At 70.6% G+C, this 225,152-nt stretch carries 213 protein-coding genes, 5 tRNA genes, 6 pseudogenes and 1 riboswitch (2 of these 225 only partly in view); of the genes and pseudogenes, 139 read left to right on the forward strand and 85 right to left on the reverse strand.

The features are described 5' to 3' along the window. The 6 genes from ACLQ2N_RS02095 to ACLQ2N_RS02120 form a co-directional block, all read left to right on the forward strand. On the forward strand, positions 1-44 hold the 3' portion of the coding sequence (locus ACLQ2N_RS02095; protein ID WP_363067974.1) for a 3-deoxy-manno-octulosonate cytidylyltransferase. 826 nt of this gene lie to the left of the window's left edge; only the last 44 of its 870 coding nucleotides appear in the window; the start codon falls outside the window, past its left edge; it ends in the stop codon at positions 42-44. A 246-nt stretch (positions 45-290) separates the two neighbouring features. Next, positions 291-509: a hypothetical protein gene (locus ACLQ2N_RS02100; RefSeq protein WP_425808552.1), complete on the forward strand. Its 219-nt coding sequence runs from the start codon at positions 291-293 to the stop codon at positions 507-509. Between the two features lie 514 nt (positions 510-1,023). Then, positions 1,024-1,155 carry a hypothetical protein gene (locus ACLQ2N_RS02105; protein ID WP_261991714.1) on the forward strand — a complete coding sequence of 44 codons (132 nt, stop codon included), beginning with the start codon at positions 1,024-1,026 and terminating at the stop codon, positions 1,153-1,155. 446 nt (positions 1,156-1,601) lie between these two features. Then, the gene (locus tag ACLQ2N_RS02110; RefSeq protein ID WP_148020847.1) at positions 1,602-2,033 is read left to right on the forward strand and encodes a hypothetical protein; all 432 of its coding nucleotides are present in this window, start codon (positions 1,602-1,604) and stop codon (positions 2,031-2,033) included. 244 nt (positions 2,034-2,277) lie between these two features. After that, entirely contained in the window at positions 2,278-2,817 is a 540-nt protein-coding gene (locus ACLQ2N_RS02115; RefSeq protein ID WP_148020848.1) for a hypothetical protein, read from the forward strand. Positions 2,818-2,826: 9 nt separating this feature from the next. Further along, positions 2,827-4,089 carry an MAB_1171c family putative transporter gene (locus tag ACLQ2N_RS02120; RefSeq protein WP_148020849.1) on the forward strand — a complete coding sequence of 421 codons (1,263 nt, stop codon included), beginning with the start codon at positions 2,827-2,829 and terminating at the stop codon, positions 4,087-4,089. 25 nt (positions 4,090-4,114) lie between these two features. Here ACLQ2N_RS02120 and ACLQ2N_RS02125 read toward each other — a convergent pair whose 3' ends face one another. Then, on the reverse strand, positions 4,115-4,957 hold the full coding sequence (locus tag ACLQ2N_RS02125; protein WP_187285307.1) for a helix-turn-helix transcriptional regulator: 843 nt from the start codon (positions 4,955-4,957) through the stop codon (positions 4,115-4,117). Positions 4,958-5,429: 472 nt separating this feature from the next. On the opposite strand from ACLQ2N_RS02125, the gene ACLQ2N_RS02130 reads away from it, so the two are divergent. The 14 genes from ACLQ2N_RS02130 (at position 5,430) to ACLQ2N_RS02195 (ending at position 14,730) form a co-directional block, all read left to right on the forward strand. Next, a complete protein-coding gene (locus ACLQ2N_RS02130) occupies positions 5,430-5,756 on the forward strand; it encodes a transcriptional regulator (RefSeq protein WP_363067971.1) in 327 nt (108 codons plus the stop codon). Position 5,757: 1 nt separating this feature from the next. Beyond that, positions 5,758-6,777: a hypothetical protein gene (locus ACLQ2N_RS02135; protein ID WP_363067969.1), complete on the forward strand. Its 1,020-nt coding sequence runs from the start codon at positions 5,758-5,760 to the stop codon at positions 6,775-6,777. Next, entirely contained in the window at positions 6,777-7,481 is a 705-nt protein-coding gene (locus ACLQ2N_RS02140; RefSeq protein ID WP_363067967.1) for an ATP-binding protein, read from the forward strand. The genes ACLQ2N_RS02135 and ACLQ2N_RS02140 overlap by 1 nt, the downstream gene beginning before the upstream one ends. Before the next feature lie 115 nt (positions 7,482-7,596). After that, complete coding sequence (locus ACLQ2N_RS02145; protein ID WP_148020854.1) at positions 7,597-8,163, forward strand: WhiB family transcriptional regulator; 567 nt, start codon at positions 7,597-7,599, stop codon at positions 8,161-8,163. Continuing rightward, positions 8,160-9,224, forward strand: coding sequence for a DUF2637 domain-containing protein (locus ACLQ2N_RS02150; protein ID WP_148020855.1), 1,065 nt, complete (start codon positions 8,160-8,162; stop codon positions 9,222-9,224). The genes ACLQ2N_RS02145 and ACLQ2N_RS02150 overlap by 4 nt, the downstream gene beginning before the upstream one ends. A 102-nt stretch (positions 9,225-9,326) precedes the next feature. After that, positions 9,327-9,551, forward strand: a complete 225-nt coding sequence (locus ACLQ2N_RS02155) for a hypothetical protein (RefSeq protein ID WP_148020856.1) — start codon at positions 9,327-9,329, stop codon at positions 9,549-9,551. Next, positions 9,548-10,213, forward strand: coding sequence for a plasmid mobilization protein (locus ACLQ2N_RS02160; RefSeq protein WP_148020857.1), 666 nt, complete (start codon positions 9,548-9,550; stop codon positions 10,211-10,213). The genes ACLQ2N_RS02155 and ACLQ2N_RS02160 overlap by 4 nt, the downstream gene beginning before the upstream one ends. Continuing rightward, entirely contained in the window at positions 10,213-11,982 is a 1,770-nt protein-coding gene (locus tag ACLQ2N_RS02165) for a relaxase/mobilization nuclease domain-containing protein (RefSeq protein WP_148020858.1), read from the forward strand. The genes ACLQ2N_RS02160 and ACLQ2N_RS02165 overlap by 1 nt, the downstream gene beginning before the upstream one ends. A gap of 97 nt (positions 11,983-12,079) precedes the next feature. After that, on the forward strand, positions 12,080-12,484 hold the full coding sequence (locus ACLQ2N_RS02170; RefSeq protein WP_148020859.1) for a hypothetical protein: 405 nt from the start codon (positions 12,080-12,082) through the stop codon (positions 12,482-12,484). Positions 12,485-12,648: 164 nt separating this feature from the next. Next, on the forward strand, positions 12,649-13,095 hold the full coding sequence (locus ACLQ2N_RS02175; RefSeq protein WP_148020860.1) for a GNAT family N-acetyltransferase: 447 nt from the start codon (positions 12,649-12,651) through the stop codon (positions 13,093-13,095). 260 nt (positions 13,096-13,355) lie between these two features. After that, a complete protein-coding gene (locus ACLQ2N_RS02180; RefSeq protein WP_315986322.1) occupies positions 13,356-13,796 on the forward strand; it encodes a transposase family protein in 441 nt (146 codons plus the stop codon). Continuing rightward, entirely contained in the window at positions 13,730-13,993 is a 264-nt protein-coding gene (locus ACLQ2N_RS02185; RefSeq protein WP_363067961.1) for a hypothetical protein, read from the forward strand. Before ACLQ2N_RS02180 ends, ACLQ2N_RS02185 begins: the two co-directional genes overlap by 67 nt. 279 nt (positions 13,994-14,272) lie before the next feature. Further along, on the forward strand, positions 14,273-14,515 hold the full coding sequence (locus ACLQ2N_RS02190) for a hypothetical protein (protein ID WP_148020861.1): 243 nt from the start codon (positions 14,273-14,275) through the stop codon (positions 14,513-14,515). Further along, positions 14,512-14,730: a winged helix DNA-binding protein gene (locus tag ACLQ2N_RS02195; RefSeq protein ID WP_148020862.1), complete on the forward strand. Its 219-nt coding sequence runs from the start codon at positions 14,512-14,514 to the stop codon at positions 14,728-14,730. The genes ACLQ2N_RS02190 and ACLQ2N_RS02195 overlap by 4 nt, the downstream gene beginning before the upstream one ends. A gap of 121 nt (positions 14,731-14,851) precedes the next feature. Here the strand turns inward: ACLQ2N_RS02195 and ACLQ2N_RS02200 are convergent, their stop codons facing one another. From ACLQ2N_RS02200 to ACLQ2N_RS02220, 5 genes are all read right to left on the reverse strand, one after another. Then, the gene (locus ACLQ2N_RS02200) at positions 14,852-15,082 is read right to left on the reverse strand and encodes a hypothetical protein (protein WP_363067959.1); all 231 of its coding nucleotides are present in this window, start codon (positions 15,080-15,082) and stop codon (positions 14,852-14,854) included. Positions 15,083-15,323: 241 nt separating this feature from the next. Next, the gene (locus ACLQ2N_RS02205) at positions 15,324-15,650 is read right to left on the reverse strand and encodes an esterase (protein WP_148020864.1); all 327 of its coding nucleotides are present in this window, start codon (positions 15,648-15,650) and stop codon (positions 15,324-15,326) included. A 90-nt stretch (positions 15,651-15,740) separates the two neighbouring features. Further along, on the reverse strand, positions 15,741-15,953 hold the full coding sequence (locus ACLQ2N_RS02210; protein ID WP_148020865.1) for a hypothetical protein: 213 nt from the start codon (positions 15,951-15,953) through the stop codon (positions 15,741-15,743). An 87-nt stretch (positions 15,954-16,040) separates the two neighbouring features. Continuing rightward, the gene (locus ACLQ2N_RS02215) at positions 16,041-16,262 is read right to left on the reverse strand and encodes a hypothetical protein (protein WP_148020866.1); all 222 of its coding nucleotides are present in this window, start codon (positions 16,260-16,262) and stop codon (positions 16,041-16,043) included. A 67-nt stretch (positions 16,263-16,329) separates the two neighbouring features. Continuing rightward, complete coding sequence (locus ACLQ2N_RS02220) at positions 16,330-16,671, reverse strand: DUF317 domain-containing protein (protein ID WP_148020867.1); 342 nt, start codon at positions 16,669-16,671, stop codon at positions 16,330-16,332. A gap of 218 nt (positions 16,672-16,889) precedes the next feature. Between ACLQ2N_RS02220 and ACLQ2N_RS02225 the strand changes: the two genes are divergently transcribed. Next, positions 16,890-17,156 (forward strand): hypothetical protein, encoded by a 267-nt coding sequence (locus ACLQ2N_RS02225; RefSeq protein ID WP_148020868.1) that lies wholly within the window; start codon positions 16,890-16,892, stop codon positions 17,154-17,156. Between the two features lie 655 nt (positions 17,157-17,811). Here the strand turns inward: ACLQ2N_RS02225 and ACLQ2N_RS02230 are convergent. From ACLQ2N_RS02230 to ACLQ2N_RS02365, 28 genes and pseudogenes are all read right to left on the reverse strand, one after another. Further along, positions 17,812-18,654, reverse strand: a complete 843-nt coding sequence (locus ACLQ2N_RS02230; RefSeq protein ID WP_148020869.1) for a winged helix-turn-helix transcriptional regulator — start codon at positions 18,652-18,654, stop codon at positions 17,812-17,814. Between the two features lie 24 nt (positions 18,655-18,678). Next, a complete protein-coding gene (locus ACLQ2N_RS02235) occupies positions 18,679-19,500 on the reverse strand; it encodes a hypothetical protein (protein ID WP_148020870.1) in 822 nt (273 codons plus the stop codon). Continuing rightward, the gene (locus ACLQ2N_RS02240; protein WP_326657798.1) at positions 19,497-20,162 is read right to left on the reverse strand and encodes a hypothetical protein; all 666 of its coding nucleotides are present in this window, start codon (positions 20,160-20,162) and stop codon (positions 19,497-19,499) included. Before ACLQ2N_RS02240 ends, ACLQ2N_RS02235 begins: the two co-directional genes overlap by 4 nt. Then, the gene (locus tag ACLQ2N_RS02245; protein ID WP_148020872.1) at positions 20,159-20,635 is read right to left on the reverse strand and encodes a hypothetical protein; all 477 of its coding nucleotides are present in this window, start codon (positions 20,633-20,635) and stop codon (positions 20,159-20,161) included. Before ACLQ2N_RS02245 ends, ACLQ2N_RS02240 begins: the two co-directional genes overlap by 4 nt. Continuing rightward, positions 20,632-21,408: a glycosyl hydrolase gene (locus tag ACLQ2N_RS02250; RefSeq protein WP_148020873.1), complete on the reverse strand. Its 777-nt coding sequence runs from the start codon at positions 21,406-21,408 to the stop codon at positions 20,632-20,634. The genes ACLQ2N_RS02245 and ACLQ2N_RS02250 overlap by 4 nt, the downstream gene beginning before the upstream one ends. After that, complete coding sequence (locus ACLQ2N_RS02255) at positions 21,405-22,010, reverse strand: DUF4913 domain-containing protein (RefSeq protein WP_148020874.1); 606 nt, start codon at positions 22,008-22,010, stop codon at positions 21,405-21,407. The genes ACLQ2N_RS02250 and ACLQ2N_RS02255 overlap by 4 nt, the downstream gene beginning before the upstream one ends. Before the next feature lie 93 nt (positions 22,011-22,103). Beyond that, complete coding sequence (locus ACLQ2N_RS02260; protein ID WP_261991715.1) at positions 22,104-23,177, reverse strand: DNA cytosine methyltransferase; 1,074 nt, start codon at positions 23,175-23,177, stop codon at positions 22,104-22,106. Beyond that, a pseudogene (locus tag ACLQ2N_RS02265) lies at positions 23,119-23,541 on the reverse strand (hypothetical protein); the annotation flags it as partial. The pseudogene ACLQ2N_RS02265 and the gene ACLQ2N_RS02260, both read right to left, overlap by 59 nt. After that, positions 23,432-24,589 carry a DnaB-like helicase N-terminal domain-containing protein gene (locus ACLQ2N_RS02270; protein ID WP_148020875.1) on the reverse strand — a complete coding sequence of 386 codons (1,158 nt, stop codon included), beginning with the start codon at positions 24,587-24,589 and terminating at the stop codon, positions 23,432-23,434. The gene ACLQ2N_RS02270 and the pseudogene ACLQ2N_RS02265, both read right to left, overlap by 110 nt. Beyond that, positions 24,586-24,825 carry a hypothetical protein gene (locus ACLQ2N_RS02275; protein ID WP_261991716.1) on the reverse strand — a complete coding sequence of 80 codons (240 nt, stop codon included), beginning with the start codon at positions 24,823-24,825 and terminating at the stop codon, positions 24,586-24,588. Before ACLQ2N_RS02275 ends, ACLQ2N_RS02270 begins: the two co-directional genes overlap by 4 nt. Positions 24,826-24,854: 29 nt before the next feature. Further along, positions 24,855-25,778 carry a hypothetical protein gene (locus ACLQ2N_RS02280; RefSeq protein WP_148020876.1) on the reverse strand — a complete coding sequence of 308 codons (924 nt, stop codon included), beginning with the start codon at positions 25,776-25,778 and terminating at the stop codon, positions 24,855-24,857. Further along, positions 25,775-27,563 (reverse strand): annotated as a pseudogene (locus ACLQ2N_RS02285) (type IV secretory system conjugative DNA transfer family protein). Before ACLQ2N_RS02285 ends, ACLQ2N_RS02280 begins: the two are co-directional and overlap by 4 nt. A gap of 137 nt (positions 27,564-27,700) precedes the next feature. Beyond that, a complete protein-coding gene (locus ACLQ2N_RS02290; RefSeq protein ID WP_148020879.1) occupies positions 27,701-28,933 on the reverse strand; it encodes an ATP-grasp domain-containing protein in 1,233 nt (410 codons plus the stop codon). A 75-nt stretch (positions 28,934-29,008) separates the two neighbouring features. Then, entirely contained in the window at positions 29,009-30,271 is a 1,263-nt protein-coding gene (locus ACLQ2N_RS02295) for an MFS transporter (RefSeq protein ID WP_363068007.1), read from the reverse strand. 5 nt (positions 30,272-30,276) lie between these two features. Continuing rightward, the gene (locus tag ACLQ2N_RS02300) at positions 30,277-31,548 is read right to left on the reverse strand and encodes a hypothetical protein (RefSeq protein WP_261991719.1); all 1,272 of its coding nucleotides are present in this window, start codon (positions 31,546-31,548) and stop codon (positions 30,277-30,279) included. Between the two features lie 741 nt (positions 31,549-32,289). Further along, a complete protein-coding gene (locus ACLQ2N_RS02305) occupies positions 32,290-34,089 on the reverse strand; it encodes a hypothetical protein (protein WP_363067952.1) in 1,800 nt (599 codons plus the stop codon). Beyond that, the gene (locus ACLQ2N_RS02310) at positions 34,086-35,228 is read right to left on the reverse strand and encodes an AAA family ATPase (RefSeq protein WP_363068005.1); all 1,143 of its coding nucleotides are present in this window, start codon (positions 35,226-35,228) and stop codon (positions 34,086-34,088) included. The genes ACLQ2N_RS02305 and ACLQ2N_RS02310 overlap by 4 nt, the downstream gene beginning before the upstream one ends. A gap of 195 nt (positions 35,229-35,423) precedes the next feature. Next, positions 35,424-35,645, reverse strand: a complete 222-nt coding sequence (locus ACLQ2N_RS02315) for a hypothetical protein (RefSeq protein WP_148022197.1) — start codon at positions 35,643-35,645, stop codon at positions 35,424-35,426. 170 nt (positions 35,646-35,815) lie between these two features. Beyond that, positions 35,816-35,962 carry a hypothetical protein gene (locus ACLQ2N_RS02320; protein WP_326657787.1) on the reverse strand — a complete coding sequence of 49 codons (147 nt, stop codon included), beginning with the start codon at positions 35,960-35,962 and terminating at the stop codon, positions 35,816-35,818. Between the two features lie 25 nt (positions 35,963-35,987). After that, positions 35,988-36,755, reverse strand: a complete 768-nt coding sequence (locus tag ACLQ2N_RS02325; protein WP_363067950.1) for a hypothetical protein — start codon at positions 36,753-36,755, stop codon at positions 35,988-35,990. An 814-nt stretch (positions 36,756-37,569) separates the two neighbouring features. Further along, positions 37,570-38,250 (reverse strand): hypothetical protein, encoded by a 681-nt coding sequence (locus ACLQ2N_RS02330; RefSeq protein ID WP_148020882.1) that lies wholly within the window; start codon positions 38,248-38,250, stop codon positions 37,570-37,572. Positions 38,251-38,419: 169 nt separating this feature from the next. Continuing rightward, positions 38,420-39,925, reverse strand: coding sequence for an ATP-binding protein (locus ACLQ2N_RS02335; protein ID WP_148020883.1), 1,506 nt, complete (start codon positions 39,923-39,925; stop codon positions 38,420-38,422). A 26-nt stretch (positions 39,926-39,951) separates the two neighbouring features. Next, a complete protein-coding gene (locus ACLQ2N_RS02340) occupies positions 39,952-40,404 on the reverse strand; it encodes a DUF6238 family protein (RefSeq protein WP_148020884.1) in 453 nt (150 codons plus the stop codon). Between the two features lie 33 nt (positions 40,405-40,437). Further along, complete coding sequence (locus ACLQ2N_RS02345) at positions 40,438-41,910, reverse strand: SCO6880 family protein (RefSeq protein ID WP_326666304.1); 1,473 nt, start codon at positions 41,908-41,910, stop codon at positions 40,438-40,440. A gap of 135 nt (positions 41,911-42,045) precedes the next feature. Continuing rightward, on the reverse strand, positions 42,046-43,437 hold the full coding sequence (locus ACLQ2N_RS02350; protein ID WP_148020885.1) for an SCO6881 family protein: 1,392 nt from the start codon (positions 43,435-43,437) through the stop codon (positions 42,046-42,048). A 27-nt stretch (positions 43,438-43,464) separates the two neighbouring features. Continuing rightward, positions 43,465-44,154, reverse strand: coding sequence for a hypothetical protein (locus tag ACLQ2N_RS02355; protein ID WP_148020886.1), 690 nt, complete (start codon positions 44,152-44,154; stop codon positions 43,465-43,467). Then, positions 44,154-44,462: a DUF6112 family protein gene (locus tag ACLQ2N_RS02360; RefSeq protein WP_148020887.1), complete on the reverse strand. Its 309-nt coding sequence runs from the start codon at positions 44,460-44,462 to the stop codon at positions 44,154-44,156. Before ACLQ2N_RS02360 ends, ACLQ2N_RS02355 begins: the two co-directional genes overlap by 1 nt. 95 nt (positions 44,463-44,557) lie before the next feature. After that, complete coding sequence (locus ACLQ2N_RS02365; RefSeq protein WP_363067946.1) at positions 44,558-45,703, reverse strand: C40 family peptidase; 1,146 nt, start codon at positions 45,701-45,703, stop codon at positions 44,558-44,560. 574 nt (positions 45,704-46,277) lie between these two features. Here ACLQ2N_RS02365 and ACLQ2N_RS02370 point away from each other — a divergent pair. Further along, positions 46,278-47,024, forward strand: a complete 747-nt coding sequence (locus tag ACLQ2N_RS02370) for a DNA-methyltransferase (RefSeq protein WP_148020889.1) — start codon at positions 46,278-46,280, stop codon at positions 47,022-47,024. A 267-nt stretch (positions 47,025-47,291) separates the two neighbouring features. After that, entirely contained in the window at positions 47,292-47,762 is a 471-nt protein-coding gene (locus ACLQ2N_RS02375) for a hypothetical protein (protein WP_261991720.1), read from the forward strand. Between the two features lie 878 nt (positions 47,763-48,640). Here the strand turns inward: ACLQ2N_RS02375 and ACLQ2N_RS02380 are convergent. Further along, positions 48,641-49,894, reverse strand: coding sequence for an MFS transporter (locus tag ACLQ2N_RS02380; RefSeq protein ID WP_148020890.1), 1,254 nt, complete (start codon positions 49,892-49,894; stop codon positions 48,641-48,643). Beyond that, complete coding sequence (locus ACLQ2N_RS02385; RefSeq protein WP_363067942.1) at positions 49,891-51,294, reverse strand: NAD(P)-binding domain-containing protein; 1,404 nt, start codon at positions 51,292-51,294, stop codon at positions 49,891-49,893. The genes ACLQ2N_RS02380 and ACLQ2N_RS02385 overlap by 4 nt, the downstream gene beginning before the upstream one ends. Positions 51,295-51,403: 109 nt before the next feature. On the opposite strand from ACLQ2N_RS02385, the gene ACLQ2N_RS02390 reads away from it, so the two are divergent. The 3 genes from ACLQ2N_RS02390 to ACLQ2N_RS02400 are packed head-to-tail and all read left to right on the forward strand — an operon-like array spanning position 51,404 to position 53,416. Continuing rightward, complete coding sequence (locus ACLQ2N_RS02390) at positions 51,404-52,465, forward strand: flavin-containing monooxygenase (protein ID WP_363067940.1); 1,062 nt, start codon at positions 51,404-51,406, stop codon at positions 52,463-52,465. 42 nt (positions 52,466-52,507) lie between these two features. Beyond that, positions 52,508-52,882, forward strand: a complete 375-nt coding sequence (locus ACLQ2N_RS02395) for an ArsR/SmtB family transcription factor (protein ID WP_148020893.1) — start codon at positions 52,508-52,510, stop codon at positions 52,880-52,882. A gap of 12 nt (positions 52,883-52,894) precedes the next feature. Further along, a complete protein-coding gene (locus ACLQ2N_RS02400; protein ID WP_148020894.1) occupies positions 52,895-53,416 on the forward strand; it encodes a GNAT family N-acetyltransferase in 522 nt (173 codons plus the stop codon). Positions 53,417-53,434: 18 nt separating this feature from the next. On the opposite strand, the gene ACLQ2N_RS02405 is transcribed toward ACLQ2N_RS02400, so the two are convergent. The 4 genes from ACLQ2N_RS02405 to ACLQ2N_RS02420 form a co-directional block, all read right to left on the reverse strand. After that, entirely contained in the window at positions 53,435-54,259 is an 825-nt protein-coding gene (locus ACLQ2N_RS02405; protein WP_148020895.1) for a sulfite exporter TauE/SafE family protein, read from the reverse strand. Between the two features lie 72 nt (positions 54,260-54,331). Continuing rightward, complete coding sequence (locus ACLQ2N_RS02410; RefSeq protein WP_148020896.1) at positions 54,332-55,399, reverse strand: ArsO family NAD(P)H-dependent flavin-containing monooxygenase; 1,068 nt, start codon at positions 55,397-55,399, stop codon at positions 54,332-54,334. After that, positions 55,396-56,508, reverse strand: coding sequence for an ACR3 family arsenite efflux transporter (arsB, locus tag ACLQ2N_RS02415; protein WP_148020897.1), 1,113 nt, complete (start codon positions 56,506-56,508; stop codon positions 55,396-55,398). The genes ACLQ2N_RS02410 and arsB overlap by 4 nt, the downstream gene beginning before the upstream one ends. After that, complete coding sequence (locus ACLQ2N_RS02420; RefSeq protein WP_026328687.1) at positions 56,505-56,813, reverse strand: ArsR/SmtB family transcription factor; 309 nt, start codon at positions 56,811-56,813, stop codon at positions 56,505-56,507. Before ACLQ2N_RS02420 ends, arsB begins: the two co-directional genes overlap by 4 nt. Before the next feature lie 95 nt (positions 56,814-56,908). Between ACLQ2N_RS02420 and ACLQ2N_RS02425 the strand changes: the two genes are divergently transcribed. The 6 genes and pseudogenes from ACLQ2N_RS02425 to ACLQ2N_RS02450 all read left to right on the forward strand — a co-directional run bounded on the left by ACLQ2N_RS02425 (position 56,909) and on the right by ACLQ2N_RS02450 (position 60,650). Continuing rightward, on the forward strand, positions 56,909-57,331 hold the full coding sequence (locus tag ACLQ2N_RS02425) for an arsenate reductase ArsC (protein ID WP_148020898.1): 423 nt from the start codon (positions 56,909-56,911) through the stop codon (positions 57,329-57,331). Beyond that, positions 57,328-58,295, forward strand: a pseudogene (gene trxB / locus ACLQ2N_RS02430) (thioredoxin-disulfide reductase). Before ACLQ2N_RS02425 ends, trxB begins: the two are co-directional and overlap by 4 nt. Positions 58,296-58,461: 166 nt before the next feature. Beyond that, a pseudogene (locus ACLQ2N_RS02435) lies at positions 58,462-58,521 on the forward strand (hypothetical protein); the annotation flags it as partial. A gap of 44 nt (positions 58,522-58,565) precedes the next feature. Beyond that, positions 58,566-59,237, forward strand: coding sequence for a MerR family DNA-binding protein (locus ACLQ2N_RS02440; protein ID WP_425808553.1), 672 nt, complete (start codon positions 58,566-58,568; stop codon positions 59,235-59,237). Further along, positions 59,234-59,548: a hypothetical protein gene (locus ACLQ2N_RS02445; RefSeq protein WP_261991721.1), complete on the forward strand. Its 315-nt coding sequence runs from the start codon at positions 59,234-59,236 to the stop codon at positions 59,546-59,548. Before ACLQ2N_RS02440 ends, ACLQ2N_RS02445 begins: the two co-directional genes overlap by 4 nt. A gap of 94 nt (positions 59,549-59,642) precedes the next feature. Further along, positions 59,643-60,650, forward strand: a complete 1,008-nt coding sequence (locus ACLQ2N_RS02450; RefSeq protein WP_148020901.1) for an arsenic resistance protein — start codon at positions 59,643-59,645, stop codon at positions 60,648-60,650. Positions 60,651-60,827: 177 nt separating this feature from the next. On the opposite strand, the gene ACLQ2N_RS02455 is transcribed toward ACLQ2N_RS02450, so the two are convergent. From ACLQ2N_RS02455 to ACLQ2N_RS02465, 3 genes are all read right to left on the reverse strand, one after another. Then, the gene (locus ACLQ2N_RS02455) at positions 60,828-61,763 is read right to left on the reverse strand and encodes a DUF5655 domain-containing protein (RefSeq protein ID WP_187285308.1); all 936 of its coding nucleotides are present in this window, start codon (positions 61,761-61,763) and stop codon (positions 60,828-60,830) included. A gap of 337 nt (positions 61,764-62,100) precedes the next feature. Beyond that, the gene (locus tag ACLQ2N_RS02460) at positions 62,101-62,283 is read right to left on the reverse strand and encodes a hypothetical protein (RefSeq protein ID WP_148020903.1); all 183 of its coding nucleotides are present in this window, start codon (positions 62,281-62,283) and stop codon (positions 62,101-62,103) included. Between the two features lie 59 nt (positions 62,284-62,342). Further along, on the reverse strand, positions 62,343-63,362 hold the full coding sequence (locus ACLQ2N_RS02465) for a cation diffusion facilitator family transporter (protein WP_148020904.1): 1,020 nt from the start codon (positions 63,360-63,362) through the stop codon (positions 62,343-62,345). Positions 63,363-63,725: 363 nt separating this feature from the next. Between ACLQ2N_RS02465 and ACLQ2N_RS02470 the strand changes: the two genes are divergently transcribed. The 8 genes and pseudogenes from ACLQ2N_RS02470 to ACLQ2N_RS02505 form a co-directional block, all read left to right on the forward strand. After that, positions 63,726-63,914: a hypothetical protein gene (locus tag ACLQ2N_RS02470; protein WP_148020905.1), complete on the forward strand. Its 189-nt coding sequence runs from the start codon at positions 63,726-63,728 to the stop codon at positions 63,912-63,914. A gap of 72 nt (positions 63,915-63,986) precedes the next feature. Continuing rightward, positions 63,987-64,133 carry a hypothetical protein gene (locus ACLQ2N_RS02475; protein ID WP_261991722.1) on the forward strand — a complete coding sequence of 49 codons (147 nt, stop codon included), beginning with the start codon at positions 63,987-63,989 and terminating at the stop codon, positions 64,131-64,133. Between the two features lie 262 nt (positions 64,134-64,395). After that, positions 64,396-64,815, forward strand: coding sequence for a hypothetical protein (locus tag ACLQ2N_RS02480; RefSeq protein WP_148020906.1), 420 nt, complete (start codon positions 64,396-64,398; stop codon positions 64,813-64,815). A gap of 78 nt (positions 64,816-64,893) precedes the next feature. Then, positions 64,894-65,064 (forward strand): hypothetical protein, encoded by a 171-nt coding sequence (locus ACLQ2N_RS02485; protein ID WP_187285309.1) that lies wholly within the window; start codon positions 64,894-64,896, stop codon positions 65,062-65,064. A 968-nt stretch (positions 65,065-66,032) separates the two neighbouring features. After that, entirely contained in the window at positions 66,033-66,629 is a 597-nt protein-coding gene (locus ACLQ2N_RS02490) for a carbonic anhydrase (protein ID WP_148020907.1), read from the forward strand. 48 nt (positions 66,630-66,677) lie between these two features. Then, entirely contained in the window at positions 66,678-68,132 is a 1,455-nt protein-coding gene (locus ACLQ2N_RS02495; RefSeq protein WP_261991723.1) for a SulP family inorganic anion transporter, read from the forward strand. 235 nt (positions 68,133-68,367) lie between these two features. Continuing rightward, positions 68,368-69,003 carry a hypothetical protein gene (locus tag ACLQ2N_RS02500; protein ID WP_363067931.1) on the forward strand — a complete coding sequence of 212 codons (636 nt, stop codon included), beginning with the start codon at positions 68,368-68,370 and terminating at the stop codon, positions 69,001-69,003. Between the two features lie 229 nt (positions 69,004-69,232). Further along, a pseudogene (locus tag ACLQ2N_RS02505) lies at positions 69,233-69,403 on the forward strand (copper resistance CopC family protein); the annotation flags it as partial. Between the two features lie 44 nt (positions 69,404-69,447). Here ACLQ2N_RS02505 and ACLQ2N_RS02510 read toward each other — a convergent pair. Further along, entirely contained in the window at positions 69,448-69,594 is a 147-nt protein-coding gene (locus ACLQ2N_RS02510; protein ID WP_425809001.1) for a hypothetical protein, read from the reverse strand. A gap of 95 nt (positions 69,595-69,689) precedes the next feature. Between ACLQ2N_RS02510 and ACLQ2N_RS02515 the strand changes: the two genes are divergently transcribed. The 7 genes from ACLQ2N_RS02515 (at position 69,690) to ACLQ2N_RS02545 (ending at position 76,283) form a co-directional block, all read left to right on the forward strand. Beyond that, on the forward strand, positions 69,690-71,738 hold the full coding sequence (locus ACLQ2N_RS02515; protein WP_148020911.1) for a cytochrome c oxidase assembly protein: 2,049 nt from the start codon (positions 69,690-69,692) through the stop codon (positions 71,736-71,738). Positions 71,739-71,764: 26 nt separating this feature from the next. After that, on the forward strand, positions 71,765-72,424 hold the full coding sequence (locus tag ACLQ2N_RS02520) for a DsbA family protein (RefSeq protein ID WP_148020912.1): 660 nt from the start codon (positions 71,765-71,767) through the stop codon (positions 72,422-72,424). Between the two features lie 20 nt (positions 72,425-72,444). Then, positions 72,445-73,044 (forward strand): carbonic anhydrase, encoded by a 600-nt coding sequence (locus ACLQ2N_RS02525; protein ID WP_148020913.1) that lies wholly within the window; start codon positions 72,445-72,447, stop codon positions 73,042-73,044. 37 nt (positions 73,045-73,081) lie between these two features. Then, positions 73,082-73,543, forward strand: coding sequence for a DUF3093 domain-containing protein (locus tag ACLQ2N_RS02530; protein ID WP_148020914.1), 462 nt, complete (start codon positions 73,082-73,084; stop codon positions 73,541-73,543). 52 nt (positions 73,544-73,595) lie between these two features. Continuing rightward, a complete protein-coding gene (locus ACLQ2N_RS02535; RefSeq protein WP_148020915.1) occupies positions 73,596-74,348 on the forward strand; it encodes a cytochrome c biogenesis CcdA family protein in 753 nt (250 codons plus the stop codon). Positions 74,349-74,982: 634 nt separating this feature from the next. Continuing rightward, positions 74,983-75,630 carry a DUF3105 domain-containing protein gene (locus ACLQ2N_RS02540; RefSeq protein WP_148020916.1) on the forward strand — a complete coding sequence of 216 codons (648 nt, stop codon included), beginning with the start codon at positions 74,983-74,985 and terminating at the stop codon, positions 75,628-75,630. Continuing rightward, positions 75,627-76,283 (forward strand): DUF305 domain-containing protein, encoded by a 657-nt coding sequence (locus ACLQ2N_RS02545; protein WP_148020917.1) that lies wholly within the window; start codon positions 75,627-75,629, stop codon positions 76,281-76,283. The genes ACLQ2N_RS02540 and ACLQ2N_RS02545 overlap by 4 nt, the downstream gene beginning before the upstream one ends. Positions 76,284-76,357: 74 nt before the next feature. Here the strand turns inward: ACLQ2N_RS02545 and ACLQ2N_RS02550 are convergent, their stop codons facing one another. The 3 genes from ACLQ2N_RS02550 to ACLQ2N_RS02560 are packed head-to-tail and all read right to left on the reverse strand — an operon-like array spanning position 76,358 to position 78,047. Beyond that, complete coding sequence (locus ACLQ2N_RS02550; RefSeq protein ID WP_148020918.1) at positions 76,358-76,975, reverse strand: methyltransferase family protein; 618 nt, start codon at positions 76,973-76,975, stop codon at positions 76,358-76,360. Beyond that, on the reverse strand, positions 76,972-77,712 hold the full coding sequence (locus tag ACLQ2N_RS02555) for a cation transporter (RefSeq protein WP_148020919.1): 741 nt from the start codon (positions 77,710-77,712) through the stop codon (positions 76,972-76,974). Before ACLQ2N_RS02555 ends, ACLQ2N_RS02550 begins: the two co-directional genes overlap by 4 nt. After that, positions 77,712-78,047, reverse strand: a complete 336-nt coding sequence (locus ACLQ2N_RS02560) for an ArsR/SmtB family transcription factor (protein ID WP_148020920.1) — start codon at positions 78,045-78,047, stop codon at positions 77,712-77,714. The genes ACLQ2N_RS02555 and ACLQ2N_RS02560 overlap by 1 nt, the downstream gene beginning before the upstream one ends. A gap of 265 nt (positions 78,048-78,312) precedes the next feature. Between ACLQ2N_RS02560 and ACLQ2N_RS02565 the strand changes: the two genes are divergently transcribed. The 3 genes from ACLQ2N_RS02565 to ACLQ2N_RS02575 all read left to right on the forward strand — a co-directional run bounded on the left by ACLQ2N_RS02565 (position 78,313) and on the right by ACLQ2N_RS02575 (position 81,293). Further along, positions 78,313-78,765 (forward strand): hypothetical protein, encoded by a 453-nt coding sequence (locus ACLQ2N_RS02565; RefSeq protein ID WP_326657760.1) that lies wholly within the window; start codon positions 78,313-78,315, stop codon positions 78,763-78,765. Positions 78,766-78,918: 153 nt separating this feature from the next. Further along, positions 78,919-80,025, forward strand: coding sequence for a PLP-dependent cysteine synthase family protein (locus ACLQ2N_RS02570; RefSeq protein ID WP_315986324.1), 1,107 nt, complete (start codon positions 78,919-78,921; stop codon positions 80,023-80,025). Further along, positions 80,022-81,293, forward strand: a complete 1,272-nt coding sequence (locus ACLQ2N_RS02575; RefSeq protein ID WP_148020923.1) for an MFS transporter — start codon at positions 80,022-80,024, stop codon at positions 81,291-81,293. The genes ACLQ2N_RS02570 and ACLQ2N_RS02575 overlap by 4 nt, the downstream gene beginning before the upstream one ends. Positions 81,294-81,348: 55 nt before the next feature. On the opposite strand, the gene ACLQ2N_RS02580 is transcribed toward ACLQ2N_RS02575, so the two are convergent. Beyond that, positions 81,349-82,074, reverse strand: coding sequence for a DUF1775 domain-containing protein (locus tag ACLQ2N_RS02580; RefSeq protein WP_326657759.1), 726 nt, complete (start codon positions 82,072-82,074; stop codon positions 81,349-81,351). A 1,033-nt stretch (positions 82,075-83,107) separates the two neighbouring features. Between ACLQ2N_RS02580 and ACLQ2N_RS02585 the strand changes: the two genes are divergently transcribed. After that, positions 83,108-84,145 carry an NlpC/P60 family protein gene (locus ACLQ2N_RS02585; protein ID WP_148020925.1) on the forward strand — a complete coding sequence of 346 codons (1,038 nt, stop codon included), beginning with the start codon at positions 83,108-83,110 and terminating at the stop codon, positions 84,143-84,145. Positions 84,146-84,185: 40 nt separating this feature from the next. On the opposite strand, the gene ACLQ2N_RS02590 is transcribed toward ACLQ2N_RS02585, so the two are convergent. From ACLQ2N_RS02590 to gcvT, 7 genes are all read right to left on the reverse strand, one after another. Continuing rightward, positions 84,186-85,115 carry a M56 family metallopeptidase gene (locus ACLQ2N_RS02590; protein ID WP_148020926.1) on the reverse strand — a complete coding sequence of 310 codons (930 nt, stop codon included), beginning with the start codon at positions 85,113-85,115 and terminating at the stop codon, positions 84,186-84,188. After that, on the reverse strand, positions 85,112-85,480 hold the full coding sequence (locus ACLQ2N_RS02595) for a BlaI/MecI/CopY family transcriptional regulator (protein ID WP_148020927.1): 369 nt from the start codon (positions 85,478-85,480) through the stop codon (positions 85,112-85,114). Before ACLQ2N_RS02595 ends, ACLQ2N_RS02590 begins: the two co-directional genes overlap by 4 nt. A 930-nt stretch (positions 85,481-86,410) precedes the next feature. Then, positions 86,411-87,304, reverse strand: coding sequence for a hypothetical protein (locus ACLQ2N_RS02600; RefSeq protein WP_148020928.1), 894 nt, complete (start codon positions 87,302-87,304; stop codon positions 86,411-86,413). Positions 87,305-88,056: 752 nt separating this feature from the next. Then, entirely contained in the window at positions 88,057-89,439 is a 1,383-nt protein-coding gene (locus ACLQ2N_RS02605) for an L-serine ammonia-lyase (protein ID WP_425808554.1), read from the reverse strand. A 167-nt stretch (positions 89,440-89,606) separates the two neighbouring features. Beyond that, on the reverse strand, positions 89,607-90,866 hold the full coding sequence (gene glyA, locus ACLQ2N_RS02610; protein WP_425808555.1) for a serine hydroxymethyltransferase: 1,260 nt from the start codon (positions 90,864-90,866) through the stop codon (positions 89,607-89,609). Positions 90,867-90,886: 20 nt separating this feature from the next. Then, positions 90,887-91,264 carry a glycine cleavage system protein GcvH gene (gene gcvH / locus ACLQ2N_RS02615; RefSeq protein WP_425808556.1) on the reverse strand — a complete coding sequence of 126 codons (378 nt, stop codon included), beginning with the start codon at positions 91,262-91,264 and terminating at the stop codon, positions 90,887-90,889. 101 nt (positions 91,265-91,365) lie between these two features. Continuing rightward, a complete protein-coding gene (gcvT, locus tag ACLQ2N_RS02620) occupies positions 91,366-92,481 on the reverse strand; it encodes a glycine cleavage system aminomethyltransferase GcvT (RefSeq protein WP_425808557.1) in 1,116 nt (371 codons plus the stop codon). A gap of 140 nt (positions 92,482-92,621) precedes the next feature. Beyond that, a riboswitch (glycine riboswitch) is annotated at positions 92,622-92,715 on the reverse strand. 184 nt (positions 92,716-92,899) lie between these two features. On the opposite strand from gcvT, the gene ACLQ2N_RS02625 reads away from it, so the two are divergent. The 10 genes from ACLQ2N_RS02625 (at position 92,900) to ACLQ2N_RS02670 (ending at position 103,425) form a co-directional block, all read left to right on the forward strand. Beyond that, a complete protein-coding gene (locus ACLQ2N_RS02625; RefSeq protein ID WP_425808558.1) occupies positions 92,900-93,583 on the forward strand; it encodes an AAA family ATPase in 684 nt (227 codons plus the stop codon). A gap of 122 nt (positions 93,584-93,705) precedes the next feature. Beyond that, complete coding sequence (locus ACLQ2N_RS02630) at positions 93,706-94,476, forward strand: enhanced serine sensitivity protein SseB (RefSeq protein WP_425808559.1); 771 nt, start codon at positions 93,706-93,708, stop codon at positions 94,474-94,476. A gap of 115 nt (positions 94,477-94,591) precedes the next feature. After that, the gene (locus tag ACLQ2N_RS02635; protein ID WP_425808560.1) at positions 94,592-95,359 is read left to right on the forward strand and encodes an enhanced serine sensitivity protein SseB C-terminal domain-containing protein; all 768 of its coding nucleotides are present in this window, start codon (positions 94,592-94,594) and stop codon (positions 95,357-95,359) included. Between the two features lie 351 nt (positions 95,360-95,710). After that, positions 95,711-96,703: an ABC transporter permease gene (locus ACLQ2N_RS02640; RefSeq protein ID WP_425808561.1), complete on the forward strand. Its 993-nt coding sequence runs from the start codon at positions 95,711-95,713 to the stop codon at positions 96,701-96,703. A 44-nt stretch (positions 96,704-96,747) separates the two neighbouring features. Continuing rightward, positions 96,748-98,514, forward strand: a complete 1,767-nt coding sequence (locus ACLQ2N_RS02645; RefSeq protein WP_425808562.1) for an ABC transporter substrate-binding protein — start codon at positions 96,748-96,750, stop codon at positions 98,512-98,514. 89 nt (positions 98,515-98,603) lie between these two features. Beyond that, on the forward strand, positions 98,604-99,593 hold the full coding sequence (locus tag ACLQ2N_RS02650; protein WP_425808563.1) for an ABC transporter permease: 990 nt from the start codon (positions 98,604-98,606) through the stop codon (positions 99,591-99,593). Then, a complete protein-coding gene (locus ACLQ2N_RS02655; protein WP_425808564.1) occupies positions 99,590-100,681 on the forward strand; it encodes an ABC transporter ATP-binding protein in 1,092 nt (363 codons plus the stop codon). Before ACLQ2N_RS02650 ends, ACLQ2N_RS02655 begins: the two co-directional genes overlap by 4 nt. Then, on the forward strand, positions 100,678-101,853 hold the full coding sequence (locus tag ACLQ2N_RS02660; protein WP_425808565.1) for an ABC transporter ATP-binding protein: 1,176 nt from the start codon (positions 100,678-100,680) through the stop codon (positions 101,851-101,853). Before ACLQ2N_RS02655 ends, ACLQ2N_RS02660 begins: the two co-directional genes overlap by 4 nt. 18 nt (positions 101,854-101,871) lie before the next feature. Continuing rightward, positions 101,872-102,531, forward strand: a complete 660-nt coding sequence (locus tag ACLQ2N_RS02665; protein WP_425808566.1) for a trimeric intracellular cation channel family protein — start codon at positions 101,872-101,874, stop codon at positions 102,529-102,531. A gap of 57 nt (positions 102,532-102,588) precedes the next feature. Beyond that, positions 102,589-103,425 carry a thioesterase family protein gene (locus tag ACLQ2N_RS02670; protein ID WP_425808567.1) on the forward strand — a complete coding sequence of 279 codons (837 nt, stop codon included), beginning with the start codon at positions 102,589-102,591 and terminating at the stop codon, positions 103,423-103,425. A gap of 18 nt (positions 103,426-103,443) precedes the next feature. On the opposite strand, the gene ACLQ2N_RS02675 is transcribed toward ACLQ2N_RS02670, so the two are convergent. Then, on the reverse strand, positions 103,444-104,094 hold the full coding sequence (locus tag ACLQ2N_RS02675; RefSeq protein WP_425808568.1) for a TetR family transcriptional regulator: 651 nt from the start codon (positions 104,092-104,094) through the stop codon (positions 103,444-103,446). 114 nt (positions 104,095-104,208) lie between these two features. Here ACLQ2N_RS02675 and ACLQ2N_RS02680 point away from each other — a divergent pair, with 114 nt between their 5' ends. From ACLQ2N_RS02680 to ACLQ2N_RS02690, 3 genes are all read left to right on the forward strand, one after another. Then, positions 104,209-104,361, forward strand: coding sequence for a hypothetical protein (locus ACLQ2N_RS02680; protein ID WP_361019877.1), 153 nt, complete (start codon positions 104,209-104,211; stop codon positions 104,359-104,361). Continuing rightward, positions 104,358-104,627, forward strand: coding sequence for a DUF4190 domain-containing protein (locus ACLQ2N_RS02685; protein ID WP_425808569.1), 270 nt, complete (start codon positions 104,358-104,360; stop codon positions 104,625-104,627). The genes ACLQ2N_RS02680 and ACLQ2N_RS02685 overlap by 4 nt, the downstream gene beginning before the upstream one ends. Positions 104,628-104,714: 87 nt before the next feature. Further along, positions 104,715-105,884, forward strand: a complete 1,170-nt coding sequence (locus tag ACLQ2N_RS02690) for a cysteine desulfurase family protein (protein ID WP_425808570.1) — start codon at positions 104,715-104,717, stop codon at positions 105,882-105,884. A 217-nt stretch (positions 105,885-106,101) separates the two neighbouring features. On the opposite strand, the pseudogene ACLQ2N_RS02695 reads toward ACLQ2N_RS02690, so the two are convergent. Further along, a pseudogene (locus tag ACLQ2N_RS02695) lies at positions 106,102-106,764 on the reverse strand (N-acetylmuramoyl-L-alanine amidase); the annotation flags it as partial. A gap of 61 nt (positions 106,765-106,825) precedes the next feature. Between ACLQ2N_RS02695 and mnmA the strand changes: the two are divergent. Further along, complete coding sequence (gene mnmA / locus ACLQ2N_RS02700; protein WP_425808571.1) at positions 106,826-107,956, forward strand: tRNA 2-thiouridine(34) synthase MnmA; 1,131 nt, start codon at positions 106,826-106,828, stop codon at positions 107,954-107,956. A gap of 149 nt (positions 107,957-108,105) precedes the next feature. On the opposite strand, the gene ACLQ2N_RS02705 is transcribed toward mnmA, so the two are convergent. After that, complete coding sequence (locus tag ACLQ2N_RS02705) at positions 108,106-108,441, reverse strand: DUF427 domain-containing protein (RefSeq protein ID WP_425808572.1); 336 nt, start codon at positions 108,439-108,441, stop codon at positions 108,106-108,108. A 77-nt stretch (positions 108,442-108,518) separates the two neighbouring features. On the opposite strand from ACLQ2N_RS02705, the gene ACLQ2N_RS02710 reads away from it, so the two are divergent. From ACLQ2N_RS02710 to gatB, 9 genes are all read left to right on the forward strand, one after another. Continuing rightward, positions 108,519-109,058: a TIGR00730 family Rossman fold protein gene (locus ACLQ2N_RS02710; RefSeq protein ID WP_425808573.1), complete on the forward strand. Its 540-nt coding sequence runs from the start codon at positions 108,519-108,521 to the stop codon at positions 109,056-109,058. 43 nt (positions 109,059-109,101) lie between these two features. Continuing rightward, a complete protein-coding gene (locus tag ACLQ2N_RS02715; RefSeq protein WP_425808574.1) occupies positions 109,102-109,791 on the forward strand; it encodes an SDR family oxidoreductase in 690 nt (229 codons plus the stop codon). Between the two features lie 44 nt (positions 109,792-109,835). Continuing rightward, the gene (locus tag ACLQ2N_RS02720; RefSeq protein ID WP_425808576.1) at positions 109,836-110,861 is read left to right on the forward strand and encodes a methionine synthase; all 1,026 of its coding nucleotides are present in this window, start codon (positions 109,836-109,838) and stop codon (positions 110,859-110,861) included. A gap of 30 nt (positions 110,862-110,891) precedes the next feature. Continuing rightward, positions 110,892-113,108 carry an NAD-dependent DNA ligase LigA gene (gene ligA, locus ACLQ2N_RS02725; protein WP_425808578.1) on the forward strand — a complete coding sequence of 739 codons (2,217 nt, stop codon included), beginning with the start codon at positions 110,892-110,894 and terminating at the stop codon, positions 113,106-113,108. 229 nt (positions 113,109-113,337) lie between these two features. Continuing rightward, on the forward strand, positions 113,338-115,512 hold the full coding sequence (locus ACLQ2N_RS02730; RefSeq protein ID WP_425808580.1) for a putative bifunctional diguanylate cyclase/phosphodiesterase: 2,175 nt from the start codon (positions 113,338-113,340) through the stop codon (positions 115,510-115,512). Between the two features lie 141 nt (positions 115,513-115,653). Further along, positions 115,654-115,950 carry an Asp-tRNA(Asn)/Glu-tRNA(Gln) amidotransferase subunit GatC gene (gene gatC, locus ACLQ2N_RS02735; protein ID WP_425808582.1) on the forward strand — a complete coding sequence of 99 codons (297 nt, stop codon included), beginning with the start codon at positions 115,654-115,656 and terminating at the stop codon, positions 115,948-115,950. A 5-nt stretch (positions 115,951-115,955) separates the two neighbouring features. Next, positions 115,956-117,458: an Asp-tRNA(Asn)/Glu-tRNA(Gln) amidotransferase subunit GatA gene (gatA, locus tag ACLQ2N_RS02740; RefSeq protein WP_425808584.1), complete on the forward strand. Its 1,503-nt coding sequence runs from the start codon at positions 115,956-115,958 to the stop codon at positions 117,456-117,458. Positions 117,459-117,466: 8 nt separating this feature from the next. Next, on the forward strand, positions 117,467-117,700 hold the full coding sequence (locus ACLQ2N_RS02745; RefSeq protein ID WP_361020034.1) for a hypothetical protein: 234 nt from the start codon (positions 117,467-117,469) through the stop codon (positions 117,698-117,700). Positions 117,701-117,715: 15 nt separating this feature from the next. Further along, positions 117,716-119,224, forward strand: coding sequence for an Asp-tRNA(Asn)/Glu-tRNA(Gln) amidotransferase subunit GatB (gene gatB, locus ACLQ2N_RS02750; RefSeq protein WP_425808586.1), 1,509 nt, complete (start codon positions 117,716-117,718; stop codon positions 119,222-119,224). A gap of 61 nt (positions 119,225-119,285) precedes the next feature. Here gatB and ACLQ2N_RS02755 read toward each other — a convergent pair whose 3' ends face one another. Beyond that, entirely contained in the window at positions 119,286-121,088 is a 1,803-nt protein-coding gene (locus ACLQ2N_RS02755; protein WP_425808588.1) for a protein kinase domain-containing protein, read from the reverse strand. A gap of 283 nt (positions 121,089-121,371) precedes the next feature. Here ACLQ2N_RS02755 and ACLQ2N_RS02760 point away from each other — a divergent pair, with 283 nt between their 5' ends. The 4 genes from ACLQ2N_RS02760 (at position 121,372) to ACLQ2N_RS02775 (ending at position 127,859) form a co-directional block, all read left to right on the forward strand. Then, positions 121,372-123,585: an MMPL family transporter gene (locus ACLQ2N_RS02760; protein WP_425808590.1), complete on the forward strand. Its 2,214-nt coding sequence runs from the start codon at positions 121,372-121,374 to the stop codon at positions 123,583-123,585. A gap of 64 nt (positions 123,586-123,649) precedes the next feature. Further along, a complete protein-coding gene (locus ACLQ2N_RS02765; protein WP_425808592.1) occupies positions 123,650-124,270 on the forward strand; it encodes a hypothetical protein in 621 nt (206 codons plus the stop codon). Positions 124,271-124,486: 216 nt separating this feature from the next. After that, the gene (locus ACLQ2N_RS02770) at positions 124,487-124,654 is read left to right on the forward strand and encodes a hypothetical protein (protein ID WP_425808594.1); all 168 of its coding nucleotides are present in this window, start codon (positions 124,487-124,489) and stop codon (positions 124,652-124,654) included. Between the two features lie 76 nt (positions 124,655-124,730). Beyond that, positions 124,731-127,859 (forward strand): helix-turn-helix transcriptional regulator, encoded by a 3,129-nt coding sequence (locus ACLQ2N_RS02775; RefSeq protein WP_425808596.1) that lies wholly within the window; start codon positions 124,731-124,733, stop codon positions 127,857-127,859. A gap of 7 nt (positions 127,860-127,866) precedes the next feature. Here ACLQ2N_RS02775 and ACLQ2N_RS02780 read toward each other — a convergent pair whose 3' ends face one another. Then, positions 127,867-129,045 carry a PQQ-dependent sugar dehydrogenase gene (locus ACLQ2N_RS02780; protein ID WP_425808981.1) on the reverse strand — a complete coding sequence of 393 codons (1,179 nt, stop codon included), beginning with the start codon at positions 129,043-129,045 and terminating at the stop codon, positions 127,867-127,869. A gap of 288 nt (positions 129,046-129,333) precedes the next feature. Next, a complete protein-coding gene (locus ACLQ2N_RS02785; RefSeq protein ID WP_425808983.1) occupies positions 129,334-130,290 on the reverse strand; it encodes an aldo/keto reductase in 957 nt (318 codons plus the stop codon). A gap of 108 nt (positions 130,291-130,398) precedes the next feature. Here ACLQ2N_RS02785 and ACLQ2N_RS02790 point away from each other — a divergent pair, with 108 nt between their 5' ends. From ACLQ2N_RS02790 to ACLQ2N_RS02825, 8 genes are all read left to right on the forward strand, one after another. Further along, positions 130,399-131,361 carry a 2-hydroxyacid dehydrogenase gene (locus tag ACLQ2N_RS02790; RefSeq protein ID WP_425808598.1) on the forward strand — a complete coding sequence of 321 codons (963 nt, stop codon included), beginning with the start codon at positions 130,399-130,401 and terminating at the stop codon, positions 131,359-131,361. Positions 131,362-131,654: 293 nt separating this feature from the next. Further along, positions 131,655-134,498, forward strand: coding sequence for a putative bifunctional diguanylate cyclase/phosphodiesterase (locus tag ACLQ2N_RS02795; protein WP_425808600.1), 2,844 nt, complete (start codon positions 131,655-131,657; stop codon positions 134,496-134,498). A gap of 215 nt (positions 134,499-134,713) precedes the next feature. Continuing rightward, positions 134,714-136,570: an acetolactate synthase large subunit gene (locus ACLQ2N_RS02800; protein WP_425808602.1), complete on the forward strand. Its 1,857-nt coding sequence runs from the start codon at positions 134,714-134,716 to the stop codon at positions 136,568-136,570. A gap of 23 nt (positions 136,571-136,593) precedes the next feature. Continuing rightward, the gene (gene ilvN / locus ACLQ2N_RS02805) at positions 136,594-137,121 is read left to right on the forward strand and encodes an acetolactate synthase small subunit (RefSeq protein ID WP_018553223.1); all 528 of its coding nucleotides are present in this window, start codon (positions 136,594-136,596) and stop codon (positions 137,119-137,121) included. Positions 137,122-137,237: 116 nt separating this feature from the next. Beyond that, positions 137,238-138,239 (forward strand): ketol-acid reductoisomerase, encoded by a 1,002-nt coding sequence (gene ilvC / locus ACLQ2N_RS02810; protein WP_037690024.1) that lies wholly within the window; start codon positions 137,238-137,240, stop codon positions 138,237-138,239. A 216-nt stretch (positions 138,240-138,455) separates the two neighbouring features. Next, positions 138,456-140,048, forward strand: a complete 1,593-nt coding sequence (gene serA, locus ACLQ2N_RS02815; protein WP_425808605.1) for a phosphoglycerate dehydrogenase — start codon at positions 138,456-138,458, stop codon at positions 140,046-140,048. Between the two features lie 86 nt (positions 140,049-140,134). Then, on the forward strand, positions 140,135-140,740 hold the full coding sequence (locus ACLQ2N_RS02820) for a TetR/AcrR family transcriptional regulator (protein WP_425808607.1): 606 nt from the start codon (positions 140,135-140,137) through the stop codon (positions 140,738-140,740). Then, the gene (locus ACLQ2N_RS02825; RefSeq protein ID WP_425808609.1) at positions 140,737-141,258 is read left to right on the forward strand and encodes a hypothetical protein; all 522 of its coding nucleotides are present in this window, start codon (positions 140,737-140,739) and stop codon (positions 141,256-141,258) included. Before ACLQ2N_RS02820 ends, ACLQ2N_RS02825 begins: the two co-directional genes overlap by 4 nt. A 9-nt stretch (positions 141,259-141,267) precedes the next feature. Here ACLQ2N_RS02825 and ACLQ2N_RS02830 read toward each other — a convergent pair whose 3' ends face one another. Then, positions 141,268-142,413: a PucR family transcriptional regulator gene (locus ACLQ2N_RS02830; protein WP_425808611.1), complete on the reverse strand. Its 1,146-nt coding sequence runs from the start codon at positions 142,411-142,413 to the stop codon at positions 141,268-141,270. Positions 142,414-142,601: 188 nt separating this feature from the next. Between ACLQ2N_RS02830 and ACLQ2N_RS02835 the strand changes: the two genes are divergently transcribed. Together ACLQ2N_RS02835 and pruA are read left to right on the forward strand one after the other, a co-directional pair. After that, a complete protein-coding gene (locus tag ACLQ2N_RS02835) occupies positions 142,602-143,528 on the forward strand; it encodes a proline dehydrogenase family protein (RefSeq protein WP_425808613.1) in 927 nt (308 codons plus the stop codon). Positions 143,529-143,576: 48 nt separating this feature from the next. Next, positions 143,577-145,208: an L-glutamate gamma-semialdehyde dehydrogenase gene (pruA, locus tag ACLQ2N_RS02840; protein ID WP_425808614.1), complete on the forward strand. Its 1,632-nt coding sequence runs from the start codon at positions 143,577-143,579 to the stop codon at positions 145,206-145,208. A gap of 78 nt (positions 145,209-145,286) precedes the next feature. Here pruA and ACLQ2N_RS02845 read toward each other — a convergent pair whose 3' ends face one another. Genes ACLQ2N_RS02845 through ACLQ2N_RS02855 form a run of 3 tightly spaced genes read right to left on the reverse strand, consistent with a single transcriptional unit; the run spans position 145,287 to position 147,924 of the window. Then, positions 145,287-146,498, reverse strand: a complete 1,212-nt coding sequence (locus ACLQ2N_RS02845; RefSeq protein WP_425808616.1) for a lysophospholipid acyltransferase family protein — start codon at positions 146,496-146,498, stop codon at positions 145,287-145,289. Beyond that, positions 146,495-147,355: a phosphatidate cytidylyltransferase gene (locus ACLQ2N_RS02850; RefSeq protein WP_425808618.1), complete on the reverse strand. Its 861-nt coding sequence runs from the start codon at positions 147,353-147,355 to the stop codon at positions 146,495-146,497. The genes ACLQ2N_RS02845 and ACLQ2N_RS02850 overlap by 4 nt, the downstream gene beginning before the upstream one ends. Next, on the reverse strand, positions 147,352-147,924 hold the full coding sequence (locus ACLQ2N_RS02855; RefSeq protein WP_425808620.1) for a CDP-alcohol phosphatidyltransferase family protein: 573 nt from the start codon (positions 147,922-147,924) through the stop codon (positions 147,352-147,354). Before ACLQ2N_RS02855 ends, ACLQ2N_RS02850 begins: the two co-directional genes overlap by 4 nt. 339 nt (positions 147,925-148,263) lie before the next feature. Between ACLQ2N_RS02855 and ACLQ2N_RS02860 the strand changes: the two genes are divergently transcribed. Next, positions 148,264-148,395 carry a hypothetical protein gene (locus ACLQ2N_RS02860; RefSeq protein WP_018102494.1) on the forward strand — a complete coding sequence of 44 codons (132 nt, stop codon included), beginning with the start codon at positions 148,264-148,266 and terminating at the stop codon, positions 148,393-148,395. An 18-nt stretch (positions 148,396-148,413) separates the two neighbouring features. On the opposite strand, the gene ACLQ2N_RS02865 is transcribed toward ACLQ2N_RS02860, so the two are convergent. Then, positions 148,414-149,979: a purple acid phosphatase family protein gene (locus ACLQ2N_RS02865; RefSeq protein WP_425808622.1), complete on the reverse strand. Its 1,566-nt coding sequence runs from the start codon at positions 149,977-149,979 to the stop codon at positions 148,414-148,416. A 129-nt stretch (positions 149,980-150,108) separates the two neighbouring features. On the opposite strand from ACLQ2N_RS02865, the gene ACLQ2N_RS02870 reads away from it, so the two are divergent. The 14 genes from ACLQ2N_RS02870 to ACLQ2N_RS02935 all read left to right on the forward strand — a co-directional run bounded on the left by ACLQ2N_RS02870 (position 150,109) and on the right by ACLQ2N_RS02935 (position 170,430). After that, positions 150,109-151,149, forward strand: coding sequence for a 3-isopropylmalate dehydrogenase (locus ACLQ2N_RS02870; RefSeq protein ID WP_425808624.1), 1,041 nt, complete (start codon positions 150,109-150,111; stop codon positions 151,147-151,149). Positions 151,150-151,377: 228 nt separating this feature from the next. Beyond that, entirely contained in the window at positions 151,378-152,463 is a 1,086-nt protein-coding gene (locus ACLQ2N_RS02875; RefSeq protein WP_425808626.1) for a branched-chain amino acid aminotransferase, read from the forward strand. A gap of 503 nt (positions 152,464-152,966) precedes the next feature. Then, positions 152,967-154,574, forward strand: coding sequence for a citramalate synthase (gene cimA / locus ACLQ2N_RS02880; protein WP_425808628.1), 1,608 nt, complete (start codon positions 152,967-152,969; stop codon positions 154,572-154,574). 348 nt (positions 154,575-154,922) lie between these two features. Next, entirely contained in the window at positions 154,923-155,897 is a 975-nt protein-coding gene (locus ACLQ2N_RS02885) for a LacI family DNA-binding transcriptional regulator (protein WP_425808630.1), read from the forward strand. A gap of 126 nt (positions 155,898-156,023) precedes the next feature. After that, positions 156,024-157,700 (forward strand): ABC transporter substrate-binding protein, encoded by a 1,677-nt coding sequence (locus tag ACLQ2N_RS02890; protein WP_425808632.1) that lies wholly within the window; start codon positions 156,024-156,026, stop codon positions 157,698-157,700. A 23-nt stretch (positions 157,701-157,723) separates the two neighbouring features. Further along, positions 157,724-158,782: an ABC transporter ATP-binding protein gene (locus tag ACLQ2N_RS02895; protein WP_425808634.1), complete on the forward strand. Its 1,059-nt coding sequence runs from the start codon at positions 157,724-157,726 to the stop codon at positions 158,780-158,782. Further along, on the forward strand, positions 158,779-159,759 hold the full coding sequence (locus ACLQ2N_RS02900) for an ABC transporter permease (RefSeq protein ID WP_425808636.1): 981 nt from the start codon (positions 158,779-158,781) through the stop codon (positions 159,757-159,759). Before ACLQ2N_RS02895 ends, ACLQ2N_RS02900 begins: the two co-directional genes overlap by 4 nt. Before the next feature lie 4 nt (positions 159,760-159,763). Then, on the forward strand, positions 159,764-160,744 hold the full coding sequence (locus ACLQ2N_RS02905; protein WP_425808638.1) for an ABC transporter permease: 981 nt from the start codon (positions 159,764-159,766) through the stop codon (positions 160,742-160,744). Further along, on the forward strand, positions 160,741-161,745 hold the full coding sequence (locus ACLQ2N_RS02910; protein ID WP_425808640.1) for an ABC transporter ATP-binding protein: 1,005 nt from the start codon (positions 160,741-160,743) through the stop codon (positions 161,743-161,745). Before ACLQ2N_RS02905 ends, ACLQ2N_RS02910 begins: the two co-directional genes overlap by 4 nt. Positions 161,746-161,788: 43 nt before the next feature. Beyond that, positions 161,789-163,210 carry a GH1 family beta-glucosidase gene (locus ACLQ2N_RS02915; protein WP_425808642.1) on the forward strand — a complete coding sequence of 474 codons (1,422 nt, stop codon included), beginning with the start codon at positions 161,789-161,791 and terminating at the stop codon, positions 163,208-163,210. 55 nt (positions 163,211-163,265) lie between these two features. Beyond that, entirely contained in the window at positions 163,266-165,140 is a 1,875-nt protein-coding gene (locus ACLQ2N_RS02920) for a discoidin domain-containing protein (protein ID WP_425808644.1), read from the forward strand. A 128-nt stretch (positions 165,141-165,268) separates the two neighbouring features. Further along, a complete protein-coding gene (locus ACLQ2N_RS02925; RefSeq protein ID WP_425808646.1) occupies positions 165,269-168,346 on the forward strand; it encodes a glycoside hydrolase family 3 protein in 3,078 nt (1,025 codons plus the stop codon). Between the two features lie 72 nt (positions 168,347-168,418). Next, on the forward strand, positions 168,419-169,888 hold the full coding sequence (locus ACLQ2N_RS02930; protein ID WP_425808648.1) for a hypothetical protein: 1,470 nt from the start codon (positions 168,419-168,421) through the stop codon (positions 169,886-169,888). A gap of 38 nt (positions 169,889-169,926) precedes the next feature. After that, on the forward strand, positions 169,927-170,430 hold the full coding sequence (locus tag ACLQ2N_RS02935; RefSeq protein WP_425808650.1) for a hypothetical protein: 504 nt from the start codon (positions 169,927-169,929) through the stop codon (positions 170,428-170,430). Between the two features lie 80 nt (positions 170,431-170,510). Here ACLQ2N_RS02935 and ACLQ2N_RS02940 read toward each other — a convergent pair whose 3' ends face one another. Further along, a complete protein-coding gene (locus ACLQ2N_RS02940) occupies positions 170,511-172,136 on the reverse strand; it encodes an adenosine deaminase family protein (RefSeq protein ID WP_425808652.1) in 1,626 nt (541 codons plus the stop codon). Positions 172,137-172,439: 303 nt separating this feature from the next. Between ACLQ2N_RS02940 and ACLQ2N_RS02945 the strand changes: the two genes are divergently transcribed. From ACLQ2N_RS02945 to ACLQ2N_RS02960, 4 genes are all read left to right on the forward strand, one after another. Continuing rightward, positions 172,440-173,294 carry a GH25 family lysozyme gene (locus tag ACLQ2N_RS02945; protein ID WP_425808654.1) on the forward strand — a complete coding sequence of 285 codons (855 nt, stop codon included), beginning with the start codon at positions 172,440-172,442 and terminating at the stop codon, positions 173,292-173,294. A gap of 102 nt (positions 173,295-173,396) precedes the next feature. Continuing rightward, the gene (locus ACLQ2N_RS02950; protein ID WP_425808656.1) at positions 173,397-174,527 is read left to right on the forward strand and encodes a glycoside hydrolase family 3 N-terminal domain-containing protein; all 1,131 of its coding nucleotides are present in this window, start codon (positions 173,397-173,399) and stop codon (positions 174,525-174,527) included. A 78-nt stretch (positions 174,528-174,605) separates the two neighbouring features. Continuing rightward, a complete protein-coding gene (locus ACLQ2N_RS02955; RefSeq protein ID WP_425808658.1) occupies positions 174,606-175,073 on the forward strand; it encodes a carboxymuconolactone decarboxylase family protein in 468 nt (155 codons plus the stop codon). Positions 175,074-175,345: 272 nt separating this feature from the next. After that, a complete protein-coding gene (locus tag ACLQ2N_RS02960; protein ID WP_425808660.1) occupies positions 175,346-175,765 on the forward strand; it encodes a class I SAM-dependent methyltransferase in 420 nt (139 codons plus the stop codon). Here ACLQ2N_RS02960 and ACLQ2N_RS02965 read toward each other — a convergent pair. Further along, complete coding sequence (locus ACLQ2N_RS02965; protein ID WP_425808662.1) at positions 175,762-176,013, reverse strand: DUF397 domain-containing protein; 252 nt, start codon at positions 176,011-176,013, stop codon at positions 175,762-175,764. The two genes, ACLQ2N_RS02960 and ACLQ2N_RS02965, sit on opposite strands and share 4 nt — an antisense overlap. Next, complete coding sequence (locus tag ACLQ2N_RS02970) at positions 176,010-176,828, reverse strand: helix-turn-helix domain-containing protein (protein ID WP_425808664.1); 819 nt, start codon at positions 176,826-176,828, stop codon at positions 176,010-176,012. The genes ACLQ2N_RS02965 and ACLQ2N_RS02970 overlap by 4 nt, the downstream gene beginning before the upstream one ends. A gap of 111 nt (positions 176,829-176,939) precedes the next feature. Here ACLQ2N_RS02970 and ACLQ2N_RS02975 point away from each other — a divergent pair, with 111 nt between their 5' ends. From ACLQ2N_RS02975 to ACLQ2N_RS02990, 4 genes are all read left to right on the forward strand, one after another. Then, positions 176,940-177,407, forward strand: a complete 468-nt coding sequence (locus tag ACLQ2N_RS02975; RefSeq protein ID WP_425808666.1) for an ATP-binding protein — start codon at positions 176,940-176,942, stop codon at positions 177,405-177,407. Between the two features lie 15 nt (positions 177,408-177,422). Beyond that, positions 177,423-178,997 carry an FAD-dependent oxidoreductase gene (locus tag ACLQ2N_RS02980; RefSeq protein ID WP_425808668.1) on the forward strand — a complete coding sequence of 525 codons (1,575 nt, stop codon included), beginning with the start codon at positions 177,423-177,425 and terminating at the stop codon, positions 178,995-178,997. 85 nt (positions 178,998-179,082) lie between these two features. Continuing rightward, entirely contained in the window at positions 179,083-179,625 is a 543-nt protein-coding gene (locus ACLQ2N_RS02985; RefSeq protein WP_425808670.1) for a DinB family protein, read from the forward strand. A 30-nt stretch (positions 179,626-179,655) separates the two neighbouring features. Next, complete coding sequence (locus ACLQ2N_RS02990; protein WP_425808672.1) at positions 179,656-180,174, forward strand: proline dehydrogenase; 519 nt, start codon at positions 179,656-179,658, stop codon at positions 180,172-180,174. A gap of 8 nt (positions 180,175-180,182) precedes the next feature. Here the strand turns inward: ACLQ2N_RS02990 and ACLQ2N_RS02995 are convergent, their stop codons facing one another. Next, positions 180,183-180,803 carry a YceI family protein gene (locus ACLQ2N_RS02995; RefSeq protein ID WP_425808674.1) on the reverse strand — a complete coding sequence of 207 codons (621 nt, stop codon included), beginning with the start codon at positions 180,801-180,803 and terminating at the stop codon, positions 180,183-180,185. Positions 180,804-181,026: 223 nt separating this feature from the next. Here ACLQ2N_RS02995 and ACLQ2N_RS03000 point away from each other — a divergent pair, with 223 nt between their 5' ends. After that, on the forward strand, positions 181,027-181,566 hold the full coding sequence (locus ACLQ2N_RS03000; protein WP_425808676.1) for a hypothetical protein: 540 nt from the start codon (positions 181,027-181,029) through the stop codon (positions 181,564-181,566). Positions 181,567-181,641: 75 nt separating this feature from the next. Here ACLQ2N_RS03000 and ACLQ2N_RS03005 read toward each other — a convergent pair whose 3' ends face one another. The 3 genes from ACLQ2N_RS03005 to ACLQ2N_RS03015 are packed head-to-tail and all read right to left on the reverse strand — an operon-like array spanning position 181,642 to position 185,161. Next, entirely contained in the window at positions 181,642-182,397 is a 756-nt protein-coding gene (locus ACLQ2N_RS03005) for a copper homeostasis protein CutC (protein WP_425808678.1), read from the reverse strand. After that, positions 182,394-183,917 carry a M81 family metallopeptidase gene (locus tag ACLQ2N_RS03010; protein WP_425808680.1) on the reverse strand — a complete coding sequence of 508 codons (1,524 nt, stop codon included), beginning with the start codon at positions 183,915-183,917 and terminating at the stop codon, positions 182,394-182,396. The genes ACLQ2N_RS03005 and ACLQ2N_RS03010 overlap by 4 nt, the downstream gene beginning before the upstream one ends. A gap of 23 nt (positions 183,918-183,940) precedes the next feature. Then, positions 183,941-185,161 carry an ROK family protein gene (locus tag ACLQ2N_RS03015; RefSeq protein ID WP_425808682.1) on the reverse strand — a complete coding sequence of 407 codons (1,221 nt, stop codon included), beginning with the start codon at positions 185,159-185,161 and terminating at the stop codon, positions 183,941-183,943. Between the two features lie 285 nt (positions 185,162-185,446). Here ACLQ2N_RS03015 and ACLQ2N_RS03020 point away from each other — a divergent pair, with 285 nt between their 5' ends. Genes ACLQ2N_RS03020 through ACLQ2N_RS03040 form a run of 5 tightly spaced genes read left to right on the forward strand, consistent with a single transcriptional unit; the run spans position 185,447 to position 191,805 of the window. Next, the gene (locus tag ACLQ2N_RS03020) at positions 185,447-187,261 is read left to right on the forward strand and encodes a peptide ABC transporter substrate-binding protein (protein ID WP_425808684.1); all 1,815 of its coding nucleotides are present in this window, start codon (positions 185,447-185,449) and stop codon (positions 187,259-187,261) included. Between the two features lie 50 nt (positions 187,262-187,311). Further along, on the forward strand, positions 187,312-188,271 hold the full coding sequence (locus tag ACLQ2N_RS03025; protein ID WP_425808686.1) for an ABC transporter permease: 960 nt from the start codon (positions 187,312-187,314) through the stop codon (positions 188,269-188,271). Continuing rightward, entirely contained in the window at positions 188,268-189,164 is an 897-nt protein-coding gene (locus ACLQ2N_RS03030) for an ABC transporter permease (RefSeq protein ID WP_425808688.1), read from the forward strand. The genes ACLQ2N_RS03025 and ACLQ2N_RS03030 overlap by 4 nt, the downstream gene beginning before the upstream one ends. Beyond that, positions 189,161-190,873 carry a dipeptide ABC transporter ATP-binding protein gene (locus ACLQ2N_RS03035; RefSeq protein ID WP_425808690.1) on the forward strand — a complete coding sequence of 571 codons (1,713 nt, stop codon included), beginning with the start codon at positions 189,161-189,163 and terminating at the stop codon, positions 190,871-190,873. The genes ACLQ2N_RS03030 and ACLQ2N_RS03035 overlap by 4 nt, the downstream gene beginning before the upstream one ends. Next, the gene (locus ACLQ2N_RS03040) at positions 190,870-191,805 is read left to right on the forward strand and encodes an ROK family protein (protein WP_425808692.1); all 936 of its coding nucleotides are present in this window, start codon (positions 190,870-190,872) and stop codon (positions 191,803-191,805) included. Before ACLQ2N_RS03035 ends, ACLQ2N_RS03040 begins: the two co-directional genes overlap by 4 nt. Positions 191,806-191,899: 94 nt before the next feature. Here ACLQ2N_RS03040 and ACLQ2N_RS03045 read toward each other — a convergent pair whose 3' ends face one another. Further along, positions 191,900-193,129, reverse strand: coding sequence for a glycoside hydrolase family 64 protein (locus tag ACLQ2N_RS03045; RefSeq protein WP_425808694.1), 1,230 nt, complete (start codon positions 193,127-193,129; stop codon positions 191,900-191,902). A gap of 374 nt (positions 193,130-193,503) precedes the next feature. On the opposite strand from ACLQ2N_RS03045, the gene ACLQ2N_RS03050 reads away from it, so the two are divergent. The 7 genes from ACLQ2N_RS03050 to ACLQ2N_RS03080 all read left to right on the forward strand — a co-directional run bounded on the left by ACLQ2N_RS03050 (position 193,504) and on the right by ACLQ2N_RS03080 (position 202,831). Beyond that, positions 193,504-194,859, forward strand: coding sequence for a S1 family peptidase (locus ACLQ2N_RS03050; protein WP_425808696.1), 1,356 nt, complete (start codon positions 193,504-193,506; stop codon positions 194,857-194,859). After that, complete coding sequence (locus ACLQ2N_RS03055) at positions 194,856-197,123, forward strand: tetratricopeptide repeat protein (protein ID WP_425808698.1); 2,268 nt, start codon at positions 194,856-194,858, stop codon at positions 197,121-197,123. The genes ACLQ2N_RS03050 and ACLQ2N_RS03055 overlap by 4 nt, the downstream gene beginning before the upstream one ends. Positions 197,124-197,199: 76 nt before the next feature. Next, entirely contained in the window at positions 197,200-198,603 is a 1,404-nt protein-coding gene (locus ACLQ2N_RS03060) for a hypothetical protein (RefSeq protein ID WP_425808700.1), read from the forward strand. Continuing rightward, a complete protein-coding gene (locus tag ACLQ2N_RS03065; protein ID WP_425808702.1) occupies positions 198,600-199,631 on the forward strand; it encodes a hypothetical protein in 1,032 nt (343 codons plus the stop codon). The genes ACLQ2N_RS03060 and ACLQ2N_RS03065 overlap by 4 nt, the downstream gene beginning before the upstream one ends. Next, a complete protein-coding gene (locus ACLQ2N_RS03070) occupies positions 199,628-200,872 on the forward strand; it encodes an extracellular solute-binding protein (RefSeq protein WP_425808704.1) in 1,245 nt (414 codons plus the stop codon). Before ACLQ2N_RS03065 ends, ACLQ2N_RS03070 begins: the two co-directional genes overlap by 4 nt. Positions 200,873-201,025: 153 nt before the next feature. After that, entirely contained in the window at positions 201,026-202,609 is a 1,584-nt protein-coding gene (locus ACLQ2N_RS03075; RefSeq protein WP_425808706.1) for an acyl-CoA carboxylase subunit beta, read from the forward strand. Between the two features lie 18 nt (positions 202,610-202,627). Then, positions 202,628-202,831, forward strand: coding sequence for an acyl-CoA carboxylase subunit epsilon (locus ACLQ2N_RS03080; RefSeq protein WP_425808708.1), 204 nt, complete (start codon positions 202,628-202,630; stop codon positions 202,829-202,831). A 193-nt stretch (positions 202,832-203,024) separates the two neighbouring features. On the opposite strand, the gene ACLQ2N_RS03085 is transcribed toward ACLQ2N_RS03080, so the two are convergent. From ACLQ2N_RS03085 to ACLQ2N_RS03120, 8 genes are all read right to left on the reverse strand, one after another. Beyond that, the gene (locus tag ACLQ2N_RS03085; RefSeq protein WP_014048542.1) at positions 203,025-203,606 is read right to left on the reverse strand and encodes a GTP-binding protein; all 582 of its coding nucleotides are present in this window, start codon (positions 203,604-203,606) and stop codon (positions 203,025-203,027) included. Continuing rightward, complete coding sequence (locus tag ACLQ2N_RS03090) at positions 203,587-204,234, reverse strand: DUF742 domain-containing protein (RefSeq protein WP_425808711.1); 648 nt, start codon at positions 204,232-204,234, stop codon at positions 203,587-203,589. Before ACLQ2N_RS03090 ends, ACLQ2N_RS03085 begins: the two co-directional genes overlap by 20 nt. A gap of 99 nt (positions 204,235-204,333) precedes the next feature. Continuing rightward, entirely contained in the window at positions 204,334-204,747 is a 414-nt protein-coding gene (locus ACLQ2N_RS03095; protein WP_018102439.1) for a roadblock/LC7 domain-containing protein, read from the reverse strand. 10 nt (positions 204,748-204,757) lie between these two features. Continuing rightward, the gene (locus ACLQ2N_RS03100; protein WP_425808713.1) at positions 204,758-207,988 is read right to left on the reverse strand and encodes a nitrate- and nitrite sensing domain-containing protein; all 3,231 of its coding nucleotides are present in this window, start codon (positions 207,986-207,988) and stop codon (positions 204,758-204,760) included. 369 nt (positions 207,989-208,357) lie between these two features. After that, entirely contained in the window at positions 208,358-208,942 is a 585-nt protein-coding gene (locus ACLQ2N_RS03105; RefSeq protein WP_028444348.1) for a GTP-binding protein, read from the reverse strand. Beyond that, a complete protein-coding gene (locus tag ACLQ2N_RS03110; protein ID WP_018521347.1) occupies positions 208,923-209,330 on the reverse strand; it encodes a DUF742 domain-containing protein in 408 nt (135 codons plus the stop codon). The genes ACLQ2N_RS03105 and ACLQ2N_RS03110 overlap by 20 nt, the downstream gene beginning before the upstream one ends. 127 nt (positions 209,331-209,457) lie before the next feature. Continuing rightward, positions 209,458-209,871 carry a roadblock/LC7 domain-containing protein gene (locus ACLQ2N_RS03115; protein ID WP_006127850.1) on the reverse strand — a complete coding sequence of 138 codons (414 nt, stop codon included), beginning with the start codon at positions 209,869-209,871 and terminating at the stop codon, positions 209,458-209,460. Between the two features lie 9 nt (positions 209,872-209,880). Then, positions 209,881-213,633, reverse strand: a complete 3,753-nt coding sequence (locus ACLQ2N_RS03120) for a nitrate- and nitrite sensing domain-containing protein (protein ID WP_425808718.1) — start codon at positions 213,631-213,633, stop codon at positions 209,881-209,883. A 583-nt stretch (positions 213,634-214,216) separates the two neighbouring features. Here ACLQ2N_RS03120 and ACLQ2N_RS03125 point away from each other — a divergent pair. The 9 genes from ACLQ2N_RS03125 (at position 214,217) to ACLQ2N_RS03165 (ending at position 218,269) form a co-directional block, all read left to right on the forward strand. After that, a complete protein-coding gene (locus ACLQ2N_RS03125; protein ID WP_425808720.1) occupies positions 214,217-214,393 on the forward strand; it encodes a hypothetical protein in 177 nt (58 codons plus the stop codon). Between the two features lie 249 nt (positions 214,394-214,642). After that, positions 214,643-215,419: a fumarylacetoacetate hydrolase family protein gene (locus tag ACLQ2N_RS03130; protein ID WP_425808722.1), complete on the forward strand. Its 777-nt coding sequence runs from the start codon at positions 214,643-214,645 to the stop codon at positions 215,417-215,419. After that, complete coding sequence (gene gltX / locus ACLQ2N_RS03135) at positions 215,412-216,884, forward strand: glutamate--tRNA ligase (RefSeq protein WP_425808724.1); 1,473 nt, start codon at positions 215,412-215,414, stop codon at positions 216,882-216,884. The genes ACLQ2N_RS03130 and gltX overlap by 8 nt, the downstream gene beginning before the upstream one ends. A gap of 91 nt (positions 216,885-216,975) precedes the next feature. Further along, complete coding sequence (locus ACLQ2N_RS03140) at positions 216,976-217,695, forward strand: HAD family hydrolase (protein ID WP_425808726.1); 720 nt, start codon at positions 216,976-216,978, stop codon at positions 217,693-217,695. An 85-nt stretch (positions 217,696-217,780) separates the two neighbouring features. Further along, a tRNA-Gln gene (locus ACLQ2N_RS03145) sits at positions 217,781-217,852 on the forward strand. 27 nt (positions 217,853-217,879) lie between these two features. Then, positions 217,880-217,952: transfer RNA gene (locus ACLQ2N_RS03150), tRNA-Glu, on the forward strand. Positions 217,953-218,012: 60 nt separating this feature from the next. Then, a tRNA-Glu gene (locus ACLQ2N_RS03155) sits at positions 218,013-218,085 on the forward strand. 12 nt (positions 218,086-218,097) lie between these two features. Next, positions 218,098-218,169: transfer RNA gene (locus ACLQ2N_RS03160), tRNA-Gln, on the forward strand. A 27-nt stretch (positions 218,170-218,196) separates the two neighbouring features. Next, positions 218,197-218,269 (forward strand) — tRNA-Glu (locus ACLQ2N_RS03165). A gap of 179 nt (positions 218,270-218,448) precedes the next feature. Here the strand turns inward: ACLQ2N_RS03165 and ndgR are convergent. Then, on the reverse strand, positions 218,449-219,165 hold the full coding sequence (gene ndgR / locus ACLQ2N_RS03170) for an IclR family transcriptional regulator NdgR (RefSeq protein WP_026237628.1): 717 nt from the start codon (positions 219,163-219,165) through the stop codon (positions 218,449-218,451). 174 nt (positions 219,166-219,339) lie between these two features. On the opposite strand from ndgR, the gene leuC reads away from it, so the two are divergent. The 4 genes from leuC to ACLQ2N_RS03190 all read left to right on the forward strand — a co-directional run bounded on the left by leuC (position 219,340) and on the right by ACLQ2N_RS03190 (position 222,488). Continuing rightward, entirely contained in the window at positions 219,340-220,767 is a 1,428-nt protein-coding gene (leuC, locus tag ACLQ2N_RS03175) for a 3-isopropylmalate dehydratase large subunit (RefSeq protein ID WP_425808729.1), read from the forward strand. A 2-nt stretch (positions 220,768-220,769) separates the two neighbouring features. Next, complete coding sequence (leuD, locus tag ACLQ2N_RS03180; protein WP_425808731.1) at positions 220,770-221,363, forward strand: 3-isopropylmalate dehydratase small subunit; 594 nt, start codon at positions 220,770-220,772, stop codon at positions 221,361-221,363. 104 nt (positions 221,364-221,467) lie between these two features. Beyond that, complete coding sequence (locus ACLQ2N_RS03185) at positions 221,468-221,695, forward strand: hypothetical protein (protein WP_018102425.1); 228 nt, start codon at positions 221,468-221,470, stop codon at positions 221,693-221,695. 142 nt (positions 221,696-221,837) lie between these two features. After that, entirely contained in the window at positions 221,838-222,488 is a 651-nt protein-coding gene (locus ACLQ2N_RS03190; RefSeq protein WP_425808733.1) for an HU family DNA-binding protein, read from the forward strand. A 93-nt stretch (positions 222,489-222,581) separates the two neighbouring features. On the opposite strand, the gene ACLQ2N_RS03195 is transcribed toward ACLQ2N_RS03190, so the two are convergent. Together ACLQ2N_RS03195 and cofC are read right to left on the reverse strand one after the other, a co-directional pair. Next, entirely contained in the window at positions 222,582-222,785 is a 204-nt protein-coding gene (locus ACLQ2N_RS03195; RefSeq protein ID WP_018102423.1) for a hypothetical protein, read from the reverse strand. Positions 222,786-222,963: 178 nt separating this feature from the next. Then, the gene (cofC, locus tag ACLQ2N_RS03200) at positions 222,964-223,647 is read right to left on the reverse strand and encodes a 2-phospho-L-lactate guanylyltransferase (RefSeq protein WP_425808735.1); all 684 of its coding nucleotides are present in this window, start codon (positions 223,645-223,647) and stop codon (positions 222,964-222,966) included. Between the two features lie 162 nt (positions 223,648-223,809). Between cofC and ACLQ2N_RS03205 the strand changes: the two genes are divergently transcribed. Next, positions 223,810-224,562, forward strand: coding sequence for a lysophospholipid acyltransferase family protein (locus ACLQ2N_RS03205; RefSeq protein WP_425808737.1), 753 nt, complete (start codon positions 223,810-223,812; stop codon positions 224,560-224,562). After that, positions 224,559-225,152: the 5' portion of an NAD(P)H-dependent glycerol-3-phosphate dehydrogenase gene (locus ACLQ2N_RS03210; RefSeq protein ID WP_425808738.1), read on the forward strand. 417 nt of this gene lie beyond the right edge of the window; the window shows 594 of its 1,011 coding nt (coding positions 1-594); the start codon lies at positions 224,559-224,561; its stop codon lies beyond the right edge, outside the window. Before ACLQ2N_RS03205 ends, ACLQ2N_RS03210 begins: the two co-directional genes overlap by 4 nt.

The raw sequence follows: 225,152 nt of genomic DNA on the forward strand, positions 1-225,152 counted from the left end.
CGACTCGTGCCCGATCTTCGGAACGCCCCCGCTCTCACTCCTAGCGAACAGCAGCTCTGAGGCCTGCCTGATCGCCCCCAGGGGCGGGTCGCTCGCTAAGGGCCGGGGAGTGAGGTTCTCCGCGGGCGGCGCCCCGAACACACGGCTCGGCACCAACCTCCGTGTCTGCCCGATGTCCCACGAGCGCGGTGGACGGCTCCACTTCGGCCAATCCCGCCGACGCTGGGAGGTCAGCGCCGGATAGCGCGCACTCGGACCCCGCCGCTGTCACCGAAAGGCGAAACACCCCCGTGAATACCCCCGTGCTCCGCGACGCGCGCTGCGACGGCGAACTGCGCCGGTACAAACTCCTGTGCTCGCGGCTGCCGGTATGGGTTGTACGCCGCGAGCGAGCCGACTCGCCCCCGGTCACGCTGCTGTGCGGCCATCACCTTAACCAAGGACTGACCGACTTGGTCCGCGACACCGGCTCGGGCCCCTACGTGGTGGTCCGCCTTGACCCGCAGTAGCCCCTCGGTTCCGAGCCATGTGTCAAAGCTGCCGGTCCCGTGTCGTAGGAAACGGGACCGGCAGTTGGCGGGGCGCCGTGTCCGTAAACCTTGGGCGGGTCGAACAGACGGCGGTTGATGCCACGCGCGGGAAAGGGACGACAAGGCGACCGACGCCGATGTTCACCGAGACCGCTGCTGGCCAAGTCGTCCGCGACGAGTGTCAGTTCGCTTCACCAATCTTCAGACCATTGCACCCTGACTATTAGTCATGCAACGGGTGGTCGCACTACGGGATAGGGCGTACGGGCATTGAGAATGTTCCAAACTCCCCGATGGTGTGAATGATCAACTTCCTCAGAGGGGCAACATCTACCCCACCCGGAAAATCAGTTCTCCGTCACTCAAGGCGCGATGGGGAGGAGTAACACCCGCCAGTCGCTCAAGATCGGTTGCGTCCTCCTGTTCATGTCATTGAAGCCCGCGGGTACGCCATGAGAGTGACGTAACTCGAAATGGAGGAGAGTGCGACGAAATGCGCAAAAGCCGCATCGGGGTGATGGTGATCAATCCCGTGCGTGTCGCGCTGGACGTCAACGACAGCAAATGCGCCCTGCGTCACACGCTATTTATTTGTGCCCATGATTACGGCATGGTTGCCCTATGAATGCAGTTGCATCGGCTGAGCCCACGCTTTCGATAGTCGCCCAGCGCCTTCTGTGCCAGCCCTCGGAGGAGGACTTCCGGACGGCGCCCGTACGCCTAGGCCGCCACGGGGCCTCCTCGACGTCGGCGAGTGATGAGTCGAAGCAGGTGCTGGCCGAGCTTTTCGAGGGCCTCGGCCTGCCATCGCAGTACGGCGGGGGAGGCGATGGCCCCGACGTTCGATGGCGCACAGAGTCACACACGGTGATTCTGGATGCGCGACGAAATGGCCGGCTGCGACTGTCGGTGCGCCGAACGGCGGCACACGAAGACTCTGAGTCCGAGAGATTCCTGAGATGCGCTGCCTCTGGACCGCAGGCCGGAGAAGGTGAGCTTCCGTACCTCTGGCGATACCAGCGAATCGGACCCTTTCAGCTCGCGCCACCTACCCCTGTCGCGAAGGACTGGGTGCAGCTGCAGAGCGCCCTGGAGGCACTCCTGCGCGCCTGGAGCCAGCACCTTGAAATGCTGGTCGGGGACAACGACGCCGGCTTCACCATCGATCACGGTGACGGTCAACTCGCCCTCATGGTCAGCCCTAGAGACGATGTCGCAGTGTTCGCGGACAGACGAGACGGAACGGACAGGGATGCCGATCACCTGGCCGTCATGACCGCGCGAGGGTGGCACTCGTTCATTCCGGTGCTCTCGTGGTGGGAGGCCGCATTCGACCGTACTCCAGCGGGTGCCACTGCTGCCGCAGGACTCGTCGTCAAGGAACTCAGGGCCCGCGGGGTGCGTACTCCTGGTGACCTCCGTCTGATCCGAGCGACCCTTGGTTCCGAGGGTGGCCGCTTGGACATACCCGGTGCCGGCATTGCCGTCGGCACGTCTGACTGACCACTCTCGGCGAGAATGCCCAGCCCTTAGGGTCCATGGCGTACGCGGCTTTCCCGCGCGTCAAAACAGACGAAGCGGGATCTGGGTGACCCCCGTGAGTGACCCGCCAGGAAGTTCGCATTTCTTCACGTGAGCGATGCTTGCGATCCGGCTTGCCCCTGTTGGTGTGCTGAAACTTCTTAGGTTCGAGACCGACGTGAGTGTCGGCTGAATGCGAGTGCTGAACATGAGGTTGCGAGGAGAAATGCGCGGGCTGCTGAAGCAGTGCGACCTGAAGCTTGCGGGTCTGTCGCTGCCTGATCCGTTCAGTATTCCTGCGCTGGTGGCGTCGATGGAGGAATCCCGAGGCCGCAGCATTGAGCTGGTGCCGGTAGACGATCAAGGAGACTTGCGAACAGCGTGCGGGTTGCGCGTGAAGGGGGATGCCGTCACGTACGTGCTCTACCGTCCGAGACCCACCCCGCATCAGACCGAGCACGTAATTCTTCACGAGCTGGCTCACGAATGGCTGGATCACGGCGCGGGCCTGACTCCCGTCTCGACGCCTTGTGAAATGGCCGAGTCGTACCGGCAGAGCAGTGGCACCGAAAGTGCTGCGCGCCAGGCTGTACACGCACGGTCCCGGTACGACAGCGTCGAAGAGCGCGAGGCGGAGCTCTCGGCATATCTGATCAAGCACCGTGTGAAGGCGTCTGTCGCCGGCGCGGACTCGATAAGCCTGCTGGAGTCGAGCCTGTCGCGTCCGCTCGGTCCGCAGCGGCGCCGTACGCTCCGGGGCCGGTGAGCGCAGGTCATGCTGGATGTTCTGCTCTGGGCCGTACCCATTGTGATGACCGCGACCGCTTTGTGGAGGCTCCCCTCCCTGTGGAACGGCGCTGCGCTACAGAGGGCGCTGTGGATGTGCTGCGCCGGTTTCGCCGCTGCGCTCTGGTGCCGGGTTCCACCGGTGAAGTTTGCACTGGACCACTCGCCGGTTACTGATCTGTCGGCTCTGCTGAAGTACCTGATGTCCCTCGCTGCGATCTTGGCAGGGCTGAAGTACATCATCGGGGTCTACGAGGGGCCGTCGGGCAGAGGGGCATCGCCCAGGCACGTGACAGTGAGCATCTGGGTGAGCCGCATCGCTCATGGCTTCGCGTTCGCATGGCTGGCGATCTTGATCGTTCTGTTCTTCACGGCGGTGGACCGGTCGGAGCCGAGTACTGACTTCGCCGCGGACCATGCGGGGCAGTGGGGTGCCGAGCTCTTCCTGACGATTGCGTACGTCTATCTCGGTGCTGCCGCGGGCGTGGCCTGCTTCCAATGGGCGAGGGCGAGCCGGCGGGCCGAGTACCGGTCGCTGCGTATCGGCCTGGCCCTCATGTCGGCCGCGATGATGATCTACACGGTCTACCCGGCACTGCGCATCATCACGGTGTGGGCCCCCACCAGGGCGAACGCCGTCACGATGCGCGCGATCGCTGATTCCGTCACGCTCACGGTTGCCCTTCTCTGGGCTGTGGGCGCTGCCATACCTTCAACTATCGTGCTCGCTGAGCGGTGGACGGCGTGGCGGACCTATCAGAAGCTCTACCCGCTGTGGTCGGAACTCATCCTGCAGTACCCGCATCTCGCGTTCCAACCGGCTGGCTCTCGGCTCAGCGAGACCTTCCGCGTCTGGGCCCCCCTGGACATCCGCCTGGACCGGCGAACCCAGGAGATTGCTGATGCGGTGGAGCAACTACGTCACCACGCCACACCCCGACTCCTGCCGTGCGCCCAGTACCTGGCCGAGATCCACGAGGACCCCGAACCTGCCGCTGAGGCGTACTGGATCAGAGCCGCTCTGGAAAGCGCAAAAGCTGGCAGGCGCGCCTCTTCACCTGTGCGGGCGCTTCCGAACAAGCCGTTGACGAACAGCCGCGCGGAGGCGTACTGGCTGGCTCTGGTCGTTGATGTGTACGTCCGTGTCGCCCCGGAGGTCGTAGATACGCTCCATGAGCGTGCGGGCCAGCCCGGGCTCGCACAGAAGAATTTGGACAGCCGCTCGGCACCGGTGCAGGCAACCGCAACATAGACCAGCGGCGTGACGCCATTTCGCATCAGGGCTGGCCGGGCGTGCGGGCCACCAGTTCGTTGAGTACGGCGAGCATCTCTGACGACACTCCTCCGTCGCCACCACGCGCCGCCAAGGCGATGTCGTGGTGGGCCGCAAGGTATTGAAGGTCGGACAGAACGCGGATCTCGACGCCCGCTCTGTCTTGCAGAGCGAGTTGGGGAACGTCGAAGAATGCCGCAATTCCGGTGAGGGCTACCTCCGCGCTTCCCTCGGCGAAGACGTCCGCCGCAGACGCCCCGGCCAGGAGGGCTTCGACCTGCGCTGCCGTGAGCCGGGTGCCCGCCTTCGCGTTGACCGCTTCCGCGAGCATCTCAGGTGCCGGAACGCTGTCGAAGGCCTTGCGCACCAGACCGTTCAGCTTCTCGGCAAGACTCGGCGGCCTCCGCGGTGCTGCCGCAGGCGCGGCCACGCCGAAGCTCTGATCCTCGGCGGCCCCGAGAGCCTCCGGATCCACGCCGTACAAGCGGGACAGTGGCGCGATCACATCAGGACCCAGCCGCCGGCGCCCGCCCTCAGCATCACCGAGGGCGAATCTACTGAGGCCCTTGACCTCCTCGGCGGCAGCACTCTGCGTGTATCCCGCGTCGCTCCGCAGATCGACGAGGTCACATGGGCCTTCGCGAGGAAACAGCGTGTCGACGTCCACGCCCAAAATGGCGGCGATACCCACCATCTTCTCCGCCGGCGGGAAACGCTCCCCCTTCTCCCACCTGGCCACGGCCACGTGAGCCGAAAGCCCCAAGCCTTGGGCCACCTGTTTCTGCGTCAGGTCGGCGCGCCGGCGGGCGGCTCGCAGCTCTGCACCGTCGAAGCGGCGTGGTGGCAAGGTGGCCTCCCAAAGTCGCTGGTCAGCAAGGGTGGATGGTGATCGATTGCCTCTTGCCTCTCGAAGGTACATCACGTAACTTCTGGAGGGGAAGTCCGGAGGTAGCCCCTCCGCATGTCCACACTATTTCTCCATGAGCGGCCGTCCAGCGCGCAGCGCATCAAGCCCAGAGGGCCGCCGCACGACGGATTGCAGCGTTGTAGAACCAAGCATGGACTTGTGGCGCCTGGTCTACGTATGTTCGGCGTCGCACGCCATCGACTCAGGGAAACGGGGGTGGGACAAGAAGTCCGAGGCGGGTGCAAACCCACAAGGTCTGCTGAGCAGACACACAAACGAGAACGGCGCCCGGGAGCTACGAACTCCCAAGCGCCGGGCCGGCACCCCGAGGGGGCCGATTCACATCTCGCGGGCGGCGGGGCTTTTGCACGAGAACCGCCGCACCGCGCTCCTACGAACAACGGAGTATTGCATGCTCGCCACGCCGAGCGGTAGGTCCGCCTGCCCGCACGCAGAACGCCAGCACCGCCTCGCCGTCCAGCTCGCCGACATGATCCCGGGCGCAGCCACCATCCGCGTCAGTCTCAACGACCCGACACAGAGGTGGCCTCACCCGCACACCATCGTCAAGGACGAGGCCGGGAGGACGATAGAGCTGGGCCGTGCAACCGCCACAGTGGCGGCCCGCTGGATCCTTCGGGCCTGGCCGGAGGCGGACTGGACCCATCCGTACACCTTCGACCTGGCCGAGGCGACCCTCACCCGCAGCGACCTGGTCGCCGCTGCCCGGGGCCGCTGACATGGCACGGATTCGCACCATCAAGCCGGAGAGCTTCATCTCCGAGTCGCTCGCCGAAGTGAGCGTCGAAGCCGAGCGGACCTTCTTCGGCCTGCTCACCCAGGCCGACGACCACGGTCGCCACCGCGACAACGCCGCGATCGTGGCAGGGCTGCTCTGGCCCCTGCGCGCCGAGCACACCTCGGTCCATGTCGAAGACGACCTCCACCAACTCGCCACCGCCGGCCTTGTCTGCCGGTACACCGGCTGCGACGGCCGCCGCTACCTCCACATCGTCACCTGGTCCGAGCACCAGAAGATCGACAAGCCCAGCCAGTCGCGTCTGCCCTCCTGCCCGCAGCACCAAGCCGAAGCCCGGTGCGCCCCTTGCAAGGGCATCTGCAGCAAGAACATCGAGAAGCCGTCGACTCCCACCCGTGGGCTCGCCGAGCCTTCCCCGAGCCTCCCCCGAACCCTCGATCTGCCGCCACAGCCCGCCGCGGTGCTGTCCGGCCGCGAGACCGAGGCCCCTGCCGCTGCGCAGGAAGGCCCTGAGCGCCCGGACGGCCCACCCGGCCACGGATACGAGAAAACAGCAGGTCAGATCCCATTCTCCGAGGACTCGCCGAGCCCTCCCCGAAACCTCGGAGAGGGCTCGGCGCCTGGATCTAGGATCTTGGATCCTGGATCTTCTATCCCTACGGGGCGCGCAGCGCCCGCAGCCGGCATCTCGGTGAACCAGCTCGTCGGCGAATACCTCGCGGCCTGCGACGAGCGTCCGCCCAGCGACGTGATCGGCCACCTCGGCCGGATCACCAAGAAGCTCCTCGGCGAGGGCATCAGCCCCGAGCACATCCGGGCCGGGCTGCAGAACTTCGCGGCCAACCCCAAGCACCCGAGCGTGCTGACCAGCATGGTCAACGAGGCCATGAACGCCCGCTCCGGCGGTTTGGCGCGGCCGGGAATCCGGCCTAACGTGCCCGCCCACCAGGCGTGGACCAACCCGGCCAACCCTGCTGCCGCCTACGCCGAGGAGCTGTGATGCGCACCCATAACCGCGAACCGCAGACCCTGGGCGAAGGCACCCTGGACCGGATGGCGCGGATCCTCGCCACTCGCAACATCGACCAGGCCGACGTCGCCGCACTGCCCGACGAGCCCGAGCCGCTCTCCCCGCTGGACGCCCTCTCGGCCGGGATGCCCCCGCGTTATCGGGCTGCCGTCGCCGACCACCCCCAGGTCCTGGCCTGGATCCGGGAGGTTACGGAGGCGGCCGTCGCCCCCAGCCCGGGAGCACGGCGGCAGGTCACCACCGGCCCCAGCCTCCTGATGGCCGGGGTCGTCGGCGCGGGCAAGACCCACCAGGCGTACGGCGCGGTCCGGGAGCTGGTCAAGGGCGGGATCGGCGTGCGCTGGCGCGCCACCACTGCTGCCGACCTGTACGCCGAACTCCGCCCCCGACAGAGCGTCGACAGCGAGCGGGACCTGGCAGTCATCAGCCGCTGCCCGCTGCTGATCATCGACGACCTCGGCGCGGCCCGGGCCACGGAGTGGACCGAGGAAATCACGTACCGGCTGATCAACCGCCGGTACAACCACATGCTCCCGACCCTGATCACCACCAACCTGCGCATCAGCGATCTCCGGGCGTACCTGGGAGACCGTGTTGCCTCCCGACTGGCGCAGATGACCACCCGGGTCGAGTTCGAACCGGTCGATCGCAGACGCTCCCGCGCCGCCGCCTGACCTGCCACAGGCCGCCGTGCCCGGCCGCGCCCCAGAGCGCCGGCCATTGACCTCCCGACCCAGCACACCTCTCCGCCGACGCCCCTGCGCGCGGAGAGCGATCGGAGCAACCAGCATGACCACCACGACGATCAGCCCTGCCCGCCACCGCCTCCTCGGCGACCAGACCTGGCAGGCAGACGCCGTCTGCCAGAGCACCGAGTACAACCCGGTGGACCCCGAACTCTTCTTCCCCGAGCCCGACGAGATCGGCAAGATCAGCGCAGCCAAGTCGCTGTGCGCCCAGTGCCCGGTCCGCCGCACCTGCCTGGACGCCGCCCTGGAAGGCGGCGACACCGACGGCATCCGAGGCGGACTGACAGAGCAGGAACGCAAGCCGCTGCACGAGAAGCTCTCCCACCGCCTCGACTACAGCCGCATCAACGCCACCATTGCCGGGCGCGACGTGCACCTCACCCAAGCCGAGCGCCGCGCGGTCGTCCACGCCGCCTACCGCCACGGCCTCACCGAGGAGCGCCTGGCCTGGCTCCTCAAGATCACCCCGGAACACGCCCAGAAGCTGTACCGGGAGACCCGACAAGCGCTCGTACACAGCGACCTGGAACCGGCCACGAAGCCCACCCTGCCCCCAGAAAGCGACGGTCAGCACCTGGACCGCGACGACTTCGGGACGGCCGCGTGAACACCACGAGCGCGCCGAAGACCGCGCACATCACCGGCTGGGACCGCATGGCCGTCATCGCCCTGGGCAGCGCGGGCTGCGCCCTGTCGTACGACGCCCTCCAGCAGATGGCCGTCGCCATCCACATCCGCGGCTTCCTGACCTACCTCTTCCCCCTGGTGATCGACGGCTTCATCGCCTACGGCATACGGGCACTCCTGGTCCTGCGCGACGCACCCCTGCGCGCCCGGCTCTACGTCTGGACACTCTTCGGCACAGCCACCGCCGCCAGCATCTGGGCCAACGCCTTGCACGCGGTGCGGCTCAACGAGGAAGCGGTCGCCGGCACGGGGCTCCGGCTGGGGGACACGGTGGTCGCGGTGCTGTCGACCATCGCCCCGCTCGCGCTGGCCGGAGCGGTCCACCTCTACATCCTCATCGCCCGGCGCCCGGCCAGGGGAAGTGACCGGGAGGACGTCGGTCAGGCCGGTCACCTCGGTCAGACTGACCGGACCGAGGGCATCGCAGTCACCCGGACTGACCGGGTCAGGCAGTGGCAACCGCAGGCCGATCAGGTCAGCGCCGGGCAGCCGGTCACTTCCCTGACCGACCGGCCGCGACCGACCCTGAACAAGCCGGCCCCGAGTCCTGGTTCACTGACCGGGGACAGCGTCCCGGCGGACAGCAGCCCGGTCGCCGGTGACCGCGAACAGCCGCACGAGGCCCCTGACCTGGTCGGACAGCCGGACACCGCGCCACCGGTCACTGACCGCGCGGTCGGCACCGAGCCGGCCACCGGTAGCCAGGACAGCCACGAGCCGGACACCGACCGGTCAGTCAATTTGCCGCAGGTCACTGAACGGGACACCCGGGCAGCCAGTGACCGGCGGAGTGACCCGGACACCGAGGAGCTGCTGAAGATTGCCCGGTCAGCGGTCAGGGCCGAGGACAAGCTGACCCGCAAGGTGGTCGCCCAGGCGATCCGAGGCCAGCAGATACCGCTGTCCAGCGACACCCTGACCGCCCTGATGGCCCAGCTCCGCGCCCAGCACGGACAGCCGGTCACCTCAGGCCGGAAATGAACAGGACAGCACGAGGCGGGTGACCGAGCCGGACCCCACGGCCGGTCACCCGCCCCCGGACACGCGCCCCACACCCTTCCGGAGCGAAGCGGAGAGCAAGCCATGCGTACCCACCCGGCCACACCCACCGAGGTCAACTCCTGGCTGACCGTCCTGCACGAGCGCGGCCACCTGCACCGGGCCCAATCCGGCCTCGACAACACCTGGACCGTGCAACGAACCCGGGAAAGTCGCCCCTGGACCCTCCACCACCCGGTCCTGGCCATGGACTGGATCGAGGAACTCGTCCGCGAGTTGCGACAGGAAAACCCGGAGACGATTCGGTGACGGCCAACGATCCGGTGGTTACCACCGCCGGACAGCAGCGTGCCCCCACGACGGCACCTGGCGGAGCAAGCTATCGCGTACGACGGTCCTACGACCCGTCGTACGCACTTGCCACCGCCCAGGAGGGCGGGGGAAGCCCGGCTGGTCCCCGAGCGAGGGCGCACGAGGACCAGCCGGGCAACCGGCACCAGGGGGCGCCGGCCACCAGGGGAGAAGCCGACCACAACGACCACCGCGAGCAGCCGAGCACGAGCACGCCCGCATTCCCCGGCCGCAAGCCGCGCCGGCGCCACCGCAACCCGACCGAGCGCACCCGCAAGACCACCACACGCCTCTCTGACGCCGAGAACGCCGAGATCACCGCCGCCGCCACCCAGCGCGGCGTCACGGTCGCCCGCTTCTTGGCCACCGCCGGCCTGAGCGCCGCCCGTGGGCACGCTGCCGTGCACAGCAACGACCAGCTCGACGCCGCCATCGACGAACTCGCCGCTCTACGCACCGCGCTGGCCCGGATTGGCAACAACATCAACCAGATCGCCTTCGTCCTCAACAGTGGTGGCCACCCGCGCGTCGGTGAACTCGAACGCGCGCTGGGCGCGCTGACCGTACTTCTCGCCCGCGTCGATGACGCGGCGAACGAACTGGTGACCAGGAGGCTGTGATGGTGCCCGACATCGGGCGCGGCTCCCGCACCCACGGACTCCTCGTCTACCTGTACGGCCCCGGACGGCGCGAGGAGCACACCGACGCGCACCTCGTCGGCTCCTGGGACGGCTTCGCCCCCGACCCCGGCCGCGACACCGGCCTCGACCCCGACCCGAAGGTCACCCTCGCCCGACTCACCGCTGCCCTCGACCTCCGGGTCAAGCAGGCCGGCGACCGCGCACCCGCCCAGCACGTCTGGCACTGCTCGGTCCGCACTGCCCCCGGCGACCGGCGATTCTCCGACGAGGAGTGGAACTCCATCGCCCAGCGCATCGTCCGCGCCGCCGGCATCGCCCCCGCGGGCGATCCCGACGGCTGCCGGTGGATCGCCGTCCGCCACGCGGACGACCACATCCACATAGTCGCCACCCTGGTCCGAGGGGACCTGCGCAACCCTCGCCTGAACTACGACTTCAACAAGGCCCAGGCCGAATGCCGGAACATCGAGAAAGAGATGGGGCTGCGCCGCCTGAACGCCGGCGACGGCACCGCAGCGAAGAACCCCACCAGCGCCGAGAAGTTCAAGGCCGAACGCACAGGTCGCCCCGAGACCCCCCGCGAATCGCTCCGCGACGCCGTCCGCCAAGCCCTCGCCGGAGCGGACGACGAAAAGGAGTTCTTCACCCGGCTTCGTGAGGCGGGCCTGCGCGTGAAAGTGCGTCACGCCCCGTCCGGTGACGCGCTCGGCTACAACGTTGCCCTGCCCGGCGACCGCAACCGCCATGGCGAACCGGTCTGGTACCCCGGTTCCAAGCTGGCCCCCGACCTTTCCCTTCCGAAGATCCGTCTCCGGCTGGCCGACGGCACTGCTGATCAGAACGTGGCTTCGACCGCCGGGCGGGCGGACTGGTCTCTTCCTGCCCGAGAGCGACGCGGGGCCACAGCCAGCGTTGAGCGTGCCGCTGTAGTCCTCGATGGCGAAGGCAGTGACGGGGAAGCCGCCGCCCAGCTCGTCGGCGTCGGAGAACTCCTGGACGCGGTCGCCCAGACCTCCCCGGCCGCCACCCGCGCCGAGCTGGCTGCCGCCGCCCGCGCTTTCGAACGGGCGACCCGCAGCCACGTCCGCGCGGAGCGTGCCGACACCCTGGCACTCCGTTCCGCGGCCCGGGGCATCATCCAGGCCGGCAGTGCCCTCGGCCGCGGCGAGGACGGCGGCACCACCGCCATGCTCCTCTCCACCTTGGTCCTGGTCACGCTCGCCGCCGCCCGCTGGCACTCCGCCCGCGGACATGCCCAGCAGGCCCACGCCTCCCGACAGACCGCCGAGCACCTGCGAACCGCCTACCGCCAGGCCGCTGCGACACCCATGCAGGCACTGCAAGACCAAGGTCGCGCCCTACCAGAATCCGAACGCCGCACCCACCAGGCCACCATTCGCGCAGCACTGCCCGAAGCCCCGATGCGATCAAACAGCTCGTCCACGAAGACCGACGCTCTGACCGCCACCCTTGCTCAGGCGGAGCAAGCAGGCCACGACCCCAAGACACTTCTCCAGCAAGCCATCGACATGCGCGAACTCGACACAGCCGACGACATCAACGACGTGCTCGTCTGGCGACTGCGCCGCCTCGCCCAGCTTCCCGCTCACCCGACGGAAGCCACGCGCCACCCGCAGGCCGACACCAGCCAGCCGAACGCCTCGATCAATGGCAACTGCAACCGAATGGCACCTGCGGCGTCAGCTCGCCGCCAGCCCGACCCACGCAACCGCCCGCCGCGCCGCTGACGAAGGCCGACGGGCCAGCCCGCCGACCTTCGAGAAAGCCCTGGACAGACACTTCCACCTGCTGTTACGGATGGAAACAGACCACCCTGATCGGGAGATGACGCTCGTGCTCAGACCCACCGACCGCCCCGCAGAACCGAACACCGTACTGCCCGTCCTCCCCGCCGGCACCGATCCCTTGCTGCAGCACGAGTACGAGGCGCAGCCGCCCAGCGGTCCCGGTGTGACGCGCTGCCTCAGCCACCCGCGTGAACTGGCACTCCGCGGAATCCCGGTGATGTGCACAGCCTGCCGTGCCCGGCGCGACTGGCTACTCATCAACCACGGCCGCAACGTCTGGGTCTGCTGCCGCTGCAGCAACCAATGGCTCGAACCCGAGATCAGCCGCGCCGAATTCGACGCCCTGATCGCCATCCCGGACGGAACGACCTACCCCACCCTCGGGCACGGCCTCACCGCGCTCGGCTTCGACGGTGCCTTCGCCGGCACCTACCTGGACTAAGGGCTGTAGGCGCGGGGGACCGGGGGCAGCGCCCCCGGGAACGATCACCGCGTGACTGGTATGGCACGCGATCAAGGTTCGGCGACACGGGACATTACGACCTGGTCCGCGATAGAGGGCCGGGGGCAGGACGGGCTTCTAGTGCGAACTGACAGCATGAGCTCATGGACGATGCAGTGGACCTCGGCGAGTTCGTTGTGCGCCGCGCGAGTGAGTCAGAGTGGGCCGCGCTGGTCGGGATCGACGCGGTCGCGGTCGAAGGTGACTTCGGGCGACAGGCGAGCATCCGAAAGTGGTGCCAGCAGGGCCAGGTGGTCGTAGCGGAGGACGAGTCTGGCCTGCTTGGCTACTGCGTGGTTGAGTACACGTTCTTCGAACAGGGCTTCGTCACCATGCTGATGGTGGCCCCATCGGCCCGCAGCAGAGGCGTTGGTCATCGGTTGCTGGACGCCGTAGCTGCCTCGTGCACGACCCCGAAGCTCTTCACCTCGACCAACGTCTCCAACCAGCCGATGCAGCGGCTGCTCCAACGCGCCGGTTGGAGCCCGGTCGGCCTTCTCCACGGCCTCGATGAGGGCGACCCCGAACTGTTCTACCTCTGCCGACCGTAGACGGGGCGGATGCACCCCGTTACCCGTGACCTGAAGCGGACCGCACGAGTTCATCGGATGTGTCGTCTCAATGGGCCCGTGCGGCCTTGTCGCATCCTGCCTTCTGCGGCATCTCCCGTGCGCATCTCGGCGGTTTGATTAAGGAGTTGGCAGGCCCGTGGCTTGCCCGGTGTGAGTCTGCACTGCGTGAGCGGCGTGGTACCGAGCGACAGAGGGACGCTGGTGCCGGACCGAAGCACGACCTGGTCTTCACCGACCGCGTGCTGGTCACGCTGGTGCATCTGCGCACCGGGCTCCCGCACGTCGCGCTGGCCGAGCTGCACGGCACAGCCCGCTCCACGGTCTCCCGGGCCATCGGCGAGATCCGCCCGCTGCTGGCAGCACGTGGCTTCGCCGTCCCCGACCGCCCCGGCGTCAGGCTGCGCACCCTGGCGGATGTGTTCGCCTATGCCGAGGCTGAGGGGATCCGTCTGCGGATCGACGGCGCCGAGACCCAGGTTCGCCGCCCGAAGGCTAGCCAGCCCGGACGACGGGCCTTCGTGTCCGGCAAGAAGAAGCAGAACACCATCAAGACCACCACTGTCAGTGATGGTCAGGGCGTCTGCTGTGGTCGGGCGCGGATCGGCCCGGTCACATGCACGACCAGACCGCCGTGCGCACCGAGGGCATCGCGGAGCAGTTCCGGCTCTACCCGGAGGTAGAGGCCGAGGTCGACGAGGGGTACCGGGGCCTGGCCAACGCATTCCCCGACCAGGTCAGCGCCCCGCCGAAGAAGCCGAAGGACGACGCGCCGCTCGGCGAGCACTACGCATGGCAGGAAATGCGCCGACGGCAGTCCTCGGCCCGGATCTGCGTCGAGCACACCGTCGAGCACACCAACGCCGAACTGCGGCAGTGACGCCCGCTCCAGCGCTACACCACCCGACGCGGGGACTACGCCGAAACCCACTGCGCGATCGCCTCGCTGGTAGCGGACCGCTCCGCTCACCGGCCAACCCGCCGCGAGCTGAGCACCGCACTGGTACTCGCCCGGCGAGACGCCTTCTAATTAACTACCAGCCAACCCGCCAGGCCAACACGTCGGGCCTCAATCGTGGACCACGCCGTTAGCGCCACCAATGCGTGCTGATTGACGACGTCGGTGACAAATAATTCGAACGTACGCTCTAATGTGGAGATGGATGCCCCCATCTTCCCCACCGACCTGATCCAGGCCCAGCACGAACTCCACGCCACGTACGACGCCCTCGCAGCACCCAGCCAGCACGGCAACACCGCACTGCGCCGCCGACTGCTCCTTCTGTCCGCCCGCATCTGGTGGCACCCTTTCTGGAACACCCGACCGGCCGGCAGGACGGCGGACCGGAGCGAGCTGCGCCGTCAGGCCCGCGGTGACCGTCGCGCAACGAGGGCGGCATGAGTGTCGACGTCCCGACCGATCGGCAGGTCCAGATTCTGCGGGTGATCAGGAACTGGATCGCGGATCACGGCGAGGGGCCCTCGATCCGTCAGATCGGAGAGCGAGTCGGCCTGTCCAGCAGCAGCTCGGTCGCCTACCAACTCGGGCGCCTGGAAACCCTGGGACTGATCAGTCGCACGGGGCGGCGCTGGCGCTCCTGCCGGCTTGGCACCTGAACTACCGTCACCGCGGTCTCGTCCGATCCGCCAGCAACTGAGGTGGGGGCTGAGACCGGCAGCATCGGCAGGAGCCGCGGTACGCGTCGGCCAGGTGGAGCCCCTCGGCGTCGCGAGCCGGTCAGCCGCGGTTTCCGTTCTTCGGCAGTCCTCCTCGGAAGTTGCAGCCGGGGCACTCGTCCTCACCCTGGATGTGCCCCTCGTACCAGCCGTGGACGGCGGCGTGGAGAATCGCGTCCTCCACCGAGGCTTCGCCGTTGCGGACTGATTCGATGGCGTTGCCGACGACCACTCGGAGCGCAGCATGGTCATGCGAAGGGAATGGAGGGGAGGGCATAGGCGAGTCGGTCATGCCGTGAGCCTAGGGGCGTCGCGGAGAGTCATTCAGTGGAATCGACGTTCGAAGGAAGCTCACTGGAACAAACCGGGCCCCAACGCTGAAGCCTGGGTGGGCGGCGACCTCGGGGTATCCCTGGAGTCGTCGGCCGTCGTGTTCCCCCTGTTCGCCGGTGATGAGCGTAGGCAACGCGCGCCTGGGCGTACGGCAAGGCCGCCCCTGCCTGATCGGCGCGGGGCGGCCTTCTGCGGTTAGGTCAGACCTGGGCGAGTTGGTTCGAGAGGTCGAGGGCGGCGGTCGCGACCGCGAGGGCGGCGCACAGCCCCAACACCTCGTGGAGGGTCGGGCGGACTATGCGCGGCCAGGCGTCCGGGGCGGCAGGCCAGGATGCGAGATGTACCTCGCCGGTGGCCAGGCCTAGGTGGGCGGTGACGTCCCACCCCGCGAGCGGGGCTGGCTCCCAGCGAAGGCGGACGCGGCCGAGGGGGAGCGTCGTTTCGGCGGTGAGCCACGTGATGTCGAGCGGTCCGTCGGGCTGGGTGGAGACGCGCTGGACCAGCGCCCCGCGTGTGCCGCTCGGCATGGGGTGTATGGCCAGGCTTTGCAGGGGAAGGAACTGCGAAGGTCGGGAGTGCGGCGAGATTGAGAGCCTCCGGAGCTGTGTTGCTGGGGGTCAGGCCCAGGCGAGGGCGTCGCTGACGGTCGCCGGAAGATAGCCTTCCTGGCCGTCGTCGGCGATGAACGCTTGGCCGTCTCGGACGATGACCTCCGCCCCGAGGTAGTGGGTGAAGGGGAAGTCCGGGTTCATGGCCAGGCGGATTGGCAGGCTGGGGTCCAGGTCCTGGAGTTGCCGGAGCAGGTGGCCGACGGTCAGATTGCTGGGCACGGGATCCTCCGAGAACGGGGCAGAACGGCATGGCGCCGGTGAGTGGACGTCAGGAGGCTGCGGGACGGGGCAGGTCGCGAGGGGTACTTAGTCCTTGGTGTGGGTGGCGAGGTGTCGCCTGCGGCTCTCGTTGACGTAAACCTTGATGGACTGCTTCATGCTCCAGCCGCCGCAGGAGCAGATGGCCTGTGTGTACGCGCGACCGGGGCAGTCCGGGTGGAGCGGCTTCGCGGAGCTGGTGTGCTTGTGGTCTGCCGGGCAGAGAGTGTCGTCGGCGTGGTGGTTGGTGAGCGGGGCGCGGAAAGTCATGGTGGGAACCCTTCTGAGGGCGGGTGGCAAAGGGAGGTCGCGCTCGGCAGGGGCCGGCTGTACGCGGTCAGGCGTGGGCGACGAGGGCTGCGATGAATCCGGCGACGGTGTCTGAAGGGGTGTGGATGCCGAACTCCTGCACCCACGGCTCGTCTTCGGTGGGCTGCACTCGGACCTGCCAGACGATGCCGCGCTTCCACGCGGCGGGGTCCTCGGGGAGCCAGCCGATGCGGACGCGGCCGTCCGGGCTTGTCGCGTGGAAGTTGGCCTCCGGGGTGTCGACGATGGCCCAGCCGAGGGCGTCAAGGAGGTCGAGCGCCGGGCCGGCACAGTAGTCGGAGTAGAGCCAGCGACGGTCTTCCACGACGGGGCGGACCTTGGCCGGCAGGAGGGTGGGGGAGGTGTTCACGGTTGAACGATCCCTTCGTTGACCTGCGGTTTTCCCAACACCCGTACGTTGGCATGCAGTGTCCCGAAGTACGTAGTCCTTTCCCGGGAAGCGGCGTCTGCCGTGGGCGAACTGGCGGCCGTCGGCGCGGGATGCTGACTCCGGGAATGGATCGGTGAATGCGGTTGTCGTACCTGGGTCGCGGCAACGGGCCGCACGGAACCGATGGGGGAGCAGGGATGGCGGAGCCGAACAGACACTGGGATGACGCAGGGCTGGAGCGCAAGATCCGCGCGGCCGGGCGAGCGTGGACGGTCGGCGACATCGCGATGGTCGCCGACGGGCAGTGGGGTGTCGGTGCGCAGTCCGACGGACCATGGGACGAGGACACGCTCGTCGAGAACCGGATCGCGGATGGGCGTCGTGTCGAGTTGACCGTGGAGGAGCTGGCCCACGCGGTGGGCGCCCGTATCGAGGATGCCCACAACGACGAGAACAGCGCCTGACCGCTCAGAGATTCGGTCGCGCAGCGGGCGCCGGTCGCCCGGACGCGGGCGCACGAACAGCCGGGCCGGGCACCTGGTCCAAGGGGTGCAGCGCGTGGGCGGTGCGGGCGACAGCGGCCTGGACCAGTGAGGGTGCCGGCGTCCGGTCTTTGGGCGTGGCGGCTTTGCCGGGGTCGATTTTCGGACTGGCCGGCGTGAAGGCTCGCCGCGGAGCCGAGGATCCGCTCCAGGTCGTAGAACCCTGGCGTGTGGCCGGTCCGGGTCAAGCCATGTAGACGGTCTCGGTGTACGGCCGTCGAGGTGTCGGTCAGGACGAGAGCCGAGCGGATGCGCATGGCTACGCGGAGAAGCGGGTCCTCGCAGGGGCTTTGAGCCGCTACCGGTTCGAGATCCGCCACGGGCCGGCCCCACGCCTTCTCGATCATGGACGTGGCCTTGGCAAGTGCGGTGGTAATGGACATGAGGGCACTTCCCCTATTCGGGGACAGAAGCGGTGTCCTGAAGGGCGGGGTCGGTCTCAGTGACCGTGACGTGGCGACGGCGAGCTGGCCCGGGGCACGGCTGGAGTCGTGGGGTTGCCCGACCTGCTCGGCTGCACGCGGGCACCGCGACAAGAACGGGATGCGGTCGGGTCTCACAGCCGCCGCCACCGCCATCACCGGTCCCGGACGGGGGTCGACTGAGCAGTCACCGCTGCTGGCACCCGCGGCTGCGGCTGTGGCGCATGGCTGAACAGGGCGTTCGGCGAGGCGGGGCTCCGGCGTAGGGCCGCAGCTGTCCGAGCACCGTCCGCCCCCAGAGGGACGACGGGGTGGGTGCGGGCGACCGCTGCGACGGGGGGCGGCGGCGACGAGGTCCGACGCCCGGCGACCGGCTCGCTCCAGTGCTCGACGCTTGCGTAGACGGCTCCCAGTGCCTGACCGGCATCGGTCAGCACGTAGGGGTCGCCGTGTCGCGAGCCGGCGCGGGCGACCAGTCCGTCGGCCTGGAGGCGGAGAAGCCGATGCCGCGTGAAGCCGCTGTCCAGGCCGGCCTCCTCGGCGATGCGGGTGAACCGCATCGGGCCGCCGGCATCGAGGGCCTGGACCACGGCGGTCGAGTGCCGAAGATGAAGCCGGCGCAGGGCGTCTTCGACGCGTTCGGCTTCGGCCATTGGGCCAAGCGACAGGTGGGCACGGGACCAGTCCGACACGGTGCCGTACACCGGGGCCAGCGACTGGCCGAGCGTGCTGAGCCGGTACGGGGCCCCGCGACGGTGGTCATCGCGGGTGACCAGTCCGTCGGCGTGCATCGTAGTCAGCCGCTTGCCGACGAACTGCTCGCTGACGAAAGGGAGCCGGGCGGCGACATCGCGCACCCGCATCGGACCGCTCTGCTGGCCCAGGGTCATCGCCGACCAGGCGGTCCACTTCGGCCCTATCAAGGCAAGCGCGTCCTCGATGCGCTGAGCATCGACGGAGGCGATGGAGAAAGAGGGGCGTTGTGCGGGGATGGACATGGGGGCGTCCTCTCTCGGAGGGAATCAGCGGGAACGGGAGGGCTTGTCGATCGCCGTGTCGACGGGCCCGGCGGCCGGGTCGGCGGTGGTTCCGTGCGCAGGGGCGTTGCTGCGACTTAGGGCAGCGGACACGCGCGGCCTCGCCGCACGCGCGGCCTGAAGGGCTGATTTCCCCTGTTGCGTCAGCGAGAGAGGCTGGCCGGGCCAGTGCATGCCCACACTGGTGTCCTGGTCGAGCAGCCCATCGGCGACCATTCGCCGCACGGTTTCGGGCCAGACCTCCGGATCGGGGCGCTGACCCTGTCCGTCGGAGAGATAGGTGTCGCCGGAGACCGCGCTCTGGTGGAAGCGCAGTCCGCCGGCCTCGACAGCTTCGAGTGTGACGAGCGGGCGATCACCGGAGATGGCCCAGTCATCGTGGCGGGCAGGTTCCTGTTCCATGCCTCGGTCCTGCGTCGCCGTCTTCGGGGCACGGGCCGTGCTCTGGTCGTGGGTGAGACGACGGAAGGTGGCTATCGACCGGGTCAGCTGTTCGTGAGCGGCTGCGCGGGAGGCGGCGAGCACTTCGACTCGCGGGGCGACGGATTCCAGGACGCCGTATCGGTTGGCCGGGACGATCTCGCCCCGACAGATTGGCTCCAGCAGTTCGACAGCGGACCGCGCGGCTCGCACGAGTTGGCCCTGCAGGCTGTCGAGGTTGCGGGCATCCTCGGCGATCATCTGGCCGACCAGGTCACGGGCGTCACCGGGCGCATGGTTCTCGGTCAGCAGCCAGGGGTCATCGACTCCGAGCTTCTCGGCGACGAGGTGAGCGCCCGGCCGTTCAGCCGGGTCATAGGGGTTCACTCGGCGGCTCCCATCCGGATGAGCAGGGAACGGACGAGAGTAGGCAGGCTGTCAGGGCCTTCACTGATCCACACGCCGTCGCTCGCCTCACCCAGGACGTATTCGGCGTCCTCCATGAGGCTGCTGGAGATTTCCATGCAGGCGTCGGTGATCCGGCATGCTGCGAGCAGGGACTCGGAGAGGACCTCGACGTATTCGTCTGGTGTGAGGCCGGCGGCCTCGGCCGCGGTGCGGATCGCCGCGAACTCCAGCGCGCTGAAGCCGAAGTCAAAGGCGCTGGGATCCATGGCGTGGGGCGGGGCGAGCGCTGGATCCGGGGCCTGGGCGGGGATGCCGACACGTGTGCAGATCTGGTCGACGGAGACGGTCAGTTCAGTAAGCGACTCGGTGAGCCAACCCAGTGCGGAGGAGTAGGAGGCGAGGGTGAAAAGGCCCGCCGGTGTTGCGGGGAGCGGTTCGCCGGCCATGAAGCCTTCGAGTCGATCGTTGAGCCCGGCAGCCACCCGAGGTCCGGCCGCGAGCGCTCCGAGCACTGGGTGCAAGTAGGAACGGGCGACGGCCGTTGGGTACTCGGCGGTGAGGATCCCGGAGACACTCTGTGCGGCGTCAGTCAGAAGTGCCGCCAGTTTGGCGCGGGCGAACGGAGTGTGGTCGGCAGTCATCGCTGGGGAGCCCTTCGGGACGCGACGGGTGTGGGCGGGGCTGCTGCGGGGTGTGTTGCCGGTACAGCGGCCGGCTGGGCGACTGCTCGGGGGGAGCGGGCACGGGCGGCCTGCACGCGGGCCTCGGTGGCCGAGGGGGCTTCGGCGTCCTGCTGGGGACTGGTGCGCAGGTGTGCCGAGCGGTAGACCGCGTAGTCCTTGCGGCTGCCGGCGGCGACGAGGTAGATCTCGCGCTTGTGGGTCGAGGTCGGCGGTGCCGGGCGGAACTGGATGACCATCCGGTAGGAAACGGACGGATCGACGTAGACCTTGTGGTAGCCGGCGAGGCGGCCCTTCAGCGGCAGGCAGTCATCGCTGCCGTGGACCAGGTTCTGCAGTTCCAGCAGTGCCAAGTCCCGCATTTCAGAGGGCAGTTCTCGAAGGTCTCCGATGGCGTCGGGGTGTGCGGCGAAGGCGAAGCGGGCGCGGCTCATATCGACCGCCCAGAGTTGGGTCGCCAGCCCGTCGTTGCCGGCGATGTGCCGTGCGGATCGATGCCGGTCCTCGGCAACGCGTAGGCGCCGGCCGACCGTGTGAGGGCGGCGGCGGTCCGCAGTGCGACCTCACCGCGGTAGTCGGGCGGTTCCGGCAACGGGCCGCTGCGCTCATCCAGCCACATTCGAGCGGCATGCTCGTCGGCGAAAGCACCCTCGCGCAGGGTGTACGTGTGAGCAGCGAGGTCACCCTCGTCGAGGAAGACACGAATCGGTGCCTTGGGGGCGATGCCGTCGCGGGTCAACGTCCATGTTTCGCACGGGTTGGAGTCCGAGGTGTAGGTGTCGAGGACCTCGTATCGCGCCCCCGATGCGCGGATCTTCTGTTCGACGACTTGCGTCATGAGATCGTCGGCGGGCTGCATGAAGTCTTCGCCGATCTGGGAGATCGGCTCAGGCGGACACCCACGCTCGATCAGCCAGTTCTGAGCGAAGGAAGCGGTGGCGTGCCAGCCCGACTCGTAGGTGTAGGTCCCCTGGTTGAAGTCCCGTGCGATCTTGATCGCGCATATCTGCGGTTCACCGGGAACGCCCCAGGTGGCTGAGCTGTCGATGGCGACGACGTAGGTCTCTGCGTCGAGGGTGCCGTGCTCCGCCAGAACGACCAGGTCACCGGGCCAGAAGTGGGCCTTTGCGTCTCCGCTGTTCGCATCGACAGGCGTGAGATCGGCAAGACCCAAGTCGAAGAGATCCGAATCGAATTCGTCGTTCATGCCGCCAGCCCCATCTGCACTGGTGCAGGAGTGGCCAGCACGCGGTGGTTGGGCCGGACTGGACTGGTCGTGCAGGCGCCGAAGGGCCCGTCGGGAGCGCGGAGATGAACCAGGGTGTGGTCCAGGTGGTCGCGGTGCCACGTGGAAGGACCGGACAGGCCGGCCTCGGCGTCGGTGAACTGCTGCCACGCGAGCCAGAGGGCGTGCAGCCGGGCGACCGCTTCCGGGTGTTCGTGCCACTGCGCGCACCAGGGGCGGCTGCTGCTGACTTCTCGTCCGTACACCGGGAGGAAGAGGTGGTTCACCCAGGTGGTGAGGGCGGCCAGTTCGACGGTGTAGGCCTCGCCGTCCAGAGCGAGGATGAACACGGAGGTGGGTACATCGCTCCAAGCGGGGTCGGCTGTCTCTGCGGCCGGCTTGTCGTTACCCGGCCGAGGCTCGGCTGAGGCGGGAGTGGGCTCGGAGCCCAGTCGGTCGAGAATGACGCCGTGCTGCCTGACCTCGGACATGGTCTTGGCGAGGGTGCTGGCGAGGTCGTCGAGGTCCCCGTCGGGGACGCGGAACGGTTCCGGTTCGGGGGTGGTCGTGCTGGTGTCGGACATGGGGGCGTGCTCCATCTGTGAGACGGCGACATGGGGAAGAGGATCCGGAGGAACCGCGGTTTGGTCCGGCCGGAATGACCCGGTAGTGGGGCGCTACGCCGCCGCGCAGTGAGGGCAGCGGGGGAAGGGAGGTGCCAACAACTGCAATGCTCGGCTGGCCTGTTGGGGTACGACTCCGTTGCCGAGTGCGGTGAGTTGTGCTGGCCGGCCGAGTCCTGGCGTTGCCGTGACCCAGCCTGGGTCCAGGCCTTGCATCCACTCCACGAACTCGGGCCGGAGCCGGCCTGCCGCATCGGTGGGTGGCGGCGCGGGGCGGGTGAGCATCTCCCATCGGGTGATGGCGGCTGCGTATGCTCCCCATCGCTGGTCGGCTCCCCGGGTTCCGGAGCCGCTTCCGTCCAGAGCGGCAGAGCCACAGCCGGCAGAGGCGGGCGCCACTCCGTGCCCAGTCGGCGTTCCGGGGTGTCCGTACGGCCGGCCTGCGATGTGGGCAGCAGCGATGCAGCCGCACTGGGCAGGGTCATGTCCCCGTTGCCGTACCGCTGGTTCGGTGAGCCCTTGCTCCCGTCCGACGCCTTCGGAGTCGGCAGCAGCCACTCGACCTCGTCGGCCAGGTTCGGGCCGTGGCCCCCGCTCTTGCGCTTCGTCGGATGCTGGGAGCCGCCGTTCTTCCCGATGTTGCTCGTCGGCGTCTTGAGCAGGGTGTCCGGCGGGCCAGGCGGCGAGGAAGGTTCGCTCGCGGCGGTGCGGTGCCCCGATGTCGGAGGCGCGAAGCACGAGCCATTTCGCGTCGTCCCCGAGGTCGGCCAGGGATCCGAGTACGGCACCGAGTGCCCGCAGAGGAGGCTGACCTGCGGTGTCTCCCAGACACCACGGGCAGAATTCCACGTCGCCAGGGGAACCGGCGGGTGAGGTGAGGAGGCCGCGCACATTCTCGATCACGACCAGGCAGGGGCGGAGGGCCTGGACCGCACGGGCGACGTGCAGCCACAGCCCGGAGCGGGTGTGGGAGTTGAGTCCGGCTCGTCGGCCGGCGACCGAGACGTCTTTGACAGGGGAAGCCCGCCGTGAGGACGCACACCCGGGGGACTGCGGACCAGTCGACGGCTGTGATGTCGCCGAGGTTCGGCACCGCGGGCCAGTGCCGGGACAGGATGCGTGAGGCATCGGGATTGACCTCTGCGTGCCAGGCCAGGGTGCCGCCGAGGGCCGACTGCACGCCCAGGTCGAGACCGCCGTACCCCGAGCAGAGCGAACCGATCGGCGGGCGGGCGAGCGCGGAGTGCATGCCGCCGGCCTCGCGCGATCCGGCCCGGGGAAACTGCTGGCGGGACGGCGCCGCGCGCAAGGCACGGACGTCCGGGCGGGGGGTGTTGTTCACAGTGACTTCCAGAAGGAGAGCGGGGGAGGACAGGGAGTAGTCAGTTGTGGCCGCGCGCCGGTGACCGCCGGGTGCCAGGGGCGGGCGCCGGGTCAGAGCGAGTCCGGCTCGGTGAGACTGGATTCGGCGCGCTGCGGGCGAGGGCGGCATGCGCTCGTGAGAGGGGTGGAGGTTCTGGGGTACGAACCGGCGGCGTAGCTGGGCGCCGGCCGGTTGTGCTGTGCCAGCGGGTCCGTACCTCGTCGAGCGGGCCGAGTGCGTGCAGGGCGTGGTTGATGAGCTGACCGGGGGAGAGCGCCTCGTCCTCCGCCAAGACCCGCACGTCGCGCGCAGCTGTAGCCGCGGTGCGGATCACGGATGAGGCCAGGACCTGTTCGCCGAGCCATTCGGCGCTGCCTGCACTCACGTCGTCGCAGATGGCGCTGAGGTGTTCTGCCGTGAGGGTGCCGTCGGCCAGAAGTCCACGGCGCTGGGCTTCCCAGAGCAGGGTGATGCGGTCGACGGGTTCTCCTCGGTGGTGCAACGCTCCGAGGCAGCGGTAGAGGTGTCCGTGGATAGGGTCGGTGAAGTCGCCCGGCCGCAGCCAGCCCACTACCTCCTCCATGGCCGTCGGCCGGTCAGCCAGGATGGCCAGGAGGAACCGCTCGTCCTCGCCCGCTTGATCGTCGGCCCGTACCGGCGACGGGTCGGCAGGGGCGTGGGCCGGGGGGACCGAGCGCGGTTCGGTCCCCCAGCGCTGGGCGAGTTCGCTGAGTACGCCGGACAGAACGTCCGCTTGAATCAGGGATCCTTCGACCCGTCCCCGGCGGGCATCGGCACGGGCCGCTTGATGCAGGCGGATCGCGTGCCGGGTGATGGTGCGGTGGATGGCGCCCTCCAGCACCATGCGGCCGTACACCGGGGCGTGGGCGACGCGCGGGCAGGCGGAGACCAGAGAGTGCGCATACACCGCGGTCAGTCCCCGGACATGGAGGCCGGCCTCGTTGACCGCGTCGGTCACCCAAGACAATGGGACGGCTCCCTCGGCGGCCAGCGCCGGATGACCGTCGCCTCGGAGCTTGCGCAACGCGGCGAACAGCGCCTGGTGGACCGGCCGGTCGAAGTGCTCAGGGGCGAGCCAGTCAAGGTGCGAGAGCTGGCCCGGGTCGAGCAGGACCGCGCCGAGTACCGCCTGCTCCGCACTCAGGAGCGGGTTCATGGCCGTTCCCCTGATGCGGGGGAGTCGCTCTGCCGTGTATGCAGTTCCGCGACCGCTTGATCGGCAGCGGTCACCGCTGTGGAGAAGTCGTTTAGCGTGCTGGTGAAGTCGGGGTCGGTGGCGAGCATCGAGCCGGCCCTGCTGACCAGCCACCACCGGCCGTCGTGCCGGACGACCGGGGAGAGCATGAGCTGCCTGGCCCGCGCCGGAGGGAAGGCGGGGTTCGGTGAGGACACGAAGGGACTCCTGATCAAGTGGGGGAGGGTCAGACCGCGAGGGTGTGATCGCTCTGGGCCGGGGTTCCGGAGCGGCAGGACCAAGGCGAGCAGCCGTCCGGCTCGCCGTTCTCCAGCTCGGCGTCCGCGAGCGCGTCGAAGATGTCGCCCTGGCGGCCGGACCACTCGTGGGCAGTGACCCGGTCGATCGGCGCCTGGTCCAGGGGGCGGCGGCTGCGGTGGAGGTATGCCTGACCGAGCAGGGGTTTGCCCTCGGCGGTGGCGCGCGCGTTACCCGATCGGATGGCGGCGTCGAAGGCGACGACGTCCTGCCACTCGTGTGGGGACTCGTCCCGCAGAGCCCTCCACTGGGCGTTGCCGTGGTACGGACATCCCAGGCACGCACTCTTCGGCGTCTGACCGAACCCGCGTGAGCGCAGGAGCCGCAGGCAGTCGGACCGGGAGAACCCGTTCTCGATCAGCGGGTGGCGGTTCTTCATGTAGGCGACGTCCGCGTCCTTGGCCCGGTGGAACTCGTCCACCGAGATGCCGATCCACTGCTCGACGTGGACTCCGGCGGGGATGCGCTGCGGGTAGGGATACCCGAGCAGCTCGCGGACCTTCTCCTTGATCGGCCGGACCTTGTACTGACTCGTGCACTGCCGCCGTGACATCCCATCGCCGCCATCGGCGTTGAGGATGTGCAAAGGCATCGACGCGAAGCGCTTTCCAGGGTCGAGCGCATCGGACCGGATGTTCCCGGAGGAGACCCGCAGGATCGGGATGCCGACCGGTTCCGCAATCTCCCGTTCGATCCGGACGAGGTGCTCGTAGACGCTGCGGGGCTCCCATCCCGTGTCCGCGAAGATCGCCACATCCAGGCCGGGCAGGTGACCCTCGGCGGCCATGAGTAGAAGGCAGGTCGACTGGACGCCAGCTCCGAGCGAAAGCACCTTGAGTGCGGGGACGTTCATGTCGACAGCTCGAAGTCGTCGGGGTCCGTGGCCTTCGCCAGAGCGCGCTCGGTGATGGCTTTCGTCGCACGGGTCGATGCCGGGCCGACCACCCTCGCGGATGGTTCCTTGTACCAGGGCTTGAGGTCGAGCATCGCGACCCGGATGCCGGTGGCCAGGAGCAACGCCTTGCCCTTGGGCAGGGCGCGGATGGCGTCAGGCGGAAGGATGCGTTCGGTGCGCATGCTCACCGAGGTGGATTTACCGCTCTCGCTGGTGGAGACCGAGGTGGTCTGGACGTCGTGGTCACCGACCTGACGGCTGAGGCGGTCGGCGAAGTCCGCGTCATCGATCCCACTACCGATGATCTTGATGGTGGCTGCGGACCACAGGGCGTCCATGCCGGCCTCGCCCCAGCACCGCTGGCCCTGGCGGTAGGACTGCAGGATCGTCATCGGGATGACGCCGCGGCTGCCCAAGTGGCTGTAGAGATCGGGGAGATCGCTGATCTTGCAGACGTTGGCTGCTTCGTCGAGGACGCACAGGGCGGGCGGGTCGAGCCGTCCGCCGGAGCGCTCGGCGACCACTACGGCTGCGCGCATCACGGCGTCGGCAGCAGCGGCGATGATCGCGGAGGCGCTGCCTCCGCCGTCCTTGCTGAGGAGGTACAAGGTGTCGCAGGAGGTGGCGAAGGCGAAGGGCTTGAACTCGTCAGCGCTCTTGCTGGGGGTGACCCACGCCGCGACCTCGGGGTCGAGCAGGCAGCTCGCATACTGCCGCGCCGTCTCGTAGATCCCGTCCCGGGTCTCGGTTGCACCGGAGACGGTGCCCTGAAGCTGGGCGGCGACCGCATCGTGGCCGGCATCGGTGAGCAAGTCGACCGGCGTCCGGTCGGCGGGGGAGGCGAGCCACGCCAAGACGTCGGTGATCGGCCGGCGCTGACTGGCGGCAGCGAGGAACAGCGCACCCAACGTGTTCGACGCGGCGGTGGACCAGAAGTCGGAACCGTTCGAGTCGTCCACGCTGGCGGCGACGAAGTGCCCGGCCAGGCGTTTGGCTCCGGCCAGGTCGCGGGCGTCGGCCAGGATGTCCCACCACATCTCGCGCGGATGGTGCGCGATTTGCTGAGGATCCAGGGTCCAGATCGTGCCGACCTCGGCTCGGGCGTCCACCGTGGCGGTGAACGCGTCGTTCGCCGCCTTGTTGCTGGTGAGCAGCACCGGGCCGGGTGCCGCGAGGATCGCCGGGATCGCCAGTCCGGAGGTCTTCCCGCTGCGCGGCGCCATGATCGCGACGAGGACGTCCTCCCAGGACGCGCGGACATCGGCTCGCCCCGGGGACAGGGTGCCGAGCAGGATGCCGCGGTCAGCCGGAGCGACCTCTTTTACTCTCCCGGCCGCTCAGGGACGGCCGCAGGCTCTTCGCCTTCACGGTGATCTCCTTGTTCAGCAGCGGCGCCAGGTCGGTCTTGCGGGCGAGTCCGGTCTTGGAGCCGGAGCGCCAGCGCGTCCACAGGACTATGCCGGTGGTGATCAGGGCCAGGGTGAGCAGGCCGGGAACGATGCGGGCGCCGAGCAACAGGGCGGTCGTGCTCAGGGCCGGCCACAGCATGTCGGGGTGCAGCAGAGCATCGGTGGTGCGGAACGGGGCCCATGGGCCTTTGCCGACAGCGGCGTTGGTGAGGTTGCCGGTCAGCCAGGCCAGGGAGCCGAAGGCCAGGGCGGCGCCGAGGACGCCGAACAGGAGGTAGAGGAGCGCGTCGGTTCCGGTGGTGGTCGACGGCGCGCTGGTGCGCGGAGAGGGCACGGTGGTTCCTTGGGTGTGCGAGCGGGCGGGGCGGGGCGCGCTCGGTTCTCGTGCAGCTCACGGGCCTACTCCTGGGGGATTCAGCGGAACGTTTCAGCGCGGACCGGTGCCGGCTGCCGGCGTACACGACGGCAGATTCACGGCGCGACCGACAGCGTCAGGTCGTCGGAAAGAGCAGCGAGTCGGTGCCGGGCCGTGTCGGGGCTGTCGGCGGTGACGATGAGGAAGCCGATGCGGCTGGTGTCGAGGTCGCCCGCCGGCGGCAGTACGACCCGCTCTCCGACCTCCCGGAGCCAGGTCACCTGGTACAGCCACGGGTGCTCCGGACCAGGGACCATCGCCAGGCTCCGCGCCAAGAGGACACCGCTGGCCGGGGGATAGACGATCTTGATCGCGGCGGTGGTGTGTGCCGTCGGCGTCAGGTCGGGAATCTGCCCGCAGGCGACATCAGCAGCGATCCGGGGCAGGTCCAGGCCGGTGGCGAGGCGGACGAGCGTGCCGATCAGGTCGCCGCCGATCCGCGAGTTGACCTCGATGATCCGCGGACCGGACGTGGTGAGGCGCATCTCCACGTGCTGGACACCATCGGTGACTCCCAGCGCCCGGACAGCCTGGATGGCTACGGGAGCGACCTCGGGAAGGAGCGGGTCACCGGCATCGACGGTATGGCCGACTTCCTCGAAGTACGGAGCGAAGTCGACCTCCTTGCGAGTGACGGCGAGCGCCGTGGTGACCCCGTGCTGGGTGACGCACTCCACCGAGATTTCCGGGCCCGACAGGTATTCCTCGACCAGTACGCCGCTGCCCTCCGGACCTTGCTTACCGGCTCCAGCAGCGGCGAACTGCCAGGCCCCGGGCAGCTCCTCGGGCGCATCGACGCGGACCACACCGATGCTGGCCGCGTGAGAGGAAGGCTTGAGAACGACCGGGAACCCGGTGCGAAGCGCGGCGACGGATGCCTCGGCCAGGGTGTCGACACGGGTGGACGTGGCCGAGGGCACGTTGCGTTCGGCGAACAGACGGCGGCTGGTCGCCTTGTCCCGGCAGGCGGTCATCGCCGACGTGGTGTTGCCGGGTAGGCAGAGGCGAGCGGCGAGTTCGGCGGCCGGCACGAGTGTGTACTCGTCCCAGGTGACGACACCGAGGATGGGGTGGCGAGCGGCCAAGGCCAGGCCGGCAGCGACCACGGCGTCCGGGTCGTGGGTGTCGGCGACCTCGTGGTCGACCACCAGGTGCTGCTGCCAGGAAGGCGGCTTGGTGTCGATGACGGCGATCGGGTACGCGGCGGCAGCCTGCTCGACGCAGTAGCCGCGATAGACGGGATCGGATCCGCCGACGACGATCAGCAGCGGGCGAGTGGATCGGAACATGGGAAAGACCTCCATGGGGCGTGGGCGGGAAGAGCGGAGAAGCGAACTGGGCGTGCGCGGTCGGGAAACGGCCCGTCAGCGCGCAGGCGCTGGCTGGGGGACCTGCTGGTGAAGTTCAGGACCCTGTGGACGGTCTGGTTCGCAGGCGGTCCGGTGCCGTCGCAGACCGGCGAAGCAAGCAGTCAGCGCTAGGCCCTGGAGAGCGGCGCAGGCCAGCAGGAGGCGTGAAATCCCGGCGGTGGGGACGATCGCGATCAGGGCTCCGGCCAGCGGGAGCGGCAGCAGCACCAGGATGATCGTCACCGCCAGAGTCGAGCCGAACGCCTGGACCGGGATGAGCCGGGACCGCAGCGTGCGCAGCACGACGGTCATCGCACCTTCGCCGGCCATGACCAACGCCACTGCTGCGGTGTATGCCCCGAAGTTCGGGGCCAGGGCAGTCGCCAGGCATGCCGCGGTTGAGACAGCGGCTGCCCCGGCGCCGACTGACCAGATGCCGAAGCGGTCGATCGCACGACGGCTGGCCCACACAGCAATCAGCGAAGCAACGGCTGCCGCGCTCCAGACCGATCCCACGGCGGCGGTGGAGTAGTGGAAGTGGTGGATGACAGTGATCGGGGCGGCGGCCTGCAGGACGCCAGTGGCCAGGTTGGAAGCGATGAGACCACCGACCAGCCAGACAAGTGCCGGTGTCCGGCGCAGGGTTGCCCACCCGGTCAGAAGACTGCCGGGCGCAGGGCGATGGTCCGTGGCCTCTGCAACGCCGGATGCGGTCGAGGCAGCGGTCAAGGCCAGCAACGCGACCACGCTCAGCAGCACGGTGGTGCCGGCCAGGAGCAGCAGGCCCCCCAGAAGCGGACCGACGAGCATCGCGCCCTGGTCGATCCCGGTCTGTGCGGCCTGCACGCGGTGGGCCGTGGTACCCGCCAGGCGGCACGACGCGGCGCCCAGAGTCTCCACCGCGACGAAGGAGACCTCCGCAACCAGCCCGGACACAGCGCCGAAAGCCAGGACAACAACCGTTGGCACTGTTCCTGCACTGGGCAGGAAGAACAAAACCACCCCGGCAACGACGACCACGGCGGTGCGGGTCAGGTTGGACATCCGGAACACACGCCCGGCGCCCCACCGGTCAACCAGTGACCCGGCGAAGGCGAAGGCAGCCAGACGAGGCGCCCATTCGAGGAGAAACGCAAGACCGGTCAAGGCGGTGGAGCCCGTGGTGACCAGGACCAGCAGCGGTATGGCGTAGGTAGCCGTCGCACTGGCCAGAGCGTCGGCGGCCCGCATGACGTAGGTGCGCGACAGCCCGACGATCCGGGGAGGCGAAGGGATCATCACGGTCACCGCGTCCGGGGGGCGGGGGCCTGCGACGGAGGTGTGATCGCGCCGGCGTTCACTGCCCCGGTGCTGAGAGTCGAGGAGTCCTTGGCCCTGGCCGCTGCGGGCGACGTGGTCAGCGCGGCGCTCTGATGGTCGGGGACTGCCGCGGACTGTGTCCGCGTCTCGGCCTGTTCCTGGGAAGCGACGCCTACCTGGAGCAGCGCGGCTCCGGAGTCGACGAGTTCGGACTGGGCGTCCCTGACGTACTCGGAGGCGTAGTCGAACCGGCGGGCGAGGTGGTATGCCTCGCTGTCGAGGTCCTGGATCTGCTCACCCGTCACCTCCAGCGCTTCCCGGACGCGTTCCAGGGCACCGTGCTCGGGGTGGAGGTGTTCGACGGCCGTCCGAAGCTCTTCACCGTTCACGGCAGACCTGATCTGATCGGTGAGTCGGAGGATTTCCGCTCCGGCTGTGTAGGGCCCGAGCGGATAGGCCTGGGCTGTCTCTCGCGTGGTGTCGAGGGAGGGGTCCAGGTCGACGCCGAATCCGGCGGCGCGCAGCAGCTGGGCCGCGTAGGTAGCGGTGGCGGGGCGCAGAGCGCGCGGGACTGCGGTGGGAAGGCGATGGCGTCGGCCGTACCAGTCCTCGATCTGCTGGAAGCCAGCGTGCTTGAGAAGTGTGGCGGCATGGTCGTTGGTATCGCCCTTCGCCGACACGCTGCCGCTGGGCTCGGCGGTGATGATGGAGGGTGCAGGCACGTGGGTCTCCTGGGCGGGGGATTCCGGGTGGACAGAGGTGGACAGGTGGCCCAGCTCGGCCGCGATGCGGTGGCACTCGGTCTCCAGGTGAAAGGCGTCGCGGTAGGCGTTGTGGAGGATGCCGTCCTCACGAGCGAGGGTCGCCACGACGTGCACCTGCCGGGGCTGATCGCGCAGGGCGATCCACCGGCAGGCGTCCGGATCCCCGTCGGGGGCGACGCCGGTGACGGCCACCAGGCGGCGGGCGACCGCGGCCCACTGCGCGTCGGTGAGATCCGGCCGTTGCGGGTTGGAACGCACTGAGCAGAACCACGTCGGCCGTTCGGGTGCCCGGGACCCGAGACGTTCGACCGGAGCGTCGAGGGCCTGGGCCAGATAGGGCAGTGAGCCAGACTCGGCGAGAAGCTCGATGGGGGCTCCACGCCCGTCACCCGCGATCAGCCTGGGGCTGATGTGACCACCGCGCTCGGCCAGCTCGTACAGGGACGAGAACAGGCCAGCGGTGCTGCTAGCGCGCTGCAGGTGGGCAATCACGTCTTCAACCTCGAACGGGGAAAGGTGAATGGGCGCCCGGAGGTTCGGGCTGTCAGGGAGAGAGGATCCGCAGGATCCGCGATTTGGCGCGGCTGGAGATCGCTGGTAGACGTCACCGATCACTCAGTCGGCATTGAGCCAGCACTGCTGCTTCGGCGGGGAGGGATGTCTGGCGGAACCTTCAGGCAGGTACAGCAGTTCGGTGTGCGCGTTGGCAGCCGCGCTCCGGAGCGGAAGGGTGACCTGTGGGGGTGTCGACGAGTTACTCATCCCTGTGCTCGAATACCACCATGGCGACACCGGGCCACGCCCCGTAACCGTGTGGGGCAATCTGCGCTTCGACTTCTCGACGGTCTCGGTAGAACTGGCGCCCAGTCCCTGACGCCCCGCGCTGGCCGCGATGGCGCGGACGTTGTCTTCGGTCCGAGGCCGAGGCCCCGCCAAGACCAGCGCAGATCGAGGCGGGGCATCGAACGGTCAGAAGCGCGGGTTATCCGTTGGCCGCTCGGCCGCGGTAACGGCCTTCAGGAGCTCGGCGAGTTCGTCGGTTCAGACGAGCGCTGGTCGATCCACCACCCCGCGCGAGTGATGGTGCGGGCGGACTCCTCTATCTCCCCCCATGCCGTGTCGCTGGTCCCGCCTTCAAGGACCAGATCGGTGCAGCCGGCGGCCAGAACCTGGTGGCGACAGCGCACACCCCAGGCAACTGCTCGTTCTGTCGCTTCCGCCTTCTGCGTCGTCTCAGCGTGTCCTGCGGATGGCGTCTGTGGCCGCGGAGGCGATAGCGACGGGAGCGCTGGAGGGCTGGGGAAGGTGCAGCAAGGTGGTCCCCGGCAAGTGGCGGGACTCCGCGGTGAGGGTGAGCTGGAGTACGGCGCAGCCGGCGGTCGTGAGCTGCTTGACGCGGGTGACGGCTTGAGCGGTTTCGTCGCTGCCGTACTGGGCGTCGGTGACGATCACGAGGAGGCGGCCGGCGCCGGGGCGGCTGAGTTCGAGGCCGTGGTCGAGTGCGTCGATGGCGTCGCCGAGGTTGTGGTGGCCGCCGCTGGCATCGAAGGTCGTCACGCGCTCTGGTGCTCGGTGGGTGGGTCGGGTCAATGCGGTGAGGTGCATGTCGTAGGCGATGGTGGCGGTGAGGGAGTCGGGGTCGGTCAGGGCTGCTGCGCGTGCCACGATCCAGGCAGCGGACGCGACGGGCGCGCAGGCGGCACGCATGGAGCCGGAGACGTCGACGGCGATCCCCACACGCAGCGGTGGGGTGGGGGAGTTCCGGCGGCGGGTGTGGGTGAACGGTTCTGCGGTGGGGACCGATCCGGCCGCGCGCTGAGCGTCGCGGGCGAGGGCCGCGCGCATGTTGAGGCGGCCGGGCGGGGTGGGGCTGGTGGTCCGCTCCTCGGTCCGCTCGCGGTAGGCGGCGGCACGCAGGGCGCGGCTCAGGCGCGCGGCGGCACTCTGCTCGGCGGCGGTGGGCCTGCGGGTGCCGGTGACCGGGTTGCCGTAGGGCGCCGGTGTGCCGTCGGGGGTGACGGTGGTGCCACGGGCGTTGAAGACCGACTTGGCGGTGGCGGCGGCTTTGCGTCGCTGGCCGGCCCGCTGGGCGCGGTTCTGAGCCTGCGCCTTGGACTGCGTGGCCATGGCGTTGGTCGCTGCGGCCTGTGCCGCGAGGTCGGCGGCGTCGGTGGCTGCCGTGCTGTCCATGACGACCCCCACGGCGCCGGACAGCAGATCGGTGAGGTTCCCTGGCACGGGCAGGGCGGGGGCAGCGGTGTCCAGAGCGTCGCACCATTTCTGAGCGTGCGCGAGCATGGTCGTGGCGTCGTGGTCGGCGCACTGGTGGGCTGCGGTCCAGATGCGGGTGAGTGTGGCCAGCAGGTCTGCGCCCAGCACCTTTTCGCACAGATCGGCGACGGCCCGGGTCTCGCCGGCGTCCAGGATGCCGACGTCACGGCGGCCGAGGACCAGGGCCGCCACGGCGGCGGCGTGCTCGATGCCCTGGAGGGTGGGGTGGGCGATGTCGGGCATGACCAGGGTTCGGGCACTGGTGCGCAGGTACGTGCGGTCCGTGGGCCGCGCGATCAGGTGTGCGCCTTCGACACGGCTCTCCTCCAGCAGGAGCGCGGCCTCGACGACGCGGGGGTCCGCTCCGGCAGGCTGCGTCCAAACGGAGTGGGCCGCGTGCGCGGCCTCGTGGACGAACACTCCCCAGGCGGCGGGATACCGCTCCTCGTCGCCCACGATCCGCGGATTGATCTCGTGGGGCTGGAGCGGGGCGAACAGGCCGGCGTCGAACTCGACCTCGCCCAGGGTGGGGAAGAACGCGGCTGGTGCGCCGCTGCGCGTGCCGGGGCGGCAGGTGACAAGGAGGTCCTGGCGGCCGGAGAGGTCGACCAGTCGGTCGCCGAGTTCGGCTCCCACGCGCAGCCACGCGTCCGGGGAGGAACGGGGTTGCGCGGGCGGGGCGCCGTCGTCGTCCCAGCGCGCGAGGTCGGCGTCGTCGTCCCGGGTGGTGGCGGGGGACTGGACGTGGTGGTGGGCGCTCATCGCGAGCGGCCCCGGTGCGCGGAGCCGGTGCTGCCCGGGGGCTGCCGGGCAGCTGAGGCGGGGAGCTGCTTGCCGAGGGTGAGGGGCGCGATCTTCTTGACGCCGACAGCCTTGATGACGGCGTCGGCGACGATGTCGCGATCCTCCACAGGAGCGATGCCGACCAGGTTCGCCAGCGCGGCATTGGTGCCGAGGACTGCCTCGGTCTTCTGGTAGCTCAGCAGCTCTCGCAATTGGGGGGCCCAGCCCAACTCGCCGAGTTCGACCTGGCGGGCGAGGTTCCGGGCGACCCGGACCACCCGGGCATCGATCCTCAAGGCGAGGGCGAGGTCGTAGTCCGTGCCGATCTGGATTTGCACGCTGAACCGGGACGACAGCGCCTCCGTCAACACCGCTCCGTGGACGCCGGGATTGTGGCCCGCCACCACGTAGAAGCCTGGCTCGGCCTTGATGGTCTCGCCCTTGTGGGCCTTGACCTGGATCTGCCTGCGCCCGTCCATCGCGGGATACAGCGCCGCCAGGACCTTCGGTGAGATCAAGGTGGCATCGTCGATCAGCAGGGCGCGGCCCTCGGTCATCGCGGTGACCAGCGGACCGTACTGGAAGACGTAGGCTCCCGCGTCGTCCTGCGTGTACTCGCCGATCAAGTCGCCGACCGTGGTGTCGCCGTCACCGGCGACGGTGAGCAGGTCCGGGAACGCCGCCTCGACCAGACTCGTCTTGCCGGTGCCCGGAGGGCCGTAGAGCAACACCGGCACGTCGGCGTCCCGCAAGCGATTCAACGCCTCGACGTCGGGCAGATCGGCCAGCTCCCGGGGGTGGTAGACCTGGCCCCCCGCGCGGCGGATCGGGCCGGTCTGCTTCGGCGTGGCTGCTGCGGGAATGGTCGTGCGGGCCGTGGCCGCCTTGGCGCGGGGAGAGTGGGTGCCCGGTGGGCTGATCACAGCGGTCTGCGCGGCTGCGGCGGATTTCGCGTTCGCGTGGAACTTCGGTTGTCCGGTTCCTCCTTGGTCGGCCTCGCCGCGCCGCACCAGGGTGAGGGCGGCGTTGCGGACGGCGCCGTGGGAGTGGCCCAGCTGCCTGGCCATGTCCCCGATGGTGAGCATGTCCGCCGGCCGGTCGGCCAGCAGTCGGGCCACCTTGGCCCGTAGCTCGCCGCCCTTGGTGCGCGCTGGACTGGTAGGCGTTCCGGGTGTGGTCAAAACGAGGCCCCCTTCAACAGGTGCGGGTGCGGGCGGGGTTGGCGATGCACTGGAGAGGCTGGCCGCTCTCGGAGCGGATCACGGACTGTGCCGACATCGGCGACCGGGCCAACCAGGGCGTACCGGCGGCGCTCACCGGCCGACCGAGGGCTCGGTCCAGGTGCACGGGATGGCCGGCGACGAGCAGCTCGCTGGCTGCCGAGCAGGCCCGTGCGTCCGCTCCGTACCGAGTTCCGTCGCTCGGCAGGCGCAGCCTGGCGTCTCTTCGAAGCCGGCCTGGAGCAGGATCCGCCGGGCGGCGGTGTTGTAGCCGGTGGTGGTGATCTCGCCGGTGATGGTGTGCCGGATCGTCATGAACGGCTCTGCTGGTGCTTCGGGCAAGGCGGATCTCCTATCGGTGGTGGCGGGAAAGCGGTGGGGTGTTGGGCGAAGGCGAGGCGAGCCCGGAACTTCCATCACATCAACGGTGCGTGGCTGGACCACGAACGATGCGCAATGACAGCCGACATGCTCCAGGGCGGGCCTCACCGCCCCGCAGCTACCTGACTCGCCTTTCCGCACGTTCTGATAGCCGGGTGTACCAACAGGTACGCGCTGTCGTCCGCGACGGCGGCGACGACGCCGAGGTCGGGGTGGATGCCGAAGGCCACGTCGGGTTCGGGCTGCGGCATGCGAGGTGTCCTGTCTTGGGGCGGATCATCGGGGGCGGGAGAAGGCGATGCGGGGGTCGACTGGCCGGACCGCTGCGGGCGTGGCGTCCTGGCGCTGGACCGGCGCCTTGCCGGGGAGGCCGGTGCGGGCCGGGCTGGCGGCGAGGGCTGCGGAGCTCATTGGGTACTTGGCTGTGGTGCTGCCCTGATTGCGCTCGCGGTGCGAGGCCCTCGCGGGCGCAGGACGGCGGCGCGTTGCCACGTCCTGGGCGAGGCGGGGCTCCACCGCGACCTGCAGATCGGATCGGTGTATCGACACTGTGGCGCTGGCGACCCTTTCCAGCGCCACGCTGCGGTCGGAGGCGACGGGCAGCGTGTAGATGTTCAGGTCCGGGTTCAGCCGCCAGCCGTGGTCTTCCAGGATGATCCGGCCGTCAGGCGAAGAGGAGTGGTCGCTGGTCGCCGCGACGATGCCGAGCTGAGGGTGCTCGGCGAACGCGACGTCGGGATCGGTGTGAGGGCGCTCACGGGCGGGAGCCGTATTGCTGGCGAGCGAGGGGTCGAACGCGGCATCCACGTCTATCTGGTAGCCGGCCCTGCGCAAGAGTGCGACAGCCCGTGTGGCGCGGCCCTGCCCGTCCTGTAGCTGGTTGGCCAGCGTGTACAGCGTCGGTTGGTCCGGGACAGGGTGGAAGTCGAGCACCTTCAGCATCCATGTGCTGGCGTCGAGTTGCTTGGGGCTCGTAGCGACGATGCCGTAGTCGGGGTGGCGGCCGACGGCGATGTCGGGGAGCGAGTCGTAGTGGGTGGGCATGGCAGATCCATCCGGTGGAGGCTCGGGGGCCGGGGCGGTCGAGGGCCGGGACGGTTCTGTTGCGGCGGGTCATGGAGGACTCCGAGACGGGAAGCGCGGTCAGCGACCGGGGTACGGACGAGGGGCGAGCGGGTGGCAGCGCGTGGTGCACGGCCGGCGCGGCTGGTTGCGGTGTGGGCGTCGACAACTGGGCTGTCGGAGAGCGGGCACGAGCGGCCCTCGCTCGCGGCGTGCTACAGCCCGCCCGTGGCATCACGTCGATCTGATCAAGGCGGCGAGTCGATCGCGGCGAGCAGACGTGAAACTCTGCCGCCGTGATGCGCATGCGGGCCGTCCGGCTCCGAGTCGTAGATCGCTTCGTGGACTGCGGAGTCGTCAGGATGCCCGCGGGTCACCAACCAGCTCTCCGGCTGCCCGGGTGGGTGCTCGGTCGACGGCCCCTGCGGTGGCGAGATGATCAGCGAACCACCGTCGGGGATCCCGACATGGACGATGTACTCGCTGAGGCCGTACTCGACGGTGCACCCGAGACCACGCTGCCGAAGGGGAGTGGTGACGTGTCCGTACCCGTGTTCCCGATCCGCGGCGCCAGCTGTGGACTGTGCAGGAGAGTTGCTGCTGTCCGCGGTGAGGGGCGAGCCCTCCGTTCGCAGGGACATCAGGGACTGGTCGGGGTGCGTGGGCCCTTCCTTGGCCGGGTGCCCCAGCAGCCGATGACGTGCATCGCAGACCGTGGGACGGTAGAGGTTGTGGTGTTCCGCGAGGATCCGGGTATCGGCCGGTTTGGTGCCGCCGGGACTCGGTGCTAGGGGAGTCAGCGGGAACGTCGCGGGGGCGGCGGATGGGACGCGGGCGGCGCAGTAGGCGACGCAGTGGGAGTTCCGTGCTTGCCTGGTGTGGATCGGGCGAGGGCGACCTGGGCACGTGCGGCCTGCGCAGGCCGGTCTGCGTTGTTCCGGTTTGCCAGGTAGTCGCTGGCCCGAGCGAGCGCAGGGCCTTGGTCGGACAACGCGGCGGCAAATTGCCAGCCTTCGGAGTTGCGGATCTTCTCCGCCTGGCCGGCGTACAGCTCTCGCGAACCGGGTTGTGAGGCGTCCATGAGCGCCAGTACCTGATCCCATTCGTCCCGGATCTGGGCTGCTCGCTCCAGGCTGGTGTCGATGCCGCGCAGCCGCCCGAGGTCCTCACTGATCGGCCCGTTTACATAGTCGGACCCGCAGGCGGCGGCGCGGACGCCGGCCAGTACCTCGGGACCGTGGTCGAGGAAGACCTCGACGTGCTTCCACGCTTCGGCGTCCCGCTTCACCTTGCTCTCCGGGTAATTCTCCCCGTCGATAGACCATTTGCAGGCCCCATCAGAGGAGTTGGAGGCTGCGTTCCAGGAGTCGGAGGCCTGTTTGATGCCGTCGGCAGCGGCGGCCAGCACCGGGATGTGCTGCTGCCACGTCTTGTGGCTGATGGTGGGGGCAGCAGGGGCTTCGGCGGCGGAATCCATGCGCGGTCCTTGTGTCTGGCTGGCTGCCTTTGCCACGGAGGCGGCAGCGGGCTGGGTCGTCGCCGGACGGTGGGCGATGAAGGTCCAGGTTCGGGTGGCTGACAGGGTCTCCGGCAGCAGCCCTGCGGTCCGATCACGGTCGACGTGTCCTTCGCGAGGTGAAGCTTGGCTACGAGGACATGCGGGCGTCGGTGTCGAACAGTTCGCGCTCGGCCGGGTGCAGGATGTGCTGGGTGATGAAGCTTCGGCCTGCGACCTTCCACAAGCCCCGGCCCTTGGTCAGGGCGGACACGGCCTGGGTCTCGACGCCGGTCAGGCCGAGCAGCGAGGCGGCAGCAGCGAGCTGATCCGGCTCCTGCCGGTAGATGATGCGGGTGGAGCAGTCGGCCAGCAGGCCCTCGGCCAGCACCCGGCCGCGCGAGCCGGCGTCGCCCGCGCTGAGCAGGTCGCTCAGGCGGTGGATGATCATGAGGTTCGCGATACCGAGGCCGCGCGAGAGCTTCCACTGCGACTGCATGCGCTCCAGCAGGCCGACGTGCCGCATCACACGCCATGCCTCGTCGTAGATGACCCAGCGCCTGCCGCCGTCCGGGTCGGCGAGCGCGGACTCCATCCACGCTGAGGCGCAGGTCATGGCCAGCACCAAGGCGGTGTCGTCACCCGATCCGCCGAGGCGGGAGAGGTCGATGGACAGCATGGGCGTGGTCGGGTCGAAGGCCGCGGTCGAGGGGGCGTCGAACATGCCGCTCAGGTCGCCGTGCACCAGGCGGCGCAGTGCGTGGGCGAGGTCCTGTGCGGCCGGCCCCATGTGTCCGGCCTGGTCGCCGAGGGCTAGGTCGAGACGCTCGGGCGAGCCGAGGGCGTGCGCGATCTCGCCGAGCAGCGGCACCGTGCCCCTGGCGTCGGCTTCGGAGACGACCAGGTCGAGAGCGAGGTCGAGGGCGGTGTGCTCCATCGGCAGGAGATCGCGCTTCAGCACCGTGCGCGCCAGGCCCGCGAGGAGAAGGAGGCGGCGCTTGCGGACCTCGGTCGACCAGTCGCCCTCGCTCACCGAAGCGGGCCGGGCCGGGGCATCCAGCGGGTTCAGCCGGCCCGGAAGCCCCGGCCCGAGTGCGATGCTGTAGCCGCCGAGGGCCTGCGAGACGGCCGTCCACTCGCCCTTGGGATCGCAGGGGACGTAAACCCGGTAGCCGTGGGCAATCGCCCTGGTGGCGATGGACTTGGCCAGCGCGGATTTGCCCATGCCGATGATCCCGGCCAGGACGGCGTTCGGGTTCGTGAAGCCCTCGATCCGTCCGCTGCTGTACAGCGAGAACGGGTCGTAGCAGAACGCCGCCTCCGCGTGCACGTCCCTTCCGATGAAGATCCCTTCGGCGCCCAGGCCGCCCTCCGCGAGAAACGGATAGGCGCCGCTGACGGTGGCTGTGGTCATGCGGTGGGCGGGGAGGCGGAGCTTGCCTCCCCGAGCGGAGGACGAGCCGGGGCGTCCGGACGGCTGGTAGGTCGGACGCAGCTCCGGGTCGAGGTGCTCCTCGGCGTGGTCCTTCGGCGGTGCTCCGGCGAGGCGTGCCTGGCGGCGGGCCTCGGCGAACCCTGCACGGGCGGCACGCTGATCAGCGCGTGATGCCTTACGGGGGACGAACAGGTGAGAGGCGCTGGCGCGGGTGCGGGGCATGAACGTTTCTCCAGACGGAAGAAGGGTCAGCGGCGGACGAGACCCGTGAAAGGGGTGTGCAGGTCGGCCGGGGTGGTGCGGCGGCGCACCAGGTGCGCGGTGAGCTGGTGGCGCTGGCAGATCGTCAGCTCCGGGGCCCCCTCGGGCAGGCCCGCCTGGCACAACTCGCGTTCGGGCACCTCGCCGGAGTCCGGCCGTGATGCCGCGTGATAGGCGGCGTGGACGTGGTCGGCGGCCTGCCAGATCCGGGTGCGGGTGGCGCGGAGCTGGTCGCCTTCGACCGGAACGAGCTGGCCGGTGCGGGCGGCGTGGGCATCGAACAGGCCGTGCAGCGAGACGAGATGAGCGTGCAGGCTGTCCAGCTCGGCGCGGGTGGTGACGAGGGGACCGCCCGGAATGTTGAGCGCGCGGTGGAAGTCGAGCGCGGCGGTGGCGAAGGGCACGAAGTCCTGCGTGGACGGGCTGGCGGTGCGGGACATGGGGGTGCTCTTTCGGGGGAAGAAGGGCCGGCATCAGACGGCGAGGGCGAGCGGCATGGCGGCGACGGTGAACGCTTCGGCCTGCTGCCAGGTGAGCGGCCGGAGGTCGAGCTGGGCGCCGACGGCCGCGGTCTCCACGACGGCGCAGGCGGAGCGGAGTTCGTCCTCCGAATCGGCCGAGACAGTCAGCAATCCGGTCAAGGCGACATCTGCATGGCCCGCGATGAGCTGACGCTCCCGGGACTTGATGTCCTGGTACTCGATCGAGTCCGCCTCGGAGTCGACCTGGCCCCGCCGGGCTCGCTCGGCGGCATCCGCGATCACGCTGGACTTCTTGCGCTGGACGTCTCGCAGGGCGGCGTCCAGCCCCTTCGGCTCGTATGACAGTGACAGCGTGCGCCGGACGCCGGCGGTGAACAGGAGCTGGTGCAGGAAGCCCGCCGACGTTTCGGTGCGGGGCCAGTTCTCCACCCAGTACGTGGCGTGGACGGCCGAGTCAGTCATGATGTGGTCCGACTTCTCGACGACCACGACCGGGCCGGCAGCTGCGGGCTCAGCCTCGGGATGCCCCGCATCGGACCAACGGTCGAGCGAGGCAAGGGCCTTGGGGTCGTACGCGGTGCGCACGACGGCGGCGATCTCGCGGGCGGTGAGCCAGCCGGTGGGGTTGAGACCGGCGGTTCGCGCGGCCTGATCGAAGGTCGAGGTCAGCTGCGTCAGGATGCTGAAGGACCCGGTGAGGCCGCCACCGGCCTGGTTGATCAGTCGCCGTGCAGCCTTGGCGTCCAGGGACACCGCGACGTACGCCTCGTGCGGCGCCGCGGCCGGCCCGGCGCTCTGGATCAGCTCGCTGTAGATCGCACCCGCTACGGGGGCATGGGGTCGGCCGTGCTCCTCCCAGTACCGGCGCAGTGCGTCACCGGAGTCCGGCACGGTGCGCTCGATCACCTGGATCCGGGCGACCTGGCCTGTGCGTGCGAGGGCGGCCAGTGCGCGTCCCCAGCCGTTGACGTTGGCGTTCTGGGTGCCCGGGTCGAGCAGTGCGTAGGCGCGGGAGGATACCTTGACGACGGCGGTCAGGGAGCCGGTGTGGGGGTTGTGGACCGCCCCGTATCGGCGGTCGGGAGCGGTGACCACGCGCAGGCTCGCCGCTGTTCCCGGAAGGTGGAGCAGCCCGTCGTAGACCGGGCGGCGGGAAGGCCGGGTGAGCCAGATCAACTGGCCCCGCATGCGGCGCAGGGCGTACCGGGTGGCGATCGGAGCCCAGTCGGCCAGGGCGCGGCCTCGGTAGCGGACGAAGACGAGCAGGGCGATGGCGGCCCAGACCGGAATGAGTTCGAGGGCGCCGACCACGCCGCGGGTGACAATCACGGCGAGCAGGAACAGGCCGGTGAGGCTGACGACGATCAGTTGCGAGGCGGTCAGGCCGAGCAGGATGCCGCGCCGCGAGCGGTGCGGAAATTTGACGCTGGCCGTGGTGGCTTCGGCCTGGGGCTTGTCGGACATGGGGTTCCAGACGGTGGAAGCGGGCGAGGGCGGGGCGCGCGCCGTTCTTCTGGAGGTCATGGCAGGGCTCCGTTTCTGGTGATCGCTGGTGCGGGGGGCGGGCTGCGGCTGTAGCCCGCCCCCGGATGTGATGGGTCAGGAACCCGGCGGCGGCTGGCTGGGATACACCCAGTTCGTCGGCGTCGGCGAGCCGGTTGCCGACGGCCCCGTGGAGGACGGCGGCGTTGCGGCAGGGGCCGCCGGCGGCGCGGCGCCTGCCCGGGTCATGCTCCTGCCCGCAGTCGAAGGGGCAGCGAACTGGCCGCCTACGGAGTCTCCTTCGGGGCCTCCCGATGCGCCCTGGCTGGGTCGGGTGATGAGTGGCGGGATGCCGGGGCGCTGGATCAGGGCCTTGCCCTTGTCGCCGGTGGCGTTCGGGTCTTCGCCGTACCGGAAGGCGGTCCGGGGCTTGGGCGGTCCGCCGTCGATGCCTTCCTTGCTGAGGTTGCTGCCGACGGGATCGATCCCAGAGGCGACACCGTCGCTGCCCGCGCCGGGGACCTGGCTGGGACCCTGTGGTGCGGGGGAGCCTGTGCCGACTCGCATGGCGAGGGTGCCCGCGGTCTTCGCGGCTCCTGCGGCGACCGCCATGCCGGCCACGCTGGTGCGGTGCAGGTCGTCATGGCCGCCCCCGTCGCTGGCCCAGTGGACGAACTTGTAGGTTGCGTACGGGCAGAGCAGCACCAGGACCATCACGACGATGCCGGACATCGCGTCGGACAGCGCGGCCATTCCGCCGTGCGCATCCGACTTGCCCATAGCCGAGACACCGATCAGGAACACCACGGTCATCAACAGCTTCGAGACGACCAGCGTGGCGGTGGCCTCGATCCAGCCGCGCCGCCACCGTTTGGCGACCTCCCACCCGCCGCCGGCGCCGGCGAACACGGCGAGGGCGACCATGATCAGGACACCCACCTTGCGCGCGACCATCACGCCCCAGTACATGAACGCGCCGATGGCGCATCCCACGGCGACCAGGGCTGGGACACCCCAGCCCATGCCGTACATCACCCCCAGTTCGGTGACCTTGACCACGCGCCGGACGGCGTCGTCGATGGAGCTGTTGGCCGCCTTGAACAGGCCGTCGGACAGGGCATCGACGACCGTGATGGCGACGGAGGTGAAGGCGACGGCGCAGAAGCTGAACAGGACGCCGGTCATGGTGCCGATCGCGGCCTGGGCGAGGGCGCGTTCGTCACGGCGCCAGGCCGCGGACATCAATTGGATGCAGAACGTGCCGACGGTCAACGCGAGCCCGATGGGCAGCAGAAGCTCGTAGTTGTCCCTGAACCATCCGGCGTTCAGGTCGATGGCGGTGGTTCCGTTGACCGCCTTGGCGGCGAGATCCGCAGCAGCGGAGGCGAGTTCGCCCATCGACTTTGCGATCCACGCGCCGATGCCGTCGGTGACCGTCCCGGCCGGGTTGGTCGCGAACTCGATCGAGCCGCAGACCTTGTCCATCAGCGGAATGTCGCAGACTCCCATGGTGGCACCTCCTTTCAGGGTTCGGGGTCAGGGAGCGACGGACGGCATGACGCCGGCCAGCGCGCAGGGGCGGGAGGGGCGGCACTGGACCGCGAGGGTGATGACGCGGTTCTCCGCACCGCCGGCGCGCGAGCCCTTCCAGGCGATCGACTGCTTGCCGGAGACGGTCACGGCGTAGACGTACGCCTGCGTGATCGTTCCGGGATCCTCCTGAAGAGCCCGCGAGAACGCTTCGGGGAAGTGCCCCTCGTTCACCGTGGCGGTGGCGAACTGGCCGTTGGCGGCCATCTCCTTCCACAGCACGGGCGAGGGGACGACCGCGTCGACCGACTCGGGGTCGGCGTACTTGCGCTCTGGCGTCAGCCATCCGTGCAGGGCCGTGAGCAGCTCGGCCTGGGAGTACGCGCGGGCGTCGTAGGACCACAGTGCTGCTGCTGCCGCCTTCCCGAACACGATCGGATTGTGGGTGCTCGGCGGGACCGCGAGAGCATGCGGGGCGGGCCCCGGCTCGGGCGGCCTCGACGCGGATACGGACGGAGCTGATGAAGGTGCCGAACTCGGTCGCGCCCCAGGGACGTTGGAGGTCACCTTGTTGTCGCGGGTGAGGTAGGCGGCCAGGCCGGCCAGGACGACGAGCGCCATCAGGACGGCGGCGCCGAGCAGGGCCCGGCGGCGCACACGAGATGCGCCGCCGGGGTTCAAGGAGCGGTCAGGCATCAGTGGACCTGCGTTCCCAGCGCGCTGAAGAACGCGACCACGCCGTTCGCGGCGCCCAGCAGGAGGGCCGCGCCGGCGCTGACCATGACGCCCTTCTTGCCGTTGGCCTCGGCCTGGTGGCCGCCGGTGTGGTTGCCCCAGGCCCATACGCCCGCGCTGGCGGCGAGTGCGCCGACGGCGGCAATGATTCCGAACAGGTTGAGGGAACCCATCACCTTCCTGAGAACGGAGAGGCCGGGCAGCCCTCCGTCGCTCGGCGTAATGCCGGGGTCGAAGGCAAGCTGGATGACTGCGTCAGCGAGAAACATATAGAGCACCAGTTCGATTCAGTGCGCGCGAGAGCCCGCGAGGGCGAAGCGGCAGTACGGGAGAGAAAGAGAGGGAGGGGGAGGGGGAGCGCCGGTCAGATGACTCGGCGGGCCGCGAGAATCTGTGGCTTCCACGACGCGAGGGTCGTGATGCGGACCACGTCGCCGGTGTGCGGGGCATGGACGATCAGGCCCTGGCCGATGGCCATGCCGACGTGCTCGGGAACCTTGGCCGTTCCGACGGTGAAGATGAGGTCGCCCGGCCGCAGCGCGCCGACCGACACCGCCTTGCCCCCCTTGACCTGCTCGTACGTTGTCCGCGCCAGGGTGACCCCGGCAGCCTTGTACGCCTGCTGCATCAGGGAGGAGCAGTCGCACCGGCCCATCAGGTCCATGCCGTGGGAGGCGGTGCAGCTCCCGCCCCACTGATACGGCGTGTCGAGCTGGCCGAGCGCCCAGCGGATCGCCGCCTGGACCTTCTCCGGAACATCTGCCGGGACTGTGTACCCGGCCGGCACCGCACCGGGCGGGATGACACCGAAATTAGTCCCGTCCCTGTCGGCCGAGCACCCATCCGCGGCCATCGACGCAGTGTCGGCGGCGTCGGCCGAGCCGGACGGCGAGGGGCTCGGTGAGGCGTCACCCGACTTCGACAGAAGGGGCTCGATGGCCTGCTGCAGCGCGGTGGCCAGGGGCTCCCACTTGGCGTAGGCATCCGGAAGACCAGAGCGCTGTACGGCCTGGGCGGCCTGCGTGATGGACAGGGACTGCCAGCCCGACACCTTCTTCAGTCCCTTGTAGAACTTGGTCGAGGAGTGCACCGGGTCGAGAATCTCGCTTGCGGTGCCCCAGCCCTGCGACGGCCGCTGCTGGAACAGCCCCAAACTGTCGCGGTCGCCGTAGTTCAGGTTCCGCAGGCCGCTCTCCTGCAGAGCGGTCGCCAGGGCCACGATCTGCCCCCGGGCTGGGAGGCTCATCGCGACGCCAGTGGCCTGGATCGTCTTGGCATTGGGCACCTGCTCGGCGGGATCATCCAGTCCCGGCACGGAGACTGAACCCTTGTCGCTGCCGTCCAGGATGTCGTTCACCTGAGTGGCAACAGCTGCGGCATCCACAGATGGTGCACCGTCGGTCGAGCAGGAGGCCGAAGCGGTCCCGGCACCGATGGCGAGAATCGGAACAGCCAACAGCAAGGGAGTGCAGGCGGCAAGGCCGACGACGGCTCCGGTGGTCGCCTTCATCGTCGCCGCCGCTCACCGACGCGGCGGTGTCGGCCAGGCGACGGTGTTGGGCTGGGGCGAGGGGATGTCAGGGCATGCTGCATCGCAGCGACTCCTCGGGTGTTTGTAGGAGGCGCGGTGCTGACTTCTCGTGCAAAGCCGTCGGCACCGCGCCGTGAATTCGCCTATCAGGGCGGGCCCGGTCAGGGGAATTGGTAACTCCCAGACGTCGGTCTTGGGTTAAGCGCGGCAGCCAGCCGCGCTTGTAATCTCAGGCGGTACACCGGATCTCCTCACGGCTTATCGGACGGGGGGCTAACGGGCCCACCGTGCTGCCCATTCGGACGAGACAACACGGATAAGCACAGCTCAGCGGGGTGGAGCGCTGCTCCGTCCCGGTGGCATGGCGAGACAGTAGACCGGGATTCCGGCCGCACCTAACGGCTCTCGGACCCGCCCTCGGACGAAGGGACGGCTCGTTAGGTGCGGCCGGAATTCGCGACTAACCTCCGGCGCAACCCCGCTCGAAACGATCGCTGTTGAGCGACGTCCGGAGGGGGTCCAGTCCCGCTGTGCCCTGAAAGAGGCCCCGCACATGAGCTACACGCTGCACCGAGGCGATGCCCTCACCGTGCTCAAGACCCTCCCGGACGAGAGCGTCAACGCCGTCATCACCGACCCGCCGTACAACTCTGGCGGGCGTACCAGTTCGGACCGCACCGGTCGCACTGCGCGAGCCAAGTACGTCACCAGCAACAGTGCACACGACCTGCAGAACTTCCCCGGAGAGAACCGCGACCAGAGGAGCTATCGGAGCTGGCTGACCGAACTCCTCACCGAGGCGTACCGGGCCTCGACCGAGCACGCGGTCGCCATGGTCTTCACCGACTGGCGCCAGGAACCGACCACCTCGGACGCCCTGCAGATGGCCGGGTGGACCTGGAGCGGCACCATCCCGTGGATCAAGCCGTCCAGCCGGCCCCGCAAGGGCGGGCCGAAGCAGGACTCGGAGTTCATCATCTGGGGCGTCAAGGGATCCCTCGACAACACCCGCGACCTCTACCTGCCGGGTCATTACATCGCCTCCCAGCCCCGCAAGGGCCGGGTCCACATCACCCAGAAGCCGGTCGAGGTCATGCAGCAGCTCGTCCAGGTCTGCCCCGAGGGCGGCACCGTGCTCGACCCGTTCACCGGCAGCGGCTCCACGGGGGTCGCGGCCCTGCGCGAGGGGCGCCGCTTCGTGGGTGTCGAGCTGTCCGCGCACTACGCCGACGTCGCCGAGGAGCGGCTGCTCGCCGAACTGACAAAGGACGACTTCGAGCTGGCCGGACCGGAGGCATGAGTATGAAAGCGGAGAGCCCGGGGCCTGTTGTGACGACGCATCACGGTTGGCAAATCAGCACGCTTGTTGGCAAACGACGCCGTCGAAGCTCTGTGGTTACTCTGCGTAGCGAACAGTTGTGATCAACTGCTGCGGGGACGCTGCGTGAGCTGGTGATGTGGTGCGGTGAATCCACAGCCGGATGGCCAGGTCCGTTCCGACGGGTGTGTCCTGGACGAGCTGATGTCGCCGTACGGCAGTCTGAGTGAGGCCCGTACACGGCTGGTGATGCGGGACAACTGGGCGAGTCGCTGGACGGCCGCCTGGCAGATCAACGGGTCGGAGGTCGTCTGGCCGGTCCGGGATCTGGGTTCAGTGCCGGTGCTGTCTTCGACGCCGGTGCGCGGTTTCACGTGGAGGACGAAGCAGCAGCATCGTCCCGGGCTGGAGTTCCTGGTCTCGACAGGGCGGAAGCACGGCTTCGAATCGCTGGAGGAGAGGGCGGCCCTGCTGGCCCTGGACTTCATGACGGTGATCGAGGTGCTCCCGCAGCCCTTCGCCCTCACCTTCGAGCACGTCGACGGCCATGCCGGGCACATTCCCGACTTCCTGGCCGTGATGGGCGACGGCGGCCGCCTGCGGCTGGCACTACTCGGTGATCACCGGCTGGCGCTCGCACGTCCTCTCGGGTCTGGACGCGCTGTCGGCTCAACGGCGGCCGATGACGGACCAGCTGGGCTGCCAGCCGGTTCTTCTTGAGGCTGCCGCCGAGGGGCCGGTCACTTTCGGGGAACTGGTACAGGCGACACGGGTTCCGGCGGTGGGTCGGACGCACGCGGTTCATCTGCTCTGGCACCGCCGGCTCGGCTTCGACAGACGCCGATGGCCCAGAAGGTGTCGCGGCTGATCGACCGCCGGCTCAGCGCCAACGCCCGCAAGAAGGGGGACCCGACGCTGGCCGGCGTCATGGTCAGCGGCTGGGGCCAGCACGGGAAGACCGCCACCGTCTGCCGGGTCGTCGCCGCGTTCGAAGATCAGGCCGCTCTCCCGGGAAGACAGCAATCCGCAGAGGTATCGCAGCCCACCTCGTCCAGGCCGTCACGGGCATGTCGTTGGACGACGCAGGAACCTATCTCGGCGTCCCCCCGCCTTGGATGGCAGCCTGGGGAAGATTCCGCCCCCTGGAGGAGCGCTTGCACGGTTGCCGAGCCGATCTGTCCATGCTGTTCCAACGTCTCACCGATCACGTCGCTGACCAGCCGGCTGTGGACTACGCCGCCCGACGGAAACGCTTCGCGAACTGGACTCTCCCCGAGTCGGACCTGCAGAGGATCGTCGAGAACTACCCCAGCAGACGCCGACTCCTCGCCCGCGGCTCCCAGAGAGGCGCTCGGATACGCGTCGCGTCGGCTTCTCCGCCCTGGTCTGGTCCCGGCTCACTGGCAGTGAGTGGCGTCTGGCACCTGACCTGCAACCACTGCCCGTCGAGGGAGTCGCCATTGTCGACGCTGGAGTCATCCACCAACTCCAGGGGCGCAATCCGGACCACCAACCCTTCTACACGTATCTCCACGACCTTCTGCCGGACTACGCCAGCACGATCCTCGAAGGGGAGGATCACCACTGATCAGGCGGGGTCAATGACTGCGGGGCCGTCGTCCGGGTCGGCGGCGTACTGCGTCGGTGCCTGTCCATGGCGCGATGAGCGCGGCGGCCACGGAGACGGCGGCCAGGAGCAAGAAGAGAGGGCCGTAGCCGCCAAGGGGAACGGCCAGGGCGGCACCGGCGAACGGTGCGAGGGCTGCCGCTGTATGGGCGGGAGCAGCCAGGAGCCCGGAGAGCCGGCCGTAGTGGGCGGTGCCCCAGCGGTCGGTGATGGCGGTGGCCTGGAGCAGGGTGAGGTTGCCGCGGACCATGCCAGCCATGACCGACACGGCGATGAGCAGGGCGTACGGGCCGGGCGCGGCAGCGAAGGCGGCTGTGGCCAGAGCACCGAGCGCGATCAGAATCGTGGTGCGGGCCGTAGCGGCGGTGCGGCGGGCGAGGGCTGCGTACAGGGTGCGGCCGAGAGTTTGGCCCGCGCCGCCGATACCGAGGGCCCAGGCGGCCTGGCTGGTGGTGTACCCGCGTTCGAGGAGAAGTGGGACGAGGGCGACGACGACGGCGTACATCGTGAAGGCCGACAGGGTGAAGGCGGCGGCAAGCAGCAGGAACGGTCGGCTCCGACTGACATCGACAGCTTCTGCGGCTGTGTGGGCAGGGCTCGTTGGAGCCTCGGGCCAGGGTGCGCGCAGGGCCAGGGCGTGGGCCGGGATGGTGACGAGGGCGAGGATGACGGCGAGCACGAGGTAGGTGTGGCGCCAGGACAGATGGTCGGCGAGGGCCGCGGTCAGGGGCGCGAAGACGGTGGAGGCGAGCCCGCCGGCGAGGGTGACGATCGTCAGGGCGCGGACGTGGTCAGGGGCCCACCAGCGTGTGAGGGCGGCGAACGCCGGCTGGTAGAAGGTGGCTGCCATCGCGAGCCCGGCGAGTGCCCAACCGGCGAAGAAGACCGGAACGTTGGGGGCCGCGGCCACGATCAGGAGACTGACGACGCCGAGCACGGATCCGGTGGTCATGACAGTGCGCGGCCCGCTCCGGTCGAGGATGCGGCCGACGCGGATCCCGGCGAGGGCGGAGACGACGAGGCCCAACGAGAACGCGGCGGTGGTCGCCCCGGCCGGCCAGCCGGTCGCGGCGGTGATCTGGGGGTTGAGGACGGGGAAGGCGTAGTAGACGATGCCCCAGCTCACGATCTGCGTGGCGCAGAGGGCGGGCAGGGCGGCGCGGGGCCGCGACCGGTCCCCTGTTCCGGTCGCGACCCCGCGCGCAGGGGTGCCCAGGTCGGTCACGAGCCGCAGCAGCCGCCCGCCGGTGCCTCCTCAGCAGCGGCCCCGACCGCGGTGGGGGCGCCGAGCTGGACGAGTTGCGGTGCGGGAGCGCAGCAGCCGCCGCCGTCGGCTTCCTGGGCGCTGGGGGCGTCGAACAGGCCGGCGCCGCCGCAGACTCCGGTCTCGGGCAGGGTGAGTTCTACGCGGTCGGCGGAGGCGAGGTCGCCGGCGATCGCGGCGGCCACCGAGCGGACCTGCTCGTAGCCGGTCATCGCCAGGAACGTCGGGGCGCGGCCGTAGGACTTCATCCCGACCAGGTACACGCCGGGTTCGGGGTGGGAGAGCTCGCGGTGGCCGTGGGGGTAGACGGTGCCGCAGGAGTGCTGGTTGGGGTCGATCAGCGGAGCGAGGGCGACGGGTGCCTGGAGGCGCTCGTCGAGGCCCAGGCGCAGCTCGTTCAGGAAGGACAGGTCGGGGCGGAAGCCGGTCAGCACGATCAGCTCGTCGACCGCGTCCAGGCGGCGTCCGTCCTCGCCGACCAGGACCAGACGGCCGTCGGTGTCGCGCTCGACCGCTTCGGTGCGGAATCCGGTGACGGCGTCCGCGTGACCGGCATCGACGGCGGCCTTCGCTGCCAGGCCCAGAGCGCCGCGTGCGGGGAGCTGGTCGGCTTCGCCGCCGCCGAAGGTGGAGCCGGAGATGCCCCGGCGCAGGATCCATACGCCCTTCGTCCCAGCGCCGTCCTGGGCTTTGGCGAGGTCGGCGAGGTAGGCGAGGGCGGTGAAGGCGGAGGCGCCGGAGCCGATGACGGCAGTGCGCTTGCCCGCGTACCGGGCGCGGACGGCGGGGTCCTTCAGGTCCGGGACACGGTAGGTGATCCGGCCCGCGGCGGCCCTCTCGCCGAGCGCGGGCAGTCCGCTGCCGCCGGACGGGGACGGGGTGGCCCAGGTGCCGGAGGCGTCGATGACGGCGCGGGCGAAGACCCGCTCCTCGCGGCCGTCGGCGTGGGTGAGGTGCACGACGAACGGCTGCTGTTCGCGGTCGGCGTCGACGATGCGGTCGCGGCCGGTGCGCGAGACGCCGGTGACCGTCGCACCGAGGCGGACGCGGTCGCCGAGGACGTCGGCGAGCGGCTGCAGGTACTGCTCGGCCCAGTCGCCGCCGGAGGGGTAGGTGTCCGGGTCGGGCCGTGTCCAGCCGGTGGGAGCGAGGAGCTTCTCGGCGGCCGGGTCGACTACCTCGCCCCAGGTGGAGAAAAGGCGCACGTGCGCCCACTCGCGCACCGCTGCGCCGGCCTTCTGGCCTGCTTCCAGGACCAGGGGTTCGATGCCCTGGTCGAGCAGGTGGGCGGCGGCGGCCAGGCCGGCGGGTCCGGCTCCGATCACGACGACGGGCAGCTCGGTGGTGGCGGGCGCGTTCACGGCGACTCCTTGCGTGGTTCGACATCTGTCGATGGCTTGCGTGGCCCAGCATGGCACCTGTATTGATGAGCGTCAACATAGACATTCATCGAATCCAGGGGGATTGTTCATGGAGGACATCGATGTCGCCGTGATCGGCGGCGGCCAGTCCGGACTCGCCACCGCCCATGCGCTGCTGCGCCGCGGGCTGCGGCCCGTGGTGCTGGAGGCATCCGACCGTACGGCCGGGTCGTGGCCGCACTACTACGACAGCCTCACGCTGTTCTCGCCCGCCCGGTACAGCTCTCTGCCCGGAATGCCGTTCCCCGGCGCCGACCGTGACCGATACCCGCACCGGGACGAGGTCGTCGCCTACCTCACCGCCTACGCAGACCGCCTGAACGCCGACATCCGCACCGGCCGGCGGGTCATCTCCGTACGACGCGACGGATCCGCATTCGACGTGGTCCTCGAAGGCGGTGGCAGGCTCGGGGCGCGGGCCGTCGTCGCGGCTTCCGGCACCTTTGGCCGGCCGCACCGGCCGGAGTTGCCGGGGCTGGCGGAGTTCACTTGCCAGGTGGTGCACGCCGCCGATTACCGCAGCCCGGCCCCTTTCGCCGGCGGTCGGCTGGTGGTGGTCGGGGCCGGTAACTCCGCCGTGCAGATCGCCGCCGAACTCGCCGGAGCCGCCAGTGTCACGCTCGCCACCCGCGGCCCGGTGAAGTTCGCAGTCCAGCGCGTCCTTGGCCGCGACCTGCACTTCTGGACGGCGCGCACCGGCCTGGACACTGCACCCCTCGGCCGGCTCCTGCCGCATCCGCCGGCGCAGCCGGTCCTCGACGACGGCCGCTACCGCGCCGCCCTGGCCGCCGGGCGACCTGATCGGCGACCGCTGTTCACTGGCGCCGACGGGAACAAGCTCATCTGGCCGGACGGAGAGCCGGAGGAGGTCGACGCGATCGTGCTCGCCACCGGCTACCGCCCCGACCTGCCCTACCTCGCCTCCCTGGATGGCGCCCTGGATGCCGACGGGAGCCCCCGGCACCGCGAGGGCCTCTCCACCAGCGTGCCGGGGCTGGCGTTCGTCGGGCTGGAGTGGCAGCGCAGCCTCTCGTCGAACTCACTGCGCGGGGTGGGCCGGGACGCGGAACGGATCGCCCGGCGCCTGGCTGCCCACCTCGCGCGCCGGTGACGAGCCTCCACACGCTGGTTCGACGTGTGTCAACATAGACGTATGTCGAATGCGAAGGTGCTGCCCCTGCTCGAACCCGCCGATGGTCAGGGCGTGGCGCCGTGCTGCCCGCCGCTGACCGAGCGCCCCATGAGTGCCGCGGAGGCCGAGACCGCCGCGCGGATGTTCAAGGCCCTCGGCGACCCGGTGCGCCTGCGGCTGTTCTCCGCCGTGGCCTCGCACGAGGGCGGGGAGGCGTGCGTGTGCGACATCTCCGACGTCGGCGTCTCCCAGCCCACCGTGTCCCACCACCTGAAGAAGCTGAAGGAGGCCGGGCTGCTCACCTCGGAGCGGCGCGGCACCTGGGTGTACTACCGCGTCGAGCCGTCCGTGCTCGCCGCGATGGGCAAGCTGCTGGCCATGCCGGCCGCGGCCTGACGACAGGACGGAATGAGGGGGGAAGCGGTGAGCGGGGCGTTGAGTGCGGTGGTAGTGCCACTGGCGGCGGAGCATGCCGAGCAGGTGCTGGCGATCTACCAGGCGGGGATCGAGGAAGGGAACGCGACCTTCGAGACCGTCGCCCCGACGTGGGAGGCGTTCGACGCGGCGAAGATGCCCGAGCACCGCTTCTCCGCTCTCGATGAGAGGGGGAAGGTGCTGGGGTGGGTCGCGGCAAGCCGCGTCTCCGACCGGTGCGCGTACGCCGGTGTGGTCGAGCACTCCGTCTACGTCCACCCCGAGGCGCGCGGGCGGGGCGTGGCCTCCGCGCTGCTCAAGGGGTTGATCAACTCCACCGAGGCAGCCGGGATCTGGACGGTCCAGTCGGGCATCTTCCCCGAGAACGCTGCCAGCCTCGCCGTGCACCGGCGGGCCGGCTTCCGTGTGCTGGGCACGCGTGAGCGCATCGGCAAGCAGCACGGCCGTTGGCGCGACGTCGTTCTCGTCGAGCGACGCAGCCTGCTCATCGACTGACCGGACGACCTCGCGGGCTCAGTTGTGGCGCGCGAGCTTGACCGAGGAGATGAGCAGGATCACCGCCAGGGCGGGAACGAGCACCAGGTCGGAGAAGACGCCGACCAGCAGTACCCCCAGCAGCGCGCCGGCGATCGAGCCCGCGGCCATCACGGCGGCGAAGCGGAGGTTGGCGCCCAGGACCGCGAAGCTGCCGTCACGGCTGTAGCGGGCGAAGGCAACCAGCATGGTCGGCAGCGATACCAGCAGGGACAGTCTTCCCGCCGTCTTGATGTCAAGGCCGAAGAGCAGCACGATCGTCGGGATCAGCAGCTCGCCCCCGGCCACACCCATAATCGCGGCGCCCACTCCGATGCCGAAGCCGGCCACCACTCCGCAGGGCACCTGCGCCCGCAGCGGCAGCGGCAGCGTCCCCACGGTGGCGAGGTGGGTGGCCAGCAGAGCGGCGGCCATGAGCACCATCAGGGCCGCCAGTACCTTGTACAGGGTGGAGCTGCGCATCCGTACCGCCCAGCTCGCCCCGGCCCATGCGCCCAGCAGGCTCCCGGCCAGCAGATTGGCCGCGACGGGCCAGTGACCGGCGAGCTCGGAGGCGGGCAACGCCGAGAGCCGGGCGGGCAGCGCCACCACGACTACGACCAGGCTCATTGCCTTGTTCAGGATGACCGCGGACAGCGCCGCGAACCCGAACAGGCTGATTAGCAGGGGGAGGCGGAACTCCGCACCGCCCAGGCCAATCATCCCGCCGAGAACGCCGATGCCCGCCCCTGCGGCGAACACCACGGGCGCGGAGCGTGCCCGGCTCCCGGAGCGCAGAGGGTCAGCGGCCAACGGTGAGGTCATGGAGGGCAGTCTGCAACGATCACGCTGTCTCGCGACACTGGGGGAAGCCGCCGAAACCGCTGGGCCGCCCTGTCACTTGCGCCCGCACAGCGCCCCGATCTCGCGGGCGGCGTCCCGCGCGGGACGTCCCACCCCGATCAGCGTGGCCGACGCCGGGCCGGTCCAGTCGCCGTATCCGAGCAGGTGCAGCCGAGCCTCGACCCGAGCGCGGGTACCGGCGGTGGGGATGTGCCCGCGCGGGCCCCGCAGATTCAGCGGGGCGAGGTGGGACAGCGCCGGGCGGAAGCCGGTGGACCAAATCACCGCATCCGCGCCGCTCTGACTGCCGTCCTCCCACCGGACGCCGTCGGCAGTGAGCCGGGAGAACATCGGCTTCACTGCCAGGAGTCCGGCACCCCGGGCTGTGCGGACGGGCGGCACGACGACGATGTCGCCGAGCGAAGCCACTCCGCCGGTGTCGCTGCGGCCGGAGTCGAGCGCGCGGCGGCGGGCGGTGGCCACGTCGAACAAGGCGCGGCCGTCGATGTCGTCGGCCAGGAACCGCGGCGGACGCTGGGTCACCCACCTCACCTCGACGCGGCCGTCCAGGGCGAGGTCGGCGGCGATCTGGGCGCCAGAGTTCCCACCGCCGACCACGACGACCCGCTGCCCGGCGAAGTCGGACGGGGAACGGTAGTTCACCGTGTGCAGCTGCCGACCGGCGAAGGTGCTGCGGCCGGGGATGGCGGGGAGGAAGGGGCGCGACCAGGTGCCGGTCGCGCTGATGACCGCCCGGGCCCGCCAGGTGCCGGTGTCCGCCTCGACCAGGAGCCTGTCGTCGTCACGGCGTACGGCGTCCACGCGTGTGTTGTGCTGGACGGGCAGGTCGTAGCGCTTCTCGTAGTCGGCGAGGTAGTCCACCACGTGCCCGGCGTCCGGGTAGGTCTCGCCCGCCTGGGCTGGCATGAGCCGCCCAGGCAGCGAGGAGTACTCCGCCGGGGAGAACAGGTGCAGGGAGTCCCACATGTGCCGCCAGGACCCGCCCGGCGCCGGATCGGCGTCCAGGATCACGAAGTCGAGGCCGCGCCGGCGCAGGTGGTAGCCGGCGGCGAGCCCGGCCTGGCCGCCGCCGACCACCACCACGTCGGCCCGGTTCGTCACGGGGCCGTCGTCACCGCGTCGGCGGCGAACTTCCTGCGCCAGGCGAGTGCGACGTAGACGAGGCCGATCAGGACGGGGACTTCGATGAGCGGTCCGACGACTCCGGACAGGGCCTGGCCGGAGGTGACGCCGAAGGTCGCGATGGCGACCGCGATGGCCAGCTCGAAGTTGTTGCCCGCCGCGGTGAACGCCAGCGTCGTGGTGCGGTCGTAGGCCAGGCCCAGGCCCTTGCCCAGGAGGAAGGTCCCGAAGAACATGATCGCGAAGTAGACCAGCAGCGGCAGCGCGATCCGCACGACGTCCAGCGGCTGCGAGGTGATGGTCTTCCCCTGGAGGGCGAACAGGATGACGATCGTGAACAGCAGCCCGTAGAGCGCCCACGGGCCGATCCTCGGAAGGAACTTCGCCTCGTACTTCTCGCGGCCCATCTTCTGCTCGCCGATGCGGCGGGTGAGGAAGCCGGCCAGCAGAGGGATCCCGAGGAAGATCACGACGTTCAGCGCGATGTGCCAGACGGACACGTCCAGGCCCTGGCCGTCGCCGAGGTTCATCCAGCGCGGCAGCAGGTCGAGGTAGAACCAGCCCAGCAGACCGAACGCGAACACCTGGAACACCGAGTTCAGCGCGACGAGGACGGCGGCGGCCTCCCGGTCGCCGCAGGCGAGGTCGTTCCAGATGATGACCATGGCGATACACCGGGCGAGACCGACAATGATCAGGCCGGTGCGGTACTCGGGCAGGTCCGGCAGGAAGATCCACGCCAGGGCGAACATGACTGCGGGCCCGACGATCCAATTGATGACCAACGAGGAAACCATCAACTTCTTGTCGCCGGTCACGCGGTCGAGCCGGTCGTAGCGGACCTTCGCGAGGACCGGGTACATCATGACGAGCAGGCCGAGCGCGATCGGCAGGGAGATGCCGCCGATCTCGATCTTCGCGAGCGCGTCGTTCATCCCCGGGATCAGGCGGCCCAGGCCCAGGCCGACAGCCATGGCGAGCAGGATCCACACCGCGAGGTAGCGGTCGAGGGTGGAGAGCTTCTTGACGATCGAGTCGTCCCCACCGCCAGCCGGAGCGAGAGCGGTGGCGGGCTTTGCGGAGGTCACGGGCAGGCCCTCTTGTTCTCGGAAGCAGTACGGGCGGAGTCGGCCAGCGCGGCGAACTGCTCGGACAGCCCGGCCAGGACCTCGGGCTTGAGCTTGTAGTAGGTGAAGCGGCCGCAGGGCTCGGTCTCCACGATCCCGGCCTCGCGCAGCACCTTCATGTGGTTCGACAGGTTGGTCTGCTTGGCTCCGGTCTCCTCGACCAGGTGCGTCGTACAGAGCGTCTCGCGCGCCAGCAGGGTCACGATCTGAAGGCGGAGCGGATCGCCCAGCACCCGGATCACATCAGGATCGACTGAAGTCAGCATGCACTGATACTCTCACATCACCACTCGCTGACACCAGCGGGAGCTGAAGTCATTGGCGGCTGGGTTCCGCCATGCGACGAGAGAGAACGATCACCATGGCTGACAAGCCGTCCGTCCTGTTCGTCTGCGTCCACAACGCCGGCCGCTCCCAAATGGCCGCCGCGTGGCTGACCCACCTGGCGGGGGACCGCGTCGAGGTCCGCTCCGCCGGCTCCAACCCCGGCGACCAGGTCAACCCGGCCGCCGTCGAGGCCATGGCCGAGGTCGGCATCGACATCTCCAAGGAGACGCCGAAGATCCTCACCGTCGACGCGGTCCGCGAGTCGGACGTCTGCATCACCATGGGCTGCGGCGACACCTGCCCGGTCTTCCCCGGCAAGCGCTACCTCGACTGGAAGCTGGAGGACCCGGCCGGCCAGGGCGTCGAGGCCGTGCGCCCGATCCGCGACGAGATCAAGACCCTGATCGAGGGCCTGATCGCCGAGATCGCCCCCGCCAAGCCGGAGGCGACGGCGTGAGCGACATACGCGAGGTCGTCATCATCGGCTCCGGCCCCGCCGGATACACCGCCGCCCTCTACACCGCCCGCGCCCAGCTCAAGCCCCTGCTGTTCGGCAGCTCCATCTTCGTCGGCGGCTCGCTCACGACCACGACCGAGGTGGAGAACTTCCCCGGCTTTCCCGAGGGCGTCGACGGCCCGGTCCTGATGGAGAACATGCGGGCCCAGGCGGAGAAGTTCGGCGCCGAGATGATCGACGACGATGTCGTGTCCGTCGATCTAACCGGCGACGTCAAGCTCCTCACCGACTCCGCAGGCACCACTCACCGCGCCAGGACGGTGATCGTCGCGACCGGATCCGGCTACCGCAAGCTCGGCCTGCCCAAGGAGGACGAGCTGTCCGGCCGCGGCGTCTCGTGGTGTGCGACCTGCGACGGATTCTTCTTCCGTGACCGCGACATCGTCGTGGTCGGCGGCGGCGACACCGCCATGGAGGAAGCCACCTTCCTCACCCGCTTCGCCCGCTCCGTCACCGTCGCCCACCGACGCTCCCCGCCTCGAAGGTCATGCAGGACCGGGCGTTCGCCGACGACAAGATCTCCTTCGCGTTCGACAGCGAGATCGCCGAGATCAAGGAGACGAACGGCATGCTCGCCGGAGTCGTCCTGCGCGACGTCTTCACTGGTGCCACCCGCGACCTGGACGTGACAGGGCTGTTCATCGCCATCGGCCACGACCCGCGCACCGAGCTGTTCACCGGCCAGCTCGACCTCGACGGCGAGGGCTACATCAGCGTCGCCTCCCCGTCGACGCGTACCAGCCTGCCCGGCGTGTTCGCCGCCGGTGACGTCGTCGACCACACTTACCGTCAGGCCATCACCGCCGCCAGCACCGGTGCGGCCGCGGCCCTGGACGCCGAGCGCTACCTCGCCGCCCGCAACACCACCCACATCGAGCAGGAGCCGGCCGCGGCCCCTGCCTGACCGACTGAGCCGCGGCGCGGGCCCGCCTGGAACCATGCTGGCGGGCCCGCGCCGTGGGGGCATCGGCCGCAAAGGAGCGATGCCGTCCTCCTCGCGCGCCGGGCCCTGGGCGCGGTGGGGCGAACGCTTGACCTTCGAGTCGGGTTGAAGGTTTACCTTCGGTGGCGTGACGACCTACCGCATCTCGCAGCTGGCCGAACGCTCCGGAGTACCGGCCACAACGCTGCGCTTCTACGAGGACGCCGGTCTGCTGCCCGCCGACCGCACACCGTGTCCGGGTACCGGGTCTACGGCGAGGATGCGGTGGAGCGCCTGGCCTTCATCTCCTCCGCCAAGATGCTGGGCCTGGCGCTGGAGGAGATCCGCGAGCTGCTGGATGTCCGGGAGGAAGGGGTGTGCGCGTCCGTACGGGCGCGGATGCTGCCCCTGGTCGCCGACCGGATCACCCAGACCGACGGCCGCATCGCCGAGCTGCGCGCGTTTTCCGCACACCTGGCCGGTGTCCACGCTGATCTGTCCGGCCCGGCGCCCGCAGGGGCGTGCGGTCCGGACTGCGGCTGCACCACATCCAGCACCACGGCGGCCGGGCCCGTGCCCATCACTCTGTCGCCGACCCGCAGCGAGCAGGCCACGGAGTCCTGGCGGGAGGCACCGGTGGCCTGCACGCTGGGCGGCGCCGAGCTGGGGATGCGCACCCAGCAGTGGCAGCGGCTGGTCGACAAGGCAGAGGGACGCGAGGAGATCGACGACGGGATCCGCCTGTCCTTCCCCGTCGGCGCCGACCTCGCCGGCGAGGTCGCGGCCCTTGCCGCGGCCGAGCAGGGCTGCTGCGCGTTCTTCGACTTCCGTCTGCACCTGACCCCGACCGCGCTCCAGCTGGAGGTGCGGGCACCCGAGTCCGCCGCCGGAATGCTGGCCGACCTTTTCGGAGTGCCCGCATGACCACCCCGCCCTCTGCTTCTCGCCCGTCCCGGCCGTGGGGTGCCGTTGGCGCCGGCTCGGCCGCGATCGCCGCCTGCGCGGTGTGCTGCGCAGGCCCGCTCCTGGCCATCCTCGGCGGCATCGGCGTCACCTCCGCCATCGGAGCCCTGTGGGTGCCCGCACTCACGGTGCTGGCCATCACTGCCGGGCTGGGCGTTCTGATCGTGGGGCGGCGCCGCCGGACAGCAGCCTGCCGGTCCGCTCCGGCACGAACCGACCTCGGCATGCCAGCCCTCCGCCCGAGCCCGGACAGCGGCAAGACCCCTCACTGACCAGGAATCGCGGTCAGACCGCGCGCAGTGGCCTGTGAGGATGGAACGCACGACCGCTACGAGGCGGCCGGCACAGCACGAAGGAGCAGTTCGGATGTCGCAGCAGGGACCGCAGGGCCTGGTCGATCGGATGGAACACCACCAGGTCGCGATCTACCTGGCGGCACTCGCCGCCGGGGGACTGCTCGGCTGGGCGGCCCCCGGCCTCGGGCCGGGGCTGGAGCACTCGATCAACCCGGTGCTCGGGGCGCTGCTGTTCGTCACCTTCCTCCAGGTCCCTGCCGCCGAACTGGTCCGCTCCCTGCGGGACGGACGGTTCCTGTCCGCCGCGGTGCTCGTGAACTTCGTGGCGGTGCCGCTGGTCGTCGCCGCGATGTTCACGTTCCTGCCCGACGACCAGGCGGTTCGCCTCGGTGTGCTGCTTGTTCTGCTGTGCCCGTGTGTGGACTACGTCATTGTCTTCTCCGGGCTGGCCGGCGGCTCCAGCCGACGCCTGCTGGCCGCCACCCCGTTCCTCCTGGTCGCGCAGATGCTGTTGCTGCCGGGCTTCCTCTACCTGTTCATGGGCTCGGAGCTCGCCGACATCGTCGAGGTCGGACCGTTCGTCGAGGCGTTCGTCGTCCTGATCGTCATCCCGCTCGCCTTCGCATGGGCCCTGCAGGCGTGGGCCGGACGCCGCCCGGCCGGGCAGAAGGTCTCCGACGGCGCGACCACCACGATGGTGCCGCTGATGGCTGCCACGCTGCTGGTCGTGGTCGCCTCCCAGGTTCCCAAGCTCGGCGACAACCTGACCGACGTCGCCGCCGTCGTCCCGTTCTATGCGGCGTTTCTCGTGGTGATGGCGTTCGCCGGGAAGGCCGTGGCGCGCCTCTTCCGGCTGGACGCCTCCGCCGGGCGGGCGATCGTCTTCACCGGGGCGACCCGCAACTCCCTCGTCGTCCTGCCCCTCGCCCTGGCTCTGCCCGACGACCTGGCCATCACCCCGGTCGTCGTGGTCACCCAGACCCTGGTCGAGGTCCTCGGCATGGTCGTCTACGTCCGACTCGTCCCGCGTCTGATGCCCGGCCGGGAGCGGCCCGCGAACGAGCCGGTTGCCCCCTGACCGTCCTCAGCGCGGCTACGCAAGCCGATCACATCCTGTGACCACGGCTTGCCAACTAACCTGCCGCGTCTTTGCCAACTACACAGCAGCACATCCATCTACTCAGCGACGTCCCGCACCGCACTTTGCCAACAAGGCTGCGTTGTCACAGATGCGCCAGCCGCCCTTCTGTTTGCGTCAAGCCGCCTCGAACGCCCGTCGGATCAGCGGCGCTGCCTTCTCCAGGTCGGCCGCGGAGGCGAGCCGTACCTCCAAGTCGCCCGTTCCGAGGTGCCCGATGCCGCGCATGTCCCGGGTGAAGCCCTCCTCCAGCTCCACCGTGTCCGGGTCAAGTCTGAGATAGACCAGGATCGCCTCGTGCTTCGGACGGAAGATCACCGATGCCACGTTCACCAGCCGCCGGTAGGCGATGTAGTGCCGCAGCAGCGCCACCTCGACCTCGCCCCACGCCGCGAGTGCGTCGTCCACCTCCGCGTACAGGTCCCGCAGGCACTCCGGGACGAGGCTGGCACCCGCCGGCGAAGAAGCCACCGGGGCCGCCGCCGCGATGTCGACCGCCGTCTCCCGCTCCCGACTTCGCCGGGACGAAGCGGCGCTCGGGAAAGCCGGAGAGGAGTCGACGAGCAGCAAGCTCAGCAGACCGCCCTCGAAGATCCGGTAGCGCACCAGGTCGATCCGCTCGGGCAGCCGCTGCACGGCCACACGGTCGTGGTGGGAGAAGCTGGCCGCGATGCAGACCATCCGCGGACGACGCCAGTCGATCGACTCGGCGGCCTCCGTGCCCAGCACCTTCCGCACGAGCGCCTCGAACTCGTGGTGCGCTGACTCCAGCCAGGACAGGTATGAGACGGCCTGTGACAGCACCCCGCTGTCAGAGCCCTTCTTGAACTCGATCACTACCGGGCTGCCGTTCTCGTCCAGCCCGAGCGTGTCGATTCTGCCCCGGTGCCACGGACCGGTCGGGTACTCCGACGCCAGGAAGCGGATGCCGAGCATCGCTACCAGGCCAGCCTCGACCCGCCGCTGGAGTTCGACCTCCAGCGCCACCGTTGAACCGGGCACCCCGACGTCCCGCCCGCCCGCGTCTCGCCGAAACAACATCAGCTCGGCCACTAGCGTCCCCCTCCTGTGCTTGCTGTACGAGAGCAATCGAAACGGGATACATATTCCAGAACGGGGGTCTGCCAAACGAGCGGTGTATCTCGGGTTGTTGAGGGTTACTGGCGGGCTGCGGAGAGGCGGCCGTCGGGCACAGCGACGGCCAGGCCGCAGTCGCGCAGGCACGCCAGCCCCCAAAAGTACATCTTGTGCTGAATTCAGAGTTTCGTGAACTGGCGGTGTGGCCGGGCGGGTAGGGACTGTCAGCCCTTGCCCTCGGTGCTGCCGTTGCTGCGCGGTGTGTTGAGCCCGAGATGGGCGACGGCCGGGTCGGTCTCCCACCAGGGGCGCATCATGCGACGTTGCGGCGCCACGGCCACTGGGTGCCGCGACGCCGGGCGGTGATCACGGCTGCGGTGTAGGCGGCGGTGAGGGCAATGCCCGCCGCCAGCAGCGCCGCATCGAGGTGCCGGTCGGTGAGCATGCGGGAGACGGTCAGTTCCGGCGGTCCGTGGTAGGCGGTTGGGCGGGTCAACCGGGACAGGTCCTTCTGTGGTCGCGGTCGCCGGCCGGTGTTGGGCGGCTGGCGGGCGGTCAGTGCGAGTGAGGTCCTGGCCGGTGCACGGGGCCGTGGGTGTCCTCGTGTTCGGGGCCGGGCTGCGTCGGTGGTTCGCCGATCTGCAGCAAGGGGCCCGTGTCCCGGTCGTCTTCGCCGACGTGGTCGACCTGGAGGGTGGCATGGGTGATGTTGTAGTCCCCGGCGAGCTGCTTTTGCAGGGTGCGGCGCACAGCGTGGCAGTCGCCGCCGGGAACGACCAGGACGTGGGCGGACAGGGCGGGCTGGCCGGAGGTGATCTGCCAGATGTGCAGGTCGTGGACTTCGACGACCTGCTCGAGGCGGGCCATGGCATCACCGACCGTATCGGGGTCGACGCCTGCGGGTGCGGCTTCGAGGAAGATGCGCCCGGAGGCGCGGATCAGGCCGATGCCGGCCTTGAACATGAGGGCGACGACGACCAGGGTGGCGATCGCGTCCGCACGGGCGAAGCCCGTGGTCAGCACGATGGCGCCGGAGATCGCGGTGCCGATGAAGGCGTACAGGTCGTTGAGGATGTGCTGGAAGGCGCCCTCGACGTTCAGTGAGGTTCGGTTGGCCCTGGAGATGCACCAGGCGGCAGCAATGTTGACCACGATCCCGGCCAGTGCGGTGACGAGGACCAGACCGCCCTCCACTGCTGGCGGGTCGATGAGACGCCGCACGCCCTCGTAGCCGAGCCAGGCTCCCAGCAGCACCAGGGTGAGGCCGTTGGCCTGGGCGGAGAGGATCTCGGTGCGCTTGAAGCCGTAGGTATAGGGGCCGCGGGCCGGGCGGGCGGCCAGCCGCATCGCGATGAGCGCCAGGGCGATGGAGGCCGCGTCGGTCAGCATGTGTGCCGCGTCGGAGATGAGTGCCAGGGACTGGGCCAGGATGCCGACGACGACTTCGGCGGCCATGAATCCGGTGATCAGCGTCAGGGCGATGCCGAGCCAGCGGCGGTCCGCGTCGGCGGCCACGCCGTGCGAGTGGCCGCCGTGACCCCCGGCCCCGTGGTCGTGCGTGTGCTCGTCACTCATCGCCGTCGTCCTCCCGTCGCGCCCGCCCGGCACGGATGCTGCGGGCAGCGAAGCACACCTGTGACCATGGAGCCAAAGGCTGCATCGGTGACCGTTGTCAACACCAATAGTGACCACTGTGACCTGCGCTTTTACGGTTTCATGGCTGTGGGGCGGGCGGGCGGCATGCCCTTGGAGCCCAGGCCGAGGGTGGACGGATATGCCGGTGAGCGACGGCCTGCGAAGGGCCGCAACGATGGGAAGGCGCCGCGCCATGCGGCCAGCAGGGCGGGGCCGGGCGGCCGGTTCGCGCGTGTGGCGGCTTTCGCCTGCACCTCCGCGGCCCTGGTCGCCGCCACTCATCACGCCGCCTCAGGCCAGCCGGTGCCAGCCTCACGCGCCAGGACATCGATGGCCTGCCAGGAGCTGTCGAGCCAGCTCGATGCCCTGTACGAGGCCGACTGCGACGGGGCCCTCCCCGAGCAGATCGGCACCCGGAACAAGGTGCAGCCCGAGCCGGAGGTTGCGCTAAGGCTCCAGCAGACTCGGGTCGTCGATCGCGGCGACGGGTAAGGCGGGGACGGACGAGATGGGCGCCGACACCGTCAACCGGGAGCTGTCCATCGCGCGCCAGGTAATCGGCTGGTGGCAGCACCAGGGCTGGATGAAGGCGCTCCGACGATCGACATCGAGCGGCGTGCGGCACCGCCCGACCGCACCAGGGCCCTGGCGGAGGATCAGATCGCCACCCTGTGGAACCTGGACGTCGTCCTCCGGGAGAACACGCAGTGAAAGATGCTCTACGAGTGCGCGCACGCGCCGATGAGTGCTGTGGCAGTCCGGCACCGCCCAGTTCCCGCCCCGACTCATCGCTCGCCGCACCCGCGACCCGCCGTTCCTCACAGACCGCAAGGCCCCAGCCGGAGCACCGAGGCCCAACGCACATCCTTCTACCGGGTGACACATGGCATCCGATCGCGTGGCGCGGCTCGTGCCTGCCGTCGGCAGAGGTGACGATGCCGGGAGAGCTATGCGTAGAGGGCGGAGGAGAGCGATGCCGACGACCTCCCGCCCCCGCGCCCGGTCGGGGCTGACGCGTGTCGCGTTCATGGTCCTCGCTCTGGCCGCTCTCGCCCTGCTGCACGCCCTGCTCACCCCGGCCGGCACCCACCTGGCCGCAGAAGACCCGGGATGTTCGCACGACCGTCGCGGCTTTACGGCCGACCGCTGCCCGCCGGCCGTCGCCATGGCGCCGCCAGGCGGGCAGCAGCATCCCGAACACGACCCGGCCGCCCGGGTCTGCGAGAGTGCCGCGGCCAAGCGGCCGACGCATCCCGCGCCCCAACCGGCGATCTCCCTCGTCGCGCCAGCGCTGTCGCCGCTCGACGCGTTCGGCCCCACACGCTCCTTGGGGCTCGGCCCGATCCAGGATGGCGGAGTTCCGGCCGTTTCGCGGCAGATCCTGCGCTGCTGACCGGGCCGGGCCGCCCCGCGCACCGCTGGGGTCTGCCCCGAAGCCCGGTCACCCCCACCCACATGCAGCAGGAGAACCATGCCCAGCGACGCCTACGCCGTCATCGCCGCCCTGGTCCGCGCAACTGCACTCCGTACTGACTACGACGCCCGCGAGTACCGGCCCACCGAAGAGCCCGTCACATCGGCCCACGAGCAGCAGGCCGCGCGGGAGGAGACCCGCTGCGAACGGTGCGCACCCAGGGCCTGAGGGGCAGGTACCACCGGTTCGTGGCCGGTGCGCGCCAGGGCGGCGACGGGCAGTTCACCCACCGCCTTTGCCACGCGCAGGCGGGGATCGTCTGGTCGCAAGAGGGTGGCCGGTTTCGGTCGGCTCCTGCCACCCACCGTCCGCTCGTAACGCGCTGTTTACATCCGACTTGGAACTGTTACCGACAGCGGATCGTCGGACTGATCGACGGCTTTGCGAGGCGTCGCGCCGGAAGAGAGGGCAAGGAGTGTCAGGGAGCAGGTATGCGGTGCGCGCTGTCGCGGCCCTGCTGACCGCTGTCCTGGCGGTGCTGTTCTTCTCCCATGCCGCTGCCGCGGCGCCTGCACATGAACGTGTGTCGCAGGGTTCCGGGCCTGTGGCCGTTTACGAAGCGCACCTGTGCGACGCCGCCTTCCGGCCAGAGGAGGCTGCCGGGCACTGGGCGCGAGTCCGTGAGAACAGCCCCCCGGCAGGTCATTCCGGGCCGACTAGTCCCAGGGCCGGCTGTGCGTCGGCGGCGCCGTACGACTGCGGGCCCTTCCGGCAGGTGCCGTACGAGCCGGTCGGACAGCCACCACCCGTTTCACCTGCCCTGTTGCAGGTCTTCCGCTGCTGACAGTCAGGCCCCATTCCACGCTCCGCTCGTGCTGGAGTCGTGTCCGCTCCTGGCGTGCCGCTGAATCTCAAGCGCCTGTGAGACGTGCCCGCGTGCCCGCAGGTGAATCGTCACCCGCGAAGGCCGGCATGTCCGCCACTGACCGTCCGAGTCCGGTCAGGCCGTCCGGGGTGTGAGGAACGGGACCCGCCTCACGAGCAGACCTTCTCCTGCGAACCCTGCAAGGCGGTGCGGCGTCCTCTTCGCCCACCCGCGCCGGGCGGCTTCACGCTGCCCGCCGCTTCCCTCCAGGGCCCGCAGCCCCCAATCCATCACATCGACGCCCCCTGCCGGGGCGCAGGAGGTACCTGACATGCGAACCCTGATCGACCACGCTCGTTCCTTCCGCCATCAGGCCGCCGGGGAACTCGGCCGGCTGGCCGTCGGCCAGCAGCCGCAGGCCCTGTTCATCGCCTGCTCCGACTCACGCGTCGTTCCCTCCCTGATCACCGGCGCCGGGCCGGGCGAGCTGTTCGAGATGCGCACCGCGGGCCATATCGTTCCCCCCTACCGCCTGGAGGGCCCGTCCGGTGAGGCGGCCACCATCGAGTACGCCGTCGAGGTCCTCCAGGTTGCCGACATCGTGGTGTGCGGCCACTCCCACTGCGGCGCGGTTGGTGCTCTAGTACGCGGCGACGACCTCACGGCCGTCCCCGCCGTGAAGGGCTGGCTGGCGCACGCGGCCTCCTCGTCCCTGCAGGACGGCAGCACGGGTGGGGAGCCTGCCGCGGATCTCGCGGGCCCGGTGCAGCGCCATGTCCTGAAGCAGTTGGAGCGGCTGCGCGGCTATCCGGGCATCGCCCGCCGACTGACCGAGGGGCAGCTGCGGCTGCACGGCTGGTTCTACGAAATCCACACCGGGCTGGTGTGCGAGCACCGGCCGCAGGACGACGCATTCCTGCCGCTGTGACCCCGCGCGCGATCCGACCTCTGGCCCCCACACTTGCCAAGGACCCCCGTGAATCCGGACATCCTGCGGCGTGACGTCGCCGCCTCCCTCGTCGTCTTCCTCGTCGCCCTCCCGTTGTGCGTGGGCGTCGCCGTCGCCTCTGGCGTACCAGCCGAACTCGGCCTGGTCACCGGTATCGTCGGCGGCCTGCTCACCGGCCTGCTGCCGGGGAGCAGCCTCCAGGTCAGCGGCCCTGCCGCGGGTCTTACCGTCCTCGTCTACGAAGCGGTCCAGACCTACGGCCTGCCCGCCCTCGGCGTGATTGTCCTAGCAGCGGGCCTGCTCCAGCTGGTGCTGGGCGCCCTGAAGTGCGGGCGCTGGTTCCGCGCCATCTCCATCGCTGTGGTGGAGGGCATGCTCGCCGGAATCGGCCTGATCATCATCGCCGGTCAGCTGTACGCCATGGCAGGCGTGGCAGCACCCGCATCGGGCACCGGCAAGATCGCCGGTCTTCCCGGCTTGGCCGGTGACGTCTCTACCTCCACCACGATGTGGACCTCCTTCGCGATCGGGGCGGGCACCGTGGCGGTGATGCTGCTGTGGCAGCGCCTGCCCGCGAGAGTGCGGGTGGTGCCCGGCGCGCTGGTGGCGGTGTCCCTGGCCACCGGCGCGACCTGGCTGCTGGACCTGTCGGTGAAGACGGTCGAGGTCCGCGGCTTGCTCGACTCCATCCAGCCGCCCGGAACCGAAGTGCTCGGAAGGCTTGGCATTGGCGTACTCGGCACCGTGATCGCCTTCACCCTCATCGCCTCCGCCGAGTCGCTGTTCAGCGCGGCCGCGGTGGACCGTCTGCACGACGGCCCGCGCACCGACTACGACAAGGAACTGATGGCTCAGGGCGCGGGCAACATCGTCTGCGGAGTGCTCGGCGCCCTGCCAATGACCGCGGTCATCGTCCGGAGCGCCACCAACGTCCAGGCCGGTGCCAAGACCAAGGCGTCCCGGGTCCTACACGGGCTGTGGCTGCTGCTGTTCGCCGCCCTGCTGCCGGCCGTCCTCGCGCTCATCCCCATCGCCGCGCTCGCCGGCATCCTTGTGCACGCCGGCGTCAAACTCCTGCCCGCCAAGCAGTTCCCCGCCCTGTGGCGCGGCCACCGTGGAGAGGCCCTGATCCTCGCGGCGACCGCCTTGGCCATCGTCACCATCAACATGTTCGAGGGTGTCCTTATTGGCCTGATCCTGGCCGTGGTCAAGGCTGCCTGGCAGACCTCGCACATCAAGCTGGAGGTGATAGACCAAGGAGCCGGCTCGGTCCAGGCATATCTGTCGGGCAACGCGACCTTCCTGCGCCTGCCGAAAATACTGGACGAGCTGGGAGCACTGCCCAAGGACCGGCCCGTCGAGCTGGACCTGTCTGGGCTGCACCACCTTGACCACGCCTGCCACGCTGCCCTGATCACCTGGGCCGAACGGCACAATGCCGAAGGCTCCCAGTCGGTACGGATGTCCCCGGCCCTGACATGACACGCCCGGCCCCGGCCTCCTGCGCAACCGGTGGCGCCGCCGCACCCCATCCCAAGTGCGGCGGCGCCACCGGCGAAGCCCGGGGGCAAGCCCTGGCGGCGGAGCCGGTACTGTGCAATGGCGTACAGCGCGAGTCCGCGCCCGCCCTTTTGCCTGCTACGTCTGAACGACGGGCCTCTCGGAAAGCCACGACGTCATGCCACGTACCGGTCCGACACCACCTGCCTCCCCGGCTATGGGGGCGCTGCGCGGGTTGCGGGCGGGCGCGCTGGCGGTGTTGTGCGTGCTGCTGCCACTGGCTGGCCATGCCCTGTCGCAGGGCCACGCGCCGCGGTGGACGATCGTGGCTGGTGTGGCCGGAGTCATCATTCCCGGATCGGTGTTTCTGACGCGGCACCGGTTGTCGGATACCCAGCTTCTGGGTGTGCTGGCCGGGGCTCAGTTGGCGTACCACATCGCTTACTCCCTGCCCGGCGCCTGCGCGGCCATGACTGACCCTGTCGGGTTGCCTGGCCTGGTCGAGCACGCTCCCGTCGTCGGCACCCCGCCCGAAGTCCTGTTGGCCGGGCATCTGGTCAGCCTGGTGATCGCGGCGCGGCTGTTGGGTGTCACCGAGCAGATCCTTTGGCAGAGCAGGCCGCTTCTGAGAGCTGTGCAGCGCCTGCTGCTGTTCGTGTGGCCGCATCTGCGATTCGCACATGATCCATTGTCGGAGTTGCGCCCCGATAGGAACGTCTCTCTGCCCGCGTCGGCGGTCCCGGCTCGCTGGCATGCGGGCAGAGCGCCACCGCATGCCCGGCGTGGCGTATCTGCGCCCGCCGCCTTCGCACTGACCGGGCCGACGCCCTTCGGCGGTCCCTGCATGCCCTGACGGGCGCAGTCGCGGGTGCCGCCAGGGCCGGCACCTCTTGCCCGGCCCTGCCGGGAACCACAGGAAGCCCCCTCCTATGCATGCCATGAACTGGCGTGCCGCCCGCGCGGCGGCACGCACTCTCGTCGTACCTCTGGCCGGTGGCCTGCTGTGGGCAGCCGCCCCGACGGCAGCTGCCCACACGGACCTCCTGTCGAGCAACCCGGCCGACGCCGTTTCCCTGGGGCGCATGCCGGACAGTATCCGGCTGACATTCAGCGATGAGATGAGCCAGCTTTACGCCAAAGTTGCTCTGACCTCCCCGGACGGGACCCAGGGGGGCGCAGGGCGGCCAGAGGTAGTGGGGAAGACCGTCACGCTCGCCGTGCAGCCCGGCCTTCCCCCAGGGCGGTACACGGTGGGTTACCGCGTCGTCTCCGCCGATGGGCACCCGGTCGCCGGTTCCTACCGCTTCAGCGTGAGGGAACAGGCAGCAACCCCCCTTGCGTCAGCCGCTCCTGCGCCGTCGTCTCCCAGCAGCAGCAGCAGCAGCAGCAGCAGCAGCAGCAGCCCGGCAGCCCGTTCGAGCGATGTCTCGCGGAGGGCCAGCACAGCATCGTCCTCCGGGCTTCTGCCCGCTCTTGCCGTAGCCGGCGTGCTCGTCGTCGGAGTTGGCGGGGTCGCCCTGTACCGCAGGAGGTCAGGCCATGGCGGTTGAGTTCAAGCACGCGGTACGCCCGCCTCTCCTAATCATGTCGGCGCTCGGCGGCGCGATGGCCGTGACGGTGCTCGCTCTGCGGGGCGCGGGGTCGGCGGCCGAGCAGGTACCAGGAATCGCGGGCGCCGGGGAACTGACCGCGTGGGCACTGCCCGTCGCCAGGATCGTGACGGACGCCGCAGCGGTGGGAACTGTCGGCGCGCTGCTGATGGTGACGGCGCTGCTGCCCGGTGGCCGGCGGCTCACCGACGCGCAGCTGCGCTATATGACGTGGGCCGCGGTCACCGCCGCGGTGTGGGCGGCGGCATCCGCTGCCCTGCTGATATTGACCTTGTCCGATCTCTTCGCACAGCCAGTCGTTGAGATCCTTCGCCCCTCGGTGCTGGCCGACTTCGTCGTCACCGATACCCAGGGGCGCTCGTATGCCGCGATGACGGCCGCCGGGATGGTCTTGGCGACCGTATGCCTGGGCATCAGTACCGCTCGGTGGGGGCGGGCCGCGCTGGTGCTGGCGTTGGCCGGGCTGCTGCCACCCGCCTTCACCGGTCACTCCTCCGGTGCGGGCAATCATGACGCCGCGGTCACGAGTCTGGCCTTGCACCTGCTGGGTGTGGCGATGTGGGTCGGCGGCCTGATCTTTCTTCTCGTCGCCGCCCTGAAACGGGAGGATGCCGCCGCAATGGCGGCCCGCCGCTTCAGTCCACTGGCGGGCGCGGCGTTCCTCGCGGTTGCCGCCTCCGGCCTCGTCAACGCGGCCGTCCGCCTGCCATCCGTCACGGACCTGTTCAGCAGTCGGTACGGGCAGATGGTGCTCCTCAAGGCCGGCGCCCTGATCGTTCTCGGCGGCGTGGGATGGTGGCACCGCCGCCGCACTCTTGCCCGACTGCTTGAGGGTTCGCGGCGGCCGTTTCTGCGGCTGGCGTGCGGAGAACTTCTGGTCATGGCAGCCGCGATGGGACTGGCGGTGGCGCTCGCCCGCACGCCCCCGCCCCGCACGGGCGCCACCTCTCTCACGCCCGCCGAAGAGTTGCTGGGCTTTGCGATGCCGCCGCCTCTCGGTGACTTCCCTTGGACGCCGCTGTTTACGCAGTGGCACTTCGATCCGTTGTTCGCCTTCGGCACGGCCGGCGCAGCCCTGCTGTATCTGGCCGGGGTACGCAAGATGCGCGCCCGTGGTGACGTATGGCCCGTCGGGCGCACGATCGCGTGGATGCTCGGACTGGCGATCACAGTGCTGGCCACCATGAGCGGCCTGGCCGTGTACGGCAAGGTGCTCTTCAGCGTGCACATGGGCCAGCACATGGTCCTCGCGATGACCGTGCCGATCCTCCTGGTCCTGGGCGCACCTGCCACGCTTGCCCTGCGGACGCTACCCAGCGTCCCGAAGGGCGGCCCGGACGGTCTCCGCGAGTTGCTTCTGAAGCTTCTCCACAGCCGCTACGTCAAGGTCATCTCACACCCGGTGGTTGCGAGCGTCTTCTTCATCGCCAGCGCCTTCGCCGTCTACTACACCTCGCTCTTCGAAACGCTGATGCGGAGCCACCTCGGCCACACTTTGATGCTGGTGCACTTCCTCGCGGTGGGGCTGCTCTTCTTCTGGGTGATCATCGGAGTGGACCCCGGGCCCCGCCGCCCACCTCATCTGGGCCGGCTGTTCGCCCTGATGCTGACCATGCCCTTCCACTCCTGGTTCAGCATCTCCCTCATGAGTTCCACCGAGCTCATCGGCGACGGATGGTGGGCGGATCTGGGCCGGACCTGGGGCGCCACGTTGGCAAAGGACCAGTACAACGCGGGGTCCATTGCCTGGGCCACCGGTGACATTCCCGTACTCATTACCACGATCATCCTCGCCGCTCAGTGGGTCCGCTCCGATGCTCGCGAGGCACGCCGGATCGACCGCCAGATCGAACGCGGCGACGCCAACAACCCTTTGGCCGCTTACAACGCGTACCTGGCCGGCCTGCGCGCACGTGACCGCATTTCGGGTTCAACGGCGCCACCCGCTGCCCAACAGCAGCCCCCGCCCAGCGAATGAAACCGTCCGAATCCTCACGAGGAACTATGAAAAAGCACCTGTACGTCGGGGTAGTAATCCTGGCCGCGCTCGCCGCCGCCTTCGGCTCCGTTCTCGCCTTCTCACCTGACGGCCCGAGATCCGCCTCCTTCAACGCCGAACCTGCAGCGGAGGCTCAGCCCGTTCGCACATCCAGCCACCGCCTTACCCAGCCCAAGAACAGCGAACTCACAGTGGTCGAGTTCCTTGACTTTGAATGCGAGGGATGTGGGGCAATGCACCCGGTCGTCGAGCGGCTCCGCGAGGAGTACAAGGACCGGGTCACCTTCGTCGCCCGCTACTTCCCGATGCCGGGTCACCGCAACAGCCAACCGGCTGCCCAGACAGCCGAAGCGGCAGCCCAGCAAGGCCAGTTCGAAGCGATGTACGGCAAGCTCTTCGCGACGCAGAAGGAGTGGGGGGAGGCGCAGGAGTCCAAGGCTGCAGTCTTCCGTGGTTATGCGAAGGAGCTCGGCCTCGATCTGAAGAGGTACGACGCCGCAGTCAAGGATCCGAAGACCGCTGAGCGCGTCCTGGTCGATCAGGCTGACGGCCTCAGCCTGGGAGTGCAGGGCACGCCCACCTTCATCGTCGACGGGGTCCGGGTTGCCACGCCCGGCTCGTACGAGGCATTCAAGGCCCTGATCGATGAACGGCTCGCCCAGTGAGTCGGCCCGAAGACCGGTCGATGATGGCGTACTTCGTCGAGCAGACGCGCAGCTATGCGGCACGTGCCGCGGCGCACGGCGTCGACCTGGACCAGTTCGCGGGCGGGCAGGCTCCGCAGGTGCTTTTCATCTCCTGCTCGGACGCGCGACTCGCGCCTGCTTGGCTCACCGGCAGCCGGCCGGGCGAACTCCTCGAACTGCGCACCCACGGCGGGACGGTCTCCCGCTACCAGCCTGAAAACCCCTTGCCGGACGCTGTGACGATCGAGTTCGCCGTGGAACGCCTCAACGTGGCCGACATCATCGTGTGCGGACACTCTCAGTGCGAAGTCGTCAGGGCTGATGTTTTCCCAGGAACGAACAGTCACCCCGGGAGCGAAGATCCGTCGGCCGGGGCAGTGACGACCGACGTGCAAGTGCCGCAGGACATTACGACCGGTGACGTCACCGCCGCGGGACACTTGCACGTCATTCGGCAACTGGACGTGCTCAGCGACTATCCCTGCATCGCGCTCCGTATGGCCGACAACAGCCTGCGCCTGCATGCCTGGTTCCACGAAGTCGAAACGGGCGCCACCCTCCAACACCGGCCGACCGCGAACGCGTTCCTCCCGCTGTGAACCAATCCCACGAAGACCACTTCATGAAGGTGCGCACATGACAGCCACGGCACAGCCCACATACGACGAACGCCTGACAGCGCCGCGCTCTTGGTGGTTCATCGCCCTGCTCGCCGGGGTCGCACTGGGCCTGATCGTCCTGCCGTACGGACCGCTGCCCATGATGGGCGGCCTCGTCGTCGGTACCGCGATCGCCTGCACATGGGTCAGCGGGCAGGGCTCCTCGCGTATCCGTGTCATCAATGGCCTGCTCATCGCAGACGACGCCAAAATCCCGGTGCAGGCACTGGGCGCTCCGGAAATCCTGGAGGGAGAGGAATCGCGTGCCTGGCGGACGTACAAGGCCGACATGCGGGCCCACATGTTGATGCGCAGCTACATCACCACGGCGGTGCGTGCCGAGGTGGTCGACCCCGACGATCCCACCCCCTACGTGTACCTCTCGACGCGCAGTCCCCAGCGGTTGGTCGAGGCCCTTGCCGCCGCGCAGGCGGCCTGAACCCGTCATGAAGACCGTAATTGCGCAACTCTCTCCGAAGGAGGGGTGACTCGTGCTGATCGCTTCCGCAACGGATTCCGCTGTGCTGAGCGGCTCGTTGCTGCTGGCCCTGCCGCTCGCTGCCCTGGCGGGCGCGATCTCGTTCTTCTCGCCCTGTGTACTGCCCCTGGTGCCCGGATATCTGTCCTATGTGACCGGGATCAGCGGCGCGGACCTGGAAGCGGCACGCCGTGGCCGCATCGTGGGCGGAACGCTGCTGTTTCTGGCGGGATTCACTGCCGTGTTCGTCTCCTGCGGCGCTGCATTCGGCTACGTGGGCAACACATTGCTGGCGTACCAGGACCCACTGATCCGGATCCTCGGGGCGCTGACCATCGTGATGGGTCTGTCTTTCATGGGCGTGTTGCCCGGGATGAACCGGGAATGGCGCATTCACCGGCGCCCGGCAGCCGGTTGGGCCGGTGCTCCGATGCTGGGAGTGCTCTTTGGCCTGGGCTGGACTCCGTGCATCGGCCCCACGCTGGCCGCTGTGCAGGCGCTTGCCCTCAGCGAGGCCAGTGCGGGTCGGGGAGCTGTCCTCACTGTCGCTTACTGCGCGGGGCTGGGCCTGCCCTTCCTCGCTGCAGGGCTGGCTTTTCGGAAGGCGCTCGGAGTCTTCGACTGGGTGAAAGCCCACTACACATGGGTGATGCGCGCAGGCGGCGTCATGATGATTGCCACCGGCGTGCTGATGGTCACCGGTGTTTGGGGTTACCTGGTCGGCCAGATGCAGTACTGGGCGGCGGGCTTCACCGTTGGCATCTGAACCGGTGCGCCGGCCCCGTCGCCTGAGCGTCCCAACCTGGATGCCACGAGGCGCGTCAGGACGCATTGCCCCGCCCATGGAAATCGCTAGGATCTGCGCACGATGACGAGACAGTGGACCAGCGCCCCGCGGGCCGTCGGCCTTCGCCTGCGCTACGTGATGAGCTGGGCGGTCAGCCTGGCCATCGCTCTGATCGCTCTCGTGGCGTGTGCTCAACTGGAGTCCCGCGCAAACTCTATGGCCCCGTTTGCGGTGACGTCCGTCGCGGCGCTTGCCCCGTCTCCTCTGCTTCCTGACGGGTGCGCAGATCACCAGCCTGGTGGTCCAGAGCACTGCGCGAGTGCCCTGCAGCACATGGGCAAGGCATTGGCGCCTGCCCCGGACATGGGCGAACCCTGGGCGAAGGGCAGCAGTATCGCGGCACCGTCACTGTCGGTCCCCGATCTGGTTTCACCGCCGTGCACCCCCTCGCCCGTTGTTGATCTTCATGTGCTGCAGGTGCAGCGGACTTAGGCCGGATCGTCCCTTTCCGCAGAACACATCGGGCGCCTTGAACCACGCCGGTGAACGAAGTGACGACCAATCGCCATCCGCTACGCATCCGCCGCCACTCCGGCGGCACAAGGGACATCCCATGGGCACTGCCAAAGCAAAATCAGCGGCCACCGCTCGACGGGCCAAGCTGGACGAACTTCGACGCGTCGAGCGGGCACGTGAACGCCGCAACAAGATAATCACCGTCGTCATCTGCGCGGTGATCTTCGTGGTTCTGGCCGGAGGGGCGGGCTATCTGCTGTTCACGATCGAGGGCGAGGAGAAGAAGCAGGAGACAGCCCGCACCTCACCCATCAAGGGGGAGAAGACGTGGAAGAAGCTCACGCAGAACCACGTGGCCAAGCCCGTCACGTATCCCATGACACCGGCTGCCGGGGGTGACCACGCCCAGGCGTGGATGAACTGCAATGGGGACGTTTACGCCAAGGAAGTGCGCCAGGAGAACGCCGTTCACGCTCTGGAGCACGGCGCGGTCTGGGTCACCTACAACGACAAGACCCCGGCGTCCGATGTTGCGACGCTGAAGCAGAAGGTGTCCCAAACCCCGTACACGCTGATGAGCCCGCACTCCAAGCAGACAGGTCCGATCACCTTGACGGCCTGGGGCAAGCAGCTGTCTGTGGACAGTGCCTCCGACCCGCGCATCGCCACCTTCTTCGACAAGTACGTGCAGGGTGAGCAGACCCCGGAGCCGGGTGCCGCGTGCACGAACGGTCTGACGGCGTGAGTCCTCGCCGCCCGGTACCGCGCTGGTTCGTCGTGTCGGCCCTGCTGCTGGGCCTCTGTGGTGCTGCCGGGGCGATCGCTGTCGCGATCCCGGGCCGGACGCAGGCAGCCCAGCCGGTTCCGGCAGGCGAGTCAGCTGACGCCGGTTTCGCTCGCGACATGGCGGTGCACCACCAGCAGGCCGTCGAGATGTCGTTCCTCGTACGCGACAACACCCGCAACGAGGAGTTGCGGCGGCTCGCCTTCGACGTCATCAACACGCAGGCCAATCAACGGGGCATGATGCTGGGCTGGCTCGACATGTGGGGTGCCTCCAAGGTCTCCAGCGATGGTCCGATGCGCTGGATGAAGGGCCACTCTGTGCCGGGCGGTGCGGGGATGCCGGGAATGGCCACCCGTGCCCAGCTGGAGCGGCTCAGGTCGGCCAGAGGCAAGGCGGCCGAAGTCCTCTACCTGCAGTTGATGATCCCGCACCACCAGGGCGGCGTCGTCATGGCCAGAGCCGCAGCTCAACAGGTCAAGAGCAGCCCGGTTCGGGGCCTCGCCGCGGGCATCGTCCGCGCCCAGAAGTCCGAGATCAGCCTGATGCGGGACATGCTCGCCCAACGTAGCGCCTCTCGGTCTCCCACGGCTTCGCCTTCGCCCCACCACTGACGGCAGTTACGGCCAGGCCCGGTCCGGCATCGATACGCCGCACCGGGCCTGGGTTGTGACCACGGGCTCGAGCCTCAGGCATCCTGGCGCCGGCCGACTCCCGGAAGGAAGCGACCCGTGCGCGCCGAATAGAGGCCGTATGCCTGACCGTGCACGCCGGAAAGGTAGGGCTCCTCGACGACGCGGACCTGCAGCTCAATCGCGAACAGCAAAAGCCCCAGGGCGATTACAGCGATCACGTTGGGCACCATCAGCGCCAGGCCGACGGCCGTGGCGGTCATGGCGGTGAAGACGGGGTTGCGTACGTGAGTGAACAGGCCAGTGGTGACCAGGTCCGTGCGTTCTGCGGCGTCCACGCCCACGCGCCACGAGGCACCCATATTGGTCTGCGCCATCAGGGTGGCCCCGATGCCTGCCAGGGCGATCACCAGTCCCGCCCACCGCACCGCAGGCATCTCATCCCCGGAGAGTGCGGGCAGGCCGAACAGGGCGGCGACAGGAGCTGCGGCCCCACCGAGCAGCGCGAGAACGAAGAGCACCCCTGCCCACCAGGGTGGTGAGCCGGGCCTGCCGGAGATGCCGCGGAAGCCGGTATCTCCGGTACGGCGTTGCTGCATAGCACCGCGTACCCCGAAGGCGGTCATCGTCCACGCCACGTACAGAGTCAGTGCCGTTAAAGCCCAGCCGTTCATCTCCGGCCCTCGCTTCCCTCCGTGGTGCAGCAGGCGCATTCCGGGGCGCAGCCGCAGGCATCGCCTCCGTCTTCCGCACCTGTGATCGAAAGGGTCGTGGCGGGCGCCGCGCAGCAGCCCTTGCCCTGCCACGCGTCGCGGCCTTCCTTGAGGGCGACGGCTGCGATGACCAGGGCGGCGATCGGATCCGCCCAGGTCCAGCCGAGCGTGGCGTTGACTATGAGCCCAGCTAGGAGCACGGCAGACAGGTAGGTGCACAGCAGCGTCTGCTTGGAGTCCGCGACCGCCGAGGCTGAACCCAGCTCGCGCCCGGCCCGGCGCTGGGCCGCCGACAGGAACGGCATGACCGCAAGGGACAGTGCCGCGAGCGCAATGCCGGGGATGGACCGATCGGCCTCACCGGTGCCGCCCAGGACACGTATCGCGTCGACTCCCACGTATGCGGCAAGAGCGAAGAAGGACACGGCGATGATCCGCAGGGTGGTCTTCTCGCGCGCCTGACGTACAGCGTGATCGCGGGCGGAGAACTGCCAGGCCACCGCACTGGCGGAGGAGACCTCGATGACCGAATCCAGCCCGAACCCGACCAGCGCGGTAGAGGAGGCGACGGCGCCCGCGGTGATCGCCACCACGGCCTCGATGACGTTGTAGGCAATCGTCGCGGCGAGCAGGAACCGGATGCGGCGGGCGAGAGCTTCACGGCGATCCGGGGACGGGCTCAGGGATATGACGGCCATCAGCAGCAGTCCTTCTCGTCTGCTTCGGCACAGGTACGGTCTGCTGCGACGGCCACGACGGCCGCGCGCAGATCGTCCAGGGCGTGCCCAAGACGCGGGTCGGCGAGCTCGTAGCGGGTACGCCGGCCCACCGGCACGGCGACCACTAGACCGCAGTCGCGCAAGCAGGCCAGATGGTTGGAGAGGCGCGTACGGGAGATTCCCAGGGCCTCGGCCAGATCTGACGGATGAGCCGGAGTCTCTCTCAGGGCGAGGAGGAGCCGGCAGCGGATCGGATCGGCCAGCGCGCGGCCGAAGCGGGCAAGGACGTCGATGTCGGAGGCAAGCGTCAACACCGCGTGAACGATACACGTTCCCCTGAATTCAGGGAACGATGTACTGACACATGGGTAGGCGGCGAGCATCTCGGTCCGGGTAGGGCGAGGAGTCTCGGCGCAACCAGGACAGGCGGTGAGGGTCACTTCGTCGCTGCCGGTGGACCCCGCGACGGGCTGGCCGCCGGGAACCGACAGTCACGCGCCCATGTGTGAAAGTGGCTGGATCACCCTCACTCGTACGGGGGGACGCGTGACTTCCCAGGGCTGCACACAGGGTAGCGTCATGATCACTGTGCGAGATCGAATGTGGTGGGTGCGCGAGGACCGCGGCAGCATCGTGGTCGCCTTGGTGGTGGCTGCGCTGGCCGTGCTGCTTCTCGGTGTCTGTGACAGCGGGGGCCACCATCGCCTGGTCGGGGTCAAGGTAGACGAGCAGGCGCTCCCCGTCGCGTCGGCTGCACCGTACGAGCCGCACGCACCAGAGATCCTCCCGGCTCTCACCCCGGCTTCCTCCGTCGGTTGCCAGGGCGGTGATCGTGACCACTGCTCTCCCGTGGCCGAGCAGCATGTCGCGACCCAGGCGGAGGATCGTCGCTTCCTCCAGGAGCTACCGGGGACCGCCGCCGGGAAGTGGGCAGCCGCAGCCCCGGTCTGGTGCAGCGGTATCCAGGAACGCGAGTTTCCTGTCACGGCGGGGCGTGATGTGTTGAACCGGTTGTGCGTGTCCCGAAGGTGACGAGGTCAGGCCGTGTACGAGCGGCAGTTTCTGCCGCTGTCCGGCCTACTGCCTGATTCAGCCCCCTCTCCCCTCGTGGGGCCGAGGCCGCACGTCGAGTTGTAGACGGCTATGCGCCGCCATCGTGCCCCAACGCACGAAAGACACCCTCACATGACTGGACTTTCCCTGCCCGAAAACCTGAAGGCTTCCCCACCCAGCGTCCTGGAGGCTGTCGGCGGCACTCCCGTGCTGTGGGTGGACGAGCCGTTCGCCACCTCACCCGGAGGCTTCTGGGCCAAGCTCGAAGGATTCAACCCCGGCGGTATCAAGGATCGCGCAGCCCTGCATATGGTCGCCCGGGCCCGCGAACGCGGAGACCTCCGCCCCGGATCCCCGATTGTGGAATCCACCTCCGGCACCCTGGGGCTCGGCCTGGCGTTGGCCGGTGTCCTGCACGGCCATCCGGTGCATCTGGTGACCGACCCCGGCATGGAGCCGATCATGGAGCGGATGCTCACCGCCCACGGTGCCACCCTCTACATCGTCGACCAGCCTCACCCCGAAGGCGGCTGGCAGGAGGCGCGCCGTCAGAAGGTGGCCGAACTCCTTGCTGCCTTGCCGGGGGCTTGGTCGCCCGACCAGTACAACAACCCCGACAACGTGGCCGCCTACGCGGGGCTGGCCACCGAACTCGCCGACCAGTTGGAACACATCGACATCCTCGTCTGTGCAGTCGGCACCGGAGGGCACTCGGCCGGCATCGCCCGGGGTCTGCGTCGACGGATGCCCCAGCTGCGGCTGGTCGGGGTCGACACCATCGGATCGACCATCTTCGGCCAGCCCGCACGGACCCGCCTGATGCGGGGGTTGGGCTCCTCGATCTATCCCCGCAACGTCGACTACACGGCCTTCAGTGAAGTCCACTGGGTCGCCCCGGGCGAAGCCGTCTGGTCGGCCAGGTGCCTGGCCGCACGCCAGTTCGCTACCGGCGGCTGGAGTGTGGGAGCGGTCGCCCTGGTCGCCGGCTGGGTGGCCCGCACCCAGCCGGCAGGCACCCGCATTGCCGCCGTGTTCCCCGACGGGCCGCACCGCTACTTCGACACCGTCTTCAACGACGACTACTGCCGCGCCCACGATCTCCTCAACACCCCACCGACCACCGGGCCCGACACCATCGACGCCGCCGGATTGCGTGAGGTAACCCGGTGGACACGCTGCACCACCGTCACCGACCCCACGAAACCCCCGACCTCGATCAACGCCGGAGCCCACCAGTGAAGACGACGTGGCGTCAGGCCCGCTCCTTCGACCCCACCGTGCAGCTGCTGCTGATCAACCAGCTCAGCATCAACCTCGGCTTCTACATGCTCATGCCCTACCTGGCGGCCCACCTCTCTGGCACCCTGGCTCTGGCAGCCTGGGCCGTCGGCCTCATCATGGGTATGCGTAACCTCTCCCAACAGGGCATGTTTCTCATCGGCGGGGCCTTGGCCGACCGGCTTGGCTACCGGCCGCTGATCATCGCCGGATGCGCACTTCGCACCGTCGGCTTCACCGCCCTCGCCTTCGCCGACACCCTTCCCGCACTCTTGGCCGCCTCCGCCGCTACCGGGCTGGCAGGCGCACTGTTCAACCCGGCCGTCCGCGCCTACCTGGCGGCCGAATCCGGCGAACGACGTGTCGAGGCGTTCGCCCTGTTCAACGTCTTCTACCAGGCCGGGATTCTGCTCGGGCCGCTGATCGGGCTGGCGCTGACCGCAGTGGCGTTCCCTGTCACCTGCCTGGTGGCTGCCGTCCTGTTCGCGGCCCTGACTCTGTTGCAGATGCGCCGACTGCCGGCCCGGACCGGCGCAACCGCAGGCGAGGGGACAACCCTGCGCGAGCAGGCGGCCGTAGTCATGCGCAACCGGCCGTTCTGGCTGTTCTCCGCAGCCATGACCGGTTCCTACGTCCTGTCCTTCCAGATCTATCTGGCCCTGCCCCTGGAGACCAAGCGCCTGGTCGGTGACGGCACAACAGGGACTGCAGCCACCAGTGCACTGTTCGTCATTTCTGGGTTGGTTGCGCTCGGTGGACAGATGCGCATTACCGCCTGGTGCAAAAAATCTCTGACGCCCCAGCACTGCCTGGTGGCCGGGCTCGCACTGATGGCGATCGCGTTCCTGCCCCCGATGCTCACCTCCGGCCAGCACCTCACCTCAGCCGGATGGCGCACCGCGGTCATCATGCTGCCGCTGCTCGCCTGCGCGGCCCTGCTCGCCGCAGCGACCGCGGTGCTGTACCCGTTCGAGATGGATACCATCGTGGCCCTGTCCGGCGGACGCTGGGTCGCCACCCACTACGGCCTCTACAACACCGTCTGCGGTATCGGCATCACGTTGGGGAACCTCGCCACTGGCGCGGTCTTGGACGCCGCCCGCGATGCCGGCCTCGCCGCCCTGCCCTGGGTCGTCCTGGCCTTGGTCGGCGCGTGCTGCGCAGCCGCTGTCGCAGCACTCGCACGCAGCGGCAACCTCACCACCACCCCAGTCCCAGTGCAGGTCTGACATGAGCGTGCTGGTGCGCAGCCCAGTTGCTTCTGCGCACCAGCACGCTGGGTGCCTACGCCCGGCTGCGGTTGCGGCGCGTCCACCACACAGTTGCCCCGGCGACCGCGACCAGCGCGGCCGCGATCAGCCCAACCAACAGGCCGGTATTACTGCCAGAACTCTTCTTGCTTTCAGGCTGTGCGGAAGGCGATGACTCGGTCGCCGGAGTGGACGCTGCCGGTGACGGCGTGCTGGCACTCGGCGTCGGCGAAGGACTTGGCGCAATCGCTTTGGCTCCCGGGGCCGCCGCCTTCAGTTCCAGGACCGGGGCGGGGTTCTCCACCTTCTGACCGTTGCTGGGCACCTCGATCCAACGGGAGACCTTGCCGTCGCTGTACGTCTCAATGGTCTTGAACGCCAGCGACTTCGCGTCGGGCAGCTGCCGAACCGTGATGCTGTGCTCGGCGTCCGTCCCCGCAGTCAGTGCTGTGCCGCCCACGGTGTACCCGTCGTCTGTGGTGCTGAGCGCCCAGCCCTTGGGGGCCTCCTTCAGCGACACAGCGTCCGGAGCGATGCCTGCGGGCAGCACGACCCGCAGCTCCTTGATTCCCGCAGCGTCCGACTCCGCCTCCGAGGTAAACGTAAGCGTGACGTTCTCCGCCAGAGCGCGGGCGTCAGAAGCGCTGACTTCGGCGTGGGCAGCGGCAGTACCCGCCCCCGCCGCAAGGACAGCAGCGGTGACTGTCGCCGCAATCCCTATCCGGCAAAGGCTGCGGCAGGTACGTGATGTGTTCGCCATGAATGAAACTCTTCTCGTGCAGGTGGGGCCGGCCGTCGGTGAGCAGCCCGCTATGGATTGGCAGCGTCTACAGCCGCACCCATGGCGGGCCCCTGCGGACCACGGCGTGACACAGGACCACCTGCAATGCAGACTTCCCCGGTCTGGCCGGCAAGGGGCATTGCGCGGGCAGGGCAGCCGCTGTGCGCAGTGGCTGCGGCCCCAAAGGCCCCAGTGCGGCAGCAAGGGCAGCGATCGCGGTCCGTGTCCATCTGCTGGCAGTCTGTGGAAGCTTGCTCAGAGCCTGATCCGCGCGATACATCAGCACCGCCACCGCTACAGCAGCCAGCCAATGCACCGACGTCATCACGAACGGACTGTGATGAGCCGAGTATCCGGAGCCTGACATGGCGTGCATTTCGTGCTGCCTGCCCATGACAGGGGCTGAACTGGCCAATGCCGCGTGCAGCAACGCCTGGGCGCAACCGGTTGCCGCAGCCACCAGCCACCACGAGCGAGGCGTACCTGCCGACATTGCGGATACGGCGAACACGGCAGCCGCTGCGGCGAGCAGTTTCAACCAGGGGACAGCACTCTCGGCGACCAGGTGATGTCCCACGACCGCGAGGACGCTGCTGATCGCCGTGAACACAGCAGCCCGGATCCACCGACCCCCTCGCCACATGCTCGAAGTCTTCTTCTGGTTCGTCGTTTCTCTGAGCCTGTCCATGCCGCGCCCATCATCCCCGGAAACCTCGCTTGCGGTCTCCGCCCCCTGAGAAGTGCCGCACTCGAGTGCGCTCATTCGACCGACCGGTGTGGCCGCGTCGCCGTCCTTCGGTCGGTGGCGGCCCGGCTTCCCTGTCTGCGCAGTACGGCACTCGCTGCAGTTGAAACTAAGTAACTAAGTAACTTAGTCTCCGAGTGCCCTTCGTTGACCGGTCGCCCGCTCGGGGTGACGGCGAAGGCGCTGCCGCACCGTGTCTCCCGAAACGGACCGCAGGGCAACAGAACGTCCCGCGGCCCGCGACCCAGGAAGTAGGAGTCAGACTCCGTGGCGTCCCACCGTCGTCCCAAGCAGGCCAGTCACGCGTATACGACCGCGCTCACCGCGACTGCGGCTGCCGCCGTTGCCTTCTCGGCGCAGACTGCATCAGCCGATCCGCTGCCCGACCCGTCCAAGAAGGGCGTACAGGCGCAAATTGACCGCCTGTATGAAGAGGCCACGCAGGCAACAGAGAAGTACAACGGGGCTAAAGAAAGGGCCGAGCAGCTGGACAAGCAGGTCAAAGACCTGCAAAGCGCCGCAGCCCGCAAACAGAGTGGCCTCAACACACTCCGGAATCAACTGGGTGCAATTGCTTCCGCTCAGTACCGCAGTGGCGGGCTCGACCCGTCCGTGCAACTGCTGCTGTCGTCGGACCCTGATGAGTTCCTCGAAGGGGCGGCAGCGCTGGACCGTCTCGGCGCGCATCAACTCTCCGCATGGCAACGCTACGCGAAGCAACAGCGCGAGTTGCAGCAGCAACGCACGCAAGCCATGGCAAAGGTCAAGGATCTGGGCAGTACCCGTACGGAGCTGGGTGTAAAGAAGAAGGAAATCCAGGGCAAGTTGGCGAAGGCGCGGCAGCTGCTCAACAGCTTGACAGCCAAAGAGCGTGCAAAGATCGCCGAGGACGAAGAGCGAGCGAACCGGTCGAGCGAGCGCACGGAGTTGGGCAACGAGGCCAGTGGCTCGCAGCGCGCCGCTTCGGCGTTCAGCGCCGCCCAGAGCCGAGTCGGCCTGCCGTACGTGTGGGGCGCCACGGGCCCCTCTTCCTTCGACTGCAGCGGTTTGACTTCATGGGCCTTCCAGCAGGCGGGCGTCTCTATCCCGCGGACTTCGCAGGCTCAGGCCGGGGTCGGTACAAGGATCAACTCATTGAGTGCGTTGAAGCCTGGCGATCTGATCATCATGCGGACCGACCTGAGCCACGTCGGCTTCTATGCCGGCAACGGACAAATTCTGCACTCTCCCAAACCGGGCGCCCAGGTGCGCTACGAGTCCATCGCGCGGAGCGGCATGCCGTTCATGTGGGGCGTACGCATCTGACGATCGGGTCGGCGCGGACAGCAGGATTGACGCAGCCGGGCTACAGAGGCAGAAGCGCGAAGGTGGTGCTCAGGGCGAGGCTCGGAGGGCAAGCGACGAGCACGGGAAGTAGCGGCACCACCATCGCGGCCGTCGCGATGCAGCAAAGCATGGCCAGGTTTGCGCTCGGGACTGGAATGAGAATGCGCTGGAGTCTGACCGCGACGCCATGACCTCCGACCCCTAGCGCACCGTCCGGGACGCTGGCGGTGGCCATCTCGTACATGGCGGTAGCCAGCACGTTACGTCCTGTCCTGCGAAGCGCCCGGTCGTCGGCAATCATCTCCAGCAGGAGCGGAATTTGCTCCCGCATCACAGAGGCGAGCGGGAGCCCGCGAAAGACGGCGGCGAAGGCTTGGGAAGCCGCTAGGAGCAAGTGGTGCCGGCCGGCGATGTGCGCCCGCTCATGCTCAAGAACCGCGCCGAGTTGCTTGCTGGAGAGGAGCTCGACAGCGCCCCTGCTGACGACGATCCTGGGTCGGTATCCGGGAAGGCAGTAAGCCGTCGGTGCGGCGTGCTCCAGCACAGTGGCTCCCAATACCGCCGACCGGCGACCTACCAGGTCCAGCACTCTTCTGTGCCGCTTGCGGATAGCCCGAGCGCGCCGTACGCAGATGGTGAAGGTGACCACCAGAGCGGCACCCACAGCTCCCGCCCCTACGTAGCCCGCGTAGTTGGCCCTGGTTGAGCTCGGCGCATCAATGCCCAGCGCGACTCGGCATGTGTAGATGATGCCGTGAAGGTGCGTATGGGGACTTGCCAGATGGAGGGCACCCAGCGCAAGGCAAAGCGAGAACGAGCAGGCGAGCGTCAGCCAGACGGTCACGGCCAGAGCCGGAGCCCTGTGCGGCCAGCTGCTGCGCGCCATGATGCGCGGAGCAAGCGTCCCGACCGCTGCGGCGTAACCCAACAGGGCAGGCGCTGCGTTCACGGGGTGAGGTCGTGTCCGGCGGCGCGAAGGGCATCGCGCAGAGCGGATACCTCGTCATCGGACATGCCGCGGACGAAGTGAGCCAAGGCCACCGACCGGTCCTCACTGGCACCCAGAGCATCTTCCATCAGCGCAGCCGAGTACGCCTCCCTGCTACGCACCGGCGTGTAGAGCCAAGCGCGCCCCTGCTTCTCGCGCGTGAGCCAACCCTTGTTGTAGAGGATTGTGGTGACCGTCATCACGGTGGTGTAAGCGGCGGGGCGTCGCGCGTTGATCGAATCAACCACCTCTCGGACCGTGGCGGGTCTGCCCCATGTCCAGAGGCAGTCCATGATCTCGGCTTCGAGATCTCCCAGCCGCCGCATACCCAAGCCTTTCCTGCTGCCACAGTCTCACCGTCCCGCAATACTAGGACGCTGTCCTAACCTTCCTGCGTGCCACGGCCAGTCCCCACCCCCAACACCAGTCATCCTGAGCCTGCAGTGTCCAGACTCGGGCAGGGGACCGCACCCGCGACGACATCCACCAGCACGGAGGCGGCTTCGCCTTGCGCCGGCGTGCGAGGAGCATTCGTCGGCGCATGCTTTGCAGGCGGTGGCCCAAGCGGTGAGCAGGGCGCGGGCGGAGTTCCCCCCGCGAGCCGGACAGCGGGTGCTTGCGCTGGCGGGGCGAGGTCCTGCCTGAGCAAGGCTCTCGTCTCGAGCGGGGTGACGTACCCGTAGTCGAGGGTGCCGACGGAGGCGGCTGCGGTTGTACTCGACCTCGACATAGCGGAAAACGTCGGCCCGGGCAGCCTCGCGGGTCTCCCACACGTTTGTCCCGATCTCCGCTTTCGGGATGGCGAACCAGCGCCCTTGAAGTTCTAATGCTTCATGGGTCCGTATTGCCACCCGTGCTTTTCGGCTTTATCGCGAAGAACGCTGGCGCGCCTCTGCTGGAGTTTCTTCGAATCAATCAGTTTGTAATCGACGTACGCATGGGCAGGTGGGCGGGTTTCTCCGTCATCGATTTGGGCATCGTCAATGACTCTTAGACCCGCTTCGTTAACTTCGCCTACCTCTACACAGAAAATGCCGACCGACGCGTAACCCAGCGTCCCGGTGTGATGGTGGTGCGCTGCTTCAGGGGTGACCAATGAAGACCTTGTCACCGATACTTCACCGGTATCCTTAGGTGTGGGTCGAAAGAGTTGGCTACTGACCCGGCCGTCATGGACCCAGCTAGGATTCACTTGGCGCCAAAGTTTCTCGTCCTGGGTCGATATTTCAAGCTCGCCGGGCCGAAGATTTGGGCCGTCAGTCGCCATACTGGGTGATCCCCCCGGTCACGAATTCTGTGATGCTTTCTAGGTTCCGCCAGTGGAACGTCTTAGTGCTGTCGGTGTCGTCTTCCTTCGAAAAGGCATATACGTCCACCTTTTCTTCTGGGAGAATTACTAGCGTGACCTCGCCTCGGGTGAAAGGCCACTCTAGCTGGACCCCACCCTCCTCGGTCGGATAAATGTATGGGCGCTCGACCTGTGCATCAAGGAGTTCAAGAAGAATGGATTCGACTTGGCGCAGTAGCTTTCTGCTCACTTCCTTGCCGATGCCATCGAGCCAGCCATTTTCGAGAGTCTGCAATGTCAGGAGACGTTCTGACCACTCAGGCGGCAGAACCGGTTCGATCGACAGAATGTCCTGAATCTCGATATAGTCGCCATCTAGTGACTGAATTGCTACGGCGTTAACGGCGACCGTGGGGGCCATTGTTGATCGATCTAGGTATTGCTTAAGGTCCACGACGATGTCGTCGGAGGAGAAGCGCCCCAGTACCTGTTTCCCGCTAGATAGGCGGAAGTCGAATGTGCCCTTTTCTGCGTTTACTCCGATGACCTGCCCTGCGATGAGCGTTTCAATCTCGAATCGCTCAAGGCGCGCCTTCTCGTGAATCAATCGGCGGACTGATTGCGAGTAGATCACTTCGGATGGGCTGCCACTGTCGAAGACGATTGATTCGTCATCCTGCAAGCTGCGTCCGAAGCGTGAGAATTCGCGAAGTGCGTGCGGCGGGAAGGTCCGCGGAATGCCGGATCCGGACTGGATGGAGCGCAAAGTGTCTTGAATTAGGATGCGTGCCTCGTCGAAGATGCCTGAGTCCTCGTCGAAGAGGGTGTCAGTCTCATTGGTGGCACGCTCAAGAATGGGCACCACGCTTCCGGCTTGGATGTCCGAAAGGCGGAGAGAGAAAGAGGACGCGAAACCCCTAGGAACCCTCTGTCGCGTGGCGTGTCGCTGCTTGTACAACCCGCGTGCCACGTCGACCACGAGACGCTCATACCTGGCGAACTCTGCCAAGACCTCAACGGGCAAACCCTGTTGCTCGTAGCGGCCACCTCGAAGGCGCCAAGATCCAAAAGTGCGACGATCCGTCCCCATGTCCCCACCCTACTGAGACGGCACCTTCCCCATGACGTCCACACTTGAGTAGAGCAATTTTCCTCCCTATTGGCTCCAGAAGCAATCGGGTTGGAGCTCTCTGCCTGTAGCGATTGGGACACGGCGGTTAGAGGCCGAGACCAGCAGCACCGTGGTCTCGGTACCTGCTCCGTCCGGGAGCGTCCGCCACCGTCCGCATGGGTGCGAGTAGGCGCCTGTTCAGCCGTTGGGTGCGAGGGGCGGACGGTGGCGGATGCTCGCGGAGCGAGACCGGACAACTCGTCATGCGTAGGTTTCGCTACCTGGCATGTAACCACTACCTGAGTCGGCCGTAAGAGCGCCAGATCAGCCTGGAAGTTGGCCTACCGCAACGGCGATCAGCCAAGTCCTACGGGGACATCCCAGGGACTTTTCAGGGACTTTCACGTCTGTCCCAGGGGGTTTCCAGGGACTTTCCACCCCGTAGGCAGGGAAGGCCCTGACAGCGCTGAAAGAAGCAAACGCGCTGGTCAGGGCCTATCCGACTAGCACTCGATGATGTTCACCGCGAGCCCGCCGCGGGCGGTCTCCTTGTACTTCACGGACATGTCCGCGCCGGTCTCCTTCATGGTCTTGATGACCTTGTCGAGGGAGACCTTGTGGCTGCCGTCGCCGCGCAGCGCCATCTTCGCCGCCGTGACCGCCTTGACCGCGGCCATGCCGTTGCGCTCGATGCACGGGATCTGGACGAGGCCGCCGACCGGGTCGCAGGTCAGGCCCAGGTTGTGCTCCATGCCGATCTCGGCGGCGTTCTCCACCTGCTCGGCGCTGCCGCCCAGGACCTCGGCGAGGGCGCCGGCGGCCATGGAGCAGGCGGAGCCGACCTCGCCCTGGCAGCCGACCTCGGCGCCGGAGATGGAGGCGTTCTCCTTGAACAGCATGCCGATCGCGCCGGCCGCCAGCAGGAAGCGGACGATGCCGTCCTCCTTCTCGGCCTCCGTGCAGCCGCCCGCGGCGAAGTTCATCCAGTAGTGCAGGACGGCCGGGATGATGCCGGCCGCGCCGTTGGTCGGGGCGGTGACCACGCGGCCGCCCGCCGCGTTCTCCTCGTTGACCGCCATCGCGTAGAGGGTGATCCACTCCATGGCGTGCGCCTGCGGATCGCCCTCCGCGCGCAGCTGGCGGGCGGTCTTGGCGGCGCGGCGGTGGACCTTGAGGCCGCCGGGCAGGATGCCCTCGCGGGACATGCCGCGCGAGACGCACGCCTGCATGGCGCGCCAGAGGTCGAGGAGGCCGGAGCGGATCTCGTCCTCGGTGCGCCAGGCGCGCTCGTTCTCCAGCATCAGCGAGGAGATCGACAGACCGGTCTCGCGGGTCAGCCGCAGCAGCTCGTCGCCGGTGCGGAAGGGGTACTTCAGGACCGTGTCGTCGAGCACGATCCGGTCCTCGCCCATGGCGTCCTCGTCCACGACGAAGCCGCCGCCGACCGAGTAGTACGTCTTCTCCAGGAGCGGGGCGCCCTCGGCGTCGTACGCGAAGACGGTCATGCCGTTGGCGTGGTACGGGAGCGCCTTGCGGCGGTGCAGGACCAGCTGCTCGTCCGCGTCGAAGGGGATCTCGTGCATCCCGAGCAGGTTGATCCGGCCGGTGGAGCGGATCTCCTCGACCCGCTCGTCGGCCGTCTCGACGTCGACCGTGCGCGGGGACTCGCCCTCCAGGCCGAGCAGGACCGCCTTGGGGGTGCCGTGGCCGTGGCCGGTGGCGCCGAGGGAGCCGTACAGCTCGGCCCGGATCGAGGCGGTGTGGGCGAGCAGGCCCTCGTTCTTCAGGCGGCGCGCGAACATACGGGCCGCGCGCATGGGGCCGACCGTATGGGAGCTGGACGGGCCGATGCCGATCGAGAACAGGTCGAAGACCGAGATGGCCACGGGGGGACTCCTAAGGGGTTGGTAGACGCCGTTGTCTGCCGGGTGGTGCGGTACGGGCGTGGGCGGCCCGGAGTGCAAGAGACAAAGCGGGGGACAAGGGACGGGGCACCGCGCCCACTGTTCAGTGTGCGGGTGCCCCTCCCGGAGGCGCGAATGCGCCTGGTCGGCTACTTCAGGCCGGGGTACAGCGGGAACTTCTCGGCCAGCTTCGCGACCCGGGCCTTCAGGTCGTCCGCGTCGTAGGACGGCTTGAGGGCCGAGGCGATGATCTCGGCGACCTCGGTGAAGTCCTCGGCGCGGAAGCCGCGGGTGGCCAGGGCCGGGGTGCCGATCCGGAGGCCGGAGGTGACCATCGGCGGGCGCGGGTCGTTGGGGACGGCGTTCCGGTTGACCGTGATGCCGATCTCGTGGAGCCGGTCCTCGGCCTGCTGGCCGTCCAGCTCGGAGTCGCGCAGGTCCACCAGGACCAGGTGCACGTCGGTGCCGCCGGACAGGACGGAGACGCCCACCTCGGTGACGTCCGGCTGGACCAGGCGCTCGGCCAGGATGCGGGCGCCCTCCAGGGTGCGCTGCTGGCGCTCCTTGAACTCCTCGCCCGCTGCGACCTTGAAGGACACCGCCTTGGCCGCGATCACGTGCTCCAGCGGGCCGCCCTGCTGACCCGGGAAGACCGCCGAGTTGATCTTCTTGGCGAGCTCCTGGGTGGAGAGGATCACACCGCCGCGCGGACCGCCGAGGGTCTTGTGCGTGGTCGTGGTGACGACGTGGGCGTGCGGCACCGGGTTGGGGTGCAGGCCCGCGGCGACCAGACCGGCGAAGTGGGCCATGTCGACCATCAGGTACGCGCCGACCTCGTCCGCGATGCGGCGGAAGGCGGCGAAGTCCAGCTGGCGCGGGTAGGCGGACCAGCCGGCGACGATCAGCTGCGGCTTGGACTCCTTGGCCAGGCGCTCGACCTCGGCCATGTCCACGACACCGGTGTCGTCCACGTGGTACGGGACCACGTTGTAGAGCTTGCCGGAGAAGTTGATCTTCATGCCGTGGGTCAGGTGGCCGCCGTGCGCCAGGTTCAGGCCCATGATCGTGTCGCCCGGCTTCAGCAGCGCGAACATCGCGGCGGCGTTCGCCTGCGCACCGGAGTGCGGCTGGACGTTCGCGGCCTCGGCGCCGAAGAGCGCCTTGATCCGGTCGATGGCGATCTGCTCGACCACGTCGACGTGCTCACAGCCGCCGTAGTAGCGGCGGCCGGGGTAGCCCTCGGCGTACTTGTTGGTCAGGACGGAGCCCTGCGCCTCCATGACCGCGACCGGAGCGAAGTTCTCCGAAGCGATCATTTCGAGCGTGGACTGCTGGCGCAGGAGCTCGGCGTCGACGGCGGCGGCGACGTCCGGGTCCAGCTCGTGGAGTGAGGAGTTGAGAAGCGACATCAGGTGGTCCCTTGGGGTCTTTAGTTGCCGGAGAACTCGGTGTACTCGTCGGCGGAGAGCAGGTCCTTCGGCTCCTCGGCGACGCGTACCTTGAACAGCCAGCCGCCTTCGAACGGAGCGGAGTTCACCAGCGACGGATCGTCCACGACGGCCTGGTTGAACTCCGTGATCTCACCGGTCACCGGCGAGTACAGGTCGCTGACCGACTTGGTCGACTCCAGCTCGCCGCAGGTCTCGCCCGCGGTCACCGTGTCACCGACCTCGGGGAGCTGGGCGAAGACGACGTCACCGAGCGCGTTGGCCGCGTGCTCGGTGATGCCGACCGTGGACACACCGTCCTCGGCGGGCGACAGCCACTCGTGCTCCTTGCTGTACCGCAGCTGCTGGGGGTTGCTCATGGTCTGAATTCTCCTGTACGCGGGGAGTGCGGATGAACGGTGGTCTTACGGTGTGAGACGGGACCGCGTCGGGTACGCGGCACCGGCCGGGTTCTACGGTTCTACTTCGTGCGCTTGTAGAAGGGGAGCGCCACGACCTCGTACGGCTCGTGGCTGCCTCGGATCTCCACCGCGACTCCTGCGGTGCCCGGCTCGGCGTGCGCCGCGTCGACGTACGCCATGGCGATCGGCTTGCCCAGGGTGGGGGAGGGGGCGCCCGAGGTGACCTCGCCGATGACCTGACCGCCGGCGACGACCGGGAACCCGGCGCGCGGCACCCGGCGGCCCTCGGCGACCAGGCCGACGAGCTTGCGGGGCGGGGCGGTCTCGGCGCGCTCCGCGGCGGCCTCCAGCGCCTTGCGGCCGACGAAGTCGCCGTCCTTCTCGAACTTCACGACCCGGCCGAGCCCGGCGTCGAACGGGGTCAGCGACGTCGTCAGCTCGTGCCCGTACAGCGGCATGCCCGCCTCCAGGCGCAGCGTGTCACGGCAGGAGAGGCCGCACGGGATCAGGCCGTGCGCGGCGCCCGCCTCGGTGAGCGCCTTCCACAGCCGCTCGGCGTGCCCGGGCGCGACGAACAGCTCGAAGCCGTCCTCGCCGGTGTAGCCGGTACGGGCGATCAGCGCGGGCACCCCGGCGACCGTGCCGGGCAGTCCCGCGTAGTACTTCAGGCCGTCCAGGTCGGCGTCGGTCACGGCCGCGAGGATCGCCGGGGACTCGGGGCCCTGGACGGCGAGCAGCGCGTACGCGTCGCGGTCGTCGCGGACCTCGGCGTCGAAGCCGGCGGCGCGCGCGGTGAGCGTGTCCAGGACGAGCTGGGCGTTGCCGGCGTTGGCGACGACCATGTACTCCGTGTCCTGGAGGCGGTAGACGATCAGGTCGTCCAGGATGCCGCCGTCCTCGGCGCAGATCATCGTGTAGCGGGCCCGGCCGGTCGAGACCGTGCCGATGTTGCCGACCAGCGCGTAGTTCAGCAGGTCCACCGCCTGCGGGCCGGTGACGGTGATCTCGCCCATGTGGGACAGGTCGAAGAGGCCGGCCTTCGTGCGGACGGCGTTGTGCTCGTCGCGCTCGCTGGCGTAACGCAGCGGCATGTCCCAGCCCGCGAAGTCGGTCATGGTGGCGCCCAGCGAGCGGTGCAGGGTGTCGAGGGCGGTGAGACGGGGGGTGCTGCTCATGAAACGGGCTCCCAGGGCATGACGACGAGGACGATCCCTCCCCATCTGTCATCGGAACCTGAGAGGTTCGCCGAGAGGCCCCGCGGGGGTCGGCTTGCACCTTGGGTGGAGCCGCCGGGCGGCCCGCTTTTCAGATATGCCTCATCCACGCGGTACGGGGCCTGAGAGATTCAAGGGAGGATCTTGCTCCTTCGGCGCCCGGCACGGTGACCGGGACTCTCCCGCGCGGATTCAAGCGGCCTGTATGCAGTTGGCGGGGTCATCATCGCACGCATTCCGGGGGAGTGGTGCGCCGGGAGCGGTGCCGCTCGTCACGGTCTTCCGGCGGGTCGGACGGTTGTATCGCATTACCTTTTCTTTACACTTCCGGGGTAGGTACCGGTCCTGCACGCGTCGGCCGTACGGCCAGGGGGAGGCGATGACGTTGCGCTACGCGACGACCGCGGGAACCACGAGCACCACACTGCCCGCGCAGTCCGGCTCACCGCCCCGGCAGGCGGTGGGCACGCATCCGCCCGTCGTCCGGGACCTGCGCGGCCGGGCCGGGCGCGGCCCGCGCACCCTGCGCTTCGCCGCCGGGGACGTCGTGGTGGTCTCCGGACTCCCCGGCAGCGGCAAGTCGACCCTGCTCTCCCGCACCGCCCCGGCGTACGCCGTCGACTCCCAGGACACCCGGGACCGCTGGGCCCGCCGGATGCCCCGCTTACTCCCCTACGTCCTCTACCGCCCGCTCGTCCGCCTCGCCCACTACCGGGGGCTGCGGCGGGTCCTGCGCTCCGGCGCCTCCGTCGTCGTCCACGACTGCGGTACGCAGAGCTGGGTCCGCGCCCTGCTCGCCCGCCACGCCCGGCGCCGGGGCAGCGGCCTGCACCTGGTCCTGCTCGACGTCTGCGCCCGGACCGCGCGCGAGGGCCAGCGCGAGCGCGGCCGGGGCGTCTCCGCCTACGCCTTCGCCCGGCACCGCAGAGCCGTGGGGCGGCTGCTGCGGGACACCGAGGCGGGGCTGCTGCCGCGCGGCTGCGCCTCGGCGGTGCTGCTCGACCGCGAGGCGGCCGGGGCGCTCACGCGCATCACGTTCGCAGACGCACAGACCGACGGCTGAAAACGGACCGTCCAACGGCCGGACAGTAGCCGGGGAGGCGGTTTCCGGACAGGCCCCAGGGCCGACGGAGGCCGGGTGAGGCCGTACCCTCTTGCTGCACGGCAACGGGCGAGAGGGAAGCAGTGGACATTCCGGCACAGGCCGGGAGCCTGCCGCAGGGCGGCTGGCCGGCCAACGAACTCGAAGAGGTGCTGGGCGCCTCGCTCGGCACCCCGGAAGCGGGCGGCCGCCTGCTGGAGGTGCTCGGCCGCAGCCACGTCTGGGTGCCCTTGCCCAACGGCGGCGGGCCGGACGCCCGGGACCTCGACCTGCCCGCGATGGAGATCGACGGCGCCGCGTACGTCCCCGTCTACAGCTCCGAGCACCAGTTCCTCACCTGCGTCGGCGCGCAGATGTCCTTCACCATCGCCCCGGCCGTCGAGTTCGCCCGCGGCCTGCCCCCGCAGCTCGGCATCGCGGTGAACCCGGGCGGCGCCGTCGGCCTGCCGCTGCCCGCCCCCGCCGTCGCCGAGCTGTGCCGGGCCGGGCGCACCCCGCTCGACGGCCCGGCCACCGGGGGCCGGGTCCGGCTGTACGAGCCGGACTGGAAGGAGGAGCCCGTCGACTTCCTGGCCGCCGCGGCCGGCGAGTTCCAGGAGAGCGGCGTCGTCCGCACCGCCCGCCGGGTCCTGGCCAGCATCGAGGGCGACGACCCCGTGCTCTTCGTCGGCGTCGAGTTCTCCACCTGGGACGGCGCCGGCCAGAGCGCCCCGATGGACGCCCTGGGCCGGGCGCTGGGCCGCGTCGCGGTGCCGTGGCCGGTCAACCTCGTCCTCCTCGACGTGGCGCAGGACCCGGTCGCCGACTGGATGCGCGAGCGGGTGCGGCCCTTCTACACGCGCGCCCCGGAGTGACGGGCGCGGCCGGCGGCGTCAAGCCGGAGACGGTGCGGCCGCATAAGCTGGTTTGATGGCCGAAGGCCGATGCCCGGTGGCCGAAGCAGAGGATCTACGAGGGGCGGGACCCAGGGTGAGTGCGTCAGGCACCGCGGCGGCCGGTCAGGTCGAGCACATGCTGCGACAGGTCGCGCCCGGGCGCTACGACGCGTACGAGGCGCTCCTCCAGGCCCTGTCGGCCGGCCGGGTCTGGATGCTCCTCTGGCACGGCCGCCCCGGCGCCCCCGACGCCCAGTACGGGAACATGGAGGTCGAAGGGCTCGGCTACGCGCCGTGCGTCACCTCCCCCCAGGAGCTCACCGCAAGCGGCTGGAGCCGGGACCACGAGGTGGTCGCCGGACTGGACATCGCGCGCGCCCTCTACCCCGACCGCTGGGGCGTCTGGCTCAATCCGCACGCCCCGGGCGGCGGCGTCGGCATCCCCTGGCTGGATCTGCGCCGCATCGCGACCGGCCTCGACCGGATGCCCGCCGGGCCGCTCAGGATCAGCGAACCGGCCATCGAGATCCCGCAGTTCTACGCCCAGCTCACGCAGAACGCCCACCACACCCCCGCGATCCGCTCGCTGCGCCGCGCCTGGGTGCAGCCCGCGCTCGGCGCCCCGTACCTCGCCGTCGGCCTCGACCTGTACGACACGAGCAGGCCGTCCGTCGACGCGGTGCGCGGGATGATGCGCCAGTCGATCGGCGCCGTCCCGGAGGGCCTGCCGGTTTCCACGGTCGCGATGTCCGACGAGTACGACCCGGTCGCGATGTGGCTGCGCGTCAACTCCCGCCCCTTCTACGACCGCGAGGCGCACGCCGCGCCCGGTTACGGGTATCCGCAGGCACCCGCATACTGAGTTCGCGTCAGGCCCCGGGCGAACCGGGGGCATTGCGGGCACTTCGGTGTTCATGCGCGAAGTGTTCGTTATCGCTGTTTTGTGACCGCGAAGCCCGGTCGCCGAGTCCGGCTGTTCGGATATCGGTTGCATTCTGACGCCATCACGGTTGAGCAAACATTCCCCGTCAGGTCTGGCGGGTGTGCGCGCAGTGGCTGAAGACTCCCACGCAACAGGTGCTCTGTGCCCGTGGTCGCCCCCCCCTTCAGGTCCGGGCCCGACGGGCGCCGTCACTCGAATCGGGCTATGTAGGAGCCGCTACCGCGGCGGTCACGGGCCGGCCACCGCCGGCCGAGAGGGGTCTCCAGCGCAATGACGGCACCTATCGAGACCACCAGGGCGGATACACGGCCCGAAGCGGTGCTGGAAGGCGCGGGCCGCAAGGAGATCGAGGGCCGCTCGCTCGGCCGCATCGCCTGGACCCGCTTCAAGCGGGACAAGGCGGCGATGGCCGGTGGCATCGTTGTCGTCCTGCTGATCCTCACCGCCGTGCTGTCCAAGCCGCTCCAGTCGCTCCTGGGGCTCGACCCCAACGCGTTCAACCAGAGCCTGGTCGACCCCGTGATGCTGGCGCCCAAGGGCGACTTCGGCGGGATCAGCTGGGACCACCCGTTCGGCGTCGAACCGCAGACCGGCCGCGACATCTTCGCGCGCATCCTCGAAGGCTCCTGGGTCTCGCTCGTGGTCGCCGTCGGCTCCACCCTGCTCTCCGTCGCCATCGGCGTCGTCATGGGTGTCGTGGCCGGTTTCTACGGCGGCTGGGTGGACAGCCTGATCAGCCGGCTGATGGACACCTTCCTGGCCTTCCCGCTGCTGCTCTTCGCGATCTCCATCTCCGCCTCCCTCCAGGGCAACGCCTTCGGCATGGAAGGGCTCACGCTGCGGATCGCGGTCCTGATCTTCGTGATCGGCTTCTTCAGCTGGCCGTACATCGGCCGCATCGTGCGCGCGCAGACGCTGTCGCTGCGCGAGCGCGAGTTCGTGGAGGCCGCCAGGTCGCTGGGTGCCCGGGGGCCGTTCATCCTCTTCCGCGAGCTGCTGCCCAACCTGGTCGCGCCGATCCTCGTGTACGCGACGCTGCTGATCCCCACGAACATCCTCTTCGAGGCGGCCCTGTCCTTCCTGGGCGTGGGGATCGCACCGCCGCAGGCGTCCTGGGGCGGCATGCTCACGCAGGCGGTCGACCTCTACGAGGTGGACCCGATGTTCATGGTCATCCCCGGCATGGCGATCTTCATCACCGTGCTGGCTTTTAACCTGCTGGGGGACGGGCTGCGCGACGCACTCGACCCTCGCGGCAAGTAAACGCGGCAGTGCCGCACAGGACTAGCGAGGGGGCTTTCCTCAGCATGCAGAACAGAAAGACAGCGGCACTCGTGGCCGTCGCGATCGCGGTGTCGCTCGCCGCCACGGCGTGCAGCAAGGACTCGGACGGTGGCGGCGGCAAGGGCGGCGGTGGCGGTGGCAACGCCAAGGCCGACGCCGGTCTGACGAGCATCGTCAACCCGAGTACCAAGAAGGGCGGGACGGTCACCTACGAGCACACCAGTGGCCCGGACTCCCTCGACCCCGGCAACACGTACTACGGCTGGGTGCAGAACTTCGCGCGCCTGTACGCCCGTTCGCTGGTGACCTTCAAGCCGGCCGCCGGCAAGGACAGCCTCCAGGTCGTCCCCGACCTCGCCACCGGTCTCGGCAAGGCGAGCGCGGACGCGAAGACCTGGACGTACACGCTCCGCAAGGGCGTGAAGTTCGAGGACGGCTCCGAGATCACCTCGCAGGACGTCAAGTACGCCGTCGAGCGCTCCAACTTCGCGCCGGAGGCCCTGTCGAACGGCCCGACGTACTTCAAGGCGTACCTCGAAGGCGGCGACAAGTACAAGGGTCCGTACAAGGACAAGTCCACCGAGGGCCTGAAGTCCATCGAGACCCCGGACAAGTACACGATCGTCTTCCACCTGAAGAAGCCGTTCGCGGACATGGACTACCTGGCCGCGTTCTCGCAGACCGCGCCGATCCAGCAGAAGGCCGACACGGGCGCCAGCTACGTCCAGAAGATGGTCTCCTCGGGTCCGTACAAGTTCTCGGCGTACGACGAGAGCAAGGGCGCGACCCTGGTCCGCAACCCGGAGTGGGACCCGAAGACGGACCCGATCCGCAAGGCGCTGCCGGAGAAGATCCAGCTCAAGTTCAACGTCAACCCCACCACGGTCGACGAGCACCTGCTCAACGACGAGACCACCGCGGACATCGCGGGCACGGGCCTGCAGTCCAAGACCCAGCCCAAGGTCCTGGTCAAGGCGGCGGAGAAGGCGAAGACGGACAACCCGTACGCCGGCGCCCTGCAGTACCTCGCGTTGAACGTCAACGTGAAGCCGTTCGACAACGTGGAGTGCCGCAAGGCCGTCCAGTACGCCGTCGACAAGCAGAGCATGGTGGACTCGATCGGCGGCTCGGTCAAGGGCGACCCGGCGAGCACGGTCATCCCCCCGACCGTCGCCGGCTACAAGAAGTTCGACCTGTACCCGACCGAGGGCAGCAAGGGCGACGTGGCCAAGGCCAAGGAGCACCTGGCCAAGTGCGGTCACCCGGACGGCTTCAAGACCACGCTGACGGCGCGCTCCGACCGTCCTGACGAGGTCACCGCCGCCACGCAGCTCCAGAACAGCCTGAAGGCGATCGGCGTCACCGCCGAGATCAAGCAGTTCCCGGCGGACAAGTACTTCACCGACTTCGCGGGTGTCCCGGCCTGGGTCCACAAGAACAACGCGGGCATGATGATGATGGCCTGGGGCGCCGACTGGCCGACCGGCTTCGGCTTCCTCGACCAGATCGTCAACGGTTCGGCCATCAAGCCCTCCGGCGGCACCAACCTGATGGAGCTGAACGACAAGGGGATCAACGACCTCCTCGTCAAGGGCATCGGGACCGTCGACACCGCTGAGCGCAACGCCACGTGGGGCGAGGTCGACCAGAAGGTCATGGAGAACGCCTCGGTCGTTCCCCTCTTCTACCGCAAGAACCTGCTCTACCGCCCGGACTCCGCGGCGAACGTCACCGTCACCGACGCGTACCTCGGCATGTACGACTACGTGCTCATGACGTCCACCAAGTAGCGCCTGTTCATCAAAAGCATCCCCTGAAAGGCAGGTGAAGGCGCCGGGCGGCGGGGTTACCCGCCCCACCCGCCCGGCGCCGCACGGCTGTGGCTGCGTATATCATCCGACGCGTATTCGCCGCGGTGTTGCTGCTGCTGGTGGTCAGCGCAGTCACGTTCGCGATCTTCTTCCTGGTTCCCCGCCTCGGCGGGCAGACCCTCGACTCCATGGCCGCGCAGTACGTGGGGAAGAGCCCCGACCCCGACGTCATCGCCGCGGTCAAGAAGAACCTGGGGCTGGACCAGCCCCTGTACCTCCAGTACTGGCACTTCATCAAGGGCATCGTGGTCGGCGCCCAGTACCAGTTCGGCCCCGACCCGGTCACGTGCAACGCCCCGTGCTTCGGCTACTCGTTCAAGACCCACACCGAGATCTGGCCGCAGCTCCTGGACCGGGTCCCGGTCACGCTCTCGCTGGCCGTCGGTGCGGCCGTCATCTGGGTCGTCTCCGGTGTCGCGATCGGCGTCGTCTCCGCGCTGAAGCGGGGTTCGCTCTTCGACCGCCTCTCCATGGGCGTCGCCCTCGCCGGCGTCTCCCTCCCGATGTTCTTCACCGGCCTGGTCGTCCTGGCGCTCTTCGGCAACGGGGAGTACGTGCCCATCACCGAGGACCCGGTCGCCTGGGCGGGCAGCCTGGTCCTGCCCTGGTGCACGCTCGCCCTGCTCTACTCCGCGCTCTACGCCCGGCTCACCCGGGCCGGGATGCTGGAGACCATGAGCGAGGACTACATCCGGACCGCGCGCGCCAAGGGCCTCCAGGAACGCAAGGTGGTCGTCAAGCACGGGCTGCGGTCCGCGCTCACCCCGCTGGTCACGATCTTCGGCATGGACTTCGCGCTGCTCCTCGGCGGCGCGGTCATCACCGAACGCGTCTTCTCCTTCCAGGGGCTCGGCGCCTTCGCGATCCAGGGCGTGACCACCGCCGACCTGCCCAAGGTGATGGGCGTGACCCTGGTCGCGGCCTTCTTCATCGTCATCTGCAACCTGCTGGTGGACCTCGTGTACGCCGCGATCGACCCCCGGGTGAGGCTCTCATGAGCGGCGCGACCAAGAAGGACTCGACCGAGAAGGACGCGACCGTGCCGGCCCCGCGCACGGGCGACGGCCACCCGTTCCTCTCCGTACGCGACCTCAGCGTCCATTTCGACACCGACGACGGCCTGGTCAAGTCCGTGGACGGTGTCAGCTTCGACCTGGAGGCCGGCCAGACCCTCGGCATCGTCGGCGAGTCCGGCTCCGGCAAGTCCGTGACCTCGCTGGGGATCATGGGCCTGCACACCTCGGAGCGGGCCCGGATCGGCGGCGAGATCTGGCTGGAGGGCGAGGAGCTGATCGGCTCGGGCCCCGAGCGCGTACGCAGGCTGCGCGGCCAGAAGATGGCCATGATCTTCCAGGACCCGCTGTCCGCCCTGCATCCGTACTACACGATCGGCGCGCAGATCGTGGAGGCCCACCGGGTCCACCACAAGGTCGACAAGAAGACCGCGAAGAAGCGTGCCGTCGAGATGCTGGACCGGGTCGGCATCCCCGAACCGCACCGCCGGTACGACGACTATCCGCACCAGTTCTCCGGCGGCATGCGCCAGCGCGCGATGATCGCGATGGCCCTGGTCAACAACCCGCAGCTGCTCATCGCCGACGAGCCGACGACCGCCCTCGACGTCACCGTCCAGGCGCAGATCCTCGACCTCATCCGCGATCTGCAGAAGGAGTTCGGCTCCGCGGTCATCATGATCACCCACGACCTCGGTGTCGTCGCCGAGATCGCGGACGAGATCCTCGTGATGTACGCGGGCCGGTGCGTCGAGCGCGGCTCCGCCGAGAAGGTGTTCTACGAGCCCCAGCACCCGTACACCTGGGGCCTGCTCGGCTCGATGCCGCGGATCGACCGGGAGCAGACCGAGCGGCTGATCCCCGTCAAGGGATCGCCGCCCAGCCTCATCAACGTCCCGCCGGGCTGCGCCTTCCACCCGCGCTGCCCGTACGCCGACGTCCCGCCCGACGGCCTCACCCGCACCGAGCGTCCCGAGCTGCAGCTGGTCGGCGACGGGCACTACTCCGCGTGTCACATGTCGCGTGAGCAGCGCGAACGTATCTGGACCGAAGAGATTGCGCCGAAGCTGTGACTGAGCTGAACAAGAAGACTCCCGCGCCGGCCGCGGCCGGGTCGGACGGGTCCGGCCCCGAACCGCTCCTCAAGGTGGACGGCCTGGTCAAGCACTTCCCGATCACCAAGGGCGTGCTGAAGCGCAAGGTCGGCGCGGTCCAGGCGGTCGACGGGCTGACCTTCGACGTGCGCCCCGGGGAGACCCTGGGCGTCGTCGGCGAGTCGGGCTGCGGCAAGTCGACCATGGGCCGGCTGGTGACCAGGCTGCTGGAACCGACCGGCGGCAAGGTCGAGTTCCAGGGCCGCGACATCACCCACCTGTCCGCCGGGCGGCTGCGGCCGATGCGGCGCGACATCCAGATGATCTTCCAGGACCCCTACGGCTCGCTGAACCCGCGCCACACGGTCGGCGGGATCGTCTCCACCCCCTTCCGGCTCCAGGGCGTCAAGCCCGAGGGCGGCGTGAAGGCGGAGGTCCAGCGGCTGCTGGAGCTGGTCGGGCTCAACCCCGAGCACTACAACCGCTACCCGCACGAGTTCTCCGGCGGCCAGCGCCAGCGCATCGGCATCGCCCGGGCGCTCGCGCTCAAGCCGAAGCTGGTCGTCGCGGACGAGCCGGTCTCCGCGCTGGACGTGTCGATCCAGGCGCAGGTGGTGAACCTGCTGGACGACCTCCAGGACGAGCTCGGGCTCACGTACATGATCATCGCGCACGACCTCTCGGTGATCCGCCACGTCTCGGACCGGATCGCGGTCATGTACCTCGGCAAGATCGTCGAGCTGGCGGACCGGAAGTCGCTGTACGAGGCGCCGATGCACCCGTACACCAAGGCGCTGATGTCCGCGGTGCCCGTGCCCGATCCGCGCCGGCGCGGTGCCAAGAGCGACCGCATCCTGCTCAAGGGCGATGTGCCGTCGCCGATCTCGCCGCCCGCCGGCTGCCGGTTCCACACCCGGTGCTGGAAGGCGACGAAGGTCTGCGGGACGACCGAGCCGCCGCTGCTCCAGCTGAAGACCGGGCACCAGGTGGCCTGCCACCACCCGGAGAACGGCGAGGACCAGGTGCCGGGCGACGCCCCGCTGGTCGCGGACGTCATCACGGTCCGGTCGGCGCCCGCGGAGGAGCCCGCACCCGAGCCCGCGAAGGCCGCCGAGCCCTCCGGACCCGCCCCGGACGGTACGAAGGAGTAGTACGGGCACAATTGCCCGGTGCTCAACGAACTGTTCACGCCCTCCGTCCAGCACGCGCTCGACATCGTGGGGATCTTCGTCTTCGCGATCTCGGGCGCCCTGCTCGCCGTACGCAAGAACTTCGATGTCTTCGGCATCGCGGTGCTCGCCGAGGTGACCGCGCTGGGCGGAGGGCTGTTCCGTGATCTGATCATCGGTGCGGTGCCGCCCGCCGCCTTCACGGATCTGGGGTACTTCACCACCCCGCTGCTCGCCGCCGGCCTGGTCTTCTTCCTCCATCCGCACGTGGAGCGCATCCAGGCCGGCGTGAACGTCTTCGACGCCGCCGGTCTCGGGCTGTTCTGCGTCACCGGCACGGTGAAGGCGTACGACTACGGGCTCGGCCTCACCTCGTCGGCGGCGCTGGGCCTGGCCACGGCGGTCGGCGGCGGTGTGCTGCGGGACGTGCTGGCCAACGAGGTGCCGTCGCTGCTGCGCTGGGACCGGGACCTGTACGCGGTGCCCGCCATGGTGGGCGCCACCATGATCGCGCTCTGCCTCCGCTTCGACGCGCTCAACGCCCTGACCAGCGGCGCGGCCGTGATCACCGCGTTCGTCCTGCGGCTCCTCGCGCTCCGCTTCCACTGGCGGGCCCCGCGCGCCCACAACCGGCGCTCGGCACGGGCGGAGGAGGTGTGACCTGCTCGGCGACCTAAAAAGCTACCGCTCAGTAATACATCGGTGTACGGTGCCTCCATGGCACAGGCAACCATCGGGGACAGCGAGTTCGACCGGGACACCGCGGTCACCCTGCGCGAAGAGGGCGTCTACGACGCGGAGCTCTCGGCGGGCTGGACGATCATCCAGGCCGTCAACGGCGGCTATCTGCTGGCGCTGCTGGGCCGCGCGCTCGGCGAGGCCCTGCCGCACGCGGACCCGTTCTCCGTCTCGGCGCACTACCTCACCGCGTCCGTGCCCGGCCCGGCGGTGATCCGGACCCAGGCCGTCCGTACCGGCCGCACCCTCTCCACCGGTCAGGCGTCCCTCTTCCAGTACGCCGAGGACGGCACCGAGGTCGAGCGCATCCGCGTCCTCGCCACCTACGGCGACCTGGACGCCCTCAGCGACGACGTCCGCACCTCCGCGAAGCCGCCGGCCATCCCGCCGCGCGAACACTGCCTCGGCCCCGGCGACGGACCGGCGCCGATCCCGGGCAGCTCCGCGATCACCGACCGGCTCGACATCAAGCTGGACCCGGCGACCATCGGCTGGGCGGTCGGGCAGCCCTCCGGCAAGGGCGAGATGCGCGGCTGGTTCGGGCTGGCCGACGGCCGCGACCCCGACCCGTTCTCCCTGCTGCTCACCGTGGACGCGCTGCCGCCCACCTCGTTCGAGCTGGGGCTCAAGGGATGGACGCCCACCATCGAGCTCACCACGCACATCCGCTGCCGCCCGGCCCCGGGCCCGCTCCGCGTCTCCATCACCACCCGCAACCTGGCGGGCGGCTACCTGGAGGAGGACGCCGACGTCTGGGACAGCGCCGACCGCCTGGTCGCCCAGTCCCGCCAGCTCGCCCGCGCCCCGCGCGGCTGATCCTCCCGGTTTTCGTTCTCAGGCGCCCGGTGCCGGCTCGTCGAGCCAGTGCCGGGCGCCCAGTGCGATCAGCCGGAGCCGGCGCCCCGCGGTGCGGGCCACCCGCTCGTCGTCCGCCGGGCCCGCGTCCAGCAGGGCCGACGCGGTGATCACCATGTGGTCCACATAGAGGCCGCCCAGCATCAGCAGGTCCTCCTCGGTCCAGCCCTGCGACTCCGGTTCCGCCGCGAGGGCCGCCGCCACCTCCTCGGCGAACAGCCGCAGCTGCGCCGCGATGGCCTCGCGGACCGGGGCGACCCCGCCGTGCTGCTCCCGCGCGATGAACCGGAAGTGCGCGGGCTGCTCCCGTACGTGGCGCCGTATCAGTTCCACGCTGCGGTCGAGCCGGACCTCGCTGTCGCCCGTCTCGGCGAGTATCGCGCCGATCATGCCGTGCAGGCTGCCCAGGGTCTGTTCGACCAGGGCCACTCCGAGTGACGACACGCTCCCGAAGTGCCGGTAGAAGGCCGTGGGCGTGATGCCGGCCGCCCGGGTCACCTCGCGCAGCCCGAGGCTGCTCAGGCTCTGCTCCGCCAGCAGCCCCAGCGCGGCGTCGAGCAGCGCCTGGCGCGTCTTCAGCTTCTGGCTCTCGCGGATGCCGTTCCCTCGGATCCCGACGGTGTGACTCATGCCATTCAGTAAACAACCGTTCTCCGGACCGGGGAAGAGGCGAAGAGGTTTAGACTCATGAGTCAGTGAACAGTCGTTCTCTGAATGGTCCGTCCGCACACGGAAAGGCCGAACATGATCGTCCTCGTCGCCGCCCTGCTCCTGCTGGGGATCGTGCTGGGAGCGGTGGCCCAGATCCCCCTTCCCCTGTCACTCGTCCTCGGCGCCCTCATCGGCTGCTGGCTGCTGGTCTTCGCCGTACGCGAGCGGGCGCGGGGGTCCCGATGAGCGCGCCGGCGCAAGCCGCCCCGCGCTCCCGCCGGGACGCCGACGGCCTCGCCGTCGCCTCGTTCGTGCTGGGTCTCGTCGGGCTGCTGGTGATGAACCTCCTGCTGGGCCCGGCTGCCATCGTGATGGCGCTCGTGGCCCTGGCCCGCTCCACCGACCGGCGCGGCCGCGCCTTCCTCGGCCTCGCGCTCGGCGTCGCCGACCTGGTGGTCCTCGCCTTCCTGGTCACCGGAAACGGCACCGTCTCCTGGGGCTTCGGCGGCTGACCGGCACCGCCGCACGCGGTGCGCGGGCCCCGGGACCCCATGCGCCCGCCATACGCCCCGTCCGGGGCTCGTAGAATCGAGCCCACCATGGCTTACCTCGACCACGCCGCGACCACGCCGATGCTTCCCGAGGCGATCGCGGCGATGACCGCGCAGCTCGCCGTCACGGGCAACGCGTCCTCACTCCACGCCGCCGGGCGCCGGGCCCGCCGTACCGTCGAGGAGTCCCGGGAATCCCTCGCCGACGCCCTCGGCGCACGCCCCAGCGAGGTGGTCTTCACCTCCGGCGGCACCGAGTCGGACAACCTCGCGGTGAAGGGCCTGTACTGGGCCCGCCGCGACGCCGAGCCCCGTCGTACCCGGGTCCTCGCCAGCCCCGTCGAGCACCACGCCGTCCTCGACGCCGTCGACTGGCTGGCCGCCCACGAGGGCGCGACCGTCGAGTACCTCCCCGTCGACCGGTACGGGCGCGTCCACCCCGAGGCGCTGCGCGAGGCGGTCCTGCGCGACCCCGACGACATCGCGCTGATCACCGTGATGTGGGCCAACAACGAGATCGGCACGATCCTGCCGGTACGCGAACTGGCCGAAGTGGCCCGCGAGTTCGGAATCCCGATGCACGCCGACGCGGTCCAGGCGTTCGGCCAGCTCGACGTGGACTTCGCCGCGTCCGGGCTCGCCGCGATGACCGTCAGCGCGCACAAGATCGGCGGGCCCACCGGCGTCGGCGCGCTGCTGCTCGGCCGCGAGTACACCCCGGTGCCCGTGCTGCACGGCGGCGGGCAGGAGCGCCACGTGCGCTCGGGCACCCTGGACGTGCCGGGCATCGCCTCGTTCGCCGTCGCCGGCAGGATCGCCGCCGACCGGCGCGAGGACTTCGCCCGGGAGACCGGCGCGCTCCGCGACGAGCTGGCTTCCGCCGTCCTGGCGGAGGTCCCCGACGCCCTCTTGGGCGGCGACCCGGCACCGGGCGGCCGACTGCCGGCCAACGCGCACTTCACCTTCCCCGGCTGTGAGGGCGACTCGCTCCTGCTGCTGCTGGACGCCCAGGGCATCGAGTGCTCCACCGGCTCCGCCTGCACCGCCGGGATCGCCCAGCCCAGCCACGTGCTGCTCGCCACGGGCACCGACCCGGACCTGGCCCGGGGCACCCTGCGCTTCTCGCTCGGCCACACCTCGACCGAGCAGGACGTCCAGGACGTGGCCCGGGCGATCGGCCCGGCGGTGGAACGGGCGCGGTCGGCGGGGCTCAGCTAGGGCGTGTTTCGAAAGTAGCGCCGTCCGCCCGTAGGGCGGGTCCGGCGGCGTCTGGTGCGTGCGATCGCAAGGCGGAGGGCCGCCCCGATACTGGGTGAATCGGGGTGATCCCGACAACGCGGCGAGCAATGGGGCCTCCCCTGCTCGAACGGAGTTGAGAGCTTGGGGAAGTGCCAGGCGTCGCCGGACAGGCGGGACTTTCGAAACACGCCCTAGTCCCGGACGTGGCCGCGCGGCGTACCAGCTCCATGTAGCGGTCCCAGTCCCAGCCGCGGCCCGGGTCCGTGTGATCGGCGCCCGGCACCTCCACGTGCCCGATGATGTGCTCGCGGTCCACCGGGATGCCGTACCGCCCGCATATCGCCGCGGTGAGCTTGGCCGACGCCCCGTACATCGCGGGGGTGAAGTCCTGGGGGCGCTCCACGAAGCCCTCGTGCTCGATGCCCACGCTGCGTTCGTTGTTCGAGCGGTTGCCCGCGTGGAACGCCACGTCCAGCTCGCGGATCATCTGCGTCACGTGCCCGTCCTTGCGCACCACGTAATGCGCCGCCGCCTGGTGCCCCGGGTCCTGGAAGGCGCGGACCGCGCTGTCGAAGCTGCCCTGGGTGACGTGGATGACCACCCGGTCGATGCCGTAGTCGTCGGGGCGGTCGGCCCGCCGCCAGTTCGCCTCCGACGCCGCCACCCACCGCGCCCCCGCGTAGTCCACCGCCCCCGGGGTGCGCGGCTTCTCCACCCCCGGCAGCCGCCACCAGGCCCGCTTCAGCCGGTCCCGCGCCAGCACCGCCGTGCCCGCGGCCGTGACGGCACCGCCGATCAGCACCGAGCGCCGGCTGATCCCGGTCCCGGTGCCGCCGCCGTCCGTCCCCTTGGTCCCCATGTGACGGACAACGCTTATCCGCGAGCTTTCGGTTCCCGTCCCCACGTACCCTGGTGGAGCTATGACTGAGACTCCCCAGCGCCCCCTCCGCGTGCTCGCCGCCATGTCGGGCGGTGTCGACTCCGCCGTCGCCGCGGCCCGCGCCGCCGAGGCGGGCCACGACGTGACCGGTGTGCACCTCGCCCTCTCCGCGAACCCGCAGTCCTTCCGGACCGGCGCCCGGGGCTGTTGCACCATCGAGGACTCCCGCGACGCCCGCCGCGCCGCGGACGTCATCGGCATCCCCTTCTACGTCTGGGACCTGGCGGAACGCTTCCGCGAGGACGTCGTGGAGGACTTCGTCGCCGAGTACGAGGCGGGGCGCACCCCCAACCCGTGCCTGCGCTGCAACGAGAAGATCAAGTTCGCCGCGCTCCTCGACAAGGCCCTCGCGCTCGGCTTCGACGCGGTGTGCACCGGTCACTACGCCACGGTCGTCACCGGCGCGGACGGCAACCGGGAGCTGCACCGCGCCTCGGACATGGCCAAGGACCAGAGCTATGTGCTCGGCGTCCTGGACGAGCGCCAGCTCGCCCACGCGATGTTCCCGCTCGGCGACACCCTGACCACCAAGGACGAGATCCGCGCCGAGGCCGAGCGCCGGGGCCTCGCGGTCGCCAAGAAGCCCGACAGCCACGACATCTGCTTCATCGCGGACGGCGACACCCAGGGCTTCCTCGCGGACCGTCTCGGCGGCAGGGCGGAGGGCGACATCCTCGACGAGTCCGGTACGAAGCTGGGCACCCACGAGGGCGCGTTCGGCTTCACCATCGGCCAGCGCAAGGGCCTGCGCATCGGCCACCCGGCCCCCGACGGCAAGCCCCGCTACGTCCTGGACATCTCCCCGGTGAACAACACGGTGACCGTCGGCCCCGCCGAGGCTCTGGACGTCACCGCGCTCACCGCGATCAAGCCCCGCTGGTGCGGCACCCCGCCCTCGGGCCCGGGCACGTACACCGCGCAGCTGCGCGCCCACGGCGGCGAGACCGAGGTGACCGCCGAGCTGACCGACGGCACCCTGCACGTCACGTTCACCGAGCCGGTCCGGGGCGTGGCCCCCGGCCAGGCGGTCGTCCTGTACGACGGCACCCGCGTGGTCGGCTCCGCGACGATCGCGACGACGGTGCGCCGGGAGCGCGCGGCGGCGGGCTGAATCCCGGCCGCCGCGCAAGCCCCGCACGGCAACGCCCGACCCCAGTACGGGCGTGGCCGCGCGGGGCGCTCAGGAGGTGTGCACCACGGATTTCAGGGTCCGCCACACCGGCTCCCGCCGCATCCCGGCGGCCGTGGTCCTCTGCCGGGTCAGCGCGCGACCAGCTCCGTGTCGTAGAAGCAGAAGTGGTCCTTGATCGCCTCGACCCCGGCCTTCGGCTCCTCGTACACCCAGACCAGATCCGCCGCCCCGGGCAGCGACCAGTAGGACGCGTCCCCCTTGAACGGGCAGTAGGTGCGGGTCTCCGACGGCGTCAGCAGCTCCGTGCGGACGTCCTCGGGCGGCAGGTAGTAGCGGACCGGGCAGCCGGTCTCGCGCAGGACGAGCGGGCGGCGGCTCTCGGCGAGCAGCAGCCCGTCGCGAACCACGCGCACGTGCTCCGTGCCGGGCTCGACGGTGATGCGGTGTCCTCGGGTGGCAGTCATACCTCTCACAGCCGCTCCGGGCGCGGGATTCTTCCCCGGCCACGGGCCCGCGAGCGGCGGGCCGTACCGTGGCAGCCATGAACATCTGCGTCTTCCTCTCCGCCGCCGACCTCCCCGACCGCTACACCGTGCCCGCCCGCGAATTCGCCGAGCTGCTGGGGCGCGGCGGGCACACCCTGGTCTGGGGCGGCTCCGAGAGCGGCCTGATGAAAGTCGTCGCGGACGGCGTCCAGGAGGCGGGCGGGAAGCTGGTCGGGGTCTCCGTGGACTTCCTGGCGGCCAAGGCGCGTACCAACGCGGACGAGATGGTCGTCGCCCGCGACCTCGCCGAGCGCAAGGCGCTCCTGCTCGCGAAGTCCGACGCGATCGTGATCATGGTCGGCGGCACCGGGACGCTGGACGAGGCGACCGAGATCCTGGAGCTGAAGAAGCACGGCAAGCACACCAAGCCGGTCGTCCTGCTCAACACCGCCGGCTTCTACGACGGCCTGCGCGAGCAGTTCCAGCGCATGGAGGACGAGGGATTCCTGCCGCTCCCGCTGACCGAGCTGGTCTTCTTCGCGGAGGACGGCGTCGGCGCCCTGGCCTACCTGGAGGAGTCGGCCGGCCTGCGGTGATGTGGCGCACGGGGCCCGGGCGGCGGATGCGACGATGGGGGCCATGTCCACTCACCTCATCACCGGTGCCGGCTCCGGCATCGGCGCAGCGGTCGCCCGGCGCCTCACCGGGCGCGGCGACGACCTCGTCCTGCTGGCCCGCGACGCGGGCCGCGCCAAGGAGCTCGCCGCGCTCCACCCCGGCGCCCGCACCCTCGTCGGCGACCTGTCCAACCCGGACCGGCTCTCCTGGGCCCTCGCCCAGCAGAGCGTGCCGGAACGGCTCGACTCGCTGCTGCACATCGCGGGCGTGGTCGAGCTCGGCCCGGTCGGCGAGCTGACCCCCAAGGCGTGGCACTACCAGCTCAACGCCAACCTCGTCGCCCCCGCCGAGCTGACCCGGCTCACGCTGCCCCAGCTGCGCGTCGCCCAGGGCCACGTCCTGTTCGTCAACTCCGGGGCCGGGCTCTCCGCCAGCCCCGAGTGGAGCGCGTACGCCGCGAGCAAGCACGGCCTGAAGGCGCTCGCGGACTCACTGCGCCACGAGGAGCACGGCAACGGCGTCCGCGTCACCACCGTCTACCCGGGCCGCACCGCCAGCCCCATGCAGGAGAAGGTCCACCGGCAGGAGGGCAAGGAGTACGACCCCGCCCGCTGGATCGACCCGGAGTCCGTCGCGACCACCATCCTGATGGCGCTCGACCTGCCCCGCGACGCCGAGGTCAACGACCTCACCGTCCGGCCCGGCCGCTGATCGCAGGGCCTTACGACCTCGCCCGGGGTCGTTACCCTTCTCGCGTGAGCGAGATCAGCGTGTTCAGCGACTGCCCGGCCACCGGGATCGGTTCGATGCCCGGGGGAGACGCCCGGGAGGCGGCCAAGACCGTCGCCGGCTCCTTCGGTGACGGCGGGGGCATGCCGTACCTGGCGGAACTTCCGGCGCGCGGGCCCGGCGCCGACATGATCGGCCGCACCATCGGACTGCTCTCCGAGCTGTACGGGCACGTCGAGCCGAGCGGCTGGCGGATCAGCGACCGGCCCGGCCGCGACACCCGCCGGGCCCGGTCCTGGCTGGGCGAGGACCTGGACGCCCTGGAGGAGTTCACCCAGGGCTACGAGGGCCCGCTCAAGGTCCAGGCCGTGGGGCCCTGGACCCTCGCCGCCGCCCTGGAACGCCGGGGCGGCGAGGCGTTCCTCGGCGACCCGGGCGCCTGCCGCGACCTCGCGGACTCGCTCGCCGAGGGGCTGCGCGGCCACCTCGCCGAGGTGCGGCGCCGGATGCCCGGGGCGCACCTCGTCCTCCAGCTGGACGAGCCCTCCCTCACCGCCGTGCTGCGCGGCCGGGTCAGGACCGCCAGCGGCTACCGCACGTACCGGGCCGTGGACCGCCAGGTCGTGGAGGCCACCCTGCGCGAGGTGCTCGCGGCGGCCGGGGAGGCCGCCACGCTCGTGCACACCTGCGCCCCCGAGGTGCCGTTCGCGCTGCTGCGCCGGGCCGGGGCGGACGGAATCTCCTTCGACCTCTCCCTGCTCACCGAGCGTGAGGAGGAGGCGGTCGGGGAAGCCGTCGAAGGCGGCACCCGGATGTTCTTCGGGGTCGTACCGGGCACCGACCCGGCCTCGGGCCGATTGTCCGACCCGGGCGGTAGCGTCATGGGTGTCAGGACGCTGTGGCGCAGGCTGGGGCTGAATCCGGGGACTCTCACCGAGTCCGTGACGGTCACCCCCTCGTGCGGTCTCGCGGGTGCGTCGCCCGCGTACGCGCGGGCCGCGCTCGCCCACTGCGCCCGGGCCGCGAGATCGCTCGCGGACAACCCTGAGTAGCGGGACGCTGGGTAACGGGAGGACGGGACGATGGCCGGCGAAGAGCAGACAGCGGTGCCAGTCGAGGCGCAGGAGAGGCACAAGCTCCTCGCGGAGCAGATCGAGGAGCACCGCTTCCGGTATTACGTGAACGACCAGCCGGTCGTCAGCGACGCCGAGTTCGACCGGCTGCTGCGGGAGCTGGAGGCACTGGAGGAGTCCCACCCGCCGCTGCGCACCCCGGACTCGCCGACCCAGAAGGTCGCCGGGCCGTACCGCACGGAGTTCACGTCGGTCGAGCACCGCGAGCCGATGCTCTCCCTGGACAACGCCTTCGACGAGGAGGAGCTGGCCGCCTGGGGCGAGCGCGTCGCCCGGGACGTCGGCTCGCCCGGCTACCACTTCCTGTGCGAGCTGAAGATCGACGGCCTCGCCGTCAACCTCACCTACGAGCACGGCGTGCTGACCCGCGCCGCGACCCGGGGCGACGGCCGCACCGGCGAGGACATCACGCCCAACGTCCGCACCATCGCGGACATCCCGCACCGGCTCAAGGGCGACCGCGTCCCGCCGCTCGTCGAGGTCCGCGGCGAGGTCTTCTTCCCGATGGAGGGGTTCGAGGAGCTGAACGCCCGGCTGGTGGAGGCCGACGACAAGCCCTTCGCCAACCCCCGTAACGCGGCGGCCGGTTCGCTGCGCCAGAAGGACCCCAAGGTCACCGCGACGCGCCCGCTGCACATGGTGGTCCACGGCATCGGCGCCCGCGAGGGCTTCGACATCGACCGCCTGTCGCACGCCTACGAGCTGCTGCACGAGTGGGGCCTGCCCACCGCCAAGTACAACAAGGTGGTCGACTCCCTCGACGGCGTACGGGAGTTCATCGCGTACTTCGGCGAGCACCGGCACTCCGTGGAGCACGAGATCGACGGCGTTGTCGTCAAGCTGGACGAGATCCCGCTCCAGGGGCGCCTGGGCTCCACCTCCCGCGCCCCGCGCTGGGCCATCGCCTGGAAGTACGCGCCGGAGGAGGTCAACAGCAAGCTGGTCAACATCCGCGTCGGCGTCGGCCGCACCGGCCGGGTCACCCCGTACGCCCAGGTCGAGCCGGTCGTGGTGGCGGGCTCCGAGGTCGAGTTCGCCACCCTGCACAACCAGAACGTGGTCAGGGCGAAGGGCGTCCTGATCGGTGACACGGTGGTGCTGCGCAAGGCCGGCGACGTGATCCCGGAGATCCTCGGCCCGGTCGCCGACCTCCGCGACGGCACCGAGCGGGCGTTCGTCATGCCGACCCACTGCCCCGAGTGCGGCACGGAACTGAAGCCCATGAAGGAGGCGGACGTCGACGTCCGCTGCCCCAACGCCCGCTCCTGCCCCGCCCAGCTGCGCGAACGCGTCTCCTACCTCGCCGGCCGCAAGTGCCTCGACATCGACCACTTCGGTTACGTGGCCGCCGCCGCGCTGACCGCACCGCTGGAGCCCGCCGAACCGCCGCTGCGCGACGAGGGCGACCTCTTCGGCCTGACCATGGACGAACTGCTGCCGATCCGGGCCTACGTCCTCGACCCGGACAGCGGGCTGCCCAAGCGCGACCCGAAGACCGGCGAGGAGAAGATCGCCCGGGTCTTCGCCAACCAGCAGGGCGAGCCCAAGAAGAACGCCCTGGCGATGCTCGACGCCATCGCGGCGGCCAAGGAGGCCCCGCTGGCCCGCGTCCTCACCGGGCTCTCCATCCGCCATGTCGGCCCGGTCGCGGCCCGGGAGCTGGCCCGCCAGTTCCGGTCCATGGACCGCATCGAGGAGGCCACCGAGCAGGAGCTGATCGACGCCGAGGGGGTCGGGCCGATCATCGCGGCCTCGGTCAAGCAGTGGCTGGCCGAGGACTGGCACCGCGAGATCCTGCGCAAGTGGCGCGCGGCCGGCGTCCGGATGGAGGACGAAGGGGCCGGCGAGGACGAGGGCCCCCGCCCCCTCGAAGGACTCACCGTCGTCGTCACGGGCACGCTGACCGGGCACACCAGGGACGGCGCGAAAGAAGCCCTGCAGAGCAGGGGCGCGAAGGTCACCGGTTCCGTTTCCAAGAAGACCGCCTTCGTCGTCGTCGGGGACAACCCCGGCTCCAAGTACGACAAAGCGGTCCAGCTGAAGGTCCCTGTCCTGGACGAGACCGGCTTCGCCGTCCTGCTCACCGAGGGCCCGGACGCGGCCCGCGAGGCAGCGGTCCCCGCCGGGGGACCGGCGCCGCAGGAGGGTGGCGCATCCGGAGAGTGAACGGCCGCCGACGCTCGGTCGACCTCACCCGATCGGCGCATACCAGATGCTGACGGATAGTCGGTTCGCATTCGGGCAAGAGCGGTAGACGGCTGCCCCTAGCAGCCCTCCGCGGCCTACTGTGGTCAGACGCGCCCTCGAACCTGGCCACCGGGCGGGCCGGGGCGCGTCCTGGCACGGAACGCATTCGTCGGGTGGCATCGGCATCGCCGGCTGTGAGAGGGACGGAATGAGACCGACCGAGAGCGCCGCACCGGTGGCGCGGCTGCAAGGTTTCTCAGGGCCCGCGCCCAAAGTGGGCGCCGTCGTGCTGGCCCTTGCCACGGTCCAGCTGGCGACCGGCTTCTCCCACGCCCTCAGCCAGGGGCGCGCCCTCTTCCCGGACGGCCGGGCCGGCTGGTCGCTGGCCGTCCTCACCGGAATCGTCGTCGGCCATCTCGTCGCGCTCGGCCGCGACCGCTGGTGGGGCGGCACCGGCTCCGGCGCCGCCCTCACCCTGGCCGTCCTGCTGCTGTACGGCTGGGTGCCCGCCGGTCTGGTCAGCCTCGTCGTGGTCGTCCTCGTCGGCGTCGCCCGAAGACACCGCTGGTGGCAGGGGCTGCTGCACGGTGCCGTGGACATCCTCGGGGTCGGCGCGGCGGCCCTGGTGCTCGCCGCGTTCGGCGAGGTGCAGTCCGTCGAGACGCCCTGGCGGCCACTCGACTGGGGCATCGAAGCCGTCCCGGAAGTCCTGCTCGCCGCCTCCACCTATCTGCTCGTCACCCGGGTCCTGCTGTGGTACTCGCGGGCCCAGCCCGGCGGCGGCCTGCCCACCGTCGCCCGCACCGCGATGCTGCGCCAGGGCCTCGTCGCGGTCGCCCTGCTCGGCATCGCCCCGCTGATCTGCGTCGTCGCGATGGCCCGGCCGGTCCTGCTGCCGCTCTTCGCCGTACCGCTGATCGCGCTCGACTCCACGCTGTGGATCGCCCGCGCCCGGGCCGAGGAGCAGCTGAAGGACCCGCTGACCGGGCTGCCCAACCGCCAGTGGCTGCTGGAGCGGACCTGGACCGCGCTGGAGGAGGCGGAGGGCGTCGGCAGCCGGGCCGCCCTGGTCCTGATCGACCTGGACCGCTTCCGGGCCGTCAACGACACCCTCGGCCACCTGGCCGGCGACCGGCTGCTGCTCCAGATCGCGGAGCGGCTCCGGCTCGCCCTTCCGCGCGGCGCGGAGGCGGCCCGGCTGGGCGGCGACGAGTTCGCGGTCCTGCTGCCCGCCGCCGACTCCACCACCAGCGCCCAGCGCGTCGCCCGCCACCTGGTCGCCGAGCTGTCGTCCCCGCTGGACCTGGATGGGCTGACCCTGGTCCTGGAGGCCAGCGCGGGAGTCGCCGTCTTCCCGGACCACGCGGTGGACGCGGAGGGGCTGCTGCGCCGGGCCGACGTGGCGATGTACCAGGCCAAGCGGGACCGCACCGGCGTGGAGGTGTACGAGTCCAAGCGCGACAGCAACACCCCGGACCGGCTCGGCCTCCTCGGCGACCTGCGCCGCGCGCTGGACGCGGGCGAGGTGGAGCTGCACTACCAGCCCAAGGTCCGCTTCGACGGGCAGGTCGCCGGCCTGGAGGCCCTGGTGCGCTGGGTGCACCCGGAGCGCGGAAGAGTGCCCCCGGACGAGTTCATCGCCATCGCGGAGTCGTCCGGGCTGATGCCGCACCTCACCGAGTACGTCCTGGAGACGGCGCTCGCCCAGGTCGCCCGGTGGCGGGCCCAGGGCCTCTTCGTGCCGGTCGCGGTCAACGTGTCGCCCCGCGATGTGCACACCCCCGGGTTCGCCGGCGGCGTCGCGGCCCGGCTCGCCCGGCACGGCGTCCCGGCGGGCGCGCTCCAGCTGGAGATAACGGAACACGTGCTCCTGGAGGACCCGCAGCGGGCGGCGGACACGCTCGCCGGGCTGACCGGGCACGGCGTGAAGATGTCCCTGGACGATTTCGGCACCGGGTACTCCTCACTGGTCCATCTGCGCCGGCTGCCGGTCAGCGAGCTGAAGATCGACCGCTCCTTCGTGGCCCGGCTCGCCATCGACCACGAGGACGCCGAGATCGTCCGCTGCACCATCGACCTGGCCCACTCGCTCGGCCTGCTGGTCGTGGCCGAGGGCGTCGAGGACGACGAGACCTGGGAACGGCTGCGGGACCTGCGGTGCGACGCGGTCCAGGGCTGGCTGGTGGCGGCCGCGATGCCGCCCCAGGAGACCACCGCCTGGCTGCGGGCGCGGGGCGAGCACGGCTGGCGCCGCCCGGCCGAGCTGGCCGCGGCGGCGGGGGCGGCCCCGGCGTCCGCCGCGGCGCCCGCGGCGGCCCCGGCGGCCGAGCTGGAACAGCGCCCCTCGGGCCGCACGGCGGGCCCGCGCCCGGCGACGACGTAGAAACCCTGTCCTCAGGTGTGTGGCCGACCCCATAGGATTGGGGGCCGGCGGCACATTTTCACCTGCCGCCGCTTCGGACGGACGGTGGACACGTGCCGCCGGCCCCCGGCCAACCACACACCAACCCCTGAGGATCGCTGCATGCCTGGCATCACGCGCGAGGAGGTCGCCCACCTCGCCCGGCTGGCGCGTCTGGAGCTGAAGGGCGAAGAGCTCGATCACTTCGCCGGACAGCTCGACGACATCATCGGCGCGGTCGCCCGCGTCTCCGAGGTCGCCGACCAAGACGTACCGCCGACCTCCCACCCGCTGCCGCTGACGAACGTCATGCGGGCGGACGTCGTCCGTCCGTCCTTCACCCCCGAGCAGGCGCTCTCCGGCGCCCCGGCCCAGGAGCAGCAGCGTTTCAAGGTGCCGCAGATCCTGGGGGAGGACTGACTGCCATGACCGACATCAGCAGCATCATCAAGCTCACCGCGGCCGAGATCGCCGCGAAGATCGCCTCCGGCGAGCTCACCGCCGTCCAGGTCACCGAGGCCCACCTCGCGCGGATCGACGCCGTGGACGAGAAGGTGCACGCCTTCCTGCACGTCGACCGCGAGGGCGCGCTCGCCCAGGCCCGCGCCGTGGACGCCAAGAAGGCGGCCGGCGAGAAGCTGGGCCCGCTGGCCGGCGTCCCGCTCGCGCTCAAGGACATCTTCACCACGAAGGACATGCCGACCACCGTCGGCTCGAAGATCCTCGAAGGCTGGGTCCCGCCGTACGACGCGACCCTCACGCAGAAGCTGAAGGCGGCCGACGTCGTCATCCTCGGCAAGACCAACATGGACGAGTTCGCCATGGGGTCCTCCACCGAGAACAGCGCCTACGGCCCCACCGGCAACCCCTGGGACCTCACCCGCATCCCCGGCGGCTCCGGCGGCGGTTCCTCCGCCGCCCTCGCCGCGTACGAGGCCCCGCTCGCCATCGGCACGGACACCGGCGGCTCCATCCGCCAGCCCGCCGCCGTCACCGGCACGGTCGGCGTCAAGCCCACCTACGGCGGGGTCTCCCGCTACGGCATGGTCGCCTTCTCCTCCTCCCTCGACCAGGGCGGCCCCTGCGCCCGTACGGTCCTGGACGCGGCGCTGCTGCACGAGGCGATCGCCGGGCACGACCCGATGGACTCGACGTCGATCGACGCGCCGGTCCCGCCGGTCGTGGAGGCGGCGCGCAACGGCTCGGTCCAGGGCATGCGCGTCGGCGTCGTCAAGCAGTTCTCCGGCGAGGGCTACCAGGCCGGGGTCGTCCAGCGCTTCAACGAGTCGGTCGAGCTGCTGAAGTCGCTCGGCGCCACGGTCGTGGAGCTGGACTGCCCGACGTTCGACCTGGCGCTCTCGGCGTACTACCTGATCGCGCCGTCCGAGTGCTCGTCGAACCTCGCCCGGTTCGACGCCATGCGCTACGGCCTGCGCGTCGGGGACGACGGCACGAAGTCCGCCGAGGACGTCACCGCGCTCACCCGCGAGGCCGGCTTCGGCGACGAGGTCAAGCGCCGCATCATCCTCGGCACGTACGCGCTCAGCTCCGGCTACTACGACGCGTACTACGGCTCCGCGCAGAAGGTCCGTACGCTGATCACGCGCGAGTTCGAGCAGGCGTTCGAGCAGGTCGATGTGATCGTCTCGCCGACCACGCCCACCACCGCCTTCCCGATCGGCGAGCGCGCCGACGACCCGATGGCGATGTACCTGGCCGACCTGTGCACCATCCCGACCAACCTCGCCGGCAACGCCGCCATGTCGCTGCCCTGCGGCCTGGCCCCCGAGGACGGTCTGCCCGTCGGGCTCCAGATCATCGCCCCCGCGATGAAGGACGACCGGCTGTACAAGGTCGGAGCCGCCGTCGAGGCCGCTTTCGTGGAAAAGTGGGGACACCCGCTGATCGAGGAGGCTCCTTCGCTATGAGCGCCGCCATGACCAAGAAGGCCAAGAACTTCAAGAAGTCGAAGACCGGGCTGTACGTGTCGATGGGCACCACCGCCTTCGGTGCGCTCAGCGTCGCCAAGCAGGCGAAGCTGGCCCGCTCGGACAACGACACGCTGCGCCTCATCGACGCCGCCGTGTCCGCCGCGGCGATCGTGACCGGCCTCGCGATCCTCTATCGCGAACTGAAGCGTCTCGGCGACGACGACGTACTGCTGGGCTGAGAGGGAAAGTTTTCCGTGACTGTCATCGACCTGGAGTCGTACGAGGACGCCCTCGCGACGTACGACCCCGTCATGGGCCTTGAGGTCCATGTGGAGCTCGGCACCAAGACGAAGATGTTCTGCGGCTGCTCCACCGAGCTGGGGCAGGACGCCAACACGCAGACCTGCCCCGTCTGCCTCGGGCTGCCCGGCGCGCTGCCGGTCGTCAACGAGATCGGCGTGGAGTCCGCGATCAAGATCGGCCTCGCGCTGAACTGCGAGATCGCCGAGTGGTGCCGCTTCGCCCGGAAGAACTACTTCTATCCGGACATGCCGAAGAACTTCCAGACCTCCCAGTACGACGAGCCGATCGCCTTCAACGGCTATCTGGACGTCCAGCTGGAGGACGGCGAGGTCTTCCGGGTGCAGATCGAACGCGCCCACATGGAGGAGGACACCGGCAAGTCGACGCACGTCGGCGGCGCCACCGGCCGTATCCACGGCGCGTCCCACTCCCTGCTCGACTACAACCGCGCGGGCATCCCGCTCATCGAGATCGTCACCAAGCCGATCGAGGGAGCGGGCGCACGCGCCCCCGAGGTCGCCCGGGCGTACGTCGCCGAGCTCCGCGAGCTCATCAAGGCGCTCGGCGTCTCCGAGGCCCGCATGGAGATGGGCCAGATGCGCTGCGACGTCAACCTGTCGCTGCGCCCGCACGGCACCGAGACCTTCGGTACGCGCTCCGAGACGAAGAACGTGAACTCACTGCGTTCCGTCGAGCGCGCCGCCCGCTTCGAGATCCAGCGCCACGCCGCGGTGCTGAACTCCGGCGGCACGATCGTGCAGGAGACCCGGCACTTCCACGAGGAGGACGGCTCCACCACGGCCGGCCGCATCAAGGACAACGCCGAGGACTACCGCTACTTCCCCGAGCCCGACCTCGTGCCGGTCGCCCCGGCCCGGGAGTGGGTCGAGGAACTGCGGGGCGGCCTCCCGGAGCTGCCGCGGGTCCGCCGCGCCCGGCTCAAGGAGGAGTGGGGCGTCTCCGAGCACGACATGCAGTCCATCCTCAACGCGGGCGCGGTCGACCTGATCGTCGCCACGATCGAGGCGGGCGCCCCCTCGGACCAGGCCCGGAAGTGGTGGATGGGCGAGCTGGCCCGTAACGCCAACGAGACCGGCCGCGGCCTGGACGAGCTGCCCGTCACCCCGGCGCAGGTCGCCCGGGTCGCCGAGCTCGTCGCCGCGGGCGACCTCAACGACAAGCTGGCCCGCCAGGTCCTGGAGGGCGTGCTCGCCGGCGAGGGCGACCCGGACACCGTGGTCGAGAAGCGCGGCCTGAAGGTCGTCTCCGACGAGGGCGCGCTGTCCACCGCCGTGGACGAGGCCATCGCGGGCAACGCCGCCATCGCGGACAAGATCCGCGGCGGCAAGGTCGCGGCGGCCGGCGCGCTGGTCGGCGCGGTCATGAAGGCGACCCGCGGCCAGGCGGACGCGGCCCGGGTCCGGGAGCTGATCCTGGAGAAGCTCGGCGTCGAGGGCTGACGCGTTTCCTCACGCCAACAGCGGTGCGCCCGGGGACGGGTGCACCGCTGTTGGCGTGCGTTCAGCGCTTCAGCACGGGGGAGCCCAGGGCCATGACGGCGCCGTAGCAGTTCTCGTCGATGCTGATGCGCAGCCGCAGGGCGTTCTCCACCTTCAGCGACAGCTTCTGGGGTTCACCCAGGACGATCGTGCCCACCCACAGGGTCTTGTCGTCCACCTTGACGGTCAGGCGCCCCGACTCGTAGTTGGAGTGGTCATCGATCCCGGCGGTGACGTCGAAGGTCGTCCACGCCCGATCGAGGTCGAACTCCATGTACGGCCCCGTGTTGCACTCCGGGGTGGCCACGTAGGCGTCGTCGTACACCTGCGTGTTGACCTTCGCCGAGCCAACCGCGAAGAGCTGGGGCTCGGCCACGGTGTTCATAGTCGTCAGCGAGACCTCCGAGGCGGCGTCCACCGAGCCCGGGTCCGTCGCCTCGGGGGACTCGGAGCCGGGGGCGCCGTCGTCCGCGCCAGGCTCCCCTGCGACGGGCGTCTCGGCTCCGGGCGTCTCCTCCTCCGTCGTGGGCGGGGTCTTCGGGGCGGAGGACTCCGGGGAGGCGCCGCCACTCGCCTTCGCCTTGTCGTCGTCGTTCAGGGCCTGGAGGCCCCATGCGCCCAGCACGGCGAGCACCACCACGGCGACCGTGGGAAGAGCGATCCGCAGCAGCCGGCCCGGCTTCTTCGGCGGCGGGGCCGGAGCGGGGGCCGGGGCCGGGAAGGGGGGCGGACCGAAGGCGCCCGGCCCCGGGAACGGCTCGCCGGTGTACGCGGCGGTCGGCGGGCCCGGGTTGACCGTGGTGGGCGTCGGCACCCCGGGGTCGTGGGACGCGGTGATCGGCGGCGGGAAGCCGGGCGGGTCCACCGGAGGCGGCGGTACGGCCGCCGGCAGGGCGTCCCGTACGGACTCCGCCGACGAGACGCCGGTGACCGTGGTCGACACCACCGCCGAGCGCAGGTCCCTCATCCAGGAGGACAGGCTCTCCGGCCGCTGTTCCGGTTCGGCCGCGCAGACGGCGAGAATGCGCTCGCGGCGTTCCGGGGCGGCCGCGGCCACCTGCGGCAGGGCACTCAGCGCGGCGCGCAGCTGCTCGGGCGTGCCGGGCGGGGCCTGGCCGCTGATCAGGAAGTAGGCGATCGCGCCGAACGCGTACCGGTCGGTGCCCGGGGTCCGCTTGCCCTCGAAGACCTCCGGGGCGGCGTAGCCGGGGGTGAACCAGACCTCGGCCGTCCGGTGGTCCGCGGTGAGCTTGCTCAGCCCGAAGTCCACCAGCGTGGCCTGGCCGTACGCGTCGACCATGACGTTGCCGGGGGAGAGGTCGCCGTGGACGACCGTACGGCCGGACGGGGTGGCCCGGCCGCTGTGCAGCCAGTCCAGCACGTCCGCGATCTGCTCCAGGGCCCGCAGCACCTCGCGCCGCTCGGCGTGGGTGGCGAGGGTCCGCTCGACGCGCCAGTCCCGCAGATCGAGCCCGTCCACGTGGTTCATGACCAGGACCAGGGCGCGCCCGGCGGCCGTCGAGGCGTTGCCGGCACCGTGGATCGGGGGCCCCTCGAAGTGCTCCCGGACGCCGACGACCCCCGGCCGGCTCACAAAGCGCAGTAACTCGGCCTGTTCGCGCCACTTCGTGCTGAGGCGCTGGAACTGCTCGACGGTGATCGTGGTCCTGGAGTCGAGTACCTTCACGACCACGGTCTCGGGTGCACCTTCCAGCTCGATCTCCGCCCGGTAGAGGACGGCCTCGCCGCCCCTGCCGATGGAATTGAGCAGGCGGTACCGGTCGGGTGCGGAATCCGGTCCGATGTGATGTGCGGCGCTGGTCAAGAATCCCCCCAGAGACGGTAGTTGACGGTTCATAAGGTAGCCGCGCCGGTCCGGGGAGCGCGGTCCGCGGCGCGTGACGGTGTGGGTGTGGTTCCGTAGCGGGTCCGGCGAACGGCGGTGCTCATGTCGCCCATAAGGGGATGTGCCCGCTGTGACCCTCCCCACGAATGGGGCAAATGATCTCGAATGGCTGCAAGAGTGGCCGTTCTCAGGTCATGCGTTCTCCCGCGGGCGGCTTCCGCCGGTCCCGGGAAGACCACGAACCCGCAGGGAGCGCGTCCCCTTGGCTGCCATCGCCCGCTGGTGCGTCACGCACCGCCTCATCGCCGTTCTGATCTGGCTGCTCGCCCTCGGGGGCACGGCCGCCGCCGCGGGGTTCGCGGGGTCCGCCTACTCCAACGACTACGAGGCCCCGGGCACCGAGTCCGGGCAGGCCGCGGAGCTGCTGAAGAGCGGGTTCACCGATCTCGGCGGGGACACCGACACCATCGTCTGGCACACCGAGGACTCCACGGTCCGGGCCACCGACGTCGAGCAGAAGATGACCCGCACCCTGCACGCCGTGGAGCGGCTGCCCGGGGTCGGGGCGGTCGACAGCCCGTACACGGAGACCGGAGCCGCGCAGATCAGCCCCGACGGGCACACCGCGTACGCCACCGTCACCTTCGACCAGCGCGCCGACGACGTGCCCGTGGCGCAGGCGCGGGCGGTCGTGGACACCGCGAAGGCGGCCGGCAGCCCGCATCTGCGCGTCGAGCTGGGCGGTCAGGCCGTCGGGCTCACCGAGGCGCCCGCCGCGCATCTCAGCGAGGTCGTCGGGGTGGCCGTCGCGGCCGTCGTGCTCTTCCTCGCCTTCGGCTCGCTCGCCGCGAGTCTGCTGCCCATCGCCACGGCGCTCGTCTCGGTCGGCACGGCGTACGCGGGCATCGTGCTCCTCGGGCACCTGATGACCGTCGCCGACTTCGCGCCCATGCTCGGCATGCTGATAGGGCTCGGCGTGGGCATCGACTACGCCCTGTTCATCGTCACCCGGCACCGCAGAGGGCTGCGGCGCGGCATGACCGTGCCCGAGGCCGCGCAGCACGCGGTGGCGACGACCGGGCGGGCCGTGGTCTTCGCCGGGGCCACCGTCTGCATCGCGCTCCTCGGCATGCTGATCCTCCGACTGAGCTTCCTCAACGGCGTGGCCATCGCCGCCTCGCTCACCGTCGTCCTGACCGTGGCCGCCTCGGTGACCCTGCTGCCGGCCCTCCTCTCGCTCATCGGACTGCGGGCGCTCGGCCGGCGCGAACGGGCCCGGCTGGCCGCGCACGGGCCGCGGCCCGAGCCACCCACCGGCTTCGCCGCACGCTGGTCCGCCTTCGTGGAGCGGCACCCGAAGCTCCTCGGCGCGGTGGCCGCCGCGGTGATGCTGGTCCTCGCGCTGCCCACCTTCTCGCTCCACCTGGGCAGCTCCGACCAGGGCAACAACACGGAGTCGTCGACCACCCGGCAGGCGTACGACCTGCTGGCCGACGGCTTCGGCCCCGGCGTCAACGGACCGCTCACCGTCGCCGCGCACCTGGACGGCGCCGACGACCGGCTCGCGATGGACGCCCTGCCCGCCACCCTGCGTACGGTCGACGGGGTGGCCTGGGCCTACCCGGTGACGTACAACGCCGGAGGTGACACCGCGTACGTCACCGTCGTCCCCGACTCCGCCCCGCAGTCCCGCGCGACCAGCGACCTCGTGGAGCGGCTGCGTACGGACGTGCTGCCGAAGGCGGCCGACAACACCTCGCTGGAGACCCATGTGGGCGGGGTCACGGCCAGCTACGACGACTTCGCGCAGATCATCATCGGCAAACTGCCGCTGTTCATCGGCGTCGTCATAGGGCTCGGCTGCCTGCTCCTGCTGCTGGCCTTCCGGTCCGTCGGCATCCCGCTGAAGGCGGCGGCGATGAACGTCGCGGCGGTCGCCTCGTCGTTCGGCGTCGTCGTCGCGATCTTCCAGTGGGGCTGGGGCGGCGAGCTCCTGGGCCTGGGCAGCGCGGGCCCCATCGAACCCTTCCTGCCGGTGATCATGGTCTCCGTGCTCTTCGGCCTCTCCATGGACTACCAGGTCTTCCTGGTCGGCCGGATGTACGAGGAGTGGCTGGAGACCCGCGACAACCGGCGCGCGGTCCGGGTGGGCCTCGCCGAGACCAGCCGGGTCATCAACTCGGCCGCTGTGATCATGATCTCGGTCTTCCTCGCCTTCGTCCTCAGCGGCGACCGCGTCATCGCGATGTTCGGCATCGCCCTCGCGGCCGCCGTCGCCCTGGACGCCTTCGTCCTGCGCACCCTGCTCGTCCCGGCCCTCATGCACCTGCTGGGCGGCGCCAACTGGTGGCTCCCCGGCTGGCTGGAGCGCCGCCTGCCCCGTCTGAGCATCGAGCCGCCGGACCGCCCGGCGGTACGGGTGCCGGTGCCCGGTGTGCGGACGTACGAGGACGAGCCGGCCGAGCGCGTCCACTGACCGCCCGCCGGGGCGACCGGATGCGTTAAGGGGCCTCTCATCTGCGGCACCTAGCGTGCGCCGCATGAAGCCCACCACGCCCGAAGCCGTCGCCGACGGCGCGAAGACGACCGACGAGACCGACGACCCCACCGTGCGGGAGACGGACCAGCAGGACCAGGACGAGACGGGCCGGGGGGCCGAGACGGACGCCTCCGAGGAGACGGACGCCTCCGAGGAGACGGACGCCTCCGAGGAGACCGACGCCTCCGAGGAGACCGACGACGACACCGGCGAGGAGACCTCGGGCCGGCTTGCCGCCGCCTCCGCGGCCGTCGTCTCCGCCGGACTCGGCGTCGTCGGCCTCACCGGCGCCTGGAGCGGCCGGATCGCAGCCGAGCGCGAGACCCTGATCGGCCAGATCAAGACCTCGTCCGGCGGCTCGGCCGCCCAGCAGATCAACGAGATATACGGCGACGCCTGGCACTCCACCGCCCTGGTCAACGGCCTCTTCGGCCTCCTCGCCCTGCTGGTCGGCAGCTACGTCCTGGTCCGGCCCGCATTCGGCGCCCCGGCCCGGCAGCCGCAGGCCGGCTGGGTCCGCGCGGTCGCCCGGGGCGGCATCGCCCTCGGCGCCCTCGGCGTACTGATCTCCATAGCCATGTACTTCGACCTCATCGTCGCCCTGCCCACCACGGCCGGATAGGACGGTTCCGGGGGCCGGGCTCCCCGTACTAAGGCATGTCCGGGTGGTTTCACCGGTCCTGGGCGGTGGTAGGGCCCCGGACCTAAGGCACCCGTACGCCACAGATGCGGAACACGCCCGATGTGGCGCACCCCCCTGGGGGACGAGAGTGGGGGCACGGCAGAGGAACTGCCGCCACCGAGGCCCGCGAGGGTCCTCATCCCAGGGGGACATCCCATGTTCGAGTACGAACTCCACAAGGTCATGCACGCCGAACTCCTCCGCCGCGCCGACCTCCGGCGGCTCGCCGGCGAAGTGACCCGCGCCCGACGGACCCTCCGCAAGGAATCCGGAAGGACGGTGAGTACCGTCGGCGTACGGGACCGGTTCACGCCCGCCGCGTAGGGCGGAGGCGGTGGACCGGGGCCGGGGGCCCTCCAGCCCCCGGTTTATTCCGTCCGCGCTGTCGGACCCGTGTGCGATGCTCGCCCACGTGGAGACCAGGTCAGTCAGTCCCGTGTTCGTCGGCCGTACCGGCGAACTCACCTCGCTCACCGGCGCGCTCACCCGCGCCACCAAGGAACCCTCCGGCGCCGCCGGAGGGTTCTGCGGTGCGCCGCAGGCCCTGCTCATCGGCGGTGAGGCGGGCGTCGGCAAGACCCGCCTCGTCGAGGAGTTCCTCGCCGTCGCCGTCCGCCGCGACGCGGTCGTCGCCGTCGGCGGCTGCGTCGAGATCGGCGCCGAGGGCCTGCCGTACGCCCCCTTCTCCACCGCCCTGCGCGCCCTGCGCCGCGCCCTGCCCGACGAGATGGCCGCCGCCTGCTCCGGCCAGGAGGGCGAACTGGCCCGGCTGCTCCCCGAGCTGGGCGAGACCGGCCGCGACGGCAACGACGAGCTCGGCACCGCCCGCCTCTTCGAACTGACCGTCCGGCTCCTGGAACGCCTCTCGGCCGACCGGGCCGTCGTCCTCGTCCTGGAGGACCTGCACTGGGCGGACTCCTCGACCCGCCACCTCCTCGCCTACCTCTTCCGCACCCTGCGCAGCGGCCGGCTCGTCGTCGTCGGCACCTACCGCGCCGACGACATCCACCGCCGCCACCCCCTGCGCCCGCTCCTCGCCGAGATCGACCGGCTCCGCACCGTCCGCCGCATCGAGCTCTCCCGGTTCACGCGGTCCGAGGTCCGCCGCCAGCTCGCCGGCATCCTCGCGGGCACCCCCGATCCGGCCCTGGTGGACGAGATATTCGAGCGCTCCGACGGCAACGCCTTCTTCGTGGAGGAGCTGGCCTGCATCCTGGAGTGCGGCGACGGGGACGGCGACGGCCTGCCCGAATCGCTGCGCGACCTCCTCCTCGTCCGCGTCGAGGCCCTGTCCGCCGACGCCCAGAAGGTCGCCCGGATCGTCGCCGAGGGCGGCTCCGCCGTCGAGTACGAACTGCTCGCCGCCGTCGCCGGCCTCAGCGAGGACGACCTCATCGCGGCGCTGCGCACCGCCGTCGGCGCCAACCTGCTCCTGACCACCCCGGAGGGCGACGGCTACCGCTTCCGCCACTCCCTGGTCCGCGAGGCCGTCAGCGACGACCTGCTCCCCGGTGAGCGCTCCCGCCTCAACCGCCGGTACGCCGAGGCGCTGGAGGCCGACCCCTCCCTCGTCTGCGACGGCGAGCGCGCCACCCGTCTGGCCAGCTACTGGTACGGGGCGCACGACCCCGCCAAGGCGCTGCCCGCCGTGCTGAAGGCCTCCGTCCGGGCCCGCCACCGCAACGCCTACGCCGAGCAGCTGCGCCTCCTGGAACGCGCCCTCGAACTGTGGGACGACGCCCCCGAAGACGTCCGCCGCACCCTGCGCCCCATCGACTACGCCGAGGTCTACCCGTCCTGCGGGCGGGACGCCTCGACCCCGCTGACCTACCTCGACCTGATGGCCGAGGCCACCGTCGCCGCCCGCCTCGGCGGAGAGCGCGAACGGGCCTTCGCCATCTGCAAGAAGGCCCTGCGCATCCTGGAGGGCGAGGACGACGCGCTGCGCGCCGCCTGGTTCTGGGTCCAGCGCTCCCGCCTCGTCCAGGACCTCACGCGCGGCGACGGCTGGGAGGAGCTGGCCACCGCCGAGCAGCTGGTCCGGGGCCTGCCCCCGTCCGCGGTGCACGCGGACGTCCTGATGATGGTGGCCGGCTGGGGCGCCCTGCACCGCCCCGGCGCCGAGACCCTGGCCGCCGCCGAACGGGCCGTGGAGTACGCCCAGCTCGTCGGCGACGAGTACATCGGGCTGCACGCCCGGCTCACCCGGGGCTGGCTGAACGCGGACGCGGGCGCCGTCGACGAGGGCATCGCCGAGATGTACGCCGTGCGCGACCGGGCCGACGAGCTGGGCCTCATCGACATCATGGGCCGGGCCAGCATCAACCTGCCGTCCACGCTGGAGGCCATGGGCCGCTCCCTCGAAGCGGTGGCCGCCGCCGACCACGGCATCCGCATCTGCCACGAGCACGGCGTCGCGGACATGGAGGCGTGGGTCCGCACCAACCAGGCGATGTCCCTGTTCTCGCTGGGCCGCTGGGACGAGGCCGTGGCCACCACGGAGGCCGCCGCCCGCAAGTCGCTGTCCCGCAAGTCCCAGGGCCTGGTCGCCTCCCGCCGTACCGAGCTGGCCCTCGCCCGGGGCGACCTCGCCGAGGCCGAACGGCAACTCGCGCTGACCCGGCGCTGCTTCGGCTCCAGCGACCCCCAGCCCCAGCACTTCATCAATCCCGTACGCCACGCCATCCAGATCGCCGTACGGCAGGGCCGGCTGCCCGAGGCGCGCGCCGCCTTCGAGGCGCAGGCCGCCGAGGGCTTCCCCACCGGCACCCAGCGCTACGCCTTCCCGATGCTGCACGCCGTCGCGGCGGCCGAGGCCGACGCCCGGGGCCTGCCCGCCACCGAACCGGGCCGCCCCGCCGTCCTCGACCTGGTCCGCAGCCACCTCAAGCGGCTGCCGGTCCTGGTCCCGGTCTGGTCCGCCTACGCCCTCCTGGTCGAGGCGGAACTGGCCAGGGCCGAGGGCGTCGACACCCCGGACCACTGGGAGGGCGCCGCCCGGGCGTTCACCCCGCTGCACCGCCCGTACGAGCTGGCGCAGATCCACCACCGCTGGGCGGAGGCCCTGCTCGTCGCCTCCGGTGACCGGGCCACCGCCACCGGTCTGCTGCGCGACGCGCACACCACCGCCGTCCGGCTCGGGGCCCGCCCGCTCACGGAGACCATCGGGCTGCTGGCCGGCCGCGCCCGCATCGCCCTGGCGGGCGCGGGCGGCGAGGCGGCGGAGATACCGGCCGCGGTCGTCGTCCCGGAGGAGCCCGGGCCCGCCCGGGACCCCTCGGACGAGCAGCTGCGGGCCGCCGCGGCCGCGGTGGAGTCCTTCGGGCTGACCCCGCGCGAGCAGGACGTGCACCGGCTGGTCGCGGCGGGCCTCACCAACCGCCGGATCGCCGAGGAGCTGTACATCTCGCCGAAGACCGCGAGCGTCCACGTCTCGAACATCCTGGCCAAGCTGGGCGTGACCGGCCGCGGCGAGGCCGCCGCCCTGGCCCACCGGCTGCGCCTGTACCCGGTGCCGGAGCAGCGCTGACAGGCCCCTACCGGACCTGGACGAGGAGGATCTTGTCGTCCCCCGGCTTCGGCGTGCCCCGGCTGTCCGTCTCGCTCGTGACCAGCCACAGCTTGTCGCCGCCCGCCGCGAGGACCGTGCGCAGCCGGCCGTACTCGCCCTCCAGGAACGCCTGCGGGTCGGCCAGGGGCTCCTTCGCCGCCCCGTCCTCGCGGGAGAGCGGGACGCGCCACAGCCGCTCGCCCCGCAGCCCGGCCAGCCAGAGGGAGCCCTTGACGTACGCGATGCCGCTGGGCGACGCCTCGGAGGTCTTCCACTGGGCGACCGGGTCGCGGAAGCCCTCCTTGTGCGCGGTGCCCTCGACGTCCGGCCAGCCGTAGTTGCCGCCCGGCTCGATCAGGTTCAGCTCGTCCCAGGTGTCCTGGCCGAACTCGGAGGCCCACAGCCGCTTCTCCGCGTCCCAGGCGAGACCCTGCACATTGCGGTGCCCGTACGAATACACCACGGAGTCGCCCTCCGGGTTGCCGTGCAGCGGCTCGCCGTCGGGCGTCATCCGCAGGATCTTGCCCGCCAGAGACTTCTTGTCCTGCGCCCGGCCGTCGTCGCCCGTCTCGCCGGTGCCCGCGTACAGCGCGCGGTCGGGCCCGAAGGCGATCCGGCCGCCGTTGTGGATCTGACCCTTGGGGATGCCGCGCAGGATGGTGTCCGGGGCGCCCAGCAACTGGCCGGGAGAGCCGTCCTCGTCGTAGATCATGCGGGCGATGCGGTTGTCCGACGCGGTGGTGAAGTACGCGTACACCTGGTGGTCCGTGCCGAAGTCGGGCGACACGGCGAGGCCGAGCAGCCCGCCCTCGCCGGCCGGGGCGACCCCGGGGACCGTGCCGAGAAGCTTCTTCCCGCCGGTCTTCGCGTCGATCCGGGTGATGGTGCCCTTGTCCCGGGAGCCCACCAGGAGGTCGCCGGCGGGGAGCGCGGCCAGCCCCCACGGGGAGTTCAGCCCCTCGGTGAGCGTCGAGACCACCTTCGCCGAGCCCTTGGCCGGGGGCTGGTCGGCCGGGGGGCGCGAGACGGACGGCGACGGGGAGGGCGGCTGGGCGGCCGGCCCGGAGGGGGAGTGCGCCGGTGAACTCGCGCCCGCCGGGCCCCCGCCGTCCTGGGAGCCGCACCCGGCTGCCATCAGCAGGGCGCCGGCCGCCAGCACGGCCACCATGCCCCGCCGCGCCCCCGGGCCGCACCGGCCGTACCCCGTACGACGCCCCGCGGGGCCCTGCACTGATCCGAACACCGTACCGATCCCTTCAACGGCCGCCTGTCCCCTGTTCTTACACCGAGCGGGCGCGGACCGGGGCGCTTTCCGGACCGGCGGACAGCACACCCAGTGCCGCGTCAGCCGAGGTTCGCCCCGTCGCGACGCCCTGCACGCACTCTCGCCGCACCGGCCGGAAGCCGCCGCCCTGCCCGCCCTCCGGGCGGACGACGGGAATTGTCGGACGCCCTAGTCCCAGGACTCGCGCGGTGCCGGCAGCCGGTCGATCTCCGCCAGGTCGCGTTCCGTCAGCGTCAGCCCGGACGCGCCCGCGTTCTCCACCGCCCAGTCCTCCCGCTTCGTGCCGGGCACCGGCACCACCTGGGGCCCCTGGTGCAGCACCCAGGCCAGGGCCACCTGCGCGGGCGTCGCCCCGTGCCGCTCGGCGACCCGGCGCAGCCCCACCACCAGCGGCTGGTTCGCCGCCATCATCTCGGCCGTGAACCGGGGATGCCGGGCCCGCAGGTCCTCGGGTTCGAACCCCTGCCCCGGCGTCAGCGTCCCCGTGAGGTAGCCGTTGCCCAGCGGCATCGCGGCCAGGAAGCCCACGCCCCGGGCCGCGCACCACGGCAGCAGCGACTCCAGCGCCTGCGGCGACCACACCGACAGCTCCGCCTGCACCGCGCTGACCGGGAACACCTGCTGCACCCGCTCCAGTTGCCGGATCGTTCCGTCGTGCATCCGGGCGCCCGAGCGCCGCGACGCCCGCGCGCCGACCGCGCACAGGCCCAGCGCCCGCACCTTTCCCGCGCTCACCAGTTCCGCCATCGCGCCCCACGTCTCCTCGACGGGCACCTCGGGGTCGGCGCGGTGGAGCTGGTAGAGGTCGATCACATCGGTCTGGAGCCGCCGCAGCGAGGCGTCGCAGGCCCGGCGCACGTATCCCGGCCTGCCGTTGGCCACGATGTGCTGATCTCCCACCAGGAGCCCGCACTTGGTGGACACGAACGCCTCGGCCCGACGGCCCTTCAGCGCCCGCCCCACCAACAGCTCGTTGGTGAAGGGGCCGTACATGTCGGCGGTGTCGAGCAGATCGACGCCCGCGTCCAGTGCCGCGTGCACCGCCCGCAGCGCACGGTCGCCCCGCTGCTGCGAGGCGCTGTACGCCCAGCTCATCGGCATGCAGCCGAGACCGACCGCACCCACGGCGAGCGCCGCCGCACCGAGACTCCTGCGCTCCAACTCCCGAACCCCTCTCGCACCGCCCACAACCTAACCTCTGCGTCCCGGAGGGCTTCGCATAGCCTCCTGACCATGACTTCCACCACGCATTCCGTCCCCGCCCCCGAGGTCTGGCTGCCCCTGCGCGCCGAGGAGATCGAAGGGCTTCCCGAGGGCCTGACGTACCACTTCTGGGACGGCGGGAAGGACTACCCGGCCGACCCCGCCGACTGCGCCTACTACGTCGTCCCGTACATGAAGGGCATGGAGGTCGCGGTCCGGCCGCTCGGTGCGATGAGCCGCGTCCAGGTCGTGCAGACGCTGTCGGCGGGCACCGACCACGTCGAGCCGGGCCTCGCCGGACTGCACGCGGGCGTCAGGGTGTGCAACGCCAAGGGCGTCCACGAGGCGTCCACCGCCGAACTGACCCTCGCGCTGATCCTCGCCTCGCTGCGCGGGTTCCCCGGCTTCGTGCGCGGCCAGGACGACGAGGAGTGGCGGTCCGGCTTCTACCCGGCGCTCGCCGACAAGTCCGTGCTGATCGTGGGGTACGGATCGATCGGCTCCGCCATCGAGGACCGGCTCGCGCCGTTCGAGTGCGCGCGGGTCGTACGCGTCGCGCGCTCCGCACGGACAACCGCACGCGGCCCCGTACACACACTCGACGACCTGCCGGCCCTGCTGCCCGACGCCGACGTGGTGATCCTGTCCACCCCGCTGAACCCCTCCACGCAGGGGCTGGTGGGCGCCGAGTTCCTCGCCGCGATGCACGACGGGGCGCTGCTGGTCAACGTCGCCCGGGGCGGAGTGGTCGACACCAAGGCCCTGTTGTCCGAACTCGAGTCCGGCCGGCTGCACGCCGCCCTCGACGTCACCGACCCGGAACCGCTGCCTTCCGGCCATCCCCTCTGGCATGCTCCGAACGTCCTCATCACCCCGCACGTCGGCGGCAGCACCTCCGCGTTCCTGCCGCGCGCCGAGCGGCTGATCGCCGGACAGCTCACCCGCTTCGCCGCGGGGCAGCCGCTGGACAACGTCGTACGCACCACGGGCTGACCACGCAAAGAGCACGTCCGGCTCCCCTCCGTGGCCACAACACCGCAGGTCGTCACGGAGAGTAGAGGAACTATGTCCCTGAGTGACGAGTCTGGTGTATCGTCCCGAAAGGGGTGTCGCGCCGTGGCAGGGACGGCGCCGGGGAGCCAGCCACACGCGAGGGGGCGACGGGCGATGGACGGCCGATGGGCGAACGATCCGACACGACGGGTCCGGCGACGGCGCGCGGAGGGCCCGGTGAGCCGGCGCCGCAGCCGGCCGGGGACCTCGGGAGGCCCGCGGTGAGCGCCCCGGTGAGCACGCGCGGAGCGTTCCTCGCCCGGCGGTCCGGTCCGGGCCGCACCTCCGCGCTGCTCCCGCAGATCGTTCTCGGCCTCGTCTGCGGCGGTTACGCGGTGGGCGCGGCCACCGGCTGGGGTTCGGCCGGAGTGGCCCTGGTCATGGGGGACTTCGGTCTGAGCGCCGCCGCCCTCGCCGCCGCCGTCTCCTGCTTCCTCTTCGCCCGCGTCGCCGACCCGAGGTTCCGTCCGGCCTGGCTGCTGTTCGCGCTCTCCTCGCTGATGGCCTGTGCAGGCAACGCCGTCTGGGGCTGGTACGAGTGCGTGCGCGAGGTCCGCGTCCCGAGCCCGTCCCTCGCCGACGTCTTCTTCCTCTGCTTCGCGCCGCCCGCGATCGTCGGACTCCTCGTCCTCGCCAAGCGGCCCGTCACCCGCGCCGGCTGGGTCTGCCTGGCCCTCGACTCCTGGCTGATCGGCGGCTCGCTGCTCACCCTGTCCTGGAGCCTCGCCCTCGCCCACACCGCGCACGTCGCGGACATCGAGGGCGACAGCGTGGCCCGCGCCGCCCTCTCGCTGGCCTACCCGCTGCTCGACATCGTGCTCGTCTCGATGGTCCTCGCCCTGCACTTCCGGCGCTCCAGCGTCAACCGCGCCGCGGTGAACACCGCCATCGCCGCGCTCGCCCTGACCGTGCTCTGCGACGCCCTGTTCACCTCGCCGCTGCTCCGCCAGACCTACCACTCGGGCCAGTTGCTCGACGCCGGCTGGTTCGCCGGCTCGCTGCTCCTCGCGTACGCCCCCTGGGGCGCCGCGCGCGAGGCGGACAACGCTGTCCGGGACGAGGCCGGGGGCGAGGACCCGGGCGCCCCGCGCACCGCCAGCCGCCCCATCGCCGGCTCACTGGCCGCGCTGACCCCGTATCTCGCCGCGGCCGTCTGCACCCTGGGCATCCTGTACAACGTGATCGAGGGCCGCCGGGTGGACCGCGTCGTCGTGCTCACCGGGTGCACGGTGGTCCTCGCCCTCGTCGTCCGCCAGGGCATCATGCTCCTCGACAACATCGCCCTCACCCAGGAACTGGCCCAGAAGGAGAACCACTTCCGCTCCCTGGTGCAGGGCTCCAGCGACGTCATCATGATCGCCGCGCCCAGCGGCGTCCTGCGCTACGTCAGCCCCGCCGCCGCCGGCGTCTACGGGCGGGACGCGGACGAACTCGTCGGCGCCGAGCTGTCCTCGATCATCCACCCCGACGACCTCGGCCGCGTCGTCCACGAGGTCCGCCGCTTCCTCGCCGCCCCGCCGGGCGAGGAGCCCGCCACGCGCATCGAGTGCCGCTTCCGGTCCGGCTCCGGCGACTGGCTCAACGTCGAGTCCACCGTCAACCGCCACCAGGGCGGCCTGCTCCTCAACAGCCGGGACGTCACCGAACGCGTGCGCCTCCAGGCCCAGTTGCAGCACAACGCCGAGCACGACCCGCTCACCGACCTGCCCAACCGGGCCCTGTTCACCGCCCGGGTCCGCCAGGCGCTCTCCGGCCGCCGCTCCGGGGACGCGGGCACCGCCGTCCTCTTCATCGACCTGGACGGCTTCAAGGCGGCCAACGACCGGCTCGGCCACCAGGCGGGCGACGAACTGCTCGTCCAGGCCGCCCGCCGCCTCCACGAGTCCGTCCGCTCCGGGGACACCGCCGCCCGCCTCGGGGGCGACGAGTTCGCCGCCCTCATCGTCGGCGACGCCGGCCGCGAGCAGGACGCCCGCGAGTGCCAGGTCCACGAGATCGCCGACCGGCTGCGCCTCACGCTCTCCGAGCCCTACCGCGTCGGCGACGGCGAGGTCCGCGTCACCGCCTCCATCGGCGTCGCCTTCGCCGAGCCCGGCATCACCCCCAACGACCTCATGCGCAACGCGGACCTCGCCATGTACCGCGCCAAGGCCGGCGGCAAGAACCGCGTCGAGCTGTACGCCCCGCAGATGCAGGCCGACGTGGTCCGCCGCTCCGAACTGGCGACCCGGCTGCGCGGCGCCCTGCGCGACGGCGAGTTCGCGCTCCTCCACCAGCCCGTGGTGCACCTGGCCACCGGCCGGGTCGCCGCCGTCGCCGCCCAGGCCCGCTGGCGCTCCGCCCAGGGCATCCTGTTCACGCCCGCCGAGTTCCTGCGGATCTCCGAGGACGGCGACCGCACCGCCGAGCTGGGCCGCTGGCTCCTGGAAGAGGCCGTCGAGCAGGCCGCCGACCGGGCCAGGGCGGGCCACCGCACCGCGGTGTCCGTCCGCCTCCCGGCCCGGAGGCTGCTCGACCGGGGTTCCCCGGGCGGCTCCGTCGAGGCGCTGCTCACGCGGTACGGACTGCCGTCCGGGGCGCTCATGATCGAGGTCGCGGACAGCGATCCCCGGGTCTCCTTCGACGACCTGGAGCAGCGCCTGGCCGCCCTGCGCCGCCTCGGCGTCCGGATCGCGCTCGACGGCTTCGGCAGCGGCTACGCCGCGATCAACGCCCTGCGCCGCCTCCCGATCGACGTGCTCAAGCTGGACCGGGGCCTGGTGGAGGGCGTCGTGGAGTCGGCCCGGCTGCACAAGATCACCAGTGGGCTGCTCCGGATCGCCTGCGACCTCGGCATGCAGTCCGTGGCCGACGGCGTGGACGTACCGGAGCAGGTCCTCGCCCTGCGCGCCATGGGCTGTACGCACGGCCAGGGCGCGGCCTTCTCCGGGCCGCTGGACGAGTACCGGCTGCGCCGCGCGCTGGTCCGCGGGACGTTCCCGGTGCCCGCCGGAGTGCCCGCCCAGCCGGTCCTCACGGGCGGCGCGATCCCCTCCCTCAGCCGCTCGCATGATGAGACACCCGTCCCACCAACTTGACACCCCGCGTGCGTCGGAGAGAGGGTCAATGCCATGCGCACCCGAATTCTCGTACTTGGAAAGCGCGTCGGCTGAAGCAGGGTCCCTCCATGACACCCTGCGGACCGCACCGGCGCGCTCCCCTCGCTTGCCTCACGGCACGGGGGGTTTTTTGTTGCACCGGACCAGGCAAAACGTCGTAAAACACTCGCAAAAACCTCAGCTTCGAGAAGAGAATGCCGATGACCGAGCAGGCCACAGGGGCCCACCATCCCCAGCCGCGGGCCCGTACCGGCGGATCGCCCGCCGCCTCCGTTGAGCACCTCACGGGCGCGCAGTCCCTCATCCGCTCTCTCGAGGAAGTCGGGGCCGACACCGTATTCGGCCTCCCCGGCGGCTGCATTCTCCCCGCCTACGACCCGCTGATGGACTCCACCCGGGTCCGTCACATCCTGGTCCGGCACGAGCAGGGCGCGGGTCACGCGGCCACCGGCTACGCGCAGGCCACCGGCAAGGTCGGTGTCTGCATGGTCACCTCGGGCCCCGGCGCCACCAATCTCGTCACCCCGATCGCCGACGCGGCCATGGACTCCGTGCCGTTGGTCGCGATCACCGGTCAGGTGGCCTCCGGCGCCATCGGTACGGACGCCTTCCAGGAAGCCGACATCTGCGGCATCACCATGCCGATCACGAAGCACAACTTCCTGGTCACCCGCGCCGAGGACATCGCGCACACGATCGCCGAGGCGTTCCACATCGCCTCCACCGGCCGCCCGGGCCCGGTCCTGGTCGACATCGCCAAGGACGCGCTCCAGGCGAAGACCACCTTCAGCTGGCCGCCGGTCATGGACCTGCCCGGCTACCGCCCGGTGACCAAGCCGCACGCCAAGCAGATCCGCGAGGCCGCCAAGCTCATCACCCAGGCCAAGCGCCCGGTGCTCTACGTGGGCGGCGGCGTGATCAAGGCCGGGGCCACCGCCGAACTCAAGGTGCTGGCCGAGCTGACCGGAGCGCCCGTCACCACCACCCTGATGGCGCTCGGCTCCTTCCCCGACAGCCACCCGCTGCACGTGGGCATGCCCGGTATGCACGGTTCGGTCACCGCCGTCACCGCGCTCCAGAAGGCCGACCTGATCGTCGCCCTCGGCGCCCGCTTCGACGACCGCGTCACGGGCAAGCTGGACAGCTTCGCCCCGTACGCCAAGGTCGTCCACGCCGACATCGACCCGGCGGAGATCGGCAAGAACCGCGCCGCCGACGTCCCGATCGTGGGCGACGCCCGCGAGGTCATCGCCGACCTCGTCCAGGCGGTCCAGGCCGAGCACACCGAGGGCAACACCGGCGACTACAGCGCCTGGTGGAAGGACCTCGACCGCTGGCGCGAGACCTACCCGCTCGGCTACGACCTCCCCGAGGACGGCAGCCTCTCCCCGCAGCAGGTCATCCAGCGCATCGGCGAGCTCGCCCCGCCGGACACGATCTTCGCCGCGGGCGTCGGCCAGCACCAGATGTGGGCCTCGCACTTCATCCAGTACGAGCAGCCCGCCACCTGGCTCAACTCCGGCGGCGCCGGGACCATGGGCTACGCGGTCCCGGCCGCGATGGGTGCCAAGGCCGGCATGCCCGACCGCACGGTCTGGGCGATCGACGGCGACGGCTGCTTCCAGATGACCAATCAGGAGCTCACCACCTGCGCCCTGAACAACATCCCGGTGAAGATCGCCATCATCAACAACGGCGCGCTCGGGATGGTCCGCCAGTGGCAGACCCTGTTCTACAACCAGCGGTACTCCAACACCGTGCTGCACGCGGGCCCGGACGGCGAGACCCCGCCCAACAAGGGCACCCGCGTCCCGGACTTCGTGAAGCTCTCCGAGGCCATGGGCTGCTACGCGATCCGCTGCGAGGACCCGGCCGACCTGGACAAGGTCATCGCCGAGGCGAACGCGATCAACGACCGCCCGGTCGTCATCGACTTCATCGTCCACGAGGACGCCATGGTGTGGCCCATGGTCGCCGCCGGCACCTCCAACGACGAGGTCATGGCCGCCCGGGGCGTCCGTCCCGACTTCGGCGACAACGAAGACGACTGAGAGACAGAGAGAGACCGACTTCCATGTCCACCAAGCACACGCTCTCCGTCCTGGTCGAGAACAAGCCCGGTGTCCTGGCCCGGATCACCGCCCTGTTCTCCCGCCGCGGCTTCAACATCGACTCGCTCGCGGTCGGCACCACCGAACACCCCGACATCTCCCGCATCACCATCGTCGTGAATGTCGAGGACCTGCCCCTGGAGCAGGTCACCAAGCAGCTCAACAAGCTGGTGAACGTCCTCAAGATCGTCGAACTCGAGCCGTCCGCTGCGATCCAGCGCGAGCTCGTCCTGGTGAAGGTCCGCGCCGACAACGAGACCCGCTCCCAGATCGTCGAGATCGTCCAGCTGTTCCGCGCCAAGACCGTCGACGTCTCGCCCGAGGCCGTCACGATCGAGGCGACCGGCGGCGCCGACAAGCTGGAGGCGATGCTCAAGATGCTGGAGCAGTACGGCATCAAGGAGCTCGTCCAGTCCGGCACCATCGCCATAGGGCGCGGCGCGCGCTCGATCACCGACCGGTCCCTGCGCGCCCTCGACCGCACGGCGTAAACCCCCGGGGACCCGCCGTCCTGCCGACGCCGCTCGTATGGCGAGACCCGAAAACGTATCTGACGCACCCCGCCGTACGGTGGGACGCAACACCTGCACACCAAGGAGAAGACCCAGTGGCCGAGCTGTTCTACGACGACGATGCCGACCTGTCCATCATCCAGGGCCGCAAGGTCGCGGTCATCGGCTACGGCAGCCAGGGCCACGCCCACGCGCTGTCGCTGCGTGACTCGGGTGTCGACGTCCGTGTCGGTCTGCACGAGGGTTCCAAGTCCAAGGCCAAGGCCGAGGAGCAGGGCCTGCGCGTGGTGACCCCGTCCGAGGCGGCCGCCGAGGCCGACGTCATCATGATCCTCGTCCCGGACCCGATCCAGGCCCAGGTCTACGAGGAGTCCATCAAGGACAACCTCAAGGACGGCGACGCGCTGTTCTTCGGCCACGGCCTGAACATCCGCTTCGACTTCATCAAGCCGCCGGCCAACGTCGACGTCTGCATGGTCGCCCCGAAGGGCCCGGGCCACCTGGTCCGCCGCCAGTACGAGGAGGGCCGCGGCGTCCCGTGCATCGTGGCCGTCGAGCAGGACGCCTCGGGCAACGGCCTGGCGCTCGCCCTGTCGTACGCCAAGGGCATCGGCGGCACCCGCGCCGGCGTCATCAAGACGACCTTCACCGAGGAGACCGAGACCGACCTCTTCGGCGAGCAGGCCGTCCTCTGCGGCGGCACCGCCGCCCTGGTCAAGGCCGGTTTCGAGACCCTGACCGAGGCCGGCTACCAGCCGGAGATCGCCTACTTCGAGTGCCTGCACGAGCTGAAGCTCATCGTGGACCTCATGTACGAGGGCGGCCTGGAGAAGATGCGCTGGTCCATCTCGGAGACCGCCGAGTGGGGCGACTACGTCACCGGCCCGCGCATCATCACGGACGCCACCAAGGCCGAGATGAAGAAGGTTCTCGCCGAGATCCAGGACGGTACCTTCGCCAAGAACTGGATGGCCGAGTACCACAACGGTCTGCCCAAGTACAACGAGTACAAGAAGGCCGACAGCGACCACCTGCTGGAGACCACCGGCCGCGAGCTGCGCAAGCTCATGAGCTGGGTCAACGACGAGGACGCGTAAGCCCCGAGCCCCGGGGGCGGGTCACCCCCGCCCCCGGGGACCACGCACTCGTGCGGGTGATCCTTCCGAAGGGGCGCTGACCGGGGTCCCGCGCATGACTAGACTGCTCCACATACACGCGTCAGGCCCACAGTGTCGTGCGTCTTCCACGCGGCAAGCCCCTCCACGCCTGCGGCCGTCGGGACGGCCGTCCGCACTGGATCTGTGAGGACTCACGTGAGCTCGAAACCTGTCGTACTCATCGCTGAAGAGCTGTCGCCCGCCACGGTGGACGCCCTGGGCCCGGACTTCGAGATCCGGCACTGCAACGGCGCGGACCGCGCCGAGCTCATCCCCGCCATCGCCGATGTCGACGCCATCCTGGTGCGTTCCGCCACCAAGGTCGACGCCGAGGCCATCGCCGCCGCGAACAAGCTGAAGGTCGTCGCCCGCGCGGGCGTCGGTCTGGACAACGTCGACGTCTCCGCCGCCACCAAGGCCGGCGTGATGGTCGTGAACGCCCCGACCTCCAACATCGTCACCGCCGCCGAGCTGGCCTGCGGTCTGCTCGTGGCCACCGCGCGCCACATCCCGCAGGCCAACACCGCCCTCAAGAACGGCGAGTGGAAGCGCTCGAAGTACACCGGTGTCGAGCTGAGCGAGAAGACCCTCGGCGTCGTCGGCCTCGGCCGCATCGGCGTCCTGGTCGCGCAGCGCATGTCCGCCTTCGGCATGAAGATCGTCGCCTACGACCCCTATGTGCAGCCCGCGCGCGCCGCGCAGATGGGCGTCAAGCTCCTCTCGCTGGACGAGCTGCTGGAGGTCGCCGACTTCATCACCGTGCACCTCCCGAAGACCCCGGAGACGCTGGGCCTGATCGGTGACGAGGCGCTGCACAAGGTGAAGCCCACCGTGCGCATCGTCAACGCCGCGCGCGGCGGCATCGTGGACGAGGAGGCGCTGGCCTCCGCGCTCAAGGAGGGCCGCGTCGCCGGCGCCGGCCTCGACGTGTACGCGAAGGAGCCCTGCACGGACTCCCCGCTCTTCCAGTTCGACCAGGTCGTCTGCACCCCGCACCTCGGCGCCTCCACCGACGAGGCCCAGGAGAAGGCGGGCATCGCGGTCGCCAAGTCGGTGCGCCTCGCGCTCGCCGGTGAGCTGGTCCCGGACGCGGTCAACGTCCAGGGCGGCGTCATCGCCGAGGACGTGCGCCCGGGCCTGCCGCTCGCCGAGAAGCTGGGCCGGATCTTCACCGCGCTGGCCGGCGAGGTCGCCGCCCGCCTCGACGTCGAGGTCTACGGCGAGATCACCCAGCACGACGTCAAGGTGCTCGAACTCTCCGCGCTCAAGGGCGTGTTCGAGGACGTCGTGGACGAGACGGTGTCGTATGTGAACGCCCCGCTGTTCGCCCAGGAGCGCGGTGTCGAGGTGCGCCTCACCACCAGCTCCGAGTCGCCCGAGCACCGCAACGTGGTCACCGTCCGGGGCACCCTGGCCGACGGCCAGGAGGTCGCCGTCTCCGGCACGCTGGCCGGCCCCAAGCACCTCCAGAAGATCGTCGCGATCGGTGAGCACGACGTGGACCTGGCGCTCGCGGACCACATGATCGTGCTCCGCTACGAGGACCGCCCCGGCGTCGTCGGCACGGTCGGCCGCATCCTCGGCGAGGCCGGTCTGAACATCGCGGGCATGCAGGTCTCCCGCGCCGACGTGGGCGGCGAGGCGCTGGTCGTCCTCACCGTGGACGACGACGTCCCGGCGACCGTGCTGGCCGAGATCTCCTCGGAGATCGGGGCCGCCTCGGCCCGCTCGGTGAACCTCACCGACTGACCTCGCGGACCTCACGAGTCCCACCCGCACCCGGCATGTAGACGCGTGTCTTACACAAACGTCTGCATGCCGGGTACGCTGCTGTCATGGGACATCGTGAGGATCTGCTCGAAGGCGCCAAGCGCTGCCTGCTGGAGAAGGGGTACGCGCGCACCACGGCGCGTGACATCGTGGCCGCGTCGGGCACGAACCTCGCCTCCATCGGCTACCACTACGGCTCCAAGGACGCACTGCTCAACCTCGCGTTCATCAAGCTGACCGAGGAGTGGGGCGAGAGGTTCGCCCCGGACGGGGAGGGCTCCGAGGGGGCGGCGGAGGCGCCGGCCGCACCGCTCGACCAGTTCCGCGAGACCTGGGAGCGGGTGATCGGGAGCTATGAGCAGACCCGGGCCGTCTGGCAGCTCCAGATGGAGGTCATCTCCCGGATCGACTCCGACCCCGAGCTGCGCAAGGCCCTCATCGGACCGCAGCGTGCGGGGCGCGACGGACTCGCCGAGGGCATGCTGGGCGTCGACCCGGAGACCGACCCCGAGCGCGCCCGCGTCGCCGGCCTCTTCAGCCAGGCCCTCCTGGCCGGGGTCATGGTCCAGTGGCTGATGGACCCCGATTCGGCCCCGTCCGCCCAGGATCTGACGGACGGCCTGAAGGTCGTCCTGGAAGGCCGCGGCCCGGACCCCGAGAGCCCCCGATGACCGTCCGGGCCGGCCGGCCCTTCGACCTCGCGCGCACCGCCGCCGAGGTGGCGGCCCTGCTCACCGCCCCGCTCCCGGCCGCCGGCCCCACGGTGGCCGAGGGCGACCCGGACACGGGGGAGTGGCGGGCGACCGCCGGCGAGGGCTTCCGGGCCGTGCCGCTCTGGGAGTCCGGGGACGACGAGGGCGACCCCGACGAGGCGGAGGAGGCGGCCGAGGCCCTGCTCGACGCCCTCGTCGCGGAGCTGGAGACCCGCTGGGGCCCGCACCATCGCGTCGCCGTGCATGTCGCGCTGCTCCTGAAGCAGGAGGGCACCCCGGTCCCCCCGCTCTTCGACGCGCTCCTCGACGAGGACTGCTGCGGCGACCTGGGGGCCTGGGGCCCGCTGCCCGGACCGGGGGAGGGCCGCTGGGTCGGTGTGAGCGTCGGCCGCAGCGACGGCGACGCGCCCCTGGTCATGGCCGCCGTGGTCAGCGACCGCCCGATCACCGCCCCGCCGCCGCCCGCCTGGCTGTGAGCCCGCGCGTCACCGCAGCCGGGCCGCCTTCAGGGCCATGTGGAGCAGCAGCCGGTCCTCGCCGTCGTTCAGGTCGAGACCGGTGAGCTGCTGGACGCGGGAGAGGCGGTAGTACAGCGTCTGGCGGTGGATGCCCAGCTCGGAGGCGGTCCGGGACGCCTGGCCCGCGCAGTCCAGGAACATCTCCGCGGTGCGGGCCAGGTCCCGCTGCGCCGGGGTCAGCAGGGGGCGCACGGCCGGGTCGGGCAGGACCTCCGGGCCGAGCGCGGTCAGCGTGCGGTACGGGCCGATGGCCGTCCAGTCGGCGACCGGGCCGAACCGGGTCTCCGCCGCCGCGGCCCGGGCCGACCCGGACGCCTCGTGCCAGGCGTCCGCCAGCTCCGCGAGGCCCCGGCGCGGGACCGCGATCCCGGCGGTGGCCGCCTCCCCGGCGGTGGCGCGCAGCCGGCCGGCCGCGGTGAGCGCCGGGTCCAGGACCTCCGGCGACCGCAGCCGGATCAGCGCAGCCAGCGCGGGCGGGCCCGACCGGCCCGGCAGCGGGGCCCCGGTCAGCGCCGCCGCCGAGGGGACCGTGCGCACGGCGGGCGCGCCGTCCGGCCACGGGGCCACGCACACCACGGTGTGCAGCCCGTCCGCGTCGGGGCCCAGCGCCTCGGCGAGCGCGGCGACCGCCATGTCCCGCTGCCAGCCGCGCCCGGCGGCCAGTACCGCGCCGAACTCCCGGGACAGGTCGGTGCCCGCCCGCTCCTCGTCGGCCAGCAGCGCGCCGATCCGGGCGGCGACGTCCATCGCCGCGTCGAGCTGGCGGTCGGTCGGCCCCGGGTCGGCGTCGAGCAGCCACACATAGCCGAGCACGACACCCCGATGGCGTACCGGCAGGCAGATGCGGTCGCGGTAGACCCCCGCCTCGGGGGCGGCCGGGATGCGCAGGGGGCCGGTGGCGCGGGTGATGCCGAAGTTCTCGAACCAGGCGCGGACCGCCGGGGTGGAGCGGCGGGTGAGGATCGACCGGGTGCGGACCGGGTCCATCGCCGTGGTGTCGTCGCTGTCGTGGGCCCCGAAGGCGACCAGGCCGAAATCCCGGTTCTCCAGCGTCGCGGGGACGCCGAGCAGCGCGGAGATCTCGTCCACCAGCTCCTGGTAATCGCCCTTCACCCGGCCATTCTCGCACCCCTTCAGACATATGTCTGAGATCCAGTCCACGGATGTGTGGCAGCTGTCGATGGCAGGGAAGCGGTGCGATCCTTAGATTTCACGGTGGTTCTCCGTGCTGTACCGCTTATGTTCGTTACACGGCATATACGGCGGTGTGGCTCCGTTCGTACTTTCCGTGGAGGTGCCCCGTGCTGGGTCCCGTGATTCTCGCCGCGTCGCGGAGCGACAAGATGCGCCGGTTCATCTCGGCCGCGCCCGGCACCAAGCAGGTCGTGGACCGCTTCATCGCCGGTGAGACGGTCGACCAGGTCGTCCCCGTCATCGAGGACGCCGCCGGCAAGGGCCTCGAAGTCACCCTCGACGTCGTCGGCGAGGACATCACCACCCCCGAGCAGGCCGCCGCCGCGCGCGACGCCTACCTGGAGCTCGTCGAGCGCCTCAAGGACCTCGGCCTGGGCGCCAGGGCCGAGATGTCCGTCAAGCTGTCGATGTTCGGCCAGTCCCTGGAGGGCGGCCACGAGCTGGCCCTCGCCAATGTGCGCCCCGTTGTGGAGGCCGCCGCCGCGATCGGCACCACGGTCACCCTGGACGCCGAGGACCACACCACCCTCGACTCGATGTTCGCCATCCACGAGGAGCTGCGGAAGGACTTCCCGCAGACCGGCTGCGTCATCCAGGCGTACCTCTTCCGCACCGAGGAGGACGCCCGCCGCCTCGCCGCCGCCGGCAGCCGCGTGCGGATCGTGAAGGGCGCCTACAAGGAGCCCGCCTCCGTCGCGTACCAGGACAAGGCCGAGATCGACAAGGCGTACGTCCGCATCCTGAAGACCCTGATGCAGGGCGAGGGCTACCCGATGATCGGGTCGCACGACCCCCGCCTGATCGCCATCGCCCAGGAGCTGGGCCGCAAGGCCGGCCGCAAGCTGGACGAGTACGAGTTCCAGATGCTGTACGGCATCCGCAGCGACGAGCACGTCCGGCTCGCGGCCGAGGGCCACCGCATGCGTGTCTACACCGCGTACGGCACCGACTGGTACGGGTACTTCATGCGCCGCCTCGCCGAGAAGCCGGCCAACCTGCTGTTCTTCGGCCGCTCCATCCTCACCAAGGGCTGAGCACCCCCGCCACCCTCCCAACGACTGACTGAAGGAGCATCGGAACCCATGGACGCTGTGACCCAGGTCCCCGCGCCGGTCAACGAGCCGGTCCACTCCTACGCCCCGGGCTCCCCGGAGCGCGCCCGTCTGGAGGCCAAGCTCAAGGAGCTCAGCCAGAACCCCATCGACCTGCCGATGACCATCGGCGGGGAGAAGCGGATGGGTGGCGGTGAGCGCGTCGACGTCGTGCAGCCCCACAACCACAAGGCCGTCATCGGCACCTTCGCCGGCGCCACCGAGCAGGACGCCCAGGACGCGATCGACGCCGCCCTGGCCGCCGCTCCGGCCTGGCGCGCGATGTCCTTCGACGACCGCGCCGCGATCATCCTGCGCGCCGCCGAGCTGCTGTCCGGCCCGTGGCGCGAGACGCTGGCCGCCTCCACCATGCTCGGCCAGGGCAAGACCGCCCAGCAGGCCGAGATCGACTGCCCCTGCGAGCTGGTCGACTTCTGGCGCTTCAACGTGCACTACGCGCGCCAGATCCTCGCCGAGCAGCCCCCGGCCAACTCCCCGGGCGTGTGGAACCGCATGGACCACCGCCCGCTGGAGGGCTTCGTCTACGCGATCACGCCCTTCAACTTCTCGGCCATCGCCGCCAACCTGCCGACCGCGCCCGCCCTCATGGGCAACGTCGTCGTGTGGAAGCCGTCCCCGACGCAGACCCACGCCGCCGTGCTGCTCATGCAGCTCCTGGAGGAGGCCGGTCTGCCCAAGGGCGTCATCAACCTGGTGACCGGTGACGGCATCGCCGTCTCCGAGGTGGCCCTGAACCACCGCGACCTGGCCGGCATCCACTTCACCGGCTCCACCCCGACCTTCCAGCACCTGTGGAAGACCGTCGGCAACAACATCGCCAACTACCGCACCTACCCGCGGCTCGTCGGCGAGACCGGCGGCAAGGACTTCGTCGTCGCCCACCCGTCGGCCGACCGGGCCGTCCTGAAGACCGCGCTGACCCGCGGCGCCTTCGAGTACCAGGGCCAGAAGTGCTCGGCGACCTCGCGCGCGTACATCCCGGCCTCCATCTGGAACTCGGGCTTCAAGGAGGCGTTCGCGGCCGAGGTCGACTCCATCACCATGGGCGACGTCACCGACCTCTCGCACTTCATGGGCGCCGTCATCGACGACCGCTCCTTCGCGAAGAACAAGGCCGCGATCGACCGCGCCGCCGCCGACCCGGCGTGCACGATCGTCGCGGGCGGCACCTACGACGACTCGGTGGGCTACTTCGTCCGCCCGACCGTCATCGAGTGCACCGATCCCGAGAACGAGGTCTTCACGACCGAGTACTTCGGCCCGATCCTCGCCGTGCACGTGTACGAGGACGACCAGTACGACGCGATGCTGGACCAGATGGAGTCGGTCTCCGACTACGCCCTGACCGGTTCCGTCATCGCGAACGACCGCGCGGCGGCCGCGTACACGATGGAGAAGCTGCGGTACGCCGCGGGCAACTTCTACATCAACGACAAGTCGACCGGTGCCGTCGTCGGCCAGCAGCCCTTCGGCGGCGGCCGCGCCTCGGGTACGAACGACAAGGCCGGCGCCCCCCAGAACCTCCAGCGCTGGACCCTCACCCGGGCCATCAAGGAGACCCTGGTCCCGCCGACCGAGTACACCTACCCCCACCAGGGCTGAGAGGGCGCCCGGCGCCCCCACGATTCCCGCCCCCCGTCCGGTTCCCCTGCCGGACGGGGGGCGGTTTCCATGCGCGGCTCAGCTCCACCCGTGCACGATCAGCGCCAGCCCCACCGCGAAGCCGCCGCCGAGCAGCACCAGGTAGGGCCCGTACAGCCGGCGGTGGCGGCGCAGCAGCAGTCCGAACGCGCCGAAGGCGAGCCCCACCGTCAGCGTCCGCGAGCCCCGCGCCGCCGCCGAAGCGGCCACCCAGTCCGCCGCGGGCACCGAAGCCCGGCCCGCCTCCGCCCCGTACACCTTGAACGGGATGCCGTTCCACGGCTGGTGGCGGACGGCCGACGCGCCCTCCACCGCCAGCTCCGCGCGGACCTCCGCCCGCATCCGGTCCGTGGTCAGCGGCGCGGGCAGGTGCGCGCCCGCCGCCGCCATGTGCAGCGCGAGCAGCCCGCCCACCAGGCTCCCGGCCAGCGCGCCCAGCGACATCTTCAGGGCCGCGCGCGGCACCGCCACGCAGACCGCCGCGAGCAGCAGCTCCGGCATCAGCGGCCAGCTCAGCGCCTCCGCGAACGCCCAGCAGAAGGCCAGCGGCAGCCCCGCGCGGGACGTGACGACCGAGGCCACCCGCCGGCGCACCGCGGAGTCCCGCAGCGGTTCGGCGGCCGTACGCTCGTGCAGTGCGCGCACCGCGTCCCGGGCCGCCCCGGGGGTGACCCCGGAGGGCAGCGGCTCCCCGACCGTCACCCGGACCAGGGACGAGCGCAGCCGGCCGTGCTTGGGCAGCAGCCGGTCCGTGCCCGCGATGCCCACCGGCACCACCGGCACCCCCGCCTCCTCGGCCAGAACCAGCGCGCCCTTGTGGAAGGAGCCGAGGGTGCCGTCCTCGGCGCGGGTGCCCTCCGGGAAGAGCACGACCGCCCGGCCCTCGCGCAGCTCGCCGGTCCTCGTCAGCAGGTCCGCCATCCCGCCGCCGGCCCGGCGTACCGGGAAGCCGGCCGCCAGCCTGCGGCAGATCCGGCGCCGCCAGGGGGACGCGAACCAGTAGTCCGCCGCCGCGCCGATCGCCGGGCCGTGCCGGGCGTCCAGCGCGGCCAGGAGCGCCGCCGTGTCCGCGTGCGAGGTGTGGTTGGCGACGACCACGCAGCCGCCGCGCGGCAGCCGGCCGCGCCGCTCGATACCGCCGGTGAGGCTGAGGACGCCCCACCACAGGCCCCGTCGCAGGGCGGAGGAGACCCGGGAGCGGACCGGGAGGACACCGGAGGTGCGTACAAGGGTGTTGCCAGGAGGCGTCACGTCATCACCATCGCCAGGAGGAGAGCCACCAGCAGGGAGTCGATCCGGTCGAGCAGCCCGCCGAAGCCCGGCAGCCAGCTGCCCGCGTCCTTCACGCCGGACTCGCGCTTGACCATCGACTCGACGAGGTCGCCGAGCACACACCCGCCGACCACGGCCGCCCACAGCGGCAGGGTGAACGCGCCGAGCACGAGCAGCAGCGCCCCGGTCGCGGCGGCCGCGCCCAGCACCCCGGCCCACGTCTTGTTCGGGGAGAGCGGCGACAGCGGCCGGGCGAGCGGACCCCGCCGCCCCAGCGCCGTACCGCCGCACCAGGCGCCGACATCGCCGAGTGCCACCGCCAGGCCCACCGCGACCGCCGTGTCCCCGAGGGTCACCAGGCCGGTCAGCGCGACCGGTATCCACAGCAGCCCGAAGGCGGTCCTGGCGGTGCGGGTGAAGCCCGTGCGGTCGTCGCCGCCCAGCACGGGGGGCAGCGCCGCCGCGACGAGCAGCAGGGCCACCGCCCGCAGGTCCAGCGCGTGCGGGGCGAGCCGGGCGAGGGCCGGGAGGGCGGCCGACGCCACCGCGAGCACGGCCAGGTCGCCCCGGCGCAGGCCCGCCATCCGGGCGTACTCGGCGGCCGCGACCACCCCGAGACCGGCGGCCAGCGCGTACGTGCCGCCGCCGCCCAGGAGGAACGCGCCCAGGAAGACCGGGGCGACCACGGCCCAGGTCCGCCAGCGCCTGCGCAGTTCCGCGCGCATCCGGACCCTCGCGGGCAGCACCGCCACGGCGACCCCGCCCGCGCCCAGCACGCCCGCGACCAGGAGCACCGCGCGGGCTGCGGCCTCCTCGGCCATCAGTACGGCGCTCATGCCGTCTCCCGCCAGAGGCCGGCCAGCCGGAGGGCGGCGGTGAGCAGGGAGCCGGCGGCGATCACGGCCAGCACCGGGACGGCCCAGCCGCTCGCGGCGGCGACCACGACGAGCAGACAGCGCTCGGTCTTGCCGACCGGGCCCCCGTTGCGCCGGGGCGCCCCGGCGGCGGCCCCGGCCAGCGACACCCAGGAGGGCAGCGTGGCCGCGAGCGCCGCCAGCGCGACCAGCCAGAGCGGGGCGAGCGGCAGGAAGCCGGCGAGCACGACCAGGTCGGCGACCCGGTCGCCCAGCTCGTTGAGGACGGCGCCGCGCCGGGTGGTGCGGCCGGTGTCCCGGGCGAGCGCCCCGTCCAGGTTGGCGAAGGCGAGCCGCGCCGCGAGCAGGACGGCGACCGGAAGGGCGGCGACCGGGGCGGGCAGCCAGGCCAGGGAGGCGGCGGCACCGGCCGCGGCGGCCACCCCGGCGGCGGTGAGGGTGTCGGGTGACACCTCACGGCGGACCAGCGAGGCGCGGACGCCGGAGAGCCGGTCCGCGTACCAGGGCTTGAGAGCGTAGAGGCCGTTCATGGCTGCAACTCTCGTGCGACGCACGTTCTTTCGACACGGCCCGGGTACTCACGTACGCCTGAGTACGCGCGCGGGCCGCAGGGCCCGTGCGAGGGCTCCGTCTCAGATAGTAGGAAGTCCGAGTAATTGTGGAGACAGACCGGCCCGGCTGCTCTAACTTTGTAGGAGCCGAACGTCTCGCTAGATCAAGCGACTGGCGGTCGAGAGCGCGCGCCCTGCGCAGGCAACCCCTGCGGCGCCCGTTCCCCGCCCCTTCCGGCGCCTCGAAATCACTGATCTCGACATCACCCCACGCTGTTCGATCTCGAAATCCGCGCGATCTCAAGGAGTCGATCCACCATGGCCGAGACCACCACCCGCCGCCGTGTCCGTCACGCCCACCGCCCGACCGAGTCGGAGCGGCAGGCTGCCGCCGCCGCCCTGCAGCGCGCCCTCGACCGCAGGGACAACGGCGGCTCCACCGGCCACTGACCGGGACCCGCGCCGCGCTCAGCCGCGGCTGATCTCGAAGTGGTCGACGCGTTCCCCCGACTCGGCGAGCGCGGTGACCTTCATCCGGGGGTGCCGTCCCGCCTCCACCTCCACCGCGAGGAACGAGAAGCCGGTGTACCGCACCCGCGACCACTCCACGGTCTCGGCGGCCTTCACGCGGCCCTTGGCCACGTGGTACGTGTCCACGCTCTCCAGATCCGCGACGTGCCCCTCGTAGCTGTCGGGCACCGGGAAGTCGTACAGCGCCTTGCCCGCGCCGCCCGCCGTGACGTAGACGATGCCGTCCCGGCGGGGGTCGGTGCGCTCGCCGATCGGCACCGGCCGCCCGACGGCGTTCCTCAGGATCGCGTCGGTGCGCTCGTAGACGTGGTTGTGCCCGTTGATGACCAGGTCCACCCGGTGCTTCTCGAAGAGCGGCACCCAGGCGTCCCGCACCCCGCCGTCCGAGGCGTGCGCGTTGGTCGTGGAGAAGGCGCAGTGGTGGAAGAAGACCACCAGGAAGTCGATGTCCCGGCGGGCCCGCAGTTCGCCGAGGCGCCGGTCCAGCCAGCGGGTCTGCCGGCCGCCGCTGATGCCGAAGTTGGCGGGGATCTCGTAACTGACGTCGTTGGCGTCGAGCGCGATCACGCCGACGTTGCCGTGGACGAAGGAGTAGGCACCGGGCTGGTTGACCGGGTCCGGACCGTTGTCCGGGAGGGTCCAGCGGGCGTTCTGGCCGCCGTAGCCGTCCGGCGAGTACCACGCCTCCATGTCGTGGTTTCCGGTCGTCACCATCCACGGCACGGTCTTGGCGACCGTCTCCGTCTGCGCGAGGAACTGGTCCCAGGTGCGGGCGTCATAGGTGTCGGTGGTCTGCCCGGAGCCCGACGGGTCCGCGTAGCAGATGTCCCCGGCGTGCAGGTGGAAGGCCGGGTTCTGGCCCAGGATCAGCTGGTCGTTGCCGAGCGCGTGGTAGCTGACGCCCTGGTCGCCGAAGGCGGTGAAGGTGAAGTTCTCCGCCCGCGCCGGTGCGGTGGTGAAGGTGCCGAGCGTGCCCAGATTGCGCGCGTCCGCCGGGTCGAAGCCCTCGTGGCCGACGCCGTAGTAGTACGTGGTGCCGGGCTTCAGCCGCTCCAGGGACGCGTGGACGTAGAACTGCTCGGCCGCCGCGATCCTGCCGTCGTTCAGCCCCGGCGTCGTCAGGTGGCGCACCTCCGCGTCGATCCGCCGGCTCAGCGCCCACGGCTTCAGCCCGATGCGGATGTACGGGCGGCGCACCGCGAACGGCACCTGCCAGGAGACCGCCATCTGCGTCTTCGGGTCGGCCCCGTACGCCAGGTGCCGCCCGAACGGGGCGACCAGCGCGCCGTCGACCCGCGTGGTGCTGTGCGAGGTGAGTACGGTGGGCGCCGCGTACGCGGGGGAGGAGGCGAGGCCGATCCCGGCGCCGGCCACGGCCGCGGTCGCCACGCCGGTGCGCAGCGCCCCGCGGCGGGTGAGCCGGGTGCGGAGGTAGTCGTGCTGCTCGGCCATGGTCATGCGGCCGGCGAGCTTCTCGGGGATGCCGAAGCGGGGAATGTCCATGGGCGACAAGCTCCACCGCCCGGCTGACGGCACCCCGTCGAATAGGTGAACGGTACACGTACAGCTGCTCATATGTCCGTATGGTGGACGGGACGTGTCATGGGGTGGGACGAGCAGTAGGGTGCCAGCATGTCTCGCAGCATCAATCTCGCAGTGATCCCCGGTGACGGTATCGGCCAGGAGGTCGTGGCCCAGGGCCTCAAGGTCCTCAACGCTGTTCTCCCGCAGGATGTGAAGCTGGAGACCAAGGAGTACGACCTTGGCGCCCGGCGCTGGCACCGTACCGGTGAGACCCTCCCCGACGCGGAGCTCGACGCCCTCAAGGGGCACGACGCCATCCTGCTCGGCGCGATCGGCGACCCGTCCGTGCCCTCCGGCGTCCTGGAGCGGGGGCTGCTGCTGAAGCTGCGCTTCGCCTTCGACCACTTCATCAACCTGCGCCCGTCGAAGCTCTTCCCGAACACCGAGACCCCGCTCGCCGGCCGCCCGGACATCGACTTCGTCGTCGTCCGCGAGGGCACCGAGGGCCCGTACACCGGCAACGGCGGCTCGCTGCGCACCGGCACGGAGCACGAGGTCGCCACCGAGGTCAGCCTCAACACCGCCTTCGGTGTCGAGCGGGTCGTCCGGGACGCCTTCGAGCGCGCCGCCGCCCGCCCCCGCAAGAAGCTGACGCTGGTCCACAAGAACAACGTCCTGGTCTACGCGGGCCACCTGTGGAAGAACATCTTCGACAAGGTCGCCGCGGAGTACCCGCAGGTCACCACCGACTACCTGCACGTCGACGCCGCGACGATCTTCTTCGTCACGCAGCCGGAGCGCTTCGACGTCATCGTCACCGACAACCTCTTCGGCGACATCCTCACCGACCTCGCCGCGGCCGTCTCCGGCGGCATCGGCCTGGCCGCCTCCGGCAACATCAACCCGACGGGCGCCTTCCCGTCGATGTTCGAGCCGGTCCACGGCTCCGCCCCCGACATCGCGGGGCAGGGCAAGGCCGACCCGACCGCCACGATCCTCTCCGTCGCCCTCCTGCTGCGCCACCTCGGCTACGAGGCCGAGGCCGTGCGCATCGAGGACGCCGTCTCCGCCGACCTCGCGGAGCGCGACGGAAGTGCCCGTACGACCGACGAGATCGGCGACGCCCTCGCGGTACGCGTAGCGGGCTGACCCGACGACTCCCACAGAAGCCGCCGGGTCGCAGACGCACCCGGCGGCTTCACCTGTGCGCGCCGGGTGTCACCATCGAACCCTGGACCGCACCCACGCCATTTCGTGCACGGCACCCGTCGAGCGATAATCGAACGGGGCCGTGGCTCGCAGCGAAGCTCGGACGTCCTAGCACCTGAAGGCGTGCACGCGGTCCTCCACACACATCACGGTGAAGGACACGCACTCATGACGACCACGATCGAGCTCAAGCCCTCCTCGAACCCGCTGTCCGACGCGGAGCGCGAGGCGCACATGGCCCAGCCGGGATTCGGCCGCTACTTCACCGACCACATGGTGACGATCAAGTGGACCGAAGGCCGCGGCTGGCACGACGCCCAGCTCGTGCCGTACGCGCCGCTGTCGATCGACCCCGCCAACATGACGCTCCACTACGGCCAGGAGATCTTCGAGGGCCTCAAGGCGTACCGCCAGCCCGACGGCTCCGTCGCCACCTTCCGCCCCGAGGCCAACGGCGAGCGCTTCCGCGCCTCCGCCCGCCGCCTCGCCATGCCGGAGCTGCCGGTCGAGACGTTCGTGGCGGCCTGTGACGCGCTCGTCCAGCAGGACGCGGCCTGGGTCCCGGCCCACGGCGGCGAGGAGTCCCTGTACCTGCGCCCCTTCATGATCGCGACCGAGGTCGGCCTCGGCGTGCGGCCGTCCAACGAGTACCTGTTCCTGGTCATCGCCTCGCCGGCCGGCGCCTACTTCCCCGGCGGTGTGAAGCCCGTCTCCATCTGGCTCTCCGAGGACCGGGTCCGCGCCGTCCCCGGCGGCATGGGCGACGCCAAGACCGGCGGCAACTACGCCGCCTCCCTCCTCGCCCAGGCCGAGGCCGCCGCCAAGGGCTGCGACCAGGTCGCCTACCTCGACGCCGTCGAGCACAAGTGGGTGGAGGAGCTGGGCGGCATGAACCTCTACTTCGTGTACGGGGACAGGATCGTCACCCCCTCCCTCACCGGCTCCCTGCTCGCCGGCATCACCCGGGACTCGCTCCTGAAGCTGGCCGGTGACCTCGGCTACACCGCCGAGGAGGCCCGCGTCTCCATCGACCAGTGGCGCGAGGACACCGCCGCCGGCACCCTCACCGAGGTCTTCGCCTGCGGCACCGCCGCCGTCATCACCCCCGTCGGCACGGTGAAGAGCGCGGGCGGAGAGTGGACCCAGGGAGACGGCACGCCCGGCCCGGTCACTCTCAAGCTGCGCGAGCGCCTGCTCGACATCCAGCGCGGCACCGCGGAGGACACCCACGGCTGGATGCACTCCCTGGCGTGAGCACCCGGTACGGAGAGCCTCCGGTGTCTCGCCGGGGGCTCTCCGTACGCCCGCATCCTGAGACGGGCGGTTCGCGGCGGCGGTCCTGTGCCAGACTGCCTCCGTGCCCTCGTTCGTCATGATTATTGGCAGCAGGCGCGCCGGTCCGCAGTGACCGTCCCGTACCACCACGTGCGGCACGGCCACCGTGCCCCAGACCCGCGCGCAGACCTCTCGCACCCGCGAGGGGTTTTTTGTTTTCCGGCCTCCACCTCGGCCGGGCACACGGCGCACGGGATGATGGGGGCAAGTGGAGCCGGGCCGCGTCCGGCGGATCAGGATCGGGTAGGGCGCGGCGTCTGGTGCGGTGCATCGCAAGGCGCCGGAGCGTCCTCATCGCGGAGCGATCAGGGCGGTTCGGCAACGCGGCGAGGTGCCGTGCCAGACGCCGCGACCCCGGCCATCATCCGCCGGACACGGCCCAGTCGTCCGGATCCACTCATCCGACAGGAGTCAGACCAGCAATGACCACCAAGGCCAAGCCCACCGACGACAGCTTCCATGTCTTCGACACCACGCTGCGCGACGGTTCACAGCGTGAAGGCATCAACCTGACGGTCGCCGACAAACTGACCATCGCCCGGCACCTGGACGAGTTCGGCGTCGGCTTCATCGAGGGCGGCTGGCCCGGCGCCAACCCCCGCGACACCGAGTTCTTCGCCCGCGCCCGCCAGGAGATCGAGTTCAAGAACGCCGAGCTGGTCGCCTTCGGCGCGACCCGCCGGGCGGGCGGCACCGCCGCCGAGGATCCCCAGGTCAAGGCGCTGCTGGAGTCCGGTGCCCCGGTGATCACGCTGGTCGCCAAGTCCCACGACCGCCACGTGGAGCTGGCCCTGCGCACCACTCTGGAGGAGAACCTGGAGATGGTCCGCGACACCGTCTCCCACCTCCGCGAGCAGGGCCGCCGGGTCTTCGTGGACTGCGAGCACTTCTTCGACGGATACCGCGCCAACCCCGAGTACGCCAAGGCCGTCGTCAAGGCCGCCGCCGAGGCCGGCGCCGACGTGGTCATCCTCTGCGACACCAACGGCGGGATGCTCCCGGCCCAGATCCAGGCCGTCGTCTCCACGGTCCTCGCCGACACCGGCGCCCGGCTCGGCATCCACGCCCAGGACGACACGGGCTGCGCCGTCGCCAACACCCTCGCCGCCGTCGACGCCGGCGCCACGCACGTCCAGTGCACCGCCAACGGCTACGGCGAGCGCGTGGGCAACGCCAACCTCTTCCCGGTCGTCGCCGCGCTGGAACTCAAGTACGGCAAGCGGGTCCTCCCCGACGGCGCCCTCGCCGACATGACCCGGGTGTCGCACGCCATCGCCGAGGTGGTCAACCTCACCCCCTCCACGCACCAGCCGTACGTAGGCGTCTCGGCCTTCGCGCACAAGGCCGGGCTGCACGCCTCCGCGATCAAGGTCGACCCGGACCTCTACCAGCACATCGACCCCGCCCTGGTCGGCAACACCATGCGGATGCTGGTCTCCGACATGGCCGGGCGGGCCTCCATCGAGCTGAAGAGCGACGAGCTCGGCATCGACCTCGGGGGCGACCGGGAGCTGGTCGCCCGGGTCGTCGCACGGGTCAAGGAGCGCGAGCTCAAGGGCTACACGTACGAGGCCGCCGACGCCTCCTTCGAGCTGCTGCTGCGCGCCGAGGCCGAGGGCCGGGTGCGGCGCTACTTCCGTACCGAGTCCTGGCGGGCGATCGTGGAGGACCGCCCCGACGGCACCCACGCCAACGAGGCGACCGTGAAGCTGTGGGCCAAGGGCGAGCGGATCGTCGCCACCGCCGAGGGCAACGGACCGGTCAACGCCCTGGACCGGGCGCTGCGCGTGGCCCTGGAGCGGATCTACCCGCAGCTCGCCAAGCTGGAGCTGACGGACTACAAGGTCCGCATCCTGGAAGGCCGCACCGGCACCGACTCCACCACCCGCGTACTGATCACCACCGGCGACGGGACCGCCGAGTGGTCGACCGTTGGAGTCGCCGAGAACATCATCTCCGCGTCGTGGCAGGCGCTGGAGGACGCGTACACCTACGGTCTGCTGCGCGCCGGCCTCGACCCGACGGACTGACGCCCGCGGGTTCGACCCGTACCCGCCCGCCCCCGTCCGCCCGCCTCAACCGGCAGGGCGGGCGGGGGCGTTCGCGTGCACGGCCCCGTACGGGCACCGAGTGAACGGGATGCGGGACGCCCGCGTCAAGAGCCTCTATGCGTTCAGGAATTGAATGAATGGACCGTGTTCTCCTCGTTATCAGATGGGTACGGACCAATCTCGACGTGAAGTATTGACGGCTGTGTTTCAGCGGGGTTAACTCACGCCACCAACGCCGGTACCGGTTCCGGAACCGGTTGCGGTACCGGTTCCAACATCGGCCGTCACGGCCGCTCCCTCTGTCCCGTTGTGTCCTGGAGGCCCCCGATGCGAGTCACCATCGCTGATGTCGCCCGCGAGGCCGGCGTCAGCAAGACGACCGTCTCCCGGGTCATCAACACCAAGGGCGAGGTGGACGGTTCGACGGCCGCGCGCGTTCGCGAAGTGATCGCACAGCTCGGCTACGTCCCCAGCTCCGGCGCCGTCGGCCTGGCCCGCGGCAGCAGCCGCACGGTCGGCATGCTGGTGCCCTCGCTGACCTGGCCCTGGATGGGCGAACTGCTCCAGGGCGTGGTCGACACCGTCGAGGCGGCCGACTACGGGCTGCTGCTGTTCACCTGCAACCGCGGGGCCGAATCCGTGGAGCGCTTCACCAGCCAGGTGTCGGCCCGGGCCTTCGACGGCCTGGTGGTGGTGGAACCGGAGAACACCCTGGACCACCTCACCGAACTGCACCGCGACGGCCTGCCGATCGTGCTCATCGACGATCGCGGCCACCACCCCGACTTCCCCTCCGTCGTGACCACCAACCACGAAGGAGGCGCGTCGGCCGCCCGCCATCTGCGGGACGCCGGTCGCACCAGGCCCGTCGTGATCACCGGCCCCGAGCACTTCGGCTGTGTGCGCGACCGGACGGCCGGGTTCGTCTCGGTCCTCCCCACGGACCTCGTCGTCCCGGGGGACTTCACCGAACGCTCCGGCCGGCTCGCCGTGGAGGAACTCCTCGCCTCGGGCACGGAGTTCGACTCGGTCTTCGCGCACAACGACATCACCGCGGCAGGTGTGCTGCGGGCGTTGCGCGCCGCCGGGAAGACCGTGCCCGGTGACATCGCGGTCGTCGGCTTCGACGACATCCCGATGTCCGAGCACACCGAACCGCCCCTGACCACCGTGCGCCAGCCCACCCGGCAGATGGGTGAGACGGCCGCACGGATGCTCCTCTCCCACCTGGGCGGCACGCCCGTACCGGACACCCCGGTCGTGCTCCCCACCGAACTGGTCGTGCGCCACTCGGCGCCCTAGCGGACAAGGGCACCCCCAGGCCCACTCCCGCACCCGCACCGCCCGTACAGCACCGCCCGTACAAGGCGCGCCCAGCGCTGCCCGTTTCCGGAATCCGCAGACCCGCCAGTCCCTCCTGGAGTCGTTATGTCCGCACGCCGTCACACGCTGAGAGCCGCCGCGGCCGTCACCGCGGTGGTCGCACTCGCCGCAGGCTGTTCCTCGGCCAACTCGAACCACAACAAGAACAGCGGCGGTGCCGCTACGGGCGTCCTGAACATCGGCAAGCCGGACGGGCCGCAGACGAACAACAGCAACCCGTTCCTCAACACCTCGGCCGGCGCCACCCTCGGCTACCGCTGGATGATCTACGAGCCGCTGACGATGGTGAGCCAGATCCGGCCCGCCGACAAGCCCGACCCGTGGCTGGCGACCGACTGGAAGTGGGACCTCAACTTCACGAAGGTCACCCTCACCATCGACGAGCGCGCCAAGTGGGCCGACGGCAAGCCGCTGACCGCCGACGACGTGGCGTACACCTTCAACCTGCTGAAGAAGCACCCCGCCCTCAACGCCGACGGCATCCAGTGGGGCGGCGTCGAGGTCAAGGACAAGAAGGTCGTCCTGACCTTCAACGCCTCGCAGTACGTCAACCAGAACAAGATCCTCCAGCAGTTCATCGTGCCCAAGCACATCTGGGAGAAGGTCGACAACCCGGAGACCTGGCCGAACCGGAACCCCGTCGGCTCGGGCCCGTACAAGCTGAAGACGTTCACGCCGCAGACCACCACGCTGACCGCGACGCCGACCTACTGGAAGGGGTCGACCAAGGTCAAGGAGCTGCGTTACAGCACGTACAACGACAACAACGCGGCGACCACCGCGCTGGCCAGCGGCAAGCTGGAGTGGTCGTTCGTCTTCATGCCGGACTTCAAGAAGCTGTTCATCGACAAGGACCCGAAGAACCACAAGCTGTGGTTCCCCTCCGGCCTCGGCATCCACGGCCTCTGGTTCAACACCACCCGCAAGCCGCTGGACAACCCGGCGCTCCGCAAGGCCATGGCGATGGTCATCGACCGCAAGGCCATCTACACCCAGGCCGAGGCGACGCTCTACCCGGAGATCACCAACCCCACCGGCATCCCGCTGCCGGCCGGTGAGTCGTTCATCGCCCCGGACTACAAGAAGGCCACCACCACGCCGGACGTCGAGGGCGCCAAGAAGATCCTGGAGAAGGCCGGCTTCACGCTCAGCGGCGGCGTCCTCAAGGACCCGGACGGCAAGCCGGTGAAGCTCACCTTCACCGACCCGGCCGGCTGGAACGACTACATCACCGGCCTGTCGATCATCAAGGACAACATCAAGAAGATCGGCATCGACGCCAAGGTCAAGACGCAGACCGCGGACGCCTGGGGCGCGGACGTCGCCAACGGCAACTTCGACGCCACCCTGCACTGGACCAACAGCGGCGCCACCCCGTACGACATGTACCAGAACATCATGGACGGAGCCCTGCTCCAGCCCGTCGGCAAGCCGTCCCAGTCCGGCAACTTCGGCCGCTTCAAGAGCACCGAGGCGACCGAGGCGCTGAAGGACTTCGCCCAGGCCACCACGGACACCGCCCGCAACGAGGCGATGAACACCCTCCAGAAGATCATGGTCGAGCAGGCGCCGATGGTCCCGACCGCGGCCGCGCCCGTCGGGGCGGAGTACTCCACGAAGAACTGGGTGGGCTGGCCCACCGAGGACAACCCGTACGCGGACCCGCAGCACACCCAGCGCACCTCGCTGGAAGTCGTGCTGAATCTCAAGCCCGCCAAGTAGTACGCAGGGATCAGGTACCGGCCATGTCTGAACAGCCAGAGAACAACCACATCGTGCTCGAAGCACGCGGAGTCACCAAGCACTTCGCCGTGCGGCGCAACGCCCGCGACCTCCTCGCGCGCACCCGCCGCACCGTCCACGCCGTGGACGACGCCTCGCTGCAACTGCGGCGCGGCACCGTCACGGCACTGGTGGGGGAGTCGGGCTCCGGGAAGTCCACCGTCGCCAGACTGCTCGCCCAGCTGTATCCGCTCACCTCGGGCGAGATCCACCTGGGCGGGCAGCCGGTGAAGGCCGGACGTGGCCGGTCCTTCCGCAGTTACGTACGCCGGGTCCAGCTCATCTTCCAGGACCCGTTCGCCTCGCTGAACCCCGTGCACACCGTGCGCTACCACCTGACCCGGTCGCTGAAGATCCACGGCCGGGCGGGCAGCGGCGAGGCGGAACTGGAACAGAACCTGACCGCTCTGCTCAACCGCGTCCAGCTGACTCCTCCTCATCAGTACCTGGACAAGTTCCCGCACGAGCTGTCGGGCGGTCAGCGCCAGCGCGTGGCCATCGCCCGCGCGCTCGGCGCCGACCCCCAGGTCCTCCTGGCCGACGAGCCGGTCTCGATGCTGGACGTGTCCATCCGGCTCGGGGTGCTCAACCTGCTCAAGGACCTCAAGGACCGGCTCCACCTCGCGATCCTCTACATCACCCACGACATCGCGTCCGCCCGCTACTTCGCGGACACCACCCTGGTGATGTACGCCGGCCGCATCGTCGAGGGCGGTGACAGCGAGACCGTCACCCAGCGCCCCGCACACCCCTACACCCAGCTGCTCATCGCCTCCGCGCCGCACCCCGACCGCGCGGGCGACGAGGACGAGCCGGAGGACGACGGCACCGGCGAGCCCCCGTCGCTCATCGACCCGCCCGCCGGCTGCCGCTTCCACCCCCGCTGCCCCAAGGCGATGGAGCGCTGCCGCACCGAGCTGCCGCCCCGGTTCGACCTGGCCGACGGCCAGTGGGCCGCCTGCTGGCTCTACGACGGCACCGGCACCCGCACCGACGACCACGAGAAGGAGGCTGCGAAGTGAAGTTCCTGCTCCAACGGCTCGCCTTCTACCTGGTCACGGCCTGGGCCGCGATCACGATCAACTTCCTCATCCCGCGCCTGATGCCCGGCGACCCGGTCCAGGCACTCATGGCCCGCTTCCAGGGCCAGCTCGACACCAACGCCATCGACTCGCTCAAGGCCCTCTTCGGCCTCGACAAGAAGCAGTCGATCTGGGAGCAGTACACCGACTACTGGGCGCACCTGTTCCACGGCGACCTCGGTCTGTCGTTCACCTTCTTCCCCACCCCGGTCAGCGAGGTCATCGCGCAGTCGCTGCCCTGGACGCTGGCGCTCGTCGGCATCACCACGCTGATCAGCTTCCTGCTCGGCACCGGCATCGGGGTCTTCACGGGCTGGCGGCGCGGCTCCTGGATGGACAGCCTGCTGCCCGTGACCACGTTCATCTCGTCCATCCCGTACTTCTGGCTCGGGCTCATCGCGATCTCGCTGTTCGCCGTGAAGTGGCCGCTCTTCCCGGCCGACGGCGGCTACGACAACTCGCTGGTGCCCGCCTTCGACTGGCCGTTCATCTCCAGCGCGCTCTACCACGGGGTGCTGCCCGGCTTCACGATCGTCCTGAGCGCGGTCGCCGGCTGGATCCTCGGCATGCGGAACATGATGGTGACGGTGTCCAGCGAGGACTACGTCATGGTCGCCCAGGCCAAGGGCCTCTCCGAGCGCCGGGTGATGTTCGGCTACGCGGCACGCAACGCGATCCTGCCCAACATCTCCGGGTTCGCCCTCTCGCTCGGCTTCATCGTCGGCGGCACGCTCCTGGTGGAGATGGTCTTCTCCTACCCGGGCATCGGCTACCAGCTCTTCCAGGGCGTGGGCGCCAAGGACTACCCCCTCATGCAGGGCATCTTCCTCATCATCACGCTCTCCGTCCTGGCGGCGAACCTCCTCGCCGACATCCTCTACATGCTCCTCGACCCCCGTACCCGAAGGGAGGCGTAGGGCTGTGGCCGTCACCGCATCCGAGGTCGCCGTACTCGACGCCGCCGAAACCCCGGCAGCGAGCAAGCGCAAGTTCCGGTTCCTGCGCGGCCGGAAGACCGTCGTCGGACTGGGCATCCTGCTCTTCTTCGTGCTGATCGCGATCATCGGCCCGTGGATCGCCCCGTACGACCCCAGCGCGATGAGCCAGGACCTGCTCCAGGCGCCCTCCGGTTCGCACTGGTTCGGCACCACGCAGACCGGCCAGGACGTGCTCTCGCAGATCCTCGTCGGCACCCGGGGCGTACTCCTCGTCGGCTTCGTCGCGGGCATCCTCGCCACCGCCCTGTCCGTGGTGATCGGCGTCACCGCCGGCTTCCTCGGCGGGCTGGCCGACGAGGCTCTGTCGCTGCTGTCCAACGTCTTCCTGGTCATCCCCGGACTGCCGCTGATCATCATCATCGCCAGCTTCGTCACGGACGCCGGCGACCTGCTCATCGCCTTCGTCATCGCCCTCACCTCCTGGGCCTGGGGCGCCCGCGTCCTGCGCGCCCAGACCCTGTCGCTGCGCCGCCGCGACTACGTGGAGGCGGCCCGCGCCACGGGCGAGCCGACCTGGCGGATCATCCTCTTCGAGGTCATGCCGAACCTCACCGCCGTCATCGCCTCCGGCTTCGTCGGCACGGTCATCTTCGCGATCCTCTCCGAGATCACCCTCGCCTTCATCGGCGTCGCCGACATCTCCAACTGGAACTGGGGGACCGTCCTGTTCTGGGCGCAGTCCAGCCAGGCACTCGCCCAGGGCGCCTGGTGGTGGTTCGTCCCGGCCGGGCTCTGCATCGCCCTGCTCGGCATGTCCCTCGCCCTGATCAACTTCGGCATCGACGAGTTCGTCAACCCGCGACTGCGCACCGAGACCGGCGGGTCCCGGAAGGTCAGGATGCGCGTCGGCTTCACCCCGGTGGCCCGTACCGGCGCCGCCCGCCACAAGGAGACCCGCTCATGAGCGAGCCCGTCCTCACCATCAGCGGCCTCAACGTGGACTACGGGACCGGCACCGACGCCGTGCACGCCCTGCGCGACATCGACCTCACCCTGCACCGCGGCGAAGTCCTCGGCCTCGCCGGCGAGTCCGGCTCCGGCAAGTCCACCCTGGCCTACGCGGTCACCCGGCTCCTCTCCCCGCCCGGCGTCATCACCGGCGGCGAGGTCCACTACCACGGGCGCGACGGCCAGGCCATGGACCTGCTCGCGATGTCGGCGGCCCAGCTGCGCGCCTTCCGCTGGCAGGAGCTGTCCATCGTCTTCCAGGGCGCGATGAACTCGCTGAACCCCGTCTACACGGTCCACGCCCAGCTCACCGACGTGCTCCAGGCGCACCGCCCGGAGATGCGGAAGGCCGACCGCACCGCCCGGGCCCGGGAGCTCCTCAGCCTCGTCGGGATCTCCCCGGACCGGCTCGGCGCCTACCCGCACCAGCTGTCCGGCGGCATGCGCCAGCGCGTCATGATCGCGATGGCGCTCGCCCTGGAACCCGAGATCGTCATCATGGACGAGCCGACGACCGCGCTCGACGTGGTCATGCAGCGGCAGATCCTGCGCCAGCTGGTCCGCCTCCGCGAGGAGCTCGGGTTCTCGGTCGTCTTCATCACCCACGACATCTCGCTGCTGATCGAGTTCTCCGACCGGATCGCGATCATGTACGGCGGCCGGATCGTGGAGCAGGCCGGCGCCACCGAGATCTACCGCGACCCGCACCACCCGTACAGCGCCGGGCTGCTGCACTCCTTCCCCGCGCTGCACGGCCCCCGCCGCGAGCTCAGCGGCATTCCCGGCTCGCCCCCGCACCTCTCGGCGATGCCCGCCGGCTGCGCCTTCCACCCCCGCTGCGCCAAGAAGGTCGAGGGCTGCGACACCCACGTCCCGGTGCTCGCGGCGCCCGGGACGGACGGCTCCCGCTCGGTGGCCTGCTGGCTCCACCACGAGGCCCCCGCCGCCCGCGCGTAGCGCCCGGCCGCCGCCCACGAGCAACGCACACCACAGGAGAAGCATGAACCTCGTCACCCCCCAGGCCTACGCCCGCGAGATCACGGCCCAGGCCGTGCCCGGTCTGCCCGCCGGCTTCCGCTGGGGCGTCGCGACAGCCGCGTACCAGATCGAGGGCGCGGCGGCCGAGGACGGCCGGACGCCGTCCATCTGGGACACGTACTGCCGGGTGCCGGGCATGGTCCTCCGCGGTGAGAACGGCGACGTGGCGTGCGACCACTACCACCGGATGCCGGAGGACGTACAGCTGATCGCGGACCTGGGCGTCGACACGTACCGCTTCTCGCTGGCCTGGCCGCGCATCCAGCCGGGCGGCCGTGGCCCCGCCAACGCCAAGGGCCTCGACTTCTACAAGCGCCTGCTCGACGAGCTGGAGGCCAAGGGCGTCACCCCCTGGATCACCCTCTACCACTGGGACCTGCCGCAGGAGCTGGAGGACGCGGGCGGCTGGCCGGTGCGCGACACCGCGTACCGCTTCGCCGAGTACGCGGCGCTCGCCTACGACGCCCTGGGCGACCGGGTGAAGCACTGGACCACCCTCAACGAGCCCTGGTGCTCCGCGATGCTCGGTTACGCCTACGGGGGCCAGGCGCCCGGCCGGCAGAACTTCGGCGAGGCGATCCACGCCGTGCACCACCTGCTCCTCGGCCACGGCCTCGCCTCCCGGTACCTGCGCGAGCAGGCCGCCTCCCGGGGCAACGAGCTCGAACTCGGCATCACCCTCAACCTGGGCACCGCGACGCCGGAGACCGACAGCCACGAGGACGCCGAGGCGTGCCGCCGCGCCGACGGCCTGGGTGCCCGGCTCTACCTGGACCCGGTCGTGAAGGGCACCTATCCCGGGGACATCGTCGCCGACCTCGCCGCCCAGGGCATCGAACTGCCCGTCCAGGACGGCGACCTGGCCGCGATCTCGACGCCGCTGGACGTGCTCGGGGTCAACTTCTACCGGGGCTCGCTGTTCTCCGGCGTCACGGAGGACGGCGCGGCCACCGACGCGGAGGGGCTGCCCGTCACCCGGCAGGTGGAGCGCGACCTGCCGCGTACCGCCATGGACTGGGAGATCACCCCCACCGCCCTCACCGACCTGCTCGTCCGTCTGGAGAACGACTACGGCCTTCCGACGGTCATCACGGAGAACGGCGCCGCCTTCGACGACACCGTCTCCGAGGACGGCGCCATCCACGACGCCGACCGCACCACCTATCTTGCCGACCACATCGCCGCCGTCGCCGCCGCCCGCGCCCGAGGGGCGGACGTGCGGGGCTACTTCGCCTGGTCGCTGATGGACAACTTCGAGTGGTCCTACGGCTACGACAAGCGGTTCGGCATCGTCCGCGTCGACTACGACACGCAGGAGCGGACGCTCAAGGACAGCGCCAAGTGGTACCGCGACACCATCCGGCTCACCCGCGACGCGTCGTAGCCGCGCCCGCGGGTGGGGCCGCTCAACCCTCACCGATACGAACGGGAACCCCACCATGCCCTCTCGTACGACCCTGGCAGCCGCCACCGCCGCTCTGATCGCCCTCGCCGCCCCCACGGCCTTCGCCGCCCCGGTCCCCCAGCCGGCGGCGGCCGAGGCCGCGGCCTGGGACACCGACCGTGCCGCCACCGCGTACGCCGCGAACCCGGGCGCGGTCACCGCGTCCGGAAGTGAGAACGCCGCCTCCGAACCCGGGGCGGCGGCCGACGGCGACGGCACCACCCGCTGGTCCAGCGACTTCGCCGACGACGCCTGGATACGGGTCGACCTCGGCTCCGTCATCCGGGTCAGCAGCGTCACACTCGACTGGGAGGCCGCCTACGGCAAGAAGTACGTCCTGGAGGTGTCGAAGAACGGCACGGACTGGACCCCCTTCTACACCGAGGATGACGGCACCGGCGGCAGCGTCACCGCGCACACCTACCCGCAGGAGGTCACCGGCCGCTACGTCCGGATGCGCGGCATCCAGCGCGCCACCGCCTGGGGCTACTCGCTGTACTCCTTCAAGGTGTACGGAGGAGAACCCGCCCCGGCCTCCACGACCCGCACCAACCTCGCCCTCAACCACCCCGCGTACGGCGACTTCTACCAGCACGCCGGCAACTCCCCGGCATTCGTCACCGACGGCGGCTGGCCCGCCGATCTGAAGGCCGACCGGTCCCGCTGGTCCAGCGACTGGAACGCCAACCGCTGGGTCGGCGTCGACCTCGGCGCGACCTCCGTCATCGACACCGTGGACCTGTACTGGGAGGCGGCCTACGCCGTCGACTACCGCATCCAGGTCTCCGACGACAACCGCACCTGGCGCACCGTCTACCAGCCGTCCGCCTCCGAGGTCGCCGCCCGCCGCGCGGACGTCAAGTCGCCCGGCGACGCCGTCGGACGGCACGACACCGTCACGCTGCCCACCCCGGCGACCGGCCGCTACGTCCGGATGCTGGGCGTCGAGCGCCGCTCCTTCTACAACCCGGCGCCCGCGACCGCCCAGTTCGGCTACTCCCTCTACGAGTTCCAGGTGTGGGGCACCGGCGGCAGCGCGAACGCCGCCTACCCGGCCCTCCCCAAGGACCCCGGCGGCGCCTACACCACCACCTTCTTCGACGACTTCACCGGCTCCGGCCTCGACCGGAACAAGTGGCGGGTCGTGCGCACCGGCACGGAGATGGGGCCCGTCAACGGCGAATCCCAGGCGTACGTCGACTCGGCGGACAACATCCGCACCGAGAACGGCTCCCTGGTCCTCCAGTCGAAGTACTGCAAGGGCTGTACCCAGACCCCCGCGGGCACGTTCGACTTCACCTCGGGCCGCATCGACACCAACACCAAGTTCGACTTCACCTACGGCAAGGTCAGCGCCCGCATGAAGCTGCCGGTCGGTGACGGCTTCTGGCCGGCCTTCTGGATGCTCGGCAGCGACGTCGACAACCCGGACGTCTCCTGGCCCGGTTCGGGCGAGACCGACATCATGGAGAACATCGGCTACGGCGACTGGACCAGCTCCGCCCTGCACGGCCCCGGCTACTCCGCCGACGGCAACATCGGCGCGCGGCAGACGTACGCGAACGGCGGCCGCGCCGACCAGTGGCACACCTACGGCGTCGAGTGGACGCCCGAGGGCATGACGTTCACCGTGGACGACCGCGTCGTGCAGACGACCTCCCGCAACAAGCTGGAGTCCACGCGCGGCAAGTGGGTCTTCGACCACAACCAGTACGTGATCCTCAACCTGGCGCTCGGCGGCGCGTACCCCGCCGGGTGGAACAAGGTCACCAGTCCCTACTGGGGCCTTCCGCAGTCCAGCGTCGACCGTGTCGCACAGGGCGGCGTCAAGGCGGAGATCGACTGGGTGCGGGTGGAGCAGAAGAAGTAGGCCACCCGGGCCCCCAGGAACCACCCCCCACAGGCGCGTCACCTCCCGGTACCACCCGAACTCCGCGCGCGGCACGGCGTCCCCCACCACCGTGCCGCGCGCGGGCACCGTACGAAGGAGCCGCACACATGCCACCCCGCACCCGCCGCCGGGCGAGACCCGCGACCGCCGTGCTGGCCGCCGCCACCGTGGTGGCCGGCCTGCTCGCCGGGGCCGTCCCGTCCACGGCGGCACCGGCCGCCGACGAACCGGCACCGGTCGCCGTCGACCGCTTCGAGGGGGAGGTGCCCTTCGCCAACCAGCCGGCCGAGGGCATCTTCACCTGGGGCGGCGACGCCGACGACCCGCCCAGCCTGGCGCTGAAGGACCGGGCCGACGCCCCCGAGGGCGCCAAGGTCCTCGAAGGCACCTACGACATCAGCGGCTACGGCGGCTTCAGCCACGACTACGCCGCCGACCGGCCGGCCCACGACTGGTCCGCCCACAAGGGCATCCGCTTCTGGTGGTACGGCCAGAACACCGCGCCGCTGCCGCCCGGTTCGGGCAAGCGGATCGCCTTCGAGATCAAGGACGGCGGCGCCCACGGCGAGGCGTCCGAGCTGTGGACCACCTCGTTCACCGACGACTGGGAGGGCTGGCACCTCGTCGAGATCCCGTTCGCCGACTTCACCTACCGGGGCGACTACCAGCCCGTCGGCGGCATCGACCAGGTGCTCGGCCTGAACGAGATGTGGGGGTACGCCCTCACCCTGCCGCCCGGCGCCCCCGGGAAGTTCGCCATCGACGGCATCGAGCTGTACGGCAAGGCCGACGCCGCCCTGAAGGCGAGTGTCGTCACCGAGGCGGCGGTGGTCCCGGTGAAGCAGGGCGCGTCCGCGTCCCTCGGCTTCACGCTGACCACGACCGGGTCCGTCCCGCTGGAGGAGCCCGTCACCGTCGCGTACGAGACGAAGGGCGGCACGGCGAAGCCCGGCACCGACTTCACGCCGGTCAGCGGCACGTACACCTTCCCGGCGGGCACCGCGTCCGGCACCACCCACCAGGTGGCCGTCGCGACGAAGAAGGTCGCCGGCGCCGCCACCGCGAAGACCGTCCCGCTGGAGCTGACCGTCACCGGCGCCCGGCCGCCGAAGGAGAACCCGCAGGCCGTCATCGACGCCCACGGGCTGCCGTACCAGAACCCGAAGCTGCCGGTGAAGAAGCGCGTCGCCGACCTGCTCTCCCGGATGTCGCCCGCCGAGAAGGCCGGCCAGATGACCCAGGCCGAGCGCAACGCGCTCGCGTCCCAGGGCGACATCGCCACCTACGACCTCGGCTCGCTGCTCTCCGGCGGCGGCTCGGTCCCCGCGCCCAACACCCCCGAGGCGTGGGCGAAGATGATCGACGGCTACCAGCTGCGCGCCCGGGCCACCCGCTTCCAGATCCCGCTGATCTACGGCGTGGACGCGGTGCACGGCCACAACAACCTGGTCGGCGCGACGGTCATGCCGCACAACGTCGGCCTCGGCGCCACCCGCGACCCGGAGCTGGCCGAGAAGACCGGTGCCGTCACCGCGAGCGAGGTCCGCGCGACCGGCGTCCCGTGGGACTTCGCGCCCTGCCTCTGCGTCTCGCGCGACGAGCGCTGGGGCCGCTCCTACGAGGCGTACGGTGAGGACCCGGCCCTCGTGAAGTCCCTGGAGACCGTGATCCAGGGCATGCAGGGCGCCGCCTCCGGCAAGGACCTGGACCGCAACGACAAGGTGCTGGCCACCGCCAAGCACTACGTCGGCGACGGCGGTACGGAGTACGGCTCGTCCACCACCGGTTCGTACACGACCGACCAGGGTGTCACCAAGGTCACCCGGCAGGAACTGGAGGCCGTCCACCTCGCGCCCTTCGAGGACGCGGTGAAGCGCGGGGTCGGCACGGTCATGCCGTCCTACTCCTCGCTCGACATCATCGGGGACGACAAGGGCCCGGTGAAGATGCACGGCGACGCCGAGATGATCAACGGCGTCCTCAAGGACCGCATGGGCTTCGAGGGCTTCGTCATCAGCGACTACAAGGCGATCGACCAGCTCCCCGGCGACTACGCGAGCGACGTGCGCACGTCCGTCAACGCCGGGCTCGACATGATCATGGTCCCGACCGAGTACAAGGACTTCACGAAGACGCTCCAGGACGAGGTCGCCGCAGGGCGCATCCCGCAGTCCCGGATCGACGACGCGGTCGCCCGCATCCTGACCCAGAAGTTCAAGCTGGGCCTCTTCGAGAAGCCCTACGCCGACACGGCCAACCTGGAGAAGATCGGCTCCGCCGAGCACCGGGCCGTGGCCCGCGAGGCCGCCGCCGAGTCGCAGGTGCTGCTGAAGAACGACGGGGGCGTGCTGCCGCTGAAGTCCTCGCAGAAGGTGTACGTCGCCGGTTCCAACGCCGACGACATCGGCAACCAGGCCGGTGGCTGGACCGTCAGCTGGCAGGGCTCGTCCGGCGCCATCACCCCGGGCACCACGATCCTGTCCGCCATGAAGAAGGACGCCGCGTCCGTCACGTACTCCAAGGACGCGTCCGCCGACACCGCCGGCTACGACGTGGGCGTGGTGGTCGTCGGTGAGACCCCGTACGCGGAGGGGGTCGGCGACGTCGGCAACGGGCACGACCTGAAGCTGTCCGACGCCGACCGGGCCGCGATCGACAAGGTCTGCGCCGCGATGAAGTGCGCCGTCCTCATCGTCTCGGGCCGTCCCCAGCTCATCGGGGACCAGCTCGACGGCATCGACGCGCTGGTGGCGTCCTGGCTGCCGGGCTCCGAGGGCGACGGCGTCGCCGACGTCCTCTTCGGCAAGCGGGCCTTCACCGGGCAGCTCCCGGTGACCTGGCCCAAGTCCGAGGCGCAGCTGCCGATCAACGTGGGCGACGCCTCGTACGACCCGCAGTTCCCGTACGGGTGGGGTCTCACCACGCTGAAGAAGCCCCCGGCCGGCGGCGAGGTCACGCTCACCCTGCTCGGCGTGGCCGCGCAGGTCGCGGAGCGCGCCGGCCTCGGCCGGACCGAGGCGGGCCGGGAGATCGTCGGCCAGGCCCGGCTGCTGGTCCAGCAGAAGACCGGCGGCAAGCTGACGGAGAAGGTGTCCAAGCCGTTCGCGGACGCCGACCACCTGCTGCTCACCGGTGATCTGACCGGTGCCGTGGCGAAGCTCAGGACCGCCTACCGGGCCGCCTGAGGACGCGGGACGGGCGGGCGGCCCCACGAGGCCGTCCGCCCGTTTCGTACGCATGTGCGTTAGCTTGGGAGTATGCGGAACAGGCCGTTTCTCACTCTTACGGCCCCGGCGGCGCTTCTGGCGGGGCTCCTGGCCCTGCTCTCCGCCCTCGCCCTCTTCCTGGCCCCCGCGGCGGCCCCCGCCACCACCCCCGCGGCGGCCCCCGCCACCACCCCCGCGGCGGCCCCCGCCACCACCCCGGCGGCGACCGCCTCCACCGTGAACGACGTCGCCCAGGCCCTGCGCAAGGGGCCCGTCTACGTCGACCCGGCCGCCGCCGACCAGCTCTCCCGGGGTCAGGCCGCAGCCCTGAGCAAGAAGATCGAGGACGCGGACAAACCGGTGTTCGTGGCCGTACTGCCCAACACCGCCGCCTTCCCCGAGGACACCGTGCTGCGCACCCTGCGCGCCGAGACCGGCATCACCGGCGTCTACGCGATCCGCCTCGGCGACGGCTTCAGCGCGGGCGCCGACCCTCAGGTGATGTCCCGGAACGCCGTCATCAACCTCACCGCTGCCGTGAAGACCCCCGGTGCGGACACCGACGCGGCGACCCAGCTGGGCACTTTCGTGGACCGCGCCGTCGAGCAGGCCCGGGGCAACGCGCCCGCCTCCTGGAGCGGTGACTCCTCCGGCGGCGGCAGGGGCTCGGCCACCGCCGGCCTGATCGCCGTCGGAGCCGTGGTGGTGGTCGGCGGAGCCGCCGCGTTCACGGTCGTCCACCGCAACCGCAGGCGCAAGGAGACCGAGGAGCGGGCCGCGCTCGACAAGCTGCGGGTGGTCGTGGACGAGGACATCACGGCCTACGGGGAGACCTTGGACCGCCTCGACTTCCATCCCGCGGAGCCCGGCGCCGACGACGCGATGCGCGGCGACTACGAACGCGCCCTCGACTCCTACGAGAGCGCCAAGTCCCGTATGGCGGCCGCGCAACACCCCTCGGACGTGCGCGGGGTGACCCAGGCCCTGGAGGACGGGCGCTACTCGCTCGCCGTGCTCGACGCCCGCCGCTCCGGCCGCGAACTCCCGGCCCGCCGCCCGCCCTGCTTCTTCGACCCGCGCCACGGCCCCTCGGTCGCCGACGTCCGCTGGTCCCCTTCGGGCGGCAGCGCCCGGGAGGTCCCGGTGTGCGCGGCGGACGAGGTGCGGCTGCGCGAGGGCGAGGATCCGATGAGCCGGACGGTCGAGGTGGGCGACGGCCGGCGCCGCCCGTACTGGGAGGCGGGTCCGGCCTACGGACCGTGGGCGGGCGGCTACTTCGGCGGTGGGCTGCTGCCGGGCCTCCTGGTCGGCACGATGCTCGGCTCGATGCTCGCCACCCCGGCGTACGCGGCGGACTACGGGGGCGGTGACTACGGGGGCGGTGACGTCTCCGGCGGCGACTTCTCCGGCTCGGACTTCGACTCGTCCGGCTTCGGCGGCGGCGGTTTCGGTGACGGGGGAGGGTTCGGCGGCGACGGCGGCGGTTTCGGGGGCGGCGGGGACTTCGGCGGCGGGTTCTGACCACGGGGGGCCGGGCATCCCGTGCCAGAATCGAGCGCATGAACGATGCGGTTGCGGTGCCCATGGCCGAGCTGGTGCACCGTCGCTGGCGCGACCGGGAGGCGCCCGACGGTGACTTCATCGTGTTCGCCGACGGCTCCCTGCGCGTGATGGATCTCCTGCGGACGCGGTCGCCCGACCGGCCCGACGATCTGCGGGCCGAGAGCTGGTGCTGGCTGGAAATCCTGCGCGCCACCGAGTGGAGCACGGACGACTGGGTGGAGGTCGGATCCACCCGCGCCACCCAGGTCCACCGCGGAAACCGCGCCTCGGCGGGCGAGTCCGCCCATCACGGCTCCATCGGATGGGTCGCGCTGACCCGGGACGACGAGGACGCCACGCTCGAATGGCTCGCCGTCTCCCGCTGGTCCGACCCCTTCCACGAAGTCACCCTGGATGACACCGCGGTGACCGCGGTCAGCACCGCCGGCCGGGTCTGGACCTTCCCCCGCGACGCGCCCCAGAACGTGCGGATCACCGCCGGCCCGGGCGCGCGCCGCTGAGGCGGGAACCGGACACGCGTCCGGGCCGCGGGGGACGGCCCCCCGCGGCCCGGACGTGGTGGAGCGGCTGCCCCGCAGGCTCAGCCGCGACCGCCGTGCGCGCGCTCGAACGCGGCGAAGGCCGCCTCCTGGCGCCACTCGGTCGCCGCCTTCGGGCTGCTCGCGAGGTAGTCCGCACAGCGCGCGCTCGGGCGTCCGTCACCGGGGCGGTCGGCCCGGCAGGCCGCCACCACGCGGTAGCCGGAGGGCGCGGTGCCGGTGGCCCACAGGCTGCGGCCGTCGCGGAAGGCGTACTCCAGCGAGGCGCGGGCCAGGTCCTTCAGCTCGGTGTACGAGAGGCTGTACGTCTTCGCGGCGTACTGGTACTCGTGGCTGATGTCGATCCGGGAGACGCCCGGGTCGTCCGTGGAGAGCACGATCGGCACGCCGTAGCGGCGGTACGCGTTGAACGGGTGCTCGTCGCCCGCGATGCCGAGGATCTGCTTGTTGCTGGAGAACGGCACCTCGACGGCCACGTGCCGGCGCGCCATGGTCCGGGCCAGCGCGCGCCAGTCGTCCTCGTGGACCAGGTCGACGCCGTGGCCGATGCGCTCGGCGCCGGCGACCCGCACCGCCTCGTTGATGTGGAAGGTCAGGTCCTCCGGCTTGACCAGGCCCGGGGCCAGCTCACCGGCGTGCAGGGTGAGGTGGGCGCCCGGGTACTGCCCGCGCAGGTACTTCAGCATCCGCATCTGGAGGCTGTAGTTCTCCAGCGAGCTGTCCCAGTCCTCCGGCTGGACGAGGTTGACCGCGACGAACCTCGGGTCGCGCTCGGCCAGCCGCATGCCGACGACCATCTGCGTGAACACGCGGGCCGGGGAGCTGCCCCGGGAGACCTGCGAGATCCACCGGACGGGCAGCTTGCAGGCGGGGGCGGGGCGCGGGGCGTCGCAGTGCGCGGCCTCGCGGAACTGGACGTCGGTGTCGTCGGCCTCCTGGACCGCCTCGTCGATGACCTTGTCCAGCTTGCCGCCCGCGGCCAGCTTGCGGTGGAACGCGGCCAGGTCGGCTTCGTAACCCACCTCGTCGGCCAGCTTCTTGGCGCTCTCGGAGGCCGGGCTGACCATCGTCTCCAGGTAGAACTGGTTCTGCTTCACGACGGTGTCGGCGACGTTGGCGAGCATCTTGCCCCGGGCGTACCAGGTGGCCATGCCGAACTTGCCGAAGGTGTCGAAGAAGTGGTCGTGCCCGGACTCGTCGGCCGGGAAGTCCTGCATCGACCAGGCCCGGATGATCTGCTGCCGGAACGCGGCGTCGGTGCGGGCGTCGGCGGCGGGCCGGGCGCCCGGGGCGCACGGCGAGGCCACGGCGGTCATCGTCGCGTCGATGCAGAGCCCCTGCTCGATCGCGAGCTGGAGCAGGTATTCGGTGGTCACCGCTCCGGAGAGGTGGTTGTGCAGGTCACCGCCCTTGGGCAGTTCCTTGAAGAAGGCCCGCAGCCGCGCGGGCCGGTCCCGCAGCGAGTCCAGGTAGGCGGCGGTACGGCGTTCGGCGGGCGTCACCGGGCGGGGCGCGGCGAGTCCGGCGGTGCGTACGGCGCTGTCGCGCGCGGGAGCGGCGGCGGTCGCGGGGATCGCCGGGATCAGGCTCAGCAGGGCGAGAACGCCGCCGAACCCGGCCAGCAGAGGGGACTTGGGACGGCGGGCCGTCCGGTTGGTAGAGATCACCGAGGCATGATCGCGCTCGCCATGGTCATTTGCCCGCGAATCATGCCTTTGGGTGGGAACATCCACCCGAACGAGTGGAGGGGCCCGTGGAAAGTTCTGCCGGGCCGCGACCGTTCACGCAGCTCACGCGGTCGGTGATGGGTCTAGACCACTAACGAGGGGCGAAAACTATTTACCCAAGGGTCACTTCTGTGGCTGACTATGTCGTGTTCGCGACAAGTGGACGCGCGTAGACCCATGCGTGAAGCGTGCTGCCCGAGCGGCCGGACCGCGGCCGCTCCCCCCACCAGCAGGAGGCTCCTCATGACCACTCGCAAGAGACTCACCGCGGCCGGTGTCCTCGGTACGAGCGCGGCGCTGCTGCTCGGCCTGATGTCCGGCACCGCCTCGTCGGCGCCCCGCCAGGACCATCCCGTCCCGCTCGGCAAGGGGTACATGGGTGTCGGCTACGTCCAGGACGCCAAGGACTTCAGGCCGGACACCCGGCAACTGCACCTCGGCGCGCAGCCGGACGCCGGCCTCAAGGCGACCCCCGAGGGCATCGACGTCTCCAGCTGGCAGGGAGGCATCAACTGGAACTCCGTGCGCGGCGCGGGCATCGAGTTCGCCTGGATGAAGGCCACCGAGGGGCTGACGTACAAGGACCCGACGTTCAGCGCCAATTACCTGGGTGCCTACAACGCGGGCGTCATCCGGGGCGCGTACCACTACGCCCGCCCGGACGTCTCCGGCGGCGCGGCCCAGGCGGACTTCTTCGCGAGCAACGGCGGGGCCTGGTCCCGCGACAACCTGACGCTCCCCGGCGTGCTGGACATCGAGGGCACCTGCTACGGCTACTCGCAGGCGTCGATGCAGCAGTGGATCCTCGACTTCTACAACCGGTACAAGGCCCGCACCGGCCGCGACGTCGTGATCTACACCAGCCCGAGCTGGTGGAACACCTGCACCGGCGGCTGGAGCGGCATGTCCGCCCGCAGCCCGCTCTGGGTCGCGCACTGGACCACCGGCACTCCCAGCATCCCGTCGGGCTTCCCCTACTACACCGTCTGGCAGTACAGCTCCACCGGCTCGGTGAGCGGAGTCTCCGGCAACGTCGACCGGGACCGCTTCGGCGGCGACCGCTCCCGCCTCCTCGCCCTGGCGAACAACACGCCGTGAACGCAGACGGATAGGTGTACGAGTAGGTATACGAGCCGGAGCGGCCGGGTAGAGCCGCTCCGGCCCCCGCCGCCTCCACGACCGTTCACGAAGGAGCACCTCATGACCCCACCCCTGAGCCGGCGCGGTGCGCTGATCGCCGGGGCCGCGGCCCTCGCCGGAGGTCTGGGCCCGGCGGCCGGGGCGGCGGAGGCGGCCCTCCGGCTGCCGGAGAGCACGCGCCCCCGCTTCTCCGCCCTGTCGCCCCTTCAGCGCGCCGGGCAGCGCGTCATCCACTCCTACCCGGGCCTCACGCCCCCCGCGTCCCTGATGACGGCCATCGAGCAGGGCCACACGGCGGGCGTCATCTTCTTCGGCGAGAACGTCCAGAGCCTGACGCAGATCGAGGGCGTCATCCGCTCGATGAACGCGGCCCGGGCCTCGTCTCCCATCCAGGCGCCGCTGCTCCTCATGACCGACCAGGAGGGCGGCATGATCCGCCGCCTGCCGGGGGAGCCCGTCAAGTCCGCCAAGGACGTCGGCGCCTCCTCCGACCCGCACTACTGGGCCGACTTCACCGGCAGCGGCGCGGGCATGAACCTCGCGGGCGTCGGCATGAACGTCAACCTGGCCCCGGTCCTCGACGTCTACCGCAAGGACGGCGACTTCACGGACCAGTACGAGCGCTCGTACAGCAAGTCGGCCGCCGCCGTGGCCAGTTGCGGCGCGGACTTCATCACCGCCCAGCAGCGCGAGGGCGTCGCCGCCACCGCCAAGCACTTCCCGGGCCTGGGCCCGGCGACGTCGGGCCAGAACACCGACCTGCGGTCCGTCACGATCACCACCTCCGCCACCACCCTCCGCAGCGTGGACGAGGCCCCGTACCGGGACGCGATCGCGGCGGGCGTCAAGCTGGTCATGCTTTCCTGGGCGATCTACACGGGCCTGGACTCCGCCCGCCCCGCCGGTCTCTCGCCGACCGTCGTCGGAGAGCTCCGCAACCGGCTCGGCTTCAAGGGCGTCACGGTCACGGACGCGCTGGAGGCCGGTGCGCTCTCCTCCTACGGCAGCACGTCGCAGCGCGCCGTCAAGGCCGCCGCCGCCGGAATGGACCTGCTGCTCTGCTCGGCCCGCAGCGTCTCGCAGGGCGACGAGGCGGTGGCCGCCCTGGCCGACGCCCTCGGCGACTCGCTCGACCCGGCCGCCTTCGACGCGGCGGCGGCTCGCGTGAACGCCTTGCGCGCGGGGCTGTGACGGGGCGCTTGTTACCTCGGTGCCGGCCGCTCCGTCAGAGAGGTGCAGCAACCACTCGACGGAAGGCAGGAACCGATCATGAACGCTCGTCTCGACCTCTTCACCCGTGCGGTCTCGGCCAGGGCCCTGAAGCACATCGTCGCGGCGGGCAGGGCCCTGGAGGACTCCACCCTGCCCCTCGCCACGCAGGAGCTGGTACGGGTCCGGGCCAGCCAGATCAACGGCTGTGCGGCCTGCCTCGACATGCACACCAAGGAGGCCGCACACGCCGGGGAGACCGCGACCCGGCTCAACCTGCTCGCTGCCTGGCGCGAGGCCACCGTCTTCACCGACGCCGAGCGCGCCGCGCTGGAGCTGACCGAACACGGCACCCGCCTCGCGGACGGCGGTGTCCCGGACGAGGTCTGGGCCAACGCCGCCACGTACTACGACGAGGACCAGCTCGCGGCCCTGGTCTCCGCGATCGCCGTCATCAACACCTTCAACCGCCTCAACGTGCTCGTACGGCAGCCGGCGGGCGACTACGTGGTGGGCCGGTTCGCCTGAGAACGGCCACCCCGCCGCGGCAGGTTGCCGTGATGGCCGACATACCCCTGTCCTCGCCTTCCCCGGCAGTTCCGCCGATGTCGTCCGCACGTGGGACGCGCGCGCGGAGCACTACCTCCAGCTCTTCCGGTACGAGCTGGAGGCCAAGCCGTACGACCTGGAGGTCCTGCGCGCGTTCGCGGCACGGGTCGGAGTGGGCGGCCGGGTGTACGACGCGGGCTGCGGGCCCTGCGGCCACGTCACGGCCCTGCTCGCGGCGTACGGGCTCGACAATGCTGGGCATCGACCTCTCGCCCCGCTGCGTGTCGCTGGCGCGCCGGGAGCAGCCCGGCTGCCGGTTCGCCGTCATGGACCAGCGCGCCGCCACGGGCGGCCCGCTCGACGGCCTCGTCTCGTACTACTCCCTGCACGACCAGCCCAAGGGCCTGCTGCCCGACACGATGGCGTCCTGGGCCGCCGCGATACGCCCCGGCGGCCACCTGCTCGTCGTCGCGAAGGAGGGCGAGGGGGACGGCGCCATCGATGACCCCTTGGGCAGTGGACTCCAGGTCTACGGGGCGGAGTTCACCGTGTACGAGCTCCGCAGGGCGGCCCACGAGGCGGGCTTCGGCACCGACGACTGCACGGTCCGCGAGGCGTACGAGAACGAGATCCCGTCCCGCCGCGTGTACCTCGCGGCCACGAGGCGTTAGGCGTTCGCCCGGACGAAGGCGTCCCAGGCGGCGGGCGGCACGGTGAGCACGGGCCCGTCGGTGACCTTGGAGTCCCTGATGTGCACGGCCGCAGGGTGCGCGGCGACCTCGACGCAGTCGCCGCCCTCGCTACCGCTGTAGCTCGACTTGCGCCAGTGGTGCGCGACTTCGAGGCAGTTGCCGCCTTCGCTGCCGCTGTAGCTTGACTTGAACCAGCTGAGTCCAGTGCCGTGTGCTGCGCGGGTCATGTCTCTCCAAGCAGGTCGTCCATTAGCCGGGCGCTCTCCTCGGGTGAGTGCGCCTGGGACCGGAGCATCCCACATTTCTGCTGGAAGACGCTTACTTCCTCCGGCTCATCGATCAGGTAGCTGACGCGCTGGCCTTCGATGTATGCCACTTGGTCGTGGTCCGGGGTTTCGAGAAGCACCATCGGGCCGTCGAGGGCGGCGTGCGTCTGACGGCTGGTCGGCATGATCTGGAGGCTGAGGAAGGGGAGTTCGGCATACTCCCGCAGGTGCACGATCTGCTCGCGCAGGATCTCGGGCCCTCCGATGGGGCGGTGCAAGATCACCTCTTCCAGAAGGAAGCTCAGCATCGGGCGGGGTTTGCGCTCCAGGAGCGCACGACGCTGCATGCGGTTCTTGACCCGCTCTTCCACCTCCTCGGGCTCCAGAGGCGGGTAGAGGGACTTGAAGACTGCTCGCGCATAGCCCTCGGTCTGAAGAAGGCCCGGAACCACTTGGTTCTGGTACGAGTGCAGAGAGATCGCTTCCTGCTCATGCTCCATGTAGTCCTGCACGAACAGCGGGAATCGCTCCACGCGCGGCACCTTCTCCACCGCGACCTTCAAGGCCCCCTTGGTTTCGAGGAGTCGATCCAGGAGCATGGCGAAGTCCATTTGCAGCGGGCGCCGCCCCTGCTCGATCGATGCGATCGTGTCCTCGCTGACGCCGAACTGATCCGCGAGGGTCGCCTGAGTTAACCCGGACGCCCGCCGGAACATGGCCATCTGGGCACCGATGAGGTGCCACGACGTGATCCGCTTCCTCTTTGCCTGCTGCATGCAGTGCCTCTCCCCGTTCTGGCGACGTGATGACCCGTCAGCGGTCGTACAACGACTCCGTACGACCTGACGCGGTGCACAACCGTAGTGACGTTGTGTGACCTTCGTCTCATGAACGAAGCAACTCAACTCCTCGAATTCCGCGAAGCCTTCTACCGCCGAGAGCGCAGGTCCGTGCCGCTCGTGCGGAAGTTCGCACGGCAGGCCCTGGTCGACTGGGCGTGCGAGGCGCACCACGTGAACACCGACGACGTGCTGCTCTGTGTGAGCGAACTCGCGACCAACGCGCTCGTGCACGGCGTGCCGCCGGGGCGGGGCTACCGTCTGTTCCTCTACTGGGACCGCGCGGAGACCCGGCTGAGGGTCGAGATCCACGACAGCGGTGACGGCGAGGTCCCGGAGGCGGCTCCGCCCCCGGGCCCCGCGGCGGAACGCGGTCGCGGCCTGCTGCTGGTCGCCGCACTGGCGTCCAAATGGGGGGTCGGCGAACGCAACCCGGGCAAGATCGTCTGGTGCGAGTTTGCCGCACCGGCAAGGATGTTTGCCGCAGCGGCGGGCGGGCCGCACCCTCTCCCGTAGATGGAGGAGGTTCGCATGAGCGACAACACGCAGATGTACGACGTAGTGGTGATCGGCGGCGGGGCCGCCGGGCTGAGCGGGGCGCTGGCCCTGGGGCGGGCGCGGCGGTCCGTGCTGGTGATCGACGCGGGGGACCCGCGCAACGCGCCCGCGTCGCACGTCCACAACTACCTGGGCCGCGAGGGCACCCCGCCCGGCGAACTCCTGGCGATCGGCCGGGACGAGGTCGCCGGGTACGGGGTCGAGGTCGTGACCGGCGAGGTCACCGTGGTCGAGCGGCTGCCGGAGGGCGCCGGGTTCCGGGTCGTACGCGGCGACGGCGCGACCGTCACGGCGCGGCGGCTGCTGGTCACGACGGGGCTGACCGACGAGCTCCCGGCGATCCCGGGCCTGGCCGAGCGGTGGGGGCACGAGGTACTGCACTGCCCGTACTGCCACGGCTGGGAGGTGCGCGACGCGGCGATCGGTGTCATCGCCGTCAGCCCCATGGCCGTGCATCAGGCGCTGCTGTGGCGGCAGTGGAGCGAGGACGTCACCCTCTTCCTGCACCAGGGGCCGGAGCCGTCCGACGAGGAGTACGAGCAGCTGGCGGCGCGCGGCATCGCGGTCGTGGACGGCGAGGTGGCCGGCCTGGAGGTGACCGACGACCGGCTGACCGGCGTCCGCCTCGCGGGCGGCCGGGTGGTCGAGCGGGCGGCCGTGGTCGTCCAGCCGAGGTTCACCGCGCGCTCCGGCGTACTGGAGAGCCTGGGGCTGCGGCCCGCACCGCTGGAGATGGGCGGACACCTCATCGGCTCGTACATCGAGGCGGACCCGACCGGCGCGACGGCGGCGGCCGGGGTGTGGGTCGCCGGGAACGTCACCGGCCTCATGGACCAGGTGATCGGCGCGGCGGCGGCCGGGCTGAAGGCCGGCGCGGCCATCAACGGGGACCTCGTCACCGAGGACACCCAGCGCGCCGTGGAGGCCCGCAACGCGCCCTCCGACGCCGAGATGTGGGACAACCGGTACCGCGAGAGCCACCGCATCTGGAGCGGGAAGCCCAACACCGTGCTCGTCCGCGAGGTCGAGGACCTGGTGCCGGGCCGGGCGCTGGACCTGGGCTGCGGGGAGGGCGCGGACGCGGTCTGGCTGGCGGGCCGGGGCTGGCAGGTCACCGCGACGGACATCTCCCGCGTGGCGCTCGGACGGGCCGCCGAGCACGCGGCGGAGGCCGGGGTCGCCGACCGGGTGGACTGGCAGTTCCACGACCTGGGCGACACCTTCCCCGAGGGGACGTACGACCTGGTCTCGGCGCAGTTCCTGCACTCCATGGGCGACCTGCCCCGCGCACGCATCCTGCGCCGGGCGGCCCGTGCGGTCGCCCCGGGCGGGGTGCTCTTGATCGTGGGGCACGCGGGCTTCCCGGCCTGGGACCACCACCACGCGGACATGGAGCTGCCGACCCCGGACGAGGTGCTGGCCCAGCTGGAACTGCCGGACGGTGAGTGGGAGGTGCTGCTCAGCGAGGAGCACGAGCGCGTCCAGAACGACCCGGACGGCAACCCCACCACCCGTACGGACAACGCGCTGAAGGTCAGGAGGCGTTGACCGCGCGTACAGGACCGGATCTGACCTAATGCGCTCGTACTGTCGTTCCTGACGGCGGAACAGGAACGACGGAAGGCAGCACATCATGAACGCCAGCGAGACGGCCACCGCGAACACCGGCTCCGACGAGCGGGCGGACCTCCTGGAGGCGCTGGGCAAGCAGCGGCACTTCCTGCGGTTCACCACTCGCGACCTGACCGACGAGCAGGCGGGGGAGCGGACCACGAAGAGCGAGCTGTGTCTCGGCGGCCTCATCAAGCACGTCACCTCGGTCGAGCGGGGCTGGGCCGCGTTCATCGTGGAGGGTGCCGCCGCGATGCCGGACTTCACCGCGATGACCGAGGCCGACTTCGCGAAGCGGGCCGACGAGTTCAGGATGCTGCCCGGCGAGACGCTGGCCGGGGTGCTCGACGCCTACGAGAAGGTGGCGGCGGCGACCGACGAGCTGGTCGCGTCCCTGCCGGACCTGGGCGCCGCGCACGCGCTGCCGAAGGCCCCCTGGTTCGAAGGGGACGCGAAGTGGTCGGCGCGCCGAACGCTGATGCACATCATCGCGGAGACCGCGCAGCACGCCGGCCACGCGGACATCATCCGGGAGTCCCTGGACGGCTCGAAGTCCATGGGCTGAGCGGGTGCGGCCGGCGGCACAATGGCACGCATGGATGCCGAAGTCGCCGCGCTGATAGGGGCCGCCGTCGGTTCGCTCGCCACCCTGGGGGCGGCCTTCGTGACCGGGCGGACGGCGGCCCGCTCCCAGTACGACCAGTGGCGCAGGCAGCACCGCCGGGACGCGTATGTGGCGTACCTCGGGGCGCTGCACGACCGGGACATCGCCCTGGACGCCGTCTTCGAGGCGCTGCGGCCGGAGCGGCCGGACCTGGGGACGGTGGACGAGCGGGTCGGCACGTTCGTCGGCCTGGCGCGCGAGGTGCACCGGGCCGCCGAGGTCGTCCTCGTGGAGGGGCCGGACGCCATGGTGGCGGCGGTCGGCCGGGTGGGCCGGGCGTCCACCGAGCGCGCCGAGCTGATGCGGCGGATGGTCGCGGACGCCCGCGCCGGCGACACCACGCACAAGGCCGCGCACACCGCGCTGGCCGCCCGGCGCGACGAGGCCCTTCACCAGGCGGTGAAGGGCCTCCGTGCGGCCGCCGCGCGGGTGCTCGACGCCCCGCGCTGAGGGCGGCGTTACGCCTGCGGCGCGGCCTTGATCGCCGAGATGTCGAAGTTCAGCTTCACCTTGTCGCTGACCATGACGCCGCCGGTCTCCAGCGCCGCGTTCCAGGTCAGGCCCCAGTCGGAGCGCAGGATCTCGGCGCTGCCCTCGAAGCCGACGCGCTCGTTGCCGTAGACGTCCTTGGCGGAGCCGTTGAACTCCAGGTCGATGGCGAGCGGGCGGGTCACGTCCTTGATCGTCAGGTCGCCGGTGACGCGGTACGTGTCGCCGCCCAGCTGCTCGGCGGAGGTCGAGCGGAACGTCATCAGGGGGAACTTCTCGGCGTCGAAGAAGTCGCCGCTCACCAGGTGGCCGTCGCGGTCCTTGATACCGGTGTCCACGCTGGCGATCTTCACGTCGATCGAGGCCGAGGAGTTGGCCGGATCGCTGCCGTCGAGCTTCAGGAAACCCTCGTGCTCGGCGAAGGAGCCGCGTACGTTGGTGACCATGGCATGACGCACGGTGAAGCCGATGCTGCTGTGCGCCGGGTCGATCGTGTAGTCGCCCGTCAGAGCGGCCAGGGCGGGGTCGACGGCGGCCGTGGTCGTGGCGGCGGCAGCGGCGGTGTCGGACTTGCGGTTGAACAGAGCCATGGCTCCTCCTCGGGACCGGGCCGAGCGGACTCGACCTGTTGTTTAACCTTCAACGACATTCACTGTAGACCCATCTTGTTCAAAGTTCAACATCTAGCGCGAGGGTTGTCGCGACACCCCCCATCCGTTCACGCGGCCGTTACGCGAGGCCCTCTGGCGACGCGCGTAGAACTGGGGCACTATCTCCCTGCCCCTTTGTCATGCACAGGAGGAGAGTCCCCCCATGGTCTTCCACGCGCCCGATGTCTCCCGGATGACGCTGCGCCCCGTCCTGACCGCCCTCGCCCTCGTGCTCGGCGTCCTCTTCGCGCCCGGCTTCGGCCTGGTGAGCGGCACGACCGACGCGTACGCCGTCACCAAGCTCACCCACAGCCAGGCGACCGCCCGCTTCAGCTCGTCCGGGATCACCTGGTCGTCCTCCGGCGGCTGCTCCGACCGCTACAACTCCACCTGCACCTCGTTCGAGCAGCTCAACCTGGCGACCGCCCAGGGCGCCCAGACGCTGAAGAGCGCCACCGGCTGCGCCCTGAACATCACCGGGGGCACGGAGACCGGGCACGCCAGCGGCACGTACTCGCACTGGAACGGCTACAAGCTCGACTTCGGCAAGACCACCTGTCTCACCAACTACGTGAAGGGCGCGTTCAGTTACATCGGCCTGCGCGGCGACGGCGCACCTCAGTACAAGTCCGGTTCCGGCAACGTCTACGCCGACGAGGGCAACCACTGGGACGTGACCTACTACAACTGCGGCGGCTGCTGACGCATGCCCGCGCCCACGCAGGACCGCGCCCCCACCCGGAAAAGGGTGGGGGCGCGGTCCTGCGAGCGGCGACGGTCAGCCCAGTGCCTCCAGTGCCCGGCGCGCCTGCGCGACGACGCCCGGGTCGGTGACGAAATGGGTGTCCTGCTCGGCCGATGTCCCGCCCGCACCCATCGGAACCCAGGTGCCGCCGGGCCGGCGCGGCGCGCGGACCTTGGCGGAGAGGTGGACGGAGCCGGCGCCGGCGGAGACGAGCGCCGGGATGTCGCCGAGGCGCACGCCACCGCCCGCCATCACGTCGACGCCCGGAGCGGCGGCGGCCATCGCCGCGATCGTCGCCAGCCCCTCGGCCGCGGCCGGCGCGCCGCCCGAGGTGAGGACCCGGGTCAGCCCGAGCGAGGGCAGCAGCGCGGCGGTGGCCACCGGGTCGGCGGACTGGTCGATGGCGCGGTGCAGGGTCACGTCCACCGGACGCCCGGCGGACCGGGCCGCATCGGCCAGCCGGGCGACCGCCGGGACGTCGAGGGTGCCGTCGGCGTGGAGCGCGCCGACGACCACTCCGGCGGCGCCGGAAGCGATCACCGACCGCACCTCGGCGGCCATGAGGTCCAGCTCCTCCGCGTCGTGGACGAAGTCGCCGGGCCGGCACCTGACGAGGACCTGCACGGGCAGGCCCTCCGCCGCGACCGCCTCCACCAGCGCGGCGGACGGGGTCACGCCGCCCAGTTCGAGCGCGGTGCAGAGTTCGACCCGGTCGGCGCCGTTCTCCCGGGCGGCGCGGGCGCCCGCCGGTGAGGTGACGGCGATCTCCAGGGCGGGACGGGGGCTCACTCGTCGTCCCCGGTGAGCGGCTGGTCGGAGGCGGGGATGATGCGGGCCGACAGGTCCGGGTCGGCCATGTCGCGGTCGAAGGGGAACATCGGGCGGCGGATGCGGTGGTGGCCCAGGCGCACCAGGTCCTGGTCCACGCCACCGGGGGTGAGCGCCATCTTCCAGCCGACCGACATGTCGAAGAGTTCGGGCTCCAGGTACCCGATCTTCACGATCACGATGTCGGCGCCCCGCGGGTCGAGGCCGAGGTCGGTGAAGTCGTGCTCGTGGTGGTACGGCTTGCGGAGCTCGGTGAGGATCGCGTACACGCTGCCGACCCGGATCACGACCTCGGTCCGCGCGTCCCGGTCGCCGTGCCGGACGGAGTGCACCGTGCCGGTCAGGGTGACCGGGCCCGCGTGCCGGTCGTCCACCTCCGCGCCCGCGGTGACCGTGACGGTGGCGCCGACACCGGCGGCGACGGCCGTCGCGACGGCGTCCGGTCCGGGCACCGAGGCGTAGATGACCGTCGGGCCGTCGTCCTTCTGGAACTCGGGGCGGGCCAGCAGCCGGGTCAGCCCCCAGGTCACGTCACCGGCACCGCCCGCGGTCGGGTTGTCCCCGGTGTCGCTGATGAAGTAGGGGCGCTGATCGGACGCCAGGGCCTCGTCCAGGATGCCGTCGAACGTGCCCGTCGGGGCGACGAACTCGAAGTCGTGGCGCGCCTTCCAGAACCCCTGGGCCAGGCGCTCCGCCCCCGCCGCCACGGCCTCCCGGCCGGGTCCGGTGACCACCACCGCGGCGCGGTTGCGCGGCTCGTCGGCCCACGCGTAGCCCACCCAGATGGCGGCGTCGGTCACGCCGTCCACGGCCTCGACGTCGTCCACCGCCGCGTACACGCTCTTCGCCGGTTCGATCCGGGTGGAGGTCTGCTCGCCGGCCAGCAGCACCGGTACGGGCACCCACGCCTTGACCGGCCGGGGGGCGCCGGAGGCCAGCAGCTCCACCAGGTTGCGGGCGGCCCGCTCCTTGGTCTCCATGTGGTCCTCGTGCGGGGCCATCCGGTAGCACGTGATCAGGTCGCTGCCGTGGACGAGCTCGCGGGAGACGTTGCCGTGCAGGTCCATCGAGGTCGAGACGATCACGTCGGGGCCGACGGTGGCGCGGATGCGTGCGAGCAGGACCGCCTCGGCGTCGGTGACGCCCTCCACGGTCATCGCGCCGTGGATGTCGTACCAGAGGCCGTCCGGGCGGGGCAGCGCGGCGAGCCGTTCGATCAGCTCGTCGGTCAGCTCCTGCCAGGCGTCGGCGGTGACGGTGCCGCCCGGCAGCGACTTGCCGACCAGGGCGCCGTGCCAGTCGGCCGCCTCGCGCAGTTCCTCACCGGGGGCCAGGAACGGGTAGCGGTCCAGCACCTCGGCGCCGCGCGACGGGTGGAAGGCGGCGGCCCGGGTGCGGGCGGGGGAGAAGGTGGAGGACTCGATGCCGAGCCCTGCGATGGCGATGACCGGACGGGATGCTGCGGTGCGGGATGGCGACATGGCTCCTCGTAGGGGGTGGGGCGTCAGAGGGGGCGGGGGGCGAGCGAGTCGAACCGGCCGGTGCCGCCCACCTCATGCAGGGCGTGGGCCAGAGCGTGCTGCAGGGCGAACTGCCCGGCGCCGACCAGTCCGGCGTCTGCGCCGAGCCGCGTCCGCTCGATCGTGAGGTGTTCGGTGACGAGCGGGTGACAGCTCTCGTAGAGCCGGCTGCGCACGGCGGCGACGAACTGTTCCAGGGTGGAGAGGATGCCGCCGAGATAGACGGCGCCCGGGTTGAAGAAGTTGACGTTGGCCGCCAGCACCTGGCCCAGGTAGTCGCCCGCCCTGCGCACCGTGCGCGTGGCCAGGGGATCACCGTCGAGGGCCAGCCGGGCCACGTCCTCGGGACTGTTCACGTCCGCGCCGCGCTCGCGCAGGATGCGGACCAGCGCCGCACCGGACGCCACGGTCTCCAGGCAGCCCGTGTTGCCGCAGGAGCAGGGGATGCCGGCTCCCGCGTCGATCCGGATGTGCGTGATGTCCCCCGCCGCGCCGGTCGCTCCGCGGTAGAGGCGCCCCTCGACGATCACGCCGGCGCCGATCGCGGAACCGATCTTCACCATGATGGTCTGACCGGGCCCGTCGAGCCGGACGGTGTGCTCGCCGACCGCCATGCAGTTGGCGTCGTTGTCCACGACCGCCGGGACGCCGAAGCGCTCTCCCAGCCAGGCGGCGACGGGGAAACGGTGCCAGCCGGGCATCCGGGACGGCCGGACGACCGACCCCGAGGCGATGTCCACCGGTCCGGGCAGCGAGAGCCCGACACCGCGCAGGCGGCCGGCGTCGCGCTGTCCGGCCAGGGCCTCCAGGGCCTCGGCCAGCCGGGGCAGGGCGGCCTCGGGCCCGTCGGCGATCAGGAACGGGACCGTCGAGACATCGGCCAGGCCGCCGCCCGGGAGCACCACGCCGATCCTGGCGTGCCGGCCGCCGAGGTCCGCGGCGAGGGCGAAGTCGTCCCGGCTGCCGATCCGGAGCGCCTTGCGGGGGCGTCCGCCGGTGGAGGACTGGGTGCCCTCCTCGGCGACCAGACCGCGTTCGACCAGATGCCCCACGGCCAGCGAGATGGTGGAGGCGGCGGCCCCGAGGCGCTCGGCGAGCTCGGCCCGGGACGTCGCCTGGCCCGATGCGATGAGTTCCAGGACGCGCACGGCGAGGGACGGGGTCCCCTTCGTGGCCTTGCGGTCCCACGCACTTATTCCAGTCATGTACAAAGTTACTTCCGCAACGGGTGTGTGGCGGCGACGATACGCCCGCGCTTCGCACAGGGGAACAGGGGAGCGAAGGAAGTGCGCCGAACCGTGAAGTCCCACTTAACCTGCTAAAACACCCCAAACGGACGGAAAAAATGGGGCAAGACGACTTTCGTCGAAAGTGCAGTAACTTACTTGTTATTCATTCTTGTTTGTTTCTTCGACAGCGGCGGCGTTAGCTGTCGTGAACGCAGCGCCGACCCCCGAGCGGCTGCGGGCCCTTTCGAACCGAGGAGTGTCATGATCCTTACCCGCACGGTGCGCAGCCGTCGCTGGGCCCTCGCCGCAGGTGCTGCCACCACGGCCGCCGTTCTGCTGTCGGGCTGTTCCGGCGGGGGCGCGAGCGCCTCCGGCTCCGGCTCCTCGGACAGCATCAACTACGCGCTGCCGGCGAACTTCACGCCGAACTGGATCCTTCCGGTCGGCACCGCCGCCCACCTGAACACCAACAACTCCTCCATATCCCAGTCCCTCTGGGAGCCGCTGATCGCGTACGACGGCTCGACCGGCAAGGTCGGCTGGAACAAGGGCAACTCACTGGCCACCGCCGCCGACTTCGCCGACGACGGCAAGAGCGTCACGATCACCCTCGGCGACCGCCACTGGAGCGACGGCGAGCAGATCACCTCGCGCGACGTGCAGTTCTGGTTCAACCTGGTCAAGGCCGACAAGGAGGACTGGGCCAGCTACAGCCCGGGCAAGGCGCCGGACAACTGGACCTCGCTGAAGATCGTCGACGACACGCACTTCACGCTCACGTTCGACAAGGCCTACAACACGCAGTGGATGCTCGCCAACGAGCTGAGCATGATCCGCCCGATGCCGCAGCACGTCTGGGACAAGACCAGCGACGCCGGCAAGGTGTCGGACCTCGACCTCACCCCCGCGGGCGCCAAGAAGGTCTGGACGTACCTCAACACGGCCGCCAAGAAGATCTCCGGCTACGCCACCGACCCGCTGTGGAAGACGGTCAGCGGTCCGTACACCATCAAGTCGTTCTCGACCGCCGGCAAGGTGCAGCTGCTCGCCAACGCCACGTACGACGGCGGCGGCAAGGCCAACATCAAGACGGTGAACCTGCTCCCGTTCACCACCGCGGACGCCGAGGAGAACGCGCTCCGGGCCGGCACGGTCGACTACGGCTACATCAACGCCACGAACCTCGGCCAGGAGGCGTCCTTCAAGGCCAAGGGCTACACCCTCAAGCCGTGGGCGGGCTGGGCGATCACGTACATGCCCTACAACTTCAACAACCCCACCATGGGGCCCGTCTTCAAGCAGCTCTACGCCCGCCAGGCGATCCAGATGTCGGTGGACCAGAAGACCCTCTCCGAGGTCATCTTCAACGGCACCGCCGTCCCGACCTACGGGCCCGTCCCGCAGGGCCAGACCTCCTCCTTCATCTCCGCCGAGCAGAAAAAGAACCCGTACCCCTTCTCCACCGCCAAGGCGAAGAAGCTGCTCACCGACCACGGCTGGACCGAGCGCGGCGGCACCATGGTCTGCACGGACCCGGGCAGCGGCGACGACCAGTGCGGGGCCGGCGTGGACAAGGGCACCAAGTTCCAGATGCAGGTGCTGTCGCAGTCCGGCTCGACCGTGACCGACAACATGATGAGCGCGCTCCAGTCCTCCTTCGCCAAGTCCGGCATCGGCTTCGGCATCAAGACCGCCCCGGTCAACTCGGTGCTCTCGCAGGCCGGTGAGTGCAGCGCCGACCAGCCCGGCTGCACGTGGCAGCTCTCCTTCTTCGGCAGCGCGGGCAGCTGGTACTTCCCGGCCTACCCGAGCGGTGACTCGCTCTTCGCCACCGGCGGCGGCTCCAACTTCGGCAGCTACTCCAACCCCGACGTGGACAAGGTGATCGGCGAGACCACCACCGACTCCTCCGACGCCGCCATGCAGAAGTACAGTGCCGCCCTGACCAAGGACCTCCCGGTCATCTGGCTGCCGGAGCCCGACTACCAGGTCTCCGTCGTCAAGACGGGCCTCGGCGGATTCGCCCAGGACTCGCTCGCCAACTTCCACCCCGCCATGTGGAAGTGGACCAAGTGAGCCCGGTCGCCGACCACGCGCATCACTGAGCCGAAGCGACCGGAAATCACATGAGCACTTCCTCGTACCTCATCAGGCGGATACTCCAGGCCGTCGCGGTGATCGTCATCGTGACGATCGTGGTCTTCGGTCTGCTGCACGCCCTGCCCGGGGGTCCCGCACGCGGGATCCTCGGCCCGCAGGCCACCGCGCAGCAGATCGCGTCCTTCAACCACGAACAGGGCCTCGACAAGCCGCTGCCCGTGCAGTACTTCTACTACCTGAACCAGCTGGTGCACGGTGACCTCGGGACCTCGTACACGCTCAACGAGCCGGTGTCCCAGCTCATCACCGAACGGCTGCCGAAGACCCTGCTGCTCACCGTCCTGTCGGCGATCGTCGGCCTGCTGCTGGCGATCCCCATGGGCATGTGGCAGGCCATGCGCCGCAACAAGCCGGCGGACTACGTCATCACCACGCTGAGCTTCATCGCCTACTCCACGCCCGTGTACTTCCTCGGGCTGGTGCTGGTGCTGGTGTTCAGCCAGACGCTGCCCTGGTTCCCCTCCCAGGCACCGCAGGGCGACACGCTCGCCCAGGTGATCTCCGAACCGCAGGCGCTGGTGCTGCCGGTGGTCGCGGGCGCCGCCTCCATGATCGCGGTGTTCAGCCGCTACATGCGGGCAGCCACCCTGGAGAACCTGTCCGAGGACTACGTCAGGACGGCGCGGGCCGGCGGTACCCGCTCGCGCGCCATCCTGTGGCGGCATGTGTTCCGCAACTCGCTGACGCCCGTGGTCGCCATGCTCGGGTACTACGTGCCGGTGCTCTTCGGCGGTGCGCTGGTGGTCGAGCAGCTCTTCAACTATCCGGGCATGGGGTTGCTCTTCTGGACCGCCGCGCAGTCCTCCGACTACCCCGTGCTGCTCGGCTGCGTGCTCGTCATCGCGGTCGCCACGGTGACCGGCACGCTCCTCGCCGACATCGTCCAGCGCATCATCGACCCCCGAGTGAAGGCAGGCCGGGCATGAGTGCCGTCATCCAGCCGGGCCGGGTGCCCGGCACGGCCGCCGCCGTCACGGCGTCCGGCTCCCGCCTCGCCGTCCGGCGCTTCTGCCGCAACCGGCTCGCCGTCGTCGGCCTCGGCGTCGTGGCCTTCTTCGTCCTGTTCTGCTTCGCAGGTCCGCTGGTGTACTCCACCGACCAGACCCACACGATGCTCCAGCAGGTCAACCTCGCCCCCAGCGGCTCCCACTGGCTGGGCACCGACGCGGTCGGCCACGACGTACTGGGCCGGCTCATGTACGGCGGCAAGGTGTCGCTGATCGTCGGTCTCGCCGCGGGCGTCCTGGCCACCGTCATCGGCACCCTGTGGGGCGCCGTCGCCGGCTACGCGGGCGGCTGGGTGGACGCGGTCATGATGCGGATCGTGGACGCCGGGATCGCCATCCCGGCGCTCTTCATCCTGCTGGTGGTCTCGGCCATCACCACCCCCGACCTGACCGGGCTGATCGTCATCCTGGGCTTCGTGTCCTGGCTGGTGCCGTCCCGCCTCATCAGGGCCGAGACCCTGAGCCTGAAGAACCGCGACTACGTGCTGACGCTCCGCGCGATCGGCGGCACGCACAGCCGGGCGATCATCCGGCACATCCTGCCGAACTCGGTCTCGACCATCATCGTCGCGGCCACCTTCCAGATCGCCGACGCCATCCTGCTCGTCGCCTACGTCTCCTACCTGGGCCTGGGCGTCCAGCCGCCGTCCACCGACTGGGGCGGCATGCTCTCGGCCGGCCTCACAGCGGCCTACTCCGGCTACTGGTGGCTCATCATTCCGCCCGGCCTGGCCATCATCCTGGTGGTGTGGGCGTTCAACGCGATCGGGGACGGGCTCCGCGACGCATTCGACGTGAGGGGACGCGGATGACCGCCACCCAGAGCCCCGCCGCACCCCAGGCCGGGCCGATCCTCGAACTGGACGACCTCGGTGTCGTCTTCACCACCGAGACCGGTGAGGTGCCGGCCGTCCGGGGCGTGTCCCTGCGCGTCGCCCCCGGCGAGACGCTGGCCCTCGTCGGCGAGTCGGGCTCCGGCAAGTCGACCATCGCGCTGGCCGCGATGGGCCTGCTGTCCGGCAACGCCCGCGCCACCGGCAGCGCGGTCATCGCGGGCACCCAGGTCGTCGGCGCCCGGGAGAACGAACTCGCCGCCCTGCGCGGCCGGACCGTCTCCATGGTCTTCCAGGAGCCGGCCACCGCGCTCGACCCGCTCACCCGGGTCGGCAGGCAGATCGCCGAGGTGATCCGCAACCACCGCGAGGTCTCCGCCAAGGAGGCCGCCGCCGAGGCCGTCGCACTCCTGCGCAAGGTCGGCATCCCCGAGCCGGAGAAGCGGGCCACGGCCTACCCCTTCCAGCTCTCCGGCGGGCAGCGCCAGCGCGTGGTCATCGCGATGGCCATCGCCAACAACCCCGCTCTGCTGATCGCCGACGAACCCACCACCGCGCTGGACGTCACGGTGCAGGCCGAGATCCTCGACCTGCTGCGCCGCCTCGCCGCCGAGACGGGCACCGGCGTCCTCCTGGTCACCCACAACATGGGGGTCGTCGCCGACTTCGCCGACCGGGTCGCCGTGATGTACCACGGGGAGATCGTGGAGACCGGCCCGGTCGAGGACGTGCTCCTGCGCCCGTCCCACGACTACACCCGCCGCCTGCTGGCCGCCGTGCCCCGGTTGTCGGTGGCCGAGGCGGACGGGGCCGCCCCGGCCACCGCCGCCACCGAGGCCCCGGACACCGAGCCGGTCGCCGAACTCCGTGACGTCTCCGTGGTCTTCGGCCGCGGCAAGAACGCGGTGCGGGCTCTCGACGGCGTCTCCCTCGCCGTGCACCCCGGCCAGACGCTGGGCCTGGTCGGCGAGTCGGGTTCCGGCAAGTCCACCGCCTCCCGGGTCGCGCTGGGCCTGATCGCGCCGACCTCCGGCACGGTCTCGCTGTTCGGCAACGACCTGGCGCGCACCCGGCCCCGGGCCCGCCGGGCCCTGCGCGCCGGCATCGGCGTGGTCCTCCAGGACCCGGTCGCGTCGCTGGACGCCCGGATGACGGTCGGGGAGTGCGTCGCCGAACCGCTCAGGGTCCACCGCGGGAAGCTGTCCGCCAAGGACCGCAGGAGCAAGGTGGCCGCCGTCCTGGACCGCGTTCGGCTGCCGCGCGAGGTCGCCGACCGCGCGCCCCGGGAGCTGTCCGGCGGCCAGCGACAGCGGGTGAGCCTCGCCCGCGCGCTGGTGCTGGAGCCCCGGCTGCTGGTCGCCGACGAACCCACCAGCGCCCTGGACGTGAGCGTCCAGCAGGCGGTGCTCGAAGTGATCTCCGAGCTCCAGGACGAGCTGGGCTTCGCCTGCCTGTTCGTCTCCCACGACCTGGCGGTCGTGCAGCACTTCGCCCAGCGGGTCGTCGTGCTGCGGGGCGGCCGCATCCAGGAGCAGGGCCCCACCGGGCAGACCCTCCTGCGCCCGGAGACCGACTACACCCGCGGCCTGCTGGCCGCCGTACCGGTGCCGGACCCGGTGATCCAGCGCGGTCGCAGGGCCGAGCGCCTTGCCGCCCTCACGGCCGGCCGGACGGAGGTCCAGGCATGAACGCGTACGACCGCAGGCTCTTCGCCGGAGTGGACATCGGCGGCACCACCACACAGGTGGTCCTGTGCGACGACGACCTGACCGTCCTGGACCGCGCCGAGACGGCCACCCCCGCGGACAGGGGAGGCGCGGCCATGATCCGCGCGGCCCTGGACGCCCTGGCGCCGTTGCTGGGGCGCACCCCCGGCCGGCTCACCGGCTGCGGAGTCGGCGCCGCCGGCGTCGTGGACTCCGCCACCGGTCGCATCCTGGTGGCCAGCGACTCCTTCACCGGCTGGGCCGGATTCGGGGTGACCGACGCCCTCCAGGAGGCGCTGGGCGTTCCCGCCTTCCTGGACAACGACGTCAACGCCTTCCTGTACGGGGAGACGTCGGGCGGCGCGGTCCGGGACGAACCGAACGTCCTCGGCATCACCCTCGGCACCGGCGTCGGCGGGGCGTTGTGGAGCGACGGCGCGCTCTTCACCGGGCCGCACGGCGCGGCCGGAGAGATCGGGCACATCCCGGGCTTCGGGGACCTGCTCTGCTCGTGCGGCGGGCGCGGCCATCTGGAGACCCTGGCCTCGGGCCGCTCCATCAGTGCCCGCTACGCGGAGCGCACCGGGCGCAGCCTGACCGCCCGCGAGGTCGCCGGGGCGGCGCAGGACGGTGACGCGGACGCCCTCGCGGTGTACGAGGCCGCCGGTGCCGGCATCGCGCGCGCGATCGTGATGACCGCGGGCGTCGTCGACATCACGACGGTGGTCGTGGGCGGCGGGGTCAGCCGCGCCTGGCCGCTCCTGAGCCCCATCGTCCTGGCGTCCCTGACGGCCGAACCGCCGGTGAGCGGTCACCCGGTCCGGCTGGTGAGGTCCGCCCTGGGCTCCGACGCCGTACCGGTCGGCGCCGCGGCCCGCGCCCGACGGGAGCTCACGGTGGGCGCCCCCGCCTGAGGCCGGTCCGCTGCCCGGGAGCGTCCCGCGCACGCATGGGGAGGACCCCCGTCCCGCCCGGACGGGGGTCCTCCCGGTTCTGTGGGGGGTGGGCTCAGGAACCGACGCTCACCGTGAACCGCCTCGGGTTGCCGTCGTTCGCGGCGCCCGAGACGTCCGGCTGGCCGTCCGGACGGACGTCGTCGTACGGGAAGGCGTAGCCGATGGGGCTGTTGGCGTGGACGATCCGGGACCAGTGGTTGGTCACCGCGCCCTGGTAGTAGTCGGCGACCGAGGTGCCGTTGGGCTGGTCCGGGTGGCTGAGCATGATCGAGCGGTTGAAGCCGGCCGCGAGCCGGGCCAGCAGGGCCTTCTTGTCGTCGTTGTCCGCCGGGTTGTTGGTGAACGGCCCGTGGTTGCAGGTGAAGACGTCCTTCGACACCGGCTTGGTGAAGGTGTGCCCGCCCTCGAACGTCAGCGTGTCGCCGCTGACCCGGCCCGTGCGCACGCCGCGCCCGCCCTGGAGGTCGATGCGCAGGTCCGTCGAGCGGTACTTCTCCCAGACCTGGTCGATCTGCGCCGTGAACAGGTCCCGGAACGGCATCTGGTCGGGCCGGTCGAAGTAGGGCGCCATCAGGTTCTGCGGCGAGATGACCCGCAGCACGCTGCCGTCCGCGCCACGGGTCACCAACTTGTCCCACGGCTGGCCGTCGGCGGCCGCCTGGGCGATGAGGCCGTCGGCGATCCGCTGCACGGCGCCGTCGGGGAGCGGGGCGACCGTGTGCGTGGCGTCGCCCTCCAGGGTCAGGCCGATCGGGAGCGCGGTCACCAGGTCGACGTAGCTGATGTTGGCGTAGAGCTGCTGCGGGTTGAACGTGAACTCGCAGAACGACCAGGTCCGCCCGTAGTTCGGGTCCGTGGCGGTGGCGAACGCCGGCTCGACCAGCGCCGGGCCCGGATTGAGGTAGAAGGTCAGGGTGTCGTCCCGGACGAAGTAGACCCGAGCGCCGTACATCTGAGGAAGCGTCAGCACGACCGGCGCGCCGCCCGCCCCGTTCAACGGGATCGCGCAGTCGACCGGCAGCGGGGTCTGCGGCGCAGAGGGGGAGTCGGGGTGGTAGACGCTGCCGTCGGCGCGCAGCAGGACCCAGCGGTCGGTGCCCTGCTCGTGGCCGGTGACGTAGGCGTTGACGCGGCCGGGCAACGACTTGTTGACCAGGGCCAGTTCGCAGGTGGCGGCGGAGGCCGACGCGCTCGGGCTCAGCGCGCTGCCCCAGAGGGGGTAGGTCACAGCGGTGGCGGTGGCGGCGGCACCGCCCGTCAGGAACTTCCGGCGCGAGATCATGAGGCGACTCCGGGGTGCGTGGGGGGCGCGGACGGGTGGACCGTGCGGGGAAGTGGAGCGGGGGGCGTCCGCGGTGCGCACCACTTTCTCGACGCGCGGCACGGGCGTCAAGACTTGTGACTGAGAGCGCTCTCAAAAAGAAGAACTCTTCACAACTCGACGCTGGTGAGCGGCACTTCCCCGCGTCGCGACCCGACGCCCGCTCAGCGTGTGATCAGGAACTGAACGCGGTGCCACGGATGCCCCGGTCCCGCCCCACTAGGACTCGGTCGCACTCACGGGAGACGGTCGCCTGACCGCGCAGCCCTCGGGCCCCCTCCCTTTGTGCCCGGACTCTGGGAAGCGGGGCCCGTCCGCGCGTACGCTCGTGGACCATGGGGGAGTTGAGAGCGGACTGGCGACTGCGGTTGCGCCGGGACGGCCCGCACGGAGAGGTGTGCGGGGCCGGGGTGCTGATCACCCAGGACCGGATGCTGACCTGCGCCCACGTCGTCGGGGACCACGACGCCCGGATGTGGGTCGAGTTCGCCGAGAGCCCCGGCATCCCGCCCGTCGCCGCCCGGGTCGCCCCGGACGGCTGGCTCGACGGCCGCGAGGACATCGCCGTCCTCGCCCTGGACGGCCCCCGCCCCCAGGCCGAACCCGCGCCCCTGTCCCGGCGCCTCGAACGCGGTGCCGAGGTGTGGCTCGGCGGCTACGCGGCACCCTTCGACGCGGACGGCATGTGGCTCGCCGGCCGGATCAGCGGCCTCCACGGCGACTGGGTGCAGCTCGACGCCCGCACCAACGCGGAGGTGGTGCGCCCCGGCTTCAGCGGCGCCGCCGTCCACACCGGGCGCGAGGGCGAACGCCCGGAGAGCGTCGTCGGCCTCGTCGTCAGCTGGCGCGGCGACCTGGAGATGGAACTGCCCACGGAGAACGACCTCGCCTTCTCGTACATGATCCCCGTGGACCGCATCGCCGCACTCGTGCCCCTGGTCGCCGAGCTGAGCGGCCCGGACGGCTGGGACCACGCCCTCGCCGGCCGGCTCCGGCGCTGGTTCACGGGCGCCGACCAGCCCTCGGTGCGCTTCAGCGTCATCCCGGAGGGCGGCGGCCGCGACCGCACCCTGCGCCACCAGCTGCACCGCGCCCACCTCGTCCACCAGGGCGGACGCGGCCGCCCCGACGAACTGGTGGACACCCTGGTCGCCCAGCTGCGCCCCCCGCGCCACCAGCGCAACCGCTACCGCGACTGGCTCCTCGAAGGCGGGGACGAACCCGAACGCTCCCTCGCCGGGCGCCCCGCCGCCGGCCCGGTCCTCGCGGTGATCGGCCTGGACGAGGAGCCGGACCCGGCAGGGCTCGTACGCGTCCTGGCCCGGGTGCGCACGCTCGGCTTCCGGCTGCTGATCGTCGTGCGCGGCACGGAGGGCCCGGCGCCCGGCGCGGTGGAACGCGACCTGCTCGTCCCGGCACTGGACGAGCGCGCCGAGGAGCTGCTGAGGACGGCGGAACGGATGGAGCGCACCTGGTCCCGCCTCGACGGCCTGACCGACTCCGCCTCGGCGCCCCCGCGCCCCGCCACGGACCCGGCCGCGCACCGGCACCGGCTGGGGGAGCTGCGCGGGCTCGGGGAGCCGCATGCCCGGCTCCTGGGGCTCAAGCAGCTGCTGCGCGACTTACGCGCCGACCTCTCGGGGGCGCCGGGACTGCCCGGACAGCGCACCGGACCCGTGGACCGCCCATGAGAATCCCCTGCCCGCACCGCCGCTTCACCGGCGGCCCCTGCACCGGCGCCGTCCAGCCCACCGGCTACTGCGACACCTGCGGCCGCGACGAGACCGCCCCCGGACTCCCGGCGTTGCCCGCCGCGCCCGAGGACCACGGACCCGCCCGGCTCCTCGGACTCCCGCTGCTCGACCCGGGCAGCCCCGCCGAACGGCTGGCCGCCGCCGAGCACCCCGTGCGCATCGTGATGACCTGCTCGGCCAAGTCCTGCGACACCGCGTTCGTCCCGCCGCACACCGCCGCGCCGCCCCCGGACGAGGGGTACTGCCCGGTCTGCGGAGCGCCCTACTCGTACCGCCCCGAGCTCACCAAGGACGGCCCGCCGCTCCAGGACCAGTACGTCATCCGGGGCCCCATCGCCCACGGCGGGCAGGGCTGGGTCTACCTGGCCGAGGACACCCACCTGGAGGACTTCGTCGCCGTCAAGGGCCTCCTCAACCGCTACGCGGAGCGCGGCGCCGCCCAGGCCGGTGAGGAGCGCCGCAGCCTGGTCGCCATCCGGCACGAACGCATCGTCCAGATCCGGGACTTCGTGTCCACCGCCAACGCCGACGGCACCGTCTCCGGCGGCTACATCGTCATGGAGGACGTCGGCGACCGCACCCTGTCGGCTCTGGTCGAGTCGGTCCGGCGGGGCGTCTTCGTCCTCGACATCGAACACGTCATCACCTACGGCTGCCAGATCCTGGAGGCCCTGTCCCATCTGCACGGAATGGGCTTCCTGTACGGGGACATGAAGCCGTCCAACGTGATCCACCACCTCGACGGCATCAAGGTCATCGACCTCGGCGGCGTCCGCAAGGCGGGCAGCGTCGACCCGCCGCCCGTGATCACCCCGTACTACGCGGCCCCGGAGACGGACGGCACCAAGCCGCTCACCGTGGCCCACGACGTGCACACCGTCGGGGTCACGCTCGACGAACTGGCCCGCTGGGCGGTCGGCGACGACGTCCCCGGGCTCGGCATCAGCTCCTTCCGGCTCGTCGTGGCGCGAGCCACCGCCGAGGACCCCGAGGCGCGGTTCGGCACCGCCGAGGACATGGCCGGCCAGTTGCGCGGAGTGCTGCGCGAGATCCGGGCCCTGCGCGGCAAGCGCGACCAGCCCGAGCCCTCCGCGCACTTCACGCCCTCCACCGAGCTGCTCGGCGCCCGCCTGGGCTCGGTGCCGGACTATGCGCACTGGCTGCGCCGCCCGCCGCACAGCCGCCGCGAGACGCCCCCGGCGCCCGCGCTGGACCCGGGAACGCCGACCCCGACCGAGATCGCCCGCCGGCTGCCGGTGCCCCGTCCGTACCCCGGCGACCCTCAGGCCGCCCGCTTCGGGGTCAGCAGCTACGACCCGGGACAACCGCTCGCCCAGCCGGCCGAGGGGGAGCGGTCCGTCGAGATCTGCCTGCACAACGCCCGGCTGCTGCTTGGCCAGGAGGGCGCCGACGCGCTGACGGCGGCCCATGAGCAGGTCGAGGCGGCGGCCGCGATCCCCGGGCCGGGCCCGGTACGGCAGTGGCGCCTGAGCTGGCACCGCGGGCTGGTCGCCCTGCGCGGCTGCGACGTGCGCCCGGGGGAGCGCCGGGCGCTCCTCAAGGCCGCCCACGCCCACTTCTCGGCCGTCCACCGCGCCCTGCCCGGCGAATACGCGGCGAAGCTGGCCCTCGCGTACTGCGCGGAACAGGTGGGCCCCGGGGCGGGCCCCTCCGCCTACGAACTGTTCCGCGCGGTGCACGCCCGCAACCCCTCCCACGTCGGCGCCGCCCTCGGCCTCGCCCGGCTCGCACTCGCCCGCGGCGACCGGGCCGCCGCCGTCCGGGTCCTGGACCTGGTCCCCGACGAGTCCCGCGACCACACCGTGGCCCGGGTCGCCGCCGTGCGCATCCGGGCCGCCCGACTGGCCTCGGGGGACCACCCGCTCCCCGGCGAGCCGGAGATCGACGCGGCGCTGAAGACGGTCGCCGCCCCCGTCGTCGCCGGGGACGAGGCGGCCTGGCTGCTGCGCACGGAACTGTACGAGTGGAAACTCGACGCGGTCCGCGCGGCCGGCCCCCCTCCGCCGCCCCGGACATGGCTCCGCAAGGGCCTCCCGCCCCCACCCGTCCCCGGTGAACGGGAGGTCCGCGCGGAACTGGAGCAGTGCTACCGCTGGCTGGCCCGTCAGCGCCAGAAGCCGGAGGACCACGAACGGCTGATCGACCTCTCGCACGCGGTGCGCCCGCAGACCCGCTTCTGAGGGGGCGACCCGCCCGGCCGCTCCGACCGCCCCGGCGCACCGCGCCCTCACCGCCGTACTCCCTGGAGATCCGTTCATGGCCGCTCCCGACCCGTCGCCGACCGGGCTCCGCTTCGCCGTGTCCGTCGACGTCCGGCGCGACCAGCAGCCGCACCACGAGACCCGGATCGACGCCCATGTGCGCGTCAAGGCCACCGGCACCGGACCCCGGGACCAGCGGCCCGCCACCGAACTCGCCGTCGTCCTCGCCCTGGACGTCGCCCCGGCGCGCCGGCGGGACGCCGCCGCCGCGCTCGCCGCCGCCCTGCGCGCCCTGCCCGACGGGCTGTCGTTCACCGTGCTCGGGGGCGCCCGGGACGACAGGCCCGCCCGCTGCTACCCGCTGCGCGGGCCCTGGGCGCTCGCGGACACCGACGAGAAGCGGCGCGCCGCGTTCAGCGTGGGGAGCGTCGCGCCGACCCCCGACGACCGTCCGCCGCCGGGGTACGGGGCCTGGCTCACCGCCGCCCGGGCGCTCTTCGGACAACGGCCCCTGCCCGTACGGCACCTGATCCTCGTCACCGACGGCGGCGGCCACGACCCGGCCGGCGAGGCGGCCCTCGGCGCGGAGATCGCCGCGTGCGAGGGGGCCTTCAGCGCCGACGTGCTCGCGCTCGGCGCGGACTGGGACCCCGCGCCGCTGCTCGCCCTCACCGAGGGGCTGCACGGCACGGCGGACACCGCGCCCGACCGGTTCGCCCCGGCCCTCACCGGGGCGCTGCGGCGGCTGCGCCGGGTCCGGAGCCCCGAGCTGCCCGTCACCGTCACCGGCCGCCCCGCGGTGACCGGGGTGACGCTGACCGAGACCGCGCCCCGGCCGCTCCTGCTCACCGCGGGCACCGGAGCGGACGACCGGCACCGGTACGAGTTCGCCACCCACCAGTGGGAGCCGGGCACCCGCGACTACCTCCTCACCCTGGGCGTCGACGCGAGCACCGACCCGCTCGGCGTGCTGCTCCAGCTCGCCACCGTGTCCGTCGGCGACGCCACCGCCCCGCTCCTGGTCCGCTGGCTGCCCCCGGGCGTCGCCGTGGGCGCGGGCGGCACCGGCGGCGGGGGCGGCACCCTCGACGCGGTCAACGCCGCCACCCGGATGCGCGCCGCCCTCAACCGGGGCTACGCCGCCCTCGACCCGATGAGCCGCGACGAGGCCGAGCATCAGTTCGGCATCGCGGCCCGGCTGGCCCACGAGATCGGCGCCGCCTGGGTCCTCGCCGACATCCGCAAGGTGGCCGACATCGTGGACGGGGCGCGGGGCCTGGTCCGGGTAGGGCCCACCGTCGACCGGGGGACCGTGCGCGAGGGGCGGCTCCACGTCGCCTCCGGCCACCTGCTCGACCTGCCCGCCCACGCCGCCGGCACCCCCGTCAAATGCCCCGGCTGCCGCCACCTCGCCGGGCCGCACGCCCGGTACTGCATCGCCTGCGGGAGGCCCGTATGATGCCCCGGCCCACCCGGTGGACGCGCCCCTCCCGGACGCGCCGGCGCACCGGATCGCGCACCCGGCGCCTGCTCGAACTGCACCTGGCCGTCGCCCTCCTGGCCGCTCTCGTCTCCATGACCGCGCTGCTCGTCTCGTACCGCGAGGTGCAGAGCGACGCCGGTGAGATGCGCACCCGCGCCGCGCCCGCCGTCCAGGGCGTGGCCTCCACCCAGCTCGCCCTGCTCCGCGCCCACCACGAGGCCGTCACCTCCGTGAACACCGGGATCGACCGGGTCGTCGGGGCCGGTGCCCGCTACGAGGCGCAGCTCGCCGCCGCCAGCCAGGGCCTGTCCCGGCTCTCCGACGTGCAGATCGACGGGGCGCGCGGCCGGGGCGTCCTGGAGACCGTCACCGGCGTGCTGACCTCGTACAGCGGCTCCATCACCCCGGGCACCACCACGTACGTGGACGACGAGCTGATGCAGCGGCAGAAACTGGCCGAGGCCGTACGGCAGCTCGACCGGCCGGGCACCGGGGCCGTGCCCCGGCTGGACGTGCTCCAGCACCACCAGATGCAGCGCATGGACCGGATCAGCACCTTGGGGCCCCTCCAGCTCACCGGCTGGGCGGTCGCCGAACTGGGCCTCCTCGTCCTCGCCCTGACCCTGGTCAGCTCGCTGTGGCTGCTGCGGAGCCGCTGCGGACGCAGCCTGGACCCGTGGCTGCTCGCGGCGCTGCTGCTGACCGTCGCCCTGGCCGTCGTGCCGCTGCGGGCGACCGTCGCCACCCAGGAACGGCTGGACACCGCCCGCCACGGGCTGTCCGCGATCGAGGAACGGGCCCGCGACCACCACCACGACCACCTCGCCGACGCCCAGTCGTTCGTCACCCGCACCTCGTTCGACCTGCGCGACCGGCTGGCCGTCGAGAGCTGGCAGAGCTGGACGTACTACGGGGCGCTCGGCGCGGGCACGCTGGTCCTCCTGCTGCCGGTCGCCGGTCTCGGCCGCAGGCTCAACGCCGACTACTACTGGAGGGCCGGATGAGCCGGCGGTCCCGGGCGCTCCTGCTCGTCCTCGCCCTGCTGCTGACCGCGGCCGGCTGCGGCCTCGCGGCCCCCGGCGGCAGCGACGCCGAACCGAGGGTGACGATCCTCGGACCCTGGACCGGCGAGCAGGAACGGCAGTTCAAGGACGTCCTGGACGGCTTCGGCATCCCGTACACCTACCAGGGCACGGCGGCCACCCGCGAGGTGCTGCTCGCCGAGGTCCAGGCCGGCAACCCGCCGGACATCGCGATCCTCCCCGGCGTCGGCGAACTCGTCGAGTACGCGAAGGAGGGCCGCCTCCAGTCGCTGGCCGGCCTCTACGACGAGAAGGAGTACGGCACGCCCTGGCTGCCCGGGGCCAAGGGCATAGGGCAGCACCTGTGGGTGCCGCTCAAGGTGGACCTCAAGTCCATCGTGTGGTTCCGCGAGGGCGAGGCTCCGCCGCCCCGGCCCGCCCGGCTCGCCGCCTGGTGCCTGGCCATGGGCGACGACGGTGCGTCCGGCTGGCCCGGCAGCGACTGGATCGAGGACCTGCTCCTCCAGCAGGCAGGTCCGGTGCTCTACGCGCGCTGGGCGACCGGCGACCTGGAGTGGACCGCCCGGCAGGTCGTCACCGCCTGGCGCACCTGGGCCGGGCTGCTGGCCCAGGGGGAGAGCGAGGCGCGCGCGGCCATCCTCGAAGGCGACCACCGGGGGGAGGACGGCGCGCCCGGACTGCTCTTCGGGGACAGCGGGTGCGCCCTCGAACACCAGGGCTCCTTCGCCCGCTCCTTCTACGGGAACCGCAGCGCCGGGGCCGCCTTCATGGACTCGGCACGGCTGCTGCCCGGCGGCTCCTATACCGTGAAGGCGCACGAGGTCTCCGCCGACTTCGCCGCCCTGTTCGGCAAGGGCGACCGGGCCCGCGCGCTGGTCAAGCGGCTCACCTCCGAGCAGGCCCAGGAGGAGTGGGGCCGCAAGGGCGGCGTGTTCTCGGCCAACTCGGCGGTCCCGGCCCGCGAGGGCACGGTCGAGAAGGAGGTCGGCCGGCGCCTCACGGACCAGCGGGTGCCGCTGTGCCTGGACGCGTCGGACGTGATGCCGGCGGCGGTGCGGGACGCGTTCTACGAGGCGGTGCTGCTGACCGTGGCGCACCCCGACGAGCCGGTGCGCCCGCGCCTGGAGGACATCCAGAAGGTGCAGAAGGAACAGCCCCGCTCCCTCCCCCGGCTCACGGGCGTGTGTGGCAGGCCACAGTGACCCTTTGTGGAACCCCCACAAGCGGAACCCGGTGCCGACTGGTACTTCGCCTGCATAGTCCCGGGCTTCTGTCCGGCTCCGCCAGGAAACCGGGCAGGAGACTGTACGGAGTCGACGGCACGATTTTCTTGGCGGGGTTCGTAGGGTCAGTACATGACCGTTGTGGACGAAACCCAGGGCGACCCGAGCGACACCCGCGGCCGCGTGGCCGAGCTGCTGGCACTGCGCGAGCAGGCCCGGCGCGGACCCAGTGACCGGGCGACCGAGGCACAGCACGCCAAGGGCAAGCTGACCGCCCACGAGCGCATCGAGCTCCTCCTCGACCCGGGTTCCTTCCACGAGGTGGAGCAGCTGCGCCGCCACCGGGCGACGGGTTTCGGCCTGGAGGCGAAGAGGCCGTACACGGACGGTGTGATCACCGGCTGGGGCACGGTCGAGGGCCGCACGGTCTTCGTGTACGCGCACGACTTCCGGATCTTCGGCGGGGCGCTGGGCGAGGCCCACGCCACGAAGATCCACAAGATCATGGACATGGCCATCTCGGCCGGTGCGCCGCTGGTCTCCCTCAACGACGGCGCGGGCGCCCGTATCCAGGAGGGCGTCTCGGCGCTCGCCGGCTACGGCGGCATCTTCCAGCGCAACACCCGCGCCTCCGGGGTCATCCCGCAGATCAGTGTGATGCTCGGCCCGTGCGCGGGCGGTGCGGCCTACAGCCCCGCCCTCACCGACTTCGTGTTCATGGTCCGCGAGACCTCGCAGATGTTCATCACCGGTCCGGACGTCGTCAAGGCGGTCACCGGCGAGGAGATCACGCAGAACGGCCTGGGCGGCGCGGACGTCCACGCGGAGACCTCGGGCGTCGCGCACTTCGCGTACGACGACGAGGAGACCTGCATCGCCGAGGTCCGCTACCTCATCGGGATGCTGCCCTCCAACAACCGGGAGAACCCGCCCACGGCGGCGAGCGACGACCCGGCGGACCGGCGCGGCGACGCCCTCCTGGACCTGGTCCCGGCCGACGGCAACCGCCCGTACGACATGCACAAGGTCATCGAGGAGCTCGTCGACGACGGCGACTACCTGGAGATCCACGAGCGCTGGGCCCGCAACATCATCTGCGCCCTGGCCCGGATGGACGGCCAGGTCGTCGGCATCGTCGCCAACCAGCCCCAGGCCCTGGCCGGCGTCCTGGACATCGAGGCCTCCGAGAAGGCCGCGCGCTTCGTCCAGATGTGTGACGCCTTCAACATCCCCATCATCACTCTTCTGGACGTACCCGGCTTCCTGCCCGGCGTCGATCAGGAGCACGGTGGGATCATCCGGCACGGCGCGAAGCTGCTGTACGCGTACTGCAACGCGACGGTGCCGCGGATCTCCCTGATCCTGCGCAAGGCGTACGGCGGCGCCTACATCGTCATGGACAGCCAGTCCATCGGTGCGGACCTCACCTACGCCTGGCCCACCAACGAGATCGCCGTCATGGGCGCGGAAGGTGCCGCCAACGTCATCTTCCGGCGGCAGATCGCGGAGGCCGAGGACCCCGAGGCCATGCGGACCCGCATGGTCAAGGAGTACAAGACCGAACTGATGCACCCCTACTACGCCGCCGAGCGCGGCCTGGTCGACGACGTCATCGACCCGGCCGAGACGCGCGAGGTCCTGATCGCCTCGCTCGCGATGCTCCGCACCAAGCACGCCGACCTGCCGGCCCGCAAGCACGGCAACCCCCCGCAGTAGAAGACGGAGACACCACTCATGACCACTGCCACCGCCGAATCCGTGCTGCGCGTCGAGAAGGGCCTCGCGGACCCCGAGGAACTGGCCGCGATCACCGCGGTCCTCCTGGCCCGCGCCGCGGCCCGGCCCACCACGGCCCCCACCCGAGTCCGCGACACGGCCGGCTGGCGCCGCCTGGAACGCACCCCGGGCTTCCGCGCCCCGCACAGCTGGCAGGGCTGACACGCAAGAGGCCCGCACAGGCCGCTTTCGAGCCTGTGCGGGCCTTTTCGCGCCCGCGCGCGCAAACCGGGGCCGCGCGGGCGGAGTCAAGCCCGTCCGGCGGTTGAGGACACACAAGGCCGCCAGCCCGAGCGGCGACACGCACGAGGCCCCGCACTCCAGGAGTGCGGGGCCTCGTGCGTACGGGAAACACCTACCGCAGGCGCGCCATCAGCGCATGCTCCACCAACGTGATCAGCGCACTCTTCGCATCCGCCCGGTGCCGCGCGTCCGTCGTCAGGATCGGCGTGTCCGGTCCGATCTGAAGGGCCTCGCGGACCTCGTCGGGGGTGTAGGGCTGGTGGCCGTCGAAGCCGTTGAGGGCGATGACGAACGGCAGCCCGCTGTTCTCGAAGTAGTCGACGGCGGGGAAGCAGTCGGCGAGGCGGCGGGTGTCGACCAGGACGACGGCGCCGATCGCGCCGCGCACCAGGTCGTCCCACATGAACCAGAACCGGTCCTGGCCCGGCGTACCGAAGAGGTACAGGATCAGGTCCTGGTCCAGGGTGATACGGCCGAAGTCCATCGCCACCGTCGTGGTGGTCTTGTCCCCCGTGTGCGTCAGGTCGTCGATGCCCGCCGAGGCGGACGTCATCACGGCTTCGGTGCGCAGCGGATTGATCTCCGAGACGGCACCGACAAACGTGGTCTTACCCACGCCGAAGCCCCCTGCCACCACGATCTTCGCCGAGGTAGTGGAGCGGGCCGCTCCGCCGCTAGAGCTTGCGAAGTCCACTGAGCACCCTTTCGAGCAGTGTCACATCTGGCTGGCCGCCGGCGGACTCGTCGCCGCCGGGCTGATGGATTGCGACGAGTCCCGCCTCGGCCAGGTCGGCCACGAGGATCCGGGCCACGCCGAGGGGGATCGAGAGGAGGGCCGAGATCTCGGCCACCGACTTGATCTCGAAGCACAGCCGGCAGATCCGCTGGTGCTCGGGCAACTGCCCTTGCAGCCGGGACGGATCGGCCGTGGTACTGACCAACGCCTCAATGGCGAGTTGGTAGCGCGGTCGGGTCCGTCCACCTGTCATGGCGTACGGACGGACCAGCGGATTGTGCGCGGCCGGAGCCGCCGGCTCGGGAGCCCGCCGCGGCTGCACCGGCTGGATCCGGGGCTGCTGCTGCGGCGCGTCGAAGCGGTGCGGCCTGCGCGGATGCTGCTGCGCAGGCTGCTGGGGCTCCTGCTGCGGCCAGCCGGGTCCCGGGTGGCCGTACTGCGCCTGCCCGTACGGCTGGTAGGGCTGCTGAGGTTGCTGAGCGCCCTGTCTGCCAGGTGCGGAGGGGAAGTTGAAACGTTCGTCCCCGTGCTCACCCGGCACGTGCCGGTCACCGTCGTACTGGTGCCCGCCTGGGGGTGTACCCACGATTCCTCCTCCGCCTGCCGGTCCCGATTCCAGTGGACCGCGCCACCGCACCCTACTGGCGCGGTGACGCGGAACGCACTGTCTGGTTACTGGATAAGACTAGTTAAGAAGACTTCCCTGGAGTTCGGCACGGAGGTCCGGCGTCAGGACGCTGCCCGCGCGGTCGACCAGAAGGGCCATTTCGTACCCGATCAGGCCGATGTCGGCGTCCGGGTGTGCGAGAACGGCCAAGGAGGACCCGTCGGAAACGGACATGATGAAGAGGAATCCTCGCTCCATCTCCACAACCGTCTGATTCACCGCGCCGCCCTCGAAGATCCGCGAGGCGCCGGCGGTCAGCGAGGTCAGACCGGAGGCGACCGCCGCCAGCTGGTCCGCGCGGTCGCGCGGGAATCCCTCGGACATCGCCAGCAGGAGTCCGTCGGCGGAGACCACCACCGTGTGCGACACCCCGGGGGTGTTGTCCACGAAGTTGGTGATCAACCAGTTCAGATTCTGCGCCGCCTGGCTCATCGGGCTCACACTAACGCTCCTGGTTGTAGGTAGTACTTGTGTCCGTACCCGCGTTGCGTCCCCGAAGGACACCGCGCCGCAGGTTGCTCAGCCTGCCACGCACGTCTTCCGGAGCGCGGGAGACCTGGGGGCCGCCCTGCTGGGTCTGTTCGGCGGTGCCCTCGACCAGGTTGGCCTTGGGCACGCGCCGGGGAAGACCGGACGGGGTTATCCCGCCCGCCTTCGGCTCCCGGAGCTTCTCGGCCCGCTCCCAGCGCTCGTCGTTGGCCGAGCGCCAGTCGTCGGGGCCGTCGTGTCCGGCGTTCCCCTCGGCGGCCTGCTGCGCCGGGGCAGGCCGCTGCGGCAGTTCGTGCTGCTGCGGACGCTCCTGCGCTCCACCGGACCGGCCGTTCGCGCGGCCCGTGGGCTGCCAGTGCTGCTGGCCGCCCCGGCGCGGAAGACCGGCTTCGGTCAGCTCGTGGCCGGTGTTCGGGACGGGGCCCGAACGCTCGAAGCCTACGCGCTCCTGCGGCTCGGCGGGAGCGCTCACCGCAGATTCCGCTTCCGCCTGGCCGGTCGGCTCGAACCCGCCCTGGTACGTGCCCTGATCTGCCCACTCTTCCTGCTGGGGCTGGGCGACGTACTGCTCGTCATACCCCTGCACGGGCGCCTCGGGGGCCGCGTAGGCCGCCTCCGGATAGCCGCCCTGGGGGGCGTCGTAGGCGGGCTGGGCGTCGTAGCCGGGGGCACCGGCGTACGGGTCGTAGCCGCCCTCGTACGGCTGCGCGGCGTAGGCGTCCTGACCGTTCCCGGTGTAGGCCGCCTCACCGCTGCCGGCGTACGCGTCCTGGCCGTACGCGCCCTCGGCGTACACCTGCTCGGGCCGCGCCTGCTCCGGCTGCTCCGGGAACGCCTGCCGCTCACCGGCGGCGGCCTGCGCCTCCAGTGCCGCCCGGCGCTCCTCGCGCATCAGCGAGCGGCCCACCGGGTCGAGCTGGGCGGAGTCCGCGGAGCCCTCGTCGTAACGCGAGTCGTCGAAGCCGAGTTCGGCCGCCGTACGCAGCTGCTGCTGCGGCGGCAGGGCGTCGAACGCCTGCTGCTGCGGGATGATCGAGGAGACGGTGAAGTCGTCCTGCTCCGGCGCGTCGCCGCCGCCACCGTGGGTGATCGCGTCCGGCAGCATGACCAGCGAGGTCGTGCCGGCCTGCTCGCCCGAGGGGCGCAGCTGGACCCGGATGCCGTGCCGGTCGGCGAGCCGGCCGACCACGAACAGGCCCATGCGCTGCGAGACCGCGGCGTCCACCGTCGGCGGGTTGGCCAGCTTGTGGTTGATGTCGGCGAAGTCCTCGGCGGTGAGGCCGATGCCCTTGTCGTGGATCTCGATCATCACACGGCCGTCGGGCAGCCGGGTCGCGGTGACCCGCACCTTGGTCTGCGGCGAGGAGAACGTCGTGGCGTTCTCCAGGAGCTCGGCCAGCAGGTGCACGAGGTCGGTCACGGACTGGCCGTGGATCTCGGTCTCCGGGACGCCGGAGAGCTCGATGCGCTCGTACGACTCCACCTCGGAGGAGGCGGCGCGCAACACGTCCACCAGCGGCACCGGCTGGTTCCAGCGGCGGCCGGGCTCCTCGCCCGCGAGGACGAGCAGGTTCTCGCCGTTGCGCCGCATGCGGGTCGCCAGGTGGTCGAGCCGGAACAGGCTCTCCAGCTGGTCCGGGTCGGCCTCGTTGTTCTCCAGGTCGGTGATCAGGGTCAGCTGGCCCTCGATGAGCGACTGGTTGCGGCGCGAGAGGTTGGTGAAGATCGCGTTGACGTTGCCCCGGAGCATGGCCTGCTCGGCCGCGAGCCGGACCGCCTCCTGGTGCACCTGGTCGAAGGCGCGGGCGACCTCGCCGATCTCGTCCCGCGAGTTGATCGGGATCGGCTGCACGCGGGTGTCGACCCGGCCCGGGTCGGTCCGCGACAGCTGGTCGACCAGCGAGGGCAGCCGCTGCTCGGCGATGGAGAAGGCCGCGGTACGCAGCCGGCGCATCGAGCGGCTCATCTGGCGGGCCATGAGCCCGGCCAGGAGGAACGCGGCCAGCAGGGCGACGATGACGATCGACGCGTTGACGATGGCGTCGGTCCGGGCGTCGGAGGAGATCTCCGCCGCCTCGGTCACGGCCTTGTCGACCAGCTCGTCCTCGACCGTGGTGTAGCCGTCGAACTTGGCGGTGGCGGCGGCCATCCAGGTCTCGGGGGTGATCCCCTTCGCCTTCAGCCGGTCCGGGTCCTTGCCGAGGCCGATCTCCTTGGCCATGCCGTCGTAGACCGAGCCGTCGATGGAGGGCGGCGCCACGAACGGCACACCGGCCGCGTCCGCCTTCTCCTTGGCGTCCTTCAGCTGGGCCGCGCCCTCGGCCGCCTTGGCGCCCATCACCTTGCGCAGCCGGGCCGCGTCGGCCTCCGTACCGCCGGAGGTGAACTCGCCGAGGGCGATCTGCTCCAGGTAGTTGTACGAACCGAACGCCTTGACCTGGTCGTTGAACTTGCCCTCCTCCTCGCTGGGACGGACGAGGAGGTGCATGCCGATGGAGCGCTGAAGCGATTCTGCAGCCTTGGCCAGCTCGATCGCGTAGACGGTCCGGCCGTAGCTGGTGATGTTGCCGGTGCCGAGGCCCAGTTCGTTGCAGAACTCCATCAGGGAGTGCTGCACCTGGACGTAGCCCTCCTCGGTCTTCACCGGGTCCATGGCCGCGGTGTACGCCGCCTTGCGCAGCTGCGGGAGCTTGGGCTCCTCCAGCTTGAACAGCTTGAGGCGGCGCTGGAGGCCCTCCTTGGCCGGCATGTCCTCGACGGCGTCGGCGAACTTGGCGGCGGCCGCGTCGGTGGTGGCCCGGGTCTGCGTGACGACGTCGTCCTCACGCTTGTTCGACAGCAGCGGCTGGGCGGTGAGGTCGCGCTCGTTGAGCAGGGCCTGTCCGTACTCCGCGGCGGCCCGCACGATCAGCGCGGTCTTCTCCGCGTCCTGGGCCTCCTGCCAGGTGTTGACCGAGCCCTTCACCTGGAAGCCGCCCATGACCAGGCCGACCAGGACCGGGATCAGGAGGATCGCGTTCAGCCGGGTGGGCACCCGCCAGTTGCGCGGCGACAGCCGGCTGGTGCTGCCACCGGCCGGCGGCGCCCCTTCGGACACGTCGGCGGACGGCGCCGCGGCACGCGACGGCGGGGTGAAGTTGCCCCGCTCCGCCTGCGCCGTGGCGCCCTCGTTGTTACGCCTCACTCGACCAACAACCTCTCGGCGTCGGCACCTACGCTGTGCCGGGTTTTGTTCAGGGCCGTACTTCAGACCGTGCAGGACGGTCTTACTCGGGAGTCAATCGAATTCCAGCACGGCCGACGGTCGCGTTCCAAACAGTCGGAATGGGCGATTCCGAGTGGCTCACGCCTCAGATAAATCGGGCATAAAGAGCGAGCCCCGCCAAAAGGCGAGGCTCATGTGAGCGTAGTGACACCGCTCGTGCGCATCCGGTGTTGATCGCGGGGCAATTCTCTTTCGAAACGTTATGAAGGCGGGGGCGGATCGTGTCAAAGGACACAGCCCGCCCCCGTGTGACTACGGTAACTGCCGTATGCCACTTCCGACTTGTGACTACTTGAGCCGGGCCATCAGAGCGTGCTCCACCAGCGTGATCAGGCCGCTCTTCGCGTCCGCGCGGTGCCGCGCGTCCGTGGTGATGATCGGGGTGTCGGGCCCGATCTGGAGGGCCTCGCGGACCTCGTCGGGGGTGTAGGGCTGGTGGCCGTCGAAGCCGTTGAGGGCGATGACGAACGGCAGCCCGCTGTTCTCGAAGTAGTCGACGGCGGGGAAGCAGTCGGCGAGGCGGCGGGTGTCGACCAGGACGACGGCGCCGATCGCGCCGCGCACCAGGTCGTCCCACATGAACCAGAACCGGTCCTGGCCCGGCGTACCGAAGAGGTACAGGATCAGGTCCTGGTCCAGGGTGATACGGCCGAAGTCCATCGCCACCGTCGTGGTGGTCTTCCCGCCGGTGTGCGTGAGGTCGTCGATGCCCGCCGAGGCGGACGTCATCACGGCTTCGGTGCGCAGCGGATTGATCTCCGAGACGGCACCGACGAACGTGGTCTTGCCCACGCCGAACCCACCGGCCACGACGATCTTCGCCGAGGTGGTGGCCCGGGTCGCCGCGCCGCCGTTAGAGCTTGCGAAGTCCACTGAGCACCCTTTCGAGCAGTGTCACATCCGGCGCGCCGCCGGCCTCTCCATTGCCCGGCTGGTGAATGGCCACCATGCCGGCTTCCGCCAGGTCTGCGACGAGAATCCGCGCCACACCGAGGGGCATCGACAGCAGGGCCGAGACCTCGGCCACCGACTTGACCTCGCGGCACAGATGGCAGATCCGCTGATGCTCGGGGAGCAGGGTCCCCAGATGCGCGGGATCGGCCGTGGTGCTGACCAGGGCTTCTATCGCCAGTTGATAGCGCGGCCGGGTACGTCCACCGGTCATGGCGTACGGGCGGACCAGCGGCTGGTCGCCCTCACCTTCGTACGACGCGTGACTCGACGCGCCGTACGGATCGGGTGAGGCGGGTGGCGGGGTCATGAATCCTCCGGGCGTGACAGCAGGGTGTCGGCTTGCCGTCTGAAGGGGCCGGTGGGGGGCTGTAAGCGGCCGGACGGTCGAGGGTGGGTGTTCGGGTTGATCGTCTGTGTCACTGGTTCACGGCCGCCTAGTGGAGCAGGCTGCCCTGGAGCTCCGCACGGAGGTCCGGAGTCAGGACGGTGCCCGCCCGGTCCACCAGCAGGGCCATCTCATAGCCGACCAGACCGATGTCGGCGTCCGGGTGGGCCAGCACGGCCAGCGAGGAGCCGTCCGAGATGGACATCAGGAACAGGAAGCCCCGCTCCATCTCCACCACGGTCTGGCTGACGGCGCCGCCTTCGAAGATCCGGGAGGCGCCGGCGGTCAGCGAGGTCAGCCCGGACGCGACGGCCGCCAGCTGGTCGGCGCGGTCGCGCGGGAAACCTTCGGACATCGCCAGCAGCAGCCCGTCCGCCGAGACCACCACCGTGTGCGACACCCCTGGGGTGTTGTCCACGAAGTTGGTGATCAGCCAGTTCAGATTCTGTGCGGCCTGACTCATCGGGCTCAACTAACGCTCCTGCTGGTGAGTGGGGCCGAGGGGGAAGCTACCGGTCTGACCGCTGCCCGCCTGGCGCCCCTGCTGGATGCCCCGGCGGAGATTGGTCAGACGCCCGCGCACGTCATCGGGCGCGCGCGAGACCTGCGGACCGGACTGGTGGTTCTGCTGCTGGGCGGTACCCGGCACCAGATTGGCGCGCGGGACCCGGCGCGGCAGACCGGACGTGGTGATACCGCCCGCCGCGGGCTTCTTCACCCGCTCCGCCTGCCGGACGATCTCGTCGTTCGGCGACGCCCGCCAGGCGCTCGCCGCGCCGCTGTCGCCGAGGGTCCGCTGCGGCGCGGGGGCCACGGGCTCCTGGGCCGGCTGCTGCGGGAAGTCCTGCGCCGGGGCGGCCGGAGGCTGCTGCGACGCACCCGCCTGCGGACCGCGGAACCAGTTGGTCTCCAGCGTGTCGTACAGCGGCGTGCGGCCGTCACCGGGCCCGGCCGGCGGGAGCGCCTCGGGCTGCTGCGGCTGCTGGGGCAGCACCGGGCGGTACGGGGCCTCGGGCGCCTGGCCCGCCATGGGCGGACGCGGCGCGCCGAAGTCCTGGTCGTCGCGCTGCCGGGGCGCGGGCGGCTGCGGGGCGCCGAAGTCCGGGCGGGCGAACTGCGAGGTGCTCGTCACGTCCGGGTTCTGCGGGCCGTTGCCGTACGCGCCGTTGTGCTGGGGGGTGTTCGGCTGCGGTACGCCGCGCTGCGGCAGACCGGGCTGCGCGCCGTTGTGCTGCGGCGCGCTGCCCTGCTGCAGGTCGGGCCGCGGCGCGGGCGCCGAGAAGTCGGGCCGGGCGAACTCCGCCGTGGAGCCGGGGCCCTGCCGGTCGTCGGCCGGAAGGAGCGGCGCCTGCGGCTGCGGGAAGCGGCCCGTGGTCTCCGACTCGTCGTGCCCGCGCGGCGCGTCGAGCGGAGCGCGCCGGGGCGCGGACGGCTCGTCGGTGCCCCAGCTCGTCGTCTGCGGGCGCTGCGGGGCCGGGATGCCGCCACCGGGCGCACCCTGGGCCGGGTTCGGGGCCGGGGAGCCACCGGGCAGCTCGGCGCGCGGACCGCCGACCGGCGGCAGCTGGCGCTCGCCCCGCCCCGGACCGCGCGGCGGCTCGAAGGCGTTGCGCCCGTCCTGACCGCCCTGGCCCGTCTGGTCGAAGCGGGCCTGCTGCGGCTGCGGGGCCTGCGGGGCGGCCGGGCCGTTCTGCTCGGGGCGCCGCTGATCGAAGAGGCTGGGCCGGTTCGCGTCCGCACCGCCGTCGCCCTGACCGCGGGCGCCGAGCCGGGCGCCGCCGAACGCACCGGCGAGGCCGCCGCCCTGACGGGGGCCGTCCTGCGCCGGGCGGCCCTGCGGGTTCTGGAACGCCGAGTCCTGCGCGCCGGGTCCGCCCTGCGGGTTCTGCGGGCGGTTGCCGTCGCGGGCGGGCAGCGCGGCCCGGGGACCGGAGCCGGCGCCGACCTGGCCGCGCTGGGGGCCGGGGCCCGCCGCGGGGCGACCGCCCTGGGCCTGGGCGTCGTTGCCGCCGGCGAGCAGGCCGCCGGGGGACTGCTGACCGGGCGCCTGCTTCGGAGCCGGCTGCCGGCCGCCGTTGGCGACGTCCACCGGGAGCATGACCAGCGCGGTGGTGCCGCCGGAGTCCGAGGGGCGCAGCTGGATGCGGATGCCGTGGCGGAGGGAGAGCCGGCCGACCACGAACAGGCCCATGCGGCGGGAGACCGAGACGTCCACGGTGGGCGGCGAGGCCAGCCGCTCGTTGATCGCCGCCAGGTCCTCCGGGGAGAGCCCGATGCCGGTGTCGTGGATCTCGACCAGCACCCGGCCGTCGGGCAGCGCGTGACCGGTGACCCGGACCTTCGTCTGCGGCGAGGAGAACGACGTGGCGTTCTCCAGCAGCTCGGCGAGCAGGTGCACGAGGTCGTTGACGACCCGGCCCGCGACCTCGGTGGCGGGCACCGCGGCCAGTTCGATGCGCTCGTACTGCTCCACCTCGGACGCGGCGGCGCGGAGCACGTCGACCAGCGGCACGGGGCGGGTCCACCGGCGGCCCGGCTCCTCACCGGCGAGGACGAGGAGGTTCTCGCCGTTCCGGCGCATACGGGTCGCGAGGTGGTCGAGCTTGAAGAGCGAGGAGAGCTGGTCCGGGTCGGCCTCGCGCGACTCCAGCTCGGAGATGAGCGAGAGCTGACGCTGGATGAGGCCCTGCGAGCGGCGCGAGAGGTTGGTGAACATCGCGTTGACGTTGCCCCGCAGAAGGGCCTGCTCGGCCGCGAGACGGACCGCCTCGCGGTGCACGTCGTCGAAGGCCGCGGCGACCTTGCCGATCTCGTCGCGGGAGTGCACACCGACGGACTCGACCGAGGTGTCGACGTCCTGCGGGTCGGCCTCGGAGAGCTGCTTGACCAGCTCGGGCAGACGGTCCTGGGCGACGCGGGTCGCGGTGTCCTGGAGCCGGCGCAGCGAACGGATCATGGACCGGGCGACGACGAAGGCGCCGACCAGCGAGACACCGAGCACGAGCAGGATCAGCGCACCGGAGATGATCGCCTCGCGCTGGGACTCCTCGCGCAGCTCGCGCGCCTTGCCCTCCATGTCGCTGAGGAGGGTCTCCTCGATGCGCTTCATGGCGTTGATCTTGACGGTGTCCTGGTCGGACCAGTTCATGTACGAGCGCCGGGCCTTGGAACCGCCCATGGCGAGCGGGTTCTCCAGCATCTTCTGCGCGTAGGTGTTCGCGGCCTTGATGTCCGGGTTGCCCCCGTCGAGCGTCGAGGTCAGCTCCGCGGCGTCGCCACCGGTGGAGGTGTAGATCGCCTCGAACGACGTGAAGGCCGCCGCCTCCTTGTTCCGCGCGGCCAGGCCGAACTGCTGGTCGTTGCGGTCGAGGTCGGGCTTCTTGTCGTCGCTGGTGGGCAGCGCGGCGGCGATGATCGCACGCTGGATCGAGGCGTACTCCTTGGCGGAGGAGAACGCCGCCAGCGCACGGGTCCGCTTGATCATCTCGGGGCTGCTGGTCGCCTGGGCCATGTCCTGGGACAGGCTCAGCAGCGAGGTGATCAGCTGGCTGTAGGCGTCGACCGTCTGGAGGGACGGGCTGCCCTTCTCGTACGCGTGCTTGCGGATGTCGCGGATGGAGCTGAGCCGCGTGGCGATCTGCTGGACGCTGGTGTGGATGCTCTCCAGCGTGTCGTCACCGGTGGTGTCGCCGATGTCACCCGTGCCGTGGAGGAACGCCAGCTGTGCCTTGTCGGTCTTCTGCCGCGGCGTGGTGATCTTGAAGTCGGTCGCGGGCACGTCGTGCGACAGCGGACCGGCCGTCTGGTCGCGCTCCTCCTGGAGCGCCTGCGCCAGCGAGGTCGCCTGCTTCGTCATCTCGGTCAGCAGCTGCATGTGCTCCAGCTGCTGGATGTCGTTCAGGGAGTCGTTGATGCGCAGACCGCCCAGGGTGGTCGCCGCGACCACGGGGAGGGCGAGCAGGGACACCAGGCGGGTGCTGATGCGCCAGTTGCGGAGAGCTACCCGCGAGCCCGTGCTGACGGGGCCCCGCTTGGCCGGCGCGGCGGCCTGCTCGGGCTCGCCGCCGGACGGAGCGGCGCCGGGGCGCCGGTCGCGGTCGCCTTGGTCACCGGCCGCGGCCGATCCGGGGTTCTGGGCGTGCTGGGGCGAGGAACCGCGGTCGGTCCCGCCGCGCGGCTCCTGTTCCGCCGCAGCGCTGCCATCCCTCTTGAAACGTCCCTGCACTAGCGTCGCAACCTCTGGACCAGGCGTTCTTCCGTCATGAACGGAGAAAACGGTGTCGGCGTGGTGGGGCGTTGTCCCGCCCCATGGTGGTCGTTGAGTGACCGGCGCTCTTCCCCTTCCCGCCGCCACTCGGCGCTGCGTTGCGCCCCTGCGCGCCGGCTTGAAACCCGCGGCGGTGCGTGGAATTTCAGCACAGTGCTGGATCTCCAACAAGGGCCAGGTACCGGGCTGTGACCTGTGTGACACCGTGTGATGGTTGCGTAACAAGCGGTGGAGGCGGTTCGCGGACAATGCGGACGATTCGGGGTGAGTTCCGGCGGGGGGAGGGGTGTCCCAGTCGCCATGATCAGGAGCGGAATGGTCGGTTCAGAGGTGACATGTCCGTTTCGCAGGTCCAGACCTCGTGCCTGAATTGAGCCGATTATCCCGGTGCTGGTGAGCAAACTCACATGAAGATCGCCGTCTTTTCCGGGCCGCCGGGGGGAATTGAATGTTTAGCCTGACGCTTTACTGGGATGGCAGAACCGACAACCGGCGCCCCCTCTCGTACGGGCGGCGCCCCGACGACAGGGCCGTACGGCAGATGAACACGACGACGCTCCGCATCCTCGCCAACCCGCGCCGCACCACGCTGGCGCACCTCGACGACGCCGAGTCGCTGAAGACGGCGGAACTCCCGGAGCACGCGGTCCAGCTGCCGACGCAGACCGCCAACCCGCGCCGCACGATCCTCATGAAGGCCCCCGCCGCCGCGGAGTGATCCCGCACGGGAACGCCCCTCATGCGCGTGGGCGCTTCGCCCGGCGGGTACGGCCCCGTCGCGCCGCCCGGCATGCTCGCCGCGTTGGCCGAAAGCCCTGGTAGCGGAGCTACCAGGGCTTTCGGCCGCCTTGCGAGGGCACGCGCCGGACGACGCTCCTTCTCGGGCCGTACCCGCCCGGCGAAGCGCTAGCCTGGAGCGTCAGTCTTTTCCAGGCACCCAGCAAGCAGTGAGGGGCGACAGCAACCCGTGCGCATCGCCAGGTTCTCCATCGACGGCAATGTCGCCTTCGGCGCGGTCGAGGGCGACGGGCCCGACGGTCTCGTCCTCGACATCATCAAGGGCATCCCGTACTCCGAGTTCGAGCTCTCCGGGACCAAGGTCCCGCTGAACAAGGTGCGGCTGCTGCCGCCCGTGCTCCCCAACAAGGTCGTGGCCATCGGCCGCAACTACGCGGAGCACGCCGCCGAACTCGGCAACGAGGTCCCCGACGTCCCCGTCGCCTTCTTCAAGCCCACCACCTCGGTGATCGGCTCCGGCGACGCCATCGAGTACCCCTCCTTCTCCGACGAGGTCCACCACGAGGCCGAGCTGGCCGTGGTCATCGGCCGGATGTGCCGCGAAGTGCCGCGCGAGCGGGTCAAGGACGTCATCTTCGGCTACACCTGCGCCAACGACGTCACCGCCCGCGACGCCCAGAAGCGGGAGAAGCAGTGGGCCCGGGCCAAGGGCTTCGACACCTCCTGCCCCCTCGGCCCCTGGGTGGAGACCGACCTCGACCCCGGCGACCTCGCCATCCAGGCCACGGTCAACGGCGAGCAACGCCAGCTCGGCCGGACGAGCGACATGATCCGGTCCATCGAGGACCTGGTCGTCCACATCACGGAAGCCATGACACTGCTTCCGGGCGATGTGATCCTCACCGGCACTCCCGCGGGGGTCGGACCCCTCCATGTCGGCGACGAGGTCGCCGTCACCATCGAAGGCATCGGCACTCTCACCAACAAGGTGATCAAGCGTGGCTAACGCAGCAGTACGTGTACGTTTCTGCCCCTCCCCGACCGGCAACCCGCACGTCGGCCTGGTCCGGACGGCTCTCTTCAACTGGGCCTTCGCCCGGCACCACCAGGGCACCCTGGTCTTCCGCATCGAGGACACCGACGCGGCGCGCGACTCCGAGGAGTCGTACGAGCAGCTCCTCGACGCGATGCGCTGGCTCGGCCTGGACTGGGACGAGGGCCCCGAGGTGGGCGGCCCGCACGCCCCGTACCGGCAGTCGCAGCGGATGGACATCTACCAGGACGTCGCGGAGAAGCTGCTCGCCGGCGGTTACGCGTACCACTGCTACTGCACCACCGAGGAGCTGGACACCCGCCGCGACGCCGCCCGCGCCGCCGGCCGCCCGTCCGGCTACGACGGCCACTGCCGCGCGCTGAGCGACGAGCAGAAGGCCGCGTACGACGCCGAGGGCCGCGCGTCGATCGTCCGCTTCCGGATGCCCGACGAGGCGATCACCTTCACCGACCTGGTCCGCGGCGACATCACCGTCCAGCCGGAGAACGTCCCGGACTACGGCATCGTCCGCGCCAACGGCGCCCCGCTCTACACGCTGGTCAACCCGGTGGACGACGCGCTGATGGAGATCACCCACGTCCTGCGCGGCGAGGACCTGCTCTCCTCCACCCCGCGCCAGATCGCCCTGTACCGGGCGCTCATCGAGCTGGGCGTGGCCAAGGACATCCCCGCCTTCGGGCACCTGCCGTACGTCATGGGCGAGGGCAACAAGAAGCTCTCCAAGCGCGACCCGCAGGCGTCGCTCAACCTCTACCGCGAGCGCGGCTTCGTCCGCGAGGGGCTGCTCAACTACCTCTCGCTGCTGGGCTGGTCGATCGCCGAGGACCGCGACATCTTCGACATCGAGGAGATGGTCGCCGCCTTCGACATCAAGGACGTCAACGCCAACCCGGCCCGCTTCGACCTCAAGAAGTGCGAGCACGTCAACGCGGAGCACATCCGCCGCCTCGACGTGAAGACCTTCACCGAGGCGTGCGGCCCGTGGCTGCAGGCGCCGTTCGCCCCCTGGGCCCCGGAGTCCTTCGACGCGGCGGTCTTCGCCGAGATCGCCCCGCACGCCCAGACCCGGGTCACGGTGCTCTCCGAGATCACCGCCAACGTGGACTTCCTGTTCCTGGACGAGCCGGTGCGCGACGAGGCGTCCTGGGCCAAGGCGATGAAGGAGGGGTCCGACGCCCTCCTCGTCACCGCCCGGGCCCAGCTCATCGCCGCCGACTGGAACGCGGACGCGCTCAAGGCCGCCGTCCTCGCCGCCGGTGAGGAGCACGGCCTCAAGCTCGGCAAGGCCCAGGCCCCGGTCCGCGTGGCGGTCACCGGCCGCACGATCGGCCTCCCGCTCTTCGAGTCCCTGGAGATCCTGGGCCGCGAGAAGACGATCGCCCGCATCGACGCGGCCCTGGCCAGGCTGGCGGCGTAACGCGTCATCCACGTACGGGACGGGCCCGGCAGCCGCGCAGCGCGGTCGCCGGGCCCGTCCCGCTGTGCGCGGTCGCGCGTAGAGTCGGGCCATGCCCATCAGAGCCGTCCTCTGGGACATCGACGACACGCTGTTCGACCACACGGCGGCCGCCGCCACCGGGATCGTCCGGCACATCGCGGCGGAGGGGCTGCCCCCGGGGCATGCCTCGGCCGAGCAGGCCGTCGAGGCGTGGCAGCGGGTCACGCGGCTCCACTGGGCGCGGTTCTCCGCGGGGGAGACCGACTGGCAGGGGCAGCGGCGGGACCGGGCCAGGGCGTTCCTGGGGCGGCCGCTGGACGACGACGAGGCCGATGCCTGGTTCGCCCGCCACGTCTCGCACTACGAGTCCGCCTGGGCGCTCTTCCCGGACGCCGTCCCGGCGCTCGACGCCCTGGCGGGGACGTACCGGCACGCCGTGCTCTCCAACTCGGCCCAGGAGCCGCAGCACCAGAAGCTGACGGTGCTCGGGGTGCGCGACCGGTTCGAGTCCCTGCTGTGCGCGGCCGAGCTGGGCGTCTCCAAGCCGGACCCGGGCGCCTTCCTGGCCTCCTGCGAGGCGCTGGGGCTCGACCCGCACGAGGTGCTGTACGTCGGGGACGAACCCGACATCGACGCCGCCGGGGCCACCGCGGCCGGCCTCGCGGGCGTCTGGCTGGACCGGCGCGGCAGGGGAGGGCAGCCCGAGCTGGTCCGCATCACGGGGCTCGACCAGCTGCCGGGGCTGCTCGCGGGCCATACCCGTTTTGGAGCGTCGGACACCTTCGGGTAATGTTCTTTCTGCGCCGCCCGAGCGGGCCGAAAGATCCGGCCGGGAAGCGCGGACAGAGACAAGACCCCAAGGGGTTGCGTTTCAGTGGGCTATGGTGTAATTGGCAACACTACGGTTTCTGGTACCGTCATTCTAGGTTCGAGTCCTGGTAGCCCAGCGCAGTATCAAGCAAGTTGCAGGACAAGCCCCCGTTGTGTAGCGGCCTAGCACGCTGCCCTCTCACGGCAGTAGCGCCGGTTCGAATCCGGTCGGGGGTACAGATCCTTCCCGCGAGATCATCTGGGTCGCACCCACGGTCTCGATGCAGGATCGCTAGGGCCCCCGTTGTGTAGCGGCCTAGCACGCTGCCCTCTCACGGCAGTAGCGCCGGTTCGAATCCGGTCGGGGGTACTTGCAACACCATGGGCTATGGTGTAATTGGCAACACTACGGTTTCTGGTACCGTCATTCTAGGTTCGAGTCCTGGTAGCCCAGCGCAGTATCAAGCAAGTTGCAGGACAAGCCCCCGTTGTGTAGCGGCCTAGCACGCTGCCCTCTCACGGCAGTAGCGCCGGTTCGAATCCGGTCGGGGGTACAACAGGCAAGAGGCGAAGGCCCTTCACTCCGGTGAGGGGCCTTTCGCTTGTGAGCGGCCCGGGGCCGCCGCGCGGCGGACCGGCCGGCGCATCGCTCGGGCGCCAAGTGACGGCGGGGCGTTGAGGAGGGGCCGCCACGACGCTGGGGCGGCCTCGGAGGAGGGGGCGCGGCCGGGGCTCAGCCGCTGCGGCGCAGTGCCTCGCTCAGCCGGGCGGCCGAGTCGATGACCGCCTGGGCGTGCATCCGGCCCGGGTGGCGGGTCAGCCGCTCGATCGGTCCGGAGACCGAGACGGCGGCGACCACGCGGTTCGACGGTCCGCGCACGGGGGCGGAGACCGAGGCCACGCCCGGCTCGCGCTCACCGATCGACTGGGCCCAGCCGCGCCGCCGTACGCCGGAGAGCGCCGTCGCCGTGAAGCGGGCGCCCTGGAGGCCGCGGTGCAGTCGCTCCGGCTCCTCCCAGGCCATCAGGATCTGCGCGGACGAACCGGCCTTCATGGTCAGCGTGGAGCCGACCGGCACGGTGTCCCGCAGTCCGGACAGCCGCTCCGCCGCCGCCACGCAGATGCGCATGTCGCCCTGGCGTCGGTAGAGCTGGGCGCTCTCGCCGGTGATGTCGCGCAGATGCGTGAGCACCGGTCCGGCCGTGGCCAGCAGGCGGTCCTCGCCGGCCGCCGCCGCCAGCTCGGAGAGCCGGGGGCCGAGAATGAACCGGCCCTGCATGTCCCTCGCCACCATCCGGTGGTGTTCCAGTGCCACGGCCAGCCGGTGGGCCGTGGGTCGTGCGAGCCCGGTCGCCGCGACCAGCCCGGCGAGGGTGGCCGGCCCGGACTCCAGGGCGCTCAATACCAGAGCCGCCTTGTCGAGAACGCCGACGCCGCTAGAGTTGTCCATACGACGATACTCGCGTCTCACTCTGTGAAACGCAAGTTCAATTTTCCCCGGAAGTTGCGAACCTGTACCGGCGGCCCCACAACGGCCCGTAGCCACCGCCCCGTACGGGGGTCCGGACGGGGGCGCACCGAATCTCTAGTTGGGCCGGCGATGACGCCGGCCGGAGGGAAAGCGATGGGTAGGACACTCGCGGAGAAGGTTTGGGACGACCATGTCGTCCGGCGCGCCGAGGGCGAGCCCGACCTCCTCTTCATCGATCTGCACCTGCTGCACGAGGTGACCAGTCCCCAGGCGTTCGACGGCCTGCGGCAGGCCGGACGCCCGGTGCGGCGGCTCGACCTCACCATCGCCACCGAGGACCACAACACCCCGACCCTCGACATCGACAAGCCGATCGCCGACCCGGTCTCCCGCGCCCAGTTGGAGACGCTGCGGAAGAACTGCGCGGACTTCGGCGTCCGGCTGCACCCGCTGGGCGACGTCGAGCAGGGCGTCGTGCACGTGGTCGGCCCGCAGCTGGGTCTGACCCAGCCCGGCACCACCGTGGTCTGCGGCGACTCCCACACCTCCACGCACGGCGCGTTCGGCGCCCTCGCGTTCGGCATCGGCACCAGCCAGGTCGAGCACGTGCTGGCCACCCAGACGCTGCCGATGGCCCGCCCGAAGACGATGGCGATCACCATCGACGGCGAACTGCCCGACGGCGTCACCGCCAAGGACCTGATCCTCGCGATCATCGCCCGGATCGGGACCGGCGGCGGCCAGGGCTACATCCTCGAATACCGCGGCTCCGCCATCGAGAAGCTCTCGATGGAGGCCCGGATGACCATCTGCAACATGTCGATCGAGGCCGGTGCGCGGGCGGGCATGATCGCCCCCGACCAGACCACCTTCGACTACCTGAAGGGCCGCGACCACGCCCCGCAGGGCGAGGACTGGGACGCCGCCGTCGCGTACTGGAAGACGCTGCGCACCGACGACGACGCGGTCTTCGACGCCGAGGTGGTCATCGAGGCCGCCGAGCTGGCGCCGTTCGTCACCTGGGGCACCAACCCCGGCCAGGGCGCGCCGCTGTCGGCCAACGTCCCCGACCCGGCTTCGTACGAGGACGCCTCGGAGCGCAACGCCGCCGAAAAGGCCCTGGAGTACATGGGGTTGACCGCGGGCCAGCCGCTGCGCGAGATCAGCGTCGACACCGTCTTCGTAGGCTCCTGCACCAACGGCCGCATCGAGGACCTGCGCAACGCCGCCGCGATCCTGGACGGCCGCAAAGTCGCCGACGGCGTACGGATGCTGGTCGTCCCGGGCTCCGTCCGGGTCGCCCTCCAGGCGGTCGACGAGGGCCTCGACAAGGTCTTCACCGCCGCCGGAGCCGAATGGCGGCACGCGGGCTGCTCGATGTGCCTCGGCATGAACCCCGACCAGCTGGCCCCCGGCGAGCGCTCCGCCTCCACCTCGAACCGCAACTTCGAGGGGCGGCAGGGCAAGGGCGGCCGCACGCACCTGGTCTCCCCGCAGGTGGCCGCCGCCACCGCGGTGCTGGGCCACCTGGCCTCGCCCGCCGACCTGTCCGACACCCGTACGCCCGCCGGAGTCCGATAACCATGGAAGCCTTCACCACGCACACCGGCCGGGCCGTTCCGCTGCGCCGCAGCAACGTCGACACCGACCAGATCATCCCCGCCCACTGGCTCAAGAAGGTCACCCGGGACGGCTTCGAGGACGGCCTCTTCGAGGCGTGGCGCAAGGACGAGACCTTCGTCCTCAACCGCCCCGAGCGCCAGGGCGCGTCCGTCCTGGTGGCCGGCCCCGACTTCGGCACCGGCTCCTCCCGCGAGCACGCCGTCTGGGCGCTCCAGAACTACGGCTTCAAGGCCGTGATCTCCTCCCGGTTCGCCGACATCTTCCGCGGCAACTCGCTGAAGAACGGTCTGCTGACCGTGGTCCTGGACCAGAAGACCGTCGACGCCCTCTGGGAGCTGACGGAGGCCGACCCGACCGCTGAGGTGACGGTCGACCTGGAGACCCGGCAGGTCCGCGCCGAGGGCATCACCGCCGACTTCGAGCTGGACGAGAACGCCCGCTGGCGGCTGCTGAACGGCCTGGACGACATCAGCCTCACCCTCCAGAACGAAGCCGACATCGCGGCTTACGAGGCGGCCCGGCCGGCCTACAAGCCCCGCACAATTCCGGCCTGATCAGCGCGTTTTCAGGACTGTGCCCCCTGCCGTCTGGTAGGGGGCACAGTCGTATGTTGGGACCCCGTCGGGCGACAACTCGCCCCAGATGGCACAATCGGTGCATGGAACGCGACAGCCAACTCAAGATTTACGGCCAAGTCGCCGACCAATTGAAGGAAGCGCACTCTCGGGTGCGCGCACTGCAAGTCCCGGACGGCGTAAGGATGGCGTTGAACCGGAAGCTGTTGGTCGTCACGGCCACGGCGAAGCACGATCTTCCGGGCGCGGCAAGGCGTCTGGACCGGTTGATGAAGGACCTCGACGAGGGCCGATTCCCCGAAGGTGACTGACTCCGCAGAACTGTGCGGCGGTCGACTTCGTTGCGGCACTAGGGTGATTAGCCCGTTTCGTGTTTGATTTGCGGTATATATCTGCCTAACGTGCGAAAAAGCCGGACAGATTCGTTCCGGCAATGTCTCCGAAGGGGAAGACGTGAACAAGGCGCAGCTCGTAGAAGCGATTGCCGACAAGGTCGGCGGCCGGCAGCAGGCCGCGGACGCCGTCGACGCGGTGCTCGACGCGATCGTCCGTGCGGTTGTCGCGGGGGACCGGGTCTCGGTCACCGGCTTCGGCTCGTTCGAGAAGGTCGACCGCCCCGCCCGCTACGCGCGCAACCCGCAGACGGGTGAGCGCGTGCGGGTCAAGAAGACCTCGGTGCCCCGCTTCCGCGCGGGCCAGGGCTTCAAGGACCTGGTCAGCGGCTCCAAGAAGCTCCCCAAGAACGACGTGGCCGTGAAGAAGGCCCCCAAGGGCAGCCTCTCCGGCGGCTCTTCCGCCCGTACGACGGCCAAGGCCGCCGCCAAGAAGGCCACCGCCAAGAAGGCCACCGCCAAGAAGGCCACTCCGGCGAAGAAGACCACCGCCGCGGCCAAGACGACCACCGCGAAGAAGACGTCGCCGGCGAAGAAGACGACGACGGCCGCGAAGAAGGCCACCCCGGCGGCGGCGAAGTCGACGGCGGCCAAGAAGACCACCGCCGCCAAGACCGCGCCCGCCAAGAAGACCGCGGCGAAGAAGGCGCCCGCGAAGAAGACCACCGCGCGCAAGACCACGGCCAAGAAGGCCACCGCGCGCAAGAAGTGAGACCGGGCCGCACGGGCCCCCACACGCGCCGGGCCGGGCTCCCCCCGGGGAGCCCGGCCCGCGGGCTGTCCGGGGAGAACACTCCCGGAAGACTCAGAACGTCTGAAGCGTCACCAGGCTGATCCGCAGCCCGGCCCCCTCGCCCTCGCCCTCGATCCGCACCCGCTGCCCCGGCCGCAGCAGCCGCAGGCCGCCCGCGTCGAAGGCCGCCGCGTCGAAGTCCACCGGGGTGCCGTCGTCGAGCAGCACACTGCCGCTCCGCGTCTCGGGGTCGTACGTGTACGAGGTCGCCTGCATGGAAGCAGCGTAGGCCCTGTCACCCCATGCCCGTCTGCCGGGCGGCCCCGGGCCGCCGCGGCGGCCCGGGGCCGCCCCCCCGGAACGCCCGAATCATCCAGTACGCGGTCGTCCCTCCGCCTTGCGGTGCGCCGCATCCGACGCCCCACGCCGATCCGCAGGGATGACGGGGCATCCCTCAGCGGTCCCGGCCGACCGCCTTTGCGGCCCAGCGGCCCGCCGTGAACGGGCCGACGCCCAGCTCCAGTGCCACCCGCAGATCCTCGCCGGTGTCCACGTCCCGGCGCACCGAAGCGATCCCCGGCAGCGTGATTTCCACCGCGCCCGACGCCAGATGGCGCACCCGTGACGGGCCGCCGAAAGCGGGTCGCAATTCCACTCCCGGAGCAGCCGACAGAAATGTCGTCCCGATTTCCGCCGCATCGGGAACAAATGCGCGGGGAAAAGCGGCAGAGAATTCGAGGACCCGGGACAATTCCGCCGGGCGCAGGGCGGGCAGATCCGCGTTGAGCGCGGCCAGCGGCGCCCCCGGCCTGCCCGCCCTGACCGCCCGCTCACCGTGCGCGAGGGCCGCGTTGAGCCCCGACCCCGGGGCGTCGGGCACCACCAGGGCGCCGAGCGCGGCCAGCGCCGCCCCCGCCACCGGGTCGTCCGTGACGACCACCACATCCGCCACATCCGGGCAGGACAGCGCGGCGGACACCGTGTCACGGGCGAAGGCGAGGGCCAGCCGGGGGCGCAACAGCGCGCCGGTGGCAGGCGCCAGCCTGGTCTTGGCCCGCGCCAGGGGCTTCAACGGGACGACCAGGGACCAGCGGCCGGCCGGGTCGGTGTTCGTGGCGGTCCCTCCCTCGATACGCATCGCCGCCTATTCTCGCCTGCCGGTGCGCCGACCCGGAGGGGCGCTCCCCGGGGCGAGGCGTACGGTGTTCTCGACAGAGCAGGGGCCTGGGGCGAGACTTGACCCTCGGTAGTCAGACAGCAGACAGCTCCACGGTCTTGTTCACAGAGGAAAGGTGTCCGAGTGTCCCGCCGCAGAATCGGCTTCTGGTACCGCCTGGCGGCGGTCATCGCGAAACCGCCGCTGGTGGTTCTGTTCAAGCGCGACTGGCGGGGAACGGAACACATTCCGGCCGACGGCGGATTCATCACAGCGGTCAACCACAACTCGTACCTGGACCCGCTCTCGTACGGGCACTTCCAGTACAACACCGGCCGGGTGCCGCGCTTCCTGGCCAAGGCAGGGCTCTTCAAGGGCGCCTTCATCGGCACGATGCTGCGCGGCACCGGCCAGATCCCCGTCTACCGCGAGACCACCAACGCGATGGACGCCTTCCGGGCCGCCGTCGGCGCCATCGAGCGCGGCGAGTGCGTCTGCTTCTACCCCGAGGGCACTCTCACCCGCGACCCCGACATGTGGCCGATGGCCGGCAAGACCGGCGCCGCCCGCGTCGCGTTGATGACCCGGGCCCCCGTCATCCCGGTCGCGCAGTGGGGCGCCAACGAGGTGATGCCGCCCTACGCCACGGAGAAGAAGGTGCGCCTCCTGCCCCGCAAGACCCTCCGGGTCAAGGCCGGGCCGCCCGTCGACCTCTCCCGCTTCTACGACCAGGAGCCGACGCCCGAGGTGCTGCGCGAGGCCACCGAGGTCATCATGCGGGCGATCACCGCGCAACTGGAGGAGATCCGCGGGCAGCAGGCACCCGCCGAGCCCTACGATCACCGCAAGGCCCGGGCCGAACAGCGGCGCAGGGCCCAAGGAGAGGGACTCACGTGACGCACCCCGTGAAGGCCGCCGTATTCGGAACCGGCTCCTGGGGTACCGCTTTCGCCGTCGTCCTCGCGGACGCGGGCTGCGAAGTGACGCTCTGGGGCCGTCGGGCCGAGGTCGCGGAGGCCGTCAACACCACCCGCACCAACCCCGAGTACCTGCCGGGCATCGAACTGCCCGCGTCGGTCCGGGCCACCACGGACGCGGCCGAGGCGCTGCGCGGCGCCGACTACGCGGTGCTCGTCGTGCCCTCCCAGACGCTGCGCGCCAACCTCGCCGACTGGGCCCCGCACCTGGAACCGCAGACGGTGCTCGTCTCCCTGATGAAGGGCGTCGAACTCGGCACCGCCAAGCGGATGAGCGAGGTCATCGAGGACGTCACCGGGGTGTCCGGCGACCGCGTCGCCGTCGTCACCGGGCCCAACCTCGCCAAGGAGATCGCCGAACGCCGCCCCGCCGCGGCCGTCGTCGCCTGCCGGGACGAGTCCGTCGCCCAGCGCCTCCAGGCCGCCTGCCACACCCCGTACTTCCGCCCGTACACCAGCACCGACGTGGTCGGCTGCGAACTCGGCGGCGCCGTCAAGAACGTCATCGGC

This window comes from Streptomyces sp. DT224 (genome assembly GCF_049844595.1).
GTDB lineage: Bacteria > Actinomycetota > Actinomycetes > Streptomycetales > Streptomycetaceae > Streptomyces.

Excerpts from the sequence above, each read along its gene's own strand:
- gatA (WP_425808584.1), top strand. The coding sequence starts at position 115,956 with ATGACCGACATCAGCAGCATCATCAAGCTCACCGCGGCCGAGATCGCC.
- ACLQ2N_RS02975 (WP_425808666.1), top strand. The coding sequence starts at position 176,940 with ATGAACGAAGCAACTCAACTCCTCGAATTCCGCGAAGCCTTCTACCGC.
- ACLQ2N_RS02355 (WP_148020886.1), bottom strand. The coding sequence starts at position 44,154 with ATGCCTGACCGCTCCTTGAACCCCGGCGGCGCATCTCGTGTGCGCCGC.
- ACLQ2N_RS03040 (WP_425808692.1), top strand. The coding sequence starts at position 190,870 with ATGAACGCGTACGACCGCAGGCTCTTCGCCGGAGTGGACATCGGCGGC.
- ACLQ2N_RS03020 (WP_425808684.1), top strand. The coding sequence starts at position 185,447 with ATGATCCTTACCCGCACGGTGCGCAGCCGTCGCTGGGCCCTCGCCGCA.
- ACLQ2N_RS02400 (WP_148020894.1), top strand. The coding sequence starts at position 52,895 with ATGAGGGGGGAAGCGGTGAGCGGGGCGTTGAGTGCGGTGGTAGTGCCA.
- ACLQ2N_RS03140 (WP_425808726.1), top strand. The coding sequence starts at position 216,976 with ATGCCCATCAGAGCCGTCCTCTGGGACATCGACGACACGCTGTTCGAC.
- ACLQ2N_RS02240 (WP_326657798.1), bottom strand. The coding sequence starts at position 20,162 with ATGACTGCCGACCACACTCCGTTCGCCCGCGCCAAACTGGCGGCACTT.
- ACLQ2N_RS03185 (WP_018102425.1), top strand. The coding sequence starts at position 221,468 with ATGGAACGCGACAGCCAACTCAAGATTTACGGCCAAGTCGCCGACCAA.
- ACLQ2N_RS02245 (WP_148020872.1), bottom strand. The coding sequence starts at position 20,635 with ATGAGCCGCGCCCGCTTCGCCTTCGCCGCACACCCCGACGCCATCGGA.
- ACLQ2N_RS02680 (WP_361019877.1), top strand. The coding sequence starts at position 104,209 with ATGATCGTCCTCGTCGCCGCCCTGCTCCTGCTGGGGATCGTGCTGGGA.
- ACLQ2N_RS02295 (WP_363068007.1), bottom strand. The coding sequence starts at position 30,271 with ATGATCCCTTCGCCTCCCCGGATCGTCGGGCTGTCGCGCACCTACGTC.
- ACLQ2N_RS02640 (WP_425808561.1), top strand. The coding sequence starts at position 95,711 with ATGACGGCACCTATCGAGACCACCAGGGCGGATACACGGCCCGAAGCG.
- ACLQ2N_RS03110 (WP_018521347.1), bottom strand. The coding sequence starts at position 209,330 with ATGACCCCGCCACCCGCCTCACCCGATCCGTACGGCGCGTCGAGTCAC.
- ACLQ2N_RS02965 (WP_425808662.1), bottom strand. The coding sequence starts at position 176,013 with ATGACCCGCGCAGCACACGGCACTGGACTCAGCTGGTTCAAGTCAAGC.
- ACLQ2N_RS02395 (WP_148020893.1), top strand. The coding sequence starts at position 52,508 with ATGTCGAATGCGAAGGTGCTGCCCCTGCTCGAACCCGCCGATGGTCAG.
- leuD (WP_425808731.1), top strand. The coding sequence starts at position 220,770 with ATGGAAGCCTTCACCACGCACACCGGCCGGGCCGTTCCGCTGCGCCGC.
- ACLQ2N_RS02370 (WP_148020889.1), top strand. The coding sequence starts at position 46,278 with ATGAGCTACACGCTGCACCGAGGCGATGCCCTCACCGTGCTCAAGACC.
- ACLQ2N_RS02345 (WP_326666304.1), bottom strand. The coding sequence starts at position 41,910 with ATGTCCGACAAGCCCCAGGCCGAAGCCACCACGGCCAGCGTCAAATTT.
- ACLQ2N_RS02930 (WP_425808648.1), top strand. The coding sequence starts at position 168,419 with ATGCGGAACAGGCCGTTTCTCACTCTTACGGCCCCGGCGGCGCTTCTG.
- ACLQ2N_RS02935 (WP_425808650.1), top strand. The coding sequence starts at position 169,927 with ATGAACGATGCGGTTGCGGTGCCCATGGCCGAGCTGGTGCACCGTCGC.
- ACLQ2N_RS02950 (WP_425808656.1), top strand. The coding sequence starts at position 173,397 with ATGACCCCACCCCTGAGCCGGCGCGGTGCGCTGATCGCCGGGGCCGCG.
- ACLQ2N_RS02980 (WP_425808668.1), top strand. The coding sequence starts at position 177,423 with ATGAGCGACAACACGCAGATGTACGACGTAGTGGTGATCGGCGGCGGG.
- ACLQ2N_RS03065 (WP_425808702.1), top strand. The coding sequence starts at position 198,600 with ATGATGCCCCGGCCCACCCGGTGGACGCGCCCCTCCCGGACGCGCCGG.
- gcvT (WP_425808557.1), bottom strand. The coding sequence starts at position 92,481 with ATGAGCAGCACCCCCCGTCTCACCGCCCTCGACACCCTGCACCGCTCG.
- ACLQ2N_RS02525 (WP_148020913.1), top strand. The coding sequence starts at position 72,445 with ATGATGGCGTACTTCGTCGAGCAGACGCGCAGCTATGCGGCACGTGCC.
- ACLQ2N_RS02890 (WP_425808632.1), top strand. The coding sequence starts at position 156,024 with ATGTCCGCACGCCGTCACACGCTGAGAGCCGCCGCGGCCGTCACCGCG.
- ACLQ2N_RS02390 (WP_363067940.1), top strand. The coding sequence starts at position 51,404 with ATGGAGGACATCGATGTCGCCGTGATCGGCGGCGGCCAGTCCGGACTC.
- ACLQ2N_RS02325 (WP_363067950.1), bottom strand. The coding sequence starts at position 36,755 with ATGCCCACCCACTACGACTCGCTCCCCGACATCGCCGTCGGCCGCCAC.
- ACLQ2N_RS02465 (WP_148020904.1), bottom strand. The coding sequence starts at position 63,362 with ATGAGTGACGAGCACACGCACGACCACGGGGCCGGGGGTCACGGCGGC.
- cimA (WP_425808628.1), top strand. The coding sequence starts at position 152,967 with ATGACCACCAAGGCCAAGCCCACCGACGACAGCTTCCATGTCTTCGAC.
- ACLQ2N_RS03060 (WP_425808700.1), top strand. The coding sequence starts at position 197,200 with ATGGCCGCTCCCGACCCGTCGCCGACCGGGCTCCGCTTCGCCGTGTCC.
- ACLQ2N_RS02530 (WP_148020914.1), top strand. The coding sequence starts at position 73,082 with ATGACAGCCACGGCACAGCCCACATACGACGAACGCCTGACAGCGCCG.
- ACLQ2N_RS02540 (WP_148020916.1), top strand. The coding sequence starts at position 74,983 with ATGGGCACTGCCAAAGCAAAATCAGCGGCCACCGCTCGACGGGCCAAG.
- ACLQ2N_RS02925 (WP_425808646.1), top strand. The coding sequence starts at position 165,269 with ATGCCACCCCGCACCCGCCGCCGGGCGAGACCCGCGACCGCCGTGCTG.
- ACLQ2N_RS02820 (WP_425808607.1), top strand. The coding sequence starts at position 140,135 with ATGGGACATCGTGAGGATCTGCTCGAAGGCGCCAAGCGCTGCCTGCTG.
- ACLQ2N_RS02770 (WP_425808594.1), top strand. The coding sequence starts at position 124,487 with ATGTTCGAGTACGAACTCCACAAGGTCATGCACGCCGAACTCCTCCGC.
- ACLQ2N_RS03070 (WP_425808704.1), top strand. The coding sequence starts at position 199,628 with ATGAGCCGGCGGTCCCGGGCGCTCCTGCTCGTCCTCGCCCTGCTGCTG.
- ACLQ2N_RS02450 (WP_148020901.1), top strand. The coding sequence starts at position 59,643 with ATGTCGCAGCAGGGACCGCAGGGCCTGGTCGATCGGATGGAACACCAC.
- ACLQ2N_RS02705 (WP_425808572.1), bottom strand. The coding sequence starts at position 108,441 with ATGACTGCCACCCGAGGACACCGCATCACCGTCGAGCCCGGCACGGAG.
- ACLQ2N_RS02670 (WP_425808567.1), top strand. The coding sequence starts at position 102,589 with ATGGCACAGGCAACCATCGGGGACAGCGAGTTCGACCGGGACACCGCG.
- ACLQ2N_RS03010 (WP_425808680.1), bottom strand. The coding sequence starts at position 183,917 with ATGTCGCCATCCCGCACCGCAGCATCCCGTCCGGTCATCGCCATCGCA.
- ACLQ2N_RS02205 (WP_148020864.1), bottom strand. The coding sequence starts at position 15,650 with ATGCCGAGCGGCACACGCGGGGCGCTGGTCCAGCGCGTCTCCACCCAG.
- ACLQ2N_RS02570 (WP_315986324.1), top strand. The coding sequence starts at position 78,919 with ATGACTGGACTTTCCCTGCCCGAAAACCTGAAGGCTTCCCCACCCAGC.
- ACLQ2N_RS02305 (WP_363067952.1), bottom strand. The coding sequence starts at position 34,089 with ATGAGCGCCCACCACCACGTCCAGTCCCCCGCCACCACCCGGGACGAC.
- ACLQ2N_RS02920 (WP_425808644.1), top strand. The coding sequence starts at position 163,266 with ATGCCCTCTCGTACGACCCTGGCAGCCGCCACCGCCGCTCTGATCGCC.
- ACLQ2N_RS02170 (WP_148020859.1), top strand. The coding sequence starts at position 12,080 with ATGACGCTCGTGCTCAGACCCACCGACCGCCCCGCAGAACCGAACACC.
- ACLQ2N_RS02250 (WP_148020873.1), bottom strand. The coding sequence starts at position 21,408 with ATGAACGACGAATTCGATTCGGATCTCTTCGACTTGGGTCTTGCCGAT.
- ACLQ2N_RS02625 (WP_425808558.1), top strand. The coding sequence starts at position 92,900 with ATGACGTTGCGCTACGCGACGACCGCGGGAACCACGAGCACCACACTG.
- mnmA (WP_425808571.1), top strand. The coding sequence starts at position 106,826 with ATGACTGAGACTCCCCAGCGCCCCCTCCGCGTGCTCGCCGCCATGTCG.
- ACLQ2N_RS02230 (WP_148020869.1), bottom strand. The coding sequence starts at position 18,654 with ATGTCCATCCCCGCACAACGCCCCTCTTTCTCCATCGCCTCCGTCGAT.
- ACLQ2N_RS02960 (WP_425808660.1), top strand. The coding sequence starts at position 175,346 with ATGCTGGGCATCGACCTCTCGCCCCGCTGCGTGTCGCTGGCGCGCCGG.
- ACLQ2N_RS02335 (WP_148020883.1), bottom strand. The coding sequence starts at position 39,925 with ATGCCCCGCACCCGCGCCAGCGCCTCTCACCTGTTCGTCCCCCGTAAG.
- ACLQ2N_RS03050 (WP_425808696.1), top strand. The coding sequence starts at position 193,504 with ATGGGGGAGTTGAGAGCGGACTGGCGACTGCGGTTGCGCCGGGACGGC.
- ACLQ2N_RS02690 (WP_425808570.1), top strand. The coding sequence starts at position 104,715 with ATGGCTTACCTCGACCACGCCGCGACCACGCCGATGCTTCCCGAGGCG.
- ACLQ2N_RS02190 (WP_148020861.1), top strand. The coding sequence starts at position 14,273 with ATGGATGCCCCCATCTTCCCCACCGACCTGATCCAGGCCCAGCACGAA.
- ACLQ2N_RS02675 (WP_425808568.1), bottom strand. The coding sequence starts at position 104,094 with ATGAGTCACACCGTCGGGATCCGAGGGAACGGCATCCGCGAGAGCCAG.
- ACLQ2N_RS03125 (WP_425808720.1), top strand. The coding sequence starts at position 214,217 with ATGAACACGACGACGCTCCGCATCCTCGCCAACCCGCGCCGCACCACG.
- ACLQ2N_RS02850 (WP_425808618.1), bottom strand. The coding sequence starts at position 147,355 with ATGAGCGCCGTACTGATGGCCGAGGAGGCCGCAGCCCGCGCGGTGCTC.
- ACLQ2N_RS02165 (WP_148020858.1), top strand. The coding sequence starts at position 10,213 with ATGGTGCCCGACATCGGGCGCGGCTCCCGCACCCACGGACTCCTCGTC.
- glyA (WP_425808555.1), bottom strand. The coding sequence starts at position 90,866 with ATGTCGCTTCTCAACTCCTCACTCCACGAGCTGGACCCGGACGTCGCC.
- ACLQ2N_RS03045 (WP_425808694.1), bottom strand. The coding sequence starts at position 193,129 with ATGATCTCGCGCCGGAAGTTCCTGACGGGCGGTGCCGCCGCCACCGCC.
- ACLQ2N_RS02340 (WP_148020884.1), bottom strand. The coding sequence starts at position 40,404 with ATGTCCCGCACCGCCAGCCCGTCCACGCAGGACTTCGTGCCCTTCGCC.
- ACLQ2N_RS02350 (WP_148020885.1), bottom strand. The coding sequence starts at position 43,437 with ATGGGAGTCTGCGACATTCCGCTGATGGACAAGGTCTGCGGCTCGATC.
- ACLQ2N_RS02800 (WP_425808602.1), top strand. The coding sequence starts at position 134,714 with ATGCCGATGACCGAGCAGGCCACAGGGGCCCACCATCCCCAGCCGCGG.
- ACLQ2N_RS02870 (WP_425808624.1), top strand. The coding sequence starts at position 150,109 with ATGTCTCGCAGCATCAATCTCGCAGTGATCCCCGGTGACGGTATCGGC.
- ACLQ2N_RS02115 (WP_148020848.1), top strand. The coding sequence starts at position 2,278 with ATGCGCGGGCTGCTGAAGCAGTGCGACCTGAAGCTTGCGGGTCTGTCG.
- ACLQ2N_RS03075 (WP_425808706.1), top strand. The coding sequence starts at position 201,026 with ATGACCGTTGTGGACGAAACCCAGGGCGACCCGAGCGACACCCGCGGC.
- ACLQ2N_RS02280 (WP_148020876.1), bottom strand. The coding sequence starts at position 25,778 with ATGAACGTCCCCGCACTCAAGGTGCTTTCGCTCGGAGCTGGCGTCCAG.
- ACLQ2N_RS02490 (WP_148020907.1), top strand. The coding sequence starts at position 66,033 with ATGCGAACCCTGATCGACCACGCTCGTTCCTTCCGCCATCAGGCCGCC.
- ACLQ2N_RS02915 (WP_425808642.1), top strand. The coding sequence starts at position 161,789 with ATGAACCTCGTCACCCCCCAGGCCTACGCCCGCGAGATCACGGCCCAG.
- ACLQ2N_RS02365 (WP_363067946.1), bottom strand. The coding sequence starts at position 45,703 with ATGAAGGCGACCACCGGAGCCGTCGTCGGCCTTGCCGCCTGCACTCCC.
- leuC (WP_425808729.1), top strand. The coding sequence starts at position 219,340 with ATGGGTAGGACACTCGCGGAGAAGGTTTGGGACGACCATGTCGTCCGG.
- ACLQ2N_RS03080 (WP_425808708.1), top strand. The coding sequence starts at position 202,628 with ATGACCACTGCCACCGCCGAATCCGTGCTGCGCGTCGAGAAGGGCCTC.
- ACLQ2N_RS02550 (WP_148020918.1), bottom strand. The coding sequence starts at position 76,975 with ATGAACGGCTGGGCTTTAACGGCACTGACTCTGTACGTGGCGTGGACG.
- ACLQ2N_RS02910 (WP_425808640.1), top strand. The coding sequence starts at position 160,741 with ATGAGCGAGCCCGTCCTCACCATCAGCGGCCTCAACGTGGACTACGGG.
- ACLQ2N_RS02105 (WP_261991714.1), top strand. The coding sequence starts at position 1,024 with ATGCGCAAAAGCCGCATCGGGGTGATGGTGATCAATCCCGTGCGTGTC.
- ACLQ2N_RS02765 (WP_425808592.1), top strand. The coding sequence starts at position 123,650 with ATGAAGCCCACCACGCCCGAAGCCGTCGCCGACGGCGCGAAGACGACC.
- ACLQ2N_RS02135 (WP_363067969.1), top strand. The coding sequence starts at position 5,758 with ATGGCACGGATTCGCACCATCAAGCCGGAGAGCTTCATCTCCGAGTCG.
- ACLQ2N_RS02155 (WP_148020856.1), top strand. The coding sequence starts at position 9,327 with ATGCGTACCCACCCGGCCACACCCACCGAGGTCAACTCCTGGCTGACC.
- ACLQ2N_RS02555 (WP_148020919.1), bottom strand. The coding sequence starts at position 77,712 with ATGGCCGTCATATCCCTGAGCCCGTCCCCGGATCGCCGTGAAGCTCTC.
- ACLQ2N_RS02995 (WP_425808674.1), bottom strand. The coding sequence starts at position 180,803 with ATGGCTCTGTTCAACCGCAAGTCCGACACCGCCGCTGCCGCCGCCACG.
- ilvN (WP_018553223.1), top strand. The coding sequence starts at position 136,594 with ATGTCCACCAAGCACACGCTCTCCGTCCTGGTCGAGAACAAGCCCGGT.
- ACLQ2N_RS02330 (WP_148020882.1), bottom strand. The coding sequence starts at position 38,250 with ATGGATTCCGCCGCCGAAGCCCCTGCTGCCCCCACCATCAGCCACAAG.
- ACLQ2N_RS02375 (WP_261991720.1), top strand. The coding sequence starts at position 47,292 with ATGCGGGACAACTGGGCGAGTCGCTGGACGGCCGCCTGGCAGATCAAC.
- ligA (WP_425808578.1), top strand. The coding sequence starts at position 110,892 with ATGGCCGGCGAAGAGCAGACAGCGGTGCCAGTCGAGGCGCAGGAGAGG.
- ACLQ2N_RS03095 (WP_018102439.1), bottom strand. The coding sequence starts at position 204,747 with ATGAGCCAGGCGGCGCAGAATCTGAACTGGTTGATCACCAACTTCGTG.
- gatC (WP_425808582.1), top strand. The coding sequence starts at position 115,654 with ATGCCTGGCATCACGCGCGAGGAGGTCGCCCACCTCGCCCGGCTGGCG.
- ACLQ2N_RS02225 (WP_148020868.1), top strand. The coding sequence starts at position 16,890 with ATGGCGGAGCCGAACAGACACTGGGATGACGCAGGGCTGGAGCGCAAG.
- ACLQ2N_RS02445 (WP_261991721.1), top strand. The coding sequence starts at position 59,234 with ATGACCACCCCGCCCTCTGCTTCTCGCCCGTCCCGGCCGTGGGGTGCC.
- ACLQ2N_RS02425 (WP_148020898.1), top strand. The coding sequence starts at position 56,909 with ATGGCTGACAAGCCGTCCGTCCTGTTCGTCTGCGTCCACAACGCCGGC.
- ACLQ2N_RS02200 (WP_363067959.1), bottom strand. The coding sequence starts at position 15,082 with ATGACCGACTCGCCTATGCCCTCCCCTCCATTCCCTTCGCATGACCAT.
- ACLQ2N_RS02790 (WP_425808598.1), top strand. The coding sequence starts at position 130,399 with ATGACTTCCACCACGCATTCCGTCCCCGCCCCCGAGGTCTGGCTGCCC.
- gcvH (WP_425808556.1), bottom strand. The coding sequence starts at position 91,264 with ATGAGCAACCCCCAGCAGCTGCGGTACAGCAAGGAGCACGAGTGGCTG.
- ACLQ2N_RS02520 (WP_148020912.1), top strand. The coding sequence starts at position 71,765 with ATGAAAAAGCACCTGTACGTCGGGGTAGTAATCCTGGCCGCGCTCGCC.
- ACLQ2N_RS02195 (WP_148020862.1), top strand. The coding sequence starts at position 14,512 with ATGAGTGTCGACGTCCCGACCGATCGGCAGGTCCAGATTCTGCGGGTG.
- ACLQ2N_RS02270 (WP_148020875.1), bottom strand. The coding sequence starts at position 24,589 with ATGAACCCGCTCCTGAGTGCGGAGCAGGCGGTACTCGGCGCGGTCCTG.
- ACLQ2N_RS02885 (WP_425808630.1), top strand. The coding sequence starts at position 154,923 with ATGCGAGTCACCATCGCTGATGTCGCCCGCGAGGCCGGCGTCAGCAAG.
- ACLQ2N_RS02215 (WP_148020866.1), bottom strand. The coding sequence starts at position 16,262 with ATGACTTTCCGCGCCCCGCTCACCAACCACCACGCCGACGACACTCTC.
- ACLQ2N_RS02745 (WP_361020034.1), top strand. The coding sequence starts at position 117,467 with ATGACCAAGAAGGCCAAGAACTTCAAGAAGTCGAAGACCGGGCTGTAC.
- ACLQ2N_RS02315 (WP_148022197.1), bottom strand. The coding sequence starts at position 35,645 with ATGACGATCCGGCACACCATCACCGGCGAGATCACCACCACCGGCTAC.
- ACLQ2N_RS03025 (WP_425808686.1), top strand. The coding sequence starts at position 187,312 with ATGAGCACTTCCTCGTACCTCATCAGGCGGATACTCCAGGCCGTCGCG.
- ACLQ2N_RS02145 (WP_148020854.1), top strand. The coding sequence starts at position 7,597 with ATGACCACCACGACGATCAGCCCTGCCCGCCACCGCCTCCTCGGCGAC.
- ACLQ2N_RS02865 (WP_425808622.1), bottom strand. The coding sequence starts at position 149,979 with ATGGACATTCCCCGCTTCGGCATCCCCGAGAAGCTCGCCGGCCGCATG.
- ACLQ2N_RS02175 (WP_148020860.1), top strand. The coding sequence starts at position 12,649 with ATGGACGATGCAGTGGACCTCGGCGAGTTCGTTGTGCGCCGCGCGAGT.
- ACLQ2N_RS02420 (WP_026328687.1), bottom strand. The coding sequence starts at position 56,813 with ATGCTGACTTCAGTCGATCCTGATGTGATCCGGGTGCTGGGCGATCCG.
- ACLQ2N_RS02955 (WP_425808658.1), top strand. The coding sequence starts at position 174,606 with ATGAACGCTCGTCTCGACCTCTTCACCCGTGCGGTCTCGGCCAGGGCC.
- ACLQ2N_RS03035 (WP_425808690.1), top strand. The coding sequence starts at position 189,161 with ATGACCGCCACCCAGAGCCCCGCCGCACCCCAGGCCGGGCCGATCCTC.
- ACLQ2N_RS02130 (WP_363067971.1), top strand. The coding sequence starts at position 5,430 with ATGCTCGCCACGCCGAGCGGTAGGTCCGCCTGCCCGCACGCAGAACGC.
- ACLQ2N_RS02970 (WP_425808664.1), bottom strand. The coding sequence starts at position 176,828 with ATGCAGCAGGCAAAGAGGAAGCGGATCACGTCGTGGCACCTCATCGGT.
- ndgR (WP_026237628.1), bottom strand. The coding sequence starts at position 219,165 with ATGGACAACTCTAGCGGCGTCGGCGTTCTCGACAAGGCGGCTCTGGTA.
- ACLQ2N_RS02985 (WP_425808670.1), top strand. The coding sequence starts at position 179,083 with ATGAACGCCAGCGAGACGGCCACCGCGAACACCGGCTCCGACGAGCGG.
- ACLQ2N_RS02860 (WP_018102494.1), top strand. The coding sequence starts at position 148,264 with ATGGCCGAGACCACCACCCGCCGCCGTGTCCGTCACGCCCACCGCCCG.
- cofC (WP_425808735.1), bottom strand. The coding sequence starts at position 223,647 with ATGCGTATCGAGGGAGGGACCGCCACGAACACCGACCCGGCCGGCCGC.
- ACLQ2N_RS02255 (WP_148020874.1), bottom strand. The coding sequence starts at position 22,010 with ATGTCCGACACCAGCACGACCACCCCCGAACCGGAACCGTTCCGCGTC.
- ACLQ2N_RS02645 (WP_425808562.1), top strand. The coding sequence starts at position 96,748 with ATGCAGAACAGAAAGACAGCGGCACTCGTGGCCGTCGCGATCGCGGTG.
- ACLQ2N_RS02685 (WP_425808569.1), top strand. The coding sequence starts at position 104,358 with ATGAGCGCGCCGGCGCAAGCCGCCCCGCGCTCCCGCCGGGACGCCGAC.
- ACLQ2N_RS02710 (WP_425808573.1), top strand. The coding sequence starts at position 108,519 with ATGAACATCTGCGTCTTCCTCTCCGCCGCCGACCTCCCCGACCGCTAC.
- ACLQ2N_RS02360 (WP_148020887.1), bottom strand. The coding sequence starts at position 44,462 with ATGTTTCTCGCTGACGCAGTCATCCAGCTTGCCTTCGACCCCGGCATT.
- ACLQ2N_RS02405 (WP_148020895.1), bottom strand. The coding sequence starts at position 54,259 with ATGACCTCACCGTTGGCCGCTGACCCTCTGCGCTCCGGGAGCCGGGCA.
- ACLQ2N_RS03195 (WP_018102423.1), bottom strand. The coding sequence starts at position 222,785 with ATGCAGGCGACCTCGTACACGTACGACCCCGAGACGCGGAGCGGCAGT.
- ACLQ2N_RS02825 (WP_425808609.1), top strand. The coding sequence starts at position 140,737 with ATGACCGTCCGGGCCGGCCGGCCCTTCGACCTCGCGCGCACCGCCGCC.
- ACLQ2N_RS02185 (WP_363067961.1), top strand. The coding sequence starts at position 13,730 with ATGCACGACCAGACCGCCGTGCGCACCGAGGGCATCGCGGAGCAGTTC.
- ACLQ2N_RS02990 (WP_425808672.1), top strand. The coding sequence starts at position 179,656 with ATGGATGCCGAAGTCGCCGCGCTGATAGGGGCCGCCGTCGGTTCGCTC.
- ACLQ2N_RS02485 (WP_187285309.1), top strand. The coding sequence starts at position 64,894 with ATGCCCAGCGACGCCTACGCCGTCATCGCCGCCCTGGTCCGCGCAACT.
- ACLQ2N_RS02730 (WP_425808580.1), top strand. The coding sequence starts at position 113,338 with ATGAGACCGACCGAGAGCGCCGCACCGGTGGCGCGGCTGCAAGGTTTC.
- ACLQ2N_RS02655 (WP_425808564.1), top strand. The coding sequence starts at position 99,590 with ATGAGCGGCGCGACCAAGAAGGACTCGACCGAGAAGGACGCGACCGTG.
- ACLQ2N_RS03030 (WP_425808688.1), top strand. The coding sequence starts at position 188,268 with ATGAGTGCCGTCATCCAGCCGGGCCGGGTGCCCGGCACGGCCGCCGCC.
- ACLQ2N_RS02480 (WP_148020906.1), top strand. The coding sequence starts at position 64,396 with ATGCCGACGACCTCCCGCCCCCGCGCCCGGTCGGGGCTGACGCGTGTC.
- ACLQ2N_RS02500 (WP_363067931.1), top strand. The coding sequence starts at position 68,368 with ATGGGGGCGCTGCGCGGGTTGCGGGCGGGCGCGCTGGCGGTGTTGTGC.
- ACLQ2N_RS02320 (WP_326657787.1), bottom strand. The coding sequence starts at position 35,962 with ATGCCGCAGCCCGAACCCGACGTGGCCTTCGGCATCCACCCCGACCTC.
- ACLQ2N_RS03015 (WP_425808682.1), bottom strand. The coding sequence starts at position 185,161 with ATGACTGGAATAAGTGCGTGGGACCGCAAGGCCACGAAGGGGACCCCG.
- ACLQ2N_RS02565 (WP_326657760.1), top strand. The coding sequence starts at position 78,313 with ATGATCACTGTGCGAGATCGAATGTGGTGGGTGCGCGAGGACCGCGGC.
- ACLQ2N_RS02715 (WP_425808574.1), top strand. The coding sequence starts at position 109,102 with ATGTCCACTCACCTCATCACCGGTGCCGGCTCCGGCATCGGCGCAGCG.
- ACLQ2N_RS02895 (WP_425808634.1), top strand. The coding sequence starts at position 157,724 with ATGTCTGAACAGCCAGAGAACAACCACATCGTGCTCGAAGCACGCGGA.
- ACLQ2N_RS03000 (WP_425808676.1), top strand. The coding sequence starts at position 181,027 with ATGGTCTTCCACGCGCCCGATGTCTCCCGGATGACGCTGCGCCCCGTC.
- ACLQ2N_RS02945 (WP_425808654.1), top strand. The coding sequence starts at position 172,440 with ATGACCACTCGCAAGAGACTCACCGCGGCCGGTGTCCTCGGTACGAGC.
- ACLQ2N_RS02775 (WP_425808596.1), top strand. The coding sequence starts at position 124,731 with ATGCTCGCCCACGTGGAGACCAGGTCAGTCAGTCCCGTGTTCGTCGGC.
- ACLQ2N_RS02595 (WP_148020927.1), bottom strand. The coding sequence starts at position 85,480 with ATGCGGCGGCTGGGAGATCTCGAAGCCGAGATCATGGACTGCCTCTGG.
- ACLQ2N_RS02120 (WP_148020849.1), top strand. The coding sequence starts at position 2,827 with ATGCTGGATGTTCTGCTCTGGGCCGTACCCATTGTGATGACCGCGACC.
- ACLQ2N_RS02875 (WP_425808626.1), top strand. The coding sequence starts at position 151,378 with ATGACGACCACGATCGAGCTCAAGCCCTCCTCGAACCCGCTGTCCGAC.
- ACLQ2N_RS03055 (WP_425808698.1), top strand. The coding sequence starts at position 194,856 with ATGAGAATCCCCTGCCCGCACCGCCGCTTCACCGGCGGCCCCTGCACC.
- ACLQ2N_RS02260 (WP_261991715.1), bottom strand. The coding sequence starts at position 23,177 with ATGCCTCACGCATCCTGTCCCGGCACTGGCCCGCGGTGCCGAACCTCG.
- ACLQ2N_RS02580 (WP_326657759.1), bottom strand. The coding sequence starts at position 82,074 with ATGGCGAACACATCACGTACCTGCCGCAGCCTTTGCCGGATAGGGATT.
- pruA (WP_425808614.1), top strand. The coding sequence starts at position 143,577 with ATGGACGCTGTGACCCAGGTCCCCGCGCCGGTCAACGAGCCGGTCCAC.
- ACLQ2N_RS03115 (WP_006127850.1), bottom strand. The coding sequence starts at position 209,871 with ATGAGTCAGGCCGCACAGAATCTGAACTGGCTGATCACCAACTTCGTG.
- ACLQ2N_RS02140 (WP_363067967.1), top strand. The coding sequence starts at position 6,777 with ATGCGCACCCATAACCGCGAACCGCAGACCCTGGGCGAAGGCACCCTG.
- ACLQ2N_RS02290 (WP_148020879.1), bottom strand. The coding sequence starts at position 28,933 with ATGTTCCGATCCACTCGCCCGCTGCTGATCGTCGTCGGCGGATCCGAT.
- ACLQ2N_RS02515 (WP_148020911.1), top strand. The coding sequence starts at position 69,690 with ATGGCGGTTGAGTTCAAGCACGCGGTACGCCCGCCTCTCCTAATCATG.
- ACLQ2N_RS02855 (WP_425808620.1), bottom strand. The coding sequence starts at position 147,924 with ATGAACGGCCTCTACGCTCTCAAGCCCTGGTACGCGGACCGGCTCTCC.